At 62.4% G+C, this 228,813-nt stretch carries 209 protein-coding genes (2 of these 209 running past the window's edge); 92 read left to right on the forward strand and 117 right to left on the reverse strand.

Annotated elements, in window-relative coordinates; genetic code table 11:
- The 11 genes from JOE27_RS11090 to JOE27_RS11140 all read right to left on the reverse strand — a co-directional run.
- Window positions 1-35: the 5' end (the start) of a TetR family transcriptional regulator gene (locus JOE27_RS11090; RefSeq protein ID WP_046784346.1), read on the reverse strand. It extends 670 nt beyond the left edge of the window; only the first 35 of its 705 coding nucleotides appear in the window; the start codon lies at window positions 33-35; its stop codon lies off the left edge, out of view.
- Window positions 36-178: 143 nt separating this feature from the next.
- Window positions 179-1,681, reverse strand: a complete 1,503-nt coding sequence (gene lysS / locus JOE27_RS11095) for a lysine--tRNA ligase (protein WP_046784347.1) — start codon at window positions 1,679-1,681, stop codon at window positions 179-181.
- An 89-nt stretch (window positions 1,682-1,770) separates the two neighbouring features.
- Window positions 1,771-2,866, reverse strand: a protein-coding gene (prfB, locus tag JOE27_RS11100; protein WP_115274014.1) for a peptide chain release factor 2 whose coding sequence is annotated in 2 segments (ribosomal slippage) — window positions 1,771-2,793 and window positions 2,795-2,866 — 1,095 coding nt in all. Because the reading frame shifts where the segments join, the coding sequence is not laid out codon by codon here.
- A 91-nt stretch (window positions 2,867-2,957) separates the two neighbouring features.
- Complete coding sequence (wspR, locus tag JOE27_RS11105) at window positions 2,958-3,962, reverse strand: Wsp signal transduction system regulator diguanylate cyclase WspR (protein WP_046784348.1); 1,005 nt, start codon at window positions 3,960-3,962, stop codon at window positions 2,958-2,960.
- 51 nt (window positions 3,963-4,013) lie between these two features.
- On the reverse strand, window positions 4,014-5,027 hold the full coding sequence (locus JOE27_RS11110; protein WP_046784349.1) for a chemotaxis response regulator protein-glutamate methylesterase: 1,014 nt from the start codon (window positions 5,025-5,027) through the stop codon (window positions 4,014-4,016).
- Entirely contained in the window at window positions 5,024-7,291 is a 2,268-nt protein-coding gene (locus JOE27_RS11115) for a hybrid sensor histidine kinase/response regulator (RefSeq protein ID WP_204918756.1), read from the reverse strand. The genes JOE27_RS11110 and JOE27_RS11115 overlap by 4 nt, the downstream gene beginning before the upstream one ends.
- Entirely contained in the window at window positions 7,288-7,953 is a 666-nt protein-coding gene (locus JOE27_RS11120; RefSeq protein ID WP_119687685.1) for a chemotaxis protein CheW, read from the reverse strand. The genes JOE27_RS11115 and JOE27_RS11120 overlap by 4 nt, the downstream gene beginning before the upstream one ends.
- Window positions 7,950-9,194, reverse strand: a complete 1,245-nt coding sequence (locus tag JOE27_RS11125) for a protein-glutamate O-methyltransferase CheR (RefSeq protein ID WP_204918758.1) — start codon at window positions 9,192-9,194, stop codon at window positions 7,950-7,952. The genes JOE27_RS11120 and JOE27_RS11125 overlap by 4 nt, the downstream gene beginning before the upstream one ends.
- Window positions 9,191-9,697 carry a chemotaxis protein CheW gene (locus tag JOE27_RS11130; protein WP_115274010.1) on the reverse strand — a complete coding sequence of 169 codons (507 nt, stop codon included), beginning with the start codon at window positions 9,695-9,697 and terminating at the stop codon, window positions 9,191-9,193. The genes JOE27_RS11125 and JOE27_RS11130 overlap by 4 nt, the downstream gene beginning before the upstream one ends.
- 5 nt (window positions 9,698-9,702) lie before the next feature.
- Window positions 9,703-11,325 carry a methyl-accepting chemotaxis protein gene (locus JOE27_RS11135; protein ID WP_046784354.1) on the reverse strand — a complete coding sequence of 541 codons (1,623 nt, stop codon included), beginning with the start codon at window positions 11,323-11,325 and terminating at the stop codon, window positions 9,703-9,705.
- A 130-nt stretch (window positions 11,326-11,455) separates the two neighbouring features.
- Window positions 11,456-12,142 (reverse strand): tellurite resistance TerB family protein, encoded by a 687-nt coding sequence (locus JOE27_RS11140; RefSeq protein ID WP_115274009.1) that lies wholly within the window; start codon window positions 12,140-12,142, stop codon window positions 11,456-11,458.
- A 236-nt stretch (window positions 12,143-12,378) separates the two neighbouring features.
- On the opposite strand from JOE27_RS11140, the gene JOE27_RS11145 reads away from it, so the two are divergent.
- From JOE27_RS11145 to JOE27_RS11155, 3 genes are all read left to right on the forward strand, one after another.
- Window positions 12,379-13,803, forward strand: a complete 1,425-nt coding sequence (locus JOE27_RS11145; RefSeq protein ID WP_196996951.1) for a gamma-aminobutyraldehyde dehydrogenase — start codon at window positions 12,379-12,381, stop codon at window positions 13,801-13,803.
- A gap of 168 nt (window positions 13,804-13,971) precedes the next feature.
- Window positions 13,972-14,226: a type II toxin-antitoxin system HicA family toxin gene (locus JOE27_RS11150; RefSeq protein WP_115274007.1), complete on the forward strand. Its 255-nt coding sequence runs from the start codon at window positions 13,972-13,974 to the stop codon at window positions 14,224-14,226.
- A complete protein-coding gene (locus JOE27_RS11155; protein ID WP_012315954.1) occupies window positions 14,223-14,555 on the forward strand; it encodes a type II toxin-antitoxin system HicB family antitoxin in 333 nt (110 codons plus the stop codon). The genes JOE27_RS11150 and JOE27_RS11155 overlap by 4 nt, the downstream gene beginning before the upstream one ends.
- 9 nt (window positions 14,556-14,564) lie before the next feature.
- On the opposite strand, the gene JOE27_RS11160 is transcribed toward JOE27_RS11155, so the two are convergent.
- Entirely contained in the window at window positions 14,565-15,671 is a 1,107-nt protein-coding gene (locus JOE27_RS11160) for an NADH:flavin oxidoreductase/NADH oxidase (protein WP_012315955.1), read from the reverse strand.
- A 451-nt stretch (window positions 15,672-16,122) separates the two neighbouring features.
- Between JOE27_RS11160 and JOE27_RS11165 the strand changes: the two genes are divergently transcribed.
- Together JOE27_RS11165 and JOE27_RS11170 are read left to right on the forward strand one after the other, a co-directional pair.
- Window positions 16,123-16,404: a hypothetical protein gene (locus tag JOE27_RS11165; RefSeq protein ID WP_115274005.1), complete on the forward strand. Its 282-nt coding sequence runs from the start codon at window positions 16,123-16,125 to the stop codon at window positions 16,402-16,404.
- Window positions 16,405-16,547: 143 nt separating this feature from the next.
- Window positions 16,548-16,811, forward strand: a complete 264-nt coding sequence (locus JOE27_RS11170) for a DUF3077 domain-containing protein (RefSeq protein WP_115274004.1) — start codon at window positions 16,548-16,550, stop codon at window positions 16,809-16,811.
- A 114-nt stretch (window positions 16,812-16,925) separates the two neighbouring features.
- Here the strand turns inward: JOE27_RS11170 and recJ are convergent, their stop codons facing one another.
- Together recJ and JOE27_RS11180 are read right to left on the reverse strand one after the other, a co-directional pair.
- Window positions 16,926-18,635 carry a single-stranded-DNA-specific exonuclease RecJ gene (gene recJ, locus JOE27_RS11175; protein ID WP_204918760.1) on the reverse strand — a complete coding sequence of 570 codons (1,710 nt, stop codon included), beginning with the start codon at window positions 18,633-18,635 and terminating at the stop codon, window positions 16,926-16,928.
- A gap of 12 nt (window positions 18,636-18,647) precedes the next feature.
- On the reverse strand, window positions 18,648-19,190 hold the full coding sequence (locus JOE27_RS11180; protein ID WP_046784361.1) for a YaeQ family protein: 543 nt from the start codon (window positions 19,188-19,190) through the stop codon (window positions 18,648-18,650).
- Window positions 19,191-19,322: 132 nt separating this feature from the next.
- Between JOE27_RS11180 and JOE27_RS11185 the strand changes: the two genes are divergently transcribed.
- Both JOE27_RS11185 and JOE27_RS11190 read left to right on the forward strand, forming a co-directional pair.
- Window positions 19,323-20,522 carry a CaiB/BaiF CoA-transferase family protein gene (locus tag JOE27_RS11185; RefSeq protein ID WP_046784362.1) on the forward strand — a complete coding sequence of 400 codons (1,200 nt, stop codon included), beginning with the start codon at window positions 19,323-19,325 and terminating at the stop codon, window positions 20,520-20,522.
- A gap of 14 nt (window positions 20,523-20,536) precedes the next feature.
- Window positions 20,537-21,397, forward strand: a complete 861-nt coding sequence (locus JOE27_RS11190; protein WP_196996955.1) for a TIGR02285 family protein — start codon at window positions 20,537-20,539, stop codon at window positions 21,395-21,397.
- A gap of 127 nt (window positions 21,398-21,524) precedes the next feature.
- Here the strand turns inward: JOE27_RS11190 and JOE27_RS11195 are convergent, their stop codons facing one another.
- The 6 genes from JOE27_RS11195 to xerD form a co-directional block, all read right to left on the reverse strand.
- Window positions 21,525-21,806 (reverse strand): DUF3509 domain-containing protein, encoded by a 282-nt coding sequence (locus tag JOE27_RS11195; RefSeq protein ID WP_080765825.1) that lies wholly within the window; start codon window positions 21,804-21,806, stop codon window positions 21,525-21,527.
- A 79-nt stretch (window positions 21,807-21,885) separates the two neighbouring features.
- The gene (locus JOE27_RS11200) at window positions 21,886-22,284 is read right to left on the reverse strand and encodes a histidine kinase (protein WP_012315963.1); all 399 of its coding nucleotides are present in this window, start codon (window positions 22,282-22,284) and stop codon (window positions 21,886-21,888) included.
- 126 nt (window positions 22,285-22,410) lie between these two features.
- Complete coding sequence (thrC, locus tag JOE27_RS11205; RefSeq protein WP_046784365.1) at window positions 22,411-23,820, reverse strand: threonine synthase; 1,410 nt, start codon at window positions 23,818-23,820, stop codon at window positions 22,411-22,413.
- A 165-nt stretch (window positions 23,821-23,985) separates the two neighbouring features.
- Window positions 23,986-25,290, reverse strand: coding sequence for a homoserine dehydrogenase (locus tag JOE27_RS11210; protein WP_046784366.1), 1,305 nt, complete (start codon window positions 25,288-25,290; stop codon window positions 23,986-23,988).
- Between the two features lie 82 nt (window positions 25,291-25,372).
- A complete protein-coding gene (gene dsbC, locus JOE27_RS11215) occupies window positions 25,373-26,134 on the reverse strand; it encodes a bifunctional protein-disulfide isomerase/oxidoreductase DsbC (protein ID WP_012315966.1) in 762 nt (253 codons plus the stop codon).
- Between the two features lie 152 nt (window positions 26,135-26,286).
- Window positions 26,287-27,183 carry a site-specific tyrosine recombinase XerD gene (xerD, locus tag JOE27_RS11220; protein WP_039603504.1) on the reverse strand — a complete coding sequence of 299 codons (897 nt, stop codon included), beginning with the start codon at window positions 27,181-27,183 and terminating at the stop codon, window positions 26,287-26,289.
- 68 nt (window positions 27,184-27,251) lie between these two features.
- Between xerD and JOE27_RS11225 the strand changes: the two genes are divergently transcribed.
- The gene (locus JOE27_RS11225; protein ID WP_125924479.1) at window positions 27,252-29,078 is read left to right on the forward strand and encodes a sodium:proton antiporter; all 1,827 of its coding nucleotides are present in this window, start codon (window positions 27,252-27,254) and stop codon (window positions 29,076-29,078) included.
- A gap of 4 nt (window positions 29,079-29,082) precedes the next feature.
- Here the strand turns inward: JOE27_RS11225 and JOE27_RS11230 are convergent, their stop codons facing one another.
- The 6 genes from JOE27_RS11230 to ffh all read right to left on the reverse strand — a co-directional run bounded on the left by JOE27_RS11230 (window position 29,083) and on the right by ffh (window position 33,139).
- Window positions 29,083-29,490, reverse strand: a complete 408-nt coding sequence (locus tag JOE27_RS11230; protein WP_012315969.1) for an acyl-CoA thioesterase — start codon at window positions 29,488-29,490, stop codon at window positions 29,083-29,085.
- 94 nt (window positions 29,491-29,584) lie between these two features.
- Entirely contained in the window at window positions 29,585-29,935 is a 351-nt protein-coding gene (gene rplS, locus JOE27_RS11235; RefSeq protein ID WP_008094487.1) for a 50S ribosomal protein L19, read from the reverse strand.
- Window positions 29,936-29,977: 42 nt separating this feature from the next.
- Complete coding sequence (gene trmD / locus JOE27_RS11240) at window positions 29,978-30,730, reverse strand: tRNA (guanosine(37)-N1)-methyltransferase TrmD (RefSeq protein ID WP_008094486.1); 753 nt, start codon at window positions 30,728-30,730, stop codon at window positions 29,978-29,980.
- Between the two features lie 3 nt (window positions 30,731-30,733).
- Complete coding sequence (rimM, locus tag JOE27_RS11245; RefSeq protein ID WP_012315970.1) at window positions 30,734-31,270, reverse strand: ribosome maturation factor RimM; 537 nt, start codon at window positions 31,268-31,270, stop codon at window positions 30,734-30,736.
- Window positions 31,271-31,275: 5 nt separating this feature from the next.
- Complete coding sequence (gene rpsP, locus JOE27_RS11250) at window positions 31,276-31,527, reverse strand: 30S ribosomal protein S16 (protein WP_012315971.1); 252 nt, start codon at window positions 31,525-31,527, stop codon at window positions 31,276-31,278.
- Between the two features lie 235 nt (window positions 31,528-31,762).
- Window positions 31,763-33,139, reverse strand: coding sequence for a signal recognition particle protein (gene ffh / locus JOE27_RS11255; protein ID WP_046784370.1), 1,377 nt, complete (start codon window positions 33,137-33,139; stop codon window positions 31,763-31,765).
- A 296-nt stretch (window positions 33,140-33,435) separates the two neighbouring features.
- Between ffh and JOE27_RS11260 the strand changes: the two genes are divergently transcribed.
- The 3 genes from JOE27_RS11260 to JOE27_RS11270 all read left to right on the forward strand — a co-directional run bounded on the left by JOE27_RS11260 (window position 33,436) and on the right by JOE27_RS11270 (window position 37,041).
- The gene (locus JOE27_RS11260; RefSeq protein WP_012315973.1) at window positions 33,436-34,245 is read left to right on the forward strand and encodes an inner membrane protein YpjD; all 810 of its coding nucleotides are present in this window, start codon (window positions 33,436-33,438) and stop codon (window positions 34,243-34,245) included.
- Between the two features lie 9 nt (window positions 34,246-34,254).
- On the forward strand, window positions 34,255-35,460 hold the full coding sequence (locus tag JOE27_RS11265) for a transporter associated domain-containing protein (RefSeq protein ID WP_204918762.1): 1,206 nt from the start codon (window positions 34,255-34,257) through the stop codon (window positions 35,458-35,460).
- A gap of 279 nt (window positions 35,461-35,739) precedes the next feature.
- The gene (locus tag JOE27_RS11270; RefSeq protein WP_196996957.1) at window positions 35,740-37,041 is read left to right on the forward strand and encodes an MFS transporter; all 1,302 of its coding nucleotides are present in this window, start codon (window positions 35,740-35,742) and stop codon (window positions 37,039-37,041) included.
- 76 nt (window positions 37,042-37,117) lie between these two features.
- Here JOE27_RS11270 and purT read toward each other — a convergent pair whose 3' ends face one another.
- The 5 genes from purT to JOE27_RS11295 form a co-directional block, all read right to left on the reverse strand.
- Window positions 37,118-38,299 (reverse strand): formate-dependent phosphoribosylglycinamide formyltransferase, encoded by a 1,182-nt coding sequence (gene purT, locus JOE27_RS11275; RefSeq protein ID WP_174142355.1) that lies wholly within the window; start codon window positions 38,297-38,299, stop codon window positions 37,118-37,120.
- Between the two features lie 76 nt (window positions 38,300-38,375).
- Entirely contained in the window at window positions 38,376-38,843 is a 468-nt protein-coding gene (locus tag JOE27_RS11280; protein ID WP_174142354.1) for a VUT family protein, read from the reverse strand.
- Between the two features lie 59 nt (window positions 38,844-38,902).
- A complete protein-coding gene (locus JOE27_RS11285; protein ID WP_039602028.1) occupies window positions 38,903-39,103 on the reverse strand; it encodes a DUF1289 domain-containing protein in 201 nt (66 codons plus the stop codon).
- Window positions 39,096-39,620 carry a gamma carbonic anhydrase family protein gene (locus tag JOE27_RS11290; protein WP_039602029.1) on the reverse strand — a complete coding sequence of 175 codons (525 nt, stop codon included), beginning with the start codon at window positions 39,618-39,620 and terminating at the stop codon, window positions 39,096-39,098. The genes JOE27_RS11285 and JOE27_RS11290 overlap by 8 nt, the downstream gene beginning before the upstream one ends.
- 41 nt (window positions 39,621-39,661) lie before the next feature.
- A complete protein-coding gene (locus JOE27_RS11295; RefSeq protein WP_046784375.1) occupies window positions 39,662-40,261 on the reverse strand; it encodes a CoA pyrophosphatase in 600 nt (199 codons plus the stop codon).
- Window positions 40,262-40,387: 126 nt separating this feature from the next.
- On the opposite strand from JOE27_RS11295, the gene JOE27_RS11300 reads away from it, so the two are divergent.
- The 4 genes from JOE27_RS11300 to JOE27_RS11315 all read left to right on the forward strand — a co-directional run bounded on the left by JOE27_RS11300 (window position 40,388) and on the right by JOE27_RS11315 (window position 47,906).
- Window positions 40,388-40,939: an NUDIX hydrolase gene (locus tag JOE27_RS11300; protein WP_046784376.1), complete on the forward strand. Its 552-nt coding sequence runs from the start codon at window positions 40,388-40,390 to the stop codon at window positions 40,937-40,939.
- Between the two features lie 18 nt (window positions 40,940-40,957).
- On the forward strand, window positions 40,958-41,512 hold the full coding sequence (locus JOE27_RS11305) for a L,D-transpeptidase family protein (RefSeq protein ID WP_012315982.1): 555 nt from the start codon (window positions 40,958-40,960) through the stop codon (window positions 41,510-41,512).
- A 160-nt stretch (window positions 41,513-41,672) separates the two neighbouring features.
- Window positions 41,673-43,352: a ShlB/FhaC/HecB family hemolysin secretion/activation protein gene (locus JOE27_RS11310; RefSeq protein ID WP_204918764.1), complete on the forward strand. Its 1,680-nt coding sequence runs from the start codon at window positions 41,673-41,675 to the stop codon at window positions 43,350-43,352.
- 27 nt (window positions 43,353-43,379) lie between these two features.
- Window positions 43,380-47,906 carry a hemagglutinin repeat-containing protein gene (locus JOE27_RS11315; protein ID WP_204918766.1) on the forward strand — a complete coding sequence of 1,509 codons (4,527 nt, stop codon included), beginning with the start codon at window positions 43,380-43,382 and terminating at the stop codon, window positions 47,904-47,906.
- A 61-nt stretch (window positions 47,907-47,967) separates the two neighbouring features.
- Here JOE27_RS11315 and JOE27_RS11320 read toward each other — a convergent pair whose 3' ends face one another.
- The 12 genes from JOE27_RS11320 to JOE27_RS11375 are packed head-to-tail and all read right to left on the reverse strand — an operon-like array spanning window position 47,968 to window position 58,610.
- Window positions 47,968-48,627: a general secretion pathway protein GspN gene (locus JOE27_RS11320; RefSeq protein ID WP_125924475.1), complete on the reverse strand. Its 660-nt coding sequence runs from the start codon at window positions 48,625-48,627 to the stop codon at window positions 47,968-47,970.
- Window positions 48,624-49,010 (reverse strand): type II secretion system protein GspM, encoded by a 387-nt coding sequence (gene gspM, locus JOE27_RS11325; protein WP_046784380.1) that lies wholly within the window; start codon window positions 49,008-49,010, stop codon window positions 48,624-48,626. Before gspM ends, JOE27_RS11320 begins: the two co-directional genes overlap by 4 nt.
- The gene (locus tag JOE27_RS11330) at window positions 49,007-50,095 is read right to left on the reverse strand and encodes a GspL/Epsl periplasmic domain-containing protein (protein ID WP_204918768.1); all 1,089 of its coding nucleotides are present in this window, start codon (window positions 50,093-50,095) and stop codon (window positions 49,007-49,009) included. Before JOE27_RS11330 ends, gspM begins: the two co-directional genes overlap by 4 nt.
- Complete coding sequence (locus tag JOE27_RS11335; protein WP_204918770.1) at window positions 50,092-50,682, reverse strand: prepilin-type N-terminal cleavage/methylation domain-containing protein; 591 nt, start codon at window positions 50,680-50,682, stop codon at window positions 50,092-50,094. The genes JOE27_RS11330 and JOE27_RS11335 overlap by 4 nt, the downstream gene beginning before the upstream one ends.
- Window positions 50,679-51,047 (reverse strand): type II secretion system protein GspI, encoded by a 369-nt coding sequence (locus JOE27_RS11340; protein ID WP_046784382.1) that lies wholly within the window; start codon window positions 51,045-51,047, stop codon window positions 50,679-50,681. Before JOE27_RS11340 ends, JOE27_RS11335 begins: the two co-directional genes overlap by 4 nt.
- The gene (gene gspH / locus JOE27_RS11345) at window positions 51,044-51,481 is read right to left on the reverse strand and encodes a type II secretion system minor pseudopilin GspH (RefSeq protein ID WP_204918772.1); all 438 of its coding nucleotides are present in this window, start codon (window positions 51,479-51,481) and stop codon (window positions 51,044-51,046) included. The genes JOE27_RS11340 and gspH overlap by 4 nt, the downstream gene beginning before the upstream one ends.
- Window positions 51,482-51,484: 3 nt before the next feature.
- Entirely contained in the window at window positions 51,485-51,919 is a 435-nt protein-coding gene (gspG, locus tag JOE27_RS11350) for a type II secretion system major pseudopilin GspG (protein WP_046784384.1), read from the reverse strand.
- A gap of 18 nt (window positions 51,920-51,937) precedes the next feature.
- Window positions 51,938-53,140, reverse strand: coding sequence for a type II secretion system inner membrane protein GspF (gene gspF / locus JOE27_RS11355; RefSeq protein WP_012315992.1), 1,203 nt, complete (start codon window positions 53,138-53,140; stop codon window positions 51,938-51,940).
- 3 nt (window positions 53,141-53,143) lie between these two features.
- Entirely contained in the window at window positions 53,144-54,592 is a 1,449-nt protein-coding gene (locus tag JOE27_RS11360; protein ID WP_204918774.1) for an ATPase, T2SS/T4P/T4SS family, read from the reverse strand.
- Window positions 54,592-56,544, reverse strand: coding sequence for a type II secretion system secretin GspD (gene gspD, locus JOE27_RS11365; protein WP_115273989.1), 1,953 nt, complete (start codon window positions 56,542-56,544; stop codon window positions 54,592-54,594). The genes JOE27_RS11360 and gspD overlap by 1 nt, the downstream gene beginning before the upstream one ends.
- A 3-nt stretch (window positions 56,545-56,547) precedes the next feature.
- Complete coding sequence (locus JOE27_RS11370; RefSeq protein ID WP_115273988.1) at window positions 56,548-56,973, reverse strand: pilus assembly protein PilZ; 426 nt, start codon at window positions 56,971-56,973, stop codon at window positions 56,548-56,550.
- Window positions 56,970-58,610 carry a lipoprotein UxpA gene (locus JOE27_RS11375; protein WP_119687700.1) on the reverse strand — a complete coding sequence of 547 codons (1,641 nt, stop codon included), beginning with the start codon at window positions 58,608-58,610 and terminating at the stop codon, window positions 56,970-56,972. The genes JOE27_RS11370 and JOE27_RS11375 overlap by 4 nt, the downstream gene beginning before the upstream one ends.
- A gap of 224 nt (window positions 58,611-58,834) precedes the next feature.
- Here JOE27_RS11375 and JOE27_RS11380 point away from each other — a divergent pair, with 224 nt between their 5' ends.
- Window positions 58,835-60,898, forward strand: coding sequence for a PhoX family phosphatase (locus tag JOE27_RS11380; protein WP_125924471.1), 2,064 nt, complete (start codon window positions 58,835-58,837; stop codon window positions 60,896-60,898).
- Between the two features lie 111 nt (window positions 60,899-61,009).
- Here the strand turns inward: JOE27_RS11380 and gspK are convergent, their stop codons facing one another.
- Window positions 61,010-61,975: a type II secretion system minor pseudopilin GspK gene (gene gspK / locus JOE27_RS11385; protein WP_115273985.1), complete on the reverse strand. Its 966-nt coding sequence runs from the start codon at window positions 61,973-61,975 to the stop codon at window positions 61,010-61,012.
- A gap of 145 nt (window positions 61,976-62,120) precedes the next feature.
- Between gspK and tatA the strand changes: the two genes are divergently transcribed.
- From tatA to tatC, 3 genes are read left to right on the forward strand one after another with little or no spacing between them, the layout of a single operon-like run.
- Window positions 62,121-62,354 carry a twin-arginine translocase TatA/TatE family subunit gene (gene tatA / locus JOE27_RS11390; protein ID WP_046784392.1) on the forward strand — a complete coding sequence of 78 codons (234 nt, stop codon included), beginning with the start codon at window positions 62,121-62,123 and terminating at the stop codon, window positions 62,352-62,354.
- On the forward strand, window positions 62,354-62,644 hold the full coding sequence (gene tatB / locus JOE27_RS11395) for a Sec-independent protein translocase protein TatB (RefSeq protein WP_204918777.1): 291 nt from the start codon (window positions 62,354-62,356) through the stop codon (window positions 62,642-62,644). Before tatA ends, tatB begins: the two co-directional genes overlap by 1 nt.
- Complete coding sequence (gene tatC, locus JOE27_RS11400) at window positions 62,641-63,399, forward strand: twin-arginine translocase subunit TatC (protein WP_119687701.1); 759 nt, start codon at window positions 62,641-62,643, stop codon at window positions 63,397-63,399. The genes tatB and tatC overlap by 4 nt, the downstream gene beginning before the upstream one ends.
- Window positions 63,400-63,442: 43 nt before the next feature.
- Here tatC and JOE27_RS11405 read toward each other — a convergent pair whose 3' ends face one another.
- On the reverse strand, window positions 63,443-63,754 hold the full coding sequence (locus JOE27_RS11405; protein WP_174142348.1) for an NGG1p interacting factor NIF3: 312 nt from the start codon (window positions 63,752-63,754) through the stop codon (window positions 63,443-63,445).
- Between the two features lie 3 nt (window positions 63,755-63,757).
- Window positions 63,758-67,657, reverse strand: coding sequence for a phosphoribosylformylglycinamidine synthase (gene purL, locus JOE27_RS11410; RefSeq protein WP_115273983.1), 3,900 nt, complete (start codon window positions 67,655-67,657; stop codon window positions 63,758-63,760).
- Window positions 67,658-67,939: 282 nt separating this feature from the next.
- On the opposite strand from purL, the gene mltF reads away from it, so the two are divergent.
- Entirely contained in the window at window positions 67,940-69,397 is a 1,458-nt protein-coding gene (mltF, locus tag JOE27_RS11415; protein WP_115273982.1) for a membrane-bound lytic murein transglycosylase MltF, read from the forward strand.
- A 104-nt stretch (window positions 69,398-69,501) separates the two neighbouring features.
- On the opposite strand, the gene tadA is transcribed toward mltF, so the two are convergent.
- Both tadA and JOE27_RS11425 read right to left on the reverse strand, forming a co-directional pair.
- A complete protein-coding gene (tadA, locus tag JOE27_RS11420; RefSeq protein ID WP_115273981.1) occupies window positions 69,502-69,981 on the reverse strand; it encodes a tRNA adenosine(34) deaminase TadA in 480 nt (159 codons plus the stop codon).
- A complete protein-coding gene (locus tag JOE27_RS11425; RefSeq protein WP_115273980.1) occupies window positions 69,981-71,366 on the reverse strand; it encodes a multicopper oxidase family protein in 1,386 nt (461 codons plus the stop codon). Before JOE27_RS11425 ends, tadA begins: the two co-directional genes overlap by 1 nt.
- Window positions 71,367-71,570: 204 nt before the next feature.
- Here JOE27_RS11425 and JOE27_RS11430 point away from each other — a divergent pair, with 204 nt between their 5' ends.
- Window positions 71,571-74,519, forward strand: coding sequence for a membrane-targeted effector domain-containing toxin (locus JOE27_RS11430; RefSeq protein WP_204918779.1), 2,949 nt, complete (start codon window positions 71,571-71,573; stop codon window positions 74,517-74,519).
- A gap of 381 nt (window positions 74,520-74,900) precedes the next feature.
- Here the strand turns inward: JOE27_RS11430 and JOE27_RS11435 are convergent, their stop codons facing one another.
- The 5 genes from JOE27_RS11435 to JOE27_RS11455 form a co-directional block, all read right to left on the reverse strand.
- Window positions 74,901-75,215 carry a type II toxin-antitoxin system death-on-curing family toxin gene (locus JOE27_RS11435; RefSeq protein ID WP_348632617.1) on the reverse strand — a complete coding sequence of 105 codons (315 nt, stop codon included), beginning with the start codon at window positions 75,213-75,215 and terminating at the stop codon, window positions 74,901-74,903.
- 554 nt (window positions 75,216-75,769) lie between these two features.
- Complete coding sequence (gene guaA, locus JOE27_RS11440; RefSeq protein WP_012316007.1) at window positions 75,770-77,347, reverse strand: glutamine-hydrolyzing GMP synthase; 1,578 nt, start codon at window positions 77,345-77,347, stop codon at window positions 75,770-75,772.
- A gap of 126 nt (window positions 77,348-77,473) precedes the next feature.
- Window positions 77,474-78,943: an IMP dehydrogenase gene (gene guaB, locus JOE27_RS11445; protein WP_008094438.1), complete on the reverse strand. Its 1,470-nt coding sequence runs from the start codon at window positions 78,941-78,943 to the stop codon at window positions 77,474-77,476.
- Window positions 78,944-79,029: 86 nt separating this feature from the next.
- Window positions 79,030-79,587 carry a hypothetical protein gene (locus JOE27_RS11450; RefSeq protein ID WP_046784400.1) on the reverse strand — a complete coding sequence of 186 codons (558 nt, stop codon included), beginning with the start codon at window positions 79,585-79,587 and terminating at the stop codon, window positions 79,030-79,032.
- Window positions 79,588-79,633: 46 nt separating this feature from the next.
- A complete protein-coding gene (locus JOE27_RS11455; RefSeq protein WP_204918781.1) occupies window positions 79,634-80,389 on the reverse strand; it encodes a sulfite exporter TauE/SafE family protein in 756 nt (251 codons plus the stop codon).
- Window positions 80,390-80,553: 164 nt separating this feature from the next.
- Between JOE27_RS11455 and xseA the strand changes: the two genes are divergently transcribed.
- The 3 genes from xseA (at window position 80,554) to leuA (ending at window position 84,838) form a co-directional block, all read left to right on the forward strand.
- Window positions 80,554-81,933, forward strand: a complete 1,380-nt coding sequence (gene xseA / locus JOE27_RS11460; protein WP_204918783.1) for an exodeoxyribonuclease VII large subunit — start codon at window positions 80,554-80,556, stop codon at window positions 81,931-81,933.
- Between the two features lie 3 nt (window positions 81,934-81,936).
- The gene (locus JOE27_RS11465; protein WP_204918786.1) at window positions 81,937-82,764 is read left to right on the forward strand and encodes a peptidoglycan DD-metalloendopeptidase family protein; all 828 of its coding nucleotides are present in this window, start codon (window positions 81,937-81,939) and stop codon (window positions 82,762-82,764) included.
- 400 nt (window positions 82,765-83,164) lie between these two features.
- Complete coding sequence (gene leuA, locus JOE27_RS11470; protein WP_115273975.1) at window positions 83,165-84,838, forward strand: 2-isopropylmalate synthase; 1,674 nt, start codon at window positions 83,165-83,167, stop codon at window positions 84,836-84,838.
- 110 nt (window positions 84,839-84,948) lie between these two features.
- Here the strand turns inward: leuA and JOE27_RS11475 are convergent, their stop codons facing one another.
- Window positions 84,949-86,142: an MFS transporter gene (locus JOE27_RS11475; RefSeq protein WP_204918788.1), complete on the reverse strand. Its 1,194-nt coding sequence runs from the start codon at window positions 86,140-86,142 to the stop codon at window positions 84,949-84,951.
- 210 nt (window positions 86,143-86,352) lie between these two features.
- Between JOE27_RS11475 and aepX the strand changes: the two genes are divergently transcribed.
- From aepX to JOE27_RS11510, 7 genes are all read left to right on the forward strand, one after another.
- A complete protein-coding gene (gene aepX / locus JOE27_RS11480; protein WP_204918790.1) occupies window positions 86,353-87,237 on the forward strand; it encodes a phosphoenolpyruvate mutase in 885 nt (294 codons plus the stop codon).
- Window positions 87,218-87,778, forward strand: a complete 561-nt coding sequence (locus JOE27_RS11485) for an HD domain-containing protein (protein WP_125924463.1) — start codon at window positions 87,218-87,220, stop codon at window positions 87,776-87,778. Before aepX ends, JOE27_RS11485 begins: the two co-directional genes overlap by 20 nt.
- A 3-nt stretch (window positions 87,779-87,781) precedes the next feature.
- Window positions 87,782-88,531: a PHP-associated domain-containing protein gene (locus tag JOE27_RS11490; protein ID WP_125924462.1), complete on the forward strand. Its 750-nt coding sequence runs from the start codon at window positions 87,782-87,784 to the stop codon at window positions 88,529-88,531.
- Window positions 88,528-89,097 carry a cupin domain-containing protein gene (locus JOE27_RS11495; protein WP_125924461.1) on the forward strand — a complete coding sequence of 190 codons (570 nt, stop codon included), beginning with the start codon at window positions 88,528-88,530 and terminating at the stop codon, window positions 89,095-89,097. Before JOE27_RS11490 ends, JOE27_RS11495 begins: the two co-directional genes overlap by 4 nt.
- 172 nt (window positions 89,098-89,269) lie before the next feature.
- Window positions 89,270-90,154, forward strand: coding sequence for an NAD(P)-dependent oxidoreductase (locus JOE27_RS11500; RefSeq protein WP_204918793.1), 885 nt, complete (start codon window positions 89,270-89,272; stop codon window positions 90,152-90,154).
- A complete protein-coding gene (locus tag JOE27_RS11505) occupies window positions 90,151-91,302 on the forward strand; it encodes a hypothetical protein (RefSeq protein ID WP_204918795.1) in 1,152 nt (383 codons plus the stop codon). The genes JOE27_RS11500 and JOE27_RS11505 overlap by 4 nt, the downstream gene beginning before the upstream one ends.
- Entirely contained in the window at window positions 91,292-91,852 is a 561-nt protein-coding gene (locus JOE27_RS11510; RefSeq protein WP_161871655.1) for a cupin domain-containing protein, read from the forward strand. The genes JOE27_RS11505 and JOE27_RS11510 overlap by 11 nt, the downstream gene beginning before the upstream one ends.
- Window positions 91,853-92,136: 284 nt before the next feature.
- Here the strand turns inward: JOE27_RS11510 and JOE27_RS11515 are convergent, their stop codons facing one another.
- The 3 genes from JOE27_RS11515 to zwf are packed head-to-tail and all read right to left on the reverse strand — an operon-like array spanning window position 92,137 to window position 94,998.
- Window positions 92,137-92,811 (reverse strand): bifunctional 4-hydroxy-2-oxoglutarate aldolase/2-dehydro-3-deoxy-phosphogluconate aldolase, encoded by a 675-nt coding sequence (locus JOE27_RS11515; protein ID WP_046784404.1) that lies wholly within the window; start codon window positions 92,809-92,811, stop codon window positions 92,137-92,139.
- 17 nt (window positions 92,812-92,828) lie between these two features.
- The gene (pgl, locus tag JOE27_RS11520) at window positions 92,829-93,542 is read right to left on the reverse strand and encodes a 6-phosphogluconolactonase (protein ID WP_174141545.1); all 714 of its coding nucleotides are present in this window, start codon (window positions 93,540-93,542) and stop codon (window positions 92,829-92,831) included.
- The gene (gene zwf, locus JOE27_RS11525) at window positions 93,529-94,998 is read right to left on the reverse strand and encodes a glucose-6-phosphate dehydrogenase (protein WP_204918797.1); all 1,470 of its coding nucleotides are present in this window, start codon (window positions 94,996-94,998) and stop codon (window positions 93,529-93,531) included. The genes pgl and zwf overlap by 14 nt, the downstream gene beginning before the upstream one ends.
- 211 nt (window positions 94,999-95,209) lie before the next feature.
- On the opposite strand from zwf, the gene hexR reads away from it, so the two are divergent.
- Window positions 95,210-96,073 (forward strand): DNA-binding transcriptional regulator HexR, encoded by an 864-nt coding sequence (hexR, locus tag JOE27_RS11530; protein WP_204920633.1) that lies wholly within the window; start codon window positions 95,210-95,212, stop codon window positions 96,071-96,073.
- On the opposite strand, the gene JOE27_RS11535 is transcribed toward hexR, so the two are convergent.
- The 11 genes from JOE27_RS11535 to edd all read right to left on the reverse strand — a co-directional run bounded on the left by JOE27_RS11535 (window position 96,066) and on the right by edd (window position 109,248).
- Window positions 96,066-96,920, reverse strand: a complete 855-nt coding sequence (locus JOE27_RS11535) for a D-hexose-6-phosphate mutarotase (RefSeq protein WP_204918799.1) — start codon at window positions 96,918-96,920, stop codon at window positions 96,066-96,068. The two genes, hexR and JOE27_RS11535, sit on opposite strands and share 8 nt — an antisense overlap.
- 117 nt (window positions 96,921-97,037) lie before the next feature.
- Window positions 97,038-98,330 carry a carbohydrate porin gene (locus JOE27_RS11540; RefSeq protein ID WP_223255080.1) on the reverse strand — a complete coding sequence of 431 codons (1,293 nt, stop codon included), beginning with the start codon at window positions 98,328-98,330 and terminating at the stop codon, window positions 97,038-97,040.
- Window positions 98,331-98,421: 91 nt separating this feature from the next.
- Complete coding sequence (gene ugpC, locus JOE27_RS11545) at window positions 98,422-99,576, reverse strand: sn-glycerol-3-phosphate ABC transporter ATP-binding protein UgpC (RefSeq protein ID WP_115273971.1); 1,155 nt, start codon at window positions 99,574-99,576, stop codon at window positions 98,422-98,424.
- 3 nt (window positions 99,577-99,579) lie between these two features.
- Entirely contained in the window at window positions 99,580-100,425 is an 846-nt protein-coding gene (locus JOE27_RS11550) for a carbohydrate ABC transporter permease (protein ID WP_046784410.1), read from the reverse strand.
- The gene (locus JOE27_RS11555) at window positions 100,418-101,326 is read right to left on the reverse strand and encodes a sugar ABC transporter permease (protein ID WP_012316021.1); all 909 of its coding nucleotides are present in this window, start codon (window positions 101,324-101,326) and stop codon (window positions 100,418-100,420) included. The genes JOE27_RS11550 and JOE27_RS11555 overlap by 8 nt, the downstream gene beginning before the upstream one ends.
- A 193-nt stretch (window positions 101,327-101,519) precedes the next feature.
- Window positions 101,520-102,806 (reverse strand): ABC transporter substrate-binding protein, encoded by a 1,287-nt coding sequence (locus tag JOE27_RS11560; RefSeq protein ID WP_046784411.1) that lies wholly within the window; start codon window positions 102,804-102,806, stop codon window positions 101,520-101,522.
- Window positions 102,807-102,910: 104 nt separating this feature from the next.
- Window positions 102,911-104,137: an AGE family epimerase/isomerase gene (locus JOE27_RS11565; protein ID WP_125924451.1), complete on the reverse strand. Its 1,227-nt coding sequence runs from the start codon at window positions 104,135-104,137 to the stop codon at window positions 102,911-102,913.
- Between the two features lie 102 nt (window positions 104,138-104,239).
- The gene (locus JOE27_RS11570; protein ID WP_204918802.1) at window positions 104,240-105,694 is read right to left on the reverse strand and encodes an ATP-binding protein; all 1,455 of its coding nucleotides are present in this window, start codon (window positions 105,692-105,694) and stop codon (window positions 104,240-104,242) included.
- Window positions 105,675-106,400, reverse strand: a complete 726-nt coding sequence (gltR, locus tag JOE27_RS11575; protein WP_119687716.1) for a two-component system response regulator GltR — start codon at window positions 106,398-106,400, stop codon at window positions 105,675-105,677. Before gltR ends, JOE27_RS11570 begins: the two co-directional genes overlap by 20 nt.
- Before the next feature lie 65 nt (window positions 106,401-106,465).
- Window positions 106,466-107,425 carry a glucokinase gene (locus JOE27_RS11580; protein WP_204918804.1) on the reverse strand — a complete coding sequence of 320 codons (960 nt, stop codon included), beginning with the start codon at window positions 107,423-107,425 and terminating at the stop codon, window positions 106,466-106,468.
- Entirely contained in the window at window positions 107,422-109,248 is a 1,827-nt protein-coding gene (edd, locus tag JOE27_RS11585) for a phosphogluconate dehydratase (RefSeq protein ID WP_046784416.1), read from the reverse strand. Before edd ends, JOE27_RS11580 begins: the two co-directional genes overlap by 4 nt.
- 265 nt (window positions 109,249-109,513) lie before the next feature.
- On the opposite strand from edd, the gene gap reads away from it, so the two are divergent.
- From gap to JOE27_RS11615, 6 genes are all read left to right on the forward strand, one after another.
- On the forward strand, window positions 109,514-110,515 hold the full coding sequence (gap, locus tag JOE27_RS11590) for a type I glyceraldehyde-3-phosphate dehydrogenase (RefSeq protein WP_119687719.1): 1,002 nt from the start codon (window positions 109,514-109,516) through the stop codon (window positions 110,513-110,515).
- 226 nt (window positions 110,516-110,741) lie between these two features.
- The gene (locus JOE27_RS11595; RefSeq protein WP_125924447.1) at window positions 110,742-111,254 is read left to right on the forward strand and encodes an RNA polymerase sigma factor; all 513 of its coding nucleotides are present in this window, start codon (window positions 110,742-110,744) and stop codon (window positions 111,252-111,254) included.
- A 90-nt stretch (window positions 111,255-111,344) separates the two neighbouring features.
- A complete protein-coding gene (locus tag JOE27_RS11600) occupies window positions 111,345-112,307 on the forward strand; it encodes a FecR domain-containing protein (protein ID WP_046784419.1) in 963 nt (320 codons plus the stop codon).
- A gap of 126 nt (window positions 112,308-112,433) precedes the next feature.
- Window positions 112,434-115,022: a TonB-dependent receptor gene (locus tag JOE27_RS11605; RefSeq protein ID WP_204918806.1), complete on the forward strand. Its 2,589-nt coding sequence runs from the start codon at window positions 112,434-112,436 to the stop codon at window positions 115,020-115,022.
- A gap of 199 nt (window positions 115,023-115,221) precedes the next feature.
- On the forward strand, window positions 115,222-115,815 hold the full coding sequence (locus JOE27_RS11610; RefSeq protein ID WP_046784421.1) for a biliverdin-producing heme oxygenase: 594 nt from the start codon (window positions 115,222-115,224) through the stop codon (window positions 115,813-115,815).
- Window positions 115,816-115,869: 54 nt separating this feature from the next.
- Complete coding sequence (locus tag JOE27_RS11615) at window positions 115,870-116,277, forward strand: YbaN family protein (RefSeq protein ID WP_125924445.1); 408 nt, start codon at window positions 115,870-115,872, stop codon at window positions 116,275-116,277.
- Here the strand turns inward: JOE27_RS11615 and arcD (JOE27_RS11620) are convergent.
- Complete coding sequence (gene arcD, locus JOE27_RS11620) at window positions 116,263-117,690, reverse strand: arginine-ornithine antiporter (RefSeq protein ID WP_046784423.1); 1,428 nt, start codon at window positions 117,688-117,690, stop codon at window positions 116,263-116,265. The two genes, JOE27_RS11615 and arcD (JOE27_RS11620), sit on opposite strands and share 15 nt — an antisense overlap.
- Before the next feature lie 437 nt (window positions 117,691-118,127).
- Between arcD (JOE27_RS11620) and arcD (JOE27_RS11625) the strand changes: the two genes are divergently transcribed.
- From arcD (JOE27_RS11625) to JOE27_RS11680, 12 genes are all read left to right on the forward strand, one after another.
- A complete protein-coding gene (gene arcD, locus JOE27_RS11625) occupies window positions 118,128-119,555 on the forward strand; it encodes an arginine-ornithine antiporter (RefSeq protein WP_115273962.1) in 1,428 nt (475 codons plus the stop codon).
- Window positions 119,556-119,587: 32 nt separating this feature from the next.
- Window positions 119,588-120,841: an arginine deiminase gene (arcA, locus tag JOE27_RS11630; RefSeq protein ID WP_115273961.1), complete on the forward strand. Its 1,254-nt coding sequence runs from the start codon at window positions 119,588-119,590 to the stop codon at window positions 120,839-120,841.
- Window positions 120,842-120,909: 68 nt separating this feature from the next.
- Window positions 120,910-121,920 (forward strand): ornithine carbamoyltransferase, encoded by a 1,011-nt coding sequence (locus JOE27_RS11635; protein WP_012316037.1) that lies wholly within the window; start codon window positions 120,910-120,912, stop codon window positions 121,918-121,920.
- 142 nt (window positions 121,921-122,062) lie between these two features.
- On the forward strand, window positions 122,063-122,992 hold the full coding sequence (gene arcC, locus JOE27_RS11640; protein WP_115273960.1) for a carbamate kinase: 930 nt from the start codon (window positions 122,063-122,065) through the stop codon (window positions 122,990-122,992).
- A gap of 56 nt (window positions 122,993-123,048) precedes the next feature.
- Entirely contained in the window at window positions 123,049-123,417 is a 369-nt protein-coding gene (locus tag JOE27_RS11645) for a DUF5064 family protein (RefSeq protein WP_012316039.1), read from the forward strand.
- 149 nt (window positions 123,418-123,566) lie between these two features.
- A complete protein-coding gene (locus JOE27_RS11650; protein WP_204918808.1) occupies window positions 123,567-125,075 on the forward strand; it encodes a sigma-54-dependent transcriptional regulator in 1,509 nt (502 codons plus the stop codon).
- 294 nt (window positions 125,076-125,369) lie between these two features.
- On the forward strand, window positions 125,370-125,753 hold the full coding sequence (gcvH, locus tag JOE27_RS11655; RefSeq protein ID WP_039603903.1) for a glycine cleavage system protein GcvH: 384 nt from the start codon (window positions 125,370-125,372) through the stop codon (window positions 125,751-125,753).
- An 11-nt stretch (window positions 125,754-125,764) separates the two neighbouring features.
- Window positions 125,765-128,620 (forward strand): aminomethyl-transferring glycine dehydrogenase, encoded by a 2,856-nt coding sequence (gene gcvP, locus JOE27_RS11660; protein ID WP_204918810.1) that lies wholly within the window; start codon window positions 125,765-125,767, stop codon window positions 128,618-128,620.
- A gap of 158 nt (window positions 128,621-128,778) precedes the next feature.
- Window positions 128,779-130,155 (forward strand): L-serine ammonia-lyase, encoded by a 1,377-nt coding sequence (locus tag JOE27_RS11665; protein WP_204918812.1) that lies wholly within the window; start codon window positions 128,779-128,781, stop codon window positions 130,153-130,155.
- A gap of 27 nt (window positions 130,156-130,182) precedes the next feature.
- Window positions 130,183-131,304 (forward strand): glycine cleavage system aminomethyltransferase GcvT, encoded by a 1,122-nt coding sequence (gene gcvT / locus JOE27_RS11670; protein ID WP_046784431.1) that lies wholly within the window; start codon window positions 130,183-130,185, stop codon window positions 131,302-131,304.
- Window positions 131,305-131,659: 355 nt separating this feature from the next.
- On the forward strand, window positions 131,660-131,872 hold the full coding sequence (locus JOE27_RS11675; RefSeq protein ID WP_012316046.1) for a cold-shock protein: 213 nt from the start codon (window positions 131,660-131,662) through the stop codon (window positions 131,870-131,872).
- A 91-nt stretch (window positions 131,873-131,963) separates the two neighbouring features.
- On the forward strand, window positions 131,964-132,452 hold the full coding sequence (locus tag JOE27_RS11680) for an RDD family protein (protein ID WP_012316047.1): 489 nt from the start codon (window positions 131,964-131,966) through the stop codon (window positions 132,450-132,452).
- A gap of 185 nt (window positions 132,453-132,637) precedes the next feature.
- Here JOE27_RS11680 and lptG read toward each other — a convergent pair whose 3' ends face one another.
- Together lptG and lptF are read right to left on the reverse strand one after the other, a co-directional pair.
- Window positions 132,638-133,699 (reverse strand): LPS export ABC transporter permease LptG, encoded by a 1,062-nt coding sequence (gene lptG, locus JOE27_RS11685; RefSeq protein WP_046784432.1) that lies wholly within the window; start codon window positions 133,697-133,699, stop codon window positions 132,638-132,640.
- A complete protein-coding gene (gene lptF / locus JOE27_RS11690; RefSeq protein ID WP_012316049.1) occupies window positions 133,692-134,807 on the reverse strand; it encodes an LPS export ABC transporter permease LptF in 1,116 nt (371 codons plus the stop codon). The genes lptG and lptF overlap by 8 nt, the downstream gene beginning before the upstream one ends.
- Window positions 134,808-135,096: 289 nt before the next feature.
- On the opposite strand from lptF, the gene JOE27_RS11695 reads away from it, so the two are divergent.
- The 5 genes from JOE27_RS11695 (at window position 135,097) to rlmF (ending at window position 141,558) form a co-directional block, all read left to right on the forward strand.
- Complete coding sequence (locus tag JOE27_RS11695) at window positions 135,097-136,590, forward strand: leucyl aminopeptidase (protein ID WP_046784433.1); 1,494 nt, start codon at window positions 135,097-135,099, stop codon at window positions 136,588-136,590.
- A gap of 51 nt (window positions 136,591-136,641) precedes the next feature.
- A complete protein-coding gene (locus JOE27_RS11700; protein WP_115273953.1) occupies window positions 136,642-137,070 on the forward strand; it encodes a DNA polymerase III subunit chi in 429 nt (142 codons plus the stop codon).
- A 5-nt stretch (window positions 137,071-137,075) separates the two neighbouring features.
- Window positions 137,076-137,453, forward strand: a complete 378-nt coding sequence (locus JOE27_RS11705) for a DNA polymerase III subunit chi (RefSeq protein WP_125923455.1) — start codon at window positions 137,076-137,078, stop codon at window positions 137,451-137,453.
- A 137-nt stretch (window positions 137,454-137,590) separates the two neighbouring features.
- The gene (locus tag JOE27_RS11710; protein WP_115273952.1) at window positions 137,591-140,437 is read left to right on the forward strand and encodes a valine--tRNA ligase; all 2,847 of its coding nucleotides are present in this window, start codon (window positions 137,591-137,593) and stop codon (window positions 140,435-140,437) included.
- A 170-nt stretch (window positions 140,438-140,607) separates the two neighbouring features.
- Complete coding sequence (gene rlmF / locus JOE27_RS11715) at window positions 140,608-141,558, forward strand: 23S rRNA (adenine(1618)-N(6))-methyltransferase RlmF (protein ID WP_204918815.1); 951 nt, start codon at window positions 140,608-140,610, stop codon at window positions 141,556-141,558.
- 51 nt (window positions 141,559-141,609) lie between these two features.
- Here rlmF and JOE27_RS11720 read toward each other — a convergent pair whose 3' ends face one another.
- A complete protein-coding gene (locus JOE27_RS11720) occupies window positions 141,610-141,891 on the reverse strand; it encodes an HU family DNA-binding protein (protein ID WP_012316055.1) in 282 nt (93 codons plus the stop codon).
- Between the two features lie 393 nt (window positions 141,892-142,284).
- Here JOE27_RS11720 and yejK point away from each other — a divergent pair, with 393 nt between their 5' ends.
- A complete protein-coding gene (gene yejK / locus JOE27_RS11725; RefSeq protein WP_012316056.1) occupies window positions 142,285-143,292 on the forward strand; it encodes a nucleoid-associated protein YejK in 1,008 nt (335 codons plus the stop codon).
- Here the strand turns inward: yejK and JOE27_RS11730 are convergent, their stop codons facing one another.
- The 14 genes from JOE27_RS11730 to JOE27_RS11795 form a co-directional block, all read right to left on the reverse strand.
- Window positions 143,293-143,580: a GIY-YIG nuclease family protein gene (locus tag JOE27_RS11730; RefSeq protein ID WP_237859922.1), complete on the reverse strand. Its 288-nt coding sequence runs from the start codon at window positions 143,578-143,580 to the stop codon at window positions 143,293-143,295.
- 36 nt (window positions 143,581-143,616) lie between these two features.
- Window positions 143,617-144,087: a nuclear transport factor 2 family protein gene (locus JOE27_RS11735; protein ID WP_046784437.1), complete on the reverse strand. Its 471-nt coding sequence runs from the start codon at window positions 144,085-144,087 to the stop codon at window positions 143,617-143,619.
- Between the two features lie 102 nt (window positions 144,088-144,189).
- Window positions 144,190-145,470: an MFS transporter gene (locus tag JOE27_RS11740; protein WP_115273949.1), complete on the reverse strand. Its 1,281-nt coding sequence runs from the start codon at window positions 145,468-145,470 to the stop codon at window positions 144,190-144,192.
- A 13-nt stretch (window positions 145,471-145,483) separates the two neighbouring features.
- Window positions 145,484-146,134, reverse strand: coding sequence for a FadR/GntR family transcriptional regulator (locus JOE27_RS11745; RefSeq protein ID WP_115273948.1), 651 nt, complete (start codon window positions 146,132-146,134; stop codon window positions 145,484-145,486).
- A 112-nt stretch (window positions 146,135-146,246) separates the two neighbouring features.
- Window positions 146,247-147,293 (reverse strand): histidinol-phosphate transaminase, encoded by a 1,047-nt coding sequence (hisC, locus tag JOE27_RS11750; RefSeq protein WP_039601749.1) that lies wholly within the window; start codon window positions 147,291-147,293, stop codon window positions 146,247-146,249.
- A gap of 2 nt (window positions 147,294-147,295) precedes the next feature.
- Window positions 147,296-148,621, reverse strand: a complete 1,326-nt coding sequence (hisD, locus tag JOE27_RS11755; RefSeq protein ID WP_046784441.1) for a histidinol dehydrogenase — start codon at window positions 148,619-148,621, stop codon at window positions 147,296-147,298.
- A 126-nt stretch (window positions 148,622-148,747) separates the two neighbouring features.
- Complete coding sequence (hisG, locus tag JOE27_RS11760) at window positions 148,748-149,383, reverse strand: ATP phosphoribosyltransferase (RefSeq protein ID WP_204918817.1); 636 nt, start codon at window positions 149,381-149,383, stop codon at window positions 148,748-148,750.
- Between the two features lie 91 nt (window positions 149,384-149,474).
- The gene (murA, locus tag JOE27_RS11765; protein WP_012316064.1) at window positions 149,475-150,740 is read right to left on the reverse strand and encodes a UDP-N-acetylglucosamine 1-carboxyvinyltransferase; all 1,266 of its coding nucleotides are present in this window, start codon (window positions 150,738-150,740) and stop codon (window positions 149,475-149,477) included.
- A gap of 23 nt (window positions 150,741-150,763) precedes the next feature.
- Window positions 150,764-151,003, reverse strand: coding sequence for a BolA family protein (locus tag JOE27_RS11770; RefSeq protein WP_003255121.1), 240 nt, complete (start codon window positions 151,001-151,003; stop codon window positions 150,764-150,766).
- Window positions 151,004-151,121: 118 nt separating this feature from the next.
- Complete coding sequence (locus JOE27_RS11775; RefSeq protein ID WP_039601751.1) at window positions 151,122-151,424, reverse strand: STAS domain-containing protein; 303 nt, start codon at window positions 151,422-151,424, stop codon at window positions 151,122-151,124.
- Window positions 151,421-152,074: an ABC transporter substrate-binding protein gene (locus tag JOE27_RS11780; RefSeq protein WP_046784443.1), complete on the reverse strand. Its 654-nt coding sequence runs from the start codon at window positions 152,072-152,074 to the stop codon at window positions 151,421-151,423. Before JOE27_RS11780 ends, JOE27_RS11775 begins: the two co-directional genes overlap by 4 nt.
- A 9-nt stretch (window positions 152,075-152,083) precedes the next feature.
- The gene (gene mlaD / locus JOE27_RS11785) at window positions 152,084-152,569 is read right to left on the reverse strand and encodes an outer membrane lipid asymmetry maintenance protein MlaD (RefSeq protein WP_012316067.1); all 486 of its coding nucleotides are present in this window, start codon (window positions 152,567-152,569) and stop codon (window positions 152,084-152,086) included.
- Entirely contained in the window at window positions 152,569-153,366 is a 798-nt protein-coding gene (mlaE, locus tag JOE27_RS11790; RefSeq protein ID WP_012316068.1) for a lipid asymmetry maintenance ABC transporter permease subunit MlaE, read from the reverse strand. Before mlaE ends, mlaD begins: the two co-directional genes overlap by 1 nt.
- Window positions 153,366-154,175, reverse strand: a complete 810-nt coding sequence (locus JOE27_RS11795) for an ATP-binding cassette domain-containing protein (protein WP_039601753.1) — start codon at window positions 154,173-154,175, stop codon at window positions 153,366-153,368. Before JOE27_RS11795 ends, mlaE begins: the two co-directional genes overlap by 1 nt.
- A 247-nt stretch (window positions 154,176-154,422) precedes the next feature.
- Here JOE27_RS11795 and JOE27_RS11800 point away from each other — a divergent pair, with 247 nt between their 5' ends.
- The 10 genes from JOE27_RS11800 (at window position 154,423) to JOE27_RS11845 (ending at window position 161,436) form a co-directional block, all read left to right on the forward strand.
- On the forward strand, window positions 154,423-155,397 hold the full coding sequence (locus tag JOE27_RS11800) for a KpsF/GutQ family sugar-phosphate isomerase (RefSeq protein ID WP_046784444.1): 975 nt from the start codon (window positions 154,423-154,425) through the stop codon (window positions 155,395-155,397).
- 15 nt (window positions 155,398-155,412) lie between these two features.
- Complete coding sequence (locus tag JOE27_RS11805) at window positions 155,413-155,937, forward strand: HAD family hydrolase (RefSeq protein ID WP_039604821.1); 525 nt, start codon at window positions 155,413-155,415, stop codon at window positions 155,935-155,937.
- A gap of 7 nt (window positions 155,938-155,944) precedes the next feature.
- On the forward strand, window positions 155,945-156,517 hold the full coding sequence (lptC, locus tag JOE27_RS11810; protein ID WP_039604820.1) for an LPS export ABC transporter periplasmic protein LptC: 573 nt from the start codon (window positions 155,945-155,947) through the stop codon (window positions 156,515-156,517).
- Window positions 156,504-157,028, forward strand: a complete 525-nt coding sequence (lptA, locus tag JOE27_RS11815) for a lipopolysaccharide transport periplasmic protein LptA (RefSeq protein WP_012316073.1) — start codon at window positions 156,504-156,506, stop codon at window positions 157,026-157,028. The genes lptC and lptA overlap by 14 nt, the downstream gene beginning before the upstream one ends.
- Complete coding sequence (gene lptB, locus JOE27_RS11820) at window positions 157,029-157,754, forward strand: LPS export ABC transporter ATP-binding protein (RefSeq protein ID WP_046784445.1); 726 nt, start codon at window positions 157,029-157,031, stop codon at window positions 157,752-157,754.
- A gap of 174 nt (window positions 157,755-157,928) precedes the next feature.
- On the forward strand, window positions 157,929-159,422 hold the full coding sequence (locus JOE27_RS11825; RefSeq protein WP_039602457.1) for an RNA polymerase factor sigma-54: 1,494 nt from the start codon (window positions 157,929-157,931) through the stop codon (window positions 159,420-159,422).
- A gap of 79 nt (window positions 159,423-159,501) precedes the next feature.
- Complete coding sequence (raiA, locus tag JOE27_RS11830; RefSeq protein WP_012316076.1) at window positions 159,502-159,810, forward strand: ribosome-associated translation inhibitor RaiA; 309 nt, start codon at window positions 159,502-159,504, stop codon at window positions 159,808-159,810.
- A gap of 11 nt (window positions 159,811-159,821) precedes the next feature.
- Entirely contained in the window at window positions 159,822-160,286 is a 465-nt protein-coding gene (gene ptsN, locus JOE27_RS11835) for a PTS IIA-like nitrogen regulatory protein PtsN (RefSeq protein WP_039602459.1), read from the forward strand.
- Between the two features lie 2 nt (window positions 160,287-160,288).
- On the forward strand, window positions 160,289-161,143 hold the full coding sequence (rapZ, locus tag JOE27_RS11840) for an RNase adapter RapZ (protein ID WP_012316078.1): 855 nt from the start codon (window positions 160,289-160,291) through the stop codon (window positions 161,141-161,143).
- Between the two features lie 20 nt (window positions 161,144-161,163).
- Entirely contained in the window at window positions 161,164-161,436 is a 273-nt protein-coding gene (locus JOE27_RS11845) for an HPr family phosphocarrier protein (RefSeq protein ID WP_046784446.1), read from the forward strand.
- A gap of 43 nt (window positions 161,437-161,479) precedes the next feature.
- Here JOE27_RS11845 and JOE27_RS11850 read toward each other — a convergent pair whose 3' ends face one another.
- The 6 genes from JOE27_RS11850 to pmbA all read right to left on the reverse strand — a co-directional run bounded on the left by JOE27_RS11850 (window position 161,480) and on the right by pmbA (window position 166,730).
- Window positions 161,480-162,373, reverse strand: coding sequence for a ZIP family metal transporter (locus tag JOE27_RS11850; protein ID WP_039602462.1), 894 nt, complete (start codon window positions 162,371-162,373; stop codon window positions 161,480-161,482).
- Between the two features lie 11 nt (window positions 162,374-162,384).
- On the reverse strand, window positions 162,385-162,996 hold the full coding sequence (locus JOE27_RS11855) for a superoxide dismutase (RefSeq protein ID WP_046784447.1): 612 nt from the start codon (window positions 162,994-162,996) through the stop codon (window positions 162,385-162,387).
- A gap of 1 nt (window position 162,997) precedes the next feature.
- Window positions 162,998-163,459: a hypothetical protein gene (locus JOE27_RS11860; RefSeq protein ID WP_115273945.1), complete on the reverse strand. Its 462-nt coding sequence runs from the start codon at window positions 163,457-163,459 to the stop codon at window positions 162,998-163,000.
- A 27-nt stretch (window positions 163,460-163,486) separates the two neighbouring features.
- Complete coding sequence (locus JOE27_RS11865; protein WP_115273944.1) at window positions 163,487-164,863, reverse strand: class II fumarate hydratase; 1,377 nt, start codon at window positions 164,861-164,863, stop codon at window positions 163,487-163,489.
- Window positions 164,856-165,257: a FagA protein gene (locus JOE27_RS11870; RefSeq protein WP_080952054.1), complete on the reverse strand. Its 402-nt coding sequence runs from the start codon at window positions 165,255-165,257 to the stop codon at window positions 164,856-164,858. The genes JOE27_RS11865 and JOE27_RS11870 overlap by 8 nt, the downstream gene beginning before the upstream one ends.
- A 126-nt stretch (window positions 165,258-165,383) precedes the next feature.
- Window positions 165,384-166,730, reverse strand: coding sequence for a metalloprotease PmbA (gene pmbA / locus JOE27_RS11875; RefSeq protein ID WP_046784450.1), 1,347 nt, complete (start codon window positions 166,728-166,730; stop codon window positions 165,384-165,386).
- 155 nt (window positions 166,731-166,885) lie between these two features.
- Between pmbA and yjgA the strand changes: the two genes are divergently transcribed.
- Window positions 166,886-167,407: a ribosome biogenesis factor YjgA gene (gene yjgA, locus JOE27_RS11880; RefSeq protein ID WP_012316086.1), complete on the forward strand. Its 522-nt coding sequence runs from the start codon at window positions 166,886-166,888 to the stop codon at window positions 167,405-167,407.
- Window positions 167,408-167,448: 41 nt separating this feature from the next.
- Here yjgA and tldD read toward each other — a convergent pair whose 3' ends face one another.
- From tldD to mreB, 8 genes are all read right to left on the reverse strand, one after another.
- Window positions 167,449-168,888, reverse strand: coding sequence for a metalloprotease TldD (gene tldD, locus JOE27_RS11885; protein ID WP_012316087.1), 1,440 nt, complete (start codon window positions 168,886-168,888; stop codon window positions 167,449-167,451).
- A gap of 2 nt (window positions 168,889-168,890) precedes the next feature.
- Complete coding sequence (locus JOE27_RS11890) at window positions 168,891-169,742, reverse strand: carbon-nitrogen hydrolase family protein (protein WP_115273943.1); 852 nt, start codon at window positions 169,740-169,742, stop codon at window positions 168,891-168,893.
- Between the two features lie 14 nt (window positions 169,743-169,756).
- Window positions 169,757-173,566, reverse strand: a complete 3,810-nt coding sequence (locus JOE27_RS11895; protein ID WP_204918820.1) for a YhdP family protein — start codon at window positions 173,564-173,566, stop codon at window positions 169,757-169,759.
- An 88-nt stretch (window positions 173,567-173,654) separates the two neighbouring features.
- Complete coding sequence (gene rng / locus JOE27_RS11900) at window positions 173,655-175,112, reverse strand: ribonuclease G (RefSeq protein ID WP_012316090.1); 1,458 nt, start codon at window positions 175,110-175,112, stop codon at window positions 173,655-173,657.
- A 54-nt stretch (window positions 175,113-175,166) separates the two neighbouring features.
- A complete protein-coding gene (locus JOE27_RS11905) occupies window positions 175,167-175,778 on the reverse strand; it encodes a Maf family protein (RefSeq protein ID WP_204918822.1) in 612 nt (203 codons plus the stop codon).
- Window positions 175,779-175,811: 33 nt separating this feature from the next.
- Window positions 175,812-176,300: a rod shape-determining protein MreD gene (gene mreD / locus JOE27_RS11910; RefSeq protein ID WP_012316092.1), complete on the reverse strand. Its 489-nt coding sequence runs from the start codon at window positions 176,298-176,300 to the stop codon at window positions 175,812-175,814.
- Entirely contained in the window at window positions 176,300-177,355 is a 1,056-nt protein-coding gene (gene mreC / locus JOE27_RS11915; RefSeq protein ID WP_204920634.1) for a rod shape-determining protein MreC, read from the reverse strand. The genes mreD and mreC overlap by 1 nt, the downstream gene beginning before the upstream one ends.
- A gap of 150 nt (window positions 177,356-177,505) precedes the next feature.
- Window positions 177,506-178,543 (reverse strand): rod shape-determining protein MreB, encoded by a 1,038-nt coding sequence (gene mreB, locus JOE27_RS11920; protein WP_003255163.1) that lies wholly within the window; start codon window positions 178,541-178,543, stop codon window positions 177,506-177,508.
- A gap of 204 nt (window positions 178,544-178,747) precedes the next feature.
- On the opposite strand from mreB, the gene gatC reads away from it, so the two are divergent.
- From gatC to JOE27_RS11945, 5 genes are all read left to right on the forward strand, one after another.
- The gene (gene gatC, locus JOE27_RS11925; protein WP_012316094.1) at window positions 178,748-179,035 is read left to right on the forward strand and encodes an Asp-tRNA(Asn)/Glu-tRNA(Gln) amidotransferase subunit GatC; all 288 of its coding nucleotides are present in this window, start codon (window positions 178,748-178,750) and stop codon (window positions 179,033-179,035) included.
- 15 nt (window positions 179,036-179,050) lie between these two features.
- Window positions 179,051-180,502, forward strand: a complete 1,452-nt coding sequence (gatA, locus tag JOE27_RS11930) for an Asp-tRNA(Asn)/Glu-tRNA(Gln) amidotransferase subunit GatA (RefSeq protein ID WP_115273939.1) — start codon at window positions 179,051-179,053, stop codon at window positions 180,500-180,502.
- Window positions 180,503-180,513: 11 nt separating this feature from the next.
- The gene (gatB, locus tag JOE27_RS11935) at window positions 180,514-181,959 is read left to right on the forward strand and encodes an Asp-tRNA(Asn)/Glu-tRNA(Gln) amidotransferase subunit GatB (protein WP_039603446.1); all 1,446 of its coding nucleotides are present in this window, start codon (window positions 180,514-180,516) and stop codon (window positions 181,957-181,959) included.
- 165 nt (window positions 181,960-182,124) lie between these two features.
- Window positions 182,125-182,499 carry a septal ring lytic transglycosylase RlpA family protein gene (locus tag JOE27_RS11940; protein WP_115275495.1) on the forward strand — a complete coding sequence of 125 codons (375 nt, stop codon included), beginning with the start codon at window positions 182,125-182,127 and terminating at the stop codon, window positions 182,497-182,499.
- A 60-nt stretch (window positions 182,500-182,559) separates the two neighbouring features.
- Window positions 182,560-183,603 carry a calcium/sodium antiporter gene (locus tag JOE27_RS11945; RefSeq protein ID WP_046784454.1) on the forward strand — a complete coding sequence of 348 codons (1,044 nt, stop codon included), beginning with the start codon at window positions 182,560-182,562 and terminating at the stop codon, window positions 183,601-183,603.
- A 75-nt stretch (window positions 183,604-183,678) separates the two neighbouring features.
- On the opposite strand, the gene JOE27_RS11950 is transcribed toward JOE27_RS11945, so the two are convergent.
- The 4 genes from JOE27_RS11950 to JOE27_RS11965 all read right to left on the reverse strand — a co-directional run bounded on the left by JOE27_RS11950 (window position 183,679) and on the right by JOE27_RS11965 (window position 188,053).
- Entirely contained in the window at window positions 183,679-185,034 is a 1,356-nt protein-coding gene (locus JOE27_RS11950; RefSeq protein WP_046784455.1) for an amino acid permease, read from the reverse strand.
- Between the two features lie 54 nt (window positions 185,035-185,088).
- Entirely contained in the window at window positions 185,089-186,030 is a 942-nt protein-coding gene (locus tag JOE27_RS11955) for an AEC family transporter (RefSeq protein WP_046784456.1), read from the reverse strand.
- 206 nt (window positions 186,031-186,236) lie between these two features.
- The gene (locus JOE27_RS11960) at window positions 186,237-186,797 is read right to left on the reverse strand and encodes a response regulator transcription factor (protein ID WP_039604181.1); all 561 of its coding nucleotides are present in this window, start codon (window positions 186,795-186,797) and stop codon (window positions 186,237-186,239) included.
- On the reverse strand, window positions 186,797-188,053 hold the full coding sequence (locus tag JOE27_RS11965; RefSeq protein ID WP_046784457.1) for an ATP-binding protein: 1,257 nt from the start codon (window positions 188,051-188,053) through the stop codon (window positions 186,797-186,799). Before JOE27_RS11965 ends, JOE27_RS11960 begins: the two co-directional genes overlap by 1 nt.
- Window positions 188,054-188,255: 202 nt before the next feature.
- Here JOE27_RS11965 and JOE27_RS11970 point away from each other — a divergent pair, with 202 nt between their 5' ends.
- The 9 genes from JOE27_RS11970 to JOE27_RS12010 all read left to right on the forward strand — a co-directional run bounded on the left by JOE27_RS11970 (window position 188,256) and on the right by JOE27_RS12010 (window position 199,887).
- Window positions 188,256-188,972, forward strand: coding sequence for an SIMPL domain-containing protein (locus JOE27_RS11970; RefSeq protein ID WP_204918824.1), 717 nt, complete (start codon window positions 188,256-188,258; stop codon window positions 188,970-188,972).
- Between the two features lie 309 nt (window positions 188,973-189,281).
- The gene (locus tag JOE27_RS11975; RefSeq protein ID WP_046784459.1) at window positions 189,282-190,907 is read left to right on the forward strand and encodes an ABC transporter substrate-binding protein; all 1,626 of its coding nucleotides are present in this window, start codon (window positions 189,282-189,284) and stop codon (window positions 190,905-190,907) included.
- A 136-nt stretch (window positions 190,908-191,043) separates the two neighbouring features.
- Window positions 191,044-192,636 carry an ABC transporter substrate-binding protein gene (locus JOE27_RS11980; RefSeq protein ID WP_119687733.1) on the forward strand — a complete coding sequence of 531 codons (1,593 nt, stop codon included), beginning with the start codon at window positions 191,044-191,046 and terminating at the stop codon, window positions 192,634-192,636.
- Between the two features lie 231 nt (window positions 192,637-192,867).
- Complete coding sequence (locus JOE27_RS11985; RefSeq protein WP_046784461.1) at window positions 192,868-194,247, forward strand: OprD family porin; 1,380 nt, start codon at window positions 192,868-192,870, stop codon at window positions 194,245-194,247.
- A 73-nt stretch (window positions 194,248-194,320) separates the two neighbouring features.
- Window positions 194,321-195,916, forward strand: a complete 1,596-nt coding sequence (locus tag JOE27_RS11990) for an ABC transporter substrate-binding protein (RefSeq protein ID WP_204918826.1) — start codon at window positions 194,321-194,323, stop codon at window positions 195,914-195,916.
- A gap of 76 nt (window positions 195,917-195,992) precedes the next feature.
- Window positions 195,993-197,003 (forward strand): ABC transporter permease subunit, encoded by a 1,011-nt coding sequence (locus JOE27_RS11995; RefSeq protein WP_012316108.1) that lies wholly within the window; start codon window positions 195,993-195,995, stop codon window positions 197,001-197,003.
- 10 nt (window positions 197,004-197,013) lie between these two features.
- Window positions 197,014-197,940 carry an ABC transporter permease subunit gene (locus tag JOE27_RS12000; protein WP_115273935.1) on the forward strand — a complete coding sequence of 309 codons (927 nt, stop codon included), beginning with the start codon at window positions 197,014-197,016 and terminating at the stop codon, window positions 197,938-197,940.
- A gap of 10 nt (window positions 197,941-197,950) precedes the next feature.
- Window positions 197,951-198,919, forward strand: coding sequence for an ABC transporter ATP-binding protein (locus tag JOE27_RS12005; protein WP_046784463.1), 969 nt, complete (start codon window positions 197,951-197,953; stop codon window positions 198,917-198,919).
- Window positions 198,919-199,887: a peptide ABC transporter ATP-binding protein gene (locus JOE27_RS12010; RefSeq protein WP_115273934.1), complete on the forward strand. Its 969-nt coding sequence runs from the start codon at window positions 198,919-198,921 to the stop codon at window positions 199,885-199,887. Before JOE27_RS12005 ends, JOE27_RS12010 begins: the two co-directional genes overlap by 1 nt.
- A 211-nt stretch (window positions 199,888-200,098) precedes the next feature.
- Here the strand turns inward: JOE27_RS12010 and JOE27_RS12015 are convergent, their stop codons facing one another.
- On the reverse strand, window positions 200,099-200,986 hold the full coding sequence (locus tag JOE27_RS12015; RefSeq protein WP_125923442.1) for a hypothetical protein: 888 nt from the start codon (window positions 200,984-200,986) through the stop codon (window positions 200,099-200,101).
- Between the two features lie 250 nt (window positions 200,987-201,236).
- On the opposite strand from JOE27_RS12015, the gene JOE27_RS12020 reads away from it, so the two are divergent.
- The 4 genes from JOE27_RS12020 to JOE27_RS12035 all read left to right on the forward strand — a co-directional run bounded on the left by JOE27_RS12020 (window position 201,237) and on the right by JOE27_RS12035 (window position 205,023).
- On the forward strand, window positions 201,237-202,046 hold the full coding sequence (locus JOE27_RS12020; protein WP_204918827.1) for a nuclear transport factor 2 family protein: 810 nt from the start codon (window positions 201,237-201,239) through the stop codon (window positions 202,044-202,046).
- Window positions 202,047-202,110: 64 nt separating this feature from the next.
- The gene (locus JOE27_RS12025) at window positions 202,111-203,517 is read left to right on the forward strand and encodes an FAD-dependent oxidoreductase (RefSeq protein WP_204918829.1); all 1,407 of its coding nucleotides are present in this window, start codon (window positions 202,111-202,113) and stop codon (window positions 203,515-203,517) included.
- 32 nt (window positions 203,518-203,549) lie between these two features.
- Window positions 203,550-203,891 (forward strand): cupin domain-containing protein, encoded by a 342-nt coding sequence (locus JOE27_RS12030; protein WP_039604408.1) that lies wholly within the window; start codon window positions 203,550-203,552, stop codon window positions 203,889-203,891.
- Window positions 203,892-203,943: 52 nt separating this feature from the next.
- A complete protein-coding gene (locus JOE27_RS12035) occupies window positions 203,944-205,023 on the forward strand; it encodes a polyamine ABC transporter substrate-binding protein (protein ID WP_204918831.1) in 1,080 nt (359 codons plus the stop codon).
- Window positions 205,024-205,121: 98 nt separating this feature from the next.
- On the opposite strand, the gene JOE27_RS12040 is transcribed toward JOE27_RS12035, so the two are convergent.
- Both JOE27_RS12040 and JOE27_RS12045 read right to left on the reverse strand, forming a co-directional pair.
- Complete coding sequence (locus tag JOE27_RS12040) at window positions 205,122-206,705, reverse strand: peptide chain release factor 3 (RefSeq protein ID WP_012316117.1); 1,584 nt, start codon at window positions 206,703-206,705, stop codon at window positions 205,122-205,124.
- Between the two features lie 100 nt (window positions 206,706-206,805).
- Window positions 206,806-207,135, reverse strand: a complete 330-nt coding sequence (locus JOE27_RS12045; protein WP_115273929.1) for an XRE family transcriptional regulator — start codon at window positions 207,133-207,135, stop codon at window positions 206,806-206,808.
- A 463-nt stretch (window positions 207,136-207,598) separates the two neighbouring features.
- Here JOE27_RS12045 and JOE27_RS12050 point away from each other — a divergent pair, with 463 nt between their 5' ends.
- From JOE27_RS12050 to JOE27_RS12065, 4 genes are read left to right on the forward strand one after another with little or no spacing between them, the layout of a single operon-like run.
- Complete coding sequence (locus JOE27_RS12050; RefSeq protein ID WP_012316118.1) at window positions 207,599-208,312, forward strand: ABC transporter permease; 714 nt, start codon at window positions 207,599-207,601, stop codon at window positions 208,310-208,312.
- A gap of 13 nt (window positions 208,313-208,325) precedes the next feature.
- Entirely contained in the window at window positions 208,326-209,237 is a 912-nt protein-coding gene (locus JOE27_RS12055) for a glycine betaine ABC transporter substrate-binding protein (protein ID WP_115273928.1), read from the forward strand.
- Complete coding sequence (locus tag JOE27_RS12060; RefSeq protein ID WP_012316120.1) at window positions 209,234-209,887, forward strand: ABC transporter permease; 654 nt, start codon at window positions 209,234-209,236, stop codon at window positions 209,885-209,887. Before JOE27_RS12055 ends, JOE27_RS12060 begins: the two co-directional genes overlap by 4 nt.
- Window positions 209,884-211,041, forward strand: coding sequence for an ABC transporter ATP-binding protein (locus tag JOE27_RS12065; RefSeq protein WP_012316121.1), 1,158 nt, complete (start codon window positions 209,884-209,886; stop codon window positions 211,039-211,041). Before JOE27_RS12060 ends, JOE27_RS12065 begins: the two co-directional genes overlap by 4 nt.
- Before the next feature lie 108 nt (window positions 211,042-211,149).
- Here the strand turns inward: JOE27_RS12065 and JOE27_RS12070 are convergent, their stop codons facing one another.
- The 3 genes from JOE27_RS12070 to JOE27_RS12080 all read right to left on the reverse strand — a co-directional run bounded on the left by JOE27_RS12070 (window position 211,150) and on the right by JOE27_RS12080 (window position 215,156).
- A complete protein-coding gene (locus tag JOE27_RS12070; protein ID WP_204918833.1) occupies window positions 211,150-213,579 on the reverse strand; it encodes a TonB-dependent receptor in 2,430 nt (809 codons plus the stop codon).
- A gap of 108 nt (window positions 213,580-213,687) precedes the next feature.
- Window positions 213,688-214,650 carry a FecR family protein gene (locus tag JOE27_RS12075; RefSeq protein WP_204918835.1) on the reverse strand — a complete coding sequence of 321 codons (963 nt, stop codon included), beginning with the start codon at window positions 214,648-214,650 and terminating at the stop codon, window positions 213,688-213,690.
- A gap of 17 nt (window positions 214,651-214,667) precedes the next feature.
- Window positions 214,668-215,156 (reverse strand): sigma-70 family RNA polymerase sigma factor, encoded by a 489-nt coding sequence (locus JOE27_RS12080; protein ID WP_115275494.1) that lies wholly within the window; start codon window positions 215,154-215,156, stop codon window positions 214,668-214,670.
- A 508-nt stretch (window positions 215,157-215,664) separates the two neighbouring features.
- Here JOE27_RS12080 and JOE27_RS12085 point away from each other — a divergent pair.
- Window positions 215,665-216,828 carry a type III PLP-dependent enzyme gene (locus tag JOE27_RS12085; protein WP_046784472.1) on the forward strand — a complete coding sequence of 388 codons (1,164 nt, stop codon included), beginning with the start codon at window positions 215,665-215,667 and terminating at the stop codon, window positions 216,826-216,828.
- Between the two features lie 46 nt (window positions 216,829-216,874).
- Here JOE27_RS12085 and JOE27_RS12090 read toward each other — a convergent pair whose 3' ends face one another.
- Window positions 216,875-217,624: a tetratricopeptide repeat protein gene (locus tag JOE27_RS12090; protein ID WP_174141563.1), complete on the reverse strand. Its 750-nt coding sequence runs from the start codon at window positions 217,622-217,624 to the stop codon at window positions 216,875-216,877.
- Between the two features lie 3 nt (window positions 217,625-217,627).
- Complete coding sequence (locus tag JOE27_RS12095) at window positions 217,628-218,308, reverse strand: Fe2+-dependent dioxygenase (protein WP_204918837.1); 681 nt, start codon at window positions 218,306-218,308, stop codon at window positions 217,628-217,630.
- Window positions 218,309-218,529: 221 nt separating this feature from the next.
- On the opposite strand from JOE27_RS12095, the gene JOE27_RS12100 reads away from it, so the two are divergent.
- Entirely contained in the window at window positions 218,530-220,812 is a 2,283-nt protein-coding gene (locus JOE27_RS12100; RefSeq protein ID WP_204918839.1) for a TonB-dependent siderophore receptor, read from the forward strand.
- Window positions 220,813-220,914: 102 nt separating this feature from the next.
- Window positions 220,915-223,470: a sulfite reductase flavoprotein subunit alpha gene (locus JOE27_RS12105; protein WP_204918841.1), complete on the forward strand. Its 2,556-nt coding sequence runs from the start codon at window positions 220,915-220,917 to the stop codon at window positions 223,468-223,470.
- A gap of 163 nt (window positions 223,471-223,633) precedes the next feature.
- On the opposite strand, the gene JOE27_RS12110 is transcribed toward JOE27_RS12105, so the two are convergent.
- The 5 genes from JOE27_RS12110 to JOE27_RS12130 all read right to left on the reverse strand — a co-directional run.
- On the reverse strand, window positions 223,634-224,425 hold the full coding sequence (locus JOE27_RS12110) for an amidohydrolase (protein WP_046784476.1): 792 nt from the start codon (window positions 224,423-224,425) through the stop codon (window positions 223,634-223,636).
- Window positions 224,413-225,561, reverse strand: coding sequence for a pyridoxal phosphate-dependent aminotransferase (locus JOE27_RS12115; RefSeq protein ID WP_174141566.1), 1,149 nt, complete (start codon window positions 225,559-225,561; stop codon window positions 224,413-224,415). Before JOE27_RS12115 ends, JOE27_RS12110 begins: the two co-directional genes overlap by 13 nt.
- Before the next feature lie 119 nt (window positions 225,562-225,680).
- Window positions 225,681-227,144 (reverse strand): ribosome biogenesis GTPase Der, encoded by a 1,464-nt coding sequence (gene der, locus JOE27_RS12120; RefSeq protein WP_012316132.1) that lies wholly within the window; start codon window positions 227,142-227,144, stop codon window positions 225,681-225,683.
- Between the two features lie 117 nt (window positions 227,145-227,261).
- On the reverse strand, window positions 227,262-228,404 hold the full coding sequence (bamB, locus tag JOE27_RS12125) for an outer membrane protein assembly factor BamB (protein ID WP_046784478.1): 1,143 nt from the start codon (window positions 228,402-228,404) through the stop codon (window positions 227,262-227,264).
- Between the two features lies 1 nt (window position 228,405).
- Window positions 228,406-228,813: the 3' portion of a tetratricopeptide repeat protein gene (locus JOE27_RS12130; protein ID WP_039602044.1), read on the reverse strand. It continues 234 nt past the right edge of the window; only the last 408 of its 642 coding nucleotides appear in the window; its start codon lies off the right edge, out of view; it ends in the stop codon at window positions 228,406-228,408.

Consider the following 228,813-nt stretch of genomic DNA (forward strand, 5'->3'; position numbering starts at 1 on the left):
GCGGTGGCAATGCCGGCGGCGCCTTGCTGGGCCATTGCGGGTGTCACGGGTGTACCTCATTGATCTTGGGGTGACTGCACCGGCCCTATCGCCGGCTTGCCGGCGATAGGGCCCTGACAAACAACATAAGGCTTCAGGCAAGAAAAAGCCGCCCCGAAAGGCGGCTTGTTCAATTCACTCAGGCCTGTGGGCGCATGTGCGGGAACAGGATCACGTCGCGAATCGACGGCGAGTTGGTCAGCAGCATCACCAGGCGGTCGATGCCGATGCCTTCACCAGCAGTCGGTGGCATGCCGTACTCCAGGGCGCGAACGAAGTCGGCATCGTAGTGCATGGCTTCGTCGTCACCGGCGTCCTTCTCGGCCACCTGGGCCAGGAAGCGCTCTGCCTGGTCTTCGGCGTCGTTGAGCTCGGAGTAGGCGTTGGCGATCTCGCGGCCACCGATGAACAGCTCGAAGCGGTCGGTCACGGCCGGGTTGTCGTCGTTGCGGCGGGCCAGCGGCGAAACTTCGAACGGGTATTCGGTAATGAAGTGCGGCTGCTCCAGCTTGTGCTCGACCAGCTCTTCGAAAATCATCACCTGCAGCTTGCCCAGGCCCTCGTGGCCCAGCACCTTGGCACCGGCTTTCTTGGCGATGTCACGGGCACGCTCGACATCCTGCAGGTCGGCCGCAGTCAGTTCAGGGTTGTACTTGAGGATCGAGTCGAACACCGACAGGCGCACGAACGGCTCACCAAAGTGGAATACCTTGTCGCCATACGGTACATCGGTGCTGCCCAGGACCAGCTGGGCTAGCTCGCGGAACAGTTCCTCGGTGAGGTCCATGTTGTCACGGTAGTCAGCGTAGGCCTGGTAGAACTCGAGCATGGTGAACTCGGGGTTGTGCCGGGTCGAAACGCCTTCGTTACGGAAGTTGCGGTTGATCTCGAACACTTTCTCGAAACCACCGACCACCAGGCGCTTGAGGTACAGCTCCGGCGCGATACGCAGGAACATGGCCATGTCCAGGGCGTTGTGGTGGGTTTCGAACGGTTTGGCCGCGGCACCGCCAGGAATGGTCTGCAGCATCGGCGTTTCGACTTCCAGGAAGTCGCGGTCGATGAGGAACTTGCGGATATGCGAGATCACCTGCGAACGCACACGGAAGGTGTGGCGGGTTTCTTCGTTGACCATCAGGTCGACATAACGCTGGCGGTAGCGCTGCTCGGTGTCGGTCAGGCCGTGGTGCTTGTCCGGCAGCGGGCGCAGCGACTTGGTCAGCAGGCGTACGTTGGTCATTTCAACGTACAGGTCGCCCTTGCCGGAGCGGGCCAGGGTGCCTTCGGCGGCGATGATGTCGCCCAGGTCCCAGGTCTTGACCGCAGCCAGGGTTTCTTCCGGCAGGGTCTTGCGGTTGACGTAGACCTGGATGCGCCCGGTCATGTCCTGGATCACCATGAACGAGCCACGGTTGAGCATGATGCGACCGGCTACCTTGACCGGGATCGCTGCAGCTTCCAGCTCTTCCTTGGTCTTGTCGACGTATTGCTTCTGCAGGTCGTTGCAGTAGCTGTCGCGGCGGAAGTCGTTGGGGAAGGCCTGACCCTTCTCGCGCTCGGCGGCAAGCTTTTCCTTGCGCAGGGCGATCAGGGTGTTTTCTTCCTGTTGCAGGTCTTGCGATTCGGTCTTGAGGTCGCTCATGTCGTCATTCTTTCCATCAGGTATTCGTTGCCCTTTTCGGGCAGGGCACGCGATGCCGGCGTGCGGGCATCGCGGCGGTGGTGTGCGGCTTACAGCCCCTGCTTGAGGCTCGCTTCCAGATACTGGTCGATGTCGCCATCCAGCACCTTGTTGCAGTCGCTGCGCTCGACGCCGGTACGCAGGTCCTTGATACGCGAGTCATCCAGCACGTAGGAGCGGATCTGGTGGCCCCAGCCGATGTCCGACTTGCTGTCTTCCAGCGCCTGGGAGGCGGCGTTGCGCTTTTGCATTTCCAGCTCGTACAACTTGGCCCGCAGCATTTTCATGGCGGTGTCCTTGTTGGCATGCTGGGAGCGTTCGTTCTGGCACGCCACCACGGTGTTGGTCGGCACGTGGGTGATACGTACCGCCGAATCGGTGGTGTTCACGTGCTGACCACCGGCACCGGAGGAACGGTAAGTGTCGATGCGCAGGTCGGACGGGTTGATGTCGATCTCGACCTTGTCGTCGATCTCGGGCGACACGAACACCGCCGAGAACGAGGTGTGGCGACGGGCACCGGAGTCGAACGGGCTCTTGCGTACCAGGCGGTGCACGCCGATTTCGGTGCGCAGCCAGCCGAAGGCGTACTCGCCCTTGATGTGCACGGTGGCGCCCTTGATGCCGGCGACTTCGCCCTCGGAAAGCTCGATGATGGTGGCGTCGAAACCGCGCTTGTCGGCCCAGCGCAGGTACATGCGCAGCAGGATGTTGGCCCAGTCCTGCGCTTCGGTACCGCCAGAGCCGGCCTGGATGTCCAGGTAGGCGTTGTTCATGTCCATCTCGCCGCTGAACATGCGACGGAACTCAAGCTGGGCCAGTTTTTCTTCCAGGCCTTGCAGCTCGGTCACGACGTCGCTCACGGCGCTTTCGTCATTTTCCTCGACGGCCATGTCGAGCAGATCCTGGCAGTCGGCCAGGCCGCCGGACATCTTGTCCAGGGTCTCGACGACCTGCGCCAGCATGGCACGCTCGCGGCCCAGGGCCTGGGCGTACTCGGGCTTGTTCCAGACGGCCGGGTCTTCCAGCTCGCGGTTGACTTCGATCAGGCGGTCAGCTTTTTGATCGTAGTCAAAGATACCCCCGAATGGACTGGGAACGCTCGGTGAGGTCCTTGATGGTGTTCAGGATCGGTTGGATTTCCATGGCGCGCGGCTCTCGTACGAATTCGGTGAAAAGCCCGCGAGTATAACCGATCCAGGGAGCTGCGGCAGCCCGTTGGGCAGCCGCTTGAACCTCAGGCGATACCGACCTGGTTACGCCCGCTGTTCTTGGCCTGGTACAACCCCTTGTCGGCTGCCGAGATCAATTGCCGACAATGGCTGCCGATCGCCGGCGTCTGGGTCGCCAGGCCGATGCTCACGGTCAGGCGCGAATCGTCTTGCGATGCCGTATGCGGGATATTCAGGCCATGTACGGTCTGGCGCAGCTTCTCCGCCACCAGCCGCGCACCGCCCGGGGAGGTGTTGGGCAATACCAGCGCGAACTCCTCGCCCCCGTAGCGCGCCGGCAGGTCGGTAGGCCGTGAGCAGGAGCCGCGGATGGCCTCTGCAACCTGGCGCAGCGCTTCATCACCTGCCAGGTGGCCGAAGCTGTCGTTGTAGACCTTGAAGTAGTCGACATCGATCATCAGCAGCGACAACTGCTGCTGCTCACGCATGGCCCTGCGCCATTCCAGTTCCAGGTACTCATCGAAATGGCGGCGGTTGGACAGACCGGTGAGGCCATCGGAGTTCATCAGCCGCTGCAGCATCAGGTTGGTGTCGAGCAGTTGCTGCTGGCTCACGCGCAGCGCCCGGTAGGCCTCGTCACGCTGCAGCAGGGTCAGGTACGAGCGGGAGTGGTAGCGGATGCGAGCCACCAGTTCGATGGTATCCGGCAGCTTGACCAGGTAGTCGTTGGCCCCGGCAGCGAAGGCCGCACTTTTGACCAAAGGGTCTTCCTTGGTCGACAGAACGATGATCGGGATGTCCCGGGTAGCCGGATTGTTACGGTATTCGCGCACCAGGGTCAGGCCGTCGAGGCCCGGCATGATCAGGTCCTGGAGGATCACCGTAGGTTTGATGCGCATGGCCTGAGCCACCGCCTGATGGGGGTCGGCGCAGAAATGGAAATCGATGTTTTCCTCATGGGCCAGGCCACGACGCACCGCTTCGCCGATCATCGCCTGATCGTCGACCAGCAAGACCATCGCCGAATTTTCATTGGCGGTCGCAAACCCTTCGATCGGTAGATCAATCATCCCTATTCACCTGATCACGGCCGCAGGGGCGGTGTGATTCAATACATATCGTCATTGTGCAAAGATTTCCATCAGGCGCCCGGCGATTCGCTCCAGCGGACGGATTTCCACCGCTGCATCGATTGCCGCGGCGGCTTTGGGCATACCGTAGACTGCGCTGCTGGACTGGTCCTGAGCAATGGTCAGGAAGCCTTGCTGGCGCATCAGTTTCAGGCCTTGGGCACCATCGCGGCCCATGCCGGTGAGCAGCACGCCCACCGCCTGCCCGCGCCAATAGCGCGCCACACTTTCGAAGAACACATCGATCGAGGGCCGGTAGATTTCGTTGACAGGTTCGGCAGTGTAGGCCAACTGGCCGTTGTGCAGCAGGCGTATATGGTGATTGGTGCCCGCCAGCAGGACCTGCCCAGGCTGCGGCGGCTCCCCTTCACGGGCCAGGCGCACCGGCATGCCGCAGGCACTGCCAAGCCATTCTGCCATGCCGGCAGCGAACACCTGGTCAACATGCTGAACCAGCACGATGGATGCCGGGAACGCTTTGGGCAGGCCCTTTAGCAGCACCTCGAGGGCCGCAGGCCCGCCGGCCGATGAGCCGATCGCCACCAGGCCGCGGCGCTGGGCGGCATCGCGTAACGGCGCGGCGACCGGTTTGGTCGCGCTGGGCCGCTGTTGGCCGATCAACCAGCTGATGTTGAGGATCTTGCGCAGCAACGGCGCCGCCGCTTCCCGCGCATCACCCGCGCCCAGCGCCGGGGTGTCGACCACATCAAGGGCCCCATGGCCCATGGCCTCGAACACGCGGTGCACGTTCTGCTTGCGGTCGACGGTGACGATGACGATGGCACACGGCGTCTCGGCCATGATCCGCCGGGTCGCCTCCACACCATCCATCACCGGCATGATGAGGTCCATGAGAATCAGGTCGGGCGTTGCCTGGGCACACTGGCGCACGGCCTCGGCGCCATTGCTGGCCACCCAGATCACCTCATGCGCAGGCTCCAGGGCCAGGGCCCGGCGCAACGCCTCTACCGCCATGGGCATATCGTTGACGATGGCGATCTTCATCCTTGAGCACCTCCGATCAGTTCAACCACGGCGTCGAGCAACGCATCGTCGTGGAAGCTGGCTTTTGCCAAATAGTAGTCGGCGCCAGCGTCCAGGCCTCGCCGTCGATCTTCTTCGCGGTCCTTGTACGACACCACCATCACGGGCAGCGACTGCAGGCGCTGGTCGCGGCGCACCAAGGTGACCAGCTCGATACCGTCCATTCGCGGCATGTCGATGTCGGTGATCAGCAGGTCGAAATCCTCGCTACGCAGTGCATTCCAACCGTCCATGCCATCGACTGCCACGGCCACCTCGAAACCGCGGTTGCTCAGCAGCTTGCGTTGCAGCTCGCGTACGGTGAGCGAGTCGTCGACAACCAGAATGCGCTTGCGGCTGGCGCCACGGCCGGCCTGCACGCCGCGCTCGATGCGCTCCAGGCGGCCGGTGCTGAGCAGTTTCTCGACCGAGCGCAGCAAGTCTTCGACATCGACGATCAACACCACCGAACCATCGTCCAGCAGCGCCCCGGCGGAAATGTCCTGGACCTTGCCCAGCCGTGCATCGAGCGGCATCACGACCAACACCCGCTCACCGATCAGCCGCTCCACGGCCACACCGTAAAGCTGTTCACGTTCGCGGATCACCACGACCCGCAAAGCGCTTTCATCACCTTGCGCGGCGGGCCGGTTGAGCAACTGGCTGGCCGCCACCAGACCGATATGCCGGCCCTCGTGCCAAAAATGCTGACGCCCCTCGATTTGCACGATCTGCTCGGCCGTCACCTCCAAGGTGCGCTCGATATGCGCCAGCGGGAACGCATAAGCCTCCCCACCGACTTCCACCACAAGGCTGCGTACCACCGAAAGGGTCAACGGCACTTCCAGATGGAAGCGGCAGCCCTGGCCGGCCTGCTGGGTCAGCTCGATCGAGCCGCGCAGGTCCCGCACCAGATGCTGCACCGCGTCCAGGCCAACACCGCGGCCGGAGACTTCGGTCACTTTGTCGCGCATGCTGAAGCCCGGCAGGAACAGGAAGGTCAGCAGCTCCGCCTCACTCATCTGCGCCACGGTGTCCGCCGGGGACAAGCCGCGCTGAACGATACTGCGCTGCAGCCGTTGCAGGTCGATGCCGGCGCCGTCATCGCTCAGTTCAAGGATCAACAGGCCGGCCTGATGGGAGGCTCGCAGGCGAATTGCACCTTCTTCCGGTTTGCCCGCCAACAGCCGCTGCTCGGGCAATTCAATACCATGGTCGACTGCATTGCGCAGCAGATGGGTCAACGGCGCTTCGAGCTTTTCCAGCACATCGCGGTCGACCTGGGTCTTTTCACCGTCTATCTGCAGACGCACCTGCTTGCCCAGCGAGCGGCCCAGGTCTCGCACCATACGGCTCTGGCCGGTAAGCACATCGGCAAACGGGCGCATGCGGCAGGCCAGGGCTGTGTCGTACAGCAACTGCGCCCGCTGGCTGGCCTGCCAGCCGAATTCGTCAAGGTCGGCGGTTTGCTGTTGCAGGATGTGCTGGGTTTCCATCAGCAGCCGTTGCGCCTGGGCCAGTGCTTCCAACACCGGCAGGCTCTGGCCGCTGCCTTCCAACTGGGCTTTCAGGCCATCGAGGGCGCGCATGCCTTGGCCGTGCATGCGTTTGAGGCGCTGCAGGGTGGCCAGATAGGGTTTGAGGCGCTGGGTCTCGACCAGCGACTTGCTCGACAAGTCGAGCAGGCTGTTGAGCCGATCGGCGGTTACCCGCAATACCCGCTCGCCGCCTTGCGCTCCGCGCTTGGAAGCCTTGCGCGGCACGGGAGGCTCTGCTTCGGGCTCAAGCTCGGGGGTAACCAGCTCGACCGTGGGCAATGGTGTCTGGGCCGGCACGCTGGAAGGCACAGGTGCACCGGGAGGGGCCAGCAAGCCAGCCATCTGGGCCAGAAAACCGGGTACCGCGCCCTCACCGGCAGGGTCCCCGGGCGTTGCGACATGCAGCAGCAGGTCGGTACCGCGCAGCAAGGCATCGATATGTTCAGCGCGCAGCAGCAGCCGGCCTTCCTGGGCCGCTACCAGGCAATCTTCCATCACATGGGCCACGCTGACCCCGGCGTCGATGCCCACGATGCGTGCAGCACCCTTCAAAGAGTGCGCAGCACGCATGCAGGCTTCCAATTGAGCGGCCTGGGTCGGGTTGCGCTCCAGCGCCATCAGCCCTGTGATGAGCACCTGGGTCTGAGCTTCGGCTTCCAGGCTGAACAGCTCGAGCAACGATGCGTCGCGCATTTGCTCAGGGGTCATGACAGGCTCCGCTGCACGGCAGACAGTAGTTGTTGTTCGTCCAGCACACGCACGCTGCGCCCGCGCCACTGCAGTACGGCGGCGGTGAACGGTGCAGTATCTTCAGTGGCGCCCGGTAGTGTGAACTCCAGGCGATGAATACCGTCGATCTCGTCCACCGCCAGCACCACTGGCCCGCCTGCCGCCGCCAGAATCAACATGCGCGGCATCGCCCGGCTGCTGCGCGCAGGCTCCGGCAAGCGCGCCAGCCCCAGCATTTCGCTCAGCAACAGGCACGGCACCAGTGCGCCACGCACATTGGCTACCCCTTGCAGCACCCTGGAACGCTGATGCGGCAATGAATGTACCGGCTGCACCGGGGCGATCTCGGCCAGGCAGGCGGTCGCCAAGGCCAGCCACTCCTCACCCAGACGAAACAGCAGCAGCGAGCGCCCGACGCTGGACTCGACCTGCGCCGCCTCGTGCAACTGATCGTCCTGAGCCAGTGCATAGCGGTCCAGCAGACGGGTAGCGGCCGCAGCATAGACTTCACAGTTGCGACAATGGATATGCCTTTGCAGCAGCGGGCATTGCTTGTCGCCGTGCACGCCGATCCGGTTCCAGCAATCGTCGATGCGCTCATCGTCCTGGGCGAGCAGCGCAATTGCGTGTTCGACGCTCATCGTTCAGCCCCCCTGCCAGCGCGTGCCGCGCGTTCGTGCAAGCGGCGAGCGCCGGCTTCGTCGCCTTGGGCCGCCAGCAACATGGCCAGGTGCAGCAACGCCTCAGGGTGCTGCGGCTCCAGGTACAGGGCTTTGCGGTAGTGCGTCTGGGCTTGCCGGGCATCGCCTTCGGTATCGCTGAGCAGTCCCAGCCAGTAATACACCTGAGCCTTGGGCTCGAACTGCTGCAGGTAGCGCTGGCAATTGGCACGCGCTTGCGTGCCCTCACCCGCGTTGGCCTGCCTCGCGATGAGGGCCAGCAACTCACTTTCGCTCTCGCGCTGCACCACTGCGGGCGGGGCAACCGGAACCGAGCGCAAGGGCCGCGAAATGGGCGCAGGGGCAGGCACGGGGCGGCTCGGTGCGAGTGGCGCCGGCGGGATGAGCCGAGGCTGTGCTGGCGCATCCAACGGCTGGCGAACGTAGGCGAACGACTGGGCAATGCCCAGCGGCCGCATACCCAGCCTTGCCAGAAGGCTGCCCTCGGCCGGCCCGATAAACAGTACGCCGTGCTCGTGGGTAAGGCGCTTGAGCACCTCGAACACGCGCTGCTGGGTCGCCACGTCGAAGTAGATCAGCAAATTGCGGCAGAACACGAAGTCGTAATAACCGTCACGGCTGCCCAGCGCCGGGTCGAGCACGTTGCCCACGGCCAGGTTCACCTGTGCACGCACCCGCTCATTCAGCTCATGGCCTTCGGCGAGCGCGTGGAAGTGGCGCTCGCGAAAGGCCAGATCAACGCCGCGGAACGAGTTGCGACCGTAGACCGCCTGCACGCCCTTGGCCACCGAATTGGGGCTGATGTCGATACCGTCGATGCGAAACGCAGCCGGGTTCATGCCCGAATCGAGCAGTGCCATGGCCAGGGAATAAGGTTCTTCACCCGTGGAGCACGGCAGGCTCAGCAAGCGTAGCGGCCGCTCGCCGGCAAGTTCGGCCAGGCGTTTGTGGGCCAGCCCGACCAGCGCGGTAAACGACTCCCGGTAGCGGAAGAACCAGGTTTCCGGGACGATCACCGCTTCGATAAGCGCCTGTTGCTCATCTGCCGATTGCTGCAAGCACAGCCAATAGTCGTGAAGGTCTTGGGCGTTGACCGCGACACGGCGCTGCTGCAAGGCACGCTCGACCATGGGCGCGCCGACCGATTCGACATCCAGGCCGATGCGCTCTTGCAGAAAGCGGAAAAACCGTTGCTCGCTCATGCCGACACCTGCCCCGACTGTTGTGGGAACAGCAGTTCGCGCACAGTATCAGACAGCAAGTCATCGACCTCGATACGCTGTAGCAGGCCGTTGGCGTCCTGGCGAACCGGGCCCAGGTAACGCGCTTCGGGGTTGTCCAGCCCATACGGCTGAAACTCCTCAGCGAGGCAGCGCAAGGTCTCGGTAGCCTGTTCAAGGATCAGCCCCAACTGATGCTCGCCGCGATAGCGCACCAGCACCAGCCGTGTGCTGGTGCGCGCAGTGGCAGGCTGACCAAAGCTCAGGGCCGACAGGTCGACCACCGGCACCAGCACGCCACGATGGGCAACGATGCCGGCAACCCAGGCCGGCGCCTGGGCGATCGGCTTGAGTGGCAGGCGAGGTAGCACTTCGACCACCTGGCGCACATCCAGGGCGAAACGTTGGTCATTGAGACGAAATAGCAGGTACAGCTTGCCCTTGGCGCTGGCCGCTGCTGCCGCATGCGTGTGCAGGTCAGTCATGGCGGTCAGACTTTGAAGCGCGATACACCACCGCGCAGGCCCGCGGCCACCTGGCTCAACTCGTCGATGGCGAAGCTGGCCTGGCGCAGCGATTCCACCGTCTGCGTGCTGGCATCGCTGAGCTGGGCCAGTGCCTGGTTGATCTGCTCGGCACCGGTAGCCTGGGCCTGCATGCCTTCGTTGACCATCAACACCCGCGGCGCCAGCGCCTGTACCTGATGGATGATCTGGCTCAGCTGTTCGCCCACCTGCTGCACTTCGAACATGCCACGGCGCACTTCTTCGGAAAACTTGTCCATGCCCATGACCCCTGCCGATACCGCCGACTGGATTTCCCGAACCATCTGCTCGATGTCGTAGGTGGCCACGGCCGTCTGGTCCGCCAGGCGCCGCACCTCGGTGGCCACGACGGCAAAGCCGCGCCCGTACTCACCGGCCTTTTCCGCTTCGATGGCGGCATTGAGCGAAAGCAGGTTGGTCTGGTCGGCGACCTTGACGATGGTCACCACCATCTGCGTGATGTTGCTGGCCTTTTCGTTGAGGATCGCCAGTTTGGCATTGACCAGGTCGGCTGCGCCCATGACCTGGTGCATGGTGTCCTCCATGCGCGCCAGGCCCTGCTGGCCGGAACCTGCCAGGCTCGAAGCCTGGTCGGCGGCACTGGTGACTTCGGTCATGGTGCGCACCAGGTCGCGCGAGGTCGCGGCAATCTCACGCGAGGTGGCACCAATCTCGGTGGTGGTCGCAGCGGTTTCGGTGGCGGTGGCCTGCTGTTGCTTGGAGGTGGCCGCAATTTCAGTGACCGATGTGGTCACCTGTACCGAAGAGCGCTGGGCCTGGGACACCAGCTTGGCCAGCGCCTCGGCCATCTCGTTGAAGCCGCTTTCGATGGCGCCGAACTCGTCCTTGCGGTCCAGGCTCAGGCGCATGCTCAAGTCGCCCGAGCGCAGCTTGTCGAGGGCATGCACCACGCGCTGTACGGGGGCGGTGATGGCGCGCATCAGCAGCAGGCCGCAGATACCCGCCGCGACGATCGCCAACAACAGCGAAACGATCATGCTGCCTTTGGCGGTGCTCACGGCACCGACAATCTCGTGGTTAGCGGCGTCGGCGGCTTCGCGGTTGTACTCGATCATCGTGTTGAGATGATTGCGCCCCTGCGACCAGACCGGTGTCAGAACGTCCTTGATCAACCGCTCTGCCTCGGCATAATCCTGCCGTCGATAGGCTTCCATCACCTGGCCGATGACATGGGTGTAGTTTGCCTCCATCTGGAGAAAGGTGTCGAAATGGGCCTGGTCGTCCTTGTCGTGAATGGTGCCTTGGTAGCTGGCCAGGTGTTGCTTGAGGCGTTCGTCGAAGCTTTTGAAAAGCTCCATGTCGGCTGCCGTGATCTCGCGGTGGTCGGACAACCCCACCAGCTGCTGGCTGGTGACGTAGCTGTCGACCCAGGCACTGCGGATCATCGAACTGTAGTAGACCCCCGGAATGCTGTCGGTACCTACTGCCTCCTCGGCACTTTCGATCGCCACCAGCCGCGAGTAAGCAGCTACGACCATCAGCAACATGATGGCGATGATCACGGCGAAACTTGCCAGGATCCGTTGGCGCAAGGTCCAGTTCTTCACATTCAGCCCTCAGGAATTCACAACGAGCGGGAAAAATCGCCGAAGTATAGCCCAGGCTTCCTACGCTTATGCGGCTGAATATGCGGGGGTTAACCAGGCATCCCTGCCTTATGGTAAGGCCATTTACCCGTCATTGACCTGCGGCAAGTCGGGCCTGGCTCTCCAGTTCCTGGCGCAACGCCGGGTCCAGGCGAAGCTGGCGGGCCAGTTCGTCCAGGTATGCACGCTCCATGAAGTTCTCCTGATCGACCATCATCAGGCTGGCCAGGTACATCTCGGCGGCCATTTCCGGCGTTTGTGCGGCGCGCGCGACTTCGGCCGGGTCCAGTGGCTTGTTCAGCTCGGCGTGCAACCAGTGCTGCAGTTCGCGGTCGCTGTCCAGGCGGGTGAATTCGCCTTCGATCAGCGCGCGCTCGCGCTCGTCGATGTGGCCATCGGATTTGGCCGCCGCCACCAACGCCCGCAATACCGCCTGGCTATGCTGCTCGACCTGGGCCGGCGGCAGGCGATCGAGGGTTTGCGGTTCGGTCCCCTGCCCTGCGCCCTGGCGGGCCTGCCAGTTGCCATAGGCCTTGTAGGCCAGCACGCCGAGCGCGGCGAGGCCGCCGTAGGTGATCACTTTGCCCCCGTACTTGCGCGCCTTCTTGCTGCCCAACAGCAAGCCCAGGGCGCCAGCCCCAAGCGCCCCGCCCCCGGCGCCGGAAAGCAGGCTGCCCAAGCCTCCTGAGCCTGTGGCCGGCTTGCCTGCGCCGGACTGTTTGTTCAACAGTTCCTGGCCGGATTTGAGCAGTTGATCGAGCAGACCCCGAGTATTCATTCGCATGTCTCCACGCAGCGGAAAGTAACGTCCAGAGTAAGGCTTGCAAGGCCAAGGGCCACCCGTGGATTTGCTTCCGGATGTTGCATTGGCAGGCAAAAAGCCAACTAGACTCGAGATCGTCACAAGCACCCCATGCTGGTAGCAATCGCAACACTGCGGTCTGGATGACTGCCCGACCACGCCCCCAAACGCAGCCGCCCAGGCGCCGGCCGCAGACACAACAGGAGCCCCCGATGCAAACCAACATGCTGATCAACGGTCGCCTGGTCGCAGGCGATGGCCCGGCCTGGACCGTGCTCAACCCCGCTGAAGGCAGTGCCTTGGCACAGATCAACGAAGCCACCGAGGCCCAGGTCGATACGGCGGTGCGTGGCGCCGACCATGCCTTCGACAGCTGGTCGCAGACCAGCCCTAAAGAGCGCTCGCTGGCCCTGCTGGCGCTGGCCGACACGATTGAGGCGCATGCCGATGAACTGGCCAGGCTGGAGTCGCAAAATTGTGGCAAACCCTTCGCTGCGGCCCTGAACGACGAAATACCGGCCATCGCCGATGTGCTGCGCTATTTTGCCGGCGCCGCCCGCTGCCTCGGTGGCTCGGCGGCCGGTGAATACCTGCCAGGGCACACCTCGATGATCCGCCGCGACCCGCTGGGCGTAGTGGCCTCGATCGCACCCTGGAACTATCCACTGATGATGCTGGCGTGGAAGATCGCCCCAGCCTTGGCCGCTGGCAATACCGTGGTCATAAAACCGTCCGAGCTGACCCCGCTCACCGCCCTGCGCCTCGGCGAACTGGCCAAGGACGTACTGCCTGCCGGCGTGCTCAACATCCTCTTCGGCCGCGGCCAGACGGTCGGCAACCCACTGGTTGCCCACCCCAAGGTGCGTATGGTCTCGCTGACTGGCTCGATCCCTACCGGCGCGCACATCATCGGCGCCACGGCGCACAGCGTTAAGCGCATGCACATGGAACTGGGCGGCAAGGCGCCTGTGCTGGTGTTCGACGATGCCGACATCGATGCCGCCATCGACGGCATCCGCACCTTCGGTTTCTACAACGCAGGCCAGGACTGCACCGCGGCCTGCCGCCTGTATGTGCAGGCCGGCATCTACGAACGCTTCGTCGAACGCCTCGGCAAAGCCGTGGCCAGCCTTAAAACCGGCCTGCAGGATGCCGAAGACACCGAACTCGGCCCGCTGATCAGTGCCCAGCACCGTGACAAGGTGGCCGGCCTGGTCGGGCGCGCCATCGCCCAGCCGCACATTCGCCTGGTCACCGGGGGCAAGGCACTACCGGGGGATGGCTTCTTCTTCGAGCCAACGGTGCTGGCCGATGCGCTGCAGGATGACGAGATCGTGCGCCACGAAGTGTTTGGCCCAGTGGTGTCGGTAACGCGCTTCACCGACGAAGCGCAGGCGCTGGAATGGGCCAACGACTCGGAGTATGGCCTGGCTTCGTCGGTGTGGACCCGCGACACGGGCCGCGCCCACCGCCTGGCGGCGCGGTTGCAGTATGGCTGCACCTGGGTCAATACCCACTTCATGCTGGTCAGCGAAATGCCCCATGGCGGGCAGAAGCATTCAGGGTATGGGAAGGACATGTCGATGTATGGGTTGGAGGATTACACCTGCGTGCGGCACGTGATGATCAAGCATTGAACGTGATGTGAAGCTACCGGCCTCTCCTGAGACAAGTCAGCAAGGAGGCCGGTACAAAGTGGCGATCGTCCTCGCATGAATACCTAGGACCTTTCCTTCAAGCACGGTCCCCTATCTCCTACAGTCCGGCTGTTGTGAAAAAAACGACTGGTATCATAGTCTGATACCATGAATAATCATCAAAGATCGGCCCTTGAAGCCATTTTCAGGAAACCAGTGCCCAAGACCTTGGAATGGGTCCGGCTGGAGTCACTGTTGAGATCAGCTGGCGCAAATGTCATCGAAGGTCGAGGTTCGCGAGTTCGCTTTGAGCTCAATGGGGCCGTTGCCACCTTCCATCGGCCTCACCCGGACAAACATGCCAAAACCTATCAATTGCGCGACGCCCGCCAGTTCCTTGAGCAGGCCGGAGTAACACCATGAATGTCATGACCTACCGCGGCTATGCCGCAAGAATCGAATACAGTGACGAGGACCAGTTGCTGATTGGACACGTTGCGGGCATACGTGACGTGATTGGTTTTCACGGCGAATCGATCAGTGAATTGCGACAAGCATTCGAGGAGGCCGTTGATGACTATCTCGAAACCTGTAAACGCCTTGGCCGTGAGCCGCAAAAGACCTATTCAGGGAAGCTGAGTCTGCGCCTTGAGCCCACCCTTCACGCCAGCGTGGCCGCAAAGGCCGAGCTGGCGGAAAAAAGCATCAATCAGTGGGTCAGCGATATTCTGAGCAAGGCCGCTTACAGCTGAGGTGGTCAATCAGTCCCGCAGATCCGACTCATGTATCGGATTCGCCCGGCTGGTAGCCCGTTGATACTGCGCCGGCCACGTAGCCCTGTTACCGCCCAGGTCATCATCGGCATGCAACGGCCAGTAAGGGTCGCGCAGCAGCTCGCGGGCGAGGAAGATCAGGTCGGCCTGCCCGGTGCGCAGGATGTGTTCAGCCTGGGCCGGTTCGGTGATCATGCCCACCGTACCGGTGGCGATTTCCGATTCCTTGCGTACACGCTCGGCGAAGCGGGTCTGGTAGCCGGGGCCGGTGGGGATTTCGGCATTCATCGAAGTACCGCCGGAGGACACATCGATCAAGTCGACTCCGAGCGCTCGCAGGCGACGGGCCAGTTCTACTGTTTCGTCGGGGTTCCAGCCGTCTTCCACCCAGTCGGTCGCCGACACGCGAACGAACAGCGGCAGTTCCTTCGGCCAAACCTTACGCACCGCCTCGGTCACCTGCAGCGTAAGGCGGATGCGGTTTTCGAAACAGCTGCCATATTCGTCACGGCGCTGATTGCTTAGCGGCGAGAGGAACTGATGCAGCAGGTAGCCATGGGCGGCGTGGATCTCGACTACCTTGAAGCCCGCTTGCAATGCCCGTTCGGTGGCTTTGACAAACTCGGCTACAACATCCTGGATCTCGTCTTTGCTCAACTCACGCGGTGCCGTGTGTTCAGGGTCGAAGGCAATTTTCGACGGCCCCACCGGCTGCCAGCCTCCTTCCTCGATCTTGACGCTGCCATGCTTGCCCAGCCAGGGGCGATGGGTGCTGGCCTTGCGCCCGGCGTGGGCCAGCTGGATGCCCGGCACGGCGCCCTGCGCGGTGATGAAGCGGGTGATGCGTTGCAGTGGGGCGACCTGTTCATCGTTCCACAGACCAAGGTCCTCGGCAGTGATCCGGCCATCGGCGGTCACAGCGACCGCTTCGGTGATGACCAGCCCGGCACCACCGACGGCGCGGCTACCCAAATGGACAAGGTGCCAGTCGTTGGCCAGGCCATCGACAGCGGAATACTGGCACATCGGCGAGACAGCGATGCGGTTGGGCAACGTCAGCTGACGCAGGGTGTAAGGCTCGAGCAGCAGGCTCATGAGGGCACCTCCCAAGGACTCCAATGGTGATCCGGCCCGGGCATTCAAGTGCACATCCCTGGCCCGGTGCCGGTCATTAATCAGACTAGACCAGATTGGTGGGAGGGAGGTTCGATGGGATTGTTGACTGCTCTGACGCGCGCTTCAGATGTTTCCTACACATATAAGCTAGCGATACCTAGATCAGGAAAATATCCTACGAATCCTGTCGACTCGCGGCTGATTGTCCCTGGAAACCCCACCCTTTAGGCTTTTCGTGTCGCTGATGTTTGGCGTCCGGGAGTGGAATCCTGTCAATTACTGAGTTGCTGTCGTCATGGCAGTTGTGCGCGGGAGGCCGCAAAGCCTACCGGGTTTACTCGTAGCCTGGATTCCACACCGCGTACAACTGCCACCCATCCGTGTGGAATCGGACAGGTCGGTCAATCAGTAACCTTACGAGTCTTTCACTATGAAAAAACTAGTCCCCGATCCGCCCCACCATTTCGACCTTCCCTCCGACAAGACCCTGACCAACGCCGTGAGCGATGGCATCGTGCCAATCGATCACGTGTTGATGAACGTCACCCATTACCTGATGCTCGCTTACAACCACTGCCATCGAGTCCTCGATGCCGTCGAAGATGACAGCTCCCGGGAATCGCTTGTGAATGGGCTGCGTGCCCTGCAGATTGCCTGGGGCCAAGCGGATGCGCTGTCATTGGCCGTGGAGCGTACTACTACCCTGCATTGAGGCTGGATTCACTGGCCTCTTCGCGGGTAAACCCGCGGCCACAGGGGCATCGCAGACCTCAAAACTTGCAGATGACCTGTGGGAGCTGGCTTGCCCACAAAGAGGCCAGAACAGGCAATCGAGAAACTTCAGGAGGGAATTCGATGACCACAGACGACACCCACTTTACTGTAGGGAAGACCACCTTCTTTCAGGGTGAACACCAGACTCACCCACTGTTCCGCATCGAGCCAGGGATTCCCTGCCGCGATGCCCGTGAGCAGGCCTCGGAATTGATGGGCTATGTACGAGAGCTGACCATCATTGGCCTGATGGATGAAAAACCGATGATGATCTGGGCATCCCATTACCTCAGTGCCATGGCCAAGGCACTGATGGATGATGCAGAGTTAGGCATGACAGGCTAACTTCTTCCTGATGGCTAAAGTGTCAGAGAGCTTAGGTCTTTACCGGTAGGTTTGCGGCGCCAGGGAAACCGAGCGCCGCCCCCGCAAAGACCAAGTCAGGCACTTGTAGGCTCCTCAGCGCGGCTCCATATGCGCAATCATCAACTGCACACTTTCATTACCTCGAAACTCGTTAACATCCAGCTTGTAGGCAAGCTCCACCCAACGCACGGTCGGGTTCGGCCAAACCTCGCGGTCGATGCCGAAGGCAATGCCATCCAGGCGTACCGAACCACATTCGCTCTTGAGCACCACTTTAAGGTGGCGCTCGCCGACCACGCGCTGCTCGACCAACTGGAACACCCCATGGAACAGCGGTTCGGGGAAGTGCTGCCCCCAGGGCCCGGCGTGGCGCAAGGCCTTGGCCAGGTCAAGGTGGAACTCCTCGACCGCTAGGCTGCCATCCGACAGCAGGCGCCCGGTGAGGTCTTCTTCACGCAGCTGGCGCCGTACTTCTTCGTCGAACGCCTCGGCAAACGCGGAGAAATTGCCTTCAGGTAGCGAGAGGCCCGCGGCCATGGCATGGCCGCCAAACTTGCTGATCAACTGCGGATGGCGCGCTGCCACTGCATCCAGCGCATCACGGATGTGAAAGCCCGGTACCGACCGCGCCGAGCCCTTGAGCATGCCGTCACCAGCATCGGCGAAGGCGATGGTAGGCCGGTGGTAACGCTCTTTCAGGCGTGAGGCGAGGATCCCGATCACACCTTGGTGCCATTCGGCATCGAACAGGCACAAGCCATAAGGCATGGACTCGACCGGCAAATCCTTGAGCTGGGCCAAGGCTTCGCGCTGCATGCCCTGCTCGATCGATTTGCGGTCCTGGTTCAGGCCGTCGAGCTGCTGTGCCATGTCCAGGGCCAGCGCCTCGTCCTCGCACAACAGGCACTCGATACCCAGGCTCATGTCGTCCAGGCGCCCGGCGGCATTGAGCCGCGGGCCTAGAATGAAGCCCAGGTCAGTGGAGGTGATACGCCGGTGATCGCGACGTGCCACCTCCAGAATCGCCTTCAGCCCCGGCCGCGCCCGGCCGGCACGGATGCGCTCCAGGCCCTGATGCACGAGGATGCGGTTGTTGGCATCCAGCGGCACCACGTCGGCTACGCTGCCCAGCGCGACCAGGTCGAGCAGTTCACCGATGTTCGGTTGTGCTTGCGTCTGGTAGCGCCCCAGGCTGCGCAGGCGCGCGCGCAAGGCCATCAGCACGTAGAAGATCACCCCGACGCCGGCCAGCGATTTGCTTGGGAAGTCGCAACCTGGCTGGTTCGGGTTGACGATAGCGTCGGCGTCCGGCAATTGCTGGCCCGGCAGGTGGTGGTCGGTGACCAGCACTTTGAGCCCGGCCGCTTTGGCTGCCGCCACACCCTCGACACTGGAAATGCCGTTGTCGACCGTGATCAGCAATTGCGGCTGGCGCTGCAGCGCCACCTCGACGATCTCCGGGGTCAGGCCATAGCCATATTCGAAACGGTTGGGCACCAGGTAGTCGACATGGGCCGCGCCCAGCAGACGCAGGCCAAGCACGCCGACAGTACTGGCGGTGGCGCCGTCGGCATCGAAATCGCCGACGATGATGATGCGCTGGCGCTGGTCGAGCGCTTCGACCAGCAAGTCTACAGCGGCATCGATGCCCTTGAGCTGCTGGTAGGGCAACAGCCGCGCCAGGCTCTTGTCCAGCTCGGCCTCGGACTGCACGCCGCGGGCGGCATACAGGCGGGTCAGCAAAGGTGGCAGGTTACCGAGAAACGGCAGGGTCGGCGGCAGCGGGCGGGGTTCGATACGCATGGGTCGGTTGGCTCAGCCACGCTCACCGAGCAGCCACTGCAGCTGCACTTCGTGCTGGCCACGGTCATCAGTGACGAACACTGTGCCTTCACTGATCATCACGTCCCACTTGATGCTGCGCGGCATGTCCGTGGCAAGCACCTCGAGCACCTCTTGCGGCACAGCGGCGATGTTCAGGTTCTTCAGGTTCTTGACCGCGCCAACCACCTTGCTCTCCCATACACGCAGGCTGCCGTAGGCCAGCAGGCTGGTGCGCTCGGTACGGCGCGAACACCAGGTCAGGCGATCAGCGTCCGGCTGGCCCACTTCGATCCAGTGCAGTACGCGGTCGTCCAGGCTCTTTTCCCACAGGGCAGGCTCGTCGACATCCGACAGGCCGCGGCCGAACGACAGATTCTCGTTGTACCAGAGTGCGTAGGCCAACAGCCGCACGGCCATGCGCTCTTCGGTTTCCGAAGGATGACGGGCGATGGTCTGCTTGACGCTTTCGTACACGCCGCGATCGAGATCGGTCAGATTCAGTTCGAATTTGTAGGTGGTGGACGGCTGGGCCATGGTCGAAGGGCTACTTGCGCAAAGAAAAGTCACACAGTCTACCCGATCCTGATCTTCGTTGCGCCGCAGCAGTATCTGCCGCTACCGACCTATGATAAAACCACGGTTCTGCCCAATTGCCACGGATGCCCCATGCCTACGCCCAGCAAACCCCTCGCCGGCCTGAAAGTCATCGAGCTTGGCACCCTGATCGCTGGCCCGTTCGCTTCGCGCATCTGCGCCGAGTTCGGCGCCGAGGTGATCAAGGTCGAGTCGCCCGACGGCGGTGACCCGCTGCGCAAATGGCGCAAGCTGTACGAGGGTACTTCGCTGTGGTGGTTCGTGCAGGCGCGCAACAAGCAGTCACTGACGCTGAACCTCAAGCATCCCGATGGTCGCGAGATCCTCAAGCGGCTGCTGGCCGAGGCCGACATTCTCATCGAGAACTTTCGCCCGGGCGTGCTGGAAAAGCTCGGCCTGGGCTGGGATGTGCTGCATGAGCTCAACCCGAAACTGGTGATGGTGCGCCTGTCAGGCTTCGGCCAGACCGGGCCGATGAAGGATCAGCCAGGCTTCGGCGCCGTAGGCGAGTCGATGGGTGGCCTGCGCTATATCACCGGCTTCGATGACCGCCCACCGGTGCGCACCGGCATCTCCATCGGCGACTCGATCGCTGCATTGTGGGGCGTGATCGGCGCACTGATGGCGCTGCGCCACCGCGAGGTCAACGGCGGCCAGGGCCAGGTGGTGGACGTGGCGCTGTACGAGGCAATCTTCGCCATGATGGAAAGCATGGTCCCCGAGTTCGATGTGTTTGGCTTCATTCGCGAACGCACCGGCAACATCATGCCGGGCATCACGCCCTCTTCCATCCACACCAGCGCCGACGGCAAGCACGTGCAGATCGGTGCCAATGGCGATGCGATATTCAAACGTTTCATGCAGGCCATCGGCCGTAACGACCTGGCCGACGACCCGACGCTGGCCAGCAATGATGGCCGCGATGCGCGGCGTGACGAACTGTACGGGGTGATCGACCGCTGGGCCAACAGCCTGCCCCTGGAGCAGGTGATGCAGGTACTGACAGCCGCCGAAGTGCCGGCAAGCCGAATCTACTCGGCAGAAGACATGTTCAACGACCCGCAGTACCTGGCCCGCGAGATGTTCCTGCAGGCCCGCCTGCCAGACGGTAAAGCGTTCAAGATGCCAGGCATTGTACCCAAGCTGTCCGAAACACCCGGCTCGGCCGAGTGGGTAGGCCCGGCGCTGGGCGAGCACACCGATGCCCTGCTTGGCACCCTGGGTTATGACGCCGCCGCCATCGCCAGCTTGCGCCAGGCAGGCACGGTCTGAGGTCGCCCCCGCCCGTGCGCGCGTTCCTGTCCCTGCTGTGCGGGCTGCTGCTCGCCATGGCCATCGCGCCAGTGCAGGCCAAGGAACGCCTGATATGGCTGGTCCGCGACCTGCCGCCCTTCACCATCCTGGAGGGTGCGGCCAAGGGCCAAGGTGCGATCGACCGGATGCTGGCGCTGCTGATCGAACAGATGCCCGAGTACGACCACGACATCGTACGGGTCACTCGGGCGCGCGGCATACAGATGCTGCAGGACCCTACCAGCTTCACCTGCGATCCGACCATGCTGTGGACACCGGAGCGTGCGAAGTTCGTGCATTTCTCCGAACCGGTGCTGGGGGCGATGAGCGGTGGCCTGGTCGTACGCAAGCAAGCCGGATCTCTGCTGGCACCGTTTCTGGATGGTGCGCAGGTTGACCTCAAACGCTTGTTGAGCGACACGCAACTGCAGCTTGGCATCGTCGCCGGACGCAGCTACAACACTCAGATCGACGAGATCCTGCACCAGCTCCCCGACGCAGTCCTCAGCCGCCACTATGGTAACGATGCCACTGCCAATCTGCTGCAGATGCAGCGCCTGGGGCGCCTGCAACTGGTGCTCGGCTACTGGCCGGAAGTGCGCTACCTGATCCAGCAGCAAGGCGGCTCGCTCGATGAGTACCAGTTTCACCCGATACAAGGGGTGAACCGCTACCAGTTCCTGCATGTGGGCTGCTCCGATTCCCCCTTGGGGCACGCAGCGGTCGCGCACATAGACCAATTGTTGCCCCCGCTACGCCGGGACACCCTGCCCGCGCTTTACGCCAAATGGCTGGATCCGGAGCTGCAAGAAGAATACCTGGAACAGAGCAAGCATTTTTTCGAAGGGCGGTAAAAAGAAACCCCGGGACGCTGGGGAGGACGCCCGGGGCCAATCGAAAGTCCTCATGGACTTCCCGCGACAACCCGCCATCACCGGAGCTGTGTGCTGGCTGGCTGCCCTACTGTCTCTGATGCGCCACTCAGGCAAAGGTTCCTTGAGGATGCTGACGTTGCTGCAACGCGGCGATGACACAGGGCTGCAGGCGCCCCTCGGCTATCTGCAGGTCACGGTGAAGGCCATCGACCAGGTCGATCAGCAGGCTTTGCTCCTGCAACTGGCGCTGGCTGACCGTTCGGCGCAAGGTAATGCCACCGAGGCTGTCGAAAACGGTGAGTTGCCGGTTGCCAATGGCATCGGCGGTGCCTAGCTGGGTCTGATAGGGGCTCAGGGCGTCATTAAGCAGTCTGCAGATTCTTTCCATCCGGATCACTCGCTGCGTGGTGGTATATGAAGGAACTGACCAGCAAGCGCAGCGGAAAGTTCGTTGCGCTGCAGCTGTTTCAGTGAGCATGCGTGGGTGATGTGACCGTTTGAATACGCTGCAAGGCCTGCTGCCAACGCCGCACCGGTAGCGGCCAGGGCAGGTCGGCCAGCACCCAGAGGCCACGCTCGCGAGCTTGCTCGGCAAGGTTGGGCCGGTGCTTGCTGGCACAGCCGACGAAAAGCAAAGCGCGTGAACAGCGGTTGCGCTCCAGGCGTTCGAGCAGGGCCTGGCCGCCTTTCATCGCATGGTCGAGGATCAGCAGATCGGCACCGCGCTTGCGTGCCAGGCAGGCATTGAGGTCAACCAGATCATGGGTGATGCGCACATCGAAAACGCCCAGGGCATTGCACGCCTGATGCAGGAGAATCTGGTGGGAAGGCCGAGCCTGGTGAATCAACACGTAGGGCTGATGCATGAGCCGCTCCTGAGGGAAGGACGGGCCACTGTATGCAGCGCTCAACGCGTTTTACATAGGAAAAGTCTGAATGAAACCGGGGAAAAATCTAAAAAAGGGGCCGCGCAGCGGCCCCTCTCATCACGATTAAAGCGGCTTGCCGCGATTACCGTGCTGGCTGACGAAGGCCTGGACTGCCTTGAGGTCGTTGGCCAGCACCGTGCAGCGCTCCTCACGGCCGAACAGGTCGCTCAGGTGCGCAGGCAGCTCCAGCGCCTTGCCGACGCCCGCTTTCTCCACAGCCTCCGGGAATTTGACCGGGTGCGCAGTGCCCAGCACCACCATAGGGGTATCCAGGCTGCGACGGCATTCGCGCGCGGCCTTTACGCCAATCGCGGTATGCGGGTCGAGCACTTCACCTGTGCTGGCGAAGACCTCGGCGATGGTCTCGCAAGTCTGCTCGTCGCTCACTGCCAGCGAGTCGAACAGCTTGCGCGCCTCTGTCCAGCGGTCCTGGTCGACGCTGAAACCGCCGCCCTGCTTGAAGTTGGCCATCAGTTCGCCGATAGCGGCACCGTTGCGACCGTGGAGGTCGAACAACAAGCGCTCGAAGTTGGACGAGACCATGATGTCCATCGACGGCGACAAGGTCGCGTGCAGGGTTTCCTTGACGTACTGGTTGCCGCTCATGAAGCGGTGCAGGATGTCGTTGCGGTTGGTGGCAACCACCAGCTGGCTGACCGGCAGGCCCATGTTGCGTGCCAGGTAGCCGGCGAAGATGTCGCCAAAGTTGCCGGTCGGCACCGAGAACGCCACCGAACGCGCCGGGCCACCGAGCTGCAGGGCAGCGTGGAAGTAGTAGACGATCTGGGCCATGATCCGCGCCCAGTTGATCGAGTTGACTGCGACCAGGCGGGTGCCTTTGAGGAACGACTGGTCGGCGAAGCTGGCCTTGACCATCTCCTGGCAGTCATCGAAGTTGCCTTCGATGGCGATGTTGTGGATGTTGTCGCCGAAGATGGTGGTCATCTGACGGCGCTGAACTTCCGACACACGCTGATGCGGATGAAGGATGAAGATGTCGACGTTGTCGCAGCGACGGCAGCCTTCGATGGCGGCCGAGCCGGTGTCGCCACTGGTGGCGCCAATGATCACCACGCGCTCGTTGCGCTTGGCCAGTACGTGGTCGAGCAGACGCCCGAGCAGCTGCAGGGCGAAGTCCTTGAAGGCCAGCGTCGGGCCGTGGAACAGCTCAAGAACCCACTCGTTGCTGTTCAGCTGGCGCAGCGGAGCGACCGCAGCGTGGGCGAACTCGCCGTAGGTCTCTTCCAGGATCTTCTTGAAATCGGCGTCGGCAATGCTGCCCTCGACGAACGGGCGCATCACACGGAAGGCCAGTTCGTGATACGGCAGGCCTGCCCAGGAAGCGATTTCTTCCTGGGTGAAGCGTGGGAGGTTCTCTGGCACGTACAGGCCGCCATCACTGGCCAGGCCAGCCAGCAGGACGTCTTCGAAATTCAGGGCCGGTGCCTGGCCGCGGGTGCTGATATAGCGCATATGCAAACCTTCGGTTCGAGCGGCAAGTTGCAAGCTGCAAGCGCCAAGAAAAAGCTGCTCGGCATTTTTCTTACGCGCTGCACTGCCCTTGCCGCAAATTTAAACTGTTAGAAGCCCCAACACCGAACTGCTTTTTCTTGCAGCTTGCAGCTTGAAGCTTGCCGCTTAGTTGAGCTGTTCGACGCGGATGCGCACGACCTTGCCGACCACGTCCTGCAAGGCTTCCAGAGCAACGATGGCGTCGTTGATGCTCTGCTCGACCACACGATGGGTCAGCAGGATCATCGGCACCAGGCCGTCCTGTTCCTCGACTTCTTTCTGCATGATCGACTCGATGTTGATGCCGCGCTCCGACAGGATGCTCGCCACCTGAGCCAGCACGCCCGGGTGGTCCTTGGCATGGATGCGCAGGTAGTAGGCGCTCTGGCAAGCTTCGATCGGCAGAATCGGGTGCGCCGACAGCGAGTCCGGCTGGAAGGCCAGGTGCGGCACGCGGTTTTCCGGGTCGCAGGTCATGGCGCGGACCACGTCAACCAGGTCGGCGACCACCGAGGAAGCCGTGGGCTCCATGCCGGCGCCGGCACCGTAATACAAGGTCGAGCCGGCCGCATCGCCATTGACCATCACGGCGTTCATCACGCCGTTTACGTTGGCGATCAGGCGATCGCTCGGGATCAGCGTCGGGTGCACGCGCAGCTCGATGCCTTCGGCAGTGCGGCGGGCTACACCCAGGTGCTTGATGCGGTAGCCCAGGGCTTCGGCGTAGTTCACGTCGGCGGTGGTCAGCTGGGTGATGCCTTCGGTGTAGGCCTTGTCGAACTGCAGCGGGATGCCAAAGGCGATGGACGCCAGGATGGTCAGCTTGTGCGCAGCATCGATACCTTCGACGTCGAAGGTCGGGTCGGCTTCGGCATAACCCAGCGCCTGCGCTTCGGCCAGCACGTCGGGGAAGGCGCGGCCTTTTTCACGCATCTCGGTGAGGATGAAGTTGCCGGTGCCGTTGATGATCCCGGCCAGCCAGTTGATGCGGTTGGCCGACAGGCCTTCGCGGATCGCCTTGATCACCGGGATGCCACCGGCCACTGCGGCTTCGAACGCAACGATCACGCCCTTCTCACGGGCCTTGGCGAAAATTTCGTTGCCGTGAACGGCGATCAGCGCCTTGTTGGCAGTCACCACGTGCTTGCCGTTTTCGATGGCCTTGAGCACCAGGTCGCGGGCGATGGTGTAGCCACCGATCAGCTCGATGACAACGTCGATCTCCGGGTTGCTCGCAACGTCGAACACATCAGCGGTAATGGGGGTACCGGTAATCTGGCAGTTCGGGTTCGGCGAGCGCATGGCGATCTGTGCCACTTCAATACCGCGCCCGGCACGGCGGGCAATCTCCTCGGCGTTGCGCTGAAGTACATTGAAGGTTCCGCCACCGACGGTCCCCAACCCACAGATGCCTACTTTGACCGGTTTCACTGTGAACTCCCCATTGAACGGCCGGCACCTGCGCCGACCGTGAAACATGCCGTCACCCCATGACGACGGCGTACTGAATGATTTACTTGGCGGCCTGCTGCTGGCCGGCCAGGGCCAGTTTGGCCACTTGCGGTGCCGGTTGATAACCTGGAATCACCTGGCCGTTTTCGAGCACGATCGCCGGCGTGCCGTTGACGCCGATCGACTGGCCCAGCTGGAACTGCTTGCCGACCGGGTTGGCGCATTTGGCAGCCTTGATTTCCTTGCCGTCGATCATCTTGTCCAGCGCTGCGCGGCGGTCACTGGAGCACCACACGGCCTGCAACTGCTCGTCACCCGGCGAGCCGAGGCCCTGGCGCGGGAAGGCGACATAGCGCACTTCGATACCGCGACGGTTGAGCTCCGGCACTTCGGCGTGCAGCTTGTGGCAATACGGGCAGGTGGTGTCGGTGAACACGGTGATGTGCGACTTGGTCTGGCCCTTGGCAGGATAAACCACCATCTCGGCAGCTGGAATGCCATTGATGAGCTTGGCTACGCCTTGGCGCTCGGTCTTCTCGGTCAGGTTGACCGGCTTGCCGTCCTGGATCTGGTACAGGTAGCCCTGCATGACGAACTGGCCATCGGCGCTGGCGTACAGCACACGGCCGCCCTGCAGCTTGACTTCATACAGGCCGTTGAGCGGGCTGCTGGCCACGCTCTCGACCGGCACTTCCAGCTCAAGGTTCTGCAACGACTTGCGAATCGCCTGCTCGGCAGCGGCATTGCTGTCGGTCGCCGCGGCAACGGCAAAGGTACTGGCCAGCGCCAACGCGGCGGCGGCGAAAATCTGGGTCACGCGCATGGGAACTCCTGAGGGCGGACAGGGGCCGGAGGGCGTCACCTGCGCAAAAACGCGGCGACCGTGCGGCCCTTGGTGCAAACCGCCCAAGCCTACCACAACACGCTACCGGTGAAGGGGTCTGCGAGTACCGGCCGGCGGAACATGAAAATCATTCATCCACGCGGGTGGTGCTGTGCGTGCAGTTGCTGCAGGCGGGCCTTGGCCACGTGGGTATAGATTTGTGTGGTCGACAGGTCACTGTGCCCCAGCAGCATCTGCACCACGCGCAGGTCGGCACCATGATTGAGCAGATGGGTGGCGAAGGCGTGCCGCAGGGTGTGCGGTGACAGCGGCTTGTCGATGCCGGCAACCCGCGCGTGATGCTTGATGCGGTGCCAGAACGTCTGGCGGGTCATCTGCTCACCGCGCAGGCTGGGGAACAACACATCGCTCGGGCGCCCGCTGAGCAGTTCGGCGCGGCCGTCGCGCAGGTAGCGCTCCAGCCACAGCACCGCCTCTTCGCCCATCGGCACCAAGCGCTCCTTGCTGCCCTTGCCCATCACCCGCAGCACGCCCTGGCGCAGGTTCACCTGGTCCAGGGCAAGGCTGACCAGTTCGGTAACGCGCAGACCACAGGCGTACAGGACTTCAAGCATGGCACGGTCGCGCTGGCCAATGGCTTCGCCAAGGTCCGGGGCCTGCAACAGGGCCTCGACGTCGGCTTCTGACAACGACTTGGGCAAGGGTTTGCCCAGCTGAGGCATCTCTATTTGCAGGGTTGGATCGACGGCAATGAGCTTTTCCCGCAGCAAGTAGCGAAAAAAGCCACGCAGACCTGAGAGAAAACGCGCAGTGGAACGCGGTTTGTAGCCTTGATCCAGACGCCAGGCCAGGTGATCGAGGATCAGCTCTCGGCCGGCGGCAGGCAAGGCAAGGCCGTGATCCTGCAGCCAGCCATTGAACAGCGCCAGGTCACTGCGATAAGAGACGCGAGTGTTGTCTGAAAGGCCTTTTTCCAGCCACAGGGCATCAAGGAACTGGTCGATCAAGGGGTGGTCAAGGGCTGGCATGAAAACTCGGTGGCAAACGACGAAATGACGCTTAGTCTTTCATAACAACGCCGGCATAGGGAGCCCGCATGAACGAACAGCAGATCCTACTCAGTGTGGGCGGTATCGGTGCCGCCGCCCTCGCCTGCCAGTGGCTGGCCTGGCGCCTGAAGCTGCCAGCGATTCTCTTCCTGCTGCTGGCCGGGATAATGGTCGGCCCGTTGCTCGGCTGGCTCGACCCGCAAGCGCTGTTCGGCCCGCTGCTGATGCCGCTGGTGTCACTGGCGGTGGCACTGATCCTGTTCGAAGGCAGCCTGACCCTGCACCTCTCGCAATGGCGGGACATCGGCAGCGTGGTGCACCGCCTGGTCACCGTCGGCGCCCTGTCGACCTGGCTGGTGATCGCCCTGGCGACACACTGGCTGCTGGGTTTCGACTGGCCGCTGGCGATCCTGTTCGGCACCTTGACCCTGGTGACAGGCCCTACGGTCATCGTGCCCATGCTGCGCGTGGTACGGCCGAAGGCGACCATTGCCAACATCCTGCGCTGGGAAGGCATCGTCATCGACCCGATCGGTGCCCTGCTCGCCGTCGTGGTGTACAGCTTCATCATCGCCAGCGCCGATGGCGATGGCCTGAGCCAGAGCCTGGGGACCTTTGCCGGGGTGATCTTCTGCGGCAGCGCCCTGGGCGCCGCCGGTGGCTGGTTACTGGGGCAGATCATGCGCGAGCAATGGCTGCCGGAATACCTGCACAACCTGGCGTCGCTGGCCGCCGTACTGGGTATTTTCATCGCCGCCAACCAGATCGTTCACGAGTCCGGGCTGCTGGCGGTGACGGTAATGGGCATGTGGCTGGCCAACATGCGTGGCGTCGATGTACGGCAGATCCTGCACTTCAAGGAGAACCTCAGCGTACTGCTGATCTCCGGCCTGTTCATCCTGCTTGCCGCGCGGCTCGATCTGCATGCCCTGTTGGGGTTGGGCCCGGCCGTACTGGCACTGCTGCTGGTGATCCAGCTGGTGGCGCGGCCGCTGAATGTCTTGCTGTCAACGCTGGGGTCCTCGCTGAACTGGCGGGAACGGGCCCTGCTGGCCTGGATCGCACCACGCGGTATCGTTGCCGCCGCAGTGTCGGCGATATTCGCCATCCGCCTGCATGAGGCCGGGCATCAGGACGCACTGCTGCTGGTGCCGCTCACCTTTGCCGTGATCATCGGCACCGTCGTGCTGCAGAGCGCTACGGCGCGCCCCCTGGCGCGCCTGCTCAAGGTGGCCGAGCCGGCGCCCAGCGGCTTTCTCATCGTCGGCGCCAACCAACCCGCACGCGCCATCGGCAAGGCCCTGCAGCAACTGGGCTGCCGTGTGTTGCTGACCGATTCGAGCTGGGAAAACATTCGTGCGGCACGCATGGAGGGGCTGCCGACCTACTTTGGCAACCCGGCTTCGCAGCATGCCGACGCACACCTGGACCTGGTAGGCCTCGGCCACCTGCTGGGGCTGTCGCCTGCCGGGGAGATCAACGCCTTGGCCTGTGCGCGCTTTCGTCATGACTTCGGCCACGGCCGCTTGTATGTGCTGGCCAGCGGCCTGGAGAAGCAGCGCAGCGACAAGCACCGAGCCAGCGAAGAGCACCGTGGCCAACTGCTGGGCTCAAGCCCGATGACCTACCAACAAATGGCCAATCGCCTGCATCATGGCGCGGAACTGTACAGCACCAACCTTACCGAGGGCTTCGACTGGGACAATTACCAGGCATTGCATGGCGAGCGCGCACATCTGTTGTTTGCCCGGGATGCCCAGGGCTGGGTGCATGTATCAAGCCCCGAGAACCCGCTTGCGCCGCAACCTGGCTGGACCCTGGTGGCGCTGGTGGAACCGGCCCCCATCACCGAGAGCACTGCCGCGCCGGGTTGAGCCTTCAGGCTTGTGGCAACACCGGCACCGGGCGCTTGTCCTCGTCGATGGCGACAAAGCTGAACACACCATGGATTGCCCGCTCGCGCCCATCCAGGTACATGTTCTCGACGAATACGTCCACTTGAACCTGCAAACTGGTGTTGCCGACCTTGATCACCGTTCCCACCAGCTCGACGATCGAGCCTGCCGGGATCGGGTGTTTGAAATCGATACGGTCTGTGGACACGGTCACCAGCGGCAGCCGGCAGAAGCGCGTAGCGGCGATGAACGACACTTCGTCCATCCAGGCCAGCGCAGTGCCGCCGAACAAGGTGTTGTGGTGGTTGGTGGTGTTGGGGAACACCGCTTTGGTCACGCGGGTCACCGACAACTCGGTGCGGCGCTGAATTTCCTGGTCTCGGCTGGTCATGTCCGTCACTTCTTTCGGGTTTCAAAACGCAAAAAAGCAGCCCGAAGGCTGCTTTTTTCTCGCTAGGCGGCCAGGGCCACCGGGCAAACTGTACTCAGGACAGTTTTTCCTTGATGCGAGCGGCTTTGCCGGACAGGTCGCGCAGGTAGTACAGCTTGGCTTTACGCACGTCACCACGACGTTTCACGGCCAGGCTGTCGATCTGCGGGCTGTAGGTCTGGAAGGTACGCTCAACGCCAACGCCGCTGGAGATTTTGCGCACGGTGAAAGCGCTGTTCAGGCCGCGGTTACGCTTGGCGATAACAACGCCTTCGAACGCCTGCAGACGGGAACGCTCACCTTCCTTCACTTTAACCTGAACGACGATGGTGTCGCCTGGTGCGAAGGTCGGGATTTCCTTGCTCATCTGCTCGGCTTCGAGCTGCTGGATGATCTTGTTGGTCATGCTGTGCTCCTAAGATGGATACGTGATCCACCATCGATACGTTTAACTATCGTCCCGCTCGCGGAGATATTCCTCGAGCAGCTTCTTCTCTTCTCCAGAAAGCGAGCGACTTTCCAGAAGATCGGCGCGTCGTTCGAAGGTCCTACCAAGGGACTGCTTCATTCTCCAACGCCGGATGTGTGCATGGTTGCCACTTAGCAACACGTCGGGAACACGCTGATCCGCATACACCTCAGGTCGGGTGTAGTGCGGGCAATCGAGCAGACCGTCGGTGAAGGAGTCTTCCTCCGCCGAGTCCACATGCCCTAAAGCTCCGGGCAGCAGCCGTGTAACCGCATCGATCAGTACCATGGCCGGCAGCTCGCCACCGGAAAGCACATAGTCGCCAATCGACCACTCCTCATCGACATGAGCCTCGATAAAGCGCTCGTCGATGCCTTCATAACGACCGGCGATCAGGATCAGCGATTCCTGTTCGGCCAGGCCTTTGACCGCTTGCTGAGTCAGCTTGCGGCCTTGCGGCGAAAGGTAGATCACCTTTGCCGATGCTCCGGTCGCTTGCCTGGCGCTAACCAGGGCGTCTTCCAGAGGCTTGATTTTCATCACCATGCCCGGGCCACCGCCAAACGGCCGATCATCCACTGTGTGGTGGCGATCTGTGGTGTAGTCCCGCGGGTTCCAGCAGGTCACCTGAAGCAACCCCTGTTTTACCGCGCGGCTGGTAATGCCGTACTCAGTGATGGCCGAGAACATCTCGGGGAACAACGTGATGACGTCTACGCGAAGGTTACCCATCGTTTAGAAGTCCGCGTCCCATTCAACCCGCATCACGCCTGCTTCCAGGTCGATTGCCAGCACACATTGCGCCGTATAGGGCAACAGACGCTCGCGATCATCCAGGCTGCCTGCGCAGGGCTTGACCACCATTACATCGTTCGCACCGGTCTCCAACAGGTGATCGACCTTGCCGAACAGCTGTTCGTCCTGGTTGATGACCTTCAGGCCCTGCAGTTGGTACCAGTAGTACTCGTCTGCGGCCAGGTTGGGCAAAAGGCTCCGCGGGATGCAGATTTCGAAGCCGCTCAGAAGACGCGCTTCATCACGATCATCGAGGCCTTTCAGTTTAACGACCAGGCCCTTTTGGGAGCCACGACCGCTGACCAGCTCGACCTGCTTTACCTTGCCTTCGTGCCGAAGCGTCCAGCGTGGATAATCCAACAGGTTTTCAATCGGATCGGTAAAGGAATACACCTTCACCTCGCCGCGAACGCCGTGAACCGAAAAAATCTTGCCAACGACGATGAGGTCGTCAGCCTTTTCTGGCGTCGCGTTCATATTGCTCAGGCAGCGGCCTTGGCAGCGTCCTTCAGCAGCTGAGCAACACGCTCAGACGGCTGTGCGCCTTGGCTCAGCCAGTAGCTGACGCGCTCCTGGTTGACCGACAGCTTGACTTCAGCGCCAGCAGCGATCGGGTTGAAGAAACCTACGCGCTCAACGAAACGGCCGTCACGGGCGTTACGCGAGTTGGTCACGGTCAGGTGGTAGAAAGGGCGCTTTTTCGAGCCGCCACGGGCAAGACGGATGGTTACCATGTGAACATCGTTCCTATAGTCGGTGCTGCAAATCTGAATGCCAAATAGGCACACGGGTGCCCAAAAGGCCGCATATTCTCGGGGAATACACGGACATTTGCAAATGACTTTTTCGACAAGGCCTCGCCCTGCCGTCCAGATTTGCCGGTTGAGCCACGGATTGCGTGGCCATTGCCCCGCCGCAGCGGGGGTTCTGAGCGCTCATTCTTCAAAAGACAAGCGCCCGGAATAAGGGTTACAGCTTCGGCATGCCGCCGCCAGGCAACATCCCGCCCAGGCCGCGCATCATCTTGGCCATGCCGCCCTTGGCGGAGAATTTCTTCATCATCTTCTGCATCTGCTTGTGCTGCTTGATCAGCCGCCCGATGTCCTGCACCTGGGTACCGGAACCCAGGGCGATCCGGCGCTTGCGCGAACCGCTGATCAGGTCAGGATCGCGACGCTCGGCCGGGGTCATGGAGTTGATGATCGCCTCCATCTGCTTGAACTGTTTCTCGGCTGCGCCCTGGGCATTGCCCATCTGCGACAGGTTGACCCCGCCGATGCTCGGCAGCTTGTCCATCAGGCCGCCCAGGCCACCCATGTTCTTCATCTGTTGCAGCTGGTCGCGGAAGTCTTCGAGATCGAAGCCCTTGCCCTTCTTCAGCTTCTTGGCCAGCTTGTCGGCTTTGGCCTTGTCGATGGTCTGTTCGGCCTGCTCGATCAGGCTGAGCACGTCGCCCATGCCGAGGATGCGCGACGCCACACGGTCCGGGTGGAAGGGCTCGAGAGCCTCGGTTTTCTCACCCATACCGATGAACTTGATCGGCTTGCCGGTGATGGCACGTACCGAAAGCGCGGCACCGCCACGGGCATCACCGTCGACCTTGGTCAGCACCACGCCGGTCAGCGGCAGGGCTTCACCGAAGGCCTTGGCGGTATTGGCGGCGTCCTGGCCGGTCATGGCATCGACCACGAACAGGGTTTCAACCGGCTTGACCGCGGCATGCAGCGCCTTGATTTCGTCCATCATGTCGGCGTCGATGTGCAGACGGCCGGCGGTGTCGACAATGACCACGTCGATGAACTTGAGCTTGGCCTCGCGAATCGCCGCTTCGGCAATGGCCACAGGCTTCTGGCTGATATCGGACGGGAAGAAGGTCACGCCAATGTCGTTGGCCAGCGTTTCCAGCTGCTTGATCGCAGCCGGGCGGTAGACGTCGGCCGAAACCACCATCACGCTCTTCTTCTTGCGCTCCTTGAGGAAGCGCGCCAGCTTACCGGCGGTGGTGGTCTTGCCCGCGCCCTGCAAACCGGCCATCAGCACCACGGCAGGCGGGGCGGCATTGAGCGCGAGGTCTTCGTTGGCCGCACCCATCAGGCTTTCCAGCTCGGCCTGGACGATCTTCACGAACGCCTGGCCCGGGGTCAGGCTGCGCGACACCTCGGTGCCGACTGCACGCTCCTTGACGCTGTTGACGAAATCCTTGACCACCGGCAGGGCAACGTCGGCCTCGAGCAGGGCCATGCGCACTTCGCGCAACGTATCCTTGATGTTGTCTTCAGTCAGCTTGGCCTTGCCGGTGACATGGCGCAGCGTCTGTGACAGGCGGTCGGTCAGGTTTTCGAACATGGTGATCCTTTCAGGCCAAGTAAAAGCCGAGGTTTGTCAGGCGCCCAGGTGAATATGCACACGCGCTGGGCACAGCAAGGCGGCGATTATAGCGAAGAGCGGCGGCGGCGCACACCTCGGCTTCCCGGCGGCAACTTTCAAGCTGCAAGCCTCAAGCCGCAAACCATCAGAAAATCCCGCCCCCCGTACGAATCTGCCTTCGCTTGCAGCTTGCAGCCTGAAGCTTGCAGCTCACTAGCCCCCCCAGCGCGATCTATGCCAAACTCCGTCTCTTTAAGGCTTGCCCACCAGGACTTATGGTCTCCTCACCCAGCCTCATCCCCAACCTGATCGCCGCCGGCCTATATATAGCGGCGACCGTTTATCAGGGTTCGCGCCTGGCCCAGTCGAGCAAAGCCGACAAACGGCTGCTCGGCCTGCTCGGCGCCCTCGCCGTGATCGCCCAGAGCGGCGCGCTGTTCTTTCAGCTGATCACCCCGCTGGGCCTGAGCCTGGACTTCTTCAGCGCCGCCAGCCTGATCGCCGTGGCGGTGATCACCCTGACCCTGCTGGCCTGCCTGCGCATACCGGTGGAAAACCTGCTGGTGCTGCTGTTCCCGCTCGGCGCCATCACGGCCCTGCTGGCCCAGTTCGCCCCACCCGGCACCGTTCCGCTGATCGATGAAGAGCCGGGGATCCTCGCTCATATCCTGCTATCGATCCTGGCCTATGGGCTGTTCACCATTGCGGTGTTCCAGTCGCTGCTCCTGCTGTTGCAAGACCACCAGCTGAAAAACAAGCACCCTTCCGGGCTGATCCGCAACTTCCCACCGTTGCAGACCATGGAAAGCCTGCTGTTCGGCTTCCTTTGGGCGGGCTGGTGCCTGTTGTCGCTGTCGCTGATCTCTGGCTGGCTGTTCCTGGACAACCTGTTTGCCCAGCACCTGGTACACAAAACCCTGCTGGCCTGCGTGGCCTGGATCGTCTTCAGCGTACTGCTGTGGGGCCGCACCCGCCTGGGCTGGCGTGGGCACAAGGCGATCCGCTGGACACTGGCCGGTTTCTGCCTGCTGATGCTGGCCTATTTCGGCAGCAAGCTGGTCCGCGAATTCATCCTGCATATCTGACGGTCGCCCATGGACACCCTGCCGTACGCTCCGCTACTCGGCACTTTGGCACTGGCGCTGCTCTGGTCGGCGCTGTTCACCGCGGTGGATGCCGCCCGCCTGCAACTCAACGGCTCGTTGCGCCCCGGCGATGACGGGCAACCGGTACTGCCAGCCCAGGCCCTGGTGCTGTGCGCCAGCCTGGGCAAGCTTCTGGTATTGGGCCTGGCCTGCCTGATCGGCCAACGCCTCAACGGCGAGCACGGTTTCTGGCTGGCCGGCCTGGCCGCCACCTCTGGCCTGCTGGTGTTTGCCGAATACCTGCCGCGGCGCCTGGCTCGGCGCAACCCGCTGGCCTTCATCAGCCTGGGCGCCAGCCTGCTGAAGCTCCCATTGGCGCTGGTGCAACCCTTGGCCTGCCTGCTGGACGGCTGTGCCAAGCTGATGTTGCGGCCGTTTCGCGTACCGCCCACCGCAGTGGCCCTGCACCCGCAGGCAGATGACGACTTTACCGAGGATGAAGACCAAGACATGCCGCGCCACGGCCTGCTCGATGGCCTGCACTCGCTGGACAAGGTCACCGTCAACGACATTCTGGTGCCGCGCAACGAGGTCGATGGCATCAACCTGGATGAGCCGATCGAGCGCATCATCGAGCAGCTGATCCTCAGCCGCCACACGCGCCTGCCGGTCTACCACAACGACATCAACCAGGTAGAAGCCATCCTCAACACCAAGCTGATCAGCCACCTGCTGCCCAAGGCCGAGCTGACGCTGGAGAAGCTCCACAGCGCCTGCTACGAGCCTTACTTCGTCCCCGAAAGCACCCCACTGCAATTGCAACTGCTGAACTTCCACAAGCAGCAGCGCCGGCTGGGCGTGGTGGTGGACGAATACGGTGAGGTACTGGGCATCGTCACGCTGGAGGACATACTCGAGGAGATCGTCGGCGAGTTCGAGGAAGAGCACAGCCTCGACAACCCCCATGTACACCCCCAGTCCGACGGCACCTTCGTCATCGATGGCGCCGCTTCCCTGCGCGAAATCAACCGCACCCTCGGCTGGCACCTGCCCAGCGACGGCGGGCCGAAGACCCTGAACGGGCTGGTCACCGAGGCCCTTGAAAGCATCCCGGAAAGCGCTGTTTGCCTGAAGATCGGCCGCTATCGCCTGGAAATCCTCGAAACAGAAGACAATTGCGCCAGCAAGGTACTGGTGTGGACCGTGACCCGCTAGCTATACTCCGGTCACGCTTACCCAGCCCTGCCGTCCCGCCCGCTATCCGCACCCGGCGCCACACGGCCAGCGCGCTCCACTGACGCGCCCTGCGGTCCTGCTTCAACACCCCGAACAGTGCCCGCTCCCGCCCCTATCCCCCTTGGGCTATCGTCAGTCGGGCGAACAAAAGAACAATACGCTCCGGCGTCCGCGAACCGTACCTGCCCTTCGCTGGCCAGTGCATACCGTCGCGGGCCAAGCCCATGGAGCACGACCAGACTGTTAGGGACCTACTTAATGACAACCAGCAGCACTTATGCCCAAGCGCCTGCCGCGCCGGTCAACTCGCCCGCGCGGGTGGCCACCGCAAGCTTCATCGGCACGGCCATCGAGTTCTACGATTTCTACGTGTATGCCACTGCCGCCGCGCTGGTGATCGGCCCCGTATTCTTCCCTTCAGGGTCAGGCACCGCGCAGATGCTGGCGGCCTTCCTTACCTTCGGCATCGCCTTCCTCGCCCGCCCGCTGGGTTCAGCACTGTTCGGACACTTCGGTGACCGTATCGGGCGCAAGTCGACGCTGGTTGCCTCGCTGCTGCTGATGGGGGTGTCGACCACGCTGATCGGTGTATTGCCAGGCTACGACAGCATCGGCATGTGGGCACCGATCATTCTTTGCCTGCTGCGCTTCGGCCAGGGCCTTGGCCTGGGCGGTGAATGGGGTGGCGCGGCGTTGCTGGCCACCGAGAACGCCCCGGCGGGCAAGCGTGCCTGGTTCGGGATGTTCCCGCAGCTAGGCCCTTCGATCGGCTTCCTGGCGGCCAACGGCCTGTTCCTGACCCTGGCCCTGCTGCTCAGCGACGAGCAGTTCCGGGAGTGGGGCTGGCGCATTCCGTTCCTGCTCAGTGCCGCGCTGGTGCTGGTAGGCCTGTACGTACGCCTGAAGCTTGAAGAAAGCCCCGTGTTCGCCAAGGCCGTGGCCCGCCACGAGCGGGTAAAAATGCCGGTGGTCGACCTGTTCAGCAAATACTGGCTGCCGACCCTGCTGGGCGCGGCCGCCATGGTGGTGTGCTATGCGTTGTTCTACATCTCGACGGTGTTCTCGCTGAGCTACGGTGTCACTACGTTGGGCTACAGCCGCGAAACCTTCCTTGGCCTGCTGTGCTTCGCCGTGGTCTTCATGGCCCTGGCCACGCCGCTATCGGCCTGGCTCAGCGACCGTTACGGGCGCAAGCCGGTGCTGATCGTCGGCGGCCTGCTGGCGGTGGCCTCGGGCTTCACCATGGAGCCTTTGCTGACCTCCGGCTCGACCACTGGCGTCGCGTTGTTCCTGGCCATCGAGCTGTTTTTGATGGGCGTGACTTTCGCACCGATGGGCGCGCTGCTGCCAGAGCTGTTCCCTACCCACGTGCGTTATACCGGCGCGTCTGCCGCGTATAACCTGGGCGGCATCGTCGGGGCTTCGGCGGCGCCGTTCTTTGCCCAGAAACTGGTGAGCATGGGCGGTTTGAGCTGGGTGGGTGGGTATGTATCGGTGGCGGCGGTGATCAGCCTGATTGCTGTGCTGTGCCTGAAAGAGACCCGCAATACAGAGCTGTGATCCTTGAGCTGCAAGCTTCAAGCTGCAAGAAAAGGCATCCCTTAGCAGCTTGTAGCTTGTAGCTTGTAGCTTGAGCTTAGAACTCGACCTTGACCGCCTGCGCCGCACGGGTCGCCTTGGCCCGCGCCGCTTCGATCGATTCATCACGTGCCAGGCACACGCCCATGCGGCGCTGGCCGTTGATTTCCGGCTTGCCGAACAGGCGGATCGCGGTATCCGGCTCGCTCAACGCTGCGCCGAGGTTGGCGAAGCTGGTCTGCTGCGACTGGCCTTCAGGCAGGATCACCGCCGACGCAGACGGGCCGAACTGGCGCACCACCGGGATCGGCAGGCCCAGAATGGCACGGGCATGCAGCGCGAACTGCGACAGGTCCTGGGAAATCAGCGTGACCAGGCCGGTATCGTGCGGGCGCGGCGAGACTTCGCTGAACCACACCTGATCGCCCTTGACGAACAACTCGACGCCGAACAAACCACGGCCGCCCAGTGCATCGGTGACCGACTTCGCCACACGCTGCGACTCGGCCAAGGCTTTCGGGCTCATCGCCTGGGGCTGCCACGACTCTTGGTAGTCGCCTTTCTCCTGGCGGTGACCGACTGGCTCCAGATACGTGGTACCACCAACATGGCGCACGGTCAGCAAGGTGATCTCGTAGTCGAAATCGATGAAGCCTTCGATGATCACGCGGCCCTTGCCGGCGCGGCCACCCTCCTGGGCGTAGTCCCACGACTTCTGCAGGTCGGCATCGCTGCGCAGCAGGCTCTGGCCCTTGCCGGACGAGCTCATCACCGGTTTGACCACACACGGGTAACCGACATCGGCCACGGCCTTGGCATAGTCTTCAAAGGTATCGGCGAAGTGGTACGGCGAGGTCGGCAGGTCCAGCTCTTCGGCCGCCAGGCGGCGAATGCCCTCGCGGTTCATGGTCAGCTGCGTGGCGCGGGCGGTCGGCACGACGTTGAAACCTTCGTTCTCCAGCTCGACCAGCGTAGCGGTGGCGATGGCTTCAATTTCGGGGACGATGTAATGCGGTTTTTCAGCCTCGATCACCGCGCGCAGGGCGACACCATCGAGCATGTTGACCACGTGGCTGCGGTGCGCGACCTGCATGGCCGGCGCATTGGCGTAGCGGTCCACGGCGATCACTTCGACGCCCAGGCGCTGCAGCTCGATCACCACTTCCTTGCCCAGCTCGCCACAGCCGCAGAGCAGTACACGGGTCGCGGTAGGCGACAATGGGGTTCCGATACGGGTCATTTCAGGTCCTCGAAGGCGTCCGGGGCCGCGCCAGTCTTAGCGCCGCCCGCTGAAAAAGGACCCGTATTCTACACCATCAGCCGGCGACAGCAGCCCGACGCGCACGAAATGCCATGGCCAGCCACACCGCAGTCACGCCTGCGAACTTGGAGGCCATCGCGGTGCCGATCACGGCGGGGGTCAGGGCACCGATCATGCCGAAGAAAATGAAGGTGTCCACCGGGATGCTCAGTGCCGAGCTCAACCACAAGCGGTCACGCAAGGGGCGCCGGGTGATGCTGAACACCAGCCAGTCGATCAGCTCGGAAACGAAGAACGCCGTGGCACTGGCCAGGGCAATGGCCGGCTCGGAAGTGACATACGACAGCACCAGCGCCAGCAGCATGGCGATCAGCGCGCCATGGCCGTAGCGGGTCTGCACCATGTCACGCAGGATGAACACCAGCCCACCCCAGGCCGACCAGATCACGTCCAGATGCGGGGCGCTGGAAAAGGCAAAGTTGATCAGTACAACGCTGCTGATGTAAGCGATTAGAAAGAACATGGGCAGTGACCGTCCGACAAGCGGCACAGATTACCTGATTTTCGAGTCAACCGCAGCGCTTACAAGATCAATCCGGCCGCCACCGCCCGCTCATGGCACAGCTTGAGCACCGCCCGGCGTTCGGTATTGTCCATCCGCCCCCAACGGCCGATCTCCGCTACGGTGCGCTGGCACCCGGTGCAGACATCCTGCTCGTCCAGCGCGCAGATGCTCACGCAGGGCGAAGCGACCGGGCGTTCGGTAGCGATCACCTCACTCATCGTCCACCACCAGGTCCCGCGCATAACGCTGGGCGTTGTGAACATAGTGCGCGGCGCTGGCCTCGAGCATGCGCTTCTGCTGCTCGGTCAGCTCACGCACCACCTTGCCGGGCGACCCCATTACCAGCGAACCGTCGGGAATTTCCTTGCCTTCGGGGATCAGTGCATTGGCGCCGATGATGCAGTGTTTGCCGATGCGCGCACCGTTGAGGATCACCGCATTGATGCCGACCAGGCTGTAATCGCCAACCGTGCAACCGTGCAGCATGGCGTTGTGGCCCACGGTCACGCCTTTGCCCAATGTCAGCGGCGAACCCATGTCGGTATGCATCACGGTACCGTCCTGGACGTTGCTGTCCTCGCCGATATCGATCAGCTCGTTGTCGCCGCGCAGCACCGCGCCGAACCACACACTGGCGCGCGCCTGCAGGCGTACCTTGCCAATCAGCATGGCATTGGGTGCGGCCCAACTGGTGGCATGGCTCTCGACCCGCAGGTCGCCCAAGCGGTATTTCATTCTCGCTCCTCAGGTATCAGCGGCGACGGGGTGTGCCCCGTTCAGATCTCTATATAACGCTCGGGGGGCTGATGCAGGCTGATGCCTGCGTCGTACAGCAAGTTGACCAGTTCGACGATCATGATCGCCGACAGCCCCCAGATCTTGTATTCGCCATAACGATAGCTGGGCACATACCAACTGCGGCCCTGGTAATCGATACGGTGGGTGTGGTCGCGCGGGTCCTGGCGGAAAAATTCGAGTGGCACGCTGAATACTGCCGCGATCTCCGCATCATTGGCGCGGTATTCGACGAAATCAGGGATCACCCCGACGAATGGCGTCACTTTCAGCCCATGCAGGGAAATCAGCGGGCTCAGCGGGCCGAGCACTTCCACCAGGCCTGGCGGCAGGCCGATTTCTTCTTCGGCCTCGCGCAGCGCGGTGAATATCAAGTCGGGGTCTTCCGGGTCGCGCCTGCCACCGGGGAAGGCGACTTCACCGCCATGGGTGGAAAGCCCTTTGGCACGCAGGGTCAAGACCAGTTCGGGCGCTTCGCTGCGAGTAATGGGCAAAAGTACCGCCGCCTCGGGGAACCGTCGGTCGGTTTCCAGTGAAGCTGGTTGGTGGTTGCTCATTCGGCGAAGTAGCTCGTCCAGCATTGCGCACTCTCGTTTCCAAGGCCTGCCCTGCATGATGCACCAAAGCCGCGAAGCACCCAAGCCCTGTACGCTTGCGGCAGGCCTGCCTGGCACGCCAAGATAGCCTGGGCTAAAGGGAAGAACAGCATGAAATTCTGCAGCGCGTGCGGCCAGCCGGTCATTCAGCGGATACCCGAAGGCGACAGCCGCCTGCGGTATGTCTGCAATCATTGCCAGACCATTCACTACCAGAACCCGAACATCGTTGCCGGGGTGCTGCCGGTCTGGGGCAGCCAGGTGCTGCTTTGCCGGCGAGCCATCGAGCCTCGCCGCGGCTTCTGGACCTTGCCCGCCGGCTTCATGGAGAACGGCGAAACACTGGACCAGGCCGCCCGCCGTGAAACTGTCGAAGAAGCCTGCGCCCGGGTCGGCACGATGGCCCTGTACCAGTTGTTCGACCTGCCGCACATTAACCAGGTGCATGTGTTCTTCCGCGCCGAACTGGCCGACCTGGACTTCGACATCGGCGTCGAGAGCCTGGAGGTGCGGCTGTTCGACGAACACGAGATACCGTGGGGCGAGCTGGCTTTCCGGACCGTCACACGCACACTAGAATGCTATTATCGCGACCGCATCGGGCAGCATTACCCCATAGGCCATGAGTACCTGCCACCGATGAGCGTTTCGCCCACCACTTAAGTTTGCAGGTACCGCTTCATGCGCTGGTTGTTCGCCCTTTTCTGCCTTTGCGTTACCTCGGTGTCCCAGGCGGCCTTCACCGAGACCATCATTCGCAAGCCACAGCCGCCTTTGCCGGCACAATCGCAATCGCAGGCGGCCATGCAGCCACTGATCGACAAGGTGCTGGTGATCAAGTCCGAGCGCCGCCTGCAGTTGATCAGCCGTGGCGAACCGCTGAAAACCTACCGCATCTCGCTGGGCAAGCAGCCCAAGGGCGCCAAGCAGCGCGAAGGCGACAAGAAGACCCCCGAGGGCCTGTACTGGCTGGACTGGCGCAAGCAAAGCGACCGTTTCAACCTGTCCATGCACATCACCTACCCGAACATCAGCGATGCAGCCCGGGCCACACGCGAGGGCTGGAGTGCCGGCAGCATGATCATGATCCACGGCACCCCGATCAACGACGAGTATCCCGAATGGTATTTCCATACGCTTGACTGGACCGACGGCTGTATCGCCATGCGCAACTCGGACATGCGCGAGGTCTGGGACCTGGTGCCGGACGGCACATTGATCGAGATTCGGCCCTGATAGTCCGGCATTCCAATTGAGGCTGTAGGAACCTTCCCACTTCAATTAAACATCCGCCCTACTGCCGTGTAGGCAGCAGACTGCATCCAATCGACTGGCAAAGTTTTTAGCATCCACGCAAACGAGTACGCAGGCCGTACGCCATTTGCGGGGTTCTTCCATGCCAGCCCGATACCGCCACATCGCCAGCAGGCTGCTTGCCTGCTGCATGACGAGCTTGCTGGCCATGCCGCAGGCATGGGCGGACGACCCTGCCAGCCAGCAACTGCGTGATCAACAGCGAACCTTGCGCCAGCTCGAGCAGCAACAGCGGCTGCAGCGCTGGCAGCGCCCTCCAGCGGCGCAACACAGCGACGCCCTCGCACCGAACCCACCCAGCGACAGCCGCTGCTGGGAGATAGCCGGCGTTCGCCTGGCCGGCAACCGGCAGCTTTCAGCACAGGCGCTTGAGCCGGCCATCCAGGCGCTGATAAAGCCCTGCATGGGCATCGCCGACATCAACCACCTGCTCAAGGCCATCACCCAGCGCTACGTGCACGCCGGTTACCCAGCCAGCCGCCCCTATCTGCGCCAAGCGCCAGCGCATGACGCGCCGCTGGACATCGTCATCATCGAAGGCTTCGTCGAGTCGATCGAGCTGGCTGCCGAGCTGCCGCTCTCCCTGAACAGCGCATTCCCCCATCTGCTGGGCAACCCCCTGTACCTGCCAGACCTTGAGCAGGGGCTGGACCAGCTCAACCGCCTGCGGGCCTTCGAGCTCAGTGCCGACCTGTTGCCGGGCGAACTGCAGGGTGGCACCCGGGTGCTGCTGCAGCCTCGCCAAGTGGCTTCACGCTGGCACCTGGACAGCCGCTTCGATAACCGGGGCAGCCCGCTGACCGGGCGTCACCGCCTGAACCTCGGCATCGGCGTGGACACCCCCTTGGGCCTGAACGACGACCTGCGCCTGTCACTGTCGACAACGGTCATCGATGCTCCGGGGCGCAGCCAGGGCGTCACCCTCTACTACAGCATCCCCTACGGCCCATGGAGTTTCACGCTCAATGTCGGCCAACTGCGCTACAACGCGCCGATTCCGCAAGGGCGGCACGACAGCAACGGCAACAGCAGTTACCAGAGCGTCAGCGCCGAGCGCATGCTCTGGCGCAACCAGTACGGCATGCTCAGCGCCAGCGCCCGGCTGGACCGCAAACAACTGATCAACCGCGCCGGCTCTGCAGTCATCGGCCTGCAGAGCCCCACCCTGACCAGCGTGGAGGCCGGGCTCAACCTGCTCTGGCTGGACCACGGCCTGTGGAACGCCTACATCGGCGTCGCCCAGGGCACTCACTGGCTGGGCGCCGAGCAACCCGCCCAGCACGCAGCTGCGCCGCAGCTCGACTTTAGAAAGTACCGCGCCAGCCTGCTGCACCTGCGCCAAGGGCCAGCGAACTGGCCGTGGCGCTGGCAAAGCGAACTTGGCCTGCAGTACAGCACCGATGTCTTGCCGGCCGTCGAGCAAATGTTGTTGAGCGACGATTCGGCGGTGCGTGGCTTTCGCCTGCGTACCTACAGTGGCGCCAGCGCCGCCACCTGGCGCAATACCTTCAGCCAACCGCTGGCATTGCCCTGGACCACACCGGCTACGGTGCGCCCCTACCTGGGCCTGGACCTGGGCTGGGAGCGGCTGGCGCAAGGCGCTTCGCCGCGCCGGCTGGCAGGTGCCACGGCGGGTATCGAAGTGAACCTGCCGCACAGCCGCCTGCGCCTGGACTATCAGCGCGCCCTCTATGCCAGCGACCTGCAGCGCCCGCTGCTCGAACCCGGATTCTGGGTACTTGAATGGGCCCTGAACATCTGATTCACCCACAACAAAGAGAACGAGAACATGCAGACACTCTCGCAGATACCCGCAATCCGCCCCGATACCTTGCGCTGGGCCATTTTCCTCGCCCTGCTCGCCTCCACCAGCGCGCTGGCCGAACACGGCCTGGAGGCGGCCACCGGCCCTGGGGGTACGCCGCTCATCAGCAACAATCATGGCGTACCTGTTATCGACATCGTCGCGCCCAACGCCAGCGGCCTGTCGCACAACCAGTTCCTGGACTACAACGTCGCCCGCCCCGGCGTGGTACTGAACAACGCCCTCCAGGCCGGGCAGTCGCAACTGGCCGGCGCGCTGGCGGCCAACCCCCAGTTCCAGGGCCAGGCGGCCTCGACCATCCTCAACGAGGTGATCAGCCGCAACGCCTCGCTGATCGAAGGCCCACAGGAAATCTTCGGCCGCCCGGCCGACTACATCCTGGCCAACCCGAACGGCATCACCCTCAATGGCGGGACCTTCATCAACACCACCCGGGCCGGTTTCCTGGTAGGTACACCGGAGCTGCAGGACGAACAGCTCAAATACCTCAACACCCTCAATGCCAGTGGCACCCTGCAAGTGCTCACAGGCGGCCAGCACAATGCCGAGGGCGCGCTGGACCTGATCGCGCCGAAGCTCGACAGCAAGGGCGTGCTCTCGGCCAGTGGCGATCTCACCGTGACCGTTGGCCGCAACCGCATGCGTCACGACGATGGGCAGGTCATCGAGCATCTGCCGGGCACGCCGTCCACCATCGACGCCAACCTGTTCGGCGCCATGCGTGCCGGGCGCATTCGTGTGGTCAGCACTGCCGAGGGCGCGGGGGTGCGGGTGGGGCCGGTGCAGATCAAGGCCGACCAGGGCATCACCCTTCAATCTGCCGGCGCGCTGCAGGTCAGCGGGCATGAAAAACGGCCCGGGGCGCTGCTCAGCGAACACGGCGCATTGCAACTCACCGCTGCCGATGACCTGCGCCTTGGCGCCGTCGACGGCAAAGCCGAGCGTATCGAGATAAAGGCTGGAAAGAAGCTCACTCTGGATGCCGAAAGCCGCCAGAGCATCGCCCGCGAGCAGGAAAGCTGGAACAAAAAGTTCCTCTTCGTCACCCGCGAGACCTACCAGCGCGAACGTACCACCACCGCCGACCAACTGCGCGGGGCGCAGCTGCAAGCCAGTGACAGCGTGCTGTTGCAGTCCGGCGCCGACATGCGCCTGTTGGCAGCCAATGTGGATGCGGGCGGCGACCTGACACTCGACAGCGCTGCCAACCTGGATATCAGTGCAGGCACCAACAGCCAACGTATCGAGGAGCAGGTACGCCACCGCAAAGACCTGTGGCGCGGCGACAGTGATACCAGCCAGTACAAGGAATCAGCACAAGGCAGCACGCTCAATGCCGCACGCATGACGGTCAAGGCCAATGACACGCTCACCGTCCAAGGCAGCAAGCTGCACAGCCGCGCCGGCCTGGACATCAACGCCAGCAACGTCGAAATCGGCACAACGGCGCTGCAGGAACAGGGCACACGCCGCAACTACCGTGGCGACCTGGTATCGGGCACCTTCTTTGGTGACCGCAAAGGCAACGATACCCAAGGTAAGCGCGTAGTCGGCAGCGCCGTTACAGCCGATGGCAAGCTGAACGTTGCGGCTGAACAGGTGAGCATCAAGGGCAGCACCGTCCACGGCGCCCAAGACGCGGTGTTGTACAGCGAAAAAGGCGCCCTGGCGATCGAGGCAGACCACGCCAGCACTGTGGCCACCGAGCGCGACAGCAGCAGCAAGCTGTTCGGCCTGATCGGCAACGATCGCGAGCGCACGCAGCGCAAGCAGCAGGTGCTGAGCAGTGACGTCAGCTCTGCCAGCAACCTGCGGCTGGCCAGTGCTGAAGAATTGCGCATCCAGGGTTCGAAGGTGACGGCCGGCGGGCATCTGCAGGTCGAGGCCAAGGGCGACCTGTTGATCGGTAGCACACAGTCAAGCGATGAGAGCGAAACACGCAGCCAGCAACGCGGTTTCACGGCCAGCGCCAAACAGACCGCAGAAGCCGAAGACGGCAAGCCCGAGTCGCGCCAGTACGCCGCCGGCGTTGCTTACGAGGTGGTCACCAGCACAGGCCAACAACGCGAAACGTCGCAGGTGGCCAGCGAATTGAAGGGCGCTACGGTTGGCCTGGACAGCGGCGCGCAGCTACAAGTCAACGGTTCCAGCGTACAGGCCAATGCGGGCGACCTGAACGTGCAGGCCAAACAGGTGAGCCTTGGCGCCACACGCAACGAGCGCGTGTCGTCCGGCAGCTCTACCCACAGCGGCGGTGGCCTGACGGTGACCGGCGGTATGGATCGGCTGGGCAGCCTGTTCGAAGGCCATCGCAACAACGAAGTCACCACCGAACGCGACAGCAAGACGCAACGCACCGGGTTGCAGGCCAGCGGCGACCTGAAACTCAGCGCCGACGAGTTGGTCACCGAAGCTGCACGCGTCAACGCAGGCGACACCCTTCAGGTGACTGCCAAGCGCATTGAGAACCGTGCCGTGCAGGACACCCATGAACGTGAAGTGCAGCGCAATGACTGGTCAGGCAGCATCGGCGCCAGCCTGGAGTACCGTGACGTGACCCGGCCGATCGAACGCTTGGTACAGGGCGAAGAAGCGGCGCGCTTCCAGCAAGCCTCGCCCGAAGACGCAATGGTGGCACCGAGCGTTGGCGGCGACATGACCCTGGACCACCTCAAACGCTTGGAAAACCAGCGCCGCGGCTTTGCCCAGGTGAGCGAACTGGCAGGGGGGCACGTGAAGGTCAAGGCCGATACCCTCGATGACCAGGGCACCACCTGGCGTGCCAACGCCGGCGCCCTGCAGGTCGACGCCCAGCAGCACCACCTGCGCGCCGCCGAAAACACCCGGGAAGATAACGTGCAGCGCCTGGCCTACGGCGGTGACCTGCGCGTGGATACCAGTTCGGGGAGCGACCTGAACGTCCGCGCTTCCGGCAAGGGCGGCTCGCAGGGCAAGCAGGATACCGCCAGCACCGCAGTGCCGGGCAGCCTTTATGGGCAACAGGGCATCCAGGTGCAGTTGGGTAGCGACGGCCGCTACGAAGGCACGCGCATCGATGGCGGTGAAGGCGACGTAGTGATCCAGAGTGGCACTACACTGTCGCTGGCCCAGGCCACCGACCACGCTCAACAGCGCGCTCGCCAGCTCGATGGCAACGCCTGGGCCAAGGTCGGCAACCGCCCGGGCAGCACCGGCGTCGACGGCCGAGGCTATCTCGACCATGCCCAGCAGCAGGCTACGCAAACCAATGCCCAGGTGGCGCAGGTCGACGCCAAAGGCCAAGTGCGCCTGACCAGCGGGGGCGACATGCTGCTCGAAGGCACGCGTATTGGCAGCCGCGAGGCCAAGGTCGGCGATACGCTCCTGCAAAGCGATGGCCGCCTGCAGGTCAAAGCTGCGAGCAATACCCGACAGGCCACTGGCGGGAACCTGGGCGGCGGCCTGGAGCTGGCCGTGAAGACCGGCACCACCCAAGGTGGCGCCATCGGGGGCCATTTCAACCATGGCAAGAAGAACGAGGACGCCCGCCAGGCAATCGATGCGCAGTTCCAAAGCGCAGGCAAACTGACCCTCGACAGCCGCGCTCGCGAGGACCTCGCCGTGCATCTGCAGGGCCTGCAGGCATCGGCCGAGCACATCGGCATCAATGCCGCCAAGGGCGGCATGCTGATCGAAGCGTCATCCAACGTCGAGCGGCGCGACAACCTGGACATCACCGCCGGCGCCGGCTTCAACACATCCAAGGGCGGCACCGACACCCTTGGGCTGCACGGCCGTGTTCAGGTCAACCTCGACAAGCGCGACAACCTCATCTGGAACGCCGGCAACCTGCGCGCCGAGCGTATCGACCTGCAAAGCCGCGGCGACACCCGCATCGAAGGCGTAAGCCTGGAAGCCGGGCGCATCAGCGGCGCAATCGACGGCGATCTGCGCATCGCCAGCCGCAAGGACAGCGTCGATACCCTGACCGTAAAAGGTGATGCACGGCTGAGCAAAGAGAAAAACCCGCAAGGCTATGTGAACGCTGCCACGGCCGTCGCAGGGCCGCTGGGAAGCAAGGTCAGCGAAAAAGCAGGTTCCGCCCTGGCCAAGGCCGACCCGGGCGTTTCGCCAACCTTCAGGCTCGATGTGTCGCATGTTCAGCGTGATGGCGTAGCCCAGCAGACGGCGCTCAAGGGCAGCGATGGGGTAGACCTGACGGTTGGCGGTGACGCTCACCTGACGGGCGCCCGCCTGCACTCGGCCAAGGGTGAGGTAAAACTCACCGCCAACGCGGTGACCAAGGAAACGCTGAGCGGCAATGATTACCGCCGGGATGTGTCGATCGATGCGTCGAACTCGCCGGTAGACCTGGGTACCGCCATTGCCCAGATCAGCAAAGGCAAAGGTGCCGCAGACGGCGAGAATGCACTGGACCTTGGCTTGCTGCGCACCAGTGGGCATAGCCGAAGTGAGCAGTGGGCATCGGGGATTGAAGGGAAAGCCAACTGATCCACAGGCCCTGTCGTCGGCAAACCGGCGATAGGGCCATGAACGTCACGTCAACCGCTGCTTACCAACGCCACTCCCCCTGCCCCGTCAATGCCTGTGGCCCCAGCAACCGAGCAGCGCGCAGCAGCGGTGTAAGGGCCGCGTCCGGCTGCAGTTCGGCCGCCACCACTGCGTGGCGCCCCAGAAGGTCTGCATCCAGCGCCAACTGATGCTCGCCCTGTTGTATCAGTTGCCCATGCAGGCGCCAGCCTGTGCGGCAATCCATTTCTACCCAGCCCTGCCCCAACCCCAGCGACCAAGGTTCACTCAAGGCGAGGTCGGTGACCGTGATGCGGCCTTCGCTGGTTCGGCACTGCCCCCCCGCGCCTTGCAGGCGCAGCGTGCCCTGCCACTGCCCGGCCAGCCGATAGGCCGTCTGCACACTCGCCTGGGGAGCCTGTGCAGTGACGTCCAACCGCCAGCGCCATGGCCAGCCTTCGGCATGCAACTGCCAGCCCTGGCCCTGAAAGCCCAGCTGTGCGTTGGCCTGCAAGCGCCAAGGCTGCAAGGCCCAGCGTACGGGGCCGGCAGGCCCGAACTGCTGCGCCTGCCCCTGCCACAGGCTGCCGCTGACCGCATGCATCGGCAGGCCCAAGCCCTTTGCAACCCAGGACGCCGGCAACTGCACCAGCAAGGTCAGGCTGAACACCAGCCCGGCCCACAGCAGCCCACGGCGGCTCATGGCTGCACCACCAGGTCGAAACGCAGGCCCTTGGCATCCTGTTCCAGGGCCCACTGCAGCGGTTGCGCACCCTCTGCGCGCAAGGCCTGCAGCCAGCGCTGCAAAACCTGCTCATCGGCCACCTGGCCGCGCAGTTGCCACACCTTGCCTTGCACCTCGACCTCGGCAACTTCGACCCGCCGCGCCTGAGCAGACTGACGCAGCCGCTCCAGGCTCACGCCTGGCCCGCTGGGGAAGGCGGCGGCCTGCACTGCCAGCCCATGCCACTGGCTGAGCTCGCGCCATTGCGACACGCCTTGGCGCAGTGCCAGCAACGCCAGCAGAAAGCCGATCAGGCACCAGGCGAGCAACAATCGATGACGCTGAAACCACGCTCGGGTCATGTTGGCGCTCCCAGATCGAAAACCACGTGCGCCGCTGGCGCAGCGCTCAGTACCTGCACCGCCGCTCCGGCGGCGCTTGCCATTTCTTGCCAGGGCGGCTCGCTCCCCTCGCCCTGCAGGCGCAGGTGCCAGCGCTGGCCGTCGAAGCGCACCGCTTGCAGGCGCCAGCCTGGGTGCTCATGCAGCCAGGCCTGCAGGTGTGCCTGCAGGTCTTGAAGCTGACGCTCCCGCAGTTGCTGTTGCAGTTCGCTTTCGCGCAGGCGCTTGAGGGCCTGCGCCGCTTGCCGAGGGCTGGCCTGGGTGCCGGTCACGGCCAGCACCTGCGTGCGCCAGGTTTGTACCTGCCGCCATTGCTGGCCCGCCCATAGCCCGCACCACACCACGGCCAGCACCAGGCAGGCGACAACCAGCGCGCGCGGCAGGGCCGGCACACGGGGCGCCGAGCGGGCCTGACGGGTTCGCTCGAACAGGCTTGGCAGCGTGTCGAGCGACGCCAGCGTTCCCGGCCAGCGCCCGACCTGGGTGGCTTTGCGCAGGCTATCCCAGGGCTGCTGCGGTACCTCACCCAGCGCGTCAGGCCAGGCCAGCCAATGGGCGCTCCCCTCTTCGCTGCGCCCCAGGTACAGGCACAGGCCAGGCGCGCGCTGCCACTGCCAGCCCGTCCCGGGCTCAGGCGTGGGCAACAATTGGAACTCGGCCCAACAGCGCTCGATCTGCAGCCCCCATTCGCTGCACTGGCCACGCCATTCGTCCAGCGCCTGGCGGGCTACCGCCAGCAGGCGCAACTGCCCTGCCTGGCGAGCGAGGCAAGCGCACTGCACCTGTTCGGCGTTCTGCAGCAAGTGGTCTTCCAGCAGCAAGGGCCACTCATCACGCTTGAGGCCCGGCGGTGCAGCCAACTCGAACTGGCTGCACCGCTCGCCCGGGATGATCAGCGCTACCTGAGCGTCCAGGTTCGCCGGAGGCTCGCCCTGGCCTTCCCGTTGGGCCACACCGTTTTCAACCAACAGCCAGTCCCAGATCACGCCCGGGCGCAGCAGCAACCAAGACCGCGCCGGCGCACGTCGCCGCCATTCAAGCTTCATGAACGCCCCCAAGGGAGCGTGAAGGTGCAGACATAGGGGGCTCCATCACGCTGCAGTTGCACGCGCGCACCACGGCCGGGGTGCGCGGGTTGGTCGGAAGGCCAGGGCAGCCATCGGCCTCCCTGGTGATAAAGAACATTCAGCGCACTGACCTGCTGCAGCTGCTCGCGCACGACCCAACGGGGTTCGCTGGCGGCGTACAGGTCTGCCGAGGTTTCCAGCATCAGGCGTTGTTCGCGGGGGTCGAAACGTAGGCGTTGGCGCTGCAGCCGTGAGCCACCCTCGGCCTCTGGCACAGCCGTGGCTGCCACCCACAGCAACTGCTGGCGATCGGGCTGCCAGTCGAGCCAGCGGCTGGCCAGTGGCAGGCGCTGCTCATACACCCGGCGCAGTACCGGGCTGTCAAAGCGCCGCTCCAGCGCAAGGCAGAACTCCAGCACACTGTTCTCCTGGCGGGTCACCTGCAGCCGCTCGCGGACCTTGAGCCAGCCATTGACCAGCGCCGCGAGCATGACCCCCAGCAGCGCGGTCAAGGCCATGGCCACCATCAGTTCGATCAGGGTCAAGCCTGCCTGGCGCCGCTTCATGGACGCTCCAGAAAAACCGTGTACTGGCCCAACGGCAGGCGCTGATCGCGGTCGGCATACAGTTGCATCTCGCCGCGACGCAGGTCGCGCACGCCGGTACGGCGCAGCTGCATCTGCCAGTGGCACGCCTGCCCGCCCTGGTTCAACACCCCACTGGGCTGGTTGCTGGCCGGCCAGTACCGTTCCACGGCAAAGCGCGCCTGCAGCTCGCGAGCGCACAGCACGCCAAGGCGATGCTGTTGCACGCTGTCCTGCACTGCCAGGCGCTGGCGCAGAACCTGGCTGGTGATCACCGCCAGCACAGCAGCAATCGCCAGGGCCACGGTCACCTCCAGCAGGGTGAACCCCTGTTGCGTGCGCTTCATGGTGACAACCCCACTCGCAACTGGCCGTCACGCCCCCACGCCCAGCGCTGGCTGCCACCTGCCCAGTGCCAGCGCACCGAACCCGGCTGGGCCCACCCTTGCGGCGTGAACTGCAGATGCGGCTGCAGGCTGGCCGGCCAGTCGGGGCGCAGCCCTTTGGGCCAGTCCCCCAAGCTGACCGGTTCGGCCACCCAGCCCTCGCGCTCACGCCGCACGAACTCCGGGTGTTGGCCGGTCCAGCGCAGCCCGCGCAATTGCCCGGCATGCCGGGCCAGTGCAGCCTGGGTGTGGACGTGCGCCGCCAGCCGCTGCAACGCCTGATCGACGCTGGCCTTGCCGCTGTCCAGCCAGGCCACCGCAAGCCCGGTCATGAGGCCGGCGATGGCCAGCACCACCAGCAATTCGAGCAGGCTGAAACCGCGCTGTGGGCGCATCGCTCACAGCGCCCAGTTACCCAGGTCGGCGTCCTGGCCTTCGCCGCCCTGTACACCATCGGCGCCCAACGAATACACATCGACCCGGCCATGCTCGCCAGGCATGCGGTACTGGTACGGGGTGCCCCACGGGTCCTCCGGCAGGCGGCGTACATAACCATCGCTGCGCCAGGCACGCGGCAGCGGCTCCTGGGTCGGTTTTTTCACCAGCGCAGCCAGGCCTTGCTCATTGCTGGGAAAGCGCAGGTTGTCCAGCCGGTACATGTCCAGCGCCTGCTCGAGCGTGCTCAGGTCGGCCATGACCTTCTGCCGCATGGCCTTGTCCTGGTTGCCGAGCACGCTGGGCGCGACCACGGCGATCAGCAGGCCGATGATGAAAATCACCACCATGATTTCCATCAGGGTGAAGCCGTGTTGGCGCTTGCGTCGATGCTGCATGGGGTTGCTCCTTGTCATCTACAGTTGCAGGCCCTGGTTGAGCTGCATGATCGGCAGCAGCACCGCCAGCACGATGAACAGCACTACGGCGCCCATCACCAGGATCATCAGGGGTTCGAAAAGCGCCATGGCCGTATCCACCTGGCGGGCAAAGCCACGCTCCTGGTCGTCGGCCACGCGCTCGAGCATGTCGGCCAGGGTGCCGCTGGCCTCGCCACTGCCGACCATGTTCACCAGCAACGGCGGGAACTGCTGGCAACCATCCAGCGCCCGGTGCAGGCTGGTGCCGCCCTGCACCTGCTGGCGCACCTGCTCCATGGCCAGGCGGATACGCCGGTTGCCGACGGTTTCAGTGGCCACCTGCAAGGCTTCGAGCAAGGCAACACCGCTGCTGGTGAGGATCGCCAGGCTGCGCGCCAGGCGGGCACTCTCCAGCACCTGTAACAGCCCCCCCACGCGTGGCAGGCGCAGCAGCAGGTCGTCGCGGCGCAGGCACCAGTGCGGCTTGCGCAGCAACCAGCTGGCCAGCAGCGACGTGAGGATGGCCAGCCCCAGTAGCCAGGGGCCGGCGTGCACCAGGCCTTGGCTCAGGCCGATCAGCAATGAGGTGATCAGCGGCAGGCTCTGCCCGGCATGGGCAAACTGTTCGGTGAGCTTGGGTACGACGAAGGTCATCAGGCCGATCACCACCGCCAGTGACACGCCCATCAGCACGCAGGGGTAGATCAGTGCCGTACGCGCCTTGTGCTGCTGGCGCTGCACCTGTTCCAGGTGGTCTGCCAGCCGGGTAAGCACCTGGGCCAACCGCCCGGAGCGCTCACCGGCTTCGACCAGCGCGCAGTACAGACCGGTGAACGGCGCGCCCTGGCGGGCCAGGCTACGGGCCAGGCCCAGGCCCTCGGCGAGCGAGCCACGCAGAGCCACCAGCACCCCGTGCAGGGCTGGCTGGCGCAACTGGCGCTCAAGCGTCGCCAAGGCATCGACCAGCGGGATGCCCGCGCCGGTCAAGGTCGCCAGCTGGCGTGTCAGCTCACACAGCTGGGCACGGCTCAGGCGTTGTCGGCGCGGCTGCCGGGCACCGCTTTCGAAGCGCTGCAACTGGCGGGGGAACAAGCCCTGCTCGCGCAGCAACTGGCGTGCGTGGCGTTCGGTATCGGCCTGCAGGCTGGCTTTGTGGGTCTTGCCGGCTAGATCAACGGCCTGGTAGCGAAAGGTCGGCATGGGTCAGCCCTGCACCACACGCAGTACTTCGGCCAGGCTGGTCTCGCCGCGGGCCAGGCAATCACTGGCCATCGCCACCAGGCTCTGGCGGCGCTCGGCCAGGTAGTCGTGCATGGCCAGTTCACTGGCGCCGTCATACAGCAGGCCGATCAGGCCGGCGTCCAGTTCGACGAATTCATAAAGGCCCAAACGACCGATATAGCCAGTGCCCTGGCATTGCTCGCAGCCCACCGCGTGGTAGCTGCTGCCCAGCGCCGCCAGCTCAGGCCACAGCGCCCGTTCGGCCGGCTGCAGTGGCTGCGCCACCGCGCAATGGCACAGCCGCCGCACCAGGCGCTGGGCCAGCACGCCACGCAGGCATGAGGCGATCAGGAACGGCTCGACGCCCATGTCACGCAAGCGGGTGACCGCGCCCACTGCGCTGTTGGTATGCAACGTCGACAGTACCAAGTGGCCGGTGAGGCTGGCCTGCACGGCGATCTGCGCGGTTTCCTGGTCGCGGATTTCACCGAGCATGATCACGTCCGGGTCCTGGCGCAGGATGGCGCGCAGGCCAGTGGCAAAGGTCAGCCCGGCGCGCGGATTGATGGCCGTCTGGCCAATGCCGGCGATGGCGTATTCCACCGGGTCCTCGACGGTGAGGATGTTGCGGCTGCCGTCATTGAGGCTGTTGAGGCTGGCGTACAGGGTGGTGGTCTTGCCCGAGCCGGTCGGCCCGGTCGACAGCACGATACCGTTGGGCCTTGTCAGGCAACTGCGCAGGCCGTGCAGCACTGCGTTGGGCATGCCCAGGTTGCCCAACGCCAGCAAGCTGGCCTGCTTGTCGAGCACGCGCATCACCACGCGCTCGCCATGGATACCGGGCAAGGTCGAGACGCGCACGTCCACCTCACGCCCGGCGGCGCGCAAGGTGATGCGACCGTCCTGGGGCTGGCGCTTCTCGGCGATGTCCAGGCGCGCCATGACCTTGATCCGCGACACCAGCATGGCCGACAACGCGCGCGGCGGGCGCAACACCTCGCGCAGGTGGCCATCGACACGCAGGCGCACCACCAGGCTCTGCTCAAAGGTCTCGATATGAATGTCCGAAGCGCGCAGGCGCAGGGCCTGGCCGAACAGGCCGTTGATCAGGCGGATCACCGGGGCTTCATCATCGCTTTCGAGCAGGTCCTCGATGCGCGGCATTTCGCTCATCAGGCTGTCCAGATCAACCTGTTCGCCGATACCTTCAATCAGTGCTTCGGTGGCAGCATCCCCGGCCTGATACAACTGGCCGAGGCGTTCGTCGAACGCCGCAGCTTCCAGGTAGTGCAGTGCCACGGGCTGGCCATGCACACGCAGCAGTTCCTGCAGTTGGTTACTGTCGGCATCGCGGCGCAGCCACAACTGCCAGCCGGTATCCGTCGGGGCCATGGCCAGCCCGGCCTGACGCGCAAGGCGATAGGGCAGCATCACCAGTCCCCCCCGTCCAGGCGCGCGCGGCTGGCCGGGAATACCCGCAGCAACTGGCCGTCCTGCGCAAGACCAGGCAGCTTGAGCGGCGTGGTCTGCTGCAGGGTGCGGTACTTGTCTTCGCTCAAACCCGCCAGGCTCGGCCCGTCACGCAGGATGCGCGGGCGGATGAAGACCATCAGGTTCTGCTTGGTGTTCTTGCTGGCCTCGGAACGGAACAGCCGGCCCAGCCCCGGAATATCCCCGAGAAACGGTACGCGTTGATCGCTGGTGCTCAGCTCATCGCTGATCAGGCCGCCAAGAATCACCAGGCCATTGTCCTCGACCATGACCTTGGTCTTGATCTCGCGCTTGTTGGTGATCACATCGCTGGCGGCGCTGGAGTCGGCGATCGACGAGACTTCCTGAACGATATCCAGGCGTACGCTGTTGTCGATGTTGATTTGCGGCTTGATGCGCAGCTTCACCCCGACTTCCTTGCGCTCGATGGTCTGGTAGGGGTTGGCGTTGTTCTGCGTCACGGAGCCGGTGACGAAGGGCACTTCCTGGCCGACCAGGATCGATGCCTCGGCGTTGTCCAGGGTCAGCAGGGTCGGCGTGGACAGCAGGTTGAAGCCGCTCTTGCCCTTCAGTGCGTTGATCAGCATGGCGAAGTTGAAGCCACCGCCGAAGTGGCCGATGCCGGCAGTCACGCCCGTGGTGGCCGACAGCAGGTCGCCCAGCGCTTCGTTGTCGCCGCTGGCGGCGGCGCCCGCGATGTTGGCGATGTTCACCCCGTTGCTGCCGAAGTTGACGATGCCGGCGCCGAACTTTTCGTCGGCGAACAGCCACTGCACACCAAGCTCCTGGGCACGGCTGTCGGACACTTCGGCGATAATCGCTTCGACCACTACCTGGGCGCGGCGGATGTCCAGCTGCTCGACGATGGAGCGGTAGGCGGCCAGCTCGCTGTCGGGGCCGACCATGACCACGGCGTTGGTGCCCTCCTCGTACTCCAGGCGTATGCCCGAATCGCTGGCGGCGGCCATCACCGGCTTGTCCTTGGCCTCGCCTTCGCCTGCTCCCTCGCTGGGCACACCGCCTTCCTGGCTCAACCCGCGCAGCACCTTCACCACTTCGCCTGCATTGGCATGGCGCAGGTAGATCACCTGCGTGTTGCTGCTGTGCCGGTTCTCACTGGGCTGATCGAGCTGGCCCAACAGGGCTCGCACACGGTCGGTGCTGCCACGTACCAGCAAGGCATTGCTGCGCGGGTCAGCCACCACCTGGGTGCTGTCGGCGCCCTGCTCTCGGGCCAACAGGCGGGTCAGCAACTGCGCGGTGTCGGCGGCGCTGGCATGGCGCAGGGGCATGACCTTCAGGGGTTCGTCACTGACCTGGTCAAGCTGGCGCAACAGGCTGTCGATGCGTTCGAGGTTGCTGCGCCAATCGGTGACCACCAGCAGGTTGGCCGCAGGATAAGGGGTGATCACACCAACACGCGGGTCGATCAGCGGCTTGAGAATACCGAGCATCTGCTCGCTGGCGGCGTTACGCACATTGAATACGCGGGTGGCCACGCCATCACTGCCTTCGCTGTGCTTGCCGGCGGCTTCAACTGGCACCGGCTCCAGGCGCGCGGCCTGGTCGGGGACGATCTTCACACTGCCATTGGGCAGATCGACCGCGGCATAGCCTTGGGCACGCAGCTGGGCGAGAAAGATGTCGTAGATGGCATCGGCATCGTGGCGGTCGACGGTACGCACCGTGACCTTGCCTTTGACCCGCGGGTCGACGATGAACGTGGTGCCGGTGATGCGCGACACGCTGTCGATGAATTCGCCCAGTTCGGTGTCGACGAAGTTCACCTCGTAAAGCGGGGTGCCGTTATCATCGAAGGTTTCCGGTTCTTCTGCCCAGGCCGCAGCAAGAGCCAGGGTCAAGGCAGCGGCCACGCAATATTTCACCAGCATCGTTCATCCTTGCCGCTTGAAGCCGGTCACGGCGGGGCGTGGCGGCCAGGGCAAGCGTTCACGCCGCCCCTGGTTGTCGAAAATCAGGCCATCGGCGTCGATGTCCTGCAACACGATCCCCGGTGCCAGGCGCTGGCCGCGGCCCAAGGTGCGCACCTGCTGGCCGTAGCGCAGCACCACGACGCTGGCCGACAACGGCTTGGCCTTGAGGCCGCCCAGGTACTGCAATGGCAACCGGGTGAGCGCAATCGAGCCGTCGTCGCCTGGCGCTTGCCAATGGCCGACCAGCAACCCCGGCAGCGGGGCGTCGACGGTAACCGGGGCGCTGGCCGGTTGCGGCTGGCGCGCCAGTTGCAGCACGCATTGGGCGGCAAGCCACCCGGCCAGCGTCAGCAGGCCACCGGTCATCAGGCGAGCAGCGAATGTCATGACATCAGCTGCCGTGGGTGCCAGCCTGGGTGGCCTTGCACGTAGCGCACCTGCGGCACTTGCAAGGCCGCCAGTTGCCAACCCGGCTGCTGCCGCCCGAGCCAGGCCTCGACCCGTTGCCACAACGGCTCACCGGCTTGGGGCTCGAATTGCAGACCAAAGGTGCGGCACAGGCCCTGCACCGGATCCAGGCCAGTGATGCGCTTGCCTTGCGGGCTGTAGCTCACCTGCCAGGCCTGGCCCTGCCAGCGTGGCAGGTCCTGGCTGTTGTCCAGCAGCAAGGGGTCACCGAACAGTTGCTCGGCGGCGTTTTCCAGCACCTGCTCGACCTGCCGGGCGGGCGCCTCGACCACCGGTGCCGGGTAGCCGCCGGTGAGGCTGATCAGGTGCTCGCGCGTGATGGCCTCGCCAGCGGCCAATGGGTAGTCATAGCGCAGGCCCGGCAACAGCACCGGCATGCTGCTGTCATCGGCCAGGGCCTGGTGCAGCAAACGGTCCCAACTGCCGCCACGCGTGTCGCGACGCCACAGCGCCTGTGGCGCAACCGCCAGCGGCTGGTCGAGCCACGCTGCATGGCCTGCGCGCTGCTGGCGCAACTCGGCCTGCAACTGGCTGGCGCGCAACTGCGCTGCGGGTGAGAGTTGCTGGGCCAATGCAGGAAAGAAGCGCCCATCGAACTGCCATTGCCCGGCAACCTGTTGGCAACGCAGGCGAAACGCACCACTGCCCCGGCAACCGGCAAACAACACCGGGATGCGCCGGCCACTGGCCTGGGTCGCCTGCACAGGTGTGGGCCACAGGTCCTGGCCACGTGCGCAGAGCAGCACGTCGATCTGCGCCACGCGCTCGGCCAGCCACAGGCCCGGGCCGGTGCCGACATCCGCCAGCGCCACCACCAGGTCCGCTTCGCGGCGGGCCTGCTCGAAGGTCGGCAGCAGCGATTGGTACCACTGTTTGAGCGAGGCTTTCTGGTCCTGGGCGTAAGGGTCGGTGACGCCCACCACGGCGATGCGTGCACCGCCGCGCTCGAAAATGTGCAGAGGCTCCAGGCCCAAGGTTTTGCGTTGTCCGTCGGCAATACCCGCAGCAAGGGTCATCGCTGAAGACTGGTGGTAAAGGGCGGCACTGCGCTGTGGCCAAAGCACGCGTTCATCACTGCTCACACGGGCTTCGCTGCCCAACAGCCGGCTGCCCTGCACACCGCTCTCGCCCTGGGTCAGATAGGCCAGGCCACTGCCGTTCCAGCCCTGGCCGTTCTCGAGGGTCAGGCTATTGCCCGGCCCCACCTCGGCGCGCAGCTGTTCCAACAGGGCCGCAAGCACGGCATAGCCACCCAGTTGCACGCCGGCCGCCTGACTGGCATCGAGCAAAGGCGCGAGTTGAGGGTAAGCCACGCTGGCGCTGTCGCCGGTCATCCAGGGGGCACGGCCCAGGTGGCTGACCGGGCCCAGGCGGGTCGCCGGCACCACGGGCTGGCCGGGCTGGCGCGCATCGAGGGTGTCGGCGACGTACAACAGGTCCAGGCTGGCATCGCCGCCGCGCTGGCCCGGGAATGCAGAACAGGCACCGAGCAACGGTGCCAGGGCACCGACACCCATCCATCTGATCATTTCGCGCCTGTACACACTGCTTGCCATCGGGCCCGCCATCCTTATCCGAGTTCTCTTTGGGCCCCGGATGTTGCGGCGTTGGCATTACAGTTTGATGGCAGAAATCCGACAACCATTCCAGATTGTTCTGTCTGGCACAGCGATAAGAACTTAATGTTTTAAAGCGACGTTAATATTTCTGCCAAAGAATCATCATCTTTGCGCACTAAAGTCGCGGTTTCCTCCAACTCAGCCAATACAAGGACACCCTGATGAGTCGAGAAACCGGCGACAACCTGGACCGCAACCACAGTGGCAACCTGCCGATGGCCAGCGTCATGGACGCCTACCTCAGCCGTCGCAGCGTGATGCGCGGCAGCCTGGGTGCCGCTATCGCCATGATTGCCGGTACCGGCCTGACCGGCTGCTTCGACAGTGGTGGCGGTTCCGACAACGATGACCCGGCCACCGAGCCGCCGGTTACCGAACCTGAAGTACCGAAACTGGCGCTGGGCTTCCAGTCCATCGCGGGTTCACGCACCGACGCCTGTGTCGTCGCCGCCGGCTACAGTGCCTACGTGCTGGCACCGTGGGGCACGCCGATCAACAGCAACGCCAACCCCTGGAAACCGGACGGCAGCAATACCTCCAGCGACCAGGCCAATGCCATGGGCATGCACCATGACGGCATGCACTTCTTCCCCATCAATGGCAGTTCCGAAGACGGCCTGCTGGCGATCAACTTCGAATACATCGATGCCGCCGCCCTGCACCCCAACGGCCCGACCACCGACGCCAGCGGCAATCGCCCGGCCGAAGAAGTGCGCAAGGAAATCAACGCCCACGGTGCCGGCGTGGTGCGCCTGCAGAAGCTCAACGGGCGCTGGCAGGTGGTCGACAACGACCCGCTCAACCGCCGTTTCACCACCGCCTCACGCATGGAAATCACTGGCCCGCTGCGTGGCACCGACCACGTCAAGACCAAGTATTCGGCTGACGGCACGCACTGCCGCGGCACCAACAACAACTGCGGCAACGGCTACACCCCGTGGGGCACTTACCTGACCTGCGAAGAGAACTGGCCTGGCATTTTCGTCAACAAGGACACCCGTCCGGAGGACCAGCGACGCATCGGCGTAGGCACCTCCAGCGGCCAGTACAAGTGGGAGACCGCTGCTGGTGACAGCACCGAAGAAAACGATGAATTCGCCCGCTTCGACGTGACCATCAAAGGTGCCAGCGCCACCGACGACTACCGCAACGAAGCCAGCACCTATGGCTACATCGTCGAGATCGACCCGTACAACAGCAGCACCCTGGCCACCAAGCGCACCGCACTCGGCCGCTTCCGCCACGAAGGCTGCTGCCCGGGCCTGCCGGTGGCCGGTAAACCGCTGGTCTGGTACATGGGCGACGACTCCAACAACGAGTACCTGTACAAGTTCGTCTCCACCGCGGTGTGGGATGCCGCCGACGCAAGCCCGGCCGACCGCCTGGCCACCGGCGCCAAGTACATGGACCAGGGCAACCTCTACGTGGCCCGCTTCAATGCAGACGGCACGGGCGAGTGGATCCTGCTCGACGTGACCACCGCCACCACTGCCGGCAGCACCCTCGGGGCGCTGTACGGTGACCTGGCAGGCATCATCCTCAACACTCGCGGTGCCGGTGATGCAGTGGGCGCAACACCGATGGACCGCCCGGAATGGACAGCGGTAAACCCGCTCAATGGCGACGTCTACCTGACCCTGACCAACAACAGTGCGCGCACCCCGGAAAAAGTCGATGCGGCCAACCCGCGTGGCCCGAACCGCCACGGCCACATCATCCGCTGGCACGACAGCGACGATCACGTGAGCTTCACCTGGGATATCTTCGTGTTCGGTGCCAACGCCGCCGGCACCGCAGACATCAACCGCTCGGGCCTGACCGAACTCAACCAGTTCGCCAGCCCCGACGGCATGAGCTTCGATAGCCGTGGCGTGTTGTGGTTCGAGACTGACAACGGCGAGAGCACGGTCACCGATTACACCAACGATCAGTTGCTGGCGGTGATCCCTACCGACCTGGTGGATGCCGCTGGCAACCAAATACCGGTCAATGCCCAGAACCAGGTGGACTTGCGCCGCTTCTTCGTCGGGCCGAACGGCAGCGAGGTGACCGGGATTGCCTTCAGCCCGGACAACAAGTCGATGTTCGTCAATATCCAGCACCCGGAAAACTGGCCTTACACCGACAAGGCCACCGATGTGACCCCAGCGGGGACCACGGTACGGCCGAGGGCTTCGACCGTGGTGATCCAGCGCGATGATGGCGGGGAGATCGGGACCGTCTGATCCGTTTTTGCATCAGGGCCGCTGCGCGGCCCAATCGCCGGCAAGCCGGCTCCTACAGGTATGGGAGCCGGTTTGCCGGCGATTGGGCTGCACGGCAGCCCTTGAACATGATCACCAGGCCATTGGTGCCCGACTCTTCACCCGCACCTGCTGCGCCGGCACCCGCGCATGCCACTGCACCACCCCCAACGCCTCCAGCTCAAACGCGCTGCGTATCGTCCTGCCCTGTTCTTCGAACGAAAGCTGCAACTGAAAATGCCCACTGTTGAGCAGCAACCCTTCGCTCAACCGCTCAAACGTTTCGTCATCCACCGCCCCCAGCGCCTGACGCAACGCTGCGGCATCTACATAGCCCGACGCCGGCCGACCACTGACGATGCGGCTGAGCAACGAGCGGGGATACCGCCCTTCATAAAGCGCCTCCAGCAATGGCAGATGCTCCAGGCCTACAGCATTGGCATTCAGGCGCCAGCCGGTCGTCTGCGGCAAAGCACACAACATCGGATAACGGCGCTGGCGCGAGGCATCCGCTTCGAGCAGCAGGTTCAACTCACTGGTGTCCAGCATCGGCTGGTTGGCCGCCAGACGAGGCGGCTGCTGGCGCAGATACTGGGCACTTTCGGCGCCTTGCAGGCGTGCATCGCTGTCGCTGTCGAGCCAGTCTGCCAAGGCGTCGACCAGACGTTGCGCGGCCATGTTGTCGCCCAGCAAACGCCGTAGCTGGCGCTCGGCACGTTCACCGTCATCCCCCAGCAGCGCATTGACGTTGAAACAGGTGTGCTGGTCGTACACCCGCAGTTGTGCCTGGCCGGCGCCAAAATCGTACGTCAACGGTTGCCCCCGCAGCGCCTGCCAGAACAGCGGGCTAAGCCGCCAGGCGGGGTCACGCAAGGCCTGCTCGGCATAGGCCAGGCCAGCCTGCTCCATGGCCCGCACCTGTACCCGTTGGCGCAGCAGCTGTACGTCATCGACCTGACGCCGCCCGTCCTCCACCAGCCAGGCCATACCCGCTGCGAGCATCGCCAGTACCACCAACACCATCAGCAGCGCGGCGCCCTGCTGTCGCTTGCCACCCATGGCGCAGCACTCCTCTTATCGAACAAGGCGCCAGTCAACAGGGGAGTTGTTGCAGGCAGATTGCAAATACCTTGCAGTCATGTTCGCGTCATCTACGCGAGGCAGGATTGGCCTTTCTTTTCATGGCCTTACAGGAGTGGTCGTAATGGGTGGCATCGGAATCTGGCAGCTGGTGATCGTACTGATGATCGTGTTTCTGCTGTTTGGCACCAAACGCCTCAAGGGTCTGGGCAGTGATGTTGGCGAAGCGATCCAGGGCTTTCGCAAGTCCATGGGGGGCGACAGCGATGCCAGCACCCAAACTGCAGCACCGCAGGTACAACAGGAGCCACTGACCCGTTCGCCTGCGCCACAGCCGCACGCGGATCGGCAGGCCTGATGTTCGAGGTAGGCTTCAGCGAGATGCTGCTGGTGGGCATGGTCGCGCTGCTGGTGCTTGGCCCGGAACGCTTGCCCGTCGCGGCGCGTACGCTGGGCCGTGGCCTGGGCCAGGCGCGCCGGGCAATGCAGGGTTTGCGCGCGCAGATGGAACGCGAAATCGACATGCCCAACCTCGACAGCGCGCCATTGCAACGCCTCGAGCAGGAGCTGCGCCAGGGCATCAGCCTCAAGGCGGAACCGGCCACTGACGCTGCAACGGCCACGGTCATTCGGGAGACCACCTCATGAGTATCGCCCTGGACCCGGCGGCACACATGCCGCTCACCGGTCACCTGCGCGACCTGCGCAGGCGCCTGGTGCGCTGCCTGCTACTGGTCGCGCTGGTGTTCGCCGGCCTGTTCCCCTTCGCCCAGCAGCTCTACACACTGATTTCCGAACCGCTGCGCCGCTTCCTTCCGGAAGGCGCCAGCATGATCGCCACCAGTGTCACCTCGCCCTTTCTCACACCGTTCAAGCTGACCGCGATGTGTGCGCTGTTCGTGGCCATGCCGCTGCTGCTGCATCAGGCCTGGGGTTTTCTTGCGCCGGGCCTTTACCGCCGCGAGCGGCGCATCGCCCTGCCCTTGCTGGTGTCGAGCATCGTGCTGTTCTACGCCGGCATGGCGTTCGCCTTCTACCTGGTATTCCCGATGATGTTCGGCTTTTTTGCCAGCGTGACGCCGGACGGCGTGGCGATGATGACCGACATCAGCCAGTACCTGGACTTCATCATGGCGCTGTTCCTGGCGTTCGGCCTGGCCTTCGAGATCCCGGTGGCAACGTTCATCGTGGTCTGGGTGGGGCTGGCCGACGTGGCCACATTACGGCGCAGCAGGCCCTACGTAGTTGTCGGCTGCTTTGTGGTAGGGATGGTCCTGACGCCGCCGGATGTGTTCTCACAGACCATGCTGGCGGTGCCGATGTGGGTGCTGTTCGAGGTGGGGTTGCTGGCGTGTGCCGGGTTGCGGCGGGAGGGGCAAGCGCCGCAGAGCGTCGCTGAATGAACCGGGTTCATCGCCGGCAAGCCGGCGATGAACTCAGCTCGGCCTAGAAATCGGCGAGGCGCCAGACTTCGTAGGCCGGTGTTTCGTAAGGATGGCTCTGCCTGAGCGCAGCGACGACCTGGGTAATCAGGTCGTCGGCCACCACCAGCTCCACCTTCCACTCCTCCACCACCTCGACCTGGCCGGTTTGCCCAAGGAACGGCTGGCTGCCGTCCAAGGGGCGAAACTGGCCGTGGCCCAGGGTTTGCCAGGCGCAGTGGTCGTAGTCGCCGATACGCCCGCCACCGGCGGCGAACACGGCGGCCTTGACCACGTCGACGTGGCTGGCCGGGACGAAGAAGGCGAGCTTGTACACGCCTTAGTTCACCCAGACGCGCGCGTTACGGAACATACGCATCAGCGCGGCGTCTTCCTGCCACTCATCCGGGCGCCAGGAGTTCTGCACGGCGCGGAACACGCGCTCCGGGTGCGGCATCATGATGGTCACGCGGCCGTCGCGGCTGGTCAGGCCGGTGATACCACGCGGCGAGCCGTTCGGGTTGGCCGGGTAGGCTTCGGTGACCTTGCCGTGGTTGTCGACGTAGCGCAGGGCCACGCAACCGGACAGGTCGGCTTCCAGCAGTGCCTCTTCGCTGGCGAATTCGGCATGGCCTTCACCGTGGGCAATGGCGATCGGCATGCGCGAACCGGCCATGCCCTGCAGGAAGATCGAGTTGGACTTCTGCACCTCGACCATGGCCACACGGGCTTCGAACTGCTCCGAGCGGTTGCGCACGAAGTGCGGCCAGTACTCGGTGCCCGGGATCAGCTCGTGAAGGTTGGACATCATCTGGCAACCGTTGCACACGCCCAGGGCGAAGCTGTCGGTACGCTCGAAGAAGGCCTGGAAGGCATCACGGGCACGGGCGTTGAACAAGGCCGACTTGGCCCAGCCTTCACCGGCACCGAGCACGTCACCGTAAGAGAAACCACCGCAGGCAACCAGGCCCTTGAAGGCTTCGAAGTCGACGCGGCCAGCGAGGATGTCGCTCATGTGCACGTCGATGGCGGCGAAGCCGGCGCGGTCGAAGGCGGCAGCCATCTCGACCTGGCCGTTGACGCCCTGCTCACGCAGGATCGCCACTTGCGGGCGCACGCCCTTCTTGATGTACGGCGCAGCGATGTCCTCGTTGACGTCGTAACCAACCTTGACAGACAGGCCCGGGTTGTCTTCTTCGAGCAGCGCGTCGAACTCCTGGTCGGCGCAGTCGGCGTTGTCACGCAGGCGCTGAACCTGGTAGCTGGTCTCGGCCCACTGGCGCTGCAGCATGCGACGGTCGTCGTCGAACAGCACCTGGCCGTTCAGGCTGATGGACACCTCGGCGTTGTTGACCGGTTTGCCGATCACCGCCACGCAACCTTCACCCAGGCCTGCGGCGCTGAACTGCGCCAGCACGTCCGGGGTAGCATCCTGGCGAACCTGGATGACTGCGCCCAGCTCTTCGTTGAAGAGGATGGCCGGCACGTCATTGCTGTTGTCGGTCAGCGGGTCCAGTTGCAGGTCGAGGCCGCAGTGGCCGGCGAAGGCCATTTCCAGCACGGTAGTCAGCAGGCCGCCGTCGGAACGGTCGTGGTAGGCCAGCAGGTGGCCGTCGGCGTTCAGGCCCTGGATCACGGCGAAGAATGCCTTGAGGTCTTCGGCGTCGTCGACGTCCGGAGCCTGGGCTGCGATCTTGCCGTAGGTCTGCGCCAGGATCGAAGCGCCCATGCGGTTCTTGCCGCGGCCCAGGTCGATCAGGATCAGGTCCGTCTCACCCTTGTCCATGCGCAGTTGCGGGGTCAGGGTCTTGCGGATGTCGGTGACCGGGGCGAAGCCGGTGATGATCAGCGACATTGGCGAAGTGACGCTCTTCTCGACGCCCTCTTCACTCCACTTGGTCTTCATCGACATGGAGTCCTTGCCGACCGGAATGGTCAGGCCCAGCTCCGGGCACAACTCCATACCGACAGCCTTGACGGTGTCGTACAGACGGGCGTCTTCGCCTGGGTGGCCGGCAGCGGACATCCAGTTGGCCGACAGTTTGATGTCGGACAGCTTTTCAATCTGCGCGGCAGCCAGGTTGGTCAGGGTTTCACCGATCGCCATGCGGCCGGACGCTGGCGCGTCGAGCACTGCCAGCGGCGTGCGCTCACCCATGGCCATGGCTTCACCGGTGTACACGTCGAAGCTGGTGGCCGTGACGGCGCAGTCGGCTACCGGTACCTGCCACGGGCCGACCATCTGGTCGCGGGCCACCAGGCCGGTGATGGTGCGGTCGCCGATGGTGATCAGGAAGCTCTTGCTGGCAACCGCCGGGTGGTTCAGGACACGCTGCACGGCGCTGTCCAGGTCTACCTTGCTCGGGTCGAAATCATCGCCCAGTTCGGCTTCGCGGGTTACCGAACGGTGCATGCGCGGCGGCTTGCCCAGCAGCACGTCAAGCGGCATGTCCACCGGCGTATTGCCGAAGTGGCTGTCGGTCACGGTCAGGTGCGGCTCTTCGGTCGCCTCGCCAACGACGGCGAACGGGCAGCGCTCGCGCTCACAGATGGCCTGGAAGCGTTCGAAGTCGACAGCGCTGACGGCCAGCACATAACGCTCCTGCGATTCGTTGCTCCAGATTTCGTGCGGGGCCATGCCCGGCTCGTCGTTGGGCACATTGCGCAGTTCGAAGCGGCCACCGCGGCCACCGTCGTTCACCAGTTCAGGGAAGGCGTTGGAAATGCCGCCGGCGCCAACGTCATGGATGAAGGCGATCGGGTTCTTGTCGCCCAGCTGCCAGCAACGGTCGATGACCTCCTGGCAACGGCGCTCCATTTCCGGGTTTTCGCGCTGCACCGAGGCGAAGTCCAGGTCCGCCGAGCTGGCACCGGTGGCGACCGACGAAGCGGCGCCGCCGCCCAGGCCGATCAGCATGGCCGGGCCACCGAGCACGATCAGCTTGGCGCCGACGGTGATTTCGGCCTTCTGTACGTGGTCTTCACGGATGTTGCCCATGCCGCCGGCCAGCATGATCGGCTTGTGGTAGCCGCGCACTTCTTCACCGTGCGGGGTGTTGATGGCCTGCTCGAAGGTACGGAAGTAGCCGGTCAGAGCCGGGCGACCGAATTCGTTGTTGAACGCTGCGCCACCCAGCGGGCCTTCGATCATGATGTCGAGGGCGTCAACGATACGCTCAGGTTTACCGTAGGCCTGCTCCCATGGCTGTTCGAAGCCCGGGATGCGCAGGTTGGACACGGTGAAGCCGGTCAGGCCGGCTTTTGGCTTGGCGCCACGGCCGGTAGCACCTTCGTCACGGATTTCGCCGCCCGAGCCGGTGGAGGCACCGGAGAACGGAGCGATGGCGGTCGGGTGGTTGTGCGTCTCGACCTTCATCAGGATGTGCACCGGCTCCTGAACCGCGCCGTACTGGCGGGTCTCAGGGTTCGGGAAGAAACGCCCGGCAACGTTGCCGACGATCACCGAGGCGTTGTCCTTGTACGCAGACAGCACGCCTTCGCTGTGCATCTGGTAGGTGTTCTTGATCATGCCGAACAGGCTCTTTTCCTGAGCCTGGCCGTCGATGTCCCAACTGGCGTTGAAGATCTTGTGGCGGCAGTGTTCGGAGTTGGCCTGGGCGAACATCATCAGCTCGATGTCGTTCGGGTTGCGTTTGAGCCCCTGGAAGGCGTTGACCAGGTAGTCGATCTCGTCTTCGGCCAGGGCCAGGCCCAGCTCGATGTTGGCCTTGGCCAGCGCGTCGCGGCCACCGGCCAGGATATCGACCGACGTCATCGGCTTGGGCTGGGCATGGCTGAACAGGTCGCTCGCCTGCTCCAGCTGGGCCAGCACGCGCTGGGTCATGCGGTCGTGCAGTTCAGCGGCGACAACGGCGGCGTCGGCGTCGCTCAGGTCACCGGCAACGTAGTAGGCGATGCCGCGCTCCAGGCGCTGGATCGACTGCAGGCCGCAGTTGTGGGCGATGTCGCTGGCCTTGCTGGCCCAGGGCGAGATGGTGCCCAGGCGCGGCACGACCAGGAACAGGCGGCCAGTCGGCTCCTGCACCGGCACGCTCGGGCCGTACTTGAGCAGACGGCCCAGCACCTGCTGCTGGTCGGCGGTCAGCTCGCCGTCGACATCGGCGAAGTGGGCAAATTCGGCATACAAACCAGTAACAGCGGGGACTTTCTGGCTCAGTTGCTCGAGTAATTTACCGTGGCGAAAGGCAGAAAGGGCAGGAGCGCCGCGCAGGATCAACATCGTCGGGACAGCCTCAGGAAGGGGTGTGCTTAGAGGCCGTGCATTCTAGCCTAATTCCGCGGCTTGCGGCACCCGCCAGAGGGCAATGCTGCCGGGCGGCGGAACCGGACTTCGGGGTCAAAAAAAGCGACAAGCCGCAAGCTGCAAGCTACAAGAAAAAACAGGTGGCGCGCAGGTCGCATTTTTCTTGCCGCTTGCAGCTTGCATCACAGAACGCGCTACCAGACAACCTGGCAGTTGTCGAGATATGGCGCCCCCCGTCCTTTGCGTATACTGCAAGCTATGTTCGCCCATACTGCTTTGCGCCAGCGTTGCGCCAAATGGCTTTTCGCAACCGGTCTCTTTCTGTTGCTCGGTGCCTGCGTTGAAAAACCCAGCACCCTCGAGCGCGTGAAGGAGGACGGCGTGCTGCGCGTGATCACCCGCAACAGCCCGGCCACTTATTTCCAGGACCGCAACGGCGAAACCGGCTTCGAGTACGAGCTGGTCAAGCGTTTCGCCGACGATCTTGGCGTCAAGCTGGAGATCGAGACCGCCGACAACCTCGACGAACTGTTCGACGACCTGGGTAAACCGTCCGGTCCGGTGCTGGCAGCGGCCGGCCTGGTCAGCAGCGAGCGGCGCAAGACCCAGGCCAGGTTCTCCCATCCATACCTGGAAGTGACCCCTCAGGTCATCTATCGCAACGGCCGCTCGCGCCCAACAAACCCCAAGGGCCTGGTCGGCAAGAAGATCATGGTGCTCAAAGGCAGCAGCCACGCCGACCAGCTGGCCGAACTGAAAAGGCGCTACCCGGGCCTGGAATACGAAGAGTCCGACGCGGTGGAGGTGGTCGACCTGTTGCGCATGGTCGATGAAGGGCAGGTCGACCTGACGCTGGTCGACTCCAACGAACTGGCGATGAACCAGGTGTACTTCCCCAACGTGCGGGTGGCCTTCGACCTTGGCGAAACCCGCAACCAACGCTGGGCGGTCGCCCCGGGTGAAGACAACAGCCTGCTGAACGAAGTCAACGAATTCCTCGACAAATCGCAGAAAAACGGCACCCTGCAGCGTTTGAAAGACCGCTATTACGGCCACGTCGACGTGCTCGGTTACGTGGGCGCCTACACATTTGCGCAGCATTTGCAGCAGCGCCTGCCCAAATACGAAAAATACTTCAAGAGCTACGCCAAGGTCGAACAGGTGGACTGGCGCCTGCTGGCCGCGATCGGTTATCAGGAATCCTTGTGGCAACCGGAAGTCACCTCCAAGACCGGCGTACGCGGCCTGATGATGCTGACCCAGCGCACCGCCCAGGCGATGGGCGTGTCCAACCGCCTGGACCCGAGGCAGAGCATCAAAGGTGGTGCCAAATACTTCATGCTGGTCAAGCAGCAGCTCGACGACAGCATCAAGGAGCCAGACCGCACCTGGTTCGCCCTGGCGGCCTACAACGTCGGCAGCGGCCACCTTGAAGACGCGCGCACGCTGGCCAAACGAGAAAAGCTCAACCCGAACAAGTGGCTGGACGTGAAGAAGATGCTGCCGCGCCTGTCGCAGAAACAGTGGTACCGCCAGACCAAGTACGGTTACGCCCGTGGTGGCGAGCCGGTGCATTTCGTGGCCAACATCCGCCGCTACTACGACATCCTCACCTGGGTGACCCAGCCGCAGCTCGAGGGCCAGGTGGCCGAGGGCAACCTGCACGTGCCGGGGGTCAACAAGGACAAACCGGCGGAACAGTCGCCGCCGATGTAGGCGCTGCCTTGTGTTGCGAAAGGCCCGCACAGCTGTCCAGGGTTCAGTATTGAGGCATTAAAGGCGGGGCTGCCTTGCAGCCCTTTCGCGACACGAGGCCGCTCCTACACCTTGGCGCGCCGCGCCTTGAAGAATTCGCTCAAGATTGCGCCACATTCCTCGGCCAGCACCCCTCCTTCGAACATTACCCGATGGTTCAGGAAGCCCTGGCTGAAAAATTGCCCCTGGCTCTGCACGATGCCGGCCTTGGGCTCCAGCGCGCCATACACCACCCGGGCCACCCGCGAATGCACGATCAGCCCCGCGCACATGCTGCAAGGCTCCAGGGTCACATAAAGGGTGCTGCCCGGCAGGCGGTAATTGCTCGCAGACTTTGCCGCCGCGCGGATGGCGACCATCTCGGCATGGGCACTGGGGTCGCTGTCGATGATCGGCCGGTTGAAGCCCTGCCCGATCACCTGGCCGTGCTGCACCAGCACCGCGCCCACCGGCACCTCGCCCAGCGCGGCACCTTGTGCCGCCAGGTCCAGGGCCATGCGCATGAATTCCTGATCACGGCTGCGATCGATGATCTGTGGGCGCATCAGACCACCGCAATCGCGGCCATCAGGCCGGTTTCCATGTGGTCGATGACATGGCAGTGGAACATCCAGGTGCCTGGATTATCGGCCACCAGCGCCACCTGGGCCCGCTCGTTCTTGCCCAGCAGGTAGGTGTCGGTGAACCACGGCTCGACGATCTTGTGCCTGTTGGAGGCAATGACCTTGAAGCTCATGCCATGCAGGTGGATCGGGTGCTGGTATTGGGTCATGTTCTTCAACTCGAAGATGTAGCTCTTGCCTTTTTGCAGCGTGGCGATCGGCCGGTCGGCGCAGGTCTTGTCGGTGATGTCCCAGGCTTGACCATTGATCTGCCAAAGGCTCGGCGGCCTGCCATTTTCGGTGTTGACCGAAACCTTGCCCACCCATTCGAAATTGAAGTTCAGCTTCTCGGCATTCTCCAGATCCGGCTCGGCCACAGGGTTCGGCGGCAAGGCAGGCGGCCAGTCGCTGGGCGCATCGTTGCTGGCTACCGAGCGCAAGGTGCCCAAGCGCACGAAGCCGTCGCGCAGGGAAATCTCTTCACCTGCCTCGGGGATGCGGATCGCCAGGCAGATACGCATGCCTGGCCCCAGCCAGTACTCGTCATCGAGCACACGCGGGGTGACCGGGTTGCCATCGAGGGCGTAGATTCTGGCCTCGTGATTGCCACCCTTGAGGTTCAGGCGATAGGTCCAGGTGTTGTCCAGGTTGAGCAGACGCAGGCGCACCACCTGCCCGGCCGGTAATTCGGTGACCGAGTCAGCCTGGCCATTGATGGTGATCAGCCGACCGGCGGTACCATTGCGCGCCGCTTCGCGGGGGATACTGAATGGCAGCCAGGCACCCTGCTCGTCCACGTGCCAGTTCTTCAGGCTCAGCGTGCGCTCATGCAAAAACCCGGTTGGCTCACGCTCCTCGACGATCAGCGGGCCTACCAGGCCGCGGCCGAGTTCTTCAGAGCTGCTGACGTGCGGGTGGTACCAGTAGCTGCCGGCGTCAGGCACACGGAACTTGTAGTCGAAATACTCGCCCGGCTTGACCGGCAACTGCGACACATACGGCACACCGTCCATTTCCAGCGGCAGGCGGATGCCATGCCAGTGAATGGTGGTTTCCACCGGCAGATGGTTGATGAACCGTACCCGCAGCCAGGTGCCCTGGCGAACCCGCAACTCGGTACCTGGCGCCGACGGGCCGAACGCCCAGGCCTCGGTCTTGAAGCCGGGCACAAGCTCGACCTCCAGGGGCGCCGCGATCAGCTCGTAGTCGTGCCCGGCATTCTCGTCCTCGACCTTGCCCAGCCAGTACCGCGCTGCGCCTCCGGCGCCCAGGCCTACTACAACCAGGCCGGTCAGGCCCTTGAGCATTTGTCGACGGGTGAAGGACATCGGTGCGGGTACCTCGTTTAAGCGCAGTCAAGCTGCCAGCACGGCTGGCGATGAAGGGCGAATACGATACACCTGCAAATGGGAAAGATTAAGTGAAGTGTTGCATAGCGCTGCCCTGAGCACACCTGGCAGGCACTATATACCGCCACCACGGCACCGTTTCTGCCACTTTCCGGCCCTCACCCTCGACCCTTGAGAGCCCTTATGTTACTTGGCAAAACGCAACCAGATACCCTTGATTCGCTGACCAAGCTGGCCAGGCAAGTGAGTGAAACGTGCCCGGACATGCGCCAGATGGCGCGAGAGGTCGCGCAGCAGATCCTTGACCGGCATGGCTTGGAGGCACATGACCCTGACAGCGTCTATCTGCACCGGTTTCACACCGCCGTCAGCAGCCCCAGAACCTTCAACGGATGGCAACATCTGGACCCACCGTACGAGTCCCTGACATTGCCCCAGCTGGTCATGCACCGCTTCGATGCCAATGATCAGGACAATGCCGACTTGCTCGGCTACCTCGTCGGTTTCTACAGCGATGGCCCCGGCAAAAATGCCTACGACGAACTCAACGAAGTGCGACTCGACGCGAGGAATGTCCTGGAGTACTTCTGGAGCATCGATTTCGCCAGTCACTTCAAAAGCCGGTTGAAGTCATTCTGGTCAACGCATTCCGAGAACTTTCGTACATTGGCCAAGGCCAACTTCCTGAGCAAAGTGCTAGAAGCCTGTGCACAGGACCCCACGTCAGGGCTTGCAAAGTGTTGCCGGGAAGTCACCCAAGCCTTGGTGGGAGACATCTCCTGGCCGCCTTCGATAGAAGCACTGCAACATCAGTCTGCAACGGGCAAGGGTATTCGTGCATGCACATTCGATATCGGCGGACATGTGGCTACGGATATCCTGCGCGTACAAATGCAAGATGGCAGGCAACTTGTCTACTTGCCCGGCGATGTCGATGCATTGCAGGTGTTCGACAATGATCAGGCGCTGTTCTGGTGGGTGCTCAACCACTGCAATCAGGCCGAAAACCGGGCCCGCTTCATGGCGCACTTCTCCCTCCAAGATCGTGACGAGGGCAATACCAGCATCGGGCTCAACCACCTTGTCGACCTGCTGTATCAAGGCTGGGGAAAAGATGATTACTCCGGCCTTAACACGCTCGATCAGCGAATCGATGGCGATGTTTTTAGCTGGCTGCGCGACAAAGCCCATCAGCGAATGCTCGATGATGCGCACGTTTCCCTGCGCTCGAATGACGATTTGCGCAAACAACTGTGGATCGGCTACCTGAGGGCGTCGCTGAGAGTCTTCGGCCCCATGGCTGCGGTGGACTGGCCCGTTGCGTTGGCCCTGGTGGGTGCCGGCATGGCAGAAACTGGCCTCAATATCGATCAAGCGATCAGTGGCCATACAACCTGCGAACGCAAGGCAGGCGTAACAGGCGCAATTCTTTCGGCCATCGAAACCCTGTTCAACGCCACGTTTCTCCTGAGTGCGCCGGGGCAACCCATTGCAGAACTGGCCGAGGTCACTGAAGCAGGCACAGGGAAAAACCTAGGTTCGGCAGAAGATCCAGCCACGGCCGGCGAAGTGGTCCAGGGCGAGGAGGAGGATGCCAGCGTGACGGATGCGGTGAAAGCCTGGGTCCCTGCGCCGTTCCAGCCCGCAGAAGGCTGGCCGTTGCTTAGCCCATTCGAAACCAACGTTCTACTGAGCGGCGAGCCCGGCACAGGAGCACTCCAAGGTATCTATACGCAGGATGGGCAGTTCTATGTACTGATCGACGAGCTACCCTATCAGGTGCGCTTTGCGCCCGAGCTGAAAACCTGGGCCATTGTGCCTCCCGAGACCCCCTTCTCTTTCTACAAAAGCCAGCCCATCCGGCTGGATGACGAGGGCCATTGGTATCCCGTCGACCGGGGCGGGCTCAAGGGTGGCATGCTCCCGAGGCTTAAAATCTGGGGGCGCCGCGCCACCGGGACAAGCCAGCCTGCGCTAGCCGCCACACCTTACGAAGTGCCTGCCGACTTGCGCGCCTCACTCAAAGACGTGGCAGACGAAGAGCTAACAGGGGTGCGAATCAATATTCATGACCCTGACAGGCTAGCGGCCGTCGCTCGCTTTCTCACGCTTCGCGAGCAACTGGCTACGGATGCCCGCGACTTCATGGCTACTGTGCAAGCGCCTGCGCGCCCTCGATTACCAGACATAATCCCCGGAACAACGCCAAAACAGATCCTGCAAAACATCTATGAGAACAGCCAGGGCCTGGTGGTAGGCGAGGCGCATAGCAGCCTGGGTAGCAAGCGCTTCTTGATCGACAACATGGCTGTGCTACGCAAGCTGAAGGTCAAGACGTTGTACATGGAACATTTCACGACCGACTTCCAGCAGGCCGACCTGGACGCCTTCAACCGCAGCGGCCAACTGCCCACAGCGCTGGACCGCTATATCACCGCACAGGACTTTGGACACCAGACCGACCTGGCAGGCCGATACACCTTCCGCCGGGTATTGCTGGAGGCGCAGAAAAACGGCTTGCGTATCCAGTCCATCGACTGCATGGCAAGCTACCGCCAGGCGTGGGCAACGCCACCATCCCCCGTGGCACGTCAGGAGATGATGAATTTCTATGCTCACCTGATCATCGAAGCTGACCAGGCTGCCCGCGGGCCAGGCAAATGGGTCGCATTGGTCGGTAACACCCATGCCAATAACTTCCATGGCGTTACAGGCCTGGCAGAAACCGAAGGCGTGGTAGGGTTGCGCGTCGAGGATACTCCGGTCGGAGGCGTCGACAGCTATGCGGTCGACCCTGGTGTAGACGCGCCAGAAAAGGGGGGCAAAGTCTGGCACCTGAAAAGCAACATACGGCTGCGCGCCTCGATTGAGCCATTCACCACAGCGGCGACCGATTTTGAAACATTGCTGATCAGGCCGGGTGACTACACCTTTGAACATATCGACAGCGACACGTACCTGATCAATCGCAGCCGCGACCTTAGCCTGCGCCGTACCCCCGTCAAACGCGATGGACGCTTCTATTACATCGAGCGACCAGACTGGCCGACCATTCATGAGCGACGACTAGAGCATCTTTCCGATCTGGACATCTTCCTCAGGATGCGGGGCATGCGTCATGTAGCCCATTGAAGACCATCAACCACTTTGCGAACCGCAAACAACAAGGGCGCCTTGCGGCGCCCTCGTGGCTCAACTCATTCCCACTCAGTTATCAACAGACGACGAAAGCCCATATGAATCAATAGGATAAAACATACTTATTTCAAGGACCCATGAACAGTACCATGACGACCAAAAGTACTACCCATGGGGCCAAGCCAACATCTTTCATAGCAATGGCAGCCGGTAACTGACGCTCCGGGACCGGCGGGCATTAGTCTGAATGACTATCACGTAAAAACTTTAGCCAGTAGCTCAACTACATATAAGGTATTAGCCTGAAACACTTCGCTGTCGCTTCATCATGAATACGGCTAATCGAGCCGGATGATTTGACAAGCATTCCTGGTGTTAAACCTGATGTTGAGAAGCGATGAAGCAAGAGTAGAGAATATCGGCAAAATCCTGCTCATTGATATCGCCGACAACCAAATCCCTAACGGCATCCGCTATCAAATCATTATCTAAAGTAATTTCATAATCATTGAGCGAAAGGTACTCCAAGCCGACTGCAAGCCCGGTACGCTTGTTCGCATCAGGCAGTGCGTGGCCTTGCGCGATGCTGGCAGTGTACTTGGCGGCAATTTCAAATACATCGTCAAGGCCATTATAAGCGATAGCATTATCGATTCGTGCCAGCGCGCCTTGCAAAATCGGAATATTCACTGCCCCCCTTCATGCCGGGTTCGGTAGTCAAGATTTGAGTATTTATTTCAATAACACGCTCAAATGGAAAGAAGATCAATTCCATTACATATCAGCCAACTTCTGAAAAGTCTTCTTGTGAGTCCTGAGAACGAGTTTGGTTTCTGAATAAACGATCTGCTTACCCAAGTCGCCACCCAAGTCCAGCTTCTTGATGGCTTTAACTTTAGGCCTCTTTACTATGGATACGCCATAGGTGTCCAGCTTGTGGCTCATGACTTTAGTACCCCAAACGGTTCGATAATCTTCTGCCCTTACGGTAGCACACTGGGAGGCAAGATACACCGAGCTACCTATTGCGTGTACGCCGCTTGCCCATCAGCCAGCCCAGCCTGATCCGGCCTGGTGGTTTCACCGATAGATCCAAAAAATGCCTCGCATCTCAGCCTTGAGGCTGCGACCGTGTTGAGCAGCCTTTACACGCATGTGCCAATTTCGGGCGGTGACGAATGCAAAACGCCCGCAACTCAGCGGGCGTTTCTGTTAGTCAGCGCAGGCCCATAGCGGGCGTAGGCTCACTCCCACTCGATAGTGGCCGGCGGCTTGCTCGACACGTCGTAAGTCACGCGCGAGATACCGTCGATTTCGTTGATGATACGGCCGCTGACGGTTTCCAGCAGGTCGTAAGGCAGGTGCGCCCAGCGCGCGGTCATGAAGTCCACGGTCTCGACAGCACGCAGGGCCACGACCCAGGCGTAGCGACGGCCGTCGCCCACGACACCAACCGATTTCACCGGCTGGAACACCACGAAGGCCTGGCTGGTCTTGTGGTACCAGTCGGCCTTGCGCAGCTCTTCGATGAAGATGTGGTCGGCGCGACGCAGGATGTCGGCGTACTCCTTCTTCACTTCACCGAGGATACGCACACCCAGGCCCGGGCCCGGGAACGGGTGGCGGTAGACCATGTCGTACGGCAGGCCGAGTTCCAGGCCGATCTTGCGCACTTCGTCCTTGAACAGTTCACGCAGCGGTTCGACCAGCTTGAGGTTCATTTCCTCCGGCAGGCCACCCACGTTGTGGTGCGACTTGATCACGTGGGCCTTGCCGCTCTTGGCGCCGGCAGACTCGATCACGTCCGGGTAGATGGTGCCCTGGGCGAGGAACTGGATGTTGTCCAGTTTGCTGGCTTCGGCATCGAACACGTCGATGAAAGTGCGGCCGATGATCTTGCGCTTCTTCTCCGGGTCGGCTTCGCCTTCCAGGTTGTCGAGGAACTGCTTCTCGGCATCGGCGCGGATCACTTTGACGCCCATGTTCTCCTTGAACATGGCCATCACCTGGTCGCCTTCGTGCAGGCGCAGCAGGCCGTTGTCGACAAAGACGCAGGTCAGCTGGTCGCCGATGGCGCGGTGCAGCAGCGCGGCTACCACGGAGGAGTCGACACCGCCAGACAGGCCCAGCAGGACGTTGGCCGAGCCGACTTGCTGACGCACCTGGGCTATGGCGTCTTCGACGATGTTCGAAGGCGTCCACAGGGCTTCACAGCCACAGATGTCCTGCACGAAGCGGGACAGGATGCGACCGCCTTGCTTGGTGTGGGTCACTTCCGGGTGGAACTGCACGCCGTAGTAGCCGCGCGCGTCGTCGAACATGCCGGCGATCGGGCAGCTCGGGGTGCTGGCCAGGATGTTGAAGTTGCCCGGCATCTGGGTGACCTTGTCGCCGTGGCTCATCCACACGTCCAGGCCCAATACGCCGTCGCCATCAACGTGGTCTTCGATGCCGTCGAGCAGACGGCTCTTGCCGACCACGTCAACGCGGGCATAACCGAACTCGCGCAGGTCCGAACCTTCGACCTTGCCGCCCAGCTGCTCGGCCATGGTCTGCATGCCGTAGCAGATGCCCAGCAACGGTACATTCAGGTCGAACACGGCCTGCGGTGCACGCGGGCTGTTGGCTTCGTGGACCGACTCGGGGCCGCCGGCGAGGATGATGCCGCGCGGGTTGAATTCGCGGATCGCTTCATCGTCCATGTCGAACGGGTGCAGTTCGCAGTAGACACCGATCTCACGCACGCGGCGGGCGATCAGCTGGGTGTACTGGGAACCGAAATCGAGGATCAGGATGCGGTGAGCGTGAATGTCGAGGGCCATGACTCAATCTCTGGTGCAGCTGCAAGCGTCTAGCTGCGAGCTGCAAGTTGATCGGGGAAAACGCGGTAGCTGCTGCAACGCAACTACCGCTTGGAGCTTGAAGCTTGCTACTTACCGCTGGAGGCTTCAGCCGACCCGGTAGTTAGGGGCTTCTTTGGTGATCTGCACGTCATGCACGTGGGACTCGGCCATGCCGGCACCGGTGATGCGCACGAATTCCGGCTTGGTGCGCATCTCTTCGATGGTTGCGCTGCCGGTGTAACCCATGGACGAACGCAGGCCGCCCATCAGCTGGTGGATGATCGCCGCCAGGGCGCCCTTGTACGGTACGCGGCCTTCGATACCTTCCGGTACCAGCTTCTCGGCGCCGGCCGAGGAGTCCTGGAAGTAACGGTCGGAGGAGCCTTGCGCCTGTGCCATGGCACCCAGCGAGCCCATGCCGCGGTAAGCCTTGTAGGAACGGCCCTGGAACAGCTCGACTTCACCTGGGGCTTCTTCGGTACCGGCGAACATCGAACCCATCATCACGCAGGAAGCACCAGCGACGATGGCCTTGGACAGGTCACCCGAGAAGCGGATGCCGCCGTCGGCGATCAGTGGCACGCCAGTGCCTTCCAGTGCCGCTGCAACGTTGGCGATGGCACTGATTTGCGGTACGCCGACACCAGCGACGATACGGGTGGTGCAGATCGAACCTGGGCCGATACCGACCTTGACGGCGTCAGCGCCGGCTTCTGCCAGGGCCTTGGCCGCAGCGCCGGTAGCGATGTTGCCGCCGATCACCTGAACTTGCGGGTAGGTTTCCTTGACCCAGCGAACGCGGTCGATCACACCTTTGGAGTGGCCGTGGGCAGTGTCGACGACAACCACGTCAACGCCAGCCGCTACCAGGGCGGCAACACGCTCGCCGGTGTCCTTGCCGGTGCCGACGGCAGCGCCGACGCGCAGGCGACCCTGGTCGTCCTTGCTGGCCAGCGGGTAGGCCTTGGCTTTTTCGATGTCCTTGACGGTCATCATGCCCTTGAGGCTGAACTTGTCGTCGACGATCAGGACTTTTTCCAGGCGGTGCTTGTGCAGCAGCTCGCGGACTTCGTTCTTGTCGGCGCCTTCGCGCACGGTGACCAGGCGCTCTTTGGGCGTCATCACGTCGCGCACCTTGGCATCCAGGCGGGTTTCGAAGCGTACGTCACGGGAAGTGACGATACCGACCAGGTCGCCGTTCTCCAGCACCGGAACACCCGAGATGTTGTTCAGGCGGGTCAGGTCGAACAGGTCGCGCACGGTGGCGTCGGCTTCGATGGTGATCGGGTCCTTGACCACGCCAGCCTCGAACTTCTTGACCTTGCGTACTTCGCCGGCCTGCTGTTCGATGGTCATGTTCTTGTGGATGATGCCGATGCCGCCTTCCTGAGCCATGGCAATGGCCAGGCGCGCTTCGGTCACGGTATCCATGGCGGCGGAAACCAGAGGGATGTTCAGCTCGATGCCACGAGTCAAACGGGTCTTGAGACTGACTTCATTGGGCAGTACCTCGGAGTAGCCAGGTACAAGGAGGATATCGTCGAAAGTCAGGGCTTCTTGGCTGATACGCAGCATCGCGGGGGCTCCCGGGCGGGAAAAATGGAAGCGCGCCATTATACTCATCCACGGCGCGCCGCTCAATGCAAAATAAGGGCCTTCGGTCAGCGTTCTGGCAGTTTTACCTGCACCACCGCCACCGGCTGGTCCAGCCAGTCGGCGAAGCTGTCGAGAAAGGCCTGGGTAAACCCGGCCTCGCCCCAGTTGTTGAAGATGAACCCCAGGTTGGAAAAGGCACATGGCTGCAGGTAAATGAAGCCATTGATGTCGTCCTCGAAGCCGCACAAGGGGCAGGTGAAGTTGTCACTCACCCCCGGCATCCACTCTTCCAGGCTTTCGAACAAGGGTTCGCCCACCTCGCGCCGGCACTCGGGGCAGCCGGCTTCTTCGAGGAAACCCTCGGTGGGGGTATAGATGCAGCGCTTGAGCATCACTTCCAGGCCGTTGACCGGCGCGCCAAACGGCAGCTTTTGCGGGTGCAGGGCGATTTTGCGCGCGCCTTCGGCCAGGGCATGGCCCATGCGGTTGCCGGTGCGACCGCAAGTGGTCAGTTGCTCCTCGACCACTTTTTCGCGCACCAGCCAGCGCAGGATGGCCCGGGCGCGGGCCTCGTGCACCGGCACGGTGGAGAGTTTCGGGACGATGATGCTCTGGGTGTTCATGGGCGAAACGGGCCTGGGGATTGCGGTAATCGCGCAATTCTACCGCTCACGCGCTCAGGTAGCGACCGATCAGCGCAAGGCCGCTGGCCAGTACCAGCCAGGTGACCAGGCGCACGAAGGCTTCGCGCGACAGCTTGAGGGTCAGCCCACGGCCCACCCAGAGCCCGATGAACATCACCGGCAGCAGGCAGGCGGCGAGCAGCAGCAGGCTGGTATCGGCATAGACGCCGGCGATCAGGAACAACGACAGGCGCACCACCGTGCTGCAGCTGATAAGCGCGCTCTGGGTCGCGCGCACCTGCTCCTTTGCCTCCAGCCGCGCACTCAGGTAGATGGCATAGAGGAAACCGCCGCTGCCGAACAATGCACCGAACAAGCCGCCGATCGTGCCCATCGGTACTGCCCAGGAACCGGAAAGCCTGGCTGGCCGTACTTTTACCGCCAGGCCATAAATCGCGTAGGCGGTGACGAACAGGCCCATCAGCAACAGCAACAGGTCGGATTTCAGGTGGAGCAGGAACACCACACCCAGGGTGCAGCCAACGGCCATGCACGGTAGCAGGCGCAACAATTCGCCGCGCACCACGTCGCGGCGTGACGGCAGCAGGTTGCCGAAAGCAGCGACGAAATCGAGCAGCACCAGTAGCGGAATGATGCGTGACAGCGGCATGAAATGGATGAGGACCGGGCCGGCGACCAGCGCGGTGCCGAAGCCGGCGATGCCGAAGACGATGTAGGCTGCGGCGACGGCGAGCAGGATGGGGAGCCAGTCTGTGACAGAAAAGGAAAGCTGGGCGAGCATTGTGCGATTTCCGGTGATAGACCGGCACAGGGTAGCCTGTTCTGGCCTCATCGCCGGCAAGCCGGCTCCACAGGGCCATGCCTTGCCGCCACCTCTGTGAGCCGGCTTGCCGGCGATGAGGCCAGAACAGACAACCAGGCATCTAGTCATTTATGATGCCCGGCATGATCAAAGACCCCTTCGAACGACTCGGCCTGGACCGCGAGGTTCTCACCGTCAGCCAGCTCAACGGCCGCGCCCGTGTGCTGCTGGAAGACGTGTTCCGCAGCGTCTGGGTGGAAGGCGAGATATCCAACCTCGCCCGCCCGGCCTCCGGCCACATGTACTTCACCCTCAAAGACAGCGGCGCCCAGGTGCGCTGCGCGCTGTTCCGGCAGAACGCCACACGTGTCCGCCAGGCCCTGCGTGATGGCCTGGCAGTGCGTGTGCGCGGCAAGGTCTCGCTGTTCGAAGGCCGTGGCGACTACCAGCTGATTCTCGACACCGTCGAACCGGCCGGTGACGGCGCTCTGCGCCTGGCCTTCGAGGCACTGAAGGAAAAGCTCGGCGCCGAGGGCCTGTTCAGTGCCGAACGCAAAAAGCCGCTGCCCGCCCACCCGCAGCGCATCGGCATCATCAGTTCGCCCACCGGCGCGGTCATCCGCGACATCATCAGCGTGTTCGGCCGCCGCGCCCCGCAGGTCGAACTGAGCCTGATCCCAACAGCAGTACAGGGCCGCGAAGCCATTGCGCAGATCGTGCGCGCCATCCGCCTGGCCGACAGCCTCGGTTTCGATGCCCTGATCCTGGCCCGTGGCGGCGGGTCGCTGGAAGACCTGTGGTGCTTCAACGAAGAAGCCGTGGCGCGTGCAATAGCGGCCTGCGTCACGCCGATCGTCAGCGCCGTGGGCCATGAGACCGACGTGTCGATCAGCGACTTTGTCGCCGATGTGCGCGCCCCTACGCCCTCTGCCGCCGCCGAGCTGCTGGCACCCGACAGCAGCGGGCTGCAGCAGCGCCTTGAAGGGTTGCAGCGGCGCCTGCTGCTGCGCATGCAGAACCGCCTGGCCCACGACCGCCTGCGCCTGGAATCGCTGACCCGGCGCCTGCGCCACCCCGGCGAGCGCTTGCGCCAGCAGGCACAGCGCCTGGACGACCTGGACATGCGCATGCGCCGCGCCTTCCTGCAGAGCCTCAACCAGCGCCGCGAACGCCTGGCGCGCCTCGACACACGCCTGGCCGCGCAGCATCCGGGGCGTACGCTGAAACTGCTCAGCCAACGCCTGGACAGCCTCGCCGAGCGGCTGCCGCGGGCCATGCGCGAGGTGCTCAAGGACCGCCGCCAGCGCTTTCAGGCGCAGTTGCAGACGCTGCAGGTGGTCAGCCCGCTGGCGACCCTGGCACGTGGCTACAGCATCCTTCTCGATGAGCGTGGCCAGGCCATCCGCAGTGCCGAGCAAACCCGCAACGGCCAGCGCCTGACAGCCCGCCTGAATGAGGGCGAATTGCAGGTGCGGGTCGAGGACAACCATCTGACTCCGGTCACCCTTTCCCTACTGGACTGACACATGCCCCGCCTGTTTGCCCCTCTGCTTGCCCTATCCCTGTTGTTGCTGGCCGGCGGCGCCCAGGCCAGCTACATCACCCGCATCCTGAACAAGCCCGTCCCGGGCGGCGTTGCCGTGGTCGATCTGGGCCCGGCGGCCACGGCGCCGAGCGCACGCTTCGACGGCAAACCGGTGCTGGTGGTGAAAGAGCAGGACAACTGGCTGGCCATCGTCGGCATTCCGCTGACGCACAAGCCCGGCCCGGCCCTGCTGACCCAGGGCGGGCGCAGCCTGCCGTTCAGCGTGGGCAACAAGAAGTACCCCGAGCAGCACATCACCCTGAAGAACAAGCGCCAGGTCAACCCCAACCCCGCCGACCTCAAGCGCATCGACCGTGAGCTGGCAGAGCAGATCACGGCCTACCGCAGCTTCAGCCCTAACCTGCCAAGCAACCTGATCCTCGACAAGCCGGTCAGCGGCCCGCTGTCGAGCAAGTTCGGCGTACGCCGCTTCTTCAACGGTGAAGAGCGCAACCCCCATGCGGGGCTCGATTTCGCGGTGCCTGCGGGCACGCCGATCAAGACACCGGCCAATGGCAAGGTGATCCTGGTGGGTGATTATTTCTTCAACGGCCGCACGGTGTTCGTCGACCATGGGCAGGGCTTCATCAGCATGTTCTGCCACATGTCGAAGATTGATGTGAACGTGGGGCAACAAGTGCGTCGCGGCGATGTAGTGGGCAGGGTTGGCTCGACCGGGCGGGCGACCGGGCCGCACATGCACTGGAATGTCAGCCTGAATGATGCGCGGGTGGACCCGGCCATCTTCATTGGTGCGTTCCAGCCCTGACGCCGTAGCGCCTTCATCGCCGGCAAGCCGGCTGCCAACCCCTTCCGGGAGCTGGCTTGCCGGCGAAGAGGCCAGCACCCTCGCCTGCGTTAGCTTGATTTGCGCAATCAAAAAATACAGCGCAATAAGATCGAATCCCGAGAGAAATAACAGCCATAAAATCTCGCCATTTAGCTTTTTTTAAGCATTTATCTCAATTTTTCGCCAGCGCTTGCCATCCCTCACCCCACTGGTTAGGGTTGAAGGCATGAAAACCTTCAGCACCCTCATCCTGCTCCGACAACATCGCAGCCTCTGCCTGGTCAGCGCCCGACTACCAGGCTGATCGCGTCGCCTCGCCTCTTCATCTCGTTATCGCTCGGCAGGCCCGATCTCGGCCGCACACAAAAGGATTGCTTCCATGACCATGCTCAAAGACCCTTCGAAGAAGTACCGCGCCTTCCCGACCATCGACCTGCCAGACCGTACCTGGCCGTCGAAGACCATCACCGAAGCGCCGATCTGGTGCAGCTCGGACCTGCGTGATGGCAACCAGTCGCTGATCGAGCCGATGGACTCGGAGAAGAAGCTGCGGTTCTGGAAGACCTTGGTGCAGGTTGGCGTGAAGGAAATCGAAGCCTCGTTCCCGTCCGCCTCGCAGACCGATTTCGACTTCGTGCGCACCTTGATCGAAGATGGCCACATCCCGGACGACACCACCATCCAGGTGCTCACCCAGGCCCGTGAAGACCTGATCGCGCGCACCTTCGAATCGCTGCGCGGGGCCAAGAAGGCCATCGTCCACCTGTACAACGCCACCAGCCCGTCGTTCCGCCGCATCGTCTTCAACCAGGACAAGCAAGGCGTGAAAGACATCGCGGTGAACGCGGCCAAACTGTTCGTCAAATACGCCGCCCAGCAGCCGGAAACCCAGTGGACGTTCCAGTACTCGCCGGAAACCTTCAGCGCCACTGAGCTGGATTTCGCCAAGGAAGTCTGCGACGCGGTCATCGAAGTGTGGAACCCGACGCCTGAGCACAAGGTCATCCTCAACCTGCCGGCCACCGTGGAAGTTGCCACGCCGAACATCTACGCCGACCAGATCGAGTGGTTCTGCCGCAACATCAGCCGCCGCGACAGCGTGATCATCAGCCTGCACTGCCACAACGACCGTGGCACCGGCATCGCCGCCACCGAGCTGGGCCTGATGGCCGGTGCCGACCGTGCCGAAGGCTGCCTGTTCGGCAATGGCGAGCGTACCGGCAACGTCGACCTGGTGACCCTGGCACTGAACCTCTACACCCAGGGCATCGACCCACAACTGGACTTCTCCGACATCGACGGCGTGCGCAAGGTGGTCGAAGAATGCAACCAGCTGCCGGTTCACCCGCGTCATCCGTATGTCGGTGACCTGGTACACACTGCGTTCTCCGGCTCGCACCAGGACGCCATCCGCAAGGGCTTCGCCAAGCAGCAGGAAGGCGAGCTGTGGGAAGTGCCGTACCTGCCGATCGACCCGGCCGACATCGGCCGCAGCTACGAGGCCGTGATCCGCGTCAACAGCCAGTCGGGCAAAGGCGGCATCACCTACCTGCTCGAGCAGGAGTACGGCATCAGCCTGCCGCGCCGCATGCAGATCGAGTTCAGCCAGGTGGTTCAGGGTGAAACCGACCGCCTTGGCCTGGAAATGACCGCGCAGCAGATCTACAGCCTGCTGCACAAGGAATACCTCCAGGCCAACAGCCCGTACGCACTGGTCAGCCACCGCCTGCAGGAAGAAAACGGCCACAGCGCAGTGGAAGTGGAAGTCGCCGGTGAAGGCGAAACTACCCTGCACTGGCGCGGCAAGGGCAATGGCGCCCTCGAAGCCCTGGTAGCCGGCCTGCCGGTTGCGGTGGAGATCATGGACTACAACGAGCACGCCATCGGTGCCGGCACCAATGCCAAGGCCGCGGCCTACATCGAACTGCGCGTGGCCGGTGGCCGCCCGGTGCACGGCGTGGGTATCGATGAGAACATCACCACGGCCAGCTTCAAGGCACTGTTCAGCGCGCTGAACCGCTCGCTGAGCCAGCAAGAGGCCAAGGCCGCGTAACTTGCCCCCCCAAAAAAGCCCGCATCTTTGATGCGGGCTTTTTTTTACCCTGGATTCACCAGTTGGACTGTCAGCCAGCTTAAACAACAGTTTAAGAAAAATCAGGCCCGTCAGTCAGTATGAGGACTACCCATTTTCACTTTCAACGAAGCGACTGCCATAGGTGCGAGCCCTAACCCTACGGGCACAATACCCGCAAGTATGGCTACAGCACTGCCAAAAGAACTGCTTATCAACCCTGCCAATGGGACAGAAAGCAGCATCGAAACTTTGAAGAGTGCACTGGTAATTCCGGTGACTCTGCCAAGCAAAGCCGCGGGTACCAGCGCCTGTCTCAATGTCCAAGCTGTAATGATCACATAGGCCCCAAAGAAGCCCACGAAAAAGGCTGACACATAGTAAGACTCAACCGTTCCTAGTCCAAGTGGCGACACCCCTGATGCAGCCATTCCAGCACTGCATGTACACACAGCAATGCGGGTATTTAATGCACGCATCATCCTCGGTGCGACTAATCCGGAAAAAATGGAACCCAAAGCATATGAAACCAAAAGGAATGGTGTTTCGCTGATATTGAATACCCCACTGTCCGCAGCACTCAGGAGCACGAAAAAAAGATAAATAGCTGTGAAGGCATTATTGCCCACGACGATATAAACAACATGCACCAGCGGCTTGTTTTGCACAAGCGCCCTATAGCTGGAGATAAAGGAAGTGGGGACAACCGGGGCGATGCGAGGCGGGAGTTCCAAAGAGGAGTAGCGATACAGAAAACTTGAAAGCAAAAAACAAATGGAAGCACCATAAAATACTACCACCGGATTTTGCAACATCAAAAAATATGAGACGGCGACGGGCGATAGGATGAGCGCACAGTGCTCGACGATAAGTAATCCTGCATTCATGCGCGGGAGTAAATCTTTATGGAGGATACGGGGTATCAGGCAAGCACGAAGATTGCTGAGTATATATATCCCGATGGAAATCACACTTAATAGAACAAACGTCTCTAACAACGTCCATCCCCCTCGCCGAATCGCATACAACGCCACATCACAGCATAGCCCCAGCGCGACCAAGAAACCTAAGGCTCGCGAGCGAACTCCATCCACAAGTCTCCCAGCCCAATAACCAAAGGCAACTGGACCTAAATAAACGGTCGCTCTTAGCAGCGCTGAGAAAACTTCATCCCCCGACCCACTTAGCATGCTTAGCGGTACGTAGATAAAAATCACCTGCGCTGCACACGCCTCGACAAAGAAAGCAAGAAGCAGACATGTTATTGCCTTTGATTGATTGTTCATAATTAACTAGTTACACATCAATCAACGAAGCGTAAATCGCGGCCAATCTACCGTCAACCAGCAGATTAGGTTTAATTGTCACCTGACAGTGACAATTTTATCTATGGAAGAGCAAATGTAAAAAAACCATACAGGGCATTGAGTTTTTCACCAAGTGCGACTAAGACTGAATCAGCAACTCATCCACAACAACAAAAAACGGAGTTTGTGATGTCAAGAAAAAAAACTGTAGGAAGTTTCCGAAAACTATTATTCAACGGCAGGCTCGACCTGATTCTGGAGGCCCACAATGGGCTCTCCGCTAGAATAGTCGAGGAGACGGGCTATCCAGCTATTTGGGCGTCGGGACTCGCTATTTCCTCAGCGATGGGGCTTCGCGATTGCAATGAGGCATCATGGAGTCAGGTCATGGAGGTCGCTCAATGCATAGCTGACGCAGTAAATATCCCTGTTCTTTTCGACGGAGATTCAGGCTTCGGGAATTTCAATAATGTAAGGCACATAGTTAAGCGCCTGTCGCACTATGGGATAGCTGGAGTTTCTTTAGAAGACAAACAGTTTCCTAAAATGAACTCGTTCGTCAGCCATGAGCACGCACTTAGTAGCGTGGATGAATTTTGCGGAAAGATTAAAGCTGCGCAGGATTCGAAACGGGACGATGACTTTATTGTTATTGCTCGTACAGAAGCATTGGTAGCCGGAATGAGTGTCCAGGCGGCTTTGAAACGAGCGGAGCAGTACTACGAAGCAGGTGCCGATGGAATTTTTATACACTCCAAAGAGACAGACGGATTCGACATATTGGAATTCAGTAAGTGCTGGGCAGGACGCTGCCCTTTGATAGTTGCCCCAACAACCTATAAAAACGTGTCGACGGAGCTACTACAGGAAGTTGGGGTCTCGGTGTATATATGTGCAAACCAAATGATGCGGGCCTCATTGCTTGCAATGCGAAATGCAGCAGCACAAATTCAGGCAGACAATAGCATCTGCAACATCGACAATAACATCTGTTCGCTCTCCGAAGTATTTCAACCTTTGAACTACGACGAACTAAAGGATGCGGAGCTGATTTATGCTCGACAAGAAAGCTAGCATGCGGGCTGCCTGCCACATGCTCAAAACAATCATGCTTGAATGTAAAGAAGTAAAGCTTAGCAACGGCGAGACACTCTTGGAGCACTCGCTTTGGAGTGCTCACCAAGCATTGACTGAGGGCTGTGCGGAAGAAGTGATTGTCGCAGCGTTGTTCCACGACATTGGCCATTTCCTATGCAACAGTGACCCGGAAATGACTCCATATGAAAAGGACTGCCAGCATGCTGATCTGGGTGCCCAATGGCTAAACCGATGGTTCCCTCAGTCAGTCTGCATCCCCATTCAACTCCATATCGATGCAAAGCGATACTTAATCACCGTTAATGAAAACTACAACGATCAACTGAGTTCGGGATCACTGTCAAGCTTACTTAACCAAGGGGGACGTATGACAAGCGAAGAAATCTTGGCGTTTCAAAACCAGCCATACCACCATGACGCGCTATCCATCCGAAAATTTGATGACACGCCGTATGACAATGGATTCGTGAATGCGTATTCAAGGTATGAAAAAATCATCATGGCCGTAATGAGGTGATGAATGAAAAGGACAATATTGGATGCTCATGTGCATCTGCTCATGTGGAAGCAGCAAGCAGAGCCGGATTGGAACTCAGTGAGCCAGACGCTGAAAGTAGCAAACTTTAATGAACTCGATGCAATCTGCATCACCGAACACATCGAAGCTGATGCTTACGAAAAACTGATGCTGGGTCTATTCTGCAGCAATCGCCTCGGTGGTAGCACGCAGGGAGATGGCTCAGTTATCTGTAACGGTGTCCTTGTGTTACCCGGTGCAGAGCTACATCTCGCGAACAATATGAACATTGGCGTGCATGCTGACCTGGAAACACTGCTGAGTCTTGATCGACGAGCGAGCGCGTATACCCTGGATACGCTTCATGGACTGCTAGAGAAGCGAGGCAGACCTTTTAAACTAGTAGCGCACCATATTTTTTGGCCAGGTAAGACATGCTCAGATCTTGAAGCTTTAAAACGCTGCATAAACGCGATCGAGGTCCCGGCCAAAGACCTCACTAACATACATAAATACTTGACATTAGCATCGACATTAAATCTCGACACTACAGGAGGGTCTGATTCTCACTCATTCATATCCATAGGCGCTTGTAAAACACTTATAAATGAAGATAACACGCACAGTCCACTCACCCTGAAAAAATGGCTGCACAGCCATCACACAACGCACGAACCGGATCGCGACTCATTGCGTTTAACTGCTTTGGCTAGGATCCATCGCCAAACCGACACAGAGAGAAGGGAACCATGAACAACAAAATAACTATTTGCAAAAACAACCTTGAGAGACTCCTTGCCTCGAGAAAGATGACCATGTCACACGTTTGTGATGTGGAGCTCGATGACAAATTCGCTTACTTCGAAAGTATTGAGCAATTGAGAGAGCTTGCTAGCTACTTGGCCTTGCCACTGAGCGATCTTTTTCTAGGTTTTACTATTACCGACTTGGATAATGGCGTAAAAATAGCTAGGCGAGGAACTGGCTTCAAGCGTGAAGAAATCAGAAATGGTACTCATTGCTACACTTATGAGCATTTGGTTACAACCAATCAAGACCCTCGATTAATGGCTCTACGACTGGATGTACGCGCCAACGACTTCCAATGCATGCCTTTGAATGACGGACACTCATCAAAGGAAGTTGTATACGTAACTAAAGGGAGCGTACGGGTTCGGTGGCTGGACTCTGACAATGAGTTTAAAGAAGGGATATTGAACGAGGGCGACTCCATCTTCATTCTCCCCGATGTACCTCACGGGTTTGTCAGCAATGTACCTGGTGAGAAATCAGAAATTATCGCCATCAACTATGGCTAGCATTGAAAACAACAGACCAGGTGGCATAGGATAATTTTCACACTAGCCACCTTCTAGAAAACTAGTCACTGACGCAAGCTCCACCGGCAGGCATCAAGCATGCCGTGCTGCACTCCTTTATCTACTTGAAATTGCAGGTATGCATGCCTTGTGAATTATAGAGGATCAAACCATGACTATCACCGTCGGATTAATTGGCCTAGGTCAAATGGGTCATGCCATATGCCATCGACTTCTAGACACTGGCGTCGAGGTATTAATCCACAACCGCACGTACGAAAAAGCTGAAAAACTGATACACCGAGGGGCACTTTGGAAAAACAACTTGAGAGAGCTCGCAGCTAACGCAAACATTATTCTTGTATGTGTTAGCGGAGAAAGTGCACTACGGGCAATCTATTACTCAGATACTGACGGACTGCTTTATTCGCTCCAAGAAGGAAAAGTCGTAATTGACTTCAGCACCTTATCAGCGGAGTCTGCGGTCAACCTACATGAAGCGTTCGGAAATATCGGTGTGAGTTATATCGAATGCCCGATCTCTGGGGGAGTAATGGGCGCTCTCCAGGGAAAATCATGCTCTATTGTCTCAGGCAATGAACAAGCCTACTCATTGGCACATCCCATACTCATAAAAATCTGCAAAACAATCAACTACGTTAAACAACCTGGAAAGGCACAGCAACTTAAAATCCTCAACAATCTGGCAGAGTCTATCAATCTAGCAGGGGCCCTGGAAGTTATTCATCAAGGGCAGGCGTTGGGCTTGGATCTCGAATCAATGGTGAAGGTATTCACTTCCTGCCGCGGTCGTTCTGCCTACATGCATGTATCGCTGAACTATATTCTCTCAGGGTTGACAACTAGTCATGTGACGCTGGCCGTCCGCTGTAAAGATTTGGAATTGGCGCAATCTCAATTACCAGACCTTAAGGCTTATCCAGCAACAGCGATGGCGATCCAATGCTTCATCGACGCCAGACACGCCTTTGGCGACGACGTTGACCAATGCCAATACTTTTCACTACTCGCTCAACGACGGAGTGTTACATCATGAATCCACGTCAAGATATTATCGTCGAAGACACGACATTACGAGATGGCGAGCAAGCACCTGGCATTTCGTTTGGAAGAGCAACTAAACTAAAGATATTCGATGCCCTTATCGACGCGGGCATACGCTGGATTGAAGGCGGTATATATGCGATGGGCGGCACTGAGAGCCGAACATTAAGTGAGATGCTAGAGCGCACACAGGGAACTGATATTCGACTGGTAGGCTGGAATAGAGGGATACGTGCAGACGTAGAAGCATCACTCGACGCAGGCTACCGATACATACATATCGGGTTACCCACCTCAGAGGTCCACCTGAAGCACAGCATAAACAAATCAAAGGACTGGCTTGTCAGACAGGCATGCGAATTAATAGACTGTGCAAAGCAACGCGATGTATTTGTCTCAATCAGCGCTGAAGATGTTGCCCGCTCAGACTTGTCATTTGTCGTTGATTATGCCGGCCACATCTGCGAAGCGGGAGCCGATAGGTTACGGCTCTCTGACACGATTGGAGTGCTTACGCCTGAACAGTACCACTCCATCATCCGTACAGTGGTATCCGCAGTGGAGATTGATACCCAGTGCCATGCTCATAACGACTTCGGCCTCGGTGTAAGCAATACATTATCCGGTTTGCAGGCAGGCGCAAAATATTTTCATGCCACTGTAAACGGTATTGGTGAACGAGCGGGAATGCCTGACCTGGCGCAAATGGTAATGTCCCTAAAAATTCAATACGGGATTGACCTTGGTGTTAAGCCGGAAAAGCTTCAAACACTCTCTGAGATTGTCGCCAATGCAACTGGCTCTCAAATCAATCCTTGGCAGCCCATCGTGGGCAGCAACATTTTTTCTCACGAGTCAGGTATTCACACAAAAAGTACTCTCAACAACGGCAAGTCATTCGAGCCTTACGACCCAAGCGTGATGGGGCGCGAACGTCACATTATCGTCGGTAAACATTCTGGACGCGCCTCAATAAAATACGCATTGGACCAATTGCAAATCACATGCTCAGATGATGAAGTCCAGCAATTGCTACAATTGGTAAGAGAGGTATCCATGATTAAATCAAGTGCCATAACTCTTACCGATGTGGCCATGCTTTGCTCCACTATAAAGAAAGGAAGGCAACATGGAGTTTAACATCACAGCAAGACTCGATGACCTTCAGAAATTAATACAAAAACGAAAAATGACTTTAGATAATATTCGAGGCCTCTATGATAGAACCATCGACGGCATTACAATTAACTCTACGCAGCTTAAAAATATTGCCCAACATCTTAACGTCACAGCAGCCTATGTGATCGACGAATTAGGCGGCGAGTACGATAAATCTCAAAGCTGCGTTTTCGGCGGACTCATCCGATTCGATCGCCTACGGCACGTGCAGGGTGAGCCTGCCTATTTTTACCGCCACTTACTCAAGACAACTTCAGATAAAAATCTGCTGGTACTCAGGACTACCCCTCTATTCCCATCGGCCGAGAAGGCAATACTAAACGCCGGACATAAGGCTAGAGAATTCGTATACATTCTCTCTGGGACAGTAGGGGTTAAATGGGGAAGTCATCCACATCTTCACAACGAGGTACTAAATGAGGGAGATTCCATTTTCATTGAAGAATGGACTCCTCATTGTTTCTATAAACTTGAACCGGATTCACAAATTCTCGCGATTGACTACCTTTAACTACTGTCACAGTCGCTGAGCCGGGAGAAAGCCAAGTCGACTTAAGCGGTGCCGCGATGAACGAGAAAGTCCGCATATTTGATGCGGGCTTTTTTAACCTATACCGGCCTTTCGCGGGTCAACCCGCTCCCATAGAGACTTCACAGAATTCGAACGCTGTGCAATGCCTGTGAAAGCGGGTTTACCCGCGAAAGGGTCGGCACTGGCAATTCAAAAACGCCGGGCAAAAAAAGGGGCGCCGACCAAGCGCCCCATAAGCCGTAAAGCACACAACAAATTCAGTATCAGTCCAGCAAAGCCATCGCCTCGGCGCTGCACGCTTCGATCCGCGCCCAGTCGCCGTTCTTGATCCAGCTGCTGTCGAGCATCCAGGTGCCGCCCACGCACATCACATTGGGCAGCGCCATGTAGTTGCGCACGTTGGCCGGGTTGACGCCACCGGTAGGGCAGAATCGAATATCACCGAACGGGCCACCAAAGGCCTTGATCGCTGCCACGCCACCACTGATTTCCGCCGGGAACAGCTTGAAGCGGCGATAACCCAAGGCATAACCCATCATGATTTCCGAAGGCGTGCTGATACCCGGCAACAATGGGATATCGCTGTCGACTCCAGCTTCGAGGATGTCCTGAGTAATCCCCGGGGTAACGACAAACTGCGCGCCCGCCGCCTCGACTGCGGCAAACATGCCGCGATCGAGCACCGTACCAGCACCGACACACAGTTCCGGACGCTGTTCACGCAGCACCTGGATAGCCTTAAGGCCATACTGTGAGCGCAGGGTTACTTCCAAGGTGCGGATACCACCAGCGGCCAGGGCATCGGCCAGCGGCAAGATATCTTCCTCACGGGCGATAGTGATCACCGGCAGGATGCGCGCCGCCCCACAGATCGCATCGATCCGGGCGGCTTTCTCGGCCATCGAGAGCAGAGGCTGGGGGCGTTCAAGGGTGGTCATGACAGTGGATCCTTTGCTCATGGGCACCAGTAGATGTCCAGGGGGTCGTGAAGAAAGGCGCGAATCGGCATTTCATTGAAGTCGTTGCCCGCCAGCGCGGCGCGCAGGGTAGCGAGTTTGCCCGTGCCCTGCACGGACAGCGCGATGAAAGCGGCGCTGGCCAGCAGCGAACGGGTCAGCGAGAGGCGCTGGTGCGGCACGCTCGGGGCCAGCAACGGCAGGCAACGGCGCTTGCTGTTCAGGTCCAGGCCCTCGGCGAGATTCGGGCTGTTGGGGAACAGCGAAGCCGTATGGCCATCGTCGCCCATGCCCAGTACCAGCACGTCGATAGCCGGCAGATCGGCCAGTGCCTGGTCGGCCTTGGCAGCCGCTGCGTCGAGGTTTTCGGCCTGCTGATACAGGCCGACGAAACGAGCCTTGGCAGCGCCCCCCTGGAACAGATGGCGAGCCAGCAAACCGGCGTTGCTGTCGGCGTGCTCCACCGGCACCCAGCGCTCGTCGGCCAGGCTGACGGTGACCTTCGACCAGTCCAGCGCCTCGGTCGCCAGCTTCTCGAGGAACGGCACCGGGCTGCGGCCACCGGACAACACCAGGCAGGCCTGCCCTTTCGCGGCAATGGCTGCGCGCAAACGGTCGGCCACATCAGCAGCCAATGTTGCCGAGAGCGCGCGGGCATCATTGAGTTGATGCGCCTTGACGGTAGTCGGCAGTTGCAATTCAGATATCCCCATACCACGCCCTCCCATCACGTGTAATCAGTGCAATCGAGCTCATCGGCCCCCAAGACCCCGCCGCGTACGGCTTGGGCGCATCGCCGGCGCTCTGCCAGCCCGCGATCAACTGGTCGCACCATTTCCAGGCATATTCGATTTCATCCTTGCGCACGAACAGGTTCTGGTTGCCGCGCATCACCTCAAGCAGCAGGCGTTCGTAGGCATCCGGAATCCGCGCGGTGCGCCAGGTATCGGAAAAATTCAGCTGCAAGGGGCCGCTGCGCAGTTGCATGCCTTTGTCCAGGCCCTGCTCCTTGGTCATCACCCGCAAAGAAATGCCTTCACTGGGTTGCAGGCGGATGATCAGTTTGTTGCCGACCTGCAAACGTTGCTCCGGGGCGAAGATGTAGTGCGGCGTCTCCTTGAAGTGGATGACGATCTGCGACAGCTTCTGCGGCATGCGCTTACCGGTACGCAGGTAGAACGGTACGCCCGACCAGCGCCAGTTACGAATGTCGGCACGCAGGGCGACGAAGGTTTCCGTGTCGCTCTGGGCGTTGGCGTTGTCTTCTTCCAGGTAACCCGGCACCGGCTTGCCGTCGCTGTAGCCGGCAATGTACTGGCCGCGCACCACGCGGGTACTCAAGCCCTCGCCGGTGATCGGCGCAAGGGCTTTGAGCACCTTGACCTTCTCATCGCGGATGCTGTCAGCCGACAGCTCGCTGGGCGGGTCCATGGCAATCAGGCACAACAGCTGCAGCAGGTGATTCTGAATCATGTCGCGCAGCTGCCCGGCCTTGTCGAAATAGCCCCAGCGGCCTTCGATGCCGACCTTCTCGGCCACGGTGATTTCCACGTGGGAGATGGAGTTCTGGTTCCACTGGGTTTCGAACAGGCTGTTGGCGAAGCGCAGGGCGATCAGGTTCTGCACCGTCTCCTTGCCCAGGTAATGGTCGATGCGGTAAACACGGCTTTCCGGGAAGAACCGCGCCACGGCGTCGTTCACCCGGCGCGATGACTCAAGATCGTGCCCGATGGGCTTTTCCAGCACCACCCGGGTGCGCGCGGCAAGGCCCGCCTTGTCGAGGTTTTCGCAGATCGCGCCGTACACGGCCGCCGCAGTGGCGAAATAGGCAATCAACGGCAGCTCGGCAGGTGCCTGCTCAGCCAGGGCCTGGTAGCCCTCCGGCTGCAGGAAGTCCAGGTGCTGGTAACTCAGACGCCCCAGAAAACGCGCCAGCGCCGCAGGCTCCAGATCAGCCTCCGCCACGTGCTTGCGCAGATGGGCCTCGATGGTATTCAGGTGCTCCTGTACGCTGCCAGGCTCGCGTGCCAGCGCCAGCAGGCGAGTATCGGCGTGCAGCAAATTGGCGCGGTCGAGCTGGTAGAGCGCAGGAAACAGCTTGCGCAATGCCAGGTCGCCCAAGGCGCCAAACAGGGCAAAGGTGCAAGGTTCAACACTGATCGCAGCCATGATGTTGGTTCTTTCCTAAAGTTGGCCTAGGAATACCGCTTTCACATACGGTTTTCAAGAGAAAATGTAGTAAAAACCACAACATTACACACAAGTGTTACAGATAAGTGGTGCGCCACCCGCACCGACAGTACGATAGACGACTGTGCAAAAAGCCTGCTGCTCCGCCAGCCGGCTGTCTTCTCGACCCAAGGACACACCCATGGACCGCGTGCGAAACCTCCTGGAGCAGATCCAGGGACGCCTCGACGAGCTGAACAAGGCCGAACGCAAAGTCGCCGAAGTCATCCTGCTCAACCCGCAACAAGCCACCCGTTTCAGCATTGCCGCACTGGCCCAGGCGGCCAAGGTCAGCGAACCGACCGTCAACCGCTTCTGCCGCTCGTTCGGCGTCAGCGGTTACCCCGAGCTCAAGCTGCAGCTGGCGCAAAGCCTCGCCAGTGGTGCGGCCTATGTCAGCCGCGCGGTCGAGGCCGATGACGATCCCGCAGCCTACACCCAGAAGATCTTTGCCAGTGCGATCGCCTCGCTCGACAGCGCCTGCCAGCAGCTTGACCCGCAGCAGGTCAGCCGCGCCGTGGACATGATGATCCAGGCCCGGCAGATCCACTTCTTCGGCCTGGGCGCATCCGCCCCGGTAGCCCTGGACGCCCAGCACAAGTTTTTCCGTTTCAACCTCGCCGTCTCGGCCCACGCCGACGTGCTGATGCAGCGCATGCTGGCTTCGGTGGCTCACACTGGCGATCTGTTCGTGATCATCTCCTACACCGGGCGCACCCGCGAACTGGTGGAGGTAGCGCGCCTGGCCCGCGAAAACGGCGCCTCGGTGCTCGGCCTGACCGCGGCCGGCTCCCCCTTGGCCCAAGCGTGCAGCCTCAGCCTGCACATCCCGCTACCGGAAGACACCGACATCTACATGCCGATGACGTCGCGGATCATCCAGCTTACCGTGCTCGACGTACTCGCCACCGGGATGACCCTGCGCCGCGGCGTGGACTTCCAGCCGCACCTGCGCAAGATCAAGGAAAGCCTCAACGCCAGCCGCTACCCGATCGAGGACGACGAACTCAACTGAGCCGGTGCGCCTGCAGCCGCAAATGGGCGCGCTGCCCCGGCGCCAGGCTCAGACCTTCACCGCTGCCGCTGGCCGCCTCGACACAGACGAAACCCTGGCACTCGCGCCCGCTCACACCCATTAACGGGCGGTTGCCTGGGTGCCAGACCACAGTATCGTCGCTGTCACCCGTATCGATGCACAGCTCACGCTGCCAGGCGGGGTCCTGCAACTGCACGCGTGGCGTGCCGGGGTAGACCTTCTGGCAGCCGCCCTTGAGCTTCAATGCGCCCTCCTCGCGGCAGGCTTGCCGGCTCAGACGGTCATAGCCTTCGATATCTTCAAGCCCGGACAGCGCTATCTCGGAAACGTCACTGATACGCCAGTAGGCCAGCAGTGCATGGCTCAACTGGCAGGGTTCGCTGTCCTGGTGCTCGGTACTCAGGCTCAGTTCCATGCGGCTGCCCAGGCGGGCATGCAGGTCGACCTGCCAGTCGCACAAGTCCAGGCGCCACTTCAGGCTCACGCCCTCCTCGTCCTCCCGGCTGTCCACCAGCTTCCAGTCCAGCAGGCGCGCCCAGCCATGGGCCGGCCACAGGTCCTCGCTGGGGTGGCGGCCATACCACGGCCAGCACACCGGCACGCCGCCACGGATTGCCCCCACCTGCGGCCACTGTTCGGCGCACCATAGCCAGGGCCGCTCGCCGGCCGGCTGGAAGTGCAGCAACTGTGCGCCCTGACGGCTGAAAACCGCCTGGCAGCAGGGGTGATCGATGATCAGCACATCGCGCTGCTGGTAACGCTCCCACTCGAATGTCGGCCTCGGCCTCTGTACGGAAAAGAAGCGATGTAGCGGATGTTCAGGCATGGTTCCAAGCTCTTGTTGTTTGAGATAGCGCTGTCTCGGCCTATCCCCGACAACCACTGCAAGCCAGTGGATGCCGGGAGCCGTTTTTGGATTGGCGTAAATTTACAACAAATGTGCTCAGAATGACGACTGAATCTTCAACCCTGCGACCAGCGCGTTGTCCACCTCATCCACGCCACCCGGGCTCTTGATGTACTGAAGGTTCGGGCGCACGGTCAGCCAGTTGGTCACATGGAAGCCGTAATAGAGCTCGGCGTTGTACTCGGTACGCTGCAGCGGCACGAAGCCCGGGTTGTCGTAGTCATTGATGCCGCTCTGGGCGTTAAGCTGTTCGGCGCGCTTCTTCACATCATCGTTGACGTGGATGCGGGCGACACCAAAGCCGATATCATCCTTGGGCCGGGCATCGAAGGCACCTTTGTACACCAACCCCACCTGCTGGTAGTTGTCGACCACGTTGGTGGCCTTGTCGTGCACGGTGAAGTTGGCGAACAGGCTGAGACCGCGGCTGACGTCGCCGCCGTGGGCGGTGACCTGCTGCTGCGCAACCACCCACCAGCCGTGCTTGCTGGAGTGTGATTTGAAGCCGGCGCCGCTGATCCCTTGCGGGTTGCCATTGACGTCTTCGTAGACGTCTTCGGCGTCAGCCGTGCTGTAGTAATAGCCCAGGCGGTACTCGCCCGGCAGGCCGTTGACCTTGGGCGACCAGACGGCCTCCACCGGCAGGATCGCACCCTTGGTGCCGCTGCCGCTGAGCTTGAAGCCGTTGCCGGTTTCCAGGTTGGAGGGGTTCTGCTCGAACGCGCCGACCTGCACGAAGAACTCCGGCGTGATGTTGTACTTGACCCGCAGCGCCCACTGGCTGACCGGCCAGTTGTACCAGATGCCGCCGACCCAGTTGCCCACCTGCGATCCACAGAAGGCCAGGTTCTGGAAGTCGCAGGGGAAGCTGTTGAAGTCCTCGCCCTCGCCGAAACGGCCGAATTTCACATCCAGGGCACCGTCGAAGTACTTCTGCTTGATCCACATCTGGGTCAGGCGCCAGGTCTGGCCGCGGCCCCACACCTCCTGCACCGAACTGAACTGGCCGGCACGCGGGTCGCTGATGCGGTCATTGGAGAGGTTGCGGCCACTGCGCTCGGTGATCGCCAGCTTGAACTCGGCATCGTGCCAGCCAAGGATCTTCTGCAGGTCCAGGTGCGCGCCGAGGGCGAACTGGTCACTGTAGCGTGCGGTCTTGTCGTCGTTGTAGCCGCCATTGAGGTTGCCGGCGACCTCGCCCACATAGTCGAGGGTGAAGTCATAGCCTTTTTCCAGCAGTTCGGTGCGGGTACCGCCCCAGTCGCCGGTCATCCATTTCGATTCGCTGGAGAAGGCCTCGGCGGCCTGCACCCCGCTACTCCCAACCATGGCCAGCAGGGCCAGCGAGCCCAAGGTCCTTATGCGATTGCGCTGTTCCATCCCTTTGCGTCCTCTTTTTCTTATTGATAGTTTCGACGATTCAACGGCTCTTGAGGTGAGTCACGTTGTCCTTCAGTGAAGCGTTGGCAGTATTCAAGTCCAGGCGTTCGCCGCTGGCGGCGTCGAACAGCAGCACCCGTGCCGGGTCGAACTGCAGGTTCAGGCTGTCACCGACCCGGCATGCCACATCCGGCGCCAGGCGGCAGCACACTTTGGTCTGGTTGAGGGTAACGAAGACCAACAGGTCAGGGCCGGTAGGTTCGGTTACCTGCACCTCGGCGCGAATGCCCGGCAGGCCGTTGCCCTCCCCCGTACCCAGGCTGATTTGCTCCGGGCGGATGCCGAGGATGATCTCGCGCCCGTCCAGCTCGTCGCCGGCCACGCCCAACGGCAGCTCACAACGTGCCTGGCCGCTGTCGAGCAGGGCCAGCAGGCGCCCGTCCTGCCTGGCCAGGCGTACCGGTATGAAGTTCATCGGCGGCGAGCCGATGAAGCTGGCAACGAACTGATTGGCCGGGTCGTTGTAGATCTGCTGCGGGGTACCGAACTGCTGAATGATGCCGTCCTTCATCACCGCAACCTTGTCGCCCAGGGTCATGGCCTCGATCTGGTCGTGGGTGACATACACCGTGGTGGTCTTGAGCCGCTGGTGCATCAGTTTCATTTCCGTGCGCATCTCGACGCGCAGCTTGGCGTCGAGGTTGGACAACGGCTCGTCGAACAGGTAGATCTTCGGCCGCCGCGCCAAGGCGCGGCCCATCGCCACCCGCTGCTGCTGGCCACCGGACAATTGCGCCGGCTTGCGTGAAAGCAGGTGTTCGATCTGCAACAGCTTGGCCACACGCGCCACTTCCTCGTCGATGGCAGCCTGCGGCATCTTGCGGATCTTCAGGCCGAACTCGATGTTCTCGCGCACGCTCATGGTCGGGTACAGCGCGTAGGACTGGAACACCATGGCGATATCACGGTCCTTGGGGCTCATGCCGCTGACATCCTGGTCATCGATGAGAATCGCGCCACCGGTGATGTTCTCAAGGCCTGCGATGCAGTTCATCAAGGTCGACTTACCGCACCCCGAAGGGCCGACCAATATCAGGAACTCGCCGTCTTTGATCGACAGCTGGATGTCCTTGAGCGTATCCGGCAGGCCGCTGCCGTAGGTCTTGTTCACATTACGAAGTTCAAGCGTTGCCATGACTTACCCCTTGACGGCGCCGGCTGTGAGCCCGCGAACGAAATACTTGCCTGCCACCACATAGACCAGCAGGGTTGGCAGGCCGGCGATCATCGCCGCCGCCATGTCGACGTTGTATTCCTTGGCCCCGGTACTGGTATTGACCAGGTTGTTCAGGGCTACGGTGATCGGTTGCGAGTCGCCGCTGGAGAACACCACGCCGAACAGGAAGTCGTTCCAGATCTGGGTGAACTGCCAGATCAGGCAGACCATGATGATCGGTGTCGACATCGGCAGGATGATGCGGCGAAAAATGGTGAAGAACCCGGCACCGTCCAGGCGTGCGGCCTTGACCAGCGCATCGGGAATGCTCACGTAGAAGTTGCGGAAGAACAGCGTGGTGAAGGCCAGGCCGTAGACCACATGCACCAGCACCAGGCCACTGGTGGTGCTGGCCAGGCCCAACTTGCCGAGGGTGAACGAGGCTGGCAGCAGCACGGTCTGGAACGGCAGGAAGCAACCGAACAACAGCAAGCCGAAAAACAGCTGCGACCCGCGGAAGCGCCACATCGACAGCACATAACCGTTGAGCGCACCGATGGTGGTCGAAATCAGCACCGCCGGTACGGTGATCATGATCGAGTTCCAGAAGTACCCGCTGACCGTGCTCCAGGCCTTGACCCAGCCGATGCCGCTGACCACGGTCGGCCAGCTCAGCAGGTTGCCGGTACTGATGTCCTCCGGGGTCTTGAAGCTGGTCAGCAGCATCACCACCAACGGCACCAGGTAAAGCAGCACGGCCATCAGCAATACAGCGTGAATGGCGATGCGGCTGATGCTCGGCACCGCTTTATCGACAGGGCTATGCATGGCGTTTGCTCCGCAGCTCCGAGTACAGGTAAGGCACGAGGATCGCCAGGATCGCCCCGAGCATGAGGATGGCGCTGGCCGAGCCCATGCCCATCTGGCCGCGGCTGAAGGTGAACGAATACATGAACATCGCCGGCAGGTCGGATGAGTAGCCCGGGCCACCGGCGGTCATTGCGGCCACCAGGTCGAAGCTCTTGATCGCGATGTGCGAGAGGATCATCAGCGAACTGAAGAACACCGGGCGCAGGCTCGGCAGCACGACGGTCCAGTAGATGCGTGGCAGGCTTGCGCCATCCATCTGCGCAGCACGGATGATCGACTGGTCGACCCCGCGCAGGCCGGCCAGGAACATCGCCATGATGAAGCCCGAGGCTTGCCACACGGCGGCGATCACCAGGCAGTACACCACCCGGTCGGGGTCGATCAGCCAGTCCAGGCGAAACCCTTCCCAGCCCCAGTCACGCAACAGTTTGTCCAGGCCCATGCCAGGGTTGAGCAGCCACTTCCAGGCGGTACCGGTGACGATCATCGATAAAGCCATCGGGTACAGGTAGACCGTGCGGATGAAACCTTCGCGGCGGATGCGCTGGTCGAGCAGCACCGCCAGCAGTACGCCGATGGCCAGGCTGATACCGATGAACAGCCCGCCGAACACCAGCAGGTTCTTGCTGGCCACCCACCAGCGATCGTTGTCGAACAGCCTGGCGTATTGCGCAAGGCCCGCCCACTTGTAAGTCGGCAGGAAGGTCGAGGTGGTGAAAGACAGGACGAACGTCCACAGGATGTAGCCGTAAAAGCCCACCAGGACGATGAACATGCTGGGTGCCAGCACCAGCTTGGGTAGCCAGCGCTGCAGAGCGTCCAGGGGAGAGGCCCGCAGTCGGGCGGTTGCTGTAGTCATGATTCACCTTGAAGGCACTGCCCATCTGCTGTAGGAGCGGCCTTGCGTCGCGAAAGGGCTGCGCAGCAGCCCCAGGGGCTCGAGAACAAAGACAGACCGTCGAACCTGGCTTGCAGGCCTAGGGACCGCTTCGCGGTCCTTTCGCGACACAAGGCCGCTCCTACAAGAGCAATCGTGCCTGCCTTGAGCTTGGTTACTTGGCCGATCTGATCGCCGCCGCCAGCTTCTTCGCTGCATCGGCAGGGTCGGCCTTGGGGTCGTTGATGTAGTTGGTCACCACATCGAAGAAGGCGCCCTGCACGGCCAGCGTGGTGGCCATGTTGTGCGCCATGCTCGGCTGCAGGCCTCCGGTTTTGGCGTCGGCCATGAAGTCCTTGGCAGAAGTCTGGGCGCAAGCGTCGAAGCCGTAGGTGCCCATGTCAGCGAGCATGTCGTTACGCACGGGAATGGAGCCTTTGTTGATACTGAAGACCTTCTGGAAGTCCTGGCCAAGCACCTTCTTGGCGATGTCCTGCTGGCCAGCGGCCGTGCCCTCGTCGTTCTGCTTGAACACCACCAGTGAGTCGATGTTGTACAGGAAAGCCTTGTCGGTACCAGGGAACGCGACGCACTGATAGTCCTTGCCGGCGGTCTTCTTGGCCAGGGTCCACTCGCTCTTGGCCCAGTCACCCATGATCTGCATGCCGGCCTTGCCGTTGATGACTTTGGCTGCTTCCAGGTTCCAGTCCTGGCCTTTGCCGTCGGGGTCCATGTAGGTGGCGACCTTTTTCAGCTCGGTCAGCGACTTGACCATCTGCGGCCCGGTCAGCGTGGCTTCATCGAGGTCGACCAGCGCTTTCTTGTAACCGTCCGCCCCCATCACCGACAGCACCACACTCTCGAACACCGTGCTGTCCTGCCATGGCTGGCCGCCATGGGCGAGCGGGATGAAGCCGGCGGCCTTGAGTTTGTCGGCGGCGGCGTAGAATTCGTCGAGGGTGGTCGGCGCCTTGTCGATGCCGGCCTTCTTGAACACTTCGGGGTTGATCCACAGCCAGTTGATGCGATGGATGTTCACCGGCACGGCCACGTAGTCACCTTCGTACTTGACGGTGTCGGCGACCTTCTTGTCGAGCAGCGAGTCCCACTTTTCTTGCTTGGCCACATCCTTGAGCACATCCGGGTCCAGCAGGCCGGTGGCAGCCCAGTCCTGGATGTCCGGCCCCTTGATCTGGGCAACGCCGGGCGGGTTACCGGCCACGGCGCGGCTCTTGAGCACGGTCATGGCCGTGGCGCCACCACCGCCGGCAACCGCACCATCCTTCCAGGTGAAGCCATCCTTCTCGACCTGGGCCTTGAGCACATCGACTGCCGCTTTTTCACCACCGGATGTCCACCAGTGAACCACTTCGACACTGCCTTTGGTGTCGGCGGCGAGAGCACTGAGCGGGAACAGGGAGGCGAAGGAAATCGCGGCAGCGAGGCGGAGAGTCGAATTCATCGGAGTACCTTTCTTGTTGTTATGCCGGGCAAGTCGAGCGCTTGCATTGCATGGAGTCTAATCAGAGTGCCCGCTGCGCCAGGTAACGAAGCGATGCGTGAATGTCATCGTTTGGTTACATTGCGCGCCAGTGCGCTCGCCAGGCTGGGTGCCAGGGGCAGCGTTGGCAGCAGTACAGCCTGGTAGGCGTGATAAAGGTCTGGCTTGCCTGCCCAGATCGTCGCCGCTGGCTGGTTGTCCGGGCCGAGTTCGTGGTGCCAGCTTCCGGCTGCGCGGTCGATGAAATGAGTGTCGATGAACGTCCAGAAGCGCCGGTACCATTGCTCGTACTGCTGCTCGCCGGTTCGCCGCAGCAGCGCTGCGGCACTGGCGCACGCTTCGGCATGCACCCAGTGCAGGCGCTCGCGCACCCTGGGCTGATTGTCCCAGCCCAAGGTGTAGACGATGCCCTCGGCACCATCGACGCTCCAGGCATGCTGGCAGGCATTGGCGAACAGGCCCCGCGCGCAGGCCAGCAGCCATGCCGGGGCAGGAAGCCCGGCCTGACGCCGCGCAGCCTCAAGGTGCAGGACCAGACGGGACCACTCGAACGCATGGCCAGGCGTTGTGCCGTATGGGCGAAAGTGATCTGCGGGATTGTCCCGGTTGTATTCGGGCAGCGGTTGCCAGTGCACATCGAAATGTTCGATCACCCGGTGGTCACTGGCGCCAGCATGGCCGTGAATGATGCGCTCGACGATACGCAGGGCGCGCTCCAGCCAAAGTACATCGCCCGTCACATCTGCCAAGGCGAGGAAGGCCTCAGTGGCGTGCATGTTGCTGTTGGCGCCGCGATAAGCTTCAGGCTGCTGCCAGTCGCTGGAGAAGGACTCGCGCATCGCACCCTCTTGCTCACTCCAGAAACGCTCCTCGATGACCCGTATCGCCTGCGCCAGCAACCCCTGTGCTCCCGCAGCGCCCGCCACGACGGCAGAGCTGGCGGCAAGCGCGACGAAGGCATGCAGGTAAGCCGCCTTGCCGTTGTCGCCCTGGCCGTACGGGCGGGCGAACCAACCGCCGTACCCGGCGTCGCGCAAAGGCCCGCACAAGGCCTGCACACCGTGCTGAACCAATGCCAGGCAGCCTGGCGCCCCCTGAAGGTGGGCCAGGGCGAAGCTGTGGGTCATGCGTGCGGTGTTCATGGTTTCGGCGACAGCCGTAGGGGGCAGCTTGCCGCGGGCGTCGAGATTGCCGAAACCTTCAGGGGCTTGCGAGGCCTTGGCGAAAGAGAGCAGCCGCTGGCCCTCGCTTGTGAGCCAGGCGGTATGTTCCGGGGAATCGATGTAGTCCATGCGCCCGCGTCTTCCCTGTGTGAGGTTTGCAGATTCTAGCCAGCCGTCCTGGCTGGGATGTCACGAAGGCTTGCGGTTATGTCACCGGTCGGTGACATACCTTCACTCAACGCCACGCGGCAGATAAAGGGTCACGCGCAACCCACCCTCGCGCAAATTGAGCAAGCTCACCTCACCCCCATGGCTATGGGCGATGTTGCGGGCGATCCCCAGCCCCAAGCCATACCCTTGCTGCTGCCCGGCGAGCCTGAAATGCGGCTCGAACACCTGCTCAAGCTGCTGCTGTGGCACACCCGGCCCGTGGTCATCCACCTGCAGGACAAAGCCCTGTGCGCTGTCGATGATGCGCAGGCGGGCCCGCTCGCCGTACTTGATGGCATTGTCTATCAGGTTGCCGATGCAGCGGCGCAAGGCCAGCGGCTTGCCGGGGTACGGCGCCAGGGCCTGGCCTTCGACGGTGATGCGGCCATCCCCCAGATACGGCTCGGCGAGAATCTCCAGGACCTGGTTGAGGTCGACCGGCTCGATGTTCTCGTGGATGTCAGTGTCTTTCACGCATTGCAAGGCGCCTTTGACCAACAGCTCCAGCTCATCCAGATCCTGGCTGAACTTGGCCTGCAGGCGCTCATCTTCCAGCAGTTCGACGCGCAGCCGCAGCCGGGTGATGGGCGTGCGCAGGTCGTGGGAAATGGCGCTGAACAACTGGCTGCGCTCGGTGAGGTAGCGGCTGATGCGTTCACGCATGCTGTTGAACGCACGCCCGACCTCGACCACCTCGCTGCCACCGCCCTCGTGCACTGGCGCCACATCGGCGCCCAGCGACAGGTCCCGCGCGGCCCGCGCCAGGCGCTTGAGCGGCCAGCTCTGCCAGTGCACCAGCAGGCCGATGAACAGCAGCAGCAAGGCGGTGGTCAGGACGATGAAGCCGATCTGCTGGCGTGGCAGGCGCTCGGCTTCAAGGCTGGTGTAGGGCTCAGGCAGCAACGAGGCGATGTACAGCCACTCGTCTTGGCCCAGGCGAATCTGCGTGACCAGTACAGGCGGATTGAGTGGTTCCAGGGTCAGCGAGTAATGCGCCCAGGAACGCGGCAGCTCATCGAGCTTCAGGCCGCTGTTGAAGATGCGCAGGTCATCGGGGGCGACGAACTCGACGGAAACTTCCATCTGCGCGCCCAGCCGCTCATGCAGTACCTGCTGGAACACATCGATCACCGCCTGCTTGCGCGGTGTTATGGGCAATACCGGCATGTCCAGCGGCTTGTCGTTGAGCGACACGAAAAAACGCGTACCACCCATGCTGCGCAACTGGTCCAATACCATCGGCCGATAAGCCACCGGCAAGGAACGGAAATAACTGACGCTGGCACTCATCGAATGGGCCAGGCTGCCGGCACTGGCGCGCAAGCCCTGAAGCTGGCTGGCACGTAACTGCGCGACCCAGATGACGCTGGACAAACCTTGAGCCAACAACACCACCAGCAAGGTCAACAGCAGCATGCGCCCCAGCAGCGAGCGCGGCACCAGGCGCCAGCGCCGCTCAGGAAGCACAGCAGACATGCGCAGCCAGCAGGTAGCCACTGCCGCGCACAGTGCGGATCAGCCGTGGCGGTTTGTCGGTGTCGCGCAGACGCTGGCGCAGGCGGCTGACCGCCATGTCAACAATACGGTCCAGCGGCATTGGCTCACGGCCACGGGTAGCGTTGCCGATGGTATCGCGGTCGAGGATCTGCTGAGGGTGATCGAGAAACAGCTTCAGCAAGGCGAAATCGGCACCGGAGAGGATCACCTCTTCGCCATCGCGGTGGAACAGGCGGTGGCTGACCGTGTCCAGGCGCCAGTCGTCGAAGGCCAGTACCGCTGTGGCTGGCGCGGCCTGGCCGAATTCCGCGCGACGCAGCAGGGCCTTGATTCGCGCCTGCAGTTCCCGCGGGCTGAACGGCTTGCCCAGATAATCGTCCGCACCAAGCTCAAGGCCGATGACCCGGTCGGCCTCGTCGGAGCTGGCGGTCAGCATGATGATCGGTACCCGCGACTGGCGCGGGTGCTGGCGCACCCAGCGGCACAGGCTGAAGCCGTCCTCGTCGGGCAGCATCACATCGAGAATGACCAGATCGCAGTGAGTGTTTTCCAGCGCATGGCGAAAACCCTGGCCATCGGCTTGGGCATGCACCTGGAAGCCGGCGCGGCTCAGATAGGTTTGCAACAGCTCGCGGATTTCCTGATCGTCGTCGACCATCAGGATCGATTTTCCGGCAGTGCTCAAGGTATCCCGCCCTCTTGTTGTCACAGGTCTTTTGCCTGCTGTGAGGGCCGCAAAGCGGCCCCCTATCAATGATCCAGAGCCTGCTGTAATGCCACGCCGGCGCCCAGCAGTCCAGAAAACTCTGCCGTCACCAGCCACACCGGCACACCGGCGAAGTAACCGCTCATGCAGCCCTTGTCGGCAAAACTTGCAGCGAACCCGCTGCGCATGAACAGTTCGGCAAACCGCGGGATGACGCCGCCAACAATATAAACACCACCGCGCGCACCCAGGGTCAGTACATTGTTACCTGCCACGCGCCCCAGGAAGCGGCAGAACTGTTCGACCACCGCCAATGCCCGTGGCTCGCCACTCAGGGCGGCATCGGTAATTTCTGCGGGTGTCTTGTGCCGTACCGTATCACCGTCCAGCGCACAGATGGCCTGGTACAAACGCACGAGGCCACCACCGCTGAGCACGGTTTCAGCGCTGACATGGCCAATCTGCCCATGAATCTGCTGATGGATCGCCGCTTCGCGGGCATTGCCCACCGGCAGGTCGACGTGCCCTCCCTCACCGGGCAGCGCCAGCCAATGCTGCTCACCGAGGCGCAGCAGGCTGCCGACGCCAAGGCCGGTACCTGGGCCGATCACCAGTGCAGGTCGCGCCGGGTCGGCCTGGCCGGGGCAGACCTGGCGCACCTCGTCCCCTTGCAGGAGGGTCATACCCAAGGCCATCGCCGTGAAGTCATTGATCAGCAGCAGCTGTTCGACCTGCAACGTCTTGCAGAATGCGCTGCGGCTCAGCCGCCAATGATTGTTGGTAAAGCGAAACTCATCACCGTCGACCGGCCCGGCCACCGCCAGGCACACCGCCGACAGCCCGCCACGCTCGATACCCTGGCTCTGCAGGTAGGCCTCGATGGCCTGCTCCGGGCTGGTGTAGTCAGCGGTGGCGAAAACTTTCACCTGATGCAGCTGGTTGTCACGCCACAACGCAAAACGGGCATTGGTGCCACCGATGTCGCCAACCAGCAGGTCCTTCATTTGAGGTTCTCCAGGGCCGAGGTAAAGGCGCTGGCGCCCTGCTCGGCCGAGCTGAACGCCATGCGCATGAAGCCGAACAGCTCGCGCCCACAGCCCAGGTCGTTGCCCTGTGGCGCAGGTGGCAGGTCGCGGCGGGCCAGTTCCTCGGCCGACACCTTGAGCTGCAGCGTGCCTTCGACACCATCGACCCGCACGATATCACCATCGCGCACCCGCGCCAGCGGTCCGCCATCAAAGGCTTCAGGGCAGACATGGATTGCGGCCGGGATCTTGCCCGATGCACCTGACATGCGCCCATCGGTGACCAGTGCCACTTTATAGCCGCGGTCCTGCAGCACACCGAGGAACGGCGTCAGCTTGTGCAGCTCCGGCATGCCGTTGCAACGTGGCCCCTGGAAACGCACCACGGCCACGAAGTCGCGCTCCAGTTCGCCGGCCTTGAACGCATCGGCCAGCGACTGCTGGTCCTGGAAAACCCGTGCCGGGGCCTCGACGACCTGATGTTCAGGGGCCACCGCGGACACTTTCATCACGCCACGCCCAAGGTTGCCTTCCATCACCCGCAAGCCGCCTTCGGCCGAGAACGGCCGCGCCACCGGGCGCAGGATGGTCTCGTCCAGGCTCTGCTGCGGGCCTTCGCGCCAGACCAGCTTGCCGTTGTCGAGGAACGGTTCCTGCGTGTAGCGGCGCAACCCGTGGCCGGCGACAGTGTTGACATCCTCGTGTAGCAAGCCGGCATCGAGCAGCTCACGGATCAGGAAGGACATGCCACCGGCGGCCTGGAAGTGATTGATGTCGGCCTTGCCATTGGGGTAAACGTGGGACAGGGTCGGCACCACCTCGGACAGGTCGGCCATGTCCTGCCAGGTGAGCTGGATGCCTGCCGCCTGGGCGATCGCCGGCATGTGCAGGGTGTGGTTGGTCGACCCCCCGGTGGCATGCAGGGCGACGATGGAGTTGACCAGCGATTTCTCGTCGACGATCTCGCCCAGCGGCATGAAGCTGCCACTGGCCTTGGTCATGCGTGTCACTTGCTGTGCGGCCTCGGCGGTCAGCGCGTCGCGAAGCGGGGTGTATGGGTTGACGAACGAGGCCCCCGGCAGGTGCAGGCCCATCACTTCCATCACCAGCTGGTTGGTGTTGGCAGTGCCGTAGAAGGTGCAGGTGCCCGGGCTGTGGTAGGACTTCATCTCCGACTCCAGCAGTTCCTCACGGCTGGCCTTGCCCTCGGCATAGCGCTGGCGCACATCGGCTTTCTGCTTGTTGGAGATGCCGGAAACCATTGGCCCGCCCGGTACGAAAATGGTGGGCAGGTGACCGAAGCGCAGCGCGCCCATCATCAAGCCGGGGACGATCTTGTCGCAGATACCCAGCATCAGCGCAGCGTCGAACATGTTGTGCGACAGCGCCACCGCAGTAGACATGGCGATCACTTCACGGCTGGCGATGGCCAGCTCCATGCCAGGCTCACCCTGGGTCACGCCATCGCACATGGCCGGCACACCGCCAGCGAACTGGCCGACGGAGCCAACTTCGCGCAGTGCCTTCTTGATCTGTTCGGGGAAATGCACATACGGCTGGTGCGCCGAGAGCATGTCGTTGTAGGCCGAGACGATGGCCACGTTGGCGGCATTCATCAGGCGCAGGCTCTGCTTGTCGTCAGCGCCACACCCGGCCACGCCATGGGCGAAGTTGGCGCACTGCAGGCTGGCCCGCATGGGTCCGTCGCTGGCCGCGCCGCGAATCAGCTGCAGGTAGCGTTCACGGGTGGCACGGCTGCGTTCGGTCAGCCGTTGGGTGACCTCAAGGATGCGCGGGTGCATGTACTGGACTCCAGGCTAGCGGTAAGGGCGGTTTACCGGGCATTTCCCCTCCAAACGATTGCGGCCTAGGCTCCTGTGTAAGAGACCCTGCGCATCGAGGCGGCGGCTTGCCCGACCACTCGTTGTATATTTAAACAAAATACTGCCAGTAAAAAGGCTTGTTTTCTATCGCTGAGTGAATAATCTTGTAATTCCAACAACAAAACCGTTTCAGTGAAGCTTCATTTGTGCCACAGGTTTCACTCGAACTGCCAGAGGTACTGCCATGACACTACGTATCGCCATCAACGGATTCGGCCGCATTGGTCGCAATGTCCTGCGCGCACTGTATACCCAAGGCTACCGCCACGACCTGCAGGTCGTCGCCATCAACGACCTGGGCGACAGTGCCATGAACGCCCACCTGCTCAAATACGACAGCGTACACGGTGCTTTCGATGCGTCGGTGGAAGCTGATCACGAGAGCCTGACGGTCAACGGTGACCGTATCGCGGTGAGCGCCATCCGCAATCCGGCCGAGCTGCCCTGGAAGGCTGAAGCGATCGACGTGGTGTTCGAGTGCACCGGGCTGTTCACCGACCGCGCCAAGGCCGCGGCGCACCTGGCGGCCGGGGCTGGCAAGGTGATCGTCTCGGCACCGGCCAAGGGCGCCGACGCCACCGTGGTATACGGCGTCAACCATGACATTCTGCGCGCGTCGCACCAGGTCATTTCCAACGCCTCCTGCACCACCAACTGCCTGGCGCCGATCGCCCAGGTACTGCACCGCGAGTTCGGCATCGAGCAGGGGCTGATGACCACCATCCATGCCTACACCAACGACCAGGTGCTGACCGACGTCTACCACAGCGACCCGTACCGGGCGCGCTCGGCCACCCAGTCGATGATCCCGAGCAAGACCGGCGCCGCCGAAGCCGTGGGCCTGGTGTTGCCGGAACTGGCCGGCAAGCTGACCGGCATGGCGGTGCGCGTACCGGTGATCAACGTGTCGCTGGTCGACCTCACCGTCAACCTCAAGCGCGAGGCCACGGCCGAGCAGGTGAACCAGTTGTTCCTCGAAGCCAGCCGGCATTCCAAGGTGCTCGGCTACAACACCCTGCCGCTGGTCTCGTGCGACTTCAATCACAACCCGTTGTCGTCGATATTCGATGCCAACCACACCCGCGCCAACGGCAGGATGCTCAAGGTGCTGGCCTGGTATGACAATGAGTGGGGGTTCTCCAACCGCATGCTGGATAACTGCCTGGCATTGTGCAGCGCCCGCTGAGCGCAGGCACTTGCTGCGGTAGGAGCGGCCTTGCGCCGCGAAAGGGCCGCGCAGCGGCCCCAACTATATCTCTGGCGCTCAGAAAACCTTGGGGCTGCTCTGCAGCCCTTTCGCGACGCAAGGCCGCTCCTACCGACAATCTTTACCTTTTCCTAACACTTCCAGGCTTGACCTTCAGGCAAGATGATAAGCATTATCATTCACCTTTCGTCGGCCAGGTCCCCCTGTGAGTCAGTCCCGGTTCAACTCTGTCTTCCTCGTTCAGCGCCTCCCCCTATTGCGGACCTTGCAGCGCATGGTCGGCAACCCCAGCACCGCCGAGGACCTGCTTCAGGAAACCTACCTGCGGGTGTCCCGCGCTCTGGGGGAGCGGCCCATCGAACACCTCGAGCCCTTCGTCTTCCAGACCGCGCGAAACCTGGCCCTGGACCATCTGCGCACGCGCCGGGTGCAATCGCGCATGCTGGTCGACGATGTGCCCGAAGAAATCCTGCACAACGTCGCCGCGCCGCTGAGCAGCAGCGAGGATGCCGCACACGCCGAGCAACTGCTCAAGCACCTGAGCGTCAGCCTAAACCAGTTGAGTGAGCGTCAGCAGCGTATTTTCATCCTCAGCCGCCTGCACGGTGCCAGCTACGTGGAAGTTGCCGAGCAACTCAATGTCTCGGCCAGCACGGTCCAGAAGGAGCTGAAACTGATCATGGCAATCTGCATGGGTGTGGCCGAACGCCTGAAGTAAGACGACCGCTGGCCACCCGAGCTCGGCGAAGCGCTTGCCACGCCCCGCCTTAGCCTTGATCATTCGGGAAAATCATTTCAAGGATTCACCGTGACCGACAGCCCCGCCCCTCGCCCGCCGACCGCAGGGCCCGACGCCCGCGCCCGTGCGATGGACGAGGCGCTGGACTGGCTGGTCCGCCTGCAATGCGCCACCGAAGCGGACACGCTGGCCTTCGAGCAGTGGCTCAGCGCCGCGCCGGAAAACGCCGTGGCCTACGTCGAAGCCGAAGCCCTGTGGAACGGCACGCCGGTGCGCCAGGCCGCCACACAAATGCATCAGGTGCGGCGCCGCTCTGTACGCGGGCGTCTGCGGGCTCACTGGAAACCCCTGGCGACCGCCGCAGTACTGCTGGTCGGGCTGTTCACCGTGGGCAACTTGCCGATGCGCCTGCAGGCCGACCACCTGACCGTGGTGGGCGAACGCCAGCGCCTGCAGCTCGATGACGGGGCCAAGGTGCTGCTCAACACCAACTCGGCTTTCGCCAGCGACGTGCGCGAAGGCCGTCAGGTGGCGCGGTTGCTACAAGGCGAGGCGTATTTCCAGGTACCCGGTGGCACCCAACCACCACTGGAAGTTCAGGCCGGCCCGCTGCGGGCACAGGTGCGCGACACCGATTTTGCCGTGCGCTACCTCGATGGTGAGGCACAGGTCCGGGTGCAGCGCGGCGACGTCGACCTGCAGGCCGCCAGCGACCAGCGTATCCGCCTGAGCGCCGGCGACAGCATCAGCGTCGGCCCGCAAGGCTTCGGCCAGCGCCAGCGCCCGGACATGCACAAGGACCTGGCCTGGGTCGATGGGCGCCTGGTGTTCGAGAACTGCCCGCTTAGCCAGGTGCTGGCCGAAGTGCGGCGCTATTACCCAGGCTGGATCATCAACCGCAATGCCCACCTCGAAGACATGGCGGTGACCGGCAACTACCGCCTCGACCAGCCGCTGGAGACCTTGCGCGCCCTGGCCCACATCACCTCGGCGCAGCTGCACGAATACCCCGCCGTGGTCATTCTCAACTGACCTGAAAATTATTTTTACGCGATCGCGCTGCCCCGTCCGTCTCGTTATAGCCAATGCAACTGATTCTTGTTTCAAAGCAGGAACGGTCATCACCTATAACAGTTCGCGCGTCAGGGAGCGCTTTCGATGTCCACAGGTCCAACTCGCCCGTCCCCCCTTCCCCGCCGTACCGGCCAATTGTCCCTGCTGACCCTGGCCTTGCTCGCCAGTGGCGCCTGCTGCCTGCCGGCGCTGGCCGCAGAACCTGCGCACGCGACAAGCCCGCGCATGGGCGACTACCGCTTCAGCATCGCCCAGCAGCCCTTGGTCGAGGCCATCAACGCCTTCAGCCAGGTGACCGGCTGGCAGGTGGGTTTCAGCGCCGAACTGGCCGACGGTGTGGCTTCGCCAGGTGTACGCGGCTCGCTGCCTCCGGAAGCGGCACTGAAACAACTGCTGCAAGGTACCGGCCTGGGCTATCGCAAGATCGGCAACGGCAATGTGGTGCTCGAACGCCAATCGGCGGGCAATGCCATCGCCCTGCAGCAGATGACCGTCAGCGCCACGCGCAGCGCCCAGGACGTCAGCCAGGTGCCGAGCACCGTGAGTGTGCAGACACGCGAGCAACTGGACCGGCAGAGCGTCAATAACATCCAGGAACTGGTGCGCTATGAGCCAGGCGTGTCGGTCGGTGGCACCGGCCAGCGCAGCGGCCTGAACGGTTACAACATCCGTGGCATCGACGGAGAGCGCGTGCTGACCCAGATCGACGGTGTGTCGATCCCTGACAGCTTCTTCTACGGTCCCTACGCCCAGACCCAGCGCAACTACGTCGACCCCGAGATCGTCAAGCGCGTGGAAATCCTCCGCGGCCCGGCCTCGGTGCTGTACGGCAGCAATGCCATCGGCGGTGCGGTGAGCTACTTCACCCTGGACCCGGACGACATCATCAAGCCCGGCAAGGATGTGGGCGCGCGCCTGAAGACTGGCTACAGCTCGGCCGACGATAGCTGGCTGACCTCTGCCACCGTAGCAGGCCGCCAGGGCGACTTCGACGGCCTTTTGCACGTCAGCCAGCGCAACGGCCACGAAACCGAATCCTACGGCGAGCATGGCGGTAGCGGCCTGTCGCGTACCGAAGCCAACCCGGAAGATGTGCGCACCACCAACGTGCTGGCCAAGCTCGGCTGGAACTACGCCGACGACGCACGCCTGGGCTTCACCTACGAGCGTTACAAGGATGACCGCGACCAGAACATCCTCAGTGCCGTGGGCGGTCCGTTCATTCCAGGCTTTGGTGCCATGAACTCCTACCGCATGCGCCAGGGCAACGACACCGTCACCCGCGAGCGCTTCGGCATCAACCACGAGTTCGGCCTCGACAGCCTGGTCGCCGACCACGTGAAATGGAGCCTGAACTACCAGATCGCCAAGACCGACCAGCGCACCGATGAGCTGTATGTCGCGTCGGGGCGGCAGGTGCTGCGCGACCGCCAGACCACCTACAAGGACCGCCAATGGGTGTTCGATGCCCAGCTGGACAAAGCCTTCAGCATCGGCCAGACCGATCACCTGCTGACCTACGGCACCACCATAAAGCATGAAGAAGTGACCGGCTCACGCAGCGGCTCCGGCACCTGTGTGGCCATTGGCGGTAGCTGCACCGCCATCGGCCAGGACAGCTCGCGCGACGGCCAGGCCCTGGTCAGCGATTTCCCGGACCCGACCATCAACACCTACAGCCTGTTCGTGCAGGATGAGATCCGCTGGAACAACTGGACCTTCATGCCCGGTGCCCGCTACGACTACACGCGCATGGAGCCCAAGTTCACCGACGCGTTCCTGCGTGGCATTCAGGGCTCGGGCACAGCGCCAGGCGCCCTCGATGACTCGGACAAGAAGTGGCACCGCGTGTCGCCCAAGTTCGGCCTGACCTACGCCTTCAACGACAACTACACCTGGTACGGCCAGTACGCCGAAGGCTTCCGCACGCCGACAGCCAAGTCGATGTACGGCCGCTTCGAGAACCCGACACTGGGCTACAGCGTGCAGGGCAACCCCGGGCTTGAACCGGAGAAGAGCAAGAGCTACGAGACCGGCCTTCGCGGCAACTTCGATGCAGGTAACTTCAGCGCTGCGGTCTTCTACAACAAGTACCGCGACTTCATCGACGAAGACGCCGTGCAGTCGGCCAACCTGGAAACCACCTTCCAGGCCAACAACATCAAGCACGCCACCATCAAGGGTGCCGAGGTCAAGGGCCGCCTCAACCTCGACCACTTCGGTGCGCCAGAGGGCCTCTACACCCAAGGTTCGATCGCTTACGCCAACGGCCGCAACGATGACAACGGCCAGCCGCTGAACAGCGTCAACCCACTGACCGGCGTGTTCGGCCTGGGTTACGAGCAACCGAACTACGGCGGCCTGCTGAGCTGGACCGTTGTCAAGCGCAAGACCCGCGTCGACGACACCACGTTCTTCGCCCCGGACGGCCAGAGCTCGCAGTTCCGTACCCCTGGCTACGGCGTGCTGGACCTGAGCGGTTTCTACAAGGTGACCGACGACATCACGGTCAACGCTGGGCTGTACAACCTGACCGACAAGAAATACTGGCAGTGGGATTCGGTGCGCGGCTACGACGGCCAGGGTGAGGCGGGCGTGACCCAGCCTGCCAACCTCGACCGCCTGACCATGCCAGGGCGCAACTTCGCCATCAATGTGGTGTGGGATATCTGACTGAGCCAATCGCTACTGGCCCTATCGCCGGCAAGCCCCCACGGCTACGCCACTGAACCTGAGGGCAGTGGGTACCCTGTGGGGGCCGGCTTGCTGGCGATAGGGCCGGTACTGACAACACAAAAAACCGGTTTTTTTACTCTCCCCACCCCTCTGTTTCGTCTTGTCACTAGACGCCCCAAATTCCCAAGGACACCCCATGACCGACCGCCCAGCCCTGCGCTCGCAACGCCTCAACCAGGTCACCCACGCCCCGCACACCGAGCTCGACGCCCTGGTCAAATCCCACGCACCGTTCGACAGCCGCGAGAGTTTCGCCCGTTTCGTCGTCGCCCAGTACCTGTTCCAGTCCGAACTGCAGGCCCTGTACAACGACCCGAAACTGATCGCCATCGTGCCTGACCTGGCCCAGCGCTGCCGCGCCGATCAAGCCCGCCTGGACCTCGCCGACCTCGATACCGAAGTACCGGCTGCAGTACCCGGCGCCTTGCACGACCCAAGCCTGGCAGAAGCGTTGGGCTGGATCTTCGTCTCCGAAGGCTCCAAACTGGGCGCCGCGTTTCTGATCAAGCGGGCCGTGGCCCTGGAGCTGTCCGACAGCTTTGGCGCCCGCCACCTGGGCGAACCGGCCGGTGGCCGCGCCGAGGGCTGGAAGCAGTTCACCCGAACCCTCGATGGCCTGGCGCTGTCTGCCGAAGAAGACGCTGCTGCCGAGCGCGGCGCAGTGGCCGCCTTCGAGCGCTTCACCGAACTGCTCAAGCATGCCTACGCCGCCGACAGCGCGCTGGCCTGATACGCTTAACCCGGCCACCCTTCCGGTGGCCGGACCGTTTTGTGCAGTGAGACCATGACCCGACCTGCCCGCTCGAAACTGTCGCGCCTGCTGTATGGCATCCTGGCTTACGTAAGCTTGGGTATCGGCCTGGTCGCCATCGTCATTCCTGGCCTGCCGACCACCGAGTTCATCCTCCTGGCTGCCTGGGCAGCGACACGCAGCTCGCCGCGCCTGTCGGCATGGCTGGAGAACCACCGGCTGTTCGGGCCTATCCTGTTCAACTGGCGCAATGGCAAGGTGATCCAGCGCCGGGCAAAGGTCAGTGCAACCCTCAGCATGCTGGTGTGCGCAGGCCTGATGCTGGCCTTCTTTGACCATCGCTGGCCGGTATTTCTGGCCATCACCGGCATGGCCCTGGGCAACCTGTGGATCTGGTCACGGCCAGAGCAGGCATGCCCGCCTGCGTCACAGGCTCAGTAGCCCTGAATACAGCGCATACGCTGCCAGGGCAGCGCCAATCAGCACCGCCGCGAAGATCAACTTCTCCCACGTGGTGAACAGCACCTGGCCTTGTTCACGCTTGGCCCGGGCGAACAGGATCACCCCTGGCGCATACAGCAATGCCGACAGCAGCAGGTACTTGAGCCCACCGGCATACAACAGCCAAAGCGCATACACCAGCGCCACCAACGCCACCAACAGGTCCTTGCGGCGCAGCCCCTCTTGCCCGGCATAACTCTCCCCGCGCAGCGCCAAGAGCACCGCGTAGGCGGCCGACCACAGGTACGGCACCAGGATCATCGACGACGCCAGGTAGATCAGGCTGGTGTAGGTACCCGCCGAAACCAAGGTGATCAGCAAGAACCCCTGGATCATGCAGTTGGTCAGCCACAGGGCATTGGCCGGCACATGGTTGGCATTTTCCTTGGCCAAAAAGCGCGGCATGGTCTTGTCCCGTGCCGTGGCGAAGAGGATTTCGGCGCACAGCAGTGCCCACGAGAGCAAGGCGCCGAGCAGCGAAACTGCCAGGCCGATGCTGATCAGCAACGCGCCCCAGGGCCCGACGATGTGCTCAAGCACCGATGCCAGTGAGGGGTTCTGCAGCCCGGCCAGTTCCGGCTGGGTCATCACCCCCAGCGACAGCACGTTGACCAGCACCAGCAGCGCCAGTACGCCGAGAAAACCGATCACCGTGGCCTTGCCCACATCCGTGCGGCGCAGCGCCCGCCCCGAATAGACACTGGCGCCTTCGATGCCGATGAACACGAATACGGTGACCAGCATCATGTTGCGCACCTGGTCCAGCACATTACCGAACTGCGGGTTGCTAACGCCCCAGATATCCCGGGTAAAGATGTCGGCGCGGAAGGCGAAGGCGGCGATGACGATGAAGATCAGCAGCGGCACCACCTTGGCCACGGTGGTTACCTGGTTGATGAACGCCGCTTCCTTGATGCCACGCAGCACCAGAAAGTGCACCGACCACAACAGCAATGAGGCACAGCCGATGGCAATGGGCGTATTGCCCTCACCGAACACCGGGAAATAAAAGCCCAGTGTACTGAACAGCAGCACGAAGTAGCCGACGTTGCCCAGCCAGGCGCTGATCCAGTAGCCCCAGGCCGAGGAAAAGCCCATGTAATCGCCAAAACCTGCCTTGGCATAGGCATACACCCCTGAATCCAGCTCAGGCTTGCGGTTGGCCAAAGTCTGGAACACGAAGGCCAGCGCCAGCATGCCCACTGCGGTGATACCCCAGCCAATCAGCACAGCACCAACATCCGCGCGCGCCGCCATGTTCTGCGGCAACGAGAAGATGCCGCCACCAATCATCGAACCGACCACCAGTGCGATCAACGCGCCGAGGCGCAGTTTCTGTCCTGGTTCGCTCATGCGATTCCTCGTCTTTTGTGCGTGCTGTCACATCGCTGAAACAGCTTTATCTGCATATAGATACGGCTACTTATAATAGACAAAGCCATTAAAGCTATAGCACTAATAACTCTTTTGTCTATACCGGTCGCCCCAGATAAACGCTTGTCCGACGTGCAACTTTATCAACCTCGATTACCCATGGAATTTATTGAGAAAAGTTTGCGAAAACGGCAAAAGCGGCTAGCTTCAGAGTTCGCAGGCTGAACAGAGCGTTTGCTCTGGTTGTACATGGAGGTGCCAGCGCACGGGGCCTGCAACAGGGCTGTCGGCACTCTCCAGGAGTCAAGTGAAGGAAATTTCCTACTTCACAACGCCATGAACTGATCCAAGTCAGATCATGGCCCAGGCGACGGATTTATTCTGTGGTCAACTTTCTCCTGGTACGGAGTTGTTAAATGTCTGATTCTTCCGGAAAACTAAAACTCGGCGCACTCGTTGCACTCGTCGTCGGTTCGATGATTGGCGGCGGTATTTTCTCGCTGCCGCAAAACATGGCCGCCAGCGCAGGGGTTGGCGCCGTACTGATCGGCTGGGCGATCACCGCAGTCGGCATGCTGACCCTGGCTTTCGTGTTCCAGACCCTGGCCAACCGCAAACCTGATCTGGACGGCGGGGTATACGCCTACGCCAAGGCCGGCTTCGGCGACTACATGGGCTTCTCCTCGGCGTGGGGCTACTGGATCAGCGCCTGGCTGGGCAACGTCGGTTACTTCGTGCTGCTGTTCAGTACCCTGGGCTACTTCTTCCCCATCTTCGGTGAAGGCAACACCCCCGCTGCCGTCATCGGCGCCTCGGTGTTGCTGTGGGCGGTGCACTTCCTGGTACTGCGCGGCATCAAGGAAGCGGCGTTCATCAACCTGGTCACCACCGTTGCCAAGGTGGTACCGCTGGTGCTGTTCGCGCTGATCTGCGTGTTCGCCTTCCGCCTCGACATCTTCACCGCCGACATCTGGGCCACCGGCACGCCGGAGCTGGGCAGCGTGATGAACCAGGTGCGCAACATGATGCTGGTCACCGTCTGGGTGTTCATCGGCATCGAGGGTGCGAGCATCTTTTCTTCGCGGGCGGAAAAACGCGCCGATGTGGGCAAGGCCACGGTCATCGGCTTCATCACCGTGTTGCTGTTCCTGGTGCTGGTCAACGTGCTCTCGCTGGGCGTGATGACGCAACCGGAGCTGGCCAAACTGCAGAACCCGTCGATGGCTGCCGTGCTGGAACATGTGGTCGGCCACTGGGGCGCTGTACTGATCAGCGTCGGCCTGATCATCTCGCTGCTCGGCGCATTGCTGTCGTGGGTGCTGCTGTGCGCCGAGATCATGTTCGCCGCTGCGAAGGATCACACCATGCCGGAGTTCCTGCGCCGCGAGAATGCCAACCAGGTGCCGGCCAACGCCCTGTGGCTTACCAACGCCATGGTGCAGATCTTCCTGGTGATCACGCTGTTCTCCGCGAGCACCTACCTGTCACTGATCTACCTCGCCACCTCGATGATCCTGGTGCCCTACCTGTGGTCGGCAGCCTATGGCTTCCTGCTGGCCATGCGCGGTGAAACCTACGAGCAGGCTGCCAGCGAACGCAGCAAAGACCTGGTCATCGGCGCCATCGCACTGATCTACGCCATCTGGCTGCTGTATGCAGGCGGCATGAAGTACCTGCTGCTCTCCGCCCTGCTGTATGCCCCTGGCGTCATCCTGTTTGCCAAGGCCAAGCGTGAAATTGGCCAACCGATCTTCACCAACGTGGAAAAACTGATCTTCGCAGCTGTGGTCATCGGCGCCCTGGTGGCGGCCTATGGCCTGTATGACGGCTTCCTGACCCTGTGACCCACGTCTTCGCTCAATTGGAGGAAAGAACCATGTCCGCTGAAAAACAGAAGTACGGTGTGCACTCCGAAGCCGGCAAGCTGCGCAAGGTAATGGTTTGCGCCCCAGGGCTTGCGCACAAGCGCCTGACCCCGAGCAACTGCGACGAACTGCTGTTCGATGATGTGATCTGGGTCGACCAGGCCAAACGCGACCATTTCGACTTCGTCACCAAGATGCGCGAGCGCGGCGTGGATGTGCTTGAGATGCACAACCTGCTGACCGACATCGTGCAGAACAAAGACGCGCTGAAGTGGATCCTTGACCGCAAGATCACCCCTGACACCGTAGGTGTGGGCCTGACCAACGAAGTGCGCAGCTGGCTCGAAGGCCTCGAGCCGCGCCACCTGGCCGAGTTCCTGATCGGCGGTGTGGCCGGCCAGGACCTGCCGCAGAGCGAAGGCGCCGACGTGGTCAAGATGTACAACGATTACCTGGGCCACTCCAGTTTCATTCTGCCACCGCTGCCGAACACCCAGTTCACCCGCGACACCACCTGCTGGATCTATGGCGGCGTCACGCTGAACCCGATGTACTGGCCGGCGCGACGTCAGGAAACGCTGCTGACCACTGCCATCTACAAATTCCACCCGCAATTCACCGGTGCCGACTTCCAGGTCTGGTACGGCGACCCGGACAAAGACCACGGCAACGCCACCCTTGAAGGCGGTGACGTGATGCCGATCGGCAAAGGCATCGTGCTCATCGGCATGGGCGAGCGCACTTCACGCCAGGCCATCGGGCAGCTGGCGCAAAACCTGTTCGCCAAGGGCGCAGTGGAAAAGGTCATCGTCGCCGGCCTGCCGAAGTCCCGCGCTGCCATGCACCTGGATACCGTGTTCAGCTTCTGCGACCGCGACCTGGTCACGATCTTCCCCGAAGTGGTGAAAGAAATCGTGCCGTTCATCATCCGCCCGGACGAAAGCAAGCCCTACGGCATGGACGTGCGCCGCGAGCACAAGTCGTTCATCGAAGTGGTGGGCGAGCAACTGGGCGTCAAGCTGCGCGTGGTCGAGACCGGCGGCAACAGCTTCGCCGCCGAGCGCGAACAGTGGGATGACGGCAACAACGTGGTGGCGGTGGAGCCTGGCGTGGTCATCGGCTACGACCGCAACACCTACACCAACACCCTGCTGCGCAAGGCCGGCATCGAGGTCATCACCATCAGCGCCGGCGAGCTGGGCCGGGGCCGGGGCGGCGGCCACTGCATGACCTGCCCGATCGTGCGCGACCCCATCGATTACTAACGACCATTTCCCCGGCTACCCCCACAAGGCGGTGGCCGGGCCGATTACCGAACTCAAGGAGAATCACCATGGCGTTCAACATCCATAACCGCAACCTGCTCAGCCTCGAACACCACAGCACCCGCGAGCTGAAGTACCTGCTGGACCTGTCCCGCGACCTCAAGCGTGCCAAATACACCGGTACCGAACAGCAGCACCTGAAGGGCAACAATATCGCCCTGATCTTCGAGAAAACCTCGACCCGCACCCGTTGCGCCTTCGAAGTGGCCGCCTATGACCAAGGCGCCAATGTCACCTACATCGACCCCAACTCTTCGCAGATCGGCCACAAAGAAAGCATGAAAGACACCGCCCGCGTACTCGGGCGCATGTACGATGCCATCGAGTATCGCGGCTTCAAGCAGGAAATCGTCGAAGAGCTGGCCAAGTTCGCCGGGGTACCGGTGTTCAACGGCCTGACCGACGAGTACCACCCGACCCAGATGATCGCCGACGTGCTGACCATGCGTGAGCACAGCGACAAGCCGCTGCACGACATCAGCTATGCCTACCTGGGCGACGCCCGCAACAACATGGGCAACTCGCTGCTGCTGATTGGCGCCAAGCTCGGTATGGACGTGCGGATCGCTGCGCCCAAGGCGCTGTGGCCGCATGACGACCTGGTCGAGCGCTGCAAGCAGTACGCTGAGGAAAGCGGTGCACGCATCACCCTTACCGAGGACCCGAAAGCCGCAGTCAAAGGCGTGGACTTCGTGCACACCGACGTCTGGGTGTCGATGGGTGAGCCGATCGAAGCCTGGGGCGAGCGCATCAAGCAGCTCAAACCCTATCAGGTGAACACGGAACTGATGAAGTCCACCGGCAATCCGCGGACCAAATTCATGCACTGCCTGCCGGCGTTCCACAACTCCGAGACCAAGGTCGGCAAGCAGATCGCCGAACAGTATCCGGACCTGGCCAATGGCATCGAAGTGACCGACGACGTGTTCGAGTCGCCCGCCTGCATCGCCTTCGAACAGGCGGAAAACCGCATGCACACGATCAAGGCGATCCTGGTGTCGACCCTGGCTGATCTCTGATAAGCACCTCGGTAGTGTGGGAGCCGGCTTGCCGGCGATGAAGGCAACACGGTGCATGGCACCGGCTTCGCCGGTGATCGCCGGCAAGCCGGCTCCCACACAGAAACGAGGCGCTCCCCCCATCTTCGCAAAGGACATTCCCATGCGTATCGTTGTTGCATTGGGCGGCAACGCCCTGCTGCGCCGCGGCGAGCCCATGACCGCTGACAACCAGCGTGCCAATATCCGCACCGCCACCGAGCAGATCGCCAAGATTCACCCCGGCAACGAGCTGGTCATCGCCCACGGTAACGGCCCCCAGGTTGGCTTGCTGTCATTGCAGGCGCTGTCGTACAAACCCGACGAAGCCTACCCGCTGGACGTGCTCGGTGCCGAAACCGAAGGCATGATCGGTTACATGATCGAACAGGAACTGGGTAACCTGCTGGCGTTCGAAGTGCCGTTCGCCACCCTGCTGACCCAGGTCGAAGTCGATGCAAACGATCCGGCCTTCAAGGACCCGACCAAGTTCATCGGCCCGGTCTACAGCAAGGAAGAAGCCGAACGCCTGGCCAAGGAGAAAGGCTGGGTGGTCAAGGCCGACGGCGACAAATACCGCCGCGTGGTGGCCAGCCCCAAACCCAAGCGCATCTTCGAGATCCGCCCGATCAAGTGGCTGCTGGAAAAAAACAGCATCGTGATCTGCGCAGGCGGTGGCGGCATCCCCACCATGTACGATGAAAACCGCAAGCTCAAAGGCATCGAAGCGGTCATCGACAAGGACCTGTGCTCGGCGCTTTTGGCCGAGCAACTGGAAGCCGACCTTCTGATAATCGCCACTGACGTCGATGCGGCTTACATTGACTGGGGCAAACCCACGCAAAAAGCCATTGCCCAGGCCCACCCCGACGAGCTCGAACGCCTGGGCTTCGCCGCCGGCTCCATGGGGCCGAAGGTACAGGCCGCCAGCGATTTCGCCCGCGCCACCGGCAAGGTCGCAGTGATCAGCTCGCTGGAGAATATCGAGGACATCGTCAAAGGCACCGCCGGCACCCGTGTTTCAACGGCCAAGCCAGGCATCAGCTACCGTTGAATGCAGTAGGCGGGCGCAGGCCGCCCGCCATTTTCGACCCTCCGGAGGATTCCGCCATGGCCCAGTACCAACCTGGTCACGTGCATATCGAGCGCACTGCGCTGAACGCCAATGACCACAGCTACGACCTCAACATCGAGTACGAAGCGACTCAGGATCCCAGGGAAGGCCGAGGTATCCAGTTCCGCTTGCATGGCAGCATCGAAGGCAAGCCGGTGGATGAAAAGTTTTACCTGCCCAAAGATCAGGTCTTGCCGAGCTTTTTGATGGTGCTAAGCCGCAAGGCCCAGTCACACCTGCCACCGCACAAGAAATTCGAAACGCTCGGTTCACCGCACAAGATCTACGACCAGATGTTCGAGGACATCCGCGCCAAGCTGGATGTGAAGTCCGGCGACTCGATCAAGCCTGAACATTTAGAGTGAACCCAATCGCCGGCAAGCCGGCTGCCACAGGTACCCCGCTGCCTCAGGTTCTGCGGAGTACCTGTGGCAGCCGGCTTGCCGGCGATTGGGTTTAACACTGCTCCCAAGGCATACTACTGCCCTCCCCGGCCATAACCCCCCGCCTCCCCATGCGCATCCACGTCAGCTTCATCGACCGCGTCGGCATCACCCAGGAAGTCCTCGCCCTGCTCGGTGCCCGCAACCTCAACCTGGACGCCGTAGAGATGGTCCCGCCGAACGTCTACATCGACGCTCCGACCCTCAGCCCCGCCGTTCTCGAAGAACTGCACGACGCGCTGTTCGAAGTACGTGGGGTACAGTCGGTGGACGTGGTCGATATCCTCCCTGGCCAGCGCCGCCACCTGCAGCTCGATGCCCTGCTGGCCGCCATGAGCGACCCGGTGCTGGCCGTCGACAGTGCAGGCCTGGTGCTGCTGGCCAACCCCGCGCTGATCGCCCTGTGCGGTCGTGAGTCAGCGGGGCGGTCTGTTGGCGAACTGTTCGGTGACCCCGCCCTGCTGCAGGCCCTGCTGGACAACAACTTCCACCTGCCGATGCGCGAGATGCAACTCAACGGCCAGAGCCTGCTGCTGGACGCCACGCCCATCACCAACGCCGGCGGCCTATTGACTCTGTACCCGCCCAACCGCATGGGCGAGCGTCTTTCGGCCCTGCACCACGACCATGCCGAAGGCTTCGATGGGCTGCTCGGCGAGTCCCCGGCCATCCGCACCCTCAAGGCCCGCGCCCTGCGCGTGGCGGCCCTGGATGCGCCCCTGCTGGTACATGGCGAGACCGGCACCGGCAAGGAACTGGTGGCCCGCGCCTGCCATGCCATCAGCAGCCGGCAAGCGGCGCCTTTCCTGGCCCTCAACTGCGCCGCGCTGCCCGAGAGCCTGGCCGAGAGCGAACTGTTCGGCTACGCCCCAGGCGCCTTCACCGGCGCCCAGCGCGGTGGCAAACCCGGGCTGATGGAGCTGGCCAACCAGGGCACGGTGTTTCTCGACGAGATCGGCGAGATGTCGCCATACCTGCAGGCCAAACTGCTGCGTTTTCTCAGCGACGGAAGCTTTCGCCGTGTGGGCGGCGACCGTGAGGTGAAGGTTGATGTACGCATCATCAGCGCCACCCATCGCGACCTTGAACGCATGGTTGCCGAGGGAACGTTCCGAGAAGACCTGTTCTACCGCCTCAACGTACTCAACCTGCAAGTACCGCCCTTGCGCGACCGTGGCCAGGACATTCTGATGCTCGCGCACTACTTCATGCAGCAGGCCTGCACGCAGATCCAGCGCCCATCCTGCCGACTGACCCCGGCCACGCACTCGGCACTATTGGCCAACCCTTGGCCGGGCAACGTACGCCAGCTGCAAAACGTGATATTCCGCGCGGCGGCCATCTGTGAAAGCAACCTGGTGGATATCGGTGACCTGGACATCGCCGGCACCTCAGTGGCGCGTGGGCAGGATGGCGAGGTTGCGAGCCTGGAACAGGCGGTGGGGGATTTCGAGCGTGAACTGCTGCAGCGGCTGTACGCCAGTTATCCCTCGACCCGGCAGCTGGCAGGCAGGCTACAAACATCGCATACCGCCATTGCACAGCGGTTGCGCAAGTACGGAATTGCAGGCAAGTCCTGAATTGCCTGGCATTGCCATTCCTCGCAAGGAACCGTAACGATTTAAATACAGTGTATCGAATAAGATACAGTGCCATTCCCGCCCCCGCTTGCAAGGGTTTGATCCTCCAAACCTTTTGCCAGCGCATACATCTGTAGCGTTTTCATTCCAAGAAAGAGAGTCCATTATTACGCAAAAAACGTAACTTACTGATTTAAATGCATTTTTATCTTATGGCCGCATTTTTGCTTAGGGAAATCCAACCCAAGAGCGCGAACCCACCGCGCCCAACGCCCTGCTTTCCGAGGATTCCCCATGAGCGAGTTGCGTTTCACCGAAGATCACGAATGGCTGCGCGTCGAAGCTGACGGTAGCGTCACCGTAGGCATCACCGCCTACGCCCAGAACGCCCTTGGCGATGTGGTCTACGTGCAACTGCCGGAGTTGCAGCAATACGACAAAGGTGCCGAAGCCTCAACCGTTGAGTCGGTCAAAGCCGCCAGCGGCGTATACATGCCCCTGAGCGGTGAAGTGGTCGCCGTCAATGACGGCCTGAACGACAGCCCTGAGCTGGTCAACGAAGACCCGCTGGGCGAAGGTTGGTTCTTCCGTTTCATTCCGGCCGACATGAATGAAGTGGCTGCCCTGCTCGACCAGGACGCCTACGACCGACTGATCAAAGCCAACGACGACGCCTGAGGAGCCCGAACATGACCATCAACCTCGGCACCGCCAACGAATTCATCGCCCGCCACATCGGCCCACGCGCCGCAGACGAGCAGGCCATGCTGGCCACCTTGGGCTTCGACTCGCTGGAGGCCATGACCGCCGCAGTCATCCCCGACACCATCAAGGGCACCAGCGTACTGGGCGCCGAAGACGGCCAGAGCGAGGCCGATGCCCTCGCCGCGCTGAAAGCTATCGCCGGTAAAAACCAGCTGTTCAAGAACTATATCGGGCAGGGTTATTACAACACCCACACCCCGGCACCAATCCTGCGCAACCTGCTGGAAAACCCGGCCTGGTACACCGCCTACACCCCTTACCAGCCAGAAATCTCCCAAGGCCGCCTGGAAGCCTTGCTCAATTTCCAGACCTTGATCAGCGACCTGACCGGCCTGCCGATCGCCAACGCCTCCCTGCTCGACGAAGCCACCGCGGCAGCCGAGGCCATGACCTTCTGCAAGCGCCTGTCGAAGAACAAGGCCAGCCATGCCTTCTTCGCCTCGGTGCATTGCCACCCGCAGACCCTCGACGTCCTGCGTACCCGTGCCGAACCACTGGGTATCGAGATCGTGGTGGGCGACGAGCGTGAACTCGATGACGTCAGCGCCTTCTTCGGTGCACTGCTGCAATACCCGGCCAGCAATGGCGAGGTGTTCGACTACCGCGAGCTGGTGCAGCGCTTGCACGGCGCCAACGCCCTTGTCGCCGTGGCCGCCGACCTGCTGGCCCTGACGCTGCTGACCCCACCGGGCGAGTTCGAAGCAGACGTTGCCATCGGCAGCGCCCAGCGCTTTGGCGTGCCATTGGGCTTTGGCGGCCCGCACGCGGCCTACTTCGCCACCCGCGACGCATTCAAGCGTGACATGCCGGGCCGCCTGGTCGGTGTGTCGATCGACCGTTTCGGCAAGACTGCCCTGCGCCTGGCCATGCAAACCCGCGAGCAGCATATCCGCCGCGAGAAGGCCACCAGCAACATCTGCACCGCCCAGGTGCTGCTGGCCAACATTGCCAGCATGTTCGCCGTGTACCACGGCCCTGCGGGCCTCAAGCGCATCGCCGAACGCACCCACGCGCTGACCGCGATCCTCGCTGCCGGCCTGAAAACCCTCGGCGTGCAAGTGGTCGGAAAAACCGCGTTCGACACCCTGACCCTGGCCACCGGCAGCGCTACCGCAAGCCTGCACGACAAAGCACGCGCCCAGCGCATCAACCTGCGCCAGATCGACGCCGCCCACCTGGGCCTGTCGCTCGACGAAACCAGTACCCAGGCTGACGTCGAGGCGCTGTGGCAGCTGTTCGGTGGCCAACAGGCACAACCGGACTTCGCCGCCCTGGCCGCCAGCTCCGGCTCGCGCCTGCCTGCCGCCCTGCTACGCCAGTCGGCCATCCTCGAACACCCGGTGTTCAACCGCTACCACAGCGAAACCGAGCTGATGCGCTATCTGCGCCGCCTGGCCGACAAGGACCTGGCGCTGGACCGCAGCATGATCCCGCTGGGCTCGTGCACCATGAAGCTCAACGCCGCCAGTGAAATGATCCCGGTGACCTGGGCAGAGTTCGGCAAACTGCACCCGTTCGCCCCGGCCGAGCAAAGCCAGGGTTACCTGCAGATGACCACCGAGCTGGAAGCCATGCTCTGCGCCGCCACCGGCTACGACGCCGTGTCGCTGCAACCCAACGCCGGCTCCCAGGGCGAATACGCGGGCCTCCTGGCCATCCGCGCCTACCACCGCAGCCGCGGCGAAAGCCATCGCGACATCTGCCTGATCCCCTCCTCGGCTCATGGCACCAACCCGGCAACCGCACACATGGCCGGTATGCGCGTCGTGGTCACCGCGTGTGACGCGCGTGGCAACGTCGATGTCGAGGACCTGCGCGCCAAGGCCATCGAGCACCGCGAGCGCCTGGCCGCGATCATGATCACCTACCCCTCGACCCACGGCGTGTTCGAAGAAGCGATCGGCGAGATCTGCGCGATCATTCACGACAACGGCGGCCAGGTGTACATCGACGGCGCCAACATGAATGCCATGGTCGGCCTGTGCGCACCGGGCAAGTTCGGCGGCGACGTCTCGCACCTGAACCTGCACAAGACCTTCTGCATTCCGCACGGCGGTGGCGGCCCAGGCGTCGGCCCGATCGGCGTCAAGTCGCACCTGGCGCCGTTCATGCCCGGCCACGCTCAGTTGCAGAACCGTGACGGGGCGGTATGCGCCGCACCGTTCGGCAGCGCCAGCATTCTGCCAATCACCTGGATGTACATCCGCATGATGGGTGGTGCCGGCCTCAAGCGTGCCTCGCAGATGGCGATCCTCAATGCCAACTACATCGCCCGCCGCCTGGAAGAGCACTATCCTGTTCTGTACACCGGCGGCAATGGCCTGGTCGCCCACGAGTGCATCCTCGACCTGCGCCCGCTCAAGGACACCAGCGGCATCAGCGTCGACGACGTGGCCAAGCGCCTGATCGACTTCGGCTTCCACGCCCCGACCATGTCCTTCCCGGTAGCCGGCACGCTGATGATCGAGCCGACCGAAAGCGAGGCCAAGGAAGAGCTGGACCGCTTCTGCGATGCGATGATCCAGATCCGCGAAGAGATTCGCGCCGTGGAGAACGGTAGCCTGGACAAGGACGACAACCCGCTGAAGAACGCTCCACACACCGCTGCCGAGCTGGCTGGCGAGTGGGCCCACGGCTACAGCCGCGAACAGGCGGTGTACCCGCTGCCAAGCCTGGTGGAAGGCAAGTACTGGCCACCTGTGGGCCGGGTCGACAACGTGTTCGGCGACCGCAACCTGGTGTGCGCCTGCCCGTCGATCGAGAGCTATCAGGACGCCTGACCGCGTGGGGCCGCTTCGCGGCCCATTGCCGGCAAGCCGGCTCCAACCGGGACCGCACAGCTCTGGAGGCCAGCACTGTACCTGTAGGAGCCGGCTTGCCGGCGATGGGCTGCGCAGCAGCCCCAATGGGTTAACCGGATATGTCAGGAGCAAGCACCATGTCACTGAGCGTCTTCGACCTGTTCAAGATCGGCATCGGCCCCTCCAGCTCCCACACGGTCGGCCCGATGCGCGCTGCCGCGCGTTTCGCCGAGGGCTTGCGCCGTGACGGCCTGCTGGCCAGCACCGCCAGCGTCAAGGCCGAGCTGTACGGCTCACTGGGTGCCACGGGCAAAGGCCATGGCAGCGACAAGGCGGTACTGCTTGGCCTGGAAGGCGAGCACCCCGATACCGTCGACACCGAAGCCATTCCCGCCCGCCTGCAGGCAATCCGTGAAAGCGGCCACCTGCACCTGCTCGGTGAACACACCATCGCCTTCGTCGAGAAGCAGCACCTGGCGATGATCCGCAAGCCTTTGGCATACCACCCCAACGGCATGATCTTCCGCGCCTTCGATGCCGCCGGCCTGCAAATCCGCAGCCGGGAGTACTACTCGGTGGGCGGCGGTTTCGTGGTCGACGAAGAGGCCGCCGGGCAAGACCGCATCGTCGAGGACAGCACCGTACTCGCCTACCCGTTCAAGACTGCCAAGCAACTACTCGGGCATTGCACCGCGCATCAGCTGTCGGTGAGCCAGGTGATGCTGGCCAACGAGGCGGCCTGGCGCCCCGAGGCCGAAACCCGTGCGGGTCTGCTGCGGATCTGGCAGGTGATGCAGGATTGCGTCGCAGCCGGCTACCGGCACGAGGGCATCCTGCCGGGCGGGCTCAAGGTCAAACGCCGGGCACCGGCACTGTACCGCCAACTCAGCCAGCACCCGGAGGCCAACCTGCGCGACGCGTTGTCGGTACTTGACTGGGTCAACCTGTATGCCTTGGCGGTCAACGAGGAAAATGCCTACGGCGGGCGCGTGGTCACTGCACCGACCAACGGTGCGGCAGGCATCGTGCCGGCAGTACTGCACTACTACATGCGCTTCGTCCCCGGCGCCAGTGAAGACGGCGTCGTGCGTTTTCTACTGACTGCCGCGGCCATTGGCATCCTGTACAAGGAAAACGCCTCGATCTCCGGGGCCGAGGTCGGCTGCCAGGGCGAAGTCGGGGTGGCCTGCTCGATGGCAGCCGGCGCCTTGTGCGAAGTGATGGGCGGCAGCGTGCAACAGGTGGAAAACGCTGCCGAAATCGGCATGGAGCACAACCTGGGGCTGACCTGCGACCCGATCGGTGGGCTGGTACAGGTGCCCTGCATCGAGCGCAACGCCATGGGCTCGGTCAAGGCCATCAATGCGGTGCGCATGGCCCTGCGTGGCGACGGGCAGCACTACGTGTCGCTCGACAAGGTCATCCGCACCATGCGCCAGACCGGCGCCGACATGAAAAGCAAATACAAGGAGACCGCCCGCGGCGGTCTGGCCGTCAACATCATTGAATGTTGACCCGACAACAAAACCAAGGAGTCATCGATGTCCGAAACACTGCACAAGACCCCGCTGCACGCCCTGCACCTGGAACTGGGCGCGCGCATGGTGCCATTCGCCGGCTTCGACATGCCGGTACAGTACCCGCTGGGCGTGCTCAAGGAGCACCTGCACACCCGTGAGCAGGCCGGCCTGTTCGATGTCTCGCACATGGGCCAGATCATCCTGCGCGGCAAGGATGCCGCCCAAGCCCTGGAAAGCCTGGTGCCAGTGGATATCATCGACCTGCCGGTGGGCATGCAGCGCTATGCCATGTTCACCAACGAGCAAGGTGGCATCCTCGACGACCTGATGGTTGCCAACCTGGGCGACGACACGCTGTTCCTGGTGGTCAACGCCGCCTGCAAGGAGCAGGATCTGGCCCACCTGCAGCAGCATATCGGTGACCGTTGCCAGATTCAGCCACTGTTCGAGGAACGTGCCCTGCTCGCCCTGCAAGGCCCGGCCGCAGTCACCGTGCTCGCGCGCCTGGCCCCGGAAGTGGCCGGCATGACCTTCATGCAGTTGCGCCCAGTCACCCTGCTGGGCGAAGACTGCTTCGTCAGCCGTTCGGGGTACACCGGCGAAGACGGTTATGAAATCTCGGTACCGGCCAAGGCTGCCGAAGCCCTGGCCAGACGCCTGCTGGCCGAGCCTGAAGTGCAGCCGATCGGCCTGGGCGCGCGCGACTCTCTGCGCCTGGAAGCTGGCCTGTGCCTGTATGGCCACGACATGGACACCGCCACCACGCCGGTCGAGGCCAGCCTGCTCTGGGCCGTGTCCAAGGTCCGCCGCGCCGACGGTGCGCGCGCTGGCGGCTTCCCCGGGGCCGAGGTGATCTTTGCCCAGCAGCAAGCCGGCGTGGCCCGCAAGCGTGTTGGCCTGCTGCCACAGGAACGTACGCCCGTGCGTGAAGGCGCAGAGATTGTCGATGCAGCTGACAAGCCCGTGGGTAAAGTCAGCAGTGGTGGCTTCGGCCCGACACTTGGCGCACCGGTTGCTATGGGTTATGTCGATATCGAACATGGCGCGCTGGACACTCCGCTGTTTGCCCTGGTGCGCGGCAAGAAGGTTGCCCTGAAAGTCAGCAAAACGCCTTTTGTGGCGCAACGTTACTATCGCGGTTGAACGCGGTACATGAGGTTTGCGAGCAGGTCGACTTATTCGTTTTCGAACCTGCCCCATAACTTATGAACATGGCGCCAGGCCAGGCGCCATGCCGTTTGCGATGAATTGTTCAGTTATCGAAAAAAGCCCGATTTTCCAGCTGACCAAGGGCTTGTTTTTTTCTCGGGAGTTGGCGTAGAGTCATTGCACTGTGTTTGCATGGGTCGCAACAGTTCGTGACCTGGGCCAGTAGCCGCAATCTGCTACAACCCGTTGGACGTGACTTACTTTCCTGCAACCCAGCCCAGTACTCTTTCACTCTTGATAACGTGAAAGTAACTGTCATTAAAATTTAAGCTTCATAGGAAATAAGACAATGGCTGAGCGTCAGAACGGTACCGTCAAGTGGTTCAATGACGAGAAAGGTTACGGCTTCATCACCCCAGAAAGCGGTGCTGATCTGTTCGTGCACTTCCGTGCCATCGAGGGCAACGGCTTCAAGAGCCTGAAAGAAGGCCAGAAGGTTACCTTCGAAGCAGTTCAGGGCCAAAAAGGCCTGCAAGCTGACAAGGTTCAAGTCCTCGGCTAAGCCGGTCGCGACTTCGAAGAAAGCCCCTGCCCAGTGCAGGGGTTTTTTTTTGCCCGTAGAATGGCGGCTTCGCCATTCGGAGCTGTCCTGCATGCCCAAGCCTCTGCTCTCACCCCAAGGTGACTTTCCGCCGGTCGGCCTGGGCCGGCGCCTGGCGGCGATGTTCTACGACTTCCTGTTGTGTACGGCCCTGCTGATCGTCACCGCAGGGGCCTACAAGATGATCCAGATGGCGATCATCGGCGAGGCACGCATGCGCGAGCTGACCGAGGCTGGTGCGCTGGACGGCGACCCGCTGCTGTCGACGATCCTGCTGTTTGCGCTGTTCGGTTTCTTTGCCAAGTTCTGGACCCACGGCGGGCAGACCCTGGGCATGCAGGTATGGGGCGTGCGGGTGCAAAACCTTGATGGCAGCGCAATCAGCCTGTGGCAGGCGCTGCTGCGCTTTATCGTGTCGATCGCCTCATGGCTGTGCCTGGGGCTGGGGTTCTTCTGGTCGCTGATCGACAAGCGCAAGCGCGGCTGGCATGACATTTATTCGCAGACACAGCTGGTGCGGGTACCGAAACAGAAGAAATAAGCCAGTCAGTTGGCGTTGTCAGGGCTGCTTTGCAGCCCATCGCCGGCAAGCCAGCTCCCACTGGGGCCGCGCAATTGCTGAGGTCTGCGCTGTACCTGTGGGAGCCGGTTTGCCGGCGATGGGCCGCAAAACGATTACCTGACTGGTATTAACCCTGAGGTCGGGTTTCTCGTGTCATCAGGCCATCATCCCGCCCGGCGCAGCAACCATAAGCCCGCCAGTGCACACACACCGGCCGGGATCACCACCGCCAACAGCGGCGGGAAGCCGAACACCTGGCTCGAAGGGCCAAGCAGGTCGCCGGCAATACGGAACACAAAGCCCACCAGTACGCCAGTGAACACGCGCTGGCCGAGGGTCACCGAACGCAGCGGCCCGAAGATGAACGAAATCGCCATCAGGACCAACGCCGCGGTCACCGCCGGCTGCAGCACCTTGGTCCAGAATGCCAGCCAGTAACGGGCATTGTTCAGGCCCTGGTCGGACAGGTAATGGATGTAGTCCCACAGCCCGGTGATCGACAGCGACTCCGGGGCCAGCACCACGGTATTGAGCAGTTGTGGGGTCACCGAGACATCCCAGCGTTCTGCCGAGCTCTTCACCACTTCGGTGTGATCGCCACGGAAGTAGGTGGTGCTGACATCGCTGAGTACCCAATGATCGCTCTCATAACGCGCCCGGCGCGCGAAACTCGACGTGACGATCTTGCGCTCGTCGTCGAAGCGGTAGCGGGTCACACCCAGCAACAGGCCATTGGGCTGTACCGAGTTGATATGCACGAACTCATCACCCTGGCGGTGCCACATGCCGCGCTTGGAGCTCTGCGCCTCACCGCCGCCCTGGGCCAGGGAACGGTCGGCCTGGGCCTTGTTCTCGCTGATTGGCGCCACGTACTCGCCAATCAGCAGGCCGACCAGCATCAGCACCAGCATCGGCTTCATCACCGCCCAGACGATGCGCCCGATGGAAACCCCGGCGGCACGCATGATGGTCAGTTCGCTGCTGCTGGCCAGGCTGCCCAGGCCGATCAGGCAGCCGATCAGTGCCGCCATCGGCAACATGTCGTAGAGCCGGCGGGGCGCTGTAAGAAGCGTGAACCAGCCAGCATCCATGACGGTATAGGTATCGCTCAGGTCGCTCATTTCGTCGATGAAGGCGAACAACGAAGCCAGGCCCAGAATGATGCCCAGTACGGCCAGGATGGCCATCAGCACGCTCTGGCCGATGTAGCGGTCGAGTTTAACCATGGGCCACCTCCGCACGACGGGCGGCACGCTTGAGCCGTAGCGGCTCCCAGTACATCAGGCCCAGGCCGATGAGCAGGAACAGGCCATGCACCCACCACATGCCTAGGGCGATCGGCAGCTTGCCTTTCTCCAGAGCGCCACGTACGGAAATCAGCATCGTCAGGTAGGCCATGTACAGAAGAATCGCCGGCAGCAGCTTGAGGAAGCGGCCCTGGCGTGGATTGACCCGGGACAGCGGCACTGCCAGCAGGGTCACGATGAATACCAGGATCGGCAAGGAGATGCGCCATTGCAGCTCGGCACGTTCGCGTAGCCCGGCATTGCCGATCAGTTGGGAGGTAGGAATGGCTTCACGCTCGGTCACTTCCTCACTGACTTCAGGCTTGGGCAACAGCACGCCATAGGTGTCGTACTTGATCGCCCGGTAATCGGCCTGGCCAGGGTTGCCGTCATAGCGGTAGCCATTCTGCAACACCAGATAGCGATTGCCGTCGGCCTGCACTTCCTGATGGCCCTTTTCGGCTACCAGCACGGACGGTGCACGGTCCTTGGTCTTGTCCTGGTTGAAGCGCTTCTCGGAGATGAACACACCGGTGAGGTTGCTGCGATCATCGGTCAGCTCCTCGGTGTAGGTCACCCGCGAACCGTCGCGCAGGGTCTGGAAGCGGCCCGGCACCAAGGTATCGAACTCGGTCAGGGCATCCTGCTGGCCAATGATCTGCTGCACCTGGGCAACGCCCAGTGGCGCCAGGCTCAGGCTCAGCCAGGCCACCAGCAAGGCGACCAGCGCTGCAGGTGCCATGGTCAGGCCGAGCAGGCGTTGCTGGCTCATGCCGGTGGCCGACAGCACGGTCATCTCGCTTTCCAGATACAGCCGGCCATAGGCCAGAAGGATGCCGAGGAACAGCCCCAATGGCAGGATCAGTTGCAAGAAACCGGGCAGGCGGAAGCCCATGATCAGGAACAGCACGCTCGGGTCGAGCACGCCCTGGGCCGCCTGGGCCAGGTACTTGATGAAACGCCCGCTCATGATGATCACCAGCAGCACTGCGCTGACGGCGCTCAAGGTCACCAGGACCTCGCGGGAGAGATAACGAAAGACGATCAAACCAGACACTCCTGGGTTGTCAGGGGCGGACTGCCAAACAAAGGCTTACGACAGCCAAGACCAATGCCGGTTCGCCGGGGGCGAACCTCCTTGTAAAGTGCGCGCATTATCCTGTGATTGGCCGCGCCTGTCACTTGGCCGCGCATCAAGGCTGACAACGGGGTTGTCAGCACGCTTGCCGCAGGCTCAAACTGGCAGCTTTTCCACTGGCCCGCGACCACGCGGCCAGGCCCGCCCAGAGCGCAAGAACTCAAAGCGCCAACTGCACAGATCATTCGGGGACCCTGACATGGAACTGGTTGTAAAAAGCGTAGCTGCTGCATCCGTAAAAACCGCCACCCTGGTCGTACCGGTCGGCGAAGGGCGCAAGCTCGGCGCCGTTGCCAAAGCTGTCGACCTGGCCACCGACGGTGCCATCAGTGCCGTGCTCAAGCGTGGCGACCTGGCCGGCAAGCCAGGCCAGACGCTGCTGCTGCAAAACCTGCCTGGCCTCAAGGCCGAGCGCGTACTGCTGGTGGGCAGCGGCAAGGACGAAGCCCTCGGTGACCGCGCCTGGCGCAAACTGGTCACCAGCGTTGCCGGCGTGCTGAAAGGCCTCAACGGCAGCGACGCGGTACTGGCACTGGACGACATCGCCGTCAGCAACCGTGATGCCCACTACGGCAAATACCGCCTGCTGGCCGAAACCCTGCTCGATGGCGAATACGTGTTCGACCGTTTCAAGAGCCAGAAAGCCGAGCCACGCGCGCTGAAAAAGATCACCCTGCTGGCCGACAAGGCCGGCCTGGCCGAAGTGGAGCGCGCGGCACACCACGCCACCGCCATCGCCACCGGCATGGCCTTCACCCGCGACCTGGGCAACCTGCCGCCGAACCTCTGCCACCCGAGCTACCTGGCCGAGCAGGCCAAGGAGCTGGGCAAGGCTCACAAAGGCCTCAAGGTCGAAGTGTTCGACGAGAAGAAGATCAAGGACCTGGGCATGGGCGCGTTCTACGCGGTCGGCCAGGGCAGCGAACAGCCGCCACGCCTGATCGTCCTGCAATACCAGGGCGCCAAGAAGAGCGACAAACCGTTCGTGCTGGTCGGTAAAGGCATCACCTTCGACACCGGCGGCATCAGCCTCAAGCCCGGTGCCGGCATGGACGAGATGAAGTACGACATGTGCGGCGCCGCCAGCGTGTTCGGCACCCTGCGCGCCGTACTTGAACTGAAGCTGCCGATCAACCTGGTATGCATCCTGGCCTGCGCCGAGAACATGCCGAGCGGCAACGCCACCCGGCCGGGCGACATCGTCACCACCATGAGCGGGCAGACCGTTGAAATCCTCAACACCGACGCCGAAGGCCGCCTGGTGCTGTGCGATGCACTGACCTACGCCGAACGTTTCAAGCCACAAGCGGTGATCGACATCGCGACCCTGACCGGCGCTTGCATCGTTGCCCTGGGCAGCCACACCGCAGGCCTGCTGGGCAACAACGACGAGCTGATCGGCCAGTTGCTCGACGCCGGCAAGCGCGCCGACGACCGCGCCTGGCAGCTACCGCTGTTCGATGAGTACCAGGAGCAGCTGGACAGCCCGTTCGCCGACATCGCCAACATCGGTGGGCCGAAGGCCGGCACCATCACCGCCGCCTGCTTCCTGTCGCGGTTCGCCAAAGCCTACAACTGGGCGCACCTGGACATCGCCGGCACCGCCTGGGTCAGCGGGGGCAAGGACAAGGGCGCCACCGGCCGCCCGGTTCCGCTGCTGACCCAGTACCTGCTCGACCGCGCCAGCGCCTGATGCCGTGAGGCCGGTGATGCCCCAAGGCGTCACCGGCCGGCAGAGCGAACCATGAGTAAAGTCGATTTCTACATCCTGCCCACCGACTCGCTGTCGGCACGACTGGATTTCGCCTGCAAGCTGTGCGAAAAGGCCTGGCGCCTCGGCCACCGGGTCTACCTGCATTGCCAGGACGCCGAACAGCGCAGCGAGCTGGACCAACGCCTGTGGCGCTTCAAGGGCGAAGCGTTCGTACCCCACGACCTGGCGGAGGCACATGCCGACGCCACAGTGGCCTTGGGTGTGTCCGACAACGCCGGCGAGCATCGGGACCTTCTGATAAACCTGGGCGCTGATGTGCCCGGCTTTGTCGGGCAATTCGAGCGGGTTGCCGAAATCGTTGTCGAGCAAGCGGATATCCGCCAATCGGCCCGCGAACGATTCCGTTTCTACCGCGAACAGGGCTATGCTCTGCAAGACCACCGCTTACAGCGACTTTGACGACGATGGACAAGCCTTCCGCCCTACCCGATTCCGCCCATCTGCTCGACGACCTCGAGTCGATTCGCCAGTTGCTGGGCGACGCCGACCTGCAACCACCGCTGCTCACCGAGACGGTGGAACAGATTCCGCTGCTGCTCGACACCCCGGCCGGCAACACCCTGCCAGCACCTGAACCGGCTGCAGCACCCGACGAAGCAGAACCCGAAGAAGACCCGCAGACCCGCCGCCAGGACACACTGCTGCACCTGGAGGCCGAGCTACGCGCCGCAGCGCAATTGATCATGCAGGACGTGATCAACGACTTCACCCCGCATATCGAAACCGAGATCAAGCGCCGGCTCGATGCGCGTATCGAGCGGCTGATCAAGCGTTCTGAATAAGCCTGACAAACGCGGCGCACTCTTCGCGGATTTACCCCGCGAAGAGTGCCCATAGGTCTTGCAGCTTGTCGCTTGAAGCTCGCAGCTCCGTTATACTTCCCGGCTTTCCCGAATAAATGCACAGGGTCCCGCCGCGCATGGATAAGACCTACCAGCCGCACGCCATCGAAACTTCCTGGTACAACACCTGGGAGTCCGAAAACTATTTCGCTCCACAAGGTGCAGGTGAGTCCTACACCATCATGATCCCGCCACCGAACGTGACGGGCAGCCTGCACATGGGCCACGGTTTCAACAACGCGATCATGGACGCCCTGATCCGTTTCCGTCGCATGCAGGGCCGCGACACCTTGTGGCAGCCGGGTACCGACCACGCCGGTATCGCCACCCAGATGCTGGTCGAGCGCCAGCTCGAAGCCAAGGGCCAGAACCGTCACGACCTTGGCCGTGACGCCTTCCTGGACAAGGTCTGGGAATGGAAAGAGCAGTCTGGCGGCAACATCAGCCGGCAGATCCGTCGCCTGGGCTCGTCGGTAGACTGGAGCCGCGAACGCTTCACCATGGATGACGGCCTGTCCGAAGCGGTCAAGGAAGCCTTCGTGCGCCTGCACGAAGACGGCCTGATCTACCGTGGCAAGCGCCTGGTCAACTGGGACACCAAGCTGCACACGGCCATCTCCGACCTCGAAGTGGAAAACCATGACGAGAAAGGCCACCTGTGGAACCTGCGTTACCCGCTGGCCGACGGTGCCAGAACTGCCGACGGCCAGGATTACCTGGTGGTTGCCACCACCCGCCCGGAAACCCTGCTGGGTGACGCTGCGGTAGCGGTCAACCCGAACGATGAGCGCTACCAGGCACTGATCGGCAAGTTCGTCGAGCTGCCGCTGGTCGGCCGTCGCATCCCGATCATCGCCGATGACTACTGCGACCCCGAGTTCGGCACCGGCTGCGTGAAGATCACCCCGGCCCACGACTTCAATGACTATGAAGTCGGCAAGCGCCACAACCTGCCGCTGCTCAACATCTTCGACAAGAACGCCCTGGTGCTGCCCGCCGCCCAGGCGTTCAACCTCGATGGCAGCGTCAATGAGCAAGCGGACACTCGCCTGCCCGCCCAGTACGCCGGCCTCGACCGCTTCGTCGCGCGCAAGCAGATCGTCGCCGACCTGGACGCTCAGGGGCTGCTGGTCAGCATCGACGACCACGCTTTGAAAGTACCAAAGGGCGACCGCTCCGGCACGATCATCGAGCCATGGCTGACCGACCAGTGGTACGTTTCCACCAAGCCGCTGGCCGAACCTGCGATTGCCGCCGTTGAAGATGGCCGCATCCAGTTCGTGCCCAAGCAGTACGAAAACATGTACTTCTCCTGGATGCGCGACATCCAGGATTGGTGCATCAGCCGTCAGCTGTGGTGGGGCCACCGGATCCCGGCGTGGTACGACGAGGCCGGCCAGGTCTATGTCGGCCGCAACGAAGCCGAAGTGCGCGCCAAGCACGACCTGGGCGCCGACGTGGTACTGCGCCAGGACGACGACGTGCTCGACACCTGGTTCAGCTCGGGGCTGTGGACCTTCTCCACCCTCGGCTGGCCGGAGCAGACCGAATTCCTCAAGAAATTCCACTCCACCGACGTGCTGGTCACAGGCTTTGACATCATCTTCTTCTGGGTTGCCCGGATGATCATGCTGACCATGCACCTGATCAAGAACGAGGATGGCACGCCGCAGGTCCCGTTCAAGACCGTGTACGTGCACGGCCTGGTACGTGACGGCCAGGGCCAGAAGATGTCCAAGTCCAAGGGCAACGTGCTCGACCCGCTGGACATCGTTGACGGCATCACCCTGGACGCCCTGCTGGAAAAACGCACCAGCGGCATGATGCAGCCCAAGCTGGCCGAGAAAATCGCCAAGCAGACCAAGGCCGAGTTCCCGGAAGGCATTGCCAGCTACGGCACCGACGCCCTGCGCTTCACCTTCTGCTCGCTGGCCTCCACTGGCCGCGACATCAAGTTCGACATGGGCCGCGTCGAAGGCTATCGCAACTTCTGCAACAAGATCTGGAACGCCGCCCGCTATGTGCTGGACAAAGGCGAGGACTGCGGCCAGAACGGCGAAGCCTATGAACTGTCGCTGGCCGACCGCTGGATCATCTCGCAGCTGCAGCGCACCGAAGCCGAAGTGACCCGCCAGCTCGAGCAGTTCCGTTTCGACCTGGCCAGCCAGGCCCTGTACGAGTTCATCTGGAACCAGTACTGCGACTGGTATCTGGAACTGTCCAAGCCGGTACTGTGGGACGAAAACGCTCCGGTAGAGCGCGCCCGCGGCACCCGTCGCACCCTGGTGCGCGTGCTGGAAGTGGCGCTGCGCCTGGCTCATCCGTTCATGCCGTTCATCACCGAAGAAATCTGGCAGCGCATCGCGCCGCTGGCAGGCATCGACGGCAAGACCATCATGCTGCAGCCGTGGCCAGTGGCCAACGAAAGCCGCATCGATACCGCCGCCGAAGGCGATATCGAATGGCTCAAGGAGCTGATGGTCGGCCTGCGTAACATCCGCGCCGAAATGAACATCGGCCCGGGCAAGCCCCTGCCACTGTTCCTGAAGAACGCCAACGCCGACGACCAGCGCCGCCTGCAGGAAAACGAAGCCCTGCTCAAGAAGCTGGCCAAGGTCGAGTCGTTCACCGTGCTCGGCGAGGCCGACGAAGCGCCGCTGTCGGCCACCGCACTGGTGGGCGATCTGCAGGTGCTGGTGCCGATGGCCGGCCTGATCGACAAGGACGCCGAGCTGGCTCGCCTGAACAAGGAAATCCAGCGCCTGCAAGGTGAAGTGCAACGCGTCGGCGGCAAGCTGTCGAACGCCGCCTTCGTCGACAAGGCACCGCCTGCGGTGATCGAGAAGGAGCGCGCCAAGCTGGCCGAGTCCGAGCAGGCCCTGGCCAACTTCACCGAGCAGCATGCGCGGATCGCTGCGCTGTAACAGTTACATCGCTGACTGACCGGCGGGGGCTTCGCCCCCGATCGCGACACAGGGCCGCCCCTACAGATTCGATGCCGGATTCAACGGCACCGCTTCCTGTAGGAGCGGCCTTGTGTCGCGAAAGGGCCGCACAGCGGCCCCAGGCCAGCGATGCCCATTTGGATTCAAGCATGACCCAGAAACCCACCCTGCACCCGCGCAACCGCCATCAGGGGCGCTACGACTTCCCCAGCCTGATCAAGGCCCACCCGGACCTGGCCCGTTTCACCATCACCAACCCCCACGGCAAACCCAGCATCGACTTCGCCAACCCCGAAGCCGTGCGGGTGTTCAACCGCGCCTTGCTCAAGGCCCAGTACGGCATCCAGCACTGGGACATTCCCGCCGATTACCTGTGCCCGCCGATACCCGGCCGCGCCGACTATATCCACGTCGCCGCCGACCTGTTGGCCGAGGACAACGCTGGCGAAGTGCCCAAAGGCGCTCAGGTGCGCGCCCTGGACATTGGCGTGGGTGCCAACTGCATCTACCCGCTGCTCGGCCACAGCGATTACCGCTGGCGCTTCCTCGGCTCGGACATCGACCCGGTGGCACTGGCCTCGGCCAAGGCGATCGTCCAGGCCAACAACCTGAGCAAAGCCATCGCACTACGTCAGCAGAACAACGCCAAGCTCATTCTCGGCACCCTGCTCGAGGAAGACGAACGCTTCGACCTGACCTTGTGCAACCCGCCCTTCCACGCCTCACGCGAGGAAGCCACCCGTGGCAGCCAGCGCAAGTGGAAGAACCTCGGCAAACAGGACCCCAAGCGCAAGCTGCCCGTGCTCAACTTCGGCGGGCAGAACAACGAGCTGTGGTGTGAAGGTGGCGAGATCCGCTTCGTCAGCCAGCTGGTTGGCGAAAGCGTGCAGTACGCTTTGCAAGTGCTGTGGTTCACCAGCCTGGTGTCCAAGGCCGGCAACCTGCCCGGCATCGAAGCGGCGCTGAAAAAGGCCGGCGCCAAGGCCGTACGGATCGTTGAGATGGGCCAGGGGCAGAAACAGAGCCGTATGGTCGCATGGAGCTTCCACGACCATGGCCAACGCCAGGCCTGGAACGAGCGACGCAAATCACAGGCATGAAAAAACCGCGCCCGGGCAAGCCGGGCGCGGTTTGGTCAATGCATCAACGAATTACTTGTTGATAGCGTCGGTCAGCGACTTGGCCGGCACGAACTTGACGACTTTCTTGGCAGCGATTTCGATGGCGGCGCCAGTCGAAGGGTTGCGGCCGGTACGGGCAGGACGCTCGGAGACTTTCAGCTTGCCGATGCCTGGCAGGGTGATTTCAGCGCCGTTTTCCAGCTGGTCGGCAACGATCTGGCCCAGTTGCTCCAGAGCGTTTTTGGCGGTGGCTTTCGGCTGAGCGATCGACTCGGCGATATCGGCAATCAGTTGGTCTTTGGTCAATGCCATGGTGGTGTTCCTTCCCTATCAAATTCAGTGGTTATGCAGCGCTCTACGACGTTATCGGGCCAGCCCCTGAAGTTTGGAGGGCCGCGCCAATCGGGCATGTAGATGCGTAAATCGGCGTTTGGTTCGACACGGAACGAGCGCGCTGCCAGCAATGCGCCACCCGAGGTGCGCAAGACCGCGCAAAGCTACCACAGGAATGGATAAATATCCGCTGCCCGCTTCAATTTAGTGCAGGTTTTTCGGGGGTTTTAGCCAAATTCGCAAAAAATTGAACAAAAAAACAACAACCGGCATTTCTGCCAACATCCGGCCACTGCATCACCTGTCGTCTGGGGTAAACTTGACGACTTTTGCAGCGCGGCGCCTGGCCGCCCACGACTGACCGAGAATTCCATGCCAATCCGTCATTGCATCGTTCACCTGATCGACAAGAAGCCCGATGGCAGCCCCGCCGTGCTGCATGCACGGGATACCGAGCTGGGCGCATCGGACGCTATCGAAAACCTGCTGGCCGACCTCAACGACAGCTACAACGCCAAGCAGGGCAAAGCCTGGGGCTTCTTCCACGGCGAATCCGGCGCCTACCCGCTGAGCGGCTGGCTAAAGCAGTACCTGGAACAGGAAAAGGACTTTGCCGCCTTCAGCCGCGTTGCCGTCGAGCATCTGCAAAAGCTGATGGAAGAATCCAACCTGTCCACCGGCGGCCACATCCTTTTCGCCCACTACCAGCAAGGCATGACCGACTACCTGGCCATCGCCCTGCTGCACCACAGCGAAGGCGTGGCGGTGAACGCCGAACTGGATGTGACGCCCTCGCGTCACCTGGACCTCGGCCAGTTGCACCTGGCGGCACGTATAAACCTGTCGGAGTGGAAGAACAACCAGAACTCCAAGCAGTACATCTCGTTCATCAAGGGCAAGAATGGCAAGAAGGTTTCGGATTACTTCCGCGACTTCATCGGCTGCCAGGAAGGCGTCGACGGCCCAGGCGAAACCCGCACCCTGCTCAAAGCCTTCAGCGACTTCGTTGAAAGCGAGGACCTGCCAGAAGAAGCCGCACGCGAAAAGACCCAGACCCTGGTCGACTACGCTACCACCCAGACCAAACTGGGCGAGCCGGTAACCTTGGAAGAGCTGTCCAGCCTGATCGACGAAGACCGCCCCAAGGCCTTCTACGACCACATCCGCAACAAGGACTACGGCCTGTCGCCAGAGATCCCGGCGGACAAACGCACCCTCAACCAGTTCCGCCGCTTCACCGGGCGCGCCGAAGGCCTGTCGATCAGCTTCGAAGCGCACCTGCTGGGGGACAAGGTGGAATATGACGAGGTGGCGGGCACACTGATCATCAAAGGCCTGCCGACGCAGCTGGTAGACCAGCTCAAGCGCCGCAAGGACTGATCAACCGCTGGCATAGGAGGCGACCAAAGCCTCCTTCGCGGCCTTGCGCAACTTCTTCACCAGGCGCTCCTGGCGCAATGCCTCGCCCTTGTCCGGCCATTGCTCGACGTAGACCAGCGCCTGCGCCGGGCTGGTCTTGAAATAACGCGCCCCCTGCCCTTTCTGATGCGCCATGAAACGCCGCTGCGGATCATCACTGATGCCGCAGTACAGCGAACCATTGGCAGCCCTCACCAGGTAGACATACCAAGGTTTGCAGATGGGGTTCTCGGATACGTCGCTCACGATGCTTGTGCCTGGCTGCAAAGCCGACAGCTTAACCGCTCAGTTCGCCTGCTGGAACGCACGCAGCCCTTTGAACGCCTGCTGGCGCACCTTGTTCTGCAGCATGGGCGACCACCCCAGCAACACACCGGGTGCACCCAGCGCCTGACGCGACCAGCGCCACAGGTCGAAGCTGTCGTCATGCTGGCAGATCAACCCGTCGCGGATGACGAAGCGCGCCTGGATATCGTTGACCACGGTACGGCCGGTCTGGCTGAACAAGTAGGTCGCCACCCAATGTGCACAGGCGCTGCGCTCGTCTGCGCGGACCTGGTCGAACGTCAGCGAGAAGTCCTTGGCGCGGGTGGTGAGCATACGCCACATGTCACCGGCATCACGGCCGCGCAGGGTACCGAAAACCGGGTCACTGAAGACGATGTCATCGCTGTAGCAAGCCACCATCGCTTCGGCGTCCAGCCGCTGGAAAGCTTGATAGAAGCGGGTGATCAGGTCACGGTTGGCGTCGCTCATGGGCAGGCCCGTCCTGGGAATGGAAAGCTGCACGATAATCCGTGGGCACAGGCAATGCCATGCCCATTTACAACATGAATGCCAGGTGGCTCCATGCAGGCTTCAGAGCCTTTCGCTACTGACTTTGACATGCAGCGCCCGCCCTGCCCCGAGGCCGAACACGATGGCCCCCACACCCAATACGGCAAAGATCCAGCCCACTGCGGCCCAGCCGCCCGTCATGTCATGTACCAAGCCCACCGCAAAGGGGCCCATGGAGGCAAGGGTGTAACCCACGCCCTGGGCCATGCTCGACAGGTTGGCCGCCACGTGGGCGTCTTTCGAACGCAGCACGATCAACGTCAGCGCCAAGGCAAAAGTACCGCCCTGCCCCAGGCCCAGCAGCACCGCCCAGCCCCACAGGCCAGACAGCGGCGCATACAGGCAGCCGAACAGGCCGGCCAGGGTAATGAGCATGACTAGCACGATTGCCAGCCGCTGGTCTTTGCCCCGCGTGGCCAGCCAGGGTGCACTCAGCGAGCTGACCAGTTGCACGATCACCGAGCCGGAGAGCACCAGGCCCGCCTCGGTCGGGCTCAGACCACGGCCAATGAGGATAGACGGCAACCAGCCGAAAACGATATACGCCAGCGACGACTGCAACCCCATGTACAAAGTCACTTGCCAGGCCAGTGGATCGCGCCACAGCCCTCTCACTCGGTAAGCCACCTTGTGCAGGCCATGCCCCTGGCGCGCCTGGGGCAACCAGACCAGCATGGCCAGTAATGCAGGGATCATCCAGAAACCCAGGCCCAAAGCCCAACTGCCGTGCAAATGCTCGGTCAGCGGTACGGTGGCGCCTGCCGCCATGGCTGCGCCCAGGCAAAGGGCCATGGTGTAGACCCCCGTCAAGGTGCCGGCATGCTTGGGAAAATCACGTTTGACGATGCCAGGCAACAGCACACCGATGATGCCAATGCTGGCACCGGCCATGATGCTGCCAAGAAATACCCCGGTCGCCCCCCAAGCACTGCGCAGAACGATGCCCAGCGCCAGCGTCAGCAAGATGCCGACGATCACCCGCTCGCTGCCCCAGCGCCGCGCAAGCAGCGGTGCAAGCGGCGCGAACAGCCCAAGGCAGAGCACTGGCAAGGTCGTCAGCAGCCCCGCCTGAGAGGCACTAAGGCCAAGGCTTTCACTGACCAGGCCAAGTACCGGGGCCATGCTCGACAGCGCGGGGCGCAGGTTCAGGGCGACCAGTACCAGGCCCAACAGCAGCAACCAGGGCCGCTGCAGCACCACAGGCTGGGCCTGCACTTGCGCATCATCGGCTTCGGCATCGATCAGCAGTTCATCCAGCTCGCGCTCGCGGGCAGGTGTGTCACGGGTCATTGGTTCAGCCATGGCCTTCTCGTGGTCAGGATTCGATGAGGGTCCGGCTCAGGCCCTTGGCCCGCTCCGGATCGCGTTGTTCGATGGCGTCGAGGATCTGGCCATGCAGATCGAAAGTGGCCTGACAGCGCGGGACAGTGGCCATGTTGTGCTGCAACGCGGCAGCCACGACACCCGAGAAATAGCGGTACAACTCGCTCAGCGCCGGGTTGTGTGCAGCGTCGATCAGGCGTTGGTGGAACGCCAGGTCGCAACTGATATAAGCATCCACATCACCATGAAAATGTTCGGCGCTGCCTTTTAGCGCGATGCGCAGGGCATGCAAGTCGTCATCGGTACGCCGCAGTGCTGCCAGGCCTATCGCCTCGGTTTCGAGGATGTGCCGCGTTTCCCTCGCCTGCTCCAGCGTGCAGCGGGACATTGCCTGCACCGCCTGCAGTGGGTCCTGGCAAGTACGCAGGTAACTGCCGTCTCCCTGGCGGATTTCCACCAGGCCGCTGAAGGCCAGCACGCGCATGGCCTCACGCACGGTATTGCGGCTGATGCCCAACTCCAAAGCCAGCTCCGGCTCGGTGGGCAGGCGCTGCCCTACCCGCCAGTCACCTTGGAGAATGCGCTCACGCATGCGCTCCACCGCGAGCTCTACCAAGGATCGCTTGGTCAATTCACTGCCCATGCCTAATCAACCAATCATCCGACGAATTTGCGTATGTTAAGCCAGCGTGGGGGGCAGATCAAATCACCGCGCCGGCCAAACCAGTGGGGCCGCTATGCGGCCCCACTGGATATCAGCTCAGCGCATCAATCAGCGCCTGGTTCATTTCTGGCGTACCGATGGTGATACGCAGGAACTGGGCAATCCGCTGTTGCTTGAAGTGGCGCACAATCACACCTTGCTCACGCAGACGTGCCGCCAGCTGCGCCGCATCCTCCTGCGGGTGGCGGGCGAAGATGAAGTTGGCCGCCGATGGCAGCACCTCGAAACCCTTGGCAGTCAACTGCTCCACCAGTGCCTCACGGCTGTCGATCACCTTGCGGCAGGTGTCTTCGAAGTACGCCTGGTCTTCGAATGCCGCAGCGGCACCGACGATCGCCATGCGGTCCAGTGGATACGAGTTGAAGCTGTTCTTGATCCGCTCCAGCGCCTCGATGAGGTCCGGGTGCCCTACCGCCAGGCCAACCCGCAGGCCCGCCAGCGAGCGCGACTTCGACAGGGTCTGGGTCACCAGCAGGTTGTCGTAGCGGTTCACCAGGCTGATAGCCGTCTGGCCACCAAAGTCGATATAGGCTTCATCGACCACCACCACCGAGTCGCGGTTGGCCTGCAACAACTGCTCGATTGCCTGCAGCGGCAACAGGCAACCGGTCGGCGCATTCGGGTTGGGGAAGATGATCCCGGCGTTAGGCTTCTGGTAGTCCTCGACACGGATCTGGAACTGTTCATCCAGCGCCACAGGCTCGAACGGGATGCCATACAGGCCGCAGTAGACCGGGTAGAAGCTGTAGCTGATGTCCGGGAACAACAGCGGGCCGCCGTGCTGGAACAGGCCGTGGAAAATGTGCGCCAGCACCTCGTCCGAGCCGTTGCCTACGAACACCTGCCCAGTGGTTACACCGTAATACTCGGCTACCGCCTGCTTGAGCCGGTCACCATTGGGGTCCGGGTACAGCCGCAGGTTGTCGTTCAGCTCGCCGCGCATGGCCTCCAGCGCCTTGGGCGACGGGCCATAGGGGTTTTCGTTGGTATTGAGCTTGACCAACCGGGCCAGCTTGGGCTGCTCCCCGGGGACGTAAGGCACCAGGTCCTTGACGAAGGGGCTCCAGAATCGACTCATGCTCAGTTCCCCTTGTCTTGGGTCAGGATACGGTATTCGGCGCTGCGGGCGTGGGCGGTCAGCGACTCGCCACGGGCCAGGACCGAGGCAGTGTGGCCCAGCTCGGATGCACCCTGCTCGGAGCAGAAGATGATCGACGAACGCTTCTGGAAGTCATAAACACCCAGTGGCGACGAGAAACGCGCGGTACCGGAAGTCGGCAGCACATGGTTGGGGCCGGCGCAGTAGTCGCCGAGCGCTTCGCTGGTGTGACGGCCCATGAAGATCGCGCCCGCGTGACGGATCTGCCCCAACCAGGCCTGCGGATCGGCGACCGACAGCTCCAGGTGTTCGGGGGCAATGCGATTGGCCACCTCGATGGCTTGCTGCATGTCGCGCACCTGGATCAACGCGCCCCGGCCATTGATCGATTTCTCGATGATCTCGGCGCGCTCCATGGTTGGCATCAGCTTGTCGATGCTGGCAGCCACACGGTCGAGGAATTCGGCATCCGGGCTGACCAGAATGGCCTGGGCATCTTCGTCGTGCTCGGCCTGCGAGAACAGGTCCATGGCAATCCAGTCGGGGTCCGTCTGGCCGTCGCACACCACGAGGATTTCCGAAGGGCCGGCAATCATGTCGATACCCACCTGGCCAAACACGTGGCGCTTGGCGGTGGCCACGTAGATGTTGCCTGGGCCGACGATCTTGTCTACCTGTGGCACGCTCTCGGTGCCATATGCCAGGGCCGCGACCGCTTGGGCACCACCGACGGTGAACACGCGGTCGACACCTGCGATGCAGGCTGCAGCCAGGACCAGCTCGTTGACTTCACCGCGCGGCGTAGGCACCACCATGACCACTTCAGCCACGCCCGCGACCTTGGCCGGGATGGCGTTCATCAGTACCGACGACGGATAGGACGCTTTTCCGCCAGGTACATACAAGCCGGCGCGATCGAGCGGGGTAACCTTCTGGCCCAATACGGTACCGTCGGCCTCGGTGTACTGCCAGGAGTCCTGCTTTTGCCGCTCGTGGTAGATACGCACGCGCTCGGCGGCCTTCTCCAGGGCGGTACGCTGGGCGTCGGTGATGCGGGTCAGGGCCAGTTCCAGACGTTCACGCCCAAGGATCAGGTCGTTGATGGACGTAGCGCTTACACCATCGAAACGCTGGGTGAATTCCACCAGCGCCGCATCGCCGCGCTCGCGCACGGCCTTGATGATGTCGAGCACGCGCTGGTTGACCGCGTCATCGGACACACTTTCCCAGCTCAGCAGATGATCCAGATGTCGGGCGAAATCCGGATCAGCGGCGTTGAGACGGGCAATTGCAGTGGACACGGTCATGGCGAGGGCCTCGATTATTAGCGAATGCTCAGGCGCCCTAGGCTACCAGTCCATCCGCGCGGGCACCCGAGAAAAGTGGCTATGACGCGGATAGACGGGCGCGACAGCAGAGGTCGCGCGTTCGAGTCAGCCGCGGTGTCGCGTTTCGACAGCGTGACGCAGGGTGTCGATCAGGCTCTGGATGCGGGCATGCTGCATCTTCATGGATGCCTTGTTGACCACCAGGCGCGAGCTGATCGTGGCGATCAGGTCCTGGGGCTCCAGGCCATTGGCGCGCAGGGTGTTGCCGGTGTCGACCACGTCGATGATCTTGTCGGCGAGCTTGATCAGCGGCGCCAGCTCCATCGAACCGTACAGTTTGATGATGTCGACCTGGCGGCCTTGCTCGGCATAGTAGCGCTTGGCTACGTTGACGAACTTGGTGGCAACGCGCAGGCGGCCCTTGGGCTCGGGAGCACCGACCACGCCTGCGGTCATCAGTTTGCAGCGGGCGATCTGCAGGTCCAGCGGCTCATACAAGCCCTGGCCGCCGTACTCCATCAGCACGTCCTTGCCCGCCACACCGAGGTCGGCGGCACCATGCTCGACATAGGTCGGCACGTCGGTGGCGCGCACGATCAGCAGACGCACGTCGTCCTGGGTGGTTGGAATGATCAGCTTGCGGCTCTTGTCCGGATTCTCGGTCGGCACGATACCGGCCTCGGCCAGCAATGGCAGGGTATCGTCGAGGATGCGGCCTTTGGAAAGCGCGATGGTCAACATTGGAACGTCGGTCCTTAAGCGGCTACAACCGACCCGGTCAGCGACCCGGCCGTGTTCAATTCAATGGGCGCATCCTTGCGCCGACGAGGCACTAGCCCGGTACGCGACGGATCTTCGCACCCAGCATCTGCAGTTTCTCTTCGATACACTCGTAACCACGGTCGATGTGGTAGATGCGGTCGATCAAGGTATCGCCTTCGGCGACCAGCGCCGACAGCACCAGGCTGGCGGAAGCACGCAGGTCAGTGGCCATGACCGGTGCACCCTTGAGTGCCGGCACGCCCGTGACGATGGCGGTGTTGCCCTCGACCTGGATATGCGCGCCCATGCGGTGCATTTCGTACACGTGCATGAAGCGGTTCTCAAAGATCGTCTCGATGACCGCGCCGGTGCCTTCGGCAATGGCGTTGAGCGAGATGAACTGTGCCTGCATGTCGGTCGGGAACGCCGGGTACGGGGCGGTACGCAGGTTGACGGCTTTTGGCCGCTTGCCATGCATGTTCAGCTCGATCCAGTCCTCGCCGGTGGTCAGGTCGGCACCCGCTTCCTTGAGCTTTTCCAGCACGGCTTCAAGGATGGTCGGGTCGGTGTCCTTGACCTTGACGCGGCCACCGGTCACGGCAGCGGCAACCAGGTAAGTACCGGTCTCGATACGGTCGGGCATGACGCGGTAGCTGGCCGAGTGCAAACGCTCGACGCCATCGATGGTGATGGTGTCGGTACCCGCGCCTTGCACGTTGCCGCCCATGGCATTGATGAAGTTGGCCAGGTCGACCACTTCCGGCTCGCGTGCGGCGTTTTGCAGCACGCTGCGGCCCTTGGCCAGGGCAGCAGCCATCATGATGTTTTCGGTACCGGTCACGCTGACGGTATCGAAGAAGAAGTGCGCACCGCGCAGGCCGCCTTCAGGTGCCTTGGCCTTGATATAGCCGCCTTCGACTTCGATCTTTGCACCCATGGCTTCCAGGCCGCGGATGTGCAGGTCGACCGGGCGCGAACCAATGGCGCAGCCGCCTGGCAGGGCCACTTCGGCCTCGCCGAAACGGGCAACCATCGGGCCAAGCACCAGGATCGAGGCGCGCATGGTCTTGACCAGCTCGTAAGGTGCGACCAGGGTCTTGATGGTGCGTGGGTCGATTTCCACCGCCAGCTTTTCGTCGATCACAGGCTCGATGCCCATGCGGCCGAACAGCTCGATCATGGTGGTGATGTCGTGCAGGTGTGGCAGGTTGCCCACGGTGACCGGGCCGTCAGCCAGCAGGGTCGCTGCCAGAATCGGCAGGGCCGCGTTCTTCGCGCCCGAAATGCGGATCTCGCCGTCAAGGCGAGCGCCGCCAGTAATAATCAGTTTGTCCATTGGAGTCTCGCCGCCAAGTTGGCTCAGGTGCGCTCAGCCCAGGCTGCGCTGCTGAAAAATTTCATGGTTACCGCATGGATGCTACCGTTGGCGATCCAGGGATTAAGGTGAGCATAGATCGCCTGCTGACGCTTGACCGGGCTCAGGCCAGCCAACTCGTCGCTGATCACGTTCAACTGGAAGTTGCAGCCTTCGCCTTCAACTTCGACCCGGGATCCCGGCAATTTTTCTTCAAGGAAGCTCTTAACTTCTACAGCCTGCATGCTCAACCTCAATCGGCGCCCGATGCGCACGGGTCGGCCATCATACAAAAAAGCCCCTCGCCTGCGAAGCCCACCGAGGGCGTGCGCTGACCGAGGGGCCTCCATCAGTGGCAAGCCATCAGCCCGCCAGCACTTCATCGAGGTCATAGACCTCGGCAATTTCCCGCATGTCGTCGGGCATCCCGCGGACCTCGCATGCCTTGCCGCCGGCCTGGCCATCGCGGATGAACGCCAGCAGCAGCGACAGCCCGACACTGGAAGACTTCTCCACCGCCGTGCAATCGATTATCAGGCGGGGCTCGCGGGAAGCTTCGACCAGCGCCTTGCCTTGCTTGCGCAAGGCCGGGCCGCTGCGGTAGTCCAGCACACCGACCAGGCGCAACACGCCCGGTTCGGCCATGTTCACGCCGCCCTCGCTCATTGCACAGCCTTGTCAGACGAAGTGTCGGCAGTCTGCTTGGCCTTGGCCACTTCGCCGGCCCAGCCGTCGATGGTCTTGTCCAGATTGTTGCCGTTACGCTGCATGGCGTCGGCGAACTGGTCGCGGAACAGCTTGCCGATGTTGATACCGTTGACGATGACGTTGCGTACCTTCCACTCGCCACCCAGGTTTTCCATGGTGTACTGCACCGGGTAGACGGCACCGTTATTGCCAGTCACCTTCATGCCGACGCTGGCGCGCTTGCCGTCATCGGCTTTGGCCGGGTCGACGGTAATGCCTTGGTTGTTGTATTCCAGCAGGGCGTTGCCATAGAACTGCATCAGGCTGCGCTTGAAGTTTTCCTGGAAGCGCTGCATCTGCTCAGGCGTGGCCTTGCGCGAGTACTTCACGGTCATGATGCTTTTCGAAATACCGTCGGCATCGACCACCGGGCCAAGGATGCGGTTGAGCGCCTCGTAGAAGGCCTGCGGGTTGGACTTGTACTGCTCCTTGTTGGACTTGAGGTCACCCAGCAATTCATTGGTCGTGCCCTGCACCACATCGTGCGGAGACTGCCCGGGCGCTGCGAATGTCAGCAGGGGAAAGGCCGCCAGCAGGACCAGCAGGCCACGTCGCAGGATCGAAATCATGGAAACTCCTTAATTAGCCGGTTGTGCTTCTTTCGGTTCCTTGCCCACGGTATTGAGCAGGAACTTGCCAATCAGATCTTCCAGTACCAGCGCCGACTGGGTGTCATGGATGGTTGCGCCTTCCTTGAGCACCTCTTCCTCACCGCCGACACTGATGCCGATGTACTTCTCGCCAAGCAGACCGGCGGTCAGGATCGAAGCAGTGGAGTCCGTCGGCAGGTTGTCGACTTTGCCGTCCAGCTGCAGGGTCACCCGGCCGGTGTAGGAATCACGGTCCAGATCGATGGCGGTGACCTTGCCGATCGTCACACCGGCCATGGTCACTTTAGCTCTGACCGTCAAACCGGCGATATTGTCGAAGTAGGCATAAACTTTATAGGTATCGCTGCTCGGGCTGGCCGATAGCCCGCTGACACGCAGGGCCAGCAGCAGCAACGCCAGGATCCCGGCCAGAAGGAACAGGCCGACACCGATTTCCAGGGTGCGGTTTTGCATCAGAAATCTCCAAACATCAAGGCGGTCAGAATAAAGTCCAGACCCAGTACAGCCAACGAGGCATAAACCACGGTCTTGGTGGTGGCACGGCTGATCCCTTCTGAGGTGGGCTCGCAGTCATACCCTTGGAATACGGCGATCCAGGTCGTGACGAAGGCGAACACCAGGCTCTTGACCAGCCCGTTGAGCACGTCGTCGGTAAAGGAAACACTGTTCTGCATGTTGGCCCAGAACGAGCCTTCGTAGACGCCCAGCCAGTCCACAGCGACCCACGAGCCACCCCAGATGCCGACCACGCTGAAGATCAGCGCCAGCAGCGGCAACGAAATGAAACCGGCCCACAGGCGTGGCGCAACGATGTACTTGAGCGGGTCGACACCGATCATCTCGAGGCTCGACAGTTGCTCGGTGGACTTCATGTTGCCGATTTCGGCGGTCAGCGCCGAACCTGCCCGGCCCGCGAACAGCAGTGCGGTAACCACTGGGCCCAGCTCGCGCAGCAGGGTCAGGGCGACCATCTGCCCCACCGCCTGCTCGGAGCCGTACTTGGTCAGGATGCTGTAACCCTGCAGTGCCAGCACCATGCCGATGAACACACCGGACACCGCGACGATCGCCAGCGACAGCACGCCCACCGAATACAGCTGTTTGGTCAGCAGCTGAAAACCGCCGCCGATGCCGCCACGGCCGACCAGTGCATGGAACAGGAACAGGCAGGAACGCCCGAGCACGGCCAGCACGTCGATCGCCGAGCGACCAAACAGGCGGATACGTTCAAGCAAGGATTTTCTGCGCATCAACGCGCCCCCAACAGATCGGCGCGGTAGTCAGGCGCAGGGAAGTGGAATGGCACCGGGCCGTCCGGATCGCCCTTCATGAACTGGCGAATACGCGGATTGTCCGAGCCCATCAGCTCATCGGGCGTGCCCTGGCCCAGCACCTGGCCGTCACCCACTACGTAGATGTAGTCGGCGATACTGGCGGTTTCGGCCAGATCGTGGGATACCACGATGCTGGTGATACCCAGCGCGTCATTGAGCAGCCGGATCAGGCGTACCAGTACACCCATGGCGATCGGGTCCTGGCCGACGAACGGCTCGTCATACATGAGGATCTGCGGATCCAGCGCAATCGCCCGGGCCAGCGCCACGCGCCGTTTCATGCCTCCGGACAGTTCGTCGGGCATCAGGTCGATGGCACCACGCAAGCCCACGGCCTGCAGCTTCATCAACACGATGTCGCGGATCATCTCGTCCGACAGCTGGGTGTGCACGCGCAGCGGGAAGGCAACGTTCTCGAACACATCGAGGTCGGTGAACAGGGCACCGCTCTGGAACAGTACTCCCATCTGCTTGCGCGCATCGAACAGGTCGCTGCGCGACAGGCTCGGCAGGTTCTGCCCGGCAACCCATACTTCACCAATGGACGGACGCAACTGCGCGCCCATCAGGCGCAACAGCGTGGTCTTGCCGCAACCCGACGGCCCCATGATGCCGGTGACCTTGCCACGCGGAATGCGTATGTCGACATTGCTGAAAATGCTGCGCGAACCGCGCTTGAAGGTGACGCCCTTCAACTCGACCGCGTAGGCGCTATCCACACTCATCTAGACTCCTTGCTAGTACAGCCATGTCCTAATGGACGCCGGCCCTCATCTTGAAGACACACGCGCCCCTGGCGGGCCGAATAGCGGCGAACTATAGCACCGCTGACAGGGTGGCCCCAAGGCCATGGAGCGAGTCGTTCAGGCCAGCGACAGGCTTCGATGTCTTTTCATTGCACAATCGAAAGGGTGAGGCTTTCTTACATTGCGGCTATAATCGCCGCCTTTTCATCAGGCATTGCTTTTCGACATGAGCCAATCCAGTGAGCTGATCCAGTCCGCCCAGCGCACCCTGCGCCTGGAAATCGAGGCCGTACAAGGTTTGACGGCCAGCATCGATGCCAACTTCGTCAAGGCCTGCGAGCTGATCCTGGCGAGCAAGGGCCGCGTCGTGGTGGTCGGCATGGGCAAGTCTGGGCATATCGGCAACAAGATCGCCGCAACCCTGGCCAGCACCGGCACGCCGGCGTTTTTCGTGCATCCGGCTGAAGCCAGCCATGGCGACATGGGCATGATCACCCGTGGCGATATCATCCTGGCCCTGTCCAATTCCGGCAGCACCGCCGAAATCGTCACCTTGCTGCCGCTGATCAAGCGCCTTGGCATCGAGCTCATCAGCATGACCGGCAACCCCGACTCCCCGCTGGCCCAGGCCGCCGAGGTCAACCTCGATGCCCGTGTCGCCCATGAGGCTTGCCCACTGAACCTGGCGCCCACCTCATCGACCACGGCAGCACTGGTGCTGGGCGACGCCCTGGCCATTGCCCTGCTCGAAGCGCGCGGCTTTACCGCAGAAGACTTCGCCTTCTCGCACCCCGGTGGCGCACTGGGCCGCCGCCTGCTGCTCAAGGTCGAGAACGTCATGCACGCTGGCACCGAACTGCCCCAGGTACAACGTGGCACACTGCTCAAGGACGCCCTCCTTGAAATGTCCCGCAAAGGCCTGGGCATGACCGTGGTCGCCGAAGCGAACGGCACGCTGGCCGGGATCTTCACCGACGGCGACCTGCGCCGCAGCCTGGACCGCAACATCGACGTGCACACTACCCTGATCGACCAGGTCATGACCGTGCACGGCAAGACAGCCCGCGCCGAGATGCTCGCCGCCGAAGCACTGAAGATCATGGAAGACCACAAGATCAGCGCCCTGGTGGTGGTGGACAAGGACGACCGCCCGGTCGGTGCCCTGAACATGCACGACCTGCTGCGCGCAGGCGTGATGTAAATGAGAACGACGCAAATGACCCAGAACCTGATGCAGCGCGGCAAGGCCATCAAGCTTGCCGTGTTCGATGTGGACGGTGTGCTCACCGATGGCCGCCTTTACTTCCTCGAAGATGGCAGCGAATTCAAGACGTTCAACACCCTCGACGGCCAAGGCATCAAGATGCTGATGGCTTCGGGCGTGACCACGGCAATCATCAGCGGGCGCAAAACCCCGGTGGTCGAGCGTCGCGCAAAAAACCTCGGCATCCCGCATCTGTTTCAGGGCCGCGAAGACAAACTGGTGGTGCTCGACGGCCTGCTCGCCGAACTGGGCCTAAGCTATGAGCAGGTCGCCTATCTGGGCGACGACCTGCCCGACCTGCCGGTCATTCGCAAGGTCGGCCTGGGTATCGCCGTGGCCAATGCAGCGCCCTTCGTTCGCCAGCATGCCGACGGCGTGACCCAGGCACGCGGCGGCGAGGGCGCCGCTCGCGAATTCTGTGAGCTTATCATGCAGGCCCAGGGCACCCTGGACGCTGCCAACGCCAACTACCTGTAGGTTGCCCATGTTCAGCAAGAAAGCCCGCAATATTGCGCTGCTCGCGGTGATCGCCGCCCTGCTGGCGGCAATAGGCTACTGGAATGTCAGCCCCGAGAGCTTCCTCGACAAGCCGGTAGCGCAGGTCGACGAAAGCGCGATCGACTATTATGCGATCAACGCCCACAGCGTACAGTTCTTGCCCGATGGCAAGCTGCAGTATGAAATGACCGCCGACAAGGTCGAACACCTCAAGGCCACCGAGGTCACACTGGTGACCACGCCCGACCTGCATATGTACCGCGGCACCGAATACCCCTGGCACATACAGAGCGTGCGCGCCGAGGTCAACCCGGACGGCACCGAGGTCGAACTGATCGACAAGGTGCGCGTGGCCCGCACCGATGAGAAGCAGCGTGAGACCATCATTACCAGCTCACGCATGACCGTGTTCCCGCAGAAGCAATATGCGCAGACCGAGCAAGCCGTTAGAATCGACGGCGCCGGTGGCACAACTACGGGCAAAGGAATGAAAGCGTATTTGAAAGAAGGCAGGATGGACCTGCTCTCTAACGTAAGAGGACAGTATGAGGCTCGTTAAAACCCTCCCCCTTTTGCTCAGCCTGAGCGCAGCACTGGGAAGCGCGAGCGCCTTCGCCCTGCCGACCGACCGTGACCAGCCTATCCGCATCCAGGCCGACAACGCGCACCTGGACGACAAGCAAGGCGTAGCCACCTACACCGGTGACGTGATCATCACTCAGGGCTCGATGATGATCAAAGGCAATACCGTGACCATGACCCGCGCCGCCAACGGTGACATCGACGTGGTCACTTCGGTGGGCAACCTGGCCTATTTCGAGCAGCAGCAGAGCGCCGCCAAGCCTGACAAGATGAAAGGCTGGGCCGTGACCATCCAGTATCAGGCGCAAAAGGACACCGTGATTCTCACCGACCGCGCCAAGGTCGAAAACGAAGGCAACACCACCGAAGGCGAGAAGATCGTCTACAACACCAAGTCCCAGGTTGCGACCGCCGGTCGCGGCGGCAACGTGACCCAGCCACGTCAGCGCATCGACATGGTGATCCAGCCGAAGAAGAAGGCCGAGTAAATGGCAACCCTCAAAGCCCAGCACCTGGCCAAGAGCTACAAAGGGCGTCAAGTCGTGCGTGACGTCAGCCTGTCGATCGACAGCGGCCAGATCGTCGGCCTGCTAGGCCCCAACGGCGCAGGCAAGACGACCTGCTTCTACATGATCGTCGGCCTGGTCCAGGCCGACCAGGGGCGCGTGCTCATCGACAACCTCGATGTCAGCCATCAGCCCATGCACGGGCGCGCACGCGCCGGCATCGGCTACCTGCCGCAGGAAGCTTCGATCTTCCGCAAGCTGTCGGTGGCCGACAACATCATGGCCATCCTCGAGACCCGCAAGGAGCTCGACCGTGAGGGCCGCCGCAAGGAGCTGGAAAGCCTGCTGCAGGAGTTCCACATCAGCCACATCCGCGACAACCTCGGCATGAGCCTTTCCGGCGGCGAGCGTCGCCGTGTCGAGATCGCACGCGCCCTGGCAACCGCCCCCAAGTTCATCCTGCTGGACGAACCCTTCGCTGGCGTCGACCCCATTTCGGTCGGTGACATCAAGCAGATCATCCACCACCTCAAGGCCAAGGGCATCGGCGTACTGATCACCGACCACAACGTCCGCGAGACCCTGGATATCTGCGAAACCGCCTATATCGTCAATGACGGGCAACTGATCGCCGAGGGCGATGCGCAGACCATCCTGGCCAACGAACTGGTCAAGGAAGTTTACCTGGGTCACGAGTTCCGACTCTGATTCAGGGACGCGCCAGGAGCACTGGTTTTACAGCCTTGAATGGGCTTAAGTTGTTACAGTGCTCTAGGCAAACGCTACAATTTAAGGCATAAAACTTGCTTGAAATTGGCGCTCCGGCGCCCTCGTGTAGTGGATGGCGCATGCGCGCCGGCGAACAAGGTATTAGCCCCTGCCATGAAACCATCGCTCGTCCTAAAAATGGGCCAGCAACTGACGATGACCCCGCAGTTGCAACAGGCCATCCGCCTACTCCAGCTCTCTACCCTGGACCTTCAGCAGGAAATCCAGGAAGCGCTGGAGTCCAATCCGATGCTCGAACGTCAGGAAGACGGCGAAGACTTCGACAACAGCGACCCGATGGCGGATAACGCCGAGAGCAAGCCGGCCGCCGAAGTCCAGGACAACAGCTTTCAGGAAAGCACCGCCAGTGCCGAGACCCTGGAAGACGGTGAGTGGAACGAGCGCATCCCCAATGAGCTTCCGGTCGACACGGCCTGGGAAGACATCTACCAGACCAGCGCCAGCAGCCTGCCGAGCAACGATGACGACGAGTGGGACTTCACCACCCGCACATCAGCCGGCGAAAGCCTGCAAAGCCACCTGCTGTGGCAGCTGAACCTGGCACCGATGTCCGATACCGACCGCCTGATCGCAGTCACCCTTATCGACAGCATCAACGGCCAAGGTTATCTGGAAGACACGATCGAAGAGATCTGCGCCGGTTTCGATCCGGAGCTGGATATCGAACTGGACGAAGTCGAAGCGGTGCTGCACCGTATCCAGCAGTTCGAGCCTGCAGGCGTCGGCGCACGCAACCTGGGCGAGTGCCTGTTGCTGCAACTGCGCCAACTTCCGGCCAGCACACCATGGATGGCCGAGGCCAAGCGCCTGGTCACCGAGTTCATCGACCTGCTCGGCGGGCGCGACTACAGCCAGCTGATGCGCCGCATGAAGCTCAAGGAAGACGAGCTGCGCCAGGTCATCGAGCTGGTTCAGAGCCTCAACCCGCGCCCGGGATCGCAAATCGAGTCCAGTGAGCCGGAATACGTGGTGCCCGATGTCATCGTGCGCAAGGACAGCGATCGCTGGCTGGTCGAACTGAACCAGGAAGCGATCCCGCGTCTGCGGGTCAACCCGCAATATGCCGGCTTCGTCCGCCGGGCCGACACCAGCGCCGACAACACCTTCATGCGCAACCAGTTGCAGGAAGCACGCTGGTTCATCAAGAGCCTGCAAAGCCGCAATGAAACACTGATGAAAGTCGCCACACAGATCGTCGAGCATCAGCGCGGTTTCCTGGACCACGGCGACGAGGCAATGAAACCCCTGGTACTGCATGACATCGCCGAAGCCGTGGGCATGCACGAGTCGACCATCTCGCGGGTGACCACGCAGAAATTCATGCACACGCCACGCGGCATCTACGAACTGAAATACTTTTTCTCAAGCCACGTCAGCACCTCCGAGGGCGGAGAATGCTCGTCCACGGCAATCCGCGCGATCATCAAGAAACTGGTTGCGGCGGAAAATCAGAAAAAGCCATTGAGTGACAGCAAGATCGCTGGTTTACTGGAGGCACAAGGCATCCAGGTAGCCCGTCGCACCGTCGCCAAATACCGCGAGTCTCTCGGCATCGCACCGTCGAGCGAACGCAAGCGACTGATGTAGCCCCTCGGATCTGCCACAGCGTTTGTGGGGCAGGTGCAAGACCTGCCTCTTTATGCACGGGCAACAAAGGAGAAGCTGTATGCAAGTCAATATCAGTGGACAGCATGTAGAAGTCACCGAGCCGCTGCGCGATTACGTGCTTGAAAAGCTCGCCCGGGTGGAGAGTCACTTCGACAAGATCACCAACGTGCAGGTCATCATGAAAGTCGAGAAGCTGCAGCAGAAGGTCGAAGCGATCCTGCAGATTCCAGGCGGTGAAGTGGTTGCCAACGCCGAACACGAAGACATGTATGCAGCGATCGATGCCTTGGCCGACAAGCTCGACCGCCAACTGAAAAAACACAAGGAAAAACAGCAAAGCCTGCTGCAAGGTGCAGCCGCCCGCTGATCCCCTCATCCATGATCCGACTTGAAACCATCCTGACCCCCGGCCGTTCCCTGGTGAACGTGCCGGGTGGCAGTAAGAAGCGCGCCTTGGAAAAGGTCGCCAATCTGATTGCCGATCAAATACCCGAGCTGGAGATGCAAGACGTCTTCGAAAAGCTGATCGCTCGTGAAAAGCTCGGTTCCACAGGCTTCGGCAATGGCATCGCCATACCTCACTGCCGGCTCGAAGGCTGCACCTCTCCCGTCAGTGCCCTGCTGCACCTGGATGCTCCGATCGACTATGACGCCATCGATGGCGCGCCAGTCGACCTGCTGTTCATCCTTCTGGTGCCGGAGGCTGCCACCGACGCCCATCTGGAACTGCTGCGCCAGATCGCCAGCATGCTGGATCGCAAGGAAGTTCGCGAGCGCCTGCGTGCCGCCAACAGCAGCGAGGCCCTGTACCAGGTAGTCCTGGACGCACAGAACGAGCACTGAACATGCGCCTGATCATCGTCAGCGGCCGGTCCGGCTCCGGCAAGAGTACCGCCCTCGACGTGCTGGAAGACAACGGCTTTTACTGTATCGATAACCTGCCTGCCGGTTTACTGCCGCAGCTGGCGGAAAACGCGTTGATCCATACAGAGTTGCTGCAACCGAAAGTGGCAGTGTCCATTGATGCCCGCAACCTGCCCAGCCACCTGTCACGCTTCCCCGAACTGCTCGCCGAAGCGCGTGGCCGCCATATCCAGTGCGATGTGCTGTTTCTCGACGCCGACGAGGACACGCTGCTCAAGCGTTTCTCCGAAACGCGCCGGCGTCATCCGCTGACAAATGCAGATCGCTCACTGGCCGAAGCGATCCGCGTGGAAAGCGAACTGTTGGGGCCAATCTCCGACCTCGCCGACCTGAAGATCGACACTACCAGCCTCAACCTTTACCAACTGCGCGACTCGATCAAGTTGCGCCTGCTCAATCAGCCTGAGCCGGGCACCGCATTCCTGGTCGAGTCGTTCGGCTTCAAGCGTGGCATGCCGGTCGATGCAGACTTGGTTTTCGATGTACGCTGCCTGCCCAACCCTTACTGGAAGCCCGAACTGCGTGAGCATTCTGGCCTGGATCAGCCGGTTATCGATTACCTTGCCGCGCAGCCGGATGTCGAAGAGATGTTTACCGATATCTCGACCTACCTGCTCAAATGGCTGCCCCGCTTTGCCGCCAGCAACCGCGCCTACGTCACCATCGCCATTGGCTGCACAGGTGGCCACCACCGCTCGGTGTACATCACCGAGCGCCTCGGCCAGCTGCTGCAACAGTCCTTGAAAAACGTCCAGGTCCGCCACCGCGACCTCTAGCCCACAGGATCCGCACCACGATGCCCGCCCGCGAAATCACCATCATCAACAAGTTGGGCCTGCATGCCCGGGCGGCCGCCAAGTTCGTCGGCGTAGCCGGGCGCTTCCCCTGCCAGGTGCGGGTGGGCCGCGCACCCGACAAGCTGGTGGACGGCAAGAGCATCATGGCCGTGATGATGTTGGCGGCAGGCAAAGGCACCCAGGTGCACCTGCACACCGAGGGTGAGCAGGACAACGATGCGCTGGAAGCGCTGGTAGCGTTGATCAACAACTACTTCGACGAAGGCGAATAAGCCACCCCAAATCCAGGCTGGCCTCATCGCCGGCAATGCCAATTCAAGACATCGCCGTATCCATCACCATCATCAGGCAAAAACCCACGCACAGCCCGAGGCTGGCCAAACGGTGATGCCCATTGCTGCGCGACTCGGGGATGATTTCCTGGGTCACCACCAACAACATCGCCCCTGCCGCACAGGCCAGGCCCAGCGGTAGCAGCAATTCGGCGACATTCACCAGCCAGGCACAGATCACCGCTGCCAGTGGCTCCACCAACCCCGACGCGGCACCGATCAGAAACGCCTTGAACCGCGGCATCCCCGCCCCTGCCAGCACCAGCGCAATGACCAACCCTTCGGGTACATCCTGCAAGGCGATACCCATGGCCAGGCTGTCAGCGTCGGCCATGCCACCGCCCGCCGAAACACCGATAGCCATGCCTTCAGGAATGTTGTGGGCGATGATGGCGATCACGAACAGCCAGATTCGCGCCGCGATCACCGGCTGCCTCTCGTTGCCGACCAAGGCCTCGGGCGAAGCACCTGAGACTTTCAGATCGACCACGAACAGGCACATCGCACCGAACAGTAAACCGGCACTGATCAGGCCTCCCGCGCCCCAAGGGCTGAAACCTATGGACTGAGCGGCATCCAGCCCAGGGATGATCAGCGAGAAAGCGGTGGCCGCCAGCATCACACCGGCCCCGAAACCCAATAAGGTATCGGCCAGGGCCACCGGCATGTTGCGAATCACCAGCACCGGTACCGCGCCCAGCGCTGTTCCCAGCGCGCACAATGCGCCGCCCTCAAGGGCACGCAACATGCGTGGGTCCAGGTCCAGCCAGGCGATGCCCCGGGCCACCAGCAGGGCTGTGCCAACCAAGAGCAGCAAAGTACCCAGCGCCAGCCGGAACAGGCGCACACTACTGACCGACATCACCTCTGAGCGCATACCGGTCCGACTCACTGGCTGGCTTCGAGATAACGACGTTCCACTTCGGCCCAGTCAATTACGTTGTAGAAAGCCCCAATGTATTCCGGGCGACGGTTCTGGTACTTCAAGTAGTAGGCATGCTCCCACACATCCAGGCCGAGGATCGGTGTGTTGCCATGCATCAGTGGGCTGTCCTGGTTGCCGCTGCTTTCCACCACGAGTTTCTGCTCAGGGGTCACGCTGAGCCAGGCCCAGCCGCTGCCGAAGCGGGTCAGCGCAGCTTTGGTGAAAGCTTCCTTGAACGCCTCGAAACCACCCAGTTCAGCCTCGATGGCCTTGGCCACCAGGCCCTGTGGCTGGCCGCCGCCTGTGGGCGACATGACCTTCCAGAACAGCGAATGGTTGGCGTGACCACCCCCATGGTTGGTCACCGCGCCTCGCAGGTTCTCCGGCAACTGCTTGACCGCAGCAACCAGCTTTTCAACCGGCCATTCAGCCCACTCGGTACCTTCGACCGCGGCGTTGAGGCCGTTGACGTAGGTCTGGTGGTGCTTGGTGTGGTGGATTTCCATGGTCTGGGTATCGATGTTCGGTTCCAGCGCATCGTAGGCATAGGGCAATGCAGGCAAGGTATGAGGCATATCAATGGATTCCGTAAGCTTGGGTTGTGGGCGGCAGGTCCGGCTGGGCAGCCAGTTCACTGGCCAAGGGCGCCTGGCGATCGAGCAGACGCTCGGTGCGCGGATACTGGCCGTACTCGGCAATGAAGCTCAGCAATTGGGTGTAAGTGCGCCCGCTGTGGCGCAGCGCGGCATCACGCAGCGCCTGCGGCAAACGCGCTTGCTGGCTGGCCTGGAGCAGGCGCTGGTGAGCGGCGCACAGGTAGTCGACGCTCTCCTGCGGCTGGTTCAGGCGCAGGTGCAGGTCGGCCAGGTTGTGATGGGCGACGACGAACGCCGCCACCGCTTCGTCGACGTCATGCCAGCGCTCCAATAGCACCTGGGCCAGAGCCAGGGCTTGCAGGTAGAGTTCCCGGGCATCGACCAGCTCGCCCTGTTCGAACAGGCGATTGGCGGCCTCGGTGGTGCGTTTCCAGTGCTGCATGACACGTCTCCTGGGCGATGACGCGGGTCAGATGCCCCCAGCGGTGAGTTTTTCCGGGTCCAGCAGCGCCTCGAGCTGATCGCGCGACAGGTCGGTATGCTCCAGCGCCACGTCGATGATCGGCCGGCCCTGCTTGTAGGCGGTCTTGGCGATCTCGGCGGCCTTGAGATAGCCGATGATCGGGTTCAGCGCGGTGACCAGGATCGGGTTGCGCGCCAGGGCTTCCTTGAGCTTGTTCTCGTTGACCTTGAAGCTGGCGATGGCCTTGTCGGCCAGCAGGCGGCTGGCATTGGCCATCAGCTCGATACTCTCCAGCAGGTTGCGGGCAATCACCGGCAGCATCACGTTGAGCTCGAAGTTGCCCGACTGGCCGGCAACGGCGATGGTCGCGTCGTTGCCGATCACCTGGGCGGCAACCATGGCGGTGGCTTCCGGGATCACCGGGTTGACCTTGCCCGGCATGATCGAGGAGCCAGGCTGCAGGCCTTGCAGTTCGATTTCACCGAGGCCGGCGAGCGGGCCGGAGTTCATCCAGCGCAGGTCGTTGGCGATTTTCATGAGTGCCACGGCTGTGGTCTTGAGCTGGCCGGACAGCGCCACGGCGGTGTCCTGGGAGCCGATCAGGGCGAACAGGTTCGGTCCTTGGGTGAACTCGACCTGGGTGAGGCCGCTCAGCTGACGGGCAAAGCCTGCGGCGAACTGCGGGTGGGCGTTGATCCCGGTGCCCACGGCAGTGCCACCCTGGGCCAGGGCCTGCAGGCTCGGCAAGGTCGCTTCGATATGCGCCTTGGCGCCGTTGATCTGTGCTGCCCAGCCATCGAGCACCTGGCTCATGCGCACCGGCATGGCATCCATCAGGTGGGTACGGCCAGTCTTCACGTACTGATGCACCTGCACCGATTTGGCTTCGATCACCTGAGCCAGGTGAGCCAGGGCGGGCAGCAACTGCTCATGCAGCGCCAGTGCGGCACTGACGTGGATGGTGGTCGGGATGATGTCGTTGCTGCTCTGGCCACAGTTGACGTGGTCGTTGGCATTGACCGGCTCACCGAGCAGGCGGCTGGCCAAGGTGGCGATCACCTCGTTGGCATTCATGTTCGAGCTGGTGCCGGAGCCAGTCTGGTACACGTCCACCGGGAAGTGCTGGATGAAGTCCTCGGCAAGCAGCTGCTCGACCGCCTTGACGATGGCTTGGCCCTGGGCGGCGGAAATTTGCTCAAGCTCGATGTTGGCCTTGGCTGCCGCAGCCTTGGCCAGCAGCAGGGCACGAATGAACTGGGCCGGCATACGCTGACCGCTGATCGGGAAATTGTCGACCGCGCGCTGGGTCTGGGCGCCGTACAGGGCCTGGGCCGGCACTTGCAGTTCACCCATGCTGTCACGCTCGATACGGGTATCACTCATCATCAAATCCTTGCATCAGTTCATCGGGGGAAATGGACGGCAGCAACCGGCAATTGGCCAGTTGCAGAGCGTAGGGTTGCCAGCGCTGGTTCTGTTCGCGGCGGTCCAGGTTGCGCAGTTCAAGCAGAGGGCGCCAGGCCTGGTCCAGGCACTGGCAACGCCAATGCCATGGCAGCATGCGATCGCAAGCGGTATCCAGCAGCAGGCGGAAGGAAGTCAGAGCCACCGTCCATGGCGAGGTATCCGTGCAGCACACCAGGTAGCGGCCTTCGGCAAGGTAGTGCTCGATCAGGCGCGGCTCGTCGGGTTCGAGCGCGCAGCGGATGCGCCGGCTGAGCCAGCGCCAGTTTTCCAGGTAGGGCAGTTCGCGCAGGACAGGTTTCATGAACATCATCACCGAAGCTTTGGGTAATGATATTCATTATTAAATGATAAACGTAATCACTTCAAGCGCGGATTGAGCAAATAAAAACCCGGCACAGTGGCCGGGTTTTTAGGTTTTGCTTAACGCTCAAGCAACTCAGCTACCTGCAACGGTCATCCGCTCGATCAACACCGAGCCCGTGTGAATATTGCTGCGGGTTTCAAGATCGCTGCCAATCGCGACAATCTGCTGGAACATGTCCTTCATGTTGCCGGCAATCGTCACTTCCTGCACCGCATGCTGGATCTCGCCATTCTCAACCCAGAAACCTGCGGCACCCCGTGAGTAGTCGCCCGTGACCATGTTCAGGCCATGGCCCATCAGCTCAGTCACCAGCAAACCGCGCCCCATGCGCCGGATGAGTGCTGCCTGATCTTCGATGCCATGGGTGACATACAGGTTATGCACGCCACCGGAGTTGGCCGTGCTTGGCAAGCCGAGCTTGCGGCCGGAATAGGTGCCCAGCAGGTAAGACACCAGCTCCCCTTTATCGACAAACGGCTTGGCATAAGTCGCCAGGCCATCACCGTCGAATGCCGCGCTGCCAAGGGCACGCGGAATATGCGGGCGCTCGTCCAGCGTCAGCCAGCTGGGGAACAGACGCTGGCCAATGGCACCATCGAGGAACGACGACTTGCGGTACAGGTTGCCACCAGAAATGGCCGACAGGAAGCTGCCGAACAGACCACCCGCCAGCTCGGCGGAGAACAGCACCGGCACTTCGCATGTCTTGACCGGACGCGCACCGAGTCGGCTGGCTGCTCGCTGTGCCGCGCGCTGGCCAATGCTGCGCGGGTCGGCCAACAGGTGGCCCTGGCGGTTGACGTCATACCAGTAATCACGCTGCATCTGGCCTTCACCTTCAGCGATCATCACGCAGCTCAGGCTGTGCCGGGTCGATGCGTAGCCACCGATGAAGCCATGGCTGTTGCCATATACACGGCAGCCCTGGTGGGTATTGAGGGTGGTGCCATCGGCGTTGAGAATGCGCGGGTCAGCGTCAAACGCCGCAGCCTCGCAGGCCAGCGCCATCTCGATGGCTTTCTCGGGCTCCAGATCCCAGTCATGGTAAAGGTCCAGGTCAGGGATCTCGCGCGCCATCAGTGCCGCATCAGCCAGCCCCGAGCACTCGTCTTCGGAGGTGTGCCTGGCAATGGCCAGGGCGGCGGCAACGGTTTCGCGAATAGCCTCCGGCCCACTGGCCGAGGTGCTGGCCGAGCCCTTGCGCTGGCCGACATAGAGGGTGATGCCAAAGCCTTGGTCGCGGTTGAACTCTACCGTCTCAACCTCACGCTGGCGCACCGTGGTGGACAAGCCCTGCTCCAGCGATACTGCCACTTCGCAGGCGCTGGCACCCTGCCGGCTCGCCTCGGCGATGATCGCTTCGACCTGCTCCTGCAATGCTGGCAGGTCCTTGGGGCCTACGCTCTGGACTGCACTCATGGTTTTCTCCACTCAAATTCTGCGTTCGGCGAGGGTCATTCTACGACCGGGCCGGACAAGCGGCCCCCGGGTGGTTATCATGGCGGCAATTTCTATGCCTTGTACGAAAAGTGCCTGCGCGGCGACTTTTCATAAAACTTAAACGGACTGCCACCATGGTTGATTCATACGACGACGCCTTCGACGGCGAAAAAAGCAAAACCCAGATCAAGCGCGAGTTGCATGCGCTGGTCGAACTCGGCGAACGCCTGACCACGGTCAAGGCCGATACCCTGGCGCGCCTGCCGTTGACCGACGAGCTGCGCAAAGCCTTGGCCGAAGCCTGCAAGCACACCGCCCATGGCGCACGCAAACGGCATATGTCGTTCGTCGGCAAACTGATGCGCGACCAGGACCTGGACGCCATCCACGCGGTGCTCGAGCAGATCGACAGCTCCAGCCGCCAGTACAACGAACGCTTCCACAACCTGGAGCGCTGGCGGGACCGCCTTATCGACGGTAACGACGAGGACCTTGAACGCTTCGTCAACGAATACCCCGACACCGACCGTCAGCAACTGCGTTCGCTGATCCGTCACGCTCAGCACGAAAAGGCGCGGAACAAGCCGCCTGCCGCTGCGCGCAAGGTCTTCAAGTACATCCGCGACCTCGACGAACTTCAGCGCGGCCTGCGCTGAGCCCCGCCACCTGGGGCTGCCCTGCAGCCCCGGGGCATGCATCACGCGCCGGTACCACCGACGGTGATCGCGTCCAGCTTCAAGGTCGGCTGGCCAACCCCTACCGGCACCGATTGCCCATCCTTGCCGCACGTGCCCACACCGCTGTCCAACGCAAGATCGTTACCCACCATCGACACTCGGCTCATGGCCTCGGGCCCGTTGCCGATCAGCGTCGCGCCCTTGACCGGCGCGGTGATTTTCCCGTCTTCGATCAGATAGGCTTCGCTGGTGGAGAACACGAACTTGCCGCTGGTGATGTCCACCTGGCCACCGCCAAGATTGGCGCAGTAGATGCCTTTCTTCACCGAGGCGATGATTTCCTGCGGGTCGCTTTCGCCGGCACGCATGTAGGTGTTGGTCATGCGTGGCATCGGCAGGTGGGCATAGGATTCCCGGCGGCCGTTACCGGTCACGGCCATCCCCATCAGGCGTGCATTGAGTTTGTCCTGCATGTAGCCCTTGAGCACGCCGTTCTCGATCAGCGTGGTGCATTCGGTCGGCGTACCTTCGTCGTCGACACTCAGCGAGCCTCGGCGGCCCTCGAGGGTGCCGTCGTCCACGATAGTGCACAGGCTCGAAGCCACCTTCTCGCCGATCCGGCCACTGAACGCCGAACTGCCCTTACGGTTGAAGTCGCCTTCCAGGCCGTGACCGACCGCTTCATGCAACAGCACACCCGACCAACCAGAACCCAGCACCACCGGCAAGGTACCAGCTGGCGCAGGAATGGCCTCCAGGTTCACCAAGGCCTGGCGCAGCGCCTCACGGGCATAACCCATGACCCGTTCCTCGGTGAAGAAGCGGTAGTCGGTACGCCCGCCGCCGCCCTGCCCGCCCCGTTCGCGCCGACCATTTTGCTCGACGATGACACTGACGTTGAAGCGCACCAGCGGCCGCACGTCAGCGGCCAGGCTGCCGTCGGCCGCAGCAATCAGAATGCGCTCCCAAACCCCGGCCATGCTCACGCTGACCTGCTGGATACGCGGGTCGAGCGCCCGCGTGGCGGCATCGACACGTTTGAGCAGCTCGACCTTTTCAGCACGGCTGAGCACGTCCAGCGGGTTGTCCGGGGCATACAGGGCCGTCACGTCCTGGCTGCGGAACGCCTGGACAGTGCCATTCTGGCCGGCGCGGGAAATCGAACGCGCCGCACGGGCTGCCGAAGTCAGAGCCTCGAGGTTGATCGCGTTGCTGTAGGCGAAACCGGTTTTCTCACCCGACTGGGCACGCACGCCCACGCCCTGGTCAAGGTTGAAGCTGCCCTCTTTGACAATGCCGTCCTCCAGCGCCCAGGTTTCCGAGATCTGGCCCTGGAAGTACAGGTCGGCGGCGTCGATGCCCGGCCCGGCCAACTCGCCCAGTACAGCCTGCAGGCTGTCCAGGGTCAGTCCGCCTGGGGCCAGGAGCTGCTCGCTGACGGTGGATAACATCTGGCTCATAGTCACTCCGAGGTGTGCGCAGGCCGCAAGGCGTCCTGCGAAAAAAAGCGCCGGTGCGAGGCAACCGGCATGCGCGCCCGAATGGACGCTTGTTCATCACTGTCGCGCTCGGCGAGCAATACCGCTTCGCCCTGCGCCTGTTCGGCGACGATCCGCCCCCAGGGGTCGACGATCGCCGCGTGCCCATAGGTCTCCCGCGGGCCTGGATGGGTACCGCCCTGTGCTGCGGCCAGCACATAGCACTGTGTTTCGATCGCCCGGGCACGAATCAGCACTTCCCAGTGCGCCGCGCCTGTGACCGCAGTAAATGCCGCAGGTGCCGTAATCAGTTGCGCGCCGGCACTGCGCAGCGCGCTGTACAGTTCCGGGAAACGCAGGTCGTAGCAGACGCTCAAGCCAAGGCGCCCTGCCGGCGTGTCGGCCACCACCACTTGCGCGCCATGGGCATAGTCGTCGGATTCACGGTAACGGCCGCGGTTATCGGCCACGTCCACATCGAACAGGTGCAGCTTGTCGTAGCGCGCCACCACCTCGCCGTGCTCGTCGATCAAAAGCGAGCAGGCATGCGCCTTGGCATCAGGCTGATCGGCAGGTGGCAGCGGCAAGGTGCCGGCAACAATCCATAATCTGAGGTCGCGGGCCGTGCGTTTCAACCAGGGCAGTATCGGCCCCTCACCCAGCGCCTCGGCCCGGCCGAGCGCAGCGGCGTCCTTGCGCCCCATGGCGGCGAAATTTTCTGGCAGCACCGCCAGCCTCGCGCCGCCGAATGCCGCCTGTTCCAGCAAGGTACCCGCACGCTGCAAGTTGGCCAGCACATCGTCCTGGCTGACCATCTGGATGACCGCTACCTTCATGGGCACTCCTGGCACTACTTGTTGAACGGTTTCACAAAGGTGATTCTAGGCTCTTTCCACGGCCCTTCGATGCGATAGTGCACGCTGGCGAAGCGCGATACCCGGTCACCGATCAGCCTATCGACCAGAAACAGCGCCCCACCGACCGCCGGTGCGCCGACGATCAGCGCGGCCAGCGGCAGGTTGTTGGTCACTGGCAGGGAGACCTGCAGGTTGGCGTCGACCCGGTCGCGAACGAGGTCCAGCGTACCGTCGAGCTCGAAGTTGCTCGAAGGCCCGGTCACGCTGATCGGCTCGCGGGTCACGTAGACGCCGTCACTGGCTACCAGCAAGCCTTTTACCCGGTCATAGGCCAGGCCCTTGTCGAACAGGTCGGAGAAGTCCAGGCGCAGACGCCGGCCGATGGAGTTGAAGTTGAGCAGGCCGAACACCCGCAAGGCTTGCGCGCCGCCCTCCACTTCGACGAACTGCCCTGTGCGCAACGCCGCATCCATGCTGCCTGAGAAACGGTTTAGGCCGACCCAGGCTGGCGAACCGGGCCAACGGCCATCCACATCCAGACGGAAGTCACGACTGGTCACGGTAGGCGCGAAGCCCCAGGCCTTGAGCACGTCGGCCAGGTTCTTGCCATCCAGGCGGCCCTTGTACCAACTGCTGGTGGCGCCGCTGTCACCTTCCCAGCCGCCCCGGCCGTCGATGTGCAGGCCTTTGAAGACGAGGTCGATATCCTGAGCTGCCACCCCTCGAGCGGTCGGGCGCAGTTTCAGCGCCAGGTTGCCGTACAGGTCGTCGCCGCGGTACAGCTTGTCGATGGTCAGGTCCAGTGCCGGTACCTTGCGTGGGTCGAACGAGGCCAGCGGGTCAGGGCCTTCCTCGGCCTGTGCCTGCGCCGGGTCCGCTGGTGGCAGGCGCAAGGTCTGCAGGCGCACGGTCATCGGTGCGCCCTTGGCATCGGGTAAACGTGCATTGCCGATGACTTCCTTGCTGTCCAGGCGCAGATCCCACGCAGGGCCTCCCCGGGCCAGACGCACGACCGCCTGGTTCAGGTCCATGCCAAGGGCCTTCAACTGGCCGATGCTCAGGTCTACGCTCTGCAGAGTCTGCCGGGCACTTGCGCCAGGGTCGTCGCCACTCATCTGCGTCATCTGCGCCTGCCAGGGCGCCAGGTCCAGGCTCTCGAGGCGCCCCCGTACACGCAGGCCCTGCCCAGTTGGCACCTGCGCCTGCCCTGCCCCCAGCAGCAGTTCGCCGCGACCTTGCGCCAGGTTTTGGCTGGGCGCGGCATAGGCAAAGCGGGCAAGGTCGGCGTAGGCAGCATCCAGACGCCGCTCAGGCCCCTGCAGGCTCATGCTGAATCGGCTCTCACGGGTATCTGCTGCGGCCTTGCCGAACGGCGCAGGCAAATCGATTGCAAGGCCTTTGAGCGACGAATTCACGCTCAGACTGTTGTCGCGGCTGCCAAGGTTGAGTTGCAATTGATAGGGCAGGTCACCGGACGCCGGCAAGGGCTGCTTGAACTGCAGCCAGTCGGTCAAGGCCCGGAGCGCCACGTGGCCATTCGCGCTGATACGCGTCTGCATCTGCCCAGGCTGGCCCCCGGCGGTTATCTGCGCGGTCACCGGCTTGCCAAATGCCTGCAGGGCGATGTTCTTCCCGCTCAGCCCCTTGTCGAGATCGAAACTGAAATCGCCCTTGAGTCGGCTCAGCTCCAGGCTTGGCGGCGCAACCTTGAGGCGTGCATCGGAGGTGGCAAAGTCGACCTGTACCTTCGGGCGTTGTCCTCGGGCCAGGGGGATGTCGAGCTTGAGCTTGCCCTTGAGCGGCCCCTCGCCCTCCCATCCTGCGAAAATTTCGCCCGTGCCGATAGGCGCTTCCTTGAGAATCCTCAGGCCATCGCCGAGGCTGCCATCGAAATTGCCATCAAGGTACAGGCGGCTTTGCTCGCCACCCTCCACATGGGGAATGTTGACACTGACGTCACTTACCTGGGTGTCCAGCAACAGGCCTTTATGGGCCTTGATGCGCACGCCACTGTCCTCGATCAGCACATCGCCATCGACGTTTTGCACCTGTGGCCAGCCAGGCTGGAAGTTCAGGGCGGCGTCGTGCACCTTGAAGAACAGGCTGATGCTGCGCGATTCGGGGCTGGCACCGTGGTTCAGCGAACCTTGGTACTGGAAGTAGCCTTCATCGACGTTGCCCTTGACGATGGCACTGCGCAGCCACTCATCGAGCGCCGGGCTGAGCACTTCAGGCAGGTATTTGGCGGTGTAGCGCCCATCGCCCTCGGTCAGGCCTACGCGCAGGTCCATATAGCTCTCGCTGCCTTCATTGAACAGCAGGCGAATCAGGAAATCCCCGGCGATCTTGCCCTCTTCGCCCAGCACTTTCAGGTAGGGGGCAGCCAAGGTAAAACCCTCTTTGTCGAGGGTATAGGTCAAACGGGCGTTGGCTTTCTGATAATGCCAAGGTTTGGCGAAGATCGGATACAGATGCAACATGAAAGCGTCGGTATCCAGGCGCAGCTCGCCATGGCCCAGGTCTCCGCTGATGCTGCCGCTGACATTGCCGGCAGCGGGTGCGCCGTGGTAGGCGTCAAAACCCACTTTTTCCAGATTGGCAGCGAACTGCAGCCGTTGATCACCCTCGGCCTTGGGCCGCAAGTCGAGGCGCAAGTTGCGCACGGCACCGGTCACATTCAGCGCATCGACCGCAGTCATGAATTTTTCAGGCAGTGGCGCCAGTGCATCTATCAAAGGCGTCAGCGGCGCAAGGTCAAGGCGGTCGGCCTGTACCTGCCAGCTTTCCCCACCGGGTTGCTCACCTGCGCGCTGACGCACCTGCAGCTTCGACTCCCAGCGAGCCTTGCCGATGTTGGCAGCCAGTGAATCGACAACCACATCGAACCCTTGCTCGCGACGCTGGAACCAGGCCGAGACCGCCAGGTTATCCAGTGTCACCGCCTGGCGCTGGGCATAGGCGCCGCGCAACTGAGGGGCATTGAGGCGGACCACCGCCTGCTGCAACCGGCCCTCGCCCCAGTCAACCCAGAACTCACCACCGGCGCGCAGGGCTTGGGCCTGCCACTGGCCGAGCAGGCGTGGCGGCAGCCAACGCGCCCAGTCGCTCTGCGGCAGGCTCAGGTAAGCCTCTGCCTTACCATCGCGCCAGGCCTGGGGCGTTACCCGGCTGCGCAGGTTCAGTGCCAACGGCTGGCCATCAGGCAGGGTCGCACGCAGGTCCAGCGCCTGGCGTGAAGCGCCGGCCTGCAGGCCAAGGCTGACATAGGTAAGAGTCAACGGGTCACGCTGCCAGGGCTGCAGGGTGACCTGGCTGTCGAATACGTCGATACGGCCCAACTGTTGCAGACGCTGCAGCACCTCGGCCGGGTCCAGCGGCGCGTCGCCCTTTTGTGGTAAGCCTTCAAGCGCCCAACCGCCCTGCTCGTTCTCACGCAGGATCAGTTGCAGGCCCGCCAACTGGATATGCGCCAGGCGTACTTCGCGGGCAGTGAGGCTGGCCCAGAGGTCCGGCACCAGCTTGACGTCATCCAGGCGCAACGCCGAAGCGCCCTCGCCCAACTGCAGGTCACGAACCCGCAGCACCGGCGCCAGGCCACTCCAGCGCCCTTCAAGCGCCCCCACATGCACCGGCATGCCCAACGCCTGCTCGGCCTTGCTTTCAAGGTCGGCGCGGTATTCGGCCACCAGTGGCACCAGCTCCCGGCCGAGGCTGACATAGAGCGCCACCAACACAGCCAGCAGGGCGCAGATGCCCAGCCCCCAACGGGTCAAGGCGACAAGAACGCGGGTCAGACGTCCCATGGCCAAGGCCCTCCAGGTCGTTTATCCATGATGGCTCGAAGCAGCGGTTTTGCCAGCCCGAGCACCTTGGGCTGGGTATCAGAAAGCCTCAGAGCAGCACCACATCGTACTGCTCCTGCGAGTACATCGACTCGACCTGGAAGCGAATGGTTCGACCGATGAACGTTTCCAGCTCGGCCACGTTGCCGGACTCTTCATCGAGCAGGCGGTCGACCACCTTCTGGTTGGCCAGCACCCGATAGCCTTCTGCCTGATAGGCGCGGGCTTCACGAAGGATCTCGCGGAAAATTTCGTAACAGATAGTTTCCGGGGTTTTCAGCTTGCCACGCCCCTGGCAGGCGGTGCACGGTTCGCACAGTACCTGCTCCAGGCTCTCACGCGTGCGCTTGCGGGTCATCTGTACCAGGCCCAGCTCGGTGATGCCGATGATGTTGGTCTTGGCATGGTCACGTTCGAGCTGTTTCTCCAGCGTACGCAGCACCTGGCGTTGATGGTCCTCATCCTCCATGTCGATGAAGTCGATGATGATGATCCCGCCAATGTTGCGCAGGCGCAGCTGCCGGGCGATTGCCGTGGCCGCTTCAAGGTTGGTCTTGAAAATGGTCTCTTCGAGGTTGCGGTGGCCGACGAAGGCGCCGGTGTTGACATCGATGGTAGTCATTGCCTCGGCGGGGTCGACCACCAGATAGCCGCCGGACTTGAGCGGCACCTTGCGATCCAGTGCGCGCTGGATTTCGTCCTCGACGCCGTACAGGTCGAAGATCGGCCGCTCACCCGGGTAGTGCTCCAGGCGGTCGGCGATCTCCGGCATCAGTTCGGCAACGAACTGCGTGGTTTTCTGGAAGGTTTCCCGTGAGTCGATGCGAATCTTCTCGATCTTGGGGTTGACCAGGTCACGCAGTGTGCGCAAGGCCAGGCCAAGATCCTCGTAGATGACCGTCGGCGCGCCGCAGGTCTGGATCTGGCTGCCAATCTGCTCCCACAGGCGGCGCAGGTAGCGGATGTCCTGCAGGATCTCTTCGGCCCGTGCGCCCTCGGCAGCAGTGCGCAGGATGAAACCGCCGGCGTTCTTGATGTCTTCGCTGTCCATGCAGTCACTGACCACCTGCTTGAGGCGATCACGTTCGGCTTCGTCTTCGATCTTCAGGGAAATGCCGACATGGCTGCTGCGCGGCATGTACACCAGGTAACGCGACGGTATGGACAGCTGGGTGGTCAGCCGTGCGCCCTTGCTACCGATGGGGTCCTTGGTCACCTGCACCACCAGGGCCTGGCCCTCGTGTACCAGTGCGGTGATGGTCTCCACGGCAGAACCTTCGCGCTGGGAAATCTCCGAGGCATGAATGAACGCGGCGCGCTCCAGGCCGATATCGACGAACGCCGCCTGCATGCCTGGCAGCACCCGCACCACTTTGCCCTTGTAGATATTGCCGACGATGCCGCGACGCTGGGTGCGCTCGACGTGCACTTCCTGCAGCACCCCGTTTTCCACCACCGCCACACGCGACTCCATCGGGGTGATGTTGATCAGGATCTCTTCACTCATGGCAGGCTCTCGTCAAAGGTCTTCGGTAATCATGGATCGCGGGCGCCGGGCTGGCTACTGCTGCTTTGTTACCTCAGGAGAAAGCGCCGGCACCTGCCAGCAGGCGATACCGAATTGGGCGAGCAGCTCGGCCGTCTCGCTCAGGGGCAGGCCGACTACCGCCGAATAGCTGCCCTGAAGGCCGGTCACGAATACCGCCCCCAAGCCCTGGATGGCATAACCGCCGGCTTTATCCACTGGCTCGCCACTGGCCCAATAGCGCTGTGCTTCTTGCGGGTCGATGGCGCGAAAACGTACGTTGCTGGTGACGCAGACACTCAGGCAGCACTGGCCATCGCTCAGCGCCACCGCCGTCAACACCTGATGTTCGCGCCCAGCCATGTCTGCCAGCATGGCCAAGGCATCTTCACGGTTTTCCGGTTTGCCGAGAATACGACCATCGAGCACCACCGCAGTGTCTGCGCCGAGCACCACGGCCGGGCCGGCAAGACTGGCAAGGCCAGCCTCGGCCTTGCTCCGGGCCAGGCGTTCGACATACGCCACGGCGCTTTCGTCTGGCAGCGGGGTTTCATCGATGGGGGCGCTGGTGACGGTGAACGGCACGCCGATCTGGGCCAGCAATTCACGACGACGGGGCGAGCCGGAGGCCAGGTAAAGTGGTTTCATGCAGACATCTCCCTGTCGGTGGCGGCGGCGCCGTCAGTTGATATGCAAACGCCGGCGCAGATCACGCAGGGCGAAGCTGATCCACGGCCAGAGCAAGGCGCTGATGACCGCCGACCAGACCAGCGCCAGCGTCGGCAAACGGTTGCCGGTGAGCGCACTGAGCCACAACTGGATCAGCTGGGCGATACCGAAGATCACCAGGATTACCAGGCTCTGCTGCCACATCGGGAACATGCGCAGACGCTGCTGCAGCGACAGCACCAGGAAGGTGATCAGGGTCAGGACCAGGGCATTCTGCCCGAGCAGCGTGCCGTACAGCACGTCCTCGGCCAGGCCCAGCACGAACGCAGTGGTCATGCCGACCTTGTTCGGGACCATGAGCGTCCAGAACGACACCAGCATCGCCAGCCACATGGGCCGGAACACCTCGAGAAACGGTGGCATGGGCGAGACGCTGAGTAGCAGGCCAATGGCGAAGGTCAGCCAGATGACCCACCCGTGGTTACGGCGCGTTTTGGCCATCATTGCCTCCGAGGCTGGGCGGGTGCCGCAGGCGCTGCGGCAGGGCTGGCGGGTGCCGGGGCCGGGGCCGCTGTGGCAGGTACCGCCGGCGTGGCCGGGGCCGGCGCTGCCGCTGCAGGCGTGCCGGGGGCAGCCTGTTCGCCATTGGCGCCAGGCTGGGCAGGGTTCGCTGCGCCCTTGCGGTCCGCCTCTTCCTGGGCGAGCGCCGCGTCGGTGGCACGCTGCTCCGGAGAACGCCGGTCGCTGAACACCAGCAGCATGTAGCGGCTGCGGTTGAGTGCGGCGGTAGGAATGGCGCGAACGATGGCGAACGGCTGGCCGGAGTCATGGATCACTTCGTTGACCGTGGCCACCGGGTAGCCGGCCGGGAAGCGCTGGCCCATGCCGGAGCTCACCAGCAAGTCGCCTTCCTTGATGTCAGCCGTGTCGGCAACATGACGCAGCTCCAGACGCTCCGGGTTGCCAGTACCGCTGGCAATCGCGCGCAGGCCGTTACGGTTGACCTGTACCGGGATGCTGTGGGTGGTGTCGGTCAGCAGCAACACTCGTGCGGTGTAGGGCATCAGCTCGACCACCTGGCCCATCAGGCCGCGGGCATCGAGCACCGGCTGGCCAAGGAACACACCGTCGCGCTCGCCTTTGTTGATCAGGATACGGTGGGTGAACGGGTTGGGGTCGACGCCGATCAGCTCAGCCACCTCGACCTTCTCGTTGACCAGTGCAGAGGAGTTGAGCAACTCGCGCAGGCGCACGTTCTGCTCGGTCAGGGCCGCCAGCTTCTGCAGGCGCCCCTGCAGCAGCAGGGCTTCGGTCTTGAGTTTCTCGTTTTCCGCGATCAGTTCGTTACGGCTGCCGAACTGGCCCGCAACACCTTGCCACATCCGCTGAGGCAAGTCGGTGATCCAGTACGATTCCATCAGTACCAGGCCCATCTGGCTGCGCACGGGCTTGAGCAGGTCAAAGCGCGCATCGACCACCATCAGCGCGACCGAAAGCACCACCAGTACGAGCAGGCGCACGCCCAGCGAAGGGCCCTTGGAGAAAAGCGGTTTAATGGGCCGTTCCTCGTGGACGACTCAGGAAGTCATTGGACATGGGACAACGCACCAGCCTGGTTGCGGGTTGACGGAAGCGGCGCCCCAACGGACGCCAGCCCAACGCATACAGGTAGCACTGCGCGTGCCACCTGTAAACCGGGCGCTCGATCACTCGCTGGAGAGCAGGTCCATCGCGTGCTTGTCCATCATCTCCAGGGCGCGACCGCCGCCACGGGCCACGCAGGTCAGCGGGTCCTCGGCAACGATCACCGGCAAGCCGGTTTCCTGGGCCAGCAGCTTGTCGAGGTCGCGCAGCAGCGCGCCACCACCGGTCAGCACCAGGCCACGCTCGGCGATGTCGGAGGCCAGCTCCGGCGGAGACTGCTCCAGGGCGCTCTTGACGGCCTGAACGATGGTCGCCAGCGACTCCTGCAGGGCTTCGAGCACTTCGTTGGAGTTCAGGGTGAAGGCACGTGGCACGCCTTCGGCCAGGTTGCGGCCGCGCACGTCGACTTCACGCACTTCGCCGCCCGGGTAGGCGGTACCGATTTCCTGCTTGATGCGTTCGGCAGTGGATTCGCCGATCAGGCTGCCGTAGTTGCGGCGCACATAGGTGACGATGGCCTCGTCGAAGCGGTCGCCGCCAACGCGGACAGACTCGGCGTAGACCACGCCATTGAGCGAGATCAGGGCGATTTCAGTGGTACCACCACCGATATCGACGACCATCGAGCCACGGGCTTCTTCGACCGGCAGGCCCGCACCGATGGCAGCGGCCATTGGCTCTTCGATCAGGAACACTTCACGGGCACCGGCACCCAGAGCCGATTCGCGAATGGCGCGGCGCTCTACCTGGGTCGATTTGCACGGCACGCAGATCAGCACGCGAGGGCTGGGCTGCAGGAAGCTGTTCTCGTGAACCTTGTTGATGAAGTACTGCAACATTTTTTCACAAACGCTGAAGTCGGCGATGACGCCGTCCTTCATCGGACGAATGGCAGCAATGTTGCCGGGCGTACGGCCCAGCATGCGTTTGGCTTCGGTACCGACGGCGACGACGCTTTTCTGGTTGCCGTGGGTACGGATGGCAACTACCGAGGGCTCATTCAGGACGATACCGCGCTCACGCACGTAGATAAGGGTGTTGGCAGTACCCAGGTCGATGGAGAGATCGCTGGAAAACATGCCACGCAGTTTCTTGAACATGGGAAAGTGACCCTGGGGAAAGCGTGGGTAAAAAAGTGCGGCAAACTCTAACAATGGCAGGGATTTTGGGCAAGGAGCCAATATGTTAAATTGGTCGTTTTTCCGAGCACGCCAGCAGATGATCGCGGCCGTATGACCGCCAGAATGCCGACATGTTCCTCATCACGGACCTTATTCCGTTCTTTGTTTCCCCTGGAGATACCCATGGCGCTTGAACGCTGCGACGTGGAAAAGATCGCCCATCTGGCCCGCCTGGGCCTGAATGAAGGCGAACTGCCACGCATTACCGATGCACTGAACAGCATTCTCGGGCTGGTCGACCAGATGCAAGCGGTCGACACCACCGGCATCGAGCCCCTGGCCCACCCCCTGGAGGCCAGCCAGCGCCTGCGTCCCGACCAGGTCACCGAAAGCAACCAGCGCGATGCCTACCAAGCCATCGCACCAAAGACCGAAAGCGGTCTGTACCTGGTTCCCAAAGTCATCGAGTAAGGGATAGTGCCTGCCATGCATCAATTGACCCTGGCCGAGATCGCCCGCGGGCTCGCCGACAAGTCGTTTTCCTCCGAAGAGCTGACCGGCGCCCTGCTGGCGCGCATCCAGCAGCTCGACCCGCAACTCAACAGCTTCATCAGCGTCACCGAGGAGCTGGCCCTGGGCCAGGCCCGTGCCGCCGACGCCCGTCGCGCCGCCGGTGAGACCGGCGCACTGCTGGGCGCCCCTATCGCCCACAAGGACCTGTTCTGCACCAACGGCGTACGCACCAGCTGCGGCTCGAAGATGCTCGACAACTTCAAGGCGCCGTATGACGCCACCGTGGTCGCCAAGCTGGCCGAGGCCGGCATGGTCACCCTGGGCAAGACCAACATGGACGAATTCGCCATGGGGTCTGCCAACGAATCCAGCCACTATGGCGCGGTGAAAAACCCCTGGAACCTCGAGCACGTGCCAGGCGGCTCGTCCGGCGGCTCCGCTGCGGCCGTGGCTGCCCGCCTGCTGCCGGCGACCACCGGCACCGATACCGGCGGCTCGATCCGACAGCCGGCAGCACTGACCAACCTCACAGGCCTAAAACCGACGTACGGTCGCGTTTCGCGCTGGGGCATGATCGCCTATGCCTCCAGCCTCGACCAGGGTGGCCCGCTTGCCCGCACCGCCGAAGACTGCGCGCTGCTGCTGCAAGGCATGGCCGGTTTCGACGCCAAGGACTCCACCAGCATTGACGAGCCGGTGCCGGACTACAGCGCCAACCTGAATGCCTCGCTGCAAGGCCTGCGCATCGGCCTGCCGAAAGAGTACTTCGGCGCCGGCCTCGACCCGCGCATCGCCGAACTGGTCCAGGCCAGCGTCAAGGAGCTGGAAAAGCTCGGCGCAGTGGTCAAGGAAATCAGCCTGCCGAACATGCAGCACGCAATCCCTGCGTATTACGTGATCGCGCCGGCCGAAGCCTCTTCCAACCTGTCGCGATTCGACGGCGTGCGCTTCGGCTACCGCTGCGACGCACCCAAAGACCTGACCGACCTGTACAAGCGCTCCCGTGGCGAAGGCTTCGGTGCCGAAGTCCAGCGCCGCATCATGGTCGGTACCTACGCCCTGTCGGCTGGCTACTACGACGCCTACTACGTCAAGGCGCAGCAGATCCGCCGCCTGATCAAGAACGACTTCATGGCCGCCTTCGAAGGCGTCGACCTGATCCTTGGCCCGACCACGCCCAACCCGGCCTGGAAGCTGGGCGCCAAGAGCAGCGACCCGGTCGCGGCATACCTTGAAGACGTCTACACCATCACCGCCAACCTGGCGGGCCTGCCGGGCCTGTCGATGCCAGCCGGCTTCGTCGATGGCCTGCCGGTCGGCGTGCAGCTGCTGGCTCCGTACTTCCAGGAAGGCCGCCTGCTCAATGTCGCGCACCGCTACCAGCAGGTCACCGACTGGCACACCCGCGCCCCCAACGGCTTCTGAGGAATTCACACATGCAATGGGAAGTTGTGATCGGGCTGGAAATCCATACCCAGCTGGCCACCCAGTCGAAGATCTTTTCCGGCAGCGCCACCACCTTCGGCTCCGAGCCGAACACCCAGGCGAGCCTGGTTGACCTTGGCATGCCCGGCGTACTGCCGGTGCTGAACCAGGAAGCCGTGCGCATGGCCTGCATGTTCGGCCTGGCGATCGATGCCCAGATCGGCAAGCGCAACGTGTTCGCGCGCAAGAACTACTTCTACCCCGACCTGCCCAAGGGCTATCAGATCAGCCAGATGGACTTGCCGATCGTCGGCAAGGGCCACCTGGACATCGCCCTGGAAGACGGCACCATCAAGCGCATCGGCGTAACCCGCGCGCACCTGGAAGAAGACGCCGGCAAGAGCCTGCACGAAGACTTCAGCGGCTCCACCGGTATCGACCTGAACCGTGCCGGCACCCCGCTGCTGGAAATCGTCTCCGAACCGGACATGCGCAGCGCCAAGGAGGCCGTGGCCTACGTCAAGGCGATCCACGCGCTGGTGCGGTACCTGGGCATCTGCGACGGCAACATGGCTGAAGGCTCGCTGCGCTGCGACTGCAACGTCTCGATCCGGCCCAAAGGCCAGGCCGAGTTCGGCACCCGCTGCGAGATCAAGAACGTCAACTCGTTCCGCTTCATCGAGCGCGCGATCAACAGCGAAATCCAGCGCCAGATCGACCTGATCGAAGATGGCGGCAAGGTGGTTCAGGAAACCCGCCTGTACGACCCGAACAAGGACGAGACCCGATCCATGCGCAGCAAGGAGGAAGCCAACGACTACCGTTACTTCCCCGACCCGGACCTGCTGCCGGTGGTGATCGAGGACAGTTTCCTCGAAACCATCCGTGCCGGTTTGCCGGAGCTGCCACCGCAGAAGGTCGAGCGCTTCCAGAGCCAGTATGGCCTGTCGGCCTACGACGCCAACGTGCTGGCCTCCAGCCGTGAACAGGCGGACTACTTCGAGCAGGTGGTGAAGATTGGCGGCGACGCCAAACTGGCAGCCAACTGGGTCATGGTCGAACTGGGCAGCCTGCTGAACAAGCTGGGTATCGAGATCGACCAGGCACCGGTCAGTGCCGAGCAGCTCGGTGGCATGCTGCTGCGTATCCGCGACAACACCATCAGCGGCAAGATCGCTAAGACCGTGTTCGAGGCCATGGCCGCCGGTGAAGGCGATGCCGACAGCATCATCGAGAGCAAAGGCCTGAAACAGGTCACCGATACCGGCGCGATCGACAAGATGCTCGATGAAGTGCTTGCTGCCAACGCCGAGCAGGTCGAACAGTACCGCGCCGCCGATGAAGCCAAGCGCGGCAAGATGTTCGGCTTCTTCGTCGGCCAGGCGATGAAAGCCTCCAAGGGCAAGGCCAACCCGGGGCAAGTGAACCAATTGCTCAAGGCCAAGCTCGAAGGGTGAGCTTTGTAGGAGCGGCCTCGTGTCGCGAAAGGGCTGCAAAGCAGCCCCAAAGGCTTATGCAGTGACCTGGCCATGGGGCCGCGCTGCGGCCCTTTCGCGACACAAGGCGGCTCCTACAGCCACCGCGCCGCCAAGCGCGCCCAATGGCAGCACCGGAGCATCACCTTGCTAAAAAGATCCATCGCCACCCTGGCCCTGTTTTCCCTGTTGGCCGGCTGCGCCAGCCACGACATCGACCCCCGTGGTTACAACCAGACCGGCACCGCCTCCTATTACGGCGCCCGCCACCACGGCAAACGCACCGCCAGCGGCGAAGCCTTCAACCAGCACGGCCTGACCGCAGCGCATCGCAGCCTGCCCTTCGGCACCCGGGTACTGGTCACCAACCTCGCCAACCAACGCAGCGTGGTGGTCCGCATCAATGACCGCGGCCCGCACACACGCGGCCGGCTGATCGACCTGTCGCGCGCTGCAGCAGAAAAAATCGGCATGATCCGTAGCGGAACGGCGCGCGTGCGGGTACAAGGTCTAAGCGACTGACGCAACGGAGTTCCAACCATTTTCGACCTGGCCACCCTCCCCACCTTCAGCCTCCTGCAACTGGGCATAGCCTTGCTGTTGCTGGTGGCCGGCGCCGAACTGCTGGTGCGTGCCGCCCTTCGCCTGGCACAGCGTGTACACGTACGGCCGCTGATCATTGGCCTGAGCCTGGTGGCATTCGGCAGTACGGCGCCACAGCTGACCGTCAGCCTGCAGGCCGCCTATCAGGGCGCGCCCGATGTGGCCGTGGGCAGCGTGATCGGCAGTAACATCTTCAATGTTCTGGTGATCCTTGGCCTGGCTGCATTGATCATCCCGCTACGCGTGTCCCGCCAACTGGTGCGCTTGGACATTCCACTGATGATCCTCGCCAGCGCACTGGTCTATGCGCTGGCCGCCAACGGCCATCTGGGGCGCGTGGAAGGGCTGGTGCTGCTATCAGGCCTCGTGGGGTATCTGGTCATGCTCTGGCACCAGTCGCGCCACTATGCCCGCACTTACCCTGCACCGCGTGCGCTGGCCAGCAGCGCCGGGCGCTTCTGGACCGGCACACTGCTGCAAGTGGCGTTCGGCTTCGGCCTGCTCAGCCTGGCCGGCCACTTGCTGCTGGAAGCGGCGGTCGAAGTCGCGACCGACCTGGGCTTGTCTGAACGCATCATCGGCTTGACCGTTGTCGCGGTGTGCACGTCACTGCCCGAACTGGCTGCGGCGCTGATTGCCGCCCTGCGAGGGGAACGGGAGATCGCCGTGGGCACGGTGATCGGCAGCAACCTGTTCAATCTGCTGGCGGTGCTAGGCCTGACCGCACTGACTACACCCGAGCCGCTGACCATATCGCCAAACGCACTGGGCTTCGACCTTCCGGTAATGCTCGGCGTCGCGGCGCTGAGCCTGCCAGTGTTCTACTCCGGGTACCGGATTACCCGGGCCGAAGGGCTGGTATTACTTGGCCTTTACCTGGTCTACGGGCTGCACGTGGTGGCGTTCACCATCGGCATGCCGCTGGCCGGCCGCCTGGAACGGCTGATGCTCTTCTACGTTCTGCCAGTGCTCGGCCTGGTGCTTTTGTACACCACTGTGAGGGCCTGGCGGCGGCAGCACTAACGGCGGGAAGGTGGTGTCGCGACGAAGTGCATGGCTTGGGTGGCGCGCCGCACCACTCAAGACATGCACCCTGACTCAAGCCTGCCGGGCTTTCTTCAACCGGAACGCTACCCAAAGCAGCGCAATCCACCCGGGTATCAGCATCACCGAAATACGAATCGGCGGGGTCAGGTACATCACCACCAGAATCAGCACGATAAATGCCAGGCACAGGTAGTTGGTGAACGGGTGCCCCCAGCTCTGGTAGAACGGCTGGATACCTGCCGCCAGCTTGGCCTTGCGGAACTTCAGGTGGGTAATGCTGATGCTCGCCCAGTTGATCACCAGCGCCGACACCGCCAGCGCCATCAGCAGGCCGAATGCATCACCCGGCATCAGGTAGTTGATCACCACGCACATGCCCGTAGCGAAAGCCGACACGCCCAACGCAGTCAGTGGCACACCGCTGCGGCTGACCTTGAGCAGCTGGCGTGGTGCGTCGCCCTGGCTGGCCAGGCCGAACAACATACGGCTGTTGGCGTACACGCAACTGTTGTAGACCGACAGCGCAGCTGTCAGCACCACGATATTGAGGATGGTCGCCACCAGGTCGCTGTCCAGTTCGTGGAAGATCATCACGAACGGGCTGCCACCCTGCACGACCTTCTGCCACGGGTACAGCGACAACAGCACCGCCAGCGCGCCGATGTAGAAAATCAGGATACGGTAAACCACCTGGTTGGTTGCCTTGGGAATGCTCTGGCGCGGGTTGTCCGCTTCGGCGGCCGTGATGCCCACCAGCTCCAGGCCACCAAAGGAGAACATGATCACCGCCAGCGCCATCACCAGCCCGGTGACGCCATTGGGGAAAAACCCGCCGTATTGCCACAGGTTGGCCACACTGGCGTCCGGGCCGCCGTGGCCACTGCTCAGCAGCCACGCGCCGAAACCGATCATGCTGACGATGGCCACCACCTTGACCAGGGCGAACCAGAACTCCATCTCGCCATAGACCTTGACCTGGGTCAGGTTGATCAGGTTGATCACCACGAAGAAGATCGCCGCCGTGGCCCAGGTGGGAAACTCCGGCCACCAGTACTGCACATAGATGCCAACGGCGGTGAGCTCGGCCATACCCACGAGCACATACACCACCCAGTAGTTCCAGCCCGAGACGAAGCCTGCGAACTCACTCCAGTATTGGTGTGCGAAGTGGCTGAAACTGCCGGCTACCGGCTCTTCGACCACCATTTCGCCCAACTGGCGCATGATGAAGAAAGCCATCAGGCCAGCGATGGCATAGCCCAGCAAAACGGAGGGGCCCGCCAGCTGGATGGTCTGGGCGATACCCAGGAACAACCCGGTACCGATGGCACCGCCCAGCGCGATCAGCTGGATATGGCGATTCTTCAGCCCGCGCTGCAACCGCTCGGGCGTGCTCTGGTCTTGCATGAAGTGTCCTTAAGCTCAGTGAGGCAGTGTTTTTTGAGGTATGCAGTCAAGGATCTAGATCCATCCGCCCCACTGCAAGATGAAAATACCAATATTGGTGGTGATCGCCGCCATTAGCGTAGTGATCACGATGATCGATGCCGCCAGTTCGTGATTGCCGTTGGCTGCCCGTGCCATGACGTAACTGGCCGCCGCAGTGGGGCTGCCAATGTACAGGAACAGAATGCCCAGCTCGGCCCCGCGAAAACCGCAGAGCCAGGCACCGAGCGTGCCGAACAGCGGCAACCAGAGCATCTTCACCAGGCTGGCATCGATGGCCAACTTGCCGCTGTCGCGCAGGGCGTTGAGCGACAGGGTGCCACCGATACAGATCAGCGCCAGCGGCAGGGTCATCTGCGCGAGGTAGTCGCCCGAGGTGAGCAACCAGTTGGGCAGGGGTACCTGCCCGTAGGCCATGGGCGTGGCCAGTAGCACGCTGATGATCAGCGGGTTGCTGAAAATGCTCTTGCAGATGCTCCACGGGTCGGACTTCAGGTCCGGGCTGTATACCGCCAGCACTACGGCTGAAAGCGAGTTGTACAGGAGGATCACCAGGCCTGCGAGCACTGCCCCCAGCGAGATACCGTAGTCCCCGTAAAGGCTGGCGGCCAGGGCCAGGCCGATCACGCCGTTGTTGCCGCGAAACGCACCCTGGGTGTAGATGCCGCGGTCGGCCAGCGGGCTGCGCCAGATTGCCAGGCCCCAGGCCACGGCGAAGCCGACCAGCGTGGCAGCGACGAAATAGAGGATGACACCCGGTTTGATCGCCGTTGCCAGGTCGGCATGGTAGATGCCGAGGAACAACAGCGCAGGCATGCAGACGTTGAACACCAGTTGCGAGGCAACCCGGTTGAAATTGTCGTCGATCAGGTGAATGCGTTTGAGCAGCACGCCCAGGAACAGCATGGCGAAGACGGGCGCCGTGATGTTCAGCGTCTGGATAAGAAGGGCGAGCATGCGCTAGCGATCCTGAAGGGTTGCCGTTAGGGGGCTAATGATACGCCAACGCGTCAGGAGTTGCGGGGATCAGCCGCAATATAAAGAAATTTCTGTTAGGCCCTATCGCCGGCAAGCCGGCTCCCACTGGTCCCCATCAAGCCTGAATACTGTGGAGCACCTGTGGGCCGGCTTGCCGGCGATAGGGCCGGTACTGCCAGGATAAGTTAGCGCCGCACAGGCCGTTTCTGCAGCTTGCGCTGCAACGTGCGCCGGTGCATGCCCAGCGCCCGCGCGGTAGCGGAGATATTGCCCTCGTGCTCGCTGAGCACGCGCTGGATGTGCTCCCACTGCAAGCGGTCCACCGACATGGGGTTTTCCGGCACCAACGTATCCAGGTCCGTATGCTCCGAAAGCAGTGCCGCCAGCACATCGTCGGCATCGGCCGGTTTGCACAGGTAGTTGCACGCCCCGCGCTTGACCGCCTCGACCGCCGTGGCAATGCTCGAGTAGCCGGTGAGGATCACCACGCGCATTTCCGGGTCCAGCTCCAGCAGCTTGGGCAGCAGCACCAGGCCGGAGTCGCCCTCCATTTTCAAGTCCAGCGTGGCGTAGTCCGGCAGATCATTCTGCGCCAGGACCAGACCTTCCTCGGCGGAGCTTGCAGTGCTCACGCGGAAACCGCGACGGCTCATGGCACGGGCCATGACCCGCGTGAAGGTGGCATCGTCATCCACCAGCAGCAGGTGCGGCAGCTCTTCGCTTTCGACCTGGTTTTCTTCGCTCATCATTCATCTCCTCGCTTGCCATGGGGCAGGCGCAGTTCGGTCAGGGTGCCACCCTGCTCATGACTATAGAGTTTCACCGAACCGCCCGCACGGGTCACGCTGGCTTTGCTCAAGAACAGGCCCAGGCCGAAGCCTTTGCCTTTGGTGGTAATGAAGGGTTTGCCGATTGCTTCGGCAATGGCCGGCGGCACGCCGGGGCCATGGTCGCGGATGCTGATGACGATGTCCTGGGCGTCCCAGTCCAGGCGTACCTCCAGGTCGTCAGGGCACGCATCGGCGGCATTGTTCAACAAGTTCAGCAGCGCCTGGGTCAGGTCCGGTGGCGGGGTCAGGCGGGGCACCTGGCCGTCGCGCAGACGCTGGAAGCGGTAGCTGGCTTCCGGACGCATCAGGTGCCAACGGTTCAGCGCCTCATCGAGCCACTCGGTCACGTCCTGCTCCACCATCGCCAGGCGGCGATTGGCTTCAGCGGCACGCACCAGTTGCTGCAGGGTTTCCTTGCACAGCTTGACCTGGTCCTGAAGGATCTGCAGGTCCTCCTGCAACAGCGGGTCGGCGTGGTCCTGGCGCATTTCGTTGAGCAGCACGCTCATGGTCGCCAGCGGCGTGCCCAGCTCATGGGCGGCACCGGCGGCCTGGGTGGCCACGGCCAACAATTGTTCGTCGCGCAGGCTTTCTTCGCGCCGTTCGGAGCGCAGTTTTTCCTGACGGCGCAGCTCTTCGGCCATGCGCGCGGCGAAGAAGGTGATCACCGCAGCCGCCAGCGCGATGCTCAACCACATGCCGTAGACCTGCATCTTGTCCCGCGCCATCGGCAGGCCTTCAAGCGGGTAGAACTGGACCAGCAACAGGCTGTAGGCGGTCAGGGCGATACCCGACAGGATCAGCGAGTAGAGCCAGGGCAAGGTCACGGCGGCAATGGCCAGCGGCACCAGGTAATAGGAAACGAAGGGGTTGGTCGAGCCGCCCGAGTAATAAAGCAGCGCGCTGTGGATCAGCAGGTCGCAGGCCAGTTGCAGCGCGTATTCCAGTTCGGTGACCGGCAGCGACAGGCGCAAGCGCAACGCGGTGAAGGCGCACAGCAGGGACGACAGAGCCAGGGTCGCGGCCAGGGAAAACCACGGCAGCGGCAGCAGTTCGGTCCAGTAGGCAACGCCCACCGAGCCTGCCTGAGCGGCCAGGACCAGAACGCGAATGACAGTCAGGCGCCAGAGGTTCTGGCGGGTAGCGGACAGCGGTTGTGCGGCGGCGAGCATGAGCTCTCCTGATGAGTGCTCCAGGACAATCGGCTGGAGTATACCGAAGGCGCGCGCCCAGCTGCAGCGATGCGGCAAAGCGCCACAGTTTGTCACAGCTTCATGATGGCACTTTTGAACCCACTACACTGATCCCGGTCTGATGGGCCATGCGTGGGATGGATGGCCAGAACCCACGCCTTTCATTGCCAAGGAGTATCACATGCCTAACCCTCGTCGCGGCGCTGCCCTGATCCTGACCTGCGGCCTGCTCGCCAGCCTGCCGGCGCTGGCGGCTGATGAGCCGCGCTACAACCAGATATCGCTGCGTGCAGAAGTCAGCAAGGAAGTGCCCCGCGACCTGATGGTCGTGACCCTTTATAGCGAAGCGCAGAACACCGACCCGGGCAAGCTTGCCAAACAGATCACCGAAACCATGAACAAGGCCGTGCAGCAGGCCCGCCAGGTCAAGGACGTGAAAATCAGCCAGGGCAGCCGCAACAGCTACCCGGTCTACGACAGCAAGGGGCAGAAGATCACCGGCTGGCGCGAGCGTGCCGAAGTGCGCCTGGAAAGCGCCGACTTCCCGGCCCTCTCTCAGCTCAGTGCCGACCTGCTGCAAGACCTGAAGATGGGCGGCATGGATTTCTCCATCGCCCCGGCCACGCGCAAGGCCAGCGAAGACGCCTTGCTCAAGGATGCGGTCAATGCCTTCAAGGCCCGCGCGCAACTGGCCACCGAAGCCCTGGGTGGCAAGGGCTATAAAGTGGTCAGCCTGAACCTCAACAGCAGCGGCTACCCACGCCCCTATCTGCGCAGCGCGCCAATGGCCATGAAAGCCATGGGTGCCGACGAAGCAGCACCGGCGCCGGATATCGAGGCGGGTACCAGCGAAGTCAGCATGAACGCAGACGGCCTGATCGAAGTGCAGATGCCTTGATCAACGCAGGCGATACAAGGGGCGCATTGCGCCCCAGCAGCACAAATAGAGACATTTCCTACGCACTCAAATAGTGCTTCCTACAAATTCCCTCCCGCGAAACATCCCGCAAAAAGCCATCATTTTGCCCTCGCAAACGTTCAACTCCCTCGAAATTTATACATATGCGACATCCATGTACGCCCGTACTACTTTTCTGACGCCAACTATCCTTCGCAGTGTTGCATTGGGAACACACCCTGCATAAGTATCCGCAGGTCGGCTCACGAGGCCACCTCGAATCAGAAAAATGACAACAATGAGGCCACCATGCTCAAACACGCAGTCATTCCGTTCCTGCTCGGCGCAGGCTTGCTGACCGGCGCTCCGCTTGCCCACGCCGCGTCCAACCTGGTGTTCTGCTCCGAAGGCAGCCCCGCCGGCTTCGACCCGGGGCAATACACCACCGGAACCGACTTCGACGCCTCGGCCGAGACCGTGTTCAACCGCCTGACCCAGTTCGAACGTGGCGGCACCGCCGTTATCCCCGGCCTGGCGACCAAATGGGAGGTGTCCGACGACGGCAAGACCTACACCTTCCACCTGCGCGAAGGGGTCAAGTTCCACACCACCGATTACTTCAAGCCAAGCCGCGAATTCAACGCAGACGACGTGCTGTTCACCTTCAACCGCATGCTCGACAAGAATCACCCGTTCCGTAAGGCCTACCCCACTGAGTTCCCCTACTTCACCGACATGGGCATGGACAACAACATCGCCAAGGTGGAGAAGCTCGACGAGCACACCGTCAGGTTCACCCTCAACCAGGTGGACGCCGCGTTCATCCAGAACCTGGCGATGAGCTTTGCCTCCGTGCAGTCGGCCGAGTACGCCGACCAGTTGCTCAAAGAAGGCAAGGCTGCAGACATCAACCAGAAACCGATCGGCACCGGCCCGTTCGTGTTCAGCAAGTACCAGAAGGACGCCCAGATCCGCTTCAAGGGCAACAAGGATTACTGGAAACCCGAGGACGTGAAGATCGACAACCTGATCTTCGCCATCACCACCGACGCCTCGGTGCGCATGCAGAAGCTGAAGAAGAACGAGTGCCAGGTGACCTTGTTCCCGCGCCCTGCCGATATCGAGCCGCTCAAGGCCAACGACAAGCTGCAGATGCCGCACCAGGCCGGTTTCAACCTGGGCTACATCGCCTACAACGTGATGGACAAGCTCAAGGGCAGTGACCAACCCAACCCGTTGGCTCAACTGAAGGTGCGCCAGGCACTGGACATGGCCGTCGACAAGCAGAAGATCATCGAATCGGTCTACCAGGGCGCCGGCCAGCTCGCCGTCAATGCCATGCCGCCGACCCAGTGGTCCTACGACGAAAGCATCAAGGATGTGCCGTACGACCCGGAAAAGGCCAAGCAACTGCTCAAGGAAGCCGGGATCAAGGAAGGCACCGAAATCACCCTGTGGGCCATGCCGGTGCAACGCCCGTACAACCCCAACGCCAAGCTGATGGCCGAGATGCTGCAGGCTGACTGGGGCAAGGTCGGCATCAAGGCGAAAATCGTCAGTTACGAGTGGGGCGAGTACATCAAACGTTCCAAAGGCGGCGAACAAGGCGCCATGCTGATCGGCTGGAGCGGCGACAACGGTGACCCGGACAACTGGCTAGGCACCCTGTATGGCTGTGATGCCATCGAGGGCAACAACTTCTCCAAGTGGTGCTACAAGCCCTACGACGACCTGATCAAGCAGGCCAAGGCCACTTCCGACCAGGCCAAGCGCACCGAGCTGTATAAACAGGCGCAGCATATCCTCAAAGATCAGGTACCGATCACGCCAATCGCCCACTCCACGGTCTACCAGCCGATGAGTGCCAAGGTGAAGGGCTTCAAGATCAGCCCGTTCGCACTGAACTCCTTCTACGGCGTCAGTGTGGAGAAATAGCGCCGGGCACACGCACCACCCTCGCCCACTTCCACCCTTCGAACTCCCCCCGGCGCTACCCGCGCCGGGGTTGGGGCCCCTGTTGCCGCATTTCGTATCCCGAAGCGGCAAAAACAGACGGAAAAAAGGATTTGCCATGCGCCACACCACACTGTTTTCCACGCTGCTCGCCGTGGGCCTGCTGAGCCAGGCATCAGCCCCTCAGGCCAGTAGCCTGGTGTTCTGCTCCGAGGGTAGCCCGGCCGGGTTCGACACAGCCCAATACACCAGTGCCACCGACAACGATGCGGCAGAACCGATCTACAACCGCCTGGTGGAATTTCAACGCGGCGGTACGGCAGTGCATCCCGCCCTGGCAACGAAGTGGGAAGTATCCGACGATGGCCTGCGCTACACCTTCCACCTGCGCGAGGGGGTGAAATTCCACGCCAACAAGGCATTCACCCCCAGCCGCGACTTCAACGCCGATGACGTGCTGTTCACCTTCAACCGCATGCTCGACCGCGAGCACCCGTTCCGCCAGGCCTACCCCACCGAGTTCCCCTACTTCGTCAGCATGGGCCTGGACAAGAACATCGCCGGTATCGAAAAGACCGGCCCGATGACCGTGGTGTTCACCCTGAACAAGGTCGATGCCGCCTTCGTGCAAAACCTGGCGATGAGCTTCGCTTCGGTGCTTTCGGCTGAATATGCCGAGCATCTGATGGCGAGCGGGCGCCCCAGCGACATCAACCAGCAGCCTATCGGTACCGGCCCGTTCGTGTTCCAGCGCTACCAGAAAGATTCGCAGATCCGCTTCAAAGGCAACAAGGACTACTGGGCACCGGACGAGGTGAAACTCGACAACCTGGTATTTTCGATCAACACCGACCCCTCGGTGCGCATCCAGAAGCTGCGCCGCGGCGAATGCCAGGTCACCCTGCACCCACGCCCGGCCGACCTGCCAGCCCTCAAGCAGGACAGCAAGCTGCAGGTGCTGCAACAACCAGGCTTCAACCTCGGCTATATCGCTTACAACACCCAGCACCCGCCGTTCGACCGCCTGGAGGTACGCCAGGCCATGGACATGGCAGTGAACAAGCAGGCGATCCTGCAGGCGGTGTATCAGGACTCGGGGCAACGCGCAGTCAACGCCATGCCACCAACCCAATGGTCCTATGACGACAGCTTAAAGGACGCACCCTACGACCCTGAGCAGGCCCGCCAGCTGCTCAAGCAGGCCGGGGTCAAGGAAGGCACCGAAGTCACCCTGTGGGCCATGCCCGTGCAGCGCCCGTACAACCCCAACGCCAAGCTCATGGCCGAGATGCTTCAGGCCGACTGGAGCAAGCTGGGCTTGAAAGTGCGCATCGTCAGTTATGAATGGGGCGAATACCTCAAGCGCATGAAAAGCGGCGAGCACGACATCGCCCTGATCGGCTGGACCGGTGACAACGGCGACCCGGATAACTGGCTGGGCACCCTCTACAGCTGCGATGCCATCGGCAGCAACAACTACTCGCAGTGGTGCGACCGGCAGTACGACAGCCTGGTCAAGCAAGCCAAGCAGGTAACCGACCGCGAGCAGCGCACAGTGCTGTACCAGCAGGCCCAGCAACGCCTCAAACAGCAGGTGCCGATCACGCCGGTGGCGCACTCCACGGTGAACCAGCCGCTCAGCGTCAAGGTGGCCGGCTTCAAGGTGAGCCCCTTTGGCCGCAACGACTTTTCCGGAGTGAGCGTTGATTGAGCGTTAGCCGGTAGCGGCCCTCTCGCCGGCAAGCCGGCTCCTACAAAAATGGCACAAGCCTGGGGATCTTTATTGATTCCTGTGGGCGCCGGCTTGCCGGCGAAAGGGCCAGCACTGGCCACACACCTCCCCCTGATTGGCCCGGCAACCCCGGGCAACCCTGGCAACACCGCAACAACCCGGCCCACAAGGCCAGGCAATAACTAAAAGAACAGAAAGGGAGCTTTCATCTTGAGACTATTCACGTTCACCACACTGGCGTTATCCATCGCCACCTTCGCCGCCATGGCCCAGGCCGACACCCAAAGCCAGGACTACGTCCCGTTCAGCCTCAAAGGCACCAGCGAGCAGGATGAGGCCAAAGGTTTCATCGACGGCCAGAGCCTGTCCGGCAGCACCCGCAACTGGTACGCCCGCGAACGCGCCACCCGCGCGCCGTTGTTCAAGTACTACAAAAGCGACGGCACACGCCACGACAGCCACAGCCGCGACAACTGGCTGCAGGGCACCATCCTCAACTACAGCTCAGGCTTCACCCAGGGCACCGTGGGTTTTGCCGTGGAGGCAGCCGGCTACAACGCCATCGCTCTGGAGCAAGGCCGCGCCGCAGTCGCCGGGCCGAACAACCGTACCCTGACCCATAGCGATGGCGACCCCATCGGCCAGTGGAGCAAGATGGGCCTGGCCAACCTCAAGGCACGGGTGTCCAACACCACCCTCACCGTCGGCCGCCAGTCCGTGGACACGCCGATGATCGCTTACATCGGCAACCGCGCCCTGCCCTCCAGCTTCCAGGGCGCGTTCCTGCACAGTGCAGAGTTCGACAACCTGTCATTCGACCTGGGCACCTTCGACCGTGTCTCGCCGCGCACCGAACAGAGCCTGAGCAAGTTTCGCAGCGAGTATGGCGCCGCGGGCGTGGAAACCGACCGTGCCAGTACCGCCGGGGTCAACTACCAGCCGCTCAAGAGCCTGACCACCAGCCTGTACGCCACCAAGGTCGACGACTTCTGGAACCAGTACTACTTCGGCGCCAGCCACGTGCTGGGCGACAGCGCGGTGCTGAGCCTGACCACCGGCCTGAACTACTACAAGACCGTGGACGCAGGCAGCCAGAAGATGGGCGAGATCGACAACGACACCTACAGCCTGTCGTTCGGCCTGACCCACCAGGCCCACACCCTCAGCGCTTCGTGGCAGCAGGTCAACGGTAACGAGTACTTCGACTACCTGCACGAAACCAACGGCATCTACCTGGCCAACTCCCTGCTCTCGGACTTCAACGGCCCGAACGAGAAATCCCTGCAGATTTCCTACGTGCTGAACATGGCGCCGTATGGCGTGCCGGGCCTGAAGTTCAACCTGTACAACGCCCGCGGCTGGGGCATCGACGGCACCCATTACCGCGGTACGGCCTATGACGTGAACGGCCTGGATGGCGAAACCCACTATGAGTGGGGTATCGGCACCAGCTACGCGGTGCAGAGCGGGCCGCTGAAAGACACCAGCATCCGCGCTACCTATACCGCGCATCGCGCCAGCAAGGCACAGGCCGATGGCAGCCTGGATGAGTTCCGCGTGGTGACCACCATTCCGTTCAACATTCTCTGACCGCTTACGCCCAGGTCCGCTTCAGTGCGGGCCCGGGCGGCTACGCTGGAATCATTGCAAGCAAGGAGGACACATGACATCGCTACCGCTACGCGCTGCCCTGGCAGCGGTCATACTCGGCGCCGCCGGCAACCTGGCGGCCAAGCCGCTGGTGGTGTGCACCGAAGCCAGCCCGGAAGGCTTCGACATCGTTCAATACACCACGGCGGTCACCGCCGATGCCTCGGCTGAGACGGTGTTCAACCGCCTGGTCGACTTCAAGCCCGGCACCACCGACATCCAGCCAGCCCTGGCCGAACGCTGGGACATCTCGGCCGATGGCCTGACCTACACCTTTCACCTGCGCCAAGGAGTGAAGTTCCACACCACCGGTTACTTCAAACCGACCCGCGATTTCAATGCCGACGACGTGCTGTGGAGCCTGCGTCGCCAGCTCGACCCTAACCACCCGTGGCACGACAAGACCAGCGTCGGCTACCCGTATTTCGCGAGCATGGCCTTCAAGGACCTGCTCAAATCGGTGGACAAGACCGACGACCACACCGTGGTCATCACCCTGACCCGCCCGCAAGCACCGTTCCTGCGTGACATGGCCATGGGCTTCACCTCGATCTACTCCGCCGAATACGGCGACCAGTTGCTCAAGGCAGGCAAGACCGGCGACCTCAACAGCAAACCGGTGGGCACTGGCGCGTTCATCTTCCAGCGCTACAACAAGGACGCCCAGGTGCGCTTCAAGGCCAACCCGGACTACTTCCGCGGCAAGCCGCCGGCCGACTCGCTGATTTTCGCCATCGCCACCGACAGCAACGTGCGCCTGCAGAAGCTGCGCGCCAACGAATGCCAGGTGGCGCTTTACCCGAAACCGGACGACGTGGCGTCGATCAAGGCTGATCCCAAGCTCAAGGTCGCCGAGATCGAGGCCCTGGTCACCGGCTATATCGCCATGAACACCGAGCACAAATACCTCAGCGATGTGCGCGTGCGCAAAGCCATCAACATGGCCTTCGACCGCCAGACCCACGTCGACCAGCTGTTCGGCAAGGGCAATGCGCTGGTGGGGGTAAACCCCTACCCGCCAACCATGATCGGCTACAACAGTGCCAACCAGAACCCACCCCGTGACCTGGCCAAGGCCCGTGAACTGCTCCAGCAGGCCGGGGTGCCGCAAGGCACGGTCATCACGCTGTTCACCCGCAATGGCGGCGGCGCGACCAACCCCAACCCACGGCTGTCGGCGGAAATGCTCCAGTCCGACCTCGCCAAAATCGGCCTGAAGCTGGACATCCGTGTGATGGAGTGGGCCGAGATGCTGCGCCGGGCGAAAAACGGTGAGGCCGACCTGGTCTCCACCGGCTGGGCCGGCGACAACGGCGACCCGGACAATTTCCTCAGCCCCCTGCTCAGCTGCGATGCGGTCAAAAGTGGTGAGAACTACGCGCGCTGGTGCAACTCGAAGTTTCAGGACCTGATCACCCGCGCCCGTGAGGTGATCGACAACGACGAGCGTGCCAGGCTCTATGCCGAGGCATTGAAGGTGTACGATGACGACCAGCCCTGGATCAGCATGGCGCACCCGAAGATGTTCACTGCCATGCGTGACAACGTGGAGGGTTATGTGATCAACCCTCTGACCAACAACAACTTCGCCACCACCCAGGTGAAGTAGAACAACAACGACCGCCGGCAACCCACACGGGCAACGGCGGCACCGCCGTACAACGGCTGATGAGGTAACCCTGACAATGTTGAGTTTTATTGCCCGGCGCCTGGGCCTGCTGATACCGACGTTTTTCGGCATCACCTTGCTGACCTTCGCGCTCATACGCCTGATCCCCGGCGACCCGGTGGAAGTGATGATGGGCGAGCGCAGGGTCGACCCCGAGATGCACGCCCAGGCCATGGAGCGCCTGGGCCTGAACAAGCCACTGCCGGTCCAGTACCTGGATTACGTGGGCAAGCTCGCGCAGGGTGACCTGGGCGAGTCGCTGCGCACCCGTGAAAGCGTATGGAGCGAGTTCCTCACCCTGTTCCCTGCAACCCTGGAACTGGCCTTTGCTGCGCTGCTGTTCGCCGGCATCGTCGGCTTATTGGCCGGCGTGATCGCTGCGCTCAAGCGTGGCTCGCTGTTCGATCACGGGGTCATGGGCATCTCCCTGGCCGGCTATTCGATGCCGATTTTCTGGTGGGGCCTGATCCTGATCATGTTCTTCTCGGTGAGCCTGGGCTGGACGCCGGTCTCCGGGCGCATCGACCTGCTGTACGACATCGAGCCGAAAACCGGCTTCATGCTCATCGATACCCTGCTCAGTGACGAAGAAGGCGCGTTCAAGGATGCGGTGATGCACCTGATCCTGCCGGCCATCGTGCTCGGCACCATCCCGTTGGCGGTAATCGCCCGCATGACCCGCTCGTCCATGCTCGAAGTGCTGCGCGAAGACTACATTCGCACTGCGCGCGCCAAAGGCCTGTCACCGGCCCGCGTGGTGTTCGTGCACGGCCTGCGCAATGCACTGATCCCGGTGCTGACCGTGTTCGGCCTGCAGGTCGGCACGCTGCTGGCCGGTGCGGTGCTGACCGAAACCATCTTCTCCTGGCCGGGCATCGGCAAATGGCTGATCGAAGCCATCGGCGCCCGTGACTACCCCGTGGTCCAGAACGGCATCCTTTTGATCGCCTGCCTGGTGATCCTGGTCAACTTCGTCGTGGACATCCTCTACGGCCTGGCCAACCCACGCATCCGTCATCAGCGCTGAGGCCTTCGCCATGACTAGCCCTATTCCGAAATCCGTGACGCCGGCCAGCCCGGTGGACCAAAGCCTGCTCTACCCCTCGCCATACAAAGAGTTCTGGCACGCCTTCTCGCGCAACAAGGGCGCGGTGATGGGCCTGGCCTTCATGTGCGTGGTGGTGTTCTGTGCGCTGTTCGCGCCGTGGGTGGCGCCGCATGACCCAAGCGAACAATACCGTGACTTCCTGCTGACCCCGCCGGTATGGCTCGAAGGCGGTACCTGGCAATTCATCCTCGGCACCGACGAACTGGGCCGTGACCTGCTCTCGCGGCTGATCCAGGGCGCCCGGCTGTCGCTGCTGATCGGCCTGTCGTCGGTGGTGATGTCGCTGATCCCGGGCATCCTGCTGGGCCTGCTGGCCGGTTTCTTCCCGCGCTTGCTCGGTCCGTCGATCATGCGCCTGATGGACGTGATGCTGGCCCTGCCGTCGCTGCTGCTGGCCGTGGCGATCGTCGCCATTCTCGGCCCAGGCCTGATCAACACAGTGATCGCCATCGCCATCGTGTCGCTACCGTCCTACGTGCGCCTGACCCGCGCTGCGGTGATGGGTGAACTGAACCGCGACTATGTGACCGCCGCGCGTCTGGCTGGCGCCGGGTTGCCACGGCTGATGTTCGTCACCGTGCTGCCCAACTGCATGGCACCGCTGATCGTGCAGGCCACCTTGAGCTTCTCCTCGGCCATCCTCGACGCCGCTGCGCTGGGCTTCCTGGGCCTGGGTGTACAACCGCCGACCCCGGAGTGGGGCACCATGCTCGCCTCGGCCCGGGACTACATCGAGCGCGCCTGGTGGGTGGTGAGCCTGCCCGGCCTGACCATCCTGCTCAGTGTGCTGGCAATCAACCTGATGGGCGACGGCTTGCGCGATGCGCTGGACCCGAAACTCAAGAACGCCGCCTGAGGAGAGCGCCATGTCACTGTTGCAGATCAACAACCTGAGCGTGCGCTTCGGCGACGCCAATGCAGTCCCAGTGGTGGACGGCCTGGACCTGGCGGTGGACGCCGGTGAAATACTGGCCATTGTCGGTGAGTCCGGCTCGGGCAAATCGGTCACCATGATGGCCCTGATGGGCCTGATCGAGGCCCCCGGGCGCATCACCGCCGATACGCTCACCTTCGACGGCACCAACATGCTCAAACTCAGCTCCCGCCAGCGGCGCAAGGTGGTGGGCAAGGACATCGCCATGGTCTTCCAGGACCCGATGACCGCGCTCAACCCCAGCTACACCGTGGGCTACCAGATCGAAGAAGTGCTGCGCCAGCACCTGGGCCTCAAAGGCAAAGCCGCGCGCCAGCGTGCCCTGGAGCTGCTGAAAAAGGTCGAGATCCCGGCTGCCGAAAGCCGCCTGGACGCCTACCCGCACCAGCTGTCCGGTGGCATGAGCCAGCGCGTGGCAATCGCCATGGCGATTGCCGGGGAGCCCAAGCTGCTGATCGCCGACGAGCCGACCACGGCGCTGGACGTGACCATCCAGGCGCAGATCATGGAACTGCTGGTCAACCTGCAGAAAGAGCGCAACATGGCGCTCATCCTGATTACCCACGACCTGGCCGTGGTCGCCGAAACCGCCAAACGCGTCTGTGTGATGTATGCCGGCCAAGCCGTGGAAGTGGGCCAGGTGCCTGAGCTGTTCGACGTGCCCGCGCACCCCTACAGCGAAGCACTGCTGGCGGCCATCCCCGAACACAGCATCGGCGCCGAACGCCTGGCCACGCTGCCGGGCATCGTCCCTGGCCGGTACGACCGCCCGGACGGCTGCCTGCTGTCGCCACGCTGCCCGTACGTGCAGGACAACTGCCGGCGCCAACGCCCACCCCTTGACCCTCAGGCCCATAGCCTGGTGCGTTGCTTCTACCCGCTGAACCAGGAGGTGGCGTGATGAGCGTCGTTCTAACCGCACGGGAGCTGACCCGGCATTACGAAGTGTCCCGCGGGCTGTTCAAGGGCCATGCCTTGGTGCGCGCACTCAATGGCGTGTCATTCGAGCTGGAAGCTGGCAAGACACTGGCCGTGGTGGGTGAGTCGGGTTGTGGCAAGTCCACGCTGGCGCGCGCACTGACGTTGATCGAAGAGCCCTCTTCCGGCTCGTTGCAGATCGACGGCACCGAGGTCAAAGGCGCCAGCAAAAGCGAGCGCAAACAATTGCGCCGCGACGTCCAGATGGTGTTCCAGAGCCCCTATGCCTCGCTCAACCCACGGCAGAAGATCGGCGATCAGTTGGCCGAACCGCTGCTGATCAACACCTCGTTGAGCAAGGCCGAGCGGCGCGAAAAAGTGCAGAAGATGATGGAGCAGGTGGGGTTGCGGCCTGAGCATTACCAGCGCTACCCGCACATGTTCTCGGGCGGCCAGCGCCAGCGCATCGCCCTGGCCCGGGCGATGATGCTGCAACCCAAAGTGCTGGTGGCCGACGAACCGACCTCGGCGCTGGATGTGTCGATCCAGGCACAGGTGCTGAACCTGTTCATGGACCTGCAGAAGGAATTCAACACCGCCTACGTGTTCATCTCCCACAACCTGGCAGTGGTACGCCACGTGGCGGATCAGGTGCTGGTGATGTACCTGGGCCGGCCGGCGGAAATGGGGCCGAAGGCAGATATCTACGAAAAGCCGCTGCACCCGTACACCCAGGCGCTGCTTTCAGCGACACCGGCGATCCACCCGGACCCGTTGAAGCCGAAGATCCGCATTGCCGGCGAGCTGCCCAACCCGCTCAACCCGCCGGATGGGTGCGCATTTCACAAACGCTGCCCGTATGCGACGGAGCGGTGTGGTGTTGAAGTGCCGGCGTTTCGGCAGGTCGGGACCAGGCAAGTCGCCTGTCACTATGCCGAGCAGTTTCTTTAGGTCGGCATAGCCTCAATCGCCGGCAAGCCGGCCCCCACAGGTAGTTCACTGCTCCTGAGAACGGTGATGTACCTGTAGGAGCCGGCTTGCCGGCGATGGGCCGCACAGCGGCCCCAACCACTCAATGCATGAATATCGCGATCAGAATGATCACCGGAATCGGCACCCCAAGCATCCACAGCAGTAATGAGCGCATGATGTTTCTCCTTACTCAACGTTGAACAGTACGACGCGCGGTGTAATCAACCCCTTCCCCTTCCAGCCACATCACGCGATCACGCTGGCGACCACCGTACAGGGCTGCCAGGCTGGCGAAGAATGCCCCACACAACAGCGCAACGAAGGTCCACAGCGCGGTCCATGCCGCCACTTTGGCTGCGGTGTCGGCTGCTTTTTTTGCCTCGACCTTGGCTTGCTCGACCTGGGCGAACACCTGGTCTACGCGTGCTTCGGCTTCAGGCTGGCTGAGGCGGGTACGCTGGGCCACCAGTTGCGCCAGGTAAGCGCGGTCATCTTCGGCGAGCGTCCCCTGCGCAATGGACCTGGCGATAATCCGTGCTGCCACGCCATTGGCGGCGTCGTCACTCACAGGCGCCGGGCCATCACTGCGGAACAGGCTGTCGACGAAATAGCCATTGGCGTCAGGCTTGGGCGCCATGCTGGCTGCGGCCCCCACGGCATTCGCGCCCGCCTGCACACCGGCACTGGCCAGCCCCCCGGCGGTACTCACGATCAGCATCGCCGCTACCAGGGTGGCGACCGCCCAGGCGAGAAAACCATGCGCCGTGTCGCGGAAGTACACCTCGTCACCGTGCAGGTTCGCCCACTTCACCCGCAGGCGCCCGGCAATATAGCCACCCAGCCCGGAAGCAAGAATCTGGGTCAGCAATAGCCAGATGATGGTCGAGATGCCCAGTGCCTTGGCGCTGGCGCCTTCATCGGCCCAAGGCGAGGTAGCGGCAAAGCCGAGCCCCGCACCCAGTACCATCAGGATCAGTGAAAGGGACGCCGCGGCAGCTGCCCCGGCGAAGATGGCCGCCCAGGACACGCCTGAGCGGCTCTGGGAATCGACATGCGGGTAGTCGGCAGAGGGAATCATGAGGTTTTCGCCTTTATTGTTGATAACAGGTCCATTGCCCTGTAATCGGTGCAGAGGCTGTGCCAGTTGTGTCAAAAAATGACATGCTGCCAAATCAATGGCTTAGCTCAAGCGTACGTCCTAGGACCGTGCAAAACACCCGAATCGAGGCTCACCACTCAGGGTTTATGCAACGCCCCCCAAGATCCGACCCACGCATCCCAGGGCCCACAGACTTGCCTGCTTCCGCCCTCCCCGGCACTATCAACCCATGACCCCGACCATCCTCGCCGACGGCCCTGAACAAACGCCAATCACCGCCGAAACCGTGCTGCGCTACCACCTGTGCTGGAAGCACCGCGACCTCGACGGGGTGATTGCGCTCTATCACCCGGACGTGCAATACCACGATTTTTTCCAGAACCGCGTGCTCGGTTACGACGCGTTGCGTGACTACGTCCGCGCTTGCCTGCCCCACGAGGCCGGCGAGGACATCGTCCATGGTGACCGCATCCGCGTAGACGGCAGCACGGCATTCATCCAGTACCAGGTCACGGTGCAGGGCGGCGAAGGCCTGGTGGCGTTTCAGTCCAGCGAAGCGATCACGGTCAAGGACGGGCTGATCTGGCGGGTCAACGAGTACGCCACGCTGGTCCGCCAGAACAGCCAGGGGCTTGCCAGCAGCGGCCCGCGCCCAGCCGTCAGCCGCCTGGGCCTTTCGCCGCGACAGCTGTCGACCATGGCCCAGGACCTGGAGCACTACTTCCAGCGCCAGCGCCCCTACCTTGACCCGGAACTGGACCTGCAACAGGTGGCCGATGCCAGTGGCTACAGCCGCAACCAGATCTCCTACCTGCTCAACCAGGTGCTGGGGCAAAGCTTCTACCGCTACGTCAACCAGGCCCGCCTGCAGCACCTGATGGCCAGCCTGGATGACGACAGGGTCGGGGCGCCGATCGACGACCTGGCGTTCAGCGCGGGCTTCAACTCCCTGTCGGCATTCTACAAGTGCTTCCGCGAACACACCGGGCTTACGCCCAAGGCCTATCTGAAGCAAATTTCCCTGCGTGCACGCACGTAAGACAGCCAGCGCTGAACGCCACTAGGATCGCCCACAGACCTTGACGGATGTGGAGCCGAACCCGATGCAACCTTTGCGCACGCTCAGCCTGTGGATGGACCAGCTTGAAGAGCCGCTGTGCGCCCGCCCGGCCCTGCGCGAAGACCTCGACGTCGACGTGTGCATCATCGGCGCTGGCTACACCGGGCTTTGGACCGCCTACTACCTCAAGCGCCAGGCGCCACAGCTGAACATCGCCGTGATCGAGGCCAACATTGCCGGCTTTGGCGCCTCTGGGCGCAATGGCGGCTGGCTGATGGGCAACATGCTCGGTGAAGACCGCCTGCTCGCCACCCTGTCGCCGCAACAACGCCGCGCCAGCATCGACCTGCTGCATGGCATCCCCGACGAAGTCCACCGCGTGCTGCAACGCGAAGGCATCGATTGCGACTACCGCAAAGGCGGCGTGCTGTATTGCGCCGCGCGCTACCCGGAACAGGAGCGCAGCCTGCGTGCCTACCTCGATGACCTCTACCGCCAGGGCATGACCGAGGATGACTACCGCTGGCTGCGCCCTGAGCAACTGGACGCCCAGCTTCGCGTGAGCAACGCCTACGGCGCGATCTACAGCCCGCATACCGCGACCATCCAACCCGCCAAGCTGGTGCGTGGCCTGGCCCGGGCGGTTGAAGCGCTGGGCGTGCCGATCTACGAGAACACCCCCGCCGTCGACTGGCAGCCCGGTGAAGTGCGGGCACCCCTGGCGCGCATCCGCTGCCAGTGGATGGTCCCTGCTGTGGAGGGCTACGCCGCCAGCCTGCCACCGCTGGGCAAGCATCAACTGCCGGTGCAGAGCCTGCTGGTGGCCACCGAGCCCCTGCCCGAATCGACCTGGGAGCAGATCGGCCTGTCACAAGGCCAGGCCTTCAGCGAGAGCAGCCGCCAGGTCACCTATGGCCAACGCACCGCCGACAACCGCCTGGTGTTCGGCGCCCGCGGCGGCTACCGCTTCGGCGGCAGGCTGCGCGAAGACTTCACCCTGACAGAGGCCGAAGTCGAACTGCGCCGCTACCTGTTCAGCGAGCTGTTCCCACAACTCAAGCATGTGCGCATCACCCATTCGTGGGGTGGCAACCTGGGCATGGCCCGGCGCTTCCGCCCGCACATGCTGTGTGACCGCCAGCGCGGTATTGCCCTGTCCGGCGGTTATGGCGGTGAAGGTGTCGGCGCCACCAACCTCGGTGGGCGCACCTTGGCCGCGCTGATCCTCAACCAGCACAACGAACTGACCGCGCAACCCTGGGTGCTCGACAACCGTCCGCTGTCGAGCCTGGCCAGCTGGCCGCCCGAGCCCTGCCGCTGGCTGGGCTACAACGCGATCATCCAGAGCTTCGTGCACGAGGACCGAACCCTCGCCAACCCCGCCACCGTGCCATGGCAGCGGCGCCTGGCCAGCTCGCTGGCGGACTTCATGGAAGGCTTCATGCACTGACTTCCCTTTCACCCACACAGGATCCAACGGTAATGAGCATCACCCAGTTCAAACACACCGAAAGCGCCGTGCTGGAAAGCTCCAACCCGGTCGCGGTGCCGCTTGGCGAACCCGTGGCAGTGACCTCGGTCACCTGCGTGGAACGCAGCGATGGCGTCGAAACCGGCATCTGGGAATGCACGCCCGGGCGCTGGCGGCGGCAGATCGCGCAGCAGGAGTTCTGCCACTTCATCAAGGGCCGCTGCACCTTCACACCCGACGGTGGCCAGCCCCTTCACATAGAAGCCGGAGACGCACTGATGCTACCGGCCAACAGCATGGGCATCTGGGATATCCAGGAAACCGTGCGCAAGACCTACGTACTGATCTTCTGATCCGCTGATCGCCTGCCTTCGAAAACAACAGACAAAGCAAGGTAAACCCGACATGCGCACCCTCCTTCTCGCTCCCCTGATGCTGGCCGCCAGCGTGGCCAACGCCGCCGACTCGGTAAAGATCTACAACTGGTCCAGCTACGTGGCCCCCGACACGTTGAAGAACTTCCAGCAGGCCACCGGCATCAACCCGACCTACGACGTGTACGACAGCAACGAGACCCTCGACGGCAAGCTGATGACCGGCAACTCAGGCTACGACGTGGTGTTTCCCTCCAACCACTTCATGGCCCGACAGATTCAGGGCAAGGCCCTGAAGAAGCTGGACAAGTCGCAGCTACCCGGCTGGAACAATCTCAACCCGGTGCTGCTCAAGGCGCTGGAGGTCAACGACCCCGGCAACCAGTACGGTTTCCCGTACCTGTGGGGCAGTACCGGCATCGGCTACAACATCGACAAGGTAAAGGCCGTGCTCGGTGACAACGCCCCGGTGGATTCATGGGACCTGATCTTCAAGCCCGAGTACATGAGCAAGCTCAAGAGCTGTGGGGTCGCCGTGCTCGACAACGGCCCTGAACTGTTACCCATCGCTCTGCACTACCTGGGCTTGCCGCACCACAGCAAAGACCCGAAGGACTACGAGAAGGCCAAGGAACTGCTGATGAAGGTGCGCCCGTACATCAGCTACTTCCATTCATCCAAGTACACAGGTGATCTGGCCAATGGCGATATCTGCGTGGTGGTAGGGTTCTCGGGTGACGTGCTGCAGGCGAAAAACCGCGCCGATGAGGCGAAGAACCGGGTGAAGGTCGGCTATTCGATCCCCAAGGAAGGCGCACCGATGTGGTTCGACATGGTTGCCATGCCGGCCGATGCACCGGATGAAAAGGCGGGTTATGCCTACATGAATTACCTGTTGCAGCCGCAGGTGATGGCCAATATCAGTAACCATGTGCAGTACGCCAACGGCAACCTCAAGGCCGACGCCCTGGTGGACCCGGCACTCAAGGGCAACACCATGATTTATCCGAGCGAAGAGATGATGGGCAAGCTGTATGCGCTGGAGGCGATGCCGGCCAAGATCGACCGCATTCGTACGCGCATCTGGACCAGTATCAAGGCGGGGAACTGAAATGGGGCCGCTTTGCGGCCCTTTCGCGACACAAGGCCGCTCCTACAGCTGTAGGAGCGGCCTTGTGTCGCGAAAAGGAGGGCATAGCCCTCCCAGGATCAGTGATGCTCGCGAGTAGCGCGGAACTTGACGTCCGGCCAGCGCTCTTCCATCAGCGACAGGTTGACCCGGGTCGGGGCCAGGTAGGTCAGGTGACCGCCACCGTCGATGGCCAGGTTTTCCATGGCCTTGACCTGGAAGTCTTCGAGCTTCTTCTTGTCGTCGCAGCTGATCCAGCGTGCCGACCACACGGTGATCGGCTCGTAGGCGCACTCGACCTTGTACTCTTCCTTCAGGCGGCTGGCGACCACGTCGAACTGCAGCACACCGACCGCACCAAGGATGATGTCGTTGCTGCGTTCTGGGAAGAACACCTGGGTCGCGCCCTCTTCGGCCAGCTGCTGCAGGCCCTGGCGAAGTTGCTTGGACTTGAGCGGATCCTTCAGGCGCACGCGGCGGAACAGTTCCGGGGCGAAGTGCGGGATACCGGTGAAGCCCAGCGCCTCGCCTTCGGTGAAGGTGTCGCCGATCTGGATGGTGCCATGGTTGTGCAAGCCGATGATATCGCCAGCGTAGGCTTCTTCGAGCTGCTCGCGCTCGGACGAGAAGAAGGTCAGCGCGTCACCGATGCGCAGGTCCTTGCCGGTACGCACGTGACGCATCTTCATGCCTTTCTCGTACTTGCCCGAGCAAATGCGCATGAAGGCGATACGGTCGCGGTGTTTCGGGTCCATGTTCGCCTGGATCTTGAACACGAAGCCGGTGAACTTCTCTTCAACCGGCTCCACGGTACGCTCGTGGGCTACACGGGCCAGCGGGCGCGGCGCCCAGTCGACAACGGCGTCAAGTACATGGTCGACACCGAAGTTGCCCAGTGCGGTACCGAAGAACACCGGCGTCAGCTGGCCATTGATGAACTCGTCCTGATCGAACTCATGGCAGGCGCCCTGCACCAACTCGAGCTGCTCGAGGAAGCGGTCGTACTCGTCACCCAGGTGGGCACGGGCTTCATCAGAGTCGAGTTTCTCGATGATCTTCGCCTCGGTACGCTCATGGCCGTGGCCCGGGGTGTAGACAATGATGTAGTCGCCGGCAAGGTGGTACACACCCTTGAAGTCGCGATAGCAACCGATCGGCCAGGTGATCGGCGCGGCCTTGATCTTCAGCACCGCTTCGATCTCGTCGAGCAGTTCGATCGGGTCGCGGATGTCACGGTCGAGTTTGTTGATGAAGCTGACGATGGGCGTGTCGCGCAGGCGGCAGACGTCCATCAGGGCGATGGTCCGCGGCTCTACACCTTTACCGCCGTCGAGCACCATCAACGCCGAGTCCACTGCAGTCAGCGTGCGGTAGGTATCTTCCGAGAAGTCTTCGTGGCCAGGGGTGTCGAGCAGGTTGATCATGTGCTCGCGGTACGGGAACTGCATCACCGAGGTGGTGATGGAAATACCGCGCTGCTTCTCCATTTCCATCCAGTCGGAGGTGGCGTGGCGGTCGGACTTGCGCGACTTCACGGTACCGGCGACGGCAATGGCCTTGCCCATCAGCAGGAGTTTCTCGGTGATGGTGGTCTTACCGGCGTCGGGGTGGGAAATGATTGCGAAAGTGCGGCGCTTCGCGACTTCGGCGGCCTGGTTGGTCATGGGAAATCGCCTGACTGGGGGATTCAAAAAGGGGCGATATCATACCTGAAGTTGGGCGGGGACCAAAATTTGATCCCCTTCGTTGGTAAACGATGGTCAGTCAGGCGCGTTTCGCCTGGCTTTCACAAAAACCGTCAAGCGTCACAGGAGGGCGGCCAGGTATATTCACAACGAGTTCCAGAGTGCCGCCCAAGGCCTCCACATAGCTGCGCAGGGTCGAAATCAACATGTCACTGCGCTTCTCCACCTTGGAGATGTTGCCCTGACGCATGTCCAAGCGTTCTGCCAAACCTTCTTGCGTGAGTTCAAGCTGCTTACGCAATGCCTGAAGCGTCATTTCTTCGCGAATCAATTGACGACCCAGCTGCTCCACCCTCTCCCTGCGCTCAGGGGACAATTCGTTGATGACCTCATCAAGCGTCTTGGACATCTTTCTCTCCTCTGGACAAGTGGTTTTCAAAGCGAGTGTCTGCTTGCTTGATCAACACCTGATAAAACCTGTGCTCCCTGACCCCGCACTTGTCACCTACCACCAGGATCGAGAAGGGAAATTCTGTCCATCAGCACAGGTAGACAGATAGCAGGTAAACCAACGCCTTTACGTAGGATTCACGCTGTTTTTTAGTACGAAAAAACACTCGCCCCAGTGATTAACACTGGCCAAATGCCGCTGCAGATGGGAACCTTTACGCCCTCGGAGACGTCCACTCCCCTGCAACCCGCTTCGCTTGGGGACTGGTTTCATCAGCATTTTCGGGCCCGACGGGGTTCGGCTCATGGCCTGATCGCAGCCTTCGGTTGCTTCACGCTGCTAATCGCGAACACACCACTCGCCGCCAGCCATGGCCGGCCATAAAAAGAGTGTGCTCGCCGACAACACAAGGAGTCCGCCTGTGGCTACACGCTACGGAAAAGGGCTGTTGGGATGGGCCGCCGTGCTCGTCATCCTGGCCCTGCTGGTTCACTGGATCGGCATCGACACGATCGCGCGTTACCGCGACGATCTTGGGTTTTACCTGCAAGCGCACCTGGTACTGGTGCTGGCTTCGATGGCGGCGGCGTTGGCCGTGGGCATCCCCGCCGGCATTGCGTTGAGTCGACCACACCGGGTCGACAAAGCCGAGCGCTTCATGCAGTTCTTCAACGTTGGCAACACCATTCCCCCTCTGGCCGTTCTGGCCATCGCCCTCAGTATCCTGGGCATCGGCGCCGGGCCCGCGATCTTCGCGCTGTTCCTCGCCTCCCTTCTGCCTATCGTGCGCAACACCTACGAAGGCCTGAAAAACGTCCCCGCCTCGCTCAAAGAAGCCGCCACCGGCATCGGCATGACCCCGCGCCAGCAACTGTGGCAGGTGGAACTGCCCAATGCCGTGCCGATCATCGTCGGCGGTGTGCGCGTGGCCCTGGCGCTGAACGTGGGCACTGCGCCCCTGGCGTTCCTGATCGGTGCCAACAGCCTGGGCAGCCTGATTTTCCCCGGCATTGCCCTGAACAACCAGCCACAGCTGCTGCTTGGCGCGGCCTGCACGGCGTTGCTGGCACTGGCGCTGGATGCCGCGGTGAGTTTCTCCAGCAAGCGCTGGCTGGAACGTGGCCTGGCCCAATAAAAAGAGGGAACGTATGAAGAAGAGAATCGCCTTGCTGCTGGGCGCGGCCCTGCTGTTCGCAGGCTTTGCCCAGGCGGCGGAAAAACCCCTGGTGCGCATCGGCGCACGGGTGTTCACCGAACAGACCGTACTCGCCGAAATCACCGCCCAATACCTGCGCGCCAATGGCTTCGATGTACGCGTCACCTCCGGCCTTGGCAGCAGTCTCGCCCGCCAGGCCCAGGAGACCGGCCAGTTGGACTTGATGTGGGAATACACCGGCGTGTCGCTGGTGTCGTACAACCACATCGAAGAGCGCATGCCCAGCGCCGAAGCCACCTACGCCAAGGTCAAGGCGCTGGACGCCAAGAAGGACCTGATCTGGCTGACCCCGACCAAGTTCAGCAACACCTACGCCCTGGGCCTGCCCAAACAGGTCGCCGAGGCCTACCCACAGATCAACACGATCAGTGACCTCAACCAAGTGCTGCGCGACGAGCGCCAGCGCAACCACCTGGTAGCCCTGGACACCGAGTTCGCCAACCGCCCGGATGGCCTGGTAGGCCTGAAGGAGATGTACGACCTGCAAGTCGGCCGAGCCAACATCAGGCAGATGGACGCCGGCCTGGTCTACACCGCCATGCACAACAACCAGGTGTTCGCAGGTCTGGTGTACACCACTGACGGCCGCCTGAGCGCCTTTAACCTCAAGCTGCTGGAAGACGACAAGCACTACTTCCCCGACTACACCGCTGCCCCAGTGGTGCGCAAGGCCGTGCTCGACGCCAACCCGCAACTGGTCGCCCTGCTCAAGCCACTGGCCGAGCAGCTCGATGACGAGACCATGCGCCAGCTCAATGCCAAGGTCGACGTCGATCACCAGAGCCCGACTGCTGTGGCCGCAGCATTCCTGCGAGAGCACCCACTCAAGGAGGTGCAGCCATGAGCCTGCTCGATACGTTCGCCCACCTCGACTGGGCCCTGGTGCTGCAACTGACCTGGCAGCACATCATGCTGGTCGGCATTGCCGTTGGCCTGGCAATCCTGGTCGGCGTGCCGCTGGGCATCCTGATGACCCGCTTCCCGGTGGTGGCCGGGCCGCTGCAAGCCAGCGCCACAGTGCTGCTGACCATCCCGTCGATTGCCCTGTTCGGCCTGCTGCTGCCGTTCTACTCCAAGTTCGGCCAGGGCCTGGGGCCATTGCCTGCGATCACTGCGGTGTTTCTTTATTCACTGCTGCCCATCCTGCGCAATACCTACCTCGCCCTGACCAACGTCGAGCCTGGCATCCGTGAAGCCGCGCGCGGTATCGGCATGACCTTCGGCCAGCGCCTGCGCATGGTCGAGCTACCCATTGCCGTCCCCGTCATCCTCGCCGGCGTGCGCACTGCCGTGGTGATGAACATTGGCGTGATGACCATCGCCGCGACCATCGGTGCCGGTGGCCTGGGCGTACTCATCCTCACCTCCATCAGCCGCAGCGACATGTCGATGCTGCTGGTCGGCGCCGTACTGGTCAGCCTGCTGGCAATCATCGCCGACCTGCTCCTGCAAACCCTGCAACGTGCCCTGACTCCAGAAGGACTGCGCTCATGATCGAACTCAAGAACCTCAGCAAAACCTTCAACGTCAACGGCAAGGACGTCAAAGCCGTCGATTCGGTCAGCCTGACCGTCAACGAAGGCGAAATCTGCGTGTTCCTCGGCCCCTCGGGCTGTGGCAAGAGCACCACGCTGAAGATGATCAACCGCCTGATCACGCCAACCTCCGGCCAAGTGTTCATCAATGGCGAAGACACCAGCGGCCTGGACGAAGTGACCTTGCGCCGCCATATCGGCTATGTGATCCAGCAGATCGGCCTGTTCCCCAACATGACCATCGAGGAGAACATCACCGTGGTCCCGCGCCTGCTCGGCTGGGACAAGCAAAAGTGCCACGACCGCGCCCGTGAGCTGATGCACATGATCAAGCTCGAGCCCAAGCAGTACCTGCAACGCTACCCGCGTGAACTGTCCGGTGGCCAGCAACAGCGCATCGGGGTGATCCGTGCGCTGGCTGCAGACGCGCCGGTGCTGTTGATGGACGAGCCATTCGGCGCAGTCGACCCGATCAACCGCGAGATGATCCAGAACGAGTTTTTCGAAATGCAGCGGGCGCTGAACAAGACTGTGATCATGGTCAGCCACGACATTGACGAAGCGATCAAGCTGGCCGACAAGATTGCCATTTTCCGCGCCGGCAAGTTGCTGCAGCTGGACCACCCGGACACCTTGCTGGCGCACCCGGTGGATGACTTCGTAAGCAACTTCGTGGGCCAGGACAGCACCTTGAAACGCCTGTTGCTGGTGCGCGCCGAAGATGCGGCGGACAACGCCCCGTCGGTAAGCCCAGAAACGCCCGTGAGCGATGCGCTGGAGCTGCTGGACGAGCACGACCGCCGCTATGTGGTGGTCACCGATGCGCAGAACAAGGCGCTGGGGTATGTACGCCGGCGCGACATGCACCGCCAGCAAGGCACGTGCGCGGACTTCCTGCGCCAGTTCAATGCAACGGCTTCCCACGATGAGCATCTGCGCATCCTGCTGTCGCGGATGTACGAGTTCAACCGCGCCTGGTTGCCGGTGCTCGATGCCGAGCAGGTGTTCCTGGGCGAGGTGACGCAGGAGTCGATCGCGGCTTACCTGAGCTCGGGGAGATCGCGCGGGGCCAAGACCAGCATCGTGTCGCCGGCTGAGGCGGTGGTTTCCTGATCAAAGGGAGCGCTTAGCGCTCCAATCGCCGGCAAGCCGGCCACAGGGTTCAGCAGCGCTGCTGTCAATGTGGAAGCCGGCTTACCGGCGATTGAGGCACTGCTGCTATCAGAACCCCACGCTGGCCTGCACATAGAAGGTCCGCGGCTCACCCACATAAATGCCGGCATTGTTGTCGCTGGAGCGGGTGAAGTACTGCTTGTCGAAGAGGTTCTTCACCCCCGCCGCCAGCTTCAAATTGGCCATCTTCGGTCCGAAGTCATAGCCACCACGCGCATGCCAGGTCACATAACCCGGAATGTCGCCATACTGCCCATCAGCGCTCGGCTCGGTGATGTAGTCGCCATTGAAGCTCCCGTCGGCATTGATCCCCGTACCCGGCGCGCGCTGCTTGGATTGGGCGTAGGCGTCCAGGTTCCAGGTCCAGTGGTTGACCGCGTAGCGCAGGCCGGCGGTGGCCACTTGGCGTGAGTAGAACGGTAGGTCGCGCCCCTTGAAGCCGGGAATCTCCCCTTCATAAGTCGCGCGGGTGTAGGTGTAGCCACCATTCACCGACAGCCCTTCCAGGCGCGGGTCCAACGCGGCCAGGTCGTAGCGTACAGACGCCTCGATACCCTGGTGCTTGGTGGCGCCCAGGTTGGTCCAGCCTACATCATTGCTGATGTATTGCAGCTCGTCGTCGAAGTCGATGTAGAAGGCCGTCAGCTCCCCGGCGAAAGCACCATTGTCATAGCGCGTACCCAGCTCGTAGGTCTTGGCCTTTTCCGGCTCCAGACCGTTAGCCGTGCTGTTACCGGTACCGCCTTGGCCCAGCTGGAAGTACTGCAGGCTGCCGAACGACGTTTCGTAGTTGGCAAACACCTTCCAGGCATCGGAGATGTGATACATGACGCTCAGCGCAGGCAGCGGTTCATTGCTGGTGATGCTGCGTTTCTTCTCGGCCACCGGGCGGTTGTTGGCGCCCAGCACCGGGCGGTCGCGCCAGTCAGTGTTGATGTGCTCGAAGCGCACACCCGGGGTGATGGTCCAGTTGCCGACGTCGATCTTGTCATCGATGTAGTAGGCGCTGGCCTCGGTGCCGCCGCTGCGGTCCTGGAATACATGGCCGTCGGACGTCGGGGTAGGCGTCGGAACGTTGTCGATCAGCGCCAGGCGGGTCGACTGTTCGCGCATGGCTTCTTTGAGGTAGCGGTAACCGACACTGACTTCCTGGGTGGTGGGGCCGGCGAAGAAGATCCGCGAAACGCGCGGCTCGATGGCGAAGGTGTGGTAATTGCGCGGGTAGGACGACAGGGTCTTCATGTCACGCGAGGCGATGGTGCTGCCGCGGAAGCTGTCGGTGTAATACGTCAGCACTTCGAACTGGGTGGCCTCGTCGAGTTGGCGCTGCCATTTGAACGACACGTCCTTGCGGCGCCCGGCGAAGTAATCGTAATCACGCAGTGACTGGTACGGATTGCTGTCGTACTGGGCCTGGGTCAAACCACCGGGCATATCGGCACGGCCATCGTAGTAATGGAAGTTGAGCCAGAACTCGTCAACGTCGGTCGGTGCCCAGTGGGTCTTGAGGATGACGTCGTCGATGTCGTTGCCATTGTTGCTCTGCCGGTAGCCGTTGCCGTTCACCCCGGTGTACAGCAGCGCCACACCCATGCCGTTGTCGGCAGTGCCGCCGACGAAGGCCGACTCGGTGTGCTTCCAACCGCCGTGCTGCGAGGTCTCCAGGGTGGTGGAAAGCTCCGCCGAAGCCTGCTGCGGGATCGCCCGGGTGACGAAGTTGATCACCCCACCGACGTTCTGCGGGCCATAGCGCACCGAACCGGCACCACGCACCACATCGATGCTGTCGAGGTTGCCCGAGGAGATCGGCGCCATGGACAGCTGCGGCTGACCGTAAGGAGCGAAAGCGGCCGGGATGCCATCGATCAGCACCGTAGAGCGAGGCGACAGGCGCGACGTCAGGCCGCGTACACCTACGTTGAGCGACAGGTCGCTGCCACCTGTGCCGTTGGAGTCCTGCACTTGCACGCCCGGGATGCCACGCAGTGCGTCGCGCACGTTCATCGTGCCCTTTTCCACCATGGCCTCACGGCGCACCACGGTGCGCGCACCGGGGTGGTTCTGCACAACGGCCTGATCGGCATCACCCAGCCAGTCACCCACCACGTTGATATCGGTGGGCGCCAGTTCCAGGCTACCGCTGCCCAGGTCGAGGGTGGTCGGCAGCGGCTTTACCACCACGGTATCCTGGGACATTTCGAAGGTCAGCCCGCTGCCCTGCAGCAACTGTTGCAGGGCCTGCACCGGCGCCAGCTTGCCGGACACCGCCGGGGCCTGCTTGCCGGCCACAAGCTCAGGGTTGTAGAACAGCTGCAGGTGGGTTTGCTGGCCCAATTGGCTGAGCGCCGAAGCCAAAGGTTGAGCCTGGATCTGGATGGCGGTGTCGGCCTGTTCGGCATGGCTGTTGACGGCCACGGCACTGACCGCGAGGGCCAGCGCCATGCCGCGCAAGCGTGGCAAAGGTTTGTTGTTGTTCACGTCGTCAAGACATCCTGAAGTTCGGGATAAACGCCAACTGCATGCAAATGGAAATGCTTGGCAGTTGCAGCTGGCGAGGAAGACGAACGAGCCGAAAAAAACCTGAATCTATTTCGCGATTATTTCACGAGAGCCGTCTTCACGGGTTTTGATCGCCACCGGCAGGATGCTCGGCAAGGCGCGCAGCAGTGCATCGGTATCATCGATGCTGAAGGTGCTGGACAGGCGCATCTGCGCCACCTTGCCGGGGGCAACGCGCAATGGCTCGGTGCGATAGCGCGAGGCTTCGGCCACCACTTCAGCCAAGGTGGCGTTGTCGAAGACCAGTTTGCCCTGGCGCCACGCCGTCAGCGCCGCGGCGTCGACCGCATAGGGCGAAGCAAGCTTGCCTTGTGCATCTATATGTATCCCCAGGCCCGCCGTCAGTTGCGCCAGCGAAGCATCCTTGCCCTGCACGCGTACCGAGCCCTGCTCCACTGCAACACGGGTGGCGCCAGGGTCCAACCGCACATCGAAGCGGGTACCGGTGACGGTCACACTGCCCTGTGCGGTATCGACCACGAACGGCCGGTTGCTGTCGTGGGCGACAATGAACATCGCTTCGCCGGCATCAAGCCGAATTTGCCGTCGCCCCGGGCTGTAGTCGACCTGCAACTGCGTAGCGCCGTTGAGTTCCAGCTGTGATCCGTCCGGCAGTAATACCTGACGGCGCTCGGCAAAGGCGGTCTGCAATTGCGCCTGGTGATTGAGGCGCTGGTACTGCCAGCCACTGAAGCCCAGCCCCAGGGCAACTACCGCCACGCCGGCTGCCAGTGCCTGGCGCAGGAAACGCCGCCGAGGCAACTGCTGCACTGGCTCAGGTTGGCACAGCGCTTCGAGGCGCTGGCGCGGTATGAAGTCGGCGGCCCGCCACAGGCTGACGAGATGCTCATACTCCTCGCTGTGGTGCGGATCAGCCTCCAGCCAGGCATGCAGCTGTGCCAGCAGCACGGCATCGCCCGGTGCATCCTGCACGCGTGCGAACCACTCGGCCGCCTGCTGGCGGACGGTCTCGGTACCGTGCTGTTTCATGGACAAGGTCTCCTGACTCATCTTGCCGACACATCCAGGTGCTCACGCAAATGTCGGAGCGTGCGGATCATATACTTTTCGACCATGTTCTTGGTCACACCCATGCGCTCGGCGATCTCGGCCTGGGTCAGCCCCTCGAGCTTCTGCCAGATGAACACCCGTCGGCAATTGAGCGGCAGCTCGGCCAGCGCCCGCTCGACGCTGGCGGCCAGTTCCAGGGCATGGACATACGCCTCGGGGTCGCCCGTGCCGCCGGCCCCTTCATCGAAGGCTTCCAGCTCGAGCGCCTGGCGCCGGTCTTCGCGGCGAAAACCGTCCACCGCAATGTTGCGGGCGGTCTGGTGAAGGTAGGCGCGTGGCTGCTCGACCTGCTCGCGCGGGTTTTCCAGAACCCGTATGAAGGCGTCATGGGTGAGGTCCTCGGCCTGCTGACGACTGCGCAGCTTGCGCGTCCAGGTGCCGATCAGCTCTTGGTAATGGTCGAGGAAGCCTTTGTGTCCGGACACGGTCGGGGTCGTCAGCAAGGAGCCAGATAATGGCGCGAATAGTAATATTTCTCATAAAGCACAGCAAATCCGCCAGTCGGTAACAAAAAATTTATGCGTGATTTCAGGCACTGCACTGCCCATGAACGTGGCCATAAATATGAACACCTTCGCCTTTCTCGCGGGTAAGGGCGCCGCTATAGAAACCGCACTATCCCTGTGGGGGCGGGCTTGCCCGTGACGGGCCCGAAACGGTCTATTCCACAATTTTTTACGCCTGCCAACGCGCGGGGAACATCTACCGGTCACACGAGTCGGTTATTCAAGTGGCAACGCGTCGATCTTGGGTCGACACGCCCGGATTACCTGTTGATCTTGCGTTCTTCACGCCCTAAAGTGCGCGCCGAACGTCCATGCTGGAAACGATCCATCCGGCTCAAGTACTGAGTAGGCGAACCAAAGTGGGGATACGGAGGACGTTCAGTTTGCAGCCACTTATCTTTTCAGTTTGCCCATGGAGTCCCTGAGCATGTCGATCCAGGTCGAAGACTATTTCGCGCGTGACACCTTCCAGAAAATGAAGGCGTTCGCCGACAAGCAGGAAACCCCGTTCGTACTCATCGATACCCAGATGATCAGCCAGGCCTACGACGACCTGCGCGCCGGTTTCGAGTTCGCCAAGGTCTACTACGCGGTCAAGGCCAACCCGGCGGTCGAGATCATCGACCTGCTCAAAGAGAAAGGTTCGAGCTTCGACATCGCCTCGATCTACGAACTGGACAAGGTGATGGACCGTGGCGTCAGCGCCGACCGTATCAGCTACGGCAACACCATCAAGAAGTCCAAGGACATCCGTTACTTCTTTGAAAAAGGTGTGCGCCTGTACGCCACCGACTCGGAAGCCGACCTGCGCAACATCGCCAAGGCCGCGCCGGGCTCCAAGGTCTACGTACGCATCCTCACCGAAGGCTCCACCACCGCCGACTGGCCACTGTCGCGCAAGTTCGGCTGCCAGACCGACATGGCCATGGACCTGCTGATCCTGGCCCGCGATCTGGGCCTGGTGCCATACGGCATTTCCTTCCACGTGGGTTCGCAACAGCGCGACATCAGCGTGTGGGACGCCGCCATCGCCAAGGTCAAGGTGATCTTCGAGCGCCTGAAGGAAGAAGACGGCATCGAGCTGAAGCTGATCAACATGGGTGGCGGCTTCCCGGCCAACTACATCACCCGCACCAACAGCCTGGAAACCTACGCTGAAGAGATCATCCGCTTCCTCAAGGAAGACTTCGGTGACGACCTGCCGGAAATCATCCTCGAGCCAGGCCGTTCGCTGATCGCCAACGCCGGTATCCTGGTCAGCGAAGTAGTGCTGGTTGCGCGCAAGTCGCGCACCGCCGTCGAGCGCTGGGTGTACACCGACGTGGGCAAATTCTCCGGCCTGATCGAAACCATGGACGAGTCCATCAAGTTCCCGATCTGGACCGAAAAGAAAGGCGAGATGGAGGAAGTGGTCATCGCCGGCCCGACCTGCGACAGCGCCGACATCATGTACGAGCACTACAAGTACGGCCTGCCGCTGAACCTGGCGATCGGTGACCGCCTCTACTGGCTGTCGACCGGTGCCTACACCACCAGCTACAGCGCGGTGGAATTCAACGGTTTCCCGCCGCTGAAGGCCTACTACCTGTAATGCAGAACGGGGCCGAAAGGCCCCGTTTTCATTCAGGTTGACCCCATCACGCTTCGCGCTGTTCTATCTCTGCGGCATACCGCGCCGCAAAGGCCATCAACCCTGGCCCCGCCCCCTGCAAGGTCGCCAAAGCACTGCGCAGAAAATTCATGTTCCCCTCAACCCGCGCGTGCTCCAGCCACTGCCCTGCCTCGGCCATCTGCCCACGCTCTACCAGCACCAGCGCCAGGCTGAACATCCCACGAAAATCCCCCGCTTCGGCGGCACGCCTGTACCAGCGCACTGCCCGCGCCGGGCTGGGCGCCGTAGCGATACCCTGCTCCAGGTAACGCCCATACAGGTTCATCGACTTGGCATGCCCCAGCCGCGCAGCCTTCTCGTAGCACATCAATGCCTGCGCCTGATTGGCCGGTACCCCACGCCCGGTAGCCAGCAGGTTGCCCAGGTTATACAGGCCCCAATCCAACCCGGCATCGGCTGCGCGGGCATAGTGAACCGCAGCCTGCGCCACATTCACCTCGCCGCCCCAACCATGCTCCAGGCAACGCCCGAGCATGTTGTGCGCCATGGCGCTGCCACCCTGGGCAGCAATGCCGAACCAGCGCCGGGCCACTTCGGCATCCGCTTCGATGCCGCGGCCGTCAAGCAGGATCTGCCCGAGCAGCACCTGAGCTTCGATCACGCCCTGCCCTGCCGCCGCGAGAATCGCCTGGGCGGCCTTGCCCGGACTGTCTTCGAGCATGGCCTTGAGGCCAGCGACATCCAGCACTTCTTCACGGCGCAACTGATAGGACACGGCTCAGACCTCTGCCCAGCGGCGCAGCAGGTTATGGTAGGTGCCGGTCAATTGCAGCAACGAGGGGTGCTCGGGCACATCGGCGGTGAGTTGCTGGATGGCATTGTCCATCTCGAACAGCAACGCCCGCTGGCTGTCCTCCCGTACCAGGCTCTGGGTCCAGAAGAACGCCGCATAACGCACGCCGCGCGTCACCGGGTTGACCTTGTGCAGGCTGGTGCCCGGGTACAGCACAAGATCCCCGGCAGCCAGCTTGACCTGCTGCTCGCCATAAGTGTCCTGGATCACCAGTTCGCCGCCGTCATAGCTGTCCGGGTCGCTGAGGAAAAGCGTCGAGGACAGGTCGGTGCGCACCCGCTCCGGGCTGCCTTTTGGCTGGCGCAAGGCATTGTCGATGTGGAAGCCGAAGTTGCCACCCTCGCGGTAGCAGTTGATCAGTGGCGGGAAGACTTTGTGCGGCAGGGCCGCCGACATGAACCGTGGGGTTTTCCACAGGCGGTCGATCAGCGCGCTGCCGATTTCCTTCGCCAGCGCGTGGCCTTCTGGCAGCTGCAAGTTGTGCTTGGCCTTGGCCGACTGATAGCCGGCCGTGACCTTGCCATCGGCCCAATCGGCCTGCGCCAGGGCCTCACGAATGCGGGCAAGCTCATTGGCGTCGAACAGGCCGGGGATATGAAGCAGCATGGCGGCGGCACCGTTAAGGAGTGTAAAGGTGGCAATGATATTGATTCCCTTTTACGCCGTACAAGCCCTTTCTTCACCCGAGACGTTTCAGCTTGATTAAACCGTAAAGAGAATTTGTAAAGATTGTAAGTTCGAAGTGAATGGTAACGAATCTCAATTGTGACCTGCAATCACTTGCATTATGATCCGCGGCCTTCACACCTTGGGGAAGGTCCATAACAATGCGTCAATACGTGCCATCTGCAGTGAGTTCTCCACGTCTGATCGTGTCCGCCATCGGCGTCGCCCTGAGCGCTTCGTCCGCCTACGCCGCCGATCCGGCTACCAACAGCGCCATCACCCTCGATGCCACCAGAGTCAATGGCAAGGCTGAACAGGCCAGCACCGATTACAAGGTCGAAAAGGCCTCCTCGCAGAAGTACACCGCGCCGTTGGTGGACACCCCACGCTCGGTTACCGTAATCCCCCAGCAAGTCATCAAGGACACCAATGCCCTGAGCCTGCAGGATGCCCTGCGCACTGTGCCAGGCATCACCTTTGGTGCAGGCGAAGGCGGCAACCCGCAAGGCGACCGTCCGTTCATTCGTGGTTTTGACGCCCAGGGTGACACCTACCTGGATGGTGTACGCGATACCGGTGCGCAGACCCGTGAAATCTTCGCCATCGAATCGGTGGAAGTGGCCAAAGGCCCCAACTCGGCCATCGGTGGCCGCGGCGCGGCAGGCGGCACCATCAACCTGGTGAGCAAGCGTGCACACCTGGGCAACTCGCTGGACGGTGCCTGGACCTGGGGCAGCGACCAGACCCAGCGCTACACCTTTGACGGCAACTACCAGTTCAGCGACACCGCTGCCGGCCGCCTCAACCTGATGACCCACGAGAGCAACGTTGCCGGCCGGGACAAGGTCAACTACGACCGCTGGGGTATCGCCCCGTCGCTGGCCTTTGGCCTGGGCACGCCAACCCGCGTCAACCTCGACTACTACCACCTGGAAAGCGACGACCTGCCGGATTCGGGCATCCCGTACAGCATCCCTACCGGTGGCAGCAGCGCACGCACCTCGGCGCACCCAAGCAAGCCGATCGACGGCGGCGACAGCGACAACTTCTACGGCCTGACCGGTCGCGACTTCCGCAAGACCCGTGTGGACATCGCTACTATCGCCGTGGAACACGACCTGAGCGACTCGTTGACCATCAAGAACACCCTGCGTCATGGCAACAGCATGCAGGACTACATCCTGACCCAGCCAGACGACAGCGCGGGCAACGTCAACAACAACGGCGTATGGCGTCGTGCCAATACCCGTGTGGGCAACACTGCCACCACCACCAACCAGACCGACCTGTTCGGTGAGTTCTTCGTGGGCGGTTTCAAGAACAACTTCTCCACCGGGGTCGAGTTCAGCAAGGAAGACTCGGACCGTCAAAGCTACACGGTGTCGCCAAACAGCAAGCTCACCTGCACCGGCCCGGGCAATGGTGGCAGCTGTACTTCGCTGAGCGACCCGAACCCCGACGATGCCTGGGATGGCACGATCTCGCGCAACTACGCCGGCACCAAGACCAGCAGCAAGACCCGCGCAATCTACGCCTTCGACACCCTGGAGCTGACGCCTGAGTGGCTGCTGAACATGGGCCTGCGTTATGACCACTTCGATACCAAGTTCCGCACTTACGATGCCTCGGGCGCGACCGTGGTGAACAAGAACGGCGTCCCGACCAAAGGCCGCGACACCAGCGAGTTCTTCACCGGCCAGTTGGGCCTGGTCTGGAAACCGGCCGAGAACGGTAGCATCTACGTGTCCTATGCCACTTCAGCCACCCCGCCCGGGGCGATGCTCGGCGAAGGTACCGAAGGCAACCCGCTATCGGGCACCACCGACCGTGGTGGCAACCTCCTGGCCAGCGACATGGAGCCGGAAGAAACCACCAACTACGAAATCGGCACCAAGTGGGACCTGCTCGACGAGCGCCTGTCGCTGGCCGCTGCGCTGTTCCGTACCGAGAAGGAAAACGCCCGTGTACAGGTGAACACCACCACCTACGAAAACGTCGGCGAAACCCGCGTGCAGGGCATCGAGCTCTCGGCCAGCGGCAAGCTCACCGACAAGTGGCAAGTGTTCGCCGGCTACACCTACCTGCAGGCCCGCCAGATCGACGGCGGCCCGCTGGGCAAGGCCAACGATGGCAACCAATTGCCAAACACGCCTAACAACAGCGCCAGCCTGTGGACCACATACTCGATCACCCCGAAGCTGACGGTCGGCGGCGGCGCCTTCTATGTGGATGACGTCTACGGCAACGTAGCCAACACCACCATGGTCGACAGCTATGTACGTTACGACGCCATGGCCGCCTACAAGCTGACCAAGAACGTCGACCTGCAACTTAACGTGCAGAACCTGACCAACGAGGTGTACTACGACAAAGCGTTCTCCACCCACTTCGCCAACCAGGCGGCGGGCAGGACTGCATTGCTGACCACCAGCGTCCACTTCTAAAGCAGCAACCCGGAGCCCCGTTCATTCCAATGAGCGGGGCTTTTGCGTATCAAGGCATAATGCACCCCGCGCAGGGCGCGGCAGCAACACAAGGTGAACGATGTGGTGAAGAAGACGCTGTTCCAATTGCACTGGTTCTTTGGCATCACCGCTGGCCTGGTGCTGGCCTTGATGGGTATTACCGGTGCGCTCTATTCGTTCCAGGAAGAATTGCTGCGCGCCTTCAACGCTGACGTGTTGAAGGTCGAGGTGCGCGCCGAGGGCGTGCTGCCTCCGGCTGAACTGGTGCGCAGGGTCGAGGCCGCCCAAGGCGACAAAGTGTCGATGCTGTGGGTCGATGTACGCGAAGGCAACGCCGCACGGGTCTTCTTCACACCGCCGCCGGGCGAGCGCCGCGGTGAGTTGCGCTATGCCGACCCCTATACCGGCGAGCTCAAGGGCCAGGCCGCCGGGCAAGACTTCTTCAAACTGATGCTCACCCTGCACCGGTTCCTGGCCATGGGTGACACCGGCCGGCAGATCACGGGCGCCTGCACCCTGATGCTGGTGTTCTTCTGCCTCTCCGGCCTGTACCTGCGCTGGCCGCGCAAAGCCCTGAACTGGCGCACCTGGCTGAGCTTCGACTGGGCCAAGAAAGGCCGCGCCTTCAACTGGGACCTGCATGCCGTAGCCGGCACCTGGTGCCTGCTGTTCTACCTTCTGTTCGCACTGACCGGCCTGTTCTGGTCCTACGAGTGGTACCGCGAAGGCCTGAACAGGTTACTTGCCGACGCGCCTGGCGCAGGACAGCAGCACAAGCGCGGCGAAGGCCGTGGCCGCCATGGGCCGCAGAAGGTGGACAAGAACGCACCGCCGCTGGTGGTCGACTACGACGCCATCTGGGCCAACCTCAAGGACGCTGCCGGGCCAGGGCTTGCCATGTACAACCTGCGCCTGCCACCTGCTGGCGGCCAGCCCGCCAGCCTGTTCTACCTGCTCGACAGCGCCGCGCACCCACGCGCCTTCAATACCCTGACCCTGGACCCGGCCACCGGCCAGGTGAAAAACCACGACCGCTATACCGACAAGTCCTTCAAGGCCCAGCTGCTGCAAAGTGTTTATGCCTTGCACGTGGGTGAATACTTCGGCCTGCCGGGGCGGATCATCGTCACCCTCGCCAGCCTGACCATGCCGCTGTTCTTCGTCACCGGCTGGCTTTTGTACCTCGACCGCCGCCGCAAGAAGCGCCAGGTGCGTGCCGCCCGCGGCCACGTCGCCAACGCCAGCGCCAGCGGCGACAGCTGGCTGATCGGCTTCGCCAGCCAGAGCGGTTTCGCCGAGCAACTGGCCTGGCAGAGCGCCGGACAATTGCAGGCCGCAGGCTTGCCGGTGCAAGTACGTGCACTTGCCGACCTTGGCGAAGAGGACCTACGCCAGACGCGCCGCGCGCTGTTCGTGGTCAGCACGTTCGGTGACGGCGAAGCGCCTGACAGCGCCCGCGCTTTCGAGCGCAAGGTGCTGGGCCAGCCTTGGGCCCTGAACGGGCTCAGCTATGCCGTGCTGGCGCTCGGTGATCGCCAGTACCCGCACTTCTGCGGCTTTGCCCGGCGCCTGCAGGCATGGCTCGGCGAGCGCGGTGCCAGCACGGCGTTCAGCCCGGTGGAAGTGGACAACGCCGACCCGGCGGCCCTGCAGCAATGGCAGCAGGAACTGGCGCAGCTGACTGGCGCCCAACCCGTCGCTGCCTGGCAACCGCCAAGTTTCGGCAACTGGAGCCTGGTCAGCCGCGATCTGCTCAATCCAGGCAGTCAAGGCCAACCGGTCTACCTGATCGGCCTGCGCCCTGAAGAGCCCGCCAGTTGGGAGGCCGGTGATCTGGTAGAAATTCTGCCGCTCAATGGCCAGCCACGCGTGGATGCATTCCTCAGCGGCATGGCCCTCGACGCCAACGCCACTGTGCAGCTTCACGGCCTGAGCGAGACCCTCGGCCAAGCCCTGGCAGGCCGCCAGCTACCACCCCGCCGGGACCACCTGATCGGCTTGCAGCCACAAGCGCTGATCGATGCGCTGGCACCGATCGGCAGCCGCGAATACTCCATCGCCTCGATCGCCAGCGATGGTGTGCTGGAGCTGATCGTGCGCCAGGAGCGTCACCCCGACGGCAACCTTGGCCTGGGCTCTGGCTGGCTGACCGAGTACCTGCCAGTCGATGGCACCCTTGGCCTGCGCCTGCGGCGCAACAGTGGCTTCCATCTGCCCGAAAGCGCCGCGCCGATGATCCTGATCGGCAACGGCACTGGCCTTGCGGGCCTGCGCTGCCTGCTGCGGGCGCGGATCAATGCCGGCGAGCAGCGCAACTGGCTGCTGTTCGGAGAGCGTAACCGCGCGCATGACCTGTTGTGTGGCGATGAGCTGCAAACCTGGCTGGAGAGCGGCGACCTGGCACGCCTGGACCTGGCGTTCTCGCGCGATCAGGCCGAAAAGGTGTATGTGCAGGATGTATTGCTGCAGCAGGCTGAGGAGTTCAAGCGCTGGGTTGCCGATGGCGCTTATGTGTATGTCTGCGGCAGCCTGCACGGGATGGCGGCCGGTGTTGATGCGGCGCTCAAGGGCATGCTCGGTGAAGAAATGGTCGAGCAGTTGATCGAAGACGGGCGTTATCGGCGGGATGTTTACTGATCAGGGATTGAACTGACACAGCTGGCCGCTGTAGGAGCGGCCTTGTGTCGCGAACGGGCCGCGAAGCGGCCCTCGATGTTTCGGCATTGATGCAACAATTGCTGGGGCCGCTCTGCGACCCTTTCGCGACACAAGGCCGCTCCTACCGGGGGGCGGTGCTGGCTCAATGCAGCTCGAAGGTATCGGCATCCAGGTTGGCCGGGAAGCGGGTACGGTAGTTGGCGAGCTCCGCCGCCCTCAGCACGACCGTGAACACCCCGTCTGCCTCGCCCGCACTGAGCAAGCTTTCACCCTGGAAATCCAGCACCTGGCTGTCGCCGGAATACGCGAAACCCTTGCCATCGGTGCCCACCCGGTTCACCGCCGCCACGAAGCACAGGTTCTCGATACCCCGCGCCGGCAGCAGCCGGTTCCAGTGCTGGCGGCGCGCCGCCGGCCAGTTCGCGGTGTACAACAGCAGGTCGGTATCCTGGGCATCGCGGCTCCACACCGGGAAACGCAGGTCATAGCAGATCAGCGGGCGTACCCGCCAGCCCTTGATCTCGAACTGCACCTGACGCTCACCCGGGGTGTAGTGCTTATGCTCACCGGCCATGCGGAACAGGTGGCGCTTGTCGTAGTGCAGGATCTCGCCGTCCGGGCGCGCCCACAGCAAGCGGTTGCGGTGGCTGCCATCGGCGGCCTGGATGATCACGCTACCGGTAACCACTGCGTTGATGCGCTTGGCCTGAGCCTTGAGCCATTTGTAGGTCGGGCCGTTCTCGGGCTCGGCCAAGCTTTCCGATTCCATCGAAAAACCAGTGGTGAACATCTCGGGGAGGATCACCAGGTCGGCATCTCCAGCCTGGTCGAGCAACACCTCGAAATGCGCGTAATTGGCCTCGCGGTCGTGCCAGGCCAGGGCCGTTTGCACCAGGGCGATTTTCAGGTTGGGCAGTGCACTCAGATCGCGCATAGTTTTTCCGCTGCCTGACGCAGCGTCTCCTCACGTTTGGCAAAGCACAGGCGTACCAGGCGTTGCTCGGGGATGGGTTGCTGGTAGAACACCGACACCGGAATGGTCGCCACGCCGTGTTCACGGGTGAGCCAAAGGGCCATTTCGACGTCGTTCAGGTCTGGCCGGATCTGCGAATAGTCCACCAGCTGGAAATAGGTGCCGGCCGTGCGGGTAAAGCTGAAACGCGAACCGTTGAGCAGGTCGCAGAACAGGTCGCGCTTGGCCTGATAGAAACCTGGCAGTTCGTCGACATGCTGAGGGTGTTCGGCCATGAAGTCCGCGAGTGCACACTGCAGCGGTGTAACCCCGCAAAAATTGACGTACTGATGCACTTTGCGCAGCTCCGCGCTCAAGGCAGGTGGCGCGACCACATAGCCGGTCTTCCAGCCGGTCACGTGGTAAGTCTTGCCGAACGAACTGACCACGAACGCGCGGCGGTACAGCTCTGCATGGGCCAGAACGCTGGCATGACGTACGCCATCGTAGACCAGGTGTTCATACACTTCGTCGCTGACCAGGTAGATATCGCGGTCAGCGATCAGGCGCGCCAACTGGTCCAGGTCTTCAGCCGTGATCAGCGCACCACTGGGGTTATGCGGCGAATTGAGGATGACCATGCGTGTGCGCGGGCTCAGGGCATCGCTGAACCTCTGCCAGTCGATACCGAAGCCGCCATCACTGAGCTGTACGTGCACGCAGCGTCCGCCGGCAAGCGCCACGGAGGGCTCATAGCTGTCGTAACAGGGGTCGAAGACGATCACCTCGTCACCCGCGTGGATCACCGCCTGGATGGCACAGAAGATCGCCTCGGTGGCGCCCGGGGTGATGGTCACTTCCTGATCGGCATCGACCTTGGTCCCATACAGGCGCTCGACCTTGGCCGCCACCTGCTGGCGCAAGGCCGGCAAGCCGGTCATCGGCGCATACTGGTTATGCCCGGCGGACACATGGCGGCCAACCGCATCGAGCAAAGCCTGCGGGCCATTGAAGTCTGGGAAACCCTGGGAAAGGTTGAGCGCGCCCGTCTGCACGGCGAGCTGGGACATGGTGGTGAAGATGGTCGTGCCGACGTTCGGCAGTTTGCTGCGGATCATGAAGCCCTCTTTCCTGCGGGACGGAGAGCTATAAGCTACAAGCTCCAAGCCACAAGAAAAAGCGACATGTATCAGCGTCCGCTCATTCTTGCAGCTTGCGACTTGAAGTTTGCCGCTTGTCAGCGCTTGTCGCGGCGCTTCTTCTCGGCCTTCTTGTGGTGCGACATCAAGCGGCGCTTCTTGTTGACCTGGCGGTCGGTGAGGGTGTTCTTCTTGCCCTCGTACGGGTTCTCACCGCCTTTGTACTCGATGCGGATCGGCGTACCGACCAGTTTGAGCACCCGGCGGTAAGTGTTTTCCAGGTAACGCGAGTACGACTTGGGAATCTTCTCGGTCTGGTTGCCGTGGATCACGATCAGCGGCGGGTTGGCACCGCCGAGGTGGGCATAGCGCAGCTTGATGCGGCGGCCGTTGACCAGCGGTGGCTGGTGCTCACTGACGGCATCTTCGAGGATCTGCGTCAGACGGCTGGTTGGCCAGCGGGTGACCGCCGATTTGAACGCGGCCTGCACCGACTTGTACAGGTGGCCCACGCCGGTGCCGTGTAGCGCCGAGATGAAGTGGATGTCGGCAAAGTCGACGAAGAACAGCCGGCGCTCCAGCTCGGTCTTGACGTAGTCGCGCTCACCCGACTCCATGCCGTCCCACTTGTTCAGGGCGATGACGATGGCGCGGCCCGCTTCCAGGGCGAAGCCCAGCAGGTTGAGGTCGTGGTCGACCACACCCTCGCGGGCGTCCATGACGAAGATCACCACGTTGGCGTCCTTGATCGCCTGCAGCGTCTTCACCACCGAGAACTTTTCGACTTCCTCGTGGATCTTGCCGCGCTTGCGCACGCCAGCGGTGTCGATGAAGGTGTACTTCTCGTTATCGCGCTCGAACGGGATGTAGATACTGTCACGGGTGGTACCCGGCTGGTCGTAGACGACCACGCGCTCTTCGCCGAGCATGCGGTTGACCAGGGTCGACTTGCCCACGTTGGGGCGGCCGATGATGGCGATCTTGATGCCATCCTTTTCGCTCGGGCCGGGGATGCGTACCGCTTCCTCGCCTTCGGCAACCTCCTGGTCGAGGGCTTCTTCCTCAGCATCGCGAGGAATGTGGCCCAGCACCGACTCCATCAACTGATTGATGCCGCGGCCCTGCGAGCCGGCCACCGGAATGGCATTGCCCATGCCCAGCGGCGAAAACTCGGCGCGGGCGACGTCGGCGTCGATGTTGTCGATCTTGTTGGCCACCAGGATGGCCGACTTGTTCCGCTTGCGCAGGTGCTCGGCGATCATCTGGTCGGCGGCAGTCATGCCGGCGCGGGCGTCGACCAGGAACAGCACATAGTCGGCTTCTTCGATGGCCATCAGCGACTGCTCGGCCATCTTCTCGTCCATGCCCACTTCGTCACCGGTGATACCACCGGTGTCGATCAGGATGAAGGAGCGACCCTGCCAGCTGGCATCACCATACTGGCGGTCACGGGTCAGACCCGACAGGTCACCCACGATGGCATCGCGGGTTTTGGTCAGGCGGTTGAACATGGTGGATTTGCCGACGTTCGGCCGTCCCACCAGGGCGATTACGGGAACCATGCGGCTCTCCACTCTTGAATTCTTGAAAATGCAAAGGCCGCTGCAAGGCAGCGGCCGGAGTTCGGGCGGCGTGTCCTACGCCGCAACTCAAGACCTGTCGTGGCCTTGAGCATAGCTTCAGCGGATGGTCAGTGCCTCGAGCTTGCCGCTGTTGCCAAAGACATAGATGGTGTCGCCGACCACCAGGGGCCGGGCGCGCAGGCCATCGCTGTCGATACGCTCACGGCCGACGAAACGGCCGTCGACCTGGCTGAGCAGGTGCAGGTAACCTTCGAAGTCACCTACAGCCACGTAGCTGGAGAACACTTCCGGTGCCGACAATTGGCGGCGCGCCATCGAGTCGTTGGTCCACAGTGCGCTGGAAGAGCGCTCGTCGACACCCTCGACACTGCCCGAAGCTTCGCTGACATAGACGTTGCCGAAACCTTGGGCGACACCCACGTAGCTCGAGGCATCACGCTGCCACAGCACACGGCCGCTTTCCAGGTCCAGGCCCGCTACGCGGCCCTGGTAGGTGCTGACGTACAGCGTACCACCGGACAGCAGCAGGCCGCCGTCGATGTCGACCACACGGTCCAGCTCGGAACGGCCCTGCGGGATCGCCACACGGCTCTCCCACACCGGCACGCCGTTGTTGATGTCGACCGCGACCACTTTGCCGGTGGACAGGCCGGCGACGGCCAGACGGTTGGTGACGATCGGCGCACCGGTGCCCCGCAGGGTCAGTACAGCCGGGGTGCTCTCGTAGATCCAGCGGCGGTCGCCGGTAGCGGCATCGAGGCCGATCAGACGGTCGTCCTGAGTCTGCACCACCACAACGTCACCGTTGTTGGCAGGCGGCGCCAGGACTTCGCTGGTTACGCGCGAGCGCCAGCGCTCTTCACCGGTGCTGGAGTCCAGGGCAATCACTTCACCCTTGAGGGTGCCGAGCATGACCAGGCCATAGCCAACGCCGACGGCGCCGGAAACCGGCAGCTCCAGATCCTGCTTCCACACCACGTCGCCGGTAATGCGGTCGAGGGCGAAGACTTCGCCATTGACGTCGCTGGCGTAGATGCGGTCGTTCTCGATGGCTGGCACCAGGGTATTGTAAGTCTCGCCCTGGCCGTCACCGATCGAACGGCTCCACTGCTTTTTCAGTACCACTTCTTCGGTGAACTTGGTCAGCTCGGCCGGAGGCAGTTCCTTCTTGCTGTTGCTGCTGCAACCTGCGGCCAGTACGGCCAGGGTCAGCACTGCTGCTTGTTTCCAACCGATCACGTCACGCGTCCCCTTTGGCCAAGTCATCCAGCTTCAGTTGCAAGCCACCGACCGCCGCCTCATCGGACAGCGCGGCCTTGGCTTTTTCATAAGCGCTGTGGGCATCGTCGGCACGACCCAACTGCACCAGCAGGTCGCCCTTCAATTCTTCACGGCTGGCCAAAAACGCCTTGTCGGCGTCGCCGTCGAGCAGCTTGAGCGCATCTTCAGCCTTGTCCTGGGCCGCGAGCACGCGTGCCAGGCGCTGGCGCGAAATTTCGCCCAGGGTGTCGTCAGCAGGCTTGTCGAGCACATTCTTGAGCTCGGCAGCGGCGTCGTCGAGCTTGCCGCTCTCAACCGCGACCTTGGCCACGAACAGGCTGCCGTACTGGGCGTAGGCGGTACCACCGAACTCGCTCTTGAGCTTGCC

Origin of the sequence: Pseudomonas sp. M5 (genome assembly GCF_016907075.1) — a bacterium.
In the GTDB taxonomy this organism is placed as follows: domain Bacteria; phylum Pseudomonadota; class Gammaproteobacteria; order Pseudomonadales; family Pseudomonadaceae; genus Aquipseudomonas; species Aquipseudomonas putida_E.

What these genes read in the sequence shown, in the direction of transcription:
- lysS (WP_046784347.1), bottom strand. Translation starts at nt 1,681, where the DNA reads ATGAGCGACCTCAAGACCGAATCGCAAGACCTGCAACAGGAAGAAAAC.
- wspR (WP_046784348.1), bottom strand. Translation starts at nt 3,962, where the DNA reads ATGATTGATCTACCGATCGAAGGGTTTGCGACCGCCAATGAAAATTCG.
- JOE27_RS11110 (WP_046784349.1), bottom strand. Translation starts at nt 5,027, where the DNA reads ATGAAGATCGCCATCGTCAACGATATGCCCATGGCGGTAGAGGCGTTG.
- JOE27_RS11115 (WP_204918756.1), bottom strand. Translation starts at nt 7,291, where the DNA reads ATGACCCCTGAGCAAATGCGCGACGCATCGTTGCTCGAGCTGTTCAGC.
- JOE27_RS11120 (WP_119687685.1), bottom strand. Translation starts at nt 7,953, where the DNA reads ATGAGCGTCGAACACGCAATTGCGCTGCTCGCCCAGGACGATGAGCGC.
- JOE27_RS11125 (WP_204918758.1), bottom strand. Translation starts at nt 9,194, where the DNA reads ATGAGCGAGCAACGGTTTTTCCGCTTTCTGCAAGAGCGCATCGGCCTG.
- JOE27_RS11130 (WP_115274010.1), bottom strand. Translation starts at nt 9,697, where the DNA reads ATGACTGACCTGCACACGCATGCGGCAGCAGCGGCCAGCGCCAAGGGC.
- JOE27_RS11140 (WP_115274009.1), bottom strand. Translation starts at nt 12,142, where the DNA reads ATGAATACTCGGGGTCTGCTCGATCAACTGCTCAAATCCGGCCAGGAA.
- JOE27_RS11145 (WP_196996951.1), top strand. Translation starts at nt 12,379, where the DNA reads ATGCAAACCAACATGCTGATCAACGGTCGCCTGGTCGCAGGCGATGGC.
- JOE27_RS11150 (WP_115274007.1), top strand. Translation starts at nt 13,972, where the DNA reads ATGAATAATCATCAAAGATCGGCCCTTGAAGCCATTTTCAGGAAACCA.
- JOE27_RS11155 (WP_012315954.1), top strand. Translation starts at nt 14,223, where the DNA reads ATGAATGTCATGACCTACCGCGGCTATGCCGCAAGAATCGAATACAGT.
- JOE27_RS11160 (WP_012315955.1), bottom strand. Translation starts at nt 15,671, where the DNA reads ATGAGCCTGCTGCTCGAGCCTTACACCCTGCGTCAGCTGACGTTGCCC.
- JOE27_RS11165 (WP_115274005.1), top strand. Translation starts at nt 16,123, where the DNA reads ATGAAAAAACTAGTCCCCGATCCGCCCCACCATTTCGACCTTCCCTCC.
- JOE27_RS11170 (WP_115274004.1), top strand. Translation starts at nt 16,548, where the DNA reads ATGACCACAGACGACACCCACTTTACTGTAGGGAAGACCACCTTCTTT.
- recJ (WP_204918760.1), bottom strand. Translation starts at nt 18,635, where the DNA reads ATGCGTATCGAACCCCGCCCGCTGCCGCCGACCCTGCCGTTTCTCGGT.
- JOE27_RS11180 (WP_046784361.1), bottom strand. Translation starts at nt 19,190, where the DNA reads ATGGCCCAGCCGTCCACCACCTACAAATTCGAACTGAATCTGACCGAT.
- JOE27_RS11185 (WP_046784362.1), top strand. Translation starts at nt 19,323, where the DNA reads ATGCCTACGCCCAGCAAACCCCTCGCCGGCCTGAAAGTCATCGAGCTT.
- JOE27_RS11195 (WP_080765825.1), bottom strand. Translation starts at nt 21,806, where the DNA reads ATGGAAAGAATCTGCAGACTGCTTAATGACGCCCTGAGCCCCTATCAG.
- JOE27_RS11200 (WP_012315963.1), bottom strand. Translation starts at nt 22,284, where the DNA reads ATGCATCAGCCCTACGTGTTGATTCACCAGGCTCGGCCTTCCCACCAG.
- thrC (WP_046784365.1), bottom strand. Translation starts at nt 23,820, where the DNA reads ATGCGCTATATCAGCACCCGCGGCCAGGCACCGGCCCTGAATTTCGAA.
- dsbC (WP_012315966.1), bottom strand. Translation starts at nt 26,134, where the DNA reads ATGCGCGTGACCCAGATTTTCGCCGCCGCCGCGTTGGCGCTGGCCAGT.
- xerD (WP_039603504.1), bottom strand. Translation starts at nt 27,183, where the DNA reads ATGCCAGCCCTTGACCACCCCTTGATCGACCAGTTCCTTGATGCCCTG.
- JOE27_RS11225 (WP_125924479.1), top strand. Translation starts at nt 27,252, where the DNA reads ATGAACGAACAGCAGATCCTACTCAGTGTGGGCGGTATCGGTGCCGCC.
- JOE27_RS11230 (WP_012315969.1), bottom strand. Translation starts at nt 29,490, where the DNA reads ATGACCAGCCGAGACCAGGAAATTCAGCGCCGCACCGAGTTGTCGGTG.
- rplS (WP_008094487.1), bottom strand. Translation starts at nt 29,935, where the DNA reads ATGACCAACAAGATCATCCAGCAGCTCGAAGCCGAGCAGATGAGCAAG.
- trmD (WP_008094486.1), bottom strand. Translation starts at nt 30,730, where the DNA reads ATGGGTAACCTTCGCGTAGACGTCATCACGTTGTTCCCCGAGATGTTC.
- rimM (WP_012315970.1), bottom strand. Translation starts at nt 31,270, where the DNA reads ATGAACGCGACGCCAGAAAAGGCTGACGACCTCATCGTCGTTGGCAAG.
- rpsP (WP_012315971.1), bottom strand. Translation starts at nt 31,527, where the DNA reads ATGGTAACCATCCGTCTTGCCCGTGGCGGCTCGAAAAAGCGCCCTTTC.
- ffh (WP_046784370.1), bottom strand. Translation starts at nt 33,139, where the DNA reads ATGTTCGAAAACCTGACCGACCGCCTGTCACAGACGCTGCGCCATGTC.
- JOE27_RS11260 (WP_012315973.1), top strand. Translation starts at nt 33,436, where the DNA reads ATGGTCTCCTCACCCAGCCTCATCCCCAACCTGATCGCCGCCGGCCTA.
- JOE27_RS11265 (WP_204918762.1), top strand. Translation starts at nt 34,255, where the DNA reads ATGGACACCCTGCCGTACGCTCCGCTACTCGGCACTTTGGCACTGGCG.
- JOE27_RS11270 (WP_196996957.1), top strand. Translation starts at nt 35,740, where the DNA reads ATGACAACCAGCAGCACTTATGCCCAAGCGCCTGCCGCGCCGGTCAAC.
- purT (WP_174142355.1), bottom strand. Translation starts at nt 38,299, where the DNA reads ATGACCCGTATCGGAACCCCATTGTCGCCTACCGCGACCCGTGTACTG.
- JOE27_RS11280 (WP_174142354.1), bottom strand. Translation starts at nt 38,843, where the DNA reads ATGTTCTTTCTAATCGCTTACATCAGCAGCGTTGTACTGATCAACTTT.
- JOE27_RS11285 (WP_039602028.1), bottom strand. Translation starts at nt 39,103, where the DNA reads ATGAGTGAGGTGATCGCTACCGAACGCCCGGTCGCTTCGCCCTGCGTG.
- JOE27_RS11290 (WP_039602029.1), bottom strand. Translation starts at nt 39,620, where the DNA reads ATGAAATACCGCTTGGGCGACCTGCGGGTCGAGAGCCATGCCACCAGT.
- JOE27_RS11295 (WP_046784375.1), bottom strand. Translation starts at nt 40,261, where the DNA reads ATGCTGGACGAGCTACTTCGCCGAATGAGCAACCACCAACCAGCTTCA.
- JOE27_RS11300 (WP_046784376.1), top strand. Translation starts at nt 40,388, where the DNA reads ATGAAATTCTGCAGCGCGTGCGGCCAGCCGGTCATTCAGCGGATACCC.
- JOE27_RS11305 (WP_012315982.1), top strand. Translation starts at nt 40,958, where the DNA reads ATGCGCTGGTTGTTCGCCCTTTTCTGCCTTTGCGTTACCTCGGTGTCC.
- JOE27_RS11310 (WP_204918764.1), top strand. Translation starts at nt 41,673, where the DNA reads ATGCCAGCCCGATACCGCCACATCGCCAGCAGGCTGCTTGCCTGCTGC.
- JOE27_RS11315 (WP_204918766.1), top strand. Translation starts at nt 43,380, where the DNA reads ATGCAGACACTCTCGCAGATACCCGCAATCCGCCCCGATACCTTGCGC.
- JOE27_RS11320 (WP_125924475.1), bottom strand. Translation starts at nt 48,627, where the DNA reads ATGAGCCGCCGTGGGCTGCTGTGGGCCGGGCTGGTGTTCAGCCTGACC.
- gspM (WP_046784380.1), bottom strand. Translation starts at nt 49,010, where the DNA reads ATGACCCGAGCGTGGTTTCAGCGTCATCGATTGTTGCTCGCCTGGTGC.
- JOE27_RS11330 (WP_204918768.1), bottom strand. Translation starts at nt 50,095, where the DNA reads ATGAAGCTTGAATGGCGGCGACGTGCGCCGGCGCGGTCTTGGTTGCTG.
- JOE27_RS11335 (WP_204918770.1), bottom strand. Translation starts at nt 50,682, where the DNA reads ATGAAGCGGCGCCAGGCAGGCTTGACCCTGATCGAACTGATGGTGGCC.
- JOE27_RS11340 (WP_046784382.1), bottom strand. Translation starts at nt 51,047, where the DNA reads ATGAAGCGCACGCAACAGGGGTTCACCCTGCTGGAGGTGACCGTGGCC.
- gspH (WP_204918772.1), bottom strand. Translation starts at nt 51,481, where the DNA reads ATGCGCCCACAGCGCGGTTTCAGCCTGCTCGAATTGCTGGTGGTGCTG.
- gspG (WP_046784384.1), bottom strand. Translation starts at nt 51,919, where the DNA reads ATGCAGCATCGACGCAAGCGCCAACACGGCTTCACCCTGATGGAAATC.
- gspF (WP_012315992.1), bottom strand. Translation starts at nt 53,140, where the DNA reads ATGCCGACCTTTCGCTACCAGGCCGTTGATCTAGCCGGCAAGACCCAC.
- JOE27_RS11360 (WP_204918774.1), bottom strand. Translation starts at nt 54,592, where the DNA reads ATGCTGCCCTATCGCCTTGCGCGTCAGGCCGGGCTGGCCATGGCCCCG.
- gspD (WP_115273989.1), bottom strand. Translation starts at nt 56,544, where the DNA reads ATGCTGGTGAAATATTGCGTGGCCGCTGCCTTGACCCTGGCTCTTGCT.
- JOE27_RS11370 (WP_115273988.1), bottom strand. Translation starts at nt 56,973, where the DNA reads ATGACATTCGCTGCTCGCCTGATGACCGGTGGCCTGCTGACGCTGGCC.
- JOE27_RS11375 (WP_119687700.1), bottom strand. Translation starts at nt 58,610, where the DNA reads ATGGCAAGCAGTGTGTACAGGCGCGAAATGATCAGATGGATGGGTGTC.
- JOE27_RS11380 (WP_125924471.1), top strand. Translation starts at nt 58,835, where the DNA reads ATGAGTCGAGAAACCGGCGACAACCTGGACCGCAACCACAGTGGCAAC.
- gspK (WP_115273985.1), bottom strand. Translation starts at nt 61,975, where the DNA reads ATGGGTGGCAAGCGACAGCAGGGCGCCGCGCTGCTGATGGTGTTGGTG.
- tatA (WP_046784392.1), top strand. Translation starts at nt 62,121, where the DNA reads ATGGGTGGCATCGGAATCTGGCAGCTGGTGATCGTACTGATGATCGTG.
- tatB (WP_204918777.1), top strand. Translation starts at nt 62,354, where the DNA reads ATGTTCGAGGTAGGCTTCAGCGAGATGCTGCTGGTGGGCATGGTCGCG.
- tatC (WP_119687701.1), top strand. Translation starts at nt 62,641, where the DNA reads ATGAGTATCGCCCTGGACCCGGCGGCACACATGCCGCTCACCGGTCAC.
- purL (WP_115273983.1), bottom strand. Translation starts at nt 67,657, where the DNA reads ATGTTGATCCTGCGCGGCGCTCCTGCCCTTTCTGCCTTTCGCCACGGT.
- mltF (WP_115273982.1), top strand. Translation starts at nt 67,940, where the DNA reads ATGTTCGCCCATACTGCTTTGCGCCAGCGTTGCGCCAAATGGCTTTTC.
- tadA (WP_115273981.1), bottom strand. Translation starts at nt 69,981, where the DNA reads ATGCGCCCACAGATCATCGATCGCAGCCGTGATCAGGAATTCATGCGC.
- JOE27_RS11425 (WP_115273980.1), bottom strand. Translation starts at nt 71,366, where the DNA reads ATGTCCTTCACCCGTCGACAAATGCTCAAGGGCCTGACCGGCCTGGTT.
- JOE27_RS11430 (WP_204918779.1), top strand. Translation starts at nt 71,571, where the DNA reads ATGTTACTTGGCAAAACGCAACCAGATACCCTTGATTCGCTGACCAAG.
- guaA (WP_012316007.1), bottom strand. Translation starts at nt 77,347, where the DNA reads ATGGCCCTCGACATTCACGCTCACCGCATCCTGATCCTCGATTTCGGT.
- guaB (WP_008094438.1), bottom strand. Translation starts at nt 78,943, where the DNA reads ATGCTGCGTATCAGCCAAGAAGCCCTGACTTTCGACGATATCCTCCTT.
- JOE27_RS11450 (WP_046784400.1), bottom strand. Translation starts at nt 79,587, where the DNA reads ATGAACACCCAGAGCATCATCGTCCCGAAACTCTCCACCGTGCCGGTG.
- JOE27_RS11455 (WP_204918781.1), bottom strand. Translation starts at nt 80,389, where the DNA reads ATGCTCGCCCAGCTTTCCTTTTCTGTCACAGACTGGCTCCCCATCCTG.
- xseA (WP_204918783.1), top strand. Translation starts at nt 80,554, where the DNA reads ATGATCAAAGACCCCTTCGAACGACTCGGCCTGGACCGCGAGGTTCTC.
- JOE27_RS11465 (WP_204918786.1), top strand. Translation starts at nt 81,937, where the DNA reads ATGCCCCGCCTGTTTGCCCCTCTGCTTGCCCTATCCCTGTTGTTGCTG.
- leuA (WP_115273975.1), top strand. Translation starts at nt 83,165, where the DNA reads ATGACCATGCTCAAAGACCCTTCGAAGAAGTACCGCGCCTTCCCGACC.
- JOE27_RS11475 (WP_204918788.1), bottom strand. Translation starts at nt 86,142, where the DNA reads ATGAACAATCAATCAAAGGCAATAACATGTCTGCTTCTTGCTTTCTTT.
- aepX (WP_204918790.1), top strand. Translation starts at nt 86,353, where the DNA reads ATGTCAAGAAAAAAAACTGTAGGAAGTTTCCGAAAACTATTATTCAAC.
- JOE27_RS11485 (WP_125924463.1), top strand. Translation starts at nt 87,218, where the DNA reads ATGCTCGACAAGAAAGCTAGCATGCGGGCTGCCTGCCACATGCTCAAA.
- JOE27_RS11490 (WP_125924462.1), top strand. Translation starts at nt 87,782, where the DNA reads ATGAAAAGGACAATATTGGATGCTCATGTGCATCTGCTCATGTGGAAG.
- JOE27_RS11495 (WP_125924461.1), top strand. Translation starts at nt 88,528, where the DNA reads ATGAACAACAAAATAACTATTTGCAAAAACAACCTTGAGAGACTCCTT.
- JOE27_RS11500 (WP_204918793.1), top strand. Translation starts at nt 89,270, where the DNA reads ATGACTATCACCGTCGGATTAATTGGCCTAGGTCAAATGGGTCATGCC.
- JOE27_RS11505 (WP_204918795.1), top strand. Translation starts at nt 90,151, where the DNA reads ATGAATCCACGTCAAGATATTATCGTCGAAGACACGACATTACGAGAT.
- JOE27_RS11510 (WP_161871655.1), top strand. Translation starts at nt 91,292, where the DNA reads ATGGAGTTTAACATCACAGCAAGACTCGATGACCTTCAGAAATTAATA.
- JOE27_RS11515 (WP_046784404.1), bottom strand. Translation starts at nt 92,811, where the DNA reads ATGACCACCCTTGAACGCCCCCAGCCTCTGCTCTCGATGGCCGAGAAA.
- pgl (WP_174141545.1), bottom strand. Translation starts at nt 93,542, where the DNA reads ATGGGGATATCTGAATTGCAACTGCCGACTACCGTCAAGGCGCATCAA.
- zwf (WP_204918797.1), bottom strand. Translation starts at nt 94,998, where the DNA reads ATGGCTGCGATCAGTGTTGAACCTTGCACCTTTGCCCTGTTTGGCGCC.
- JOE27_RS11535 (WP_204918799.1), bottom strand. Translation starts at nt 96,920, where the DNA reads ATGCCTGAACATCCGCTACATCGCTTCTTTTCCGTACAGAGGCCGAGG.
- JOE27_RS11540 (WP_223255080.1), bottom strand. Translation starts at nt 98,330, where the DNA reads ATGGTTGGGAGTAGCGGGGTGCAGGCCGCCGAGGCCTTCTCCAGCGAA.
- ugpC (WP_115273971.1), bottom strand. Translation starts at nt 99,576, where the DNA reads ATGGCAACGCTTGAACTTCGTAATGTGAACAAGACCTACGGCAGCGGC.
- JOE27_RS11550 (WP_046784410.1), bottom strand. Translation starts at nt 100,425, where the DNA reads ATGCATAGCCCTGTCGATAAAGCGGTGCCGAGCATCAGCCGCATCGCC.
- JOE27_RS11555 (WP_012316021.1), bottom strand. Translation starts at nt 101,326, where the DNA reads ATGACTACAGCAACCGCCCGACTGCGGGCCTCTCCCCTGGACGCTCTG.
- JOE27_RS11560 (WP_046784411.1), bottom strand. Translation starts at nt 102,806, where the DNA reads ATGAATTCGACTCTCCGCCTCGCTGCCGCGATTTCCTTCGCCTCCCTG.
- JOE27_RS11565 (WP_125924451.1), bottom strand. Translation starts at nt 104,137, where the DNA reads ATGGACTACATCGATTCCCCGGAACATACCGCCTGGCTCACAAGCGAG.
- JOE27_RS11570 (WP_204918802.1), bottom strand. Translation starts at nt 105,694, where the DNA reads ATGTCTGCTGTGCTTCCTGAGCGGCGCTGGCGCCTGGTGCCGCGCTCG.
- JOE27_RS11580 (WP_204918804.1), bottom strand. Translation starts at nt 107,425, where the DNA reads ATGAAGGACCTGCTGGTTGGCGACATCGGTGGCACCAATGCCCGTTTT.
- edd (WP_046784416.1), bottom strand. Translation starts at nt 109,248, where the DNA reads ATGCACCCGCGCATCCTTGAGGTCACCCAACGGCTGACCGAACGCAGC.
- gap (WP_119687719.1), top strand. Translation starts at nt 109,514, where the DNA reads ATGACACTACGTATCGCCATCAACGGATTCGGCCGCATTGGTCGCAAT.
- JOE27_RS11605 (WP_204918806.1), top strand. Translation starts at nt 112,434, where the DNA reads ATGTCCACAGGTCCAACTCGCCCGTCCCCCCTTCCCCGCCGTACCGGC.
- JOE27_RS11610 (WP_046784421.1), top strand. Translation starts at nt 115,222, where the DNA reads ATGACCGACCGCCCAGCCCTGCGCTCGCAACGCCTCAACCAGGTCACC.
- JOE27_RS11615 (WP_125924445.1), top strand. Translation starts at nt 115,870, where the DNA reads ATGACCCGACCTGCCCGCTCGAAACTGTCGCGCCTGCTGTATGGCATC.
- arcD (WP_046784423.1), bottom strand. Translation starts at nt 117,690, where the DNA reads ATGAGCGAACCAGGACAGAAACTGCGCCTCGGCGCGTTGATCGCACTG.
- arcD (WP_115273962.1), top strand. Translation starts at nt 118,128, where the DNA reads ATGTCTGATTCTTCCGGAAAACTAAAACTCGGCGCACTCGTTGCACTC.
- arcA (WP_115273961.1), top strand. Translation starts at nt 119,588, where the DNA reads ATGTCCGCTGAAAAACAGAAGTACGGTGTGCACTCCGAAGCCGGCAAG.
- JOE27_RS11635 (WP_012316037.1), top strand. Translation starts at nt 120,910, where the DNA reads ATGGCGTTCAACATCCATAACCGCAACCTGCTCAGCCTCGAACACCAC.
- arcC (WP_115273960.1), top strand. Translation starts at nt 122,063, where the DNA reads ATGCGTATCGTTGTTGCATTGGGCGGCAACGCCCTGCTGCGCCGCGGC.
- JOE27_RS11645 (WP_012316039.1), top strand. Translation starts at nt 123,049, where the DNA reads ATGGCCCAGTACCAACCTGGTCACGTGCATATCGAGCGCACTGCGCTG.
- JOE27_RS11650 (WP_204918808.1), top strand. Translation starts at nt 123,567, where the DNA reads ATGCGCATCCACGTCAGCTTCATCGACCGCGTCGGCATCACCCAGGAA.
- gcvH (WP_039603903.1), top strand. Translation starts at nt 125,370, where the DNA reads ATGAGCGAGTTGCGTTTCACCGAAGATCACGAATGGCTGCGCGTCGAA.
- gcvP (WP_204918810.1), top strand. Translation starts at nt 125,765, where the DNA reads ATGACCATCAACCTCGGCACCGCCAACGAATTCATCGCCCGCCACATC.
- JOE27_RS11665 (WP_204918812.1), top strand. Translation starts at nt 128,779, where the DNA reads ATGTCACTGAGCGTCTTCGACCTGTTCAAGATCGGCATCGGCCCCTCC.
- gcvT (WP_046784431.1), top strand. Translation starts at nt 130,183, where the DNA reads ATGTCCGAAACACTGCACAAGACCCCGCTGCACGCCCTGCACCTGGAA.
- JOE27_RS11675 (WP_012316046.1), top strand. Translation starts at nt 131,660, where the DNA reads ATGGCTGAGCGTCAGAACGGTACCGTCAAGTGGTTCAATGACGAGAAA.
- JOE27_RS11680 (WP_012316047.1), top strand. Translation starts at nt 131,964, where the DNA reads ATGCCCAAGCCTCTGCTCTCACCCCAAGGTGACTTTCCGCCGGTCGGC.
- lptG (WP_046784432.1), bottom strand. Translation starts at nt 133,699, where the DNA reads ATGGTTAAACTCGACCGCTACATCGGCCAGAGCGTGCTGATGGCCATC.
- JOE27_RS11695 (WP_046784433.1), top strand. Translation starts at nt 135,097, where the DNA reads ATGGAACTGGTTGTAAAAAGCGTAGCTGCTGCATCCGTAAAAACCGCC.
- JOE27_RS11700 (WP_115273953.1), top strand. Translation starts at nt 136,642, where the DNA reads ATGAGTAAAGTCGATTTCTACATCCTGCCCACCGACTCGCTGTCGGCA.
- JOE27_RS11705 (WP_125923455.1), top strand. Translation starts at nt 137,076, where the DNA reads ATGGACAAGCCTTCCGCCCTACCCGATTCCGCCCATCTGCTCGACGAC.
- JOE27_RS11710 (WP_115273952.1), top strand. Translation starts at nt 137,591, where the DNA reads ATGGATAAGACCTACCAGCCGCACGCCATCGAAACTTCCTGGTACAAC.
- rlmF (WP_204918815.1), top strand. Translation starts at nt 140,608, where the DNA reads ATGACCCAGAAACCCACCCTGCACCCGCGCAACCGCCATCAGGGGCGC.
- JOE27_RS11720 (WP_012316055.1), bottom strand. Translation starts at nt 141,891, where the DNA reads ATGGCATTGACCAAAGACCAACTGATTGCCGATATCGCCGAGTCGATC.
- yejK (WP_012316056.1), top strand. Translation starts at nt 142,285, where the DNA reads ATGCCAATCCGTCATTGCATCGTTCACCTGATCGACAAGAAGCCCGAT.
- JOE27_RS11735 (WP_046784437.1), bottom strand. Translation starts at nt 144,087, where the DNA reads ATGAGCGACGCCAACCGTGACCTGATCACCCGCTTCTATCAAGCTTTC.
- JOE27_RS11740 (WP_115273949.1), bottom strand. Translation starts at nt 145,470, where the DNA reads ATGGCTGAACCAATGACCCGTGACACACCTGCCCGCGAGCGCGAGCTG.
- JOE27_RS11745 (WP_115273948.1), bottom strand. Translation starts at nt 146,134, where the DNA reads ATGGGCAGTGAATTGACCAAGCGATCCTTGGTAGAGCTCGCGGTGGAG.
- hisC (WP_039601749.1), bottom strand. Translation starts at nt 147,293, where the DNA reads ATGAGTCGATTCTGGAGCCCCTTCGTCAAGGACCTGGTGCCTTACGTC.
- hisD (WP_046784441.1), bottom strand. Translation starts at nt 148,621, where the DNA reads ATGACCGTGTCCACTGCAATTGCCCGTCTCAACGCCGCTGATCCGGAT.
- hisG (WP_204918817.1), bottom strand. Translation starts at nt 149,383, where the DNA reads ATGTTGACCATCGCGCTTTCCAAAGGCCGCATCCTCGACGATACCCTG.
- murA (WP_012316064.1), bottom strand. Translation starts at nt 150,740, where the DNA reads ATGGACAAACTGATTATTACTGGCGGCGCTCGCCTTGACGGCGAGATC.
- JOE27_RS11770 (WP_003255121.1), bottom strand. Translation starts at nt 151,003, where the DNA reads ATGCAGGCTGTAGAAGTTAAGAGCTTCCTTGAAGAAAAATTGCCGGGA.
- JOE27_RS11775 (WP_039601751.1), bottom strand. Translation starts at nt 151,424, where the DNA reads ATGAGCGAGGGCGGCGTGAACATGGCCGAACCGGGCGTGTTGCGCCTG.
- JOE27_RS11780 (WP_046784443.1), bottom strand. Translation starts at nt 152,074, where the DNA reads ATGATTTCGATCCTGCGACGTGGCCTGCTGGTCCTGCTGGCGGCCTTT.
- mlaD (WP_012316067.1), bottom strand. Translation starts at nt 152,569, where the DNA reads ATGCAAAACCGCACCCTGGAAATCGGTGTCGGCCTGTTCCTTCTGGCC.
- mlaE (WP_012316068.1), bottom strand. Translation starts at nt 153,366, where the DNA reads ATGCGCAGAAAATCCTTGCTTGAACGTATCCGCCTGTTTGGTCGCTCG.
- JOE27_RS11795 (WP_039601753.1), bottom strand. Translation starts at nt 154,175, where the DNA reads ATGAGTGTGGATAGCGCCTACGCGGTCGAGTTGAAGGGCGTCACCTTC.
- JOE27_RS11800 (WP_046784444.1), top strand. Translation starts at nt 154,423, where the DNA reads ATGAGCCAATCCAGTGAGCTGATCCAGTCCGCCCAGCGCACCCTGCGC.
- JOE27_RS11805 (WP_039604821.1), top strand. Translation starts at nt 155,413, where the DNA reads ATGACCCAGAACCTGATGCAGCGCGGCAAGGCCATCAAGCTTGCCGTG.
- lptC (WP_039604820.1), top strand. Translation starts at nt 155,945, where the DNA reads ATGTTCAGCAAGAAAGCCCGCAATATTGCGCTGCTCGCGGTGATCGCC.
- lptA (WP_012316073.1), top strand. Translation starts at nt 156,504, where the DNA reads ATGAGGCTCGTTAAAACCCTCCCCCTTTTGCTCAGCCTGAGCGCAGCA.
- lptB (WP_046784445.1), top strand. Translation starts at nt 157,029, where the DNA reads ATGGCAACCCTCAAAGCCCAGCACCTGGCCAAGAGCTACAAAGGGCGT.
- JOE27_RS11825 (WP_039602457.1), top strand. Translation starts at nt 157,929, where the DNA reads ATGAAACCATCGCTCGTCCTAAAAATGGGCCAGCAACTGACGATGACC.
- raiA (WP_012316076.1), top strand. Translation starts at nt 159,502, where the DNA reads ATGCAAGTCAATATCAGTGGACAGCATGTAGAAGTCACCGAGCCGCTG.
- ptsN (WP_039602459.1), top strand. Translation starts at nt 159,822, where the DNA reads ATGATCCGACTTGAAACCATCCTGACCCCCGGCCGTTCCCTGGTGAAC.
- rapZ (WP_012316078.1), top strand. Translation starts at nt 160,289, where the DNA reads ATGCGCCTGATCATCGTCAGCGGCCGGTCCGGCTCCGGCAAGAGTACC.
- JOE27_RS11845 (WP_046784446.1), top strand. Translation starts at nt 161,164, where the DNA reads ATGCCCGCCCGCGAAATCACCATCATCAACAAGTTGGGCCTGCATGCC.
- JOE27_RS11850 (WP_039602462.1), bottom strand. Translation starts at nt 162,373, where the DNA reads ATGCGCTCAGAGGTGATGTCGGTCAGTAGTGTGCGCCTGTTCCGGCTG.
- JOE27_RS11855 (WP_046784447.1), bottom strand. Translation starts at nt 162,996, where the DNA reads ATGCCTCATACCTTGCCTGCATTGCCCTATGCCTACGATGCGCTGGAA.
- JOE27_RS11860 (WP_115273945.1), bottom strand. Translation starts at nt 163,459, where the DNA reads ATGCAGCACTGGAAACGCACCACCGAGGCCGCCAATCGCCTGTTCGAA.
- JOE27_RS11865 (WP_115273944.1), bottom strand. Translation starts at nt 164,863, where the DNA reads ATGAGTGATACCCGTATCGAGCGTGACAGCATGGGTGAACTGCAAGTG.
- JOE27_RS11870 (WP_080952054.1), bottom strand. Translation starts at nt 165,257, where the DNA reads ATGATGTTCATGAAACCTGTCCTGCGCGAACTGCCCTACCTGGAAAAC.
- pmbA (WP_046784450.1), bottom strand. Translation starts at nt 166,730, where the DNA reads ATGAGTGCAGTCCAGAGCGTAGGCCCCAAGGACCTGCCAGCATTGCAG.
- yjgA (WP_012316086.1), top strand. Translation starts at nt 166,886, where the DNA reads ATGGTTGATTCATACGACGACGCCTTCGACGGCGAAAAAAGCAAAACC.
- tldD (WP_012316087.1), bottom strand. Translation starts at nt 168,888, where the DNA reads ATGAGCCAGATGTTATCCACCGTCAGCGAGCAGCTCCTGGCCCCAGGC.
- JOE27_RS11890 (WP_115273943.1), bottom strand. Translation starts at nt 169,742, where the DNA reads ATGAAGGTAGCGGTCATCCAGATGGTCAGCCAGGACGATGTGCTGGCC.
- JOE27_RS11895 (WP_204918820.1), bottom strand. Translation starts at nt 173,566, where the DNA reads ATGGGACGTCTGACCCGCGTTCTTGTCGCCTTGACCCGTTGGGGGCTG.
- rng (WP_012316090.1), bottom strand. Translation starts at nt 175,112, where the DNA reads ATGAGTGAAGAGATCCTGATCAACATCACCCCGATGGAGTCGCGTGTG.
- JOE27_RS11905 (WP_204918822.1), bottom strand. Translation starts at nt 175,778, where the DNA reads ATGAAACCACTTTACCTGGCCTCCGGCTCGCCCCGTCGTCGTGAATTG.
- mreD (WP_012316092.1), bottom strand. Translation starts at nt 176,300, where the DNA reads ATGGCCAAAACGCGCCGTAACCACGGGTGGGTCATCTGGCTGACCTTC.
- mreB (WP_003255163.1), bottom strand. Translation starts at nt 178,543, where the DNA reads ATGTTCAAGAAACTGCGTGGCATGTTTTCCAGCGATCTCTCCATCGAC.
- gatC (WP_012316094.1), top strand. Translation starts at nt 178,748, where the DNA reads ATGGCGCTTGAACGCTGCGACGTGGAAAAGATCGCCCATCTGGCCCGC.
- gatA (WP_115273939.1), top strand. Translation starts at nt 179,051, where the DNA reads ATGCATCAATTGACCCTGGCCGAGATCGCCCGCGGGCTCGCCGACAAG.
- gatB (WP_039603446.1), top strand. Translation starts at nt 180,514, where the DNA reads ATGCAATGGGAAGTTGTGATCGGGCTGGAAATCCATACCCAGCTGGCC.
- JOE27_RS11950 (WP_046784455.1), bottom strand. Translation starts at nt 185,034, where the DNA reads ATGCAAGACCAGAGCACGCCCGAGCGGTTGCAGCGCGGGCTGAAGAAT.
- JOE27_RS11955 (WP_046784456.1), bottom strand. Translation starts at nt 186,030, where the DNA reads ATGCTCGCCCTTCTTATCCAGACGCTGAACATCACGGCGCCCGTCTTC.
- JOE27_RS11960 (WP_039604181.1), bottom strand. Translation starts at nt 186,797, where the DNA reads ATGAGCGAAGAAAACCAGGTCGAAAGCGAAGAGCTGCCGCACCTGCTG.
- JOE27_RS11965 (WP_046784457.1), bottom strand. Translation starts at nt 188,053, where the DNA reads ATGCTCGCCGCCGCACAACCGCTGTCCGCTACCCGCCAGAACCTCTGG.
- JOE27_RS11970 (WP_204918824.1), top strand. Translation starts at nt 188,256, where the DNA reads ATGCCTAACCCTCGTCGCGGCGCTGCCCTGATCCTGACCTGCGGCCTG.
- JOE27_RS11975 (WP_046784459.1), top strand. Translation starts at nt 189,282, where the DNA reads ATGCTCAAACACGCAGTCATTCCGTTCCTGCTCGGCGCAGGCTTGCTG.
- JOE27_RS11980 (WP_119687733.1), top strand. Translation starts at nt 191,044, where the DNA reads ATGCGCCACACCACACTGTTTTCCACGCTGCTCGCCGTGGGCCTGCTG.
- JOE27_RS11990 (WP_204918826.1), top strand. Translation starts at nt 194,321, where the DNA reads ATGACATCGCTACCGCTACGCGCTGCCCTGGCAGCGGTCATACTCGGC.
- JOE27_RS11995 (WP_012316108.1), top strand. Translation starts at nt 195,993, where the DNA reads ATGTTGAGTTTTATTGCCCGGCGCCTGGGCCTGCTGATACCGACGTTT.
- JOE27_RS12000 (WP_115273935.1), top strand. Translation starts at nt 197,014, where the DNA reads ATGACTAGCCCTATTCCGAAATCCGTGACGCCGGCCAGCCCGGTGGAC.
- JOE27_RS12005 (WP_046784463.1), top strand. Translation starts at nt 197,951, where the DNA reads ATGTCACTGTTGCAGATCAACAACCTGAGCGTGCGCTTCGGCGACGCC.
- JOE27_RS12010 (WP_115273934.1), top strand. Translation starts at nt 198,919, where the DNA reads ATGAGCGTCGTTCTAACCGCACGGGAGCTGACCCGGCATTACGAAGTG.
- JOE27_RS12015 (WP_125923442.1), bottom strand. Translation starts at nt 200,986, where the DNA reads ATGATTCCCTCTGCCGACTACCCGCATGTCGATTCCCAGAGCCGCTCA.
- JOE27_RS12020 (WP_204918827.1), top strand. Translation starts at nt 201,237, where the DNA reads ATGACCCCGACCATCCTCGCCGACGGCCCTGAACAAACGCCAATCACC.
- JOE27_RS12025 (WP_204918829.1), top strand. Translation starts at nt 202,111, where the DNA reads ATGCAACCTTTGCGCACGCTCAGCCTGTGGATGGACCAGCTTGAAGAG.
- JOE27_RS12030 (WP_039604408.1), top strand. Translation starts at nt 203,550, where the DNA reads ATGAGCATCACCCAGTTCAAACACACCGAAAGCGCCGTGCTGGAAAGC.
- JOE27_RS12035 (WP_204918831.1), top strand. Translation starts at nt 203,944, where the DNA reads ATGCGCACCCTCCTTCTCGCTCCCCTGATGCTGGCCGCCAGCGTGGCC.
- JOE27_RS12040 (WP_012316117.1), bottom strand. Translation starts at nt 206,705, where the DNA reads ATGACCAACCAGGCCGCCGAAGTCGCGAAGCGCCGCACTTTCGCAATC.
- JOE27_RS12045 (WP_115273929.1), bottom strand. Translation starts at nt 207,135, where the DNA reads ATGTCCAAGACGCTTGATGAGGTCATCAACGAATTGTCCCCTGAGCGC.
- JOE27_RS12055 (WP_115273928.1), top strand. Translation starts at nt 208,326, where the DNA reads ATGAAGAAGAGAATCGCCTTGCTGCTGGGCGCGGCCCTGCTGTTCGCA.
- JOE27_RS12060 (WP_012316120.1), top strand. Translation starts at nt 209,234, where the DNA reads ATGAGCCTGCTCGATACGTTCGCCCACCTCGACTGGGCCCTGGTGCTG.
- JOE27_RS12065 (WP_012316121.1), top strand. Translation starts at nt 209,884, where the DNA reads ATGATCGAACTCAAGAACCTCAGCAAAACCTTCAACGTCAACGGCAAG.
- JOE27_RS12075 (WP_204918835.1), bottom strand. Translation starts at nt 214,650, where the DNA reads ATGAAACAGCACGGTACCGAGACCGTCCGCCAGCAGGCGGCCGAGTGG.
- JOE27_RS12085 (WP_046784472.1), top strand. Translation starts at nt 215,665, where the DNA reads ATGTCGATCCAGGTCGAAGACTATTTCGCGCGTGACACCTTCCAGAAA.
- JOE27_RS12095 (WP_204918837.1), bottom strand. Translation starts at nt 218,308, where the DNA reads ATGCTGCTTCATATCCCCGGCCTGTTCGACGCCAATGAGCTTGCCCGC.
- JOE27_RS12100 (WP_204918839.1), top strand. Translation starts at nt 218,530, where the DNA reads ATGCGTCAATACGTGCCATCTGCAGTGAGTTCTCCACGTCTGATCGTG.
- JOE27_RS12110 (WP_046784476.1), bottom strand. Translation starts at nt 224,425, where the DNA reads ATGCGCGATCTGAGTGCACTGCCCAACCTGAAAATCGCCCTGGTGCAA.
- JOE27_RS12115 (WP_174141566.1), bottom strand. Translation starts at nt 225,561, where the DNA reads ATGATCCGCAGCAAACTGCCGAACGTCGGCACGACCATCTTCACCACC.
- der (WP_012316132.1), bottom strand. Translation starts at nt 227,144, where the DNA reads ATGGTTCCCGTAATCGCCCTGGTGGGACGGCCGAACGTCGGCAAATCC.